Origin of the sequence: Bradyrhizobium sp. SYSU BS000235 (assembly GCF_049747295.1) — a bacterium.
In the GTDB taxonomy this organism is placed as follows: domain Bacteria; phylum Pseudomonadota; class Alphaproteobacteria; order Rhizobiales; family Xanthobacteraceae; genus Afipia.
The window spans coordinates 798,906-1,029,591 of sequence record NZ_JBMHJM010000001.1; the positions used below are offsets into that span (position 1 = coordinate 798,906).

Genomic DNA, 230,686 nt, shown 5'->3' on the forward strand with positions numbered 1-230,686 from the left:
CTATGACCGACGGCTTCATCTGCCGAATAGCCGAACAGCCGCTCGGCTGCGGCATTCCATCCTGTGATCACTCCGTCGAGCGACTTTGTGACAATCACGTCGTTCGACGACGCGATCACGGCACCGAAGAACTCCTCCCGCTCCCTGTGTCGGTCGCGCTCCACGGCTGCATCCGATCTCTCCTGTTTCAAAAGATTCGCAAGCTGCGCCTGCAACTTCCCGGTTTCCAGGAGCAGCACCGCCAGCACGAAACTCGCGGCGGCAAGCCCGTAAATTCGCCCGAGATAGAACCCGAGATCGAACCGCACCTCATTCAGGATGGCCGACAGTGCAATGTCAAAAAGCCACGCGCACATCACGACCATGAGCCAGACGTCGAGGACCGAATGCGGTCGGCGCTTCCACAGCACCACGAGCGCAGCCAAGCTCAAGAGCCAGACCGACGACACAATGCCGATCATTGCCGCCGTGTAGCGCCGCTCGTGCAGCAGGATCGGCAGAAAATTGTGCCCGCCGGTCACCGCCCATACCGTGATAGCGATGACTGCGCAGACTGCCGCGATGCTCCCGAGAATGTAGCCCCGCGCCGATCCACCAATGGCAAGGTCATCATCCCGCGTCGACAGGCCGTAACCAATCACCAGAAGCGGAAACACGCCATGCCAACACATGTAGAGCCAGACCGTGGTCTGCGGTCCGGAACTGAGCAGTCCCGTCGGCGCGAACAACCCGGGAAACGTCAGCGCATGCGCCATTGCGGCCAACGCGGTGAACAGATAACCGCTGGCCAACAGCAGTAGCCCGCGCGAGCGCAGGGCGTTGAATTGCCCATATAGCAAGAGAGCCGTGATGATATCGATTGCAGCAAGGGCGAATTGGTAGCTTGCGACGAACGCAGGGATTTCCGCTAACTTCGCCTTTGCGAACGGCAGGGTAAAAGCGAATAGTAGTGCAAGAATGGCGACTGCGGCGATCGCGAGCCTGCGATCGAATTCCGAAGCAGGCAATGTCGAGGGAAAGCTTCCGCGGTCCTGGCTTTTCAGCAATGCGTTCTCCGACGTGGCAACAGACATTTCAGAACCCGGATGACGCATTTCCACACGCTGCATTTGGAGAGACAGAAGCACCCGTCGGCGGGTCAAGACAATTTGACACGGCAGTCAGCAGTTCGGCGGGCCGGAAAGGCTTCTGCAGACTGTAGACAGCGCCGAGCTTTGTTGCCATCTGGAGAAAATCAGGCGCAGGTCCGGTTCCGGTATAATGTCCGGATATGACAATGATCGGCAGTTCAGCGCGTGACTTTCGCACATGGCTGACAATTTCCAGTCCGTCCATGTCCGGCATGAACAGATCAACGATCAAAAGATCGAACTGTCCGGCTTGGAGAAGCTGAAGGCCTTTTCGGCCATTATCGGCGAGAACGACCGCATGGCTATCGCGCTTCAGCACAATCTCCATGGTCGCCCGAACGGCGGGATCGTCGTCGATAACCAGAACGTTTGCCACACCGCCCCCGGATCAGCAAAGGATCAGGTAGTGTTGGCATATTCGCGCAGGCCGCGACAAGCCTCTATCGCTATTCGATAAATACGAAGCACGTATGCCGCTGCAATCGGACATCGCGTCGTATCGCATTGCGGCACGCGTGACGGCGCCTCGAAGACCGGCGCTCAGGTGAACATGTCGGCGGTGATCCCGGCATACCAACCCATATTTTCGGCCTGTGTCTGCTTGCGAAGGTCCGCCGCTTCACCGGTCTGCGAGACGAAGGTGGATGAAGCACCGATCTTGCCGTCCTTGGGCTCATAAGTTCCGCCGACTTTCACGCAATCATCCGTCGCGATCAGACTCCAGCAGGTGTTGGTATAGCGCGCCGGAAATGTGCGCGCCGATGCGAGTTCGCCCCGGATCATCATCGCCGCGACTTTTGCCTGGCTGTTCGCCGAAAACGCCGACTTCGGCATGTCTCCCGGAATACAGGCATCGCCAACCACGTAGATGTTCGCATCGACGACGGATTTCATATTGGCGGGATCGATAGTGCAAAAGCCGCTGGCATTCGCCAGGCCGGCATCGCGCGCGATGGCTCCTGCCATCTGTGCTGGAATGACATTGACCAGCGCCGCGTTCTTGTAAGTCTCAAAGCCGGTGACAACAGTTCCACTCGCGGGGTCGACCGACTTCAATCCATCATGCACCTTCGGCCCGAGCCATTCGATCATGCCCTTGTAGTGTTTCTCCCAGCCCTCCTGGAACAGCGCCTGCTTGGAGAAATTCTCCTTCGGATCAATGATGAATATCTTGCAGCGATCCTTGCCGGCGGCTTTGAGGGCATAGGCCATCATCGAAACCCGCTCGTAGGGACCCGGCGGACAGCGATAGGGATTCGGCGGAGCGACCATCACGATGACGCCGCCATCCGGCACCGCGTCCAGCTTCTTCTTCAGCAGCTGTGTTTGCGCACCCGGCTTCCATGCGTGCGGCATGGTTTCTTCCGCAGCCAGCGACCATCCCGGAACTGAATCATATTTCAGATCAATCCCTGGCGAGACCACGAGACGATCATAGGGCAGACGAAGATCGCCCGCGAGCACGACCTCTCTCTTGTCGCGATCGATGGCCATCGCGCGTGCCTTGACCAGATTGATGCCGTAGTTCTTGGTGAGCGCCGAGTAGTCATGCGTGATCGACGGGTAATCACGCATGCCGCCAAGATAGAGATTGCTGTGGAAGCAGGTCTGATAACTTGCGTTCGGTTCGACGAGCGTCACCGCAATGGCGCCCGCACTCTGCTTGGCGATGTATTTCGCAGCCGTCGCCCCGCCCGCACCGGCACCGATTACCACAACGCGGGGCTTTGCCTGTCCGAGAACCGCAGGAGCACCAAGAGCGATCGCACCGGCGAACGTCGCGGTGCCCGTCAACATTTGTCTGCGATTGATGCCCATCATCCCCTCCGATCATTGAATGACGTTCGAAGACGTCATTTCGTCGTGGGTGATAGTCCTCCAAAATAGCTCGCGAGTGCAGCTATATCATCTGCGGCAAGTCGTCCCGCGACGGTCTGCATCACGGGGTTGTCGCGCTGCTTGTTCTTGTACGCGTTCATCACAGCGACGAACTGGCTTTCCGGCCAACCGACGATTGACGGGACCCCGGCTGCGGCGGTTCCGGATGCCTGGTGACAGGCGACGCATTCAGCCGAAAGATACTGGCCCAATTCACGGTCGCCTGCGGACGCCGTATTGAAAACTGAACCCGCCAGCAGGACAACGATCACTGCTGGCGGGTTCAGCAACGTCATCAATCGACCTTCGGGCCGGCCTTGTTATCCGGCGTCACGTCAACTGATATGGCTCGCCCCGTTACCTTCGGCGCGCTGCGGCAATCCTTCATGCACGGATCTTTCTTCCAGAACTTCTTTTCGGCAGTCTCGCGATCGTCATCGTAGAAAGCATCCGCATTCGGCATCTTGATCGAGGTAAAATTCTTCTCATTCAGCTCGAAATTCTCGTCCTTGATGATGTCATTCATCGACAGGATGTAGGCCACCAGCGCATAAACATCGTCATCCGACAGGGAGCGCGCATTGCCGTAAGGCATCGCGCGATGGATATAGTCGTACACGGTTGACAGATCCGACCAGAACGATCCCACCGTCTTGTCGGGACGATCGGCCTTCAAAGTACCCGCGCCGCCTGCAAGGACAGGCCAGCGGCCAGCGCCTTCACCGAACTCGCCGTGACAAGTCGCGCACTGCGCCTGGAAGATTGCGTCTCCTTGCTTTACCGTGCCTTTGCCGACTGGAAGGCCCTTGCCGTCTGGCCGGACATCGGTGTCCCACGCCTTGATTTCCTCAGGCAATGCGGGACGTCCGAGGCCCAGCTTAGGTGAAGACGCGGCGGGCTGCCGTGTGGCAATTTGCTGCGCCGAGACGTCCGGTGTGACCGCTGCAACAGCAGCGCCACATAACGCAGCAACGGCGAAGAGTTTAACCAATCTCGACATTCTCGGCTTCTCCGCTCGAGCGCACCAGCCAGGTCTGGATGCCGTTGTTGTGGTAGATCGAGTTCACGCCGCGCACCTTGCGCAGTTCGTCCTTGGTCGGCTGCACATAGCCGGTGGAATCCATCGCCCGGGACTGGATCATCAGTTCCTGACCGTTCCAGTCGAAATCGACGTAGAATCGCACGATCGACTTATCGAGCACCGGTCCATCGATCCGTGCGGTCTGCCAGTTGCGGCCACCATCCATCGAGACGTCGACGCGCTTGACCGTGCCGCGCCCGGACCACGCGAAGCCGCTCAAGACGTTCCGCCCCTTGGCCTTCAGCGGCGCCTGCGGCGACGGATTGGTCACCACCGACTTCGCATCCATGATGAAGGTATGCTTGCGCGAACGACCGTCGGCCAGAAGGTCGGTGTACTTCGAGGTCTCTTCACGGGTCTGCCATGGCTGGTCGCCGGCTTCGATGCGGCGAATCCATTTGACCCAGAGATTGCCTTCCCAGCCGGGAATAACCGCACGCAGCGGATAACCTTGTTCCGGCCGCAGTGCTTCGCCGTTCATGGCGAACGCAAGGATGACATCGTCCAGCGCCTTCTCGATCGGCAATGAACGATTCATGCCCGCAGCGTCAGCGCCTTCCAGCATCAGCCATTTGACGTTCGGCTTGAGGCCCGCTTCATCCAGCAGTGTCTTCAATCGGACGCCGGTGTACATGACATTGTGCACCATGCCGTGGGTGAACTGGCAGCCGTTGAGCTGCGCACCGCGCCACTCCATCCCGGAATTGGCTGCGCACTCGAGGAAGTGGATCTTGTTCACGCGCGGCATGCGCTTGATGTCGTCCATCGTGAAGACCAGCGGCTTCTCGACCATGCCGTTGATCATCAGGCGATGATCGGCAGGATTGATCTCTGCGACCCCCGCGTGATGCCGTTCGAAACACAAGCCCGACGGCGTGATGATGCCATCGAGCTCGTGCAGCGGCGTGAAGTTGACGGAAGATTCCGCGGAGGCCGTCAGCCACGACACATCGCGGCGAATGACGTTCTTTTCGAACTTCGACGGCATGCCGTAGGGGCGTTTATCGACGCCGTCGCCGAGATACCGATTCCAATCCTGGATCTCGGTGATCATCGGATCGGGTTTGGCGGCCTCACCTGCCACCGCTGGAATGGCCGACAACACAGCGCCGGCTCCGGCAACACCTGCACCACCGAGAAAACGGCGGCGGCTGAGAATATCCGCAGATGATTTGTCACTCATGCGGCATCCTTTCTATTTATCCCAATATGTGAATGTGTTGCTCGCAATTCGGCGCGATGAATTGCCATGATCAGGCTCCCGTCACCTTCACCGCAGTGTTCGGCTCGATCTTCACCGTGCCCTGTTTCGAAATATGGGAAGCGACAACATCCCAGATCGGCGGCCCTTGCGTGTTTTGATTCACGCTGGCCCAACCCGACACCGTGTAGGTTTTCGATGCTTCAATCGGCTTGCCGGATTTGAGATGCGTCAATTCGGAGATGCGTGATCCCATCGGTTTCGACACATCGATCGCATAGCCCATACCGCCGATGCGAACCATGTCCCCACCGCCCTGGAAGTAAGGATCGGGATGGAAGATGTTGTCGGCGACGTCTTCCAGCACGTCCTTGAGCTGTGCACCGGTCATCTCGTTGCGATAGCAATTCGGATAGGTGATCGCGGTCTCATTGGTGACGTCTTCCCAGGTGATCGCGTCACCCGGAAGAAGTGAACTGCCCCAGCGGAAACCCGGCGACAGCGCGATCTCGACATCGCGTTCGGACAGCATCGCATTGCAGATCAGATCGTCGAACGTGCCGTTGAAGTTACCGCGACGGTAGAGCAGCGAATCCGTCTTGCCGATGGTGCGCGCGAGATCCTTTGCGAACGGCGCCCTCACCTTTTCAACCAGTGCGGTCATCGCCGCATCCGGCTTGATCGCATCCGAGAACACCGGCATCAGCTTGAAACGAACGTCCTTGACCTTCTTGTCCTTCACCTCGATGTCGAGGCGGGACAGGAACTTCCCGTGTGAGCCGACAGAGACCAGCACCGTCTCGCCAACCCGGATCAATCCCGGCATCGCATCATGGGTGTGCGCTGTCAGGATGACATCGAGCCCCTTTACACGGCCCGCAAGCTTGCGATCGACGTCGAAGCCGTTGTGCGAAAGCAGCACGACAACGGTGGCGCCATCGGCACGCGCTTCGTCGATTTGCTTCTGGATGTCTTCCTCACGAATGCCGAATTCCCACTTCGGGAACATCCAGCGCGGATTGGCCACCGCCGTGCGCGGCAAAGCCTGGCCGATCACCGCAACTTTCTCACCGCCGCGTTCGAACATTTTGCGCGCGTCGAACACCGGCTCCTGCCATTCGTTGTCGCGGACGTTCTGCGCGAGGAACGCAAATGGCGCCTTGTCGACGATTTCCTTCAGCCGCTCGTCGCCGTAAGTGAACTCCCAGTGTCCCGTCAAAGCATCGAGCTTGAGCGCCGACATGATATCCACCATGTCCTGGCCCTTGGTCTGCAGCGAGGTCCAGCTTCCCTGCAGGGCATCGCCGCCATCGAGTAGCAGCACCTTGTCTTCGCCGCGTTCCGCACGCACCGCATTCACCAGCGTGGCGATGCGGTCCATGCCGCCCATGCGCCCATAGTTGCGGGCCAGCGCAACAAAATCATCCGCCGTCAACGCGTAGGCATCCGCCGAACCGGCAGCGATGTTAAAGTATTTGCGGAATTCTCCGTCGGTGAGATGTGGCGGCAGCCCGCGCACTTCGCCCACGCCAAGGTTGACCGACGGCTCGCGGAAATACACCGGCATCAGTTGCGCATGTGTATCCGCAATGTAGAGGATCGTGACGGTACCGAGCGGATCGAACCGCGTGATGTCCGCTTGCGTCAGGCGTTGTTGGGCAGCCGCGCGTCCCAACGATCCTGCACCGCTGCCAATCATCAACGCAGACGCAGCCGCCGTCGCCTGCAGGAATTCCCGCCTCGATATCATCGATCCACCCTGGGTCGTTCTTGGGCCTTTCACAGGAAGGCCATTTGTCTTGAAGCTCTGCCAGCTCCCTCTTGGCGCGCAACCCTCAGAGTCGCGCGCCGGGAAACCAGTCGTCAGGCGACGGTCAGCTTGTTCGTCGCCGTGTAATCCGAGCCGTCATCATCCTTCCATGTGAAGGTGAACTCGCCGCTCTCGGACGCCTTGAAGAAAAACGACTGATAGGGATTTGCCGAGATGGCGGGATTCCAGTCAGCTTCAAACACCGTCTTGCCGTTAAAGGCAGCGGCGAACTTGTTGATGATCTTGCGCGGCACGATCTTGCCGGATGAATCCTTGCGCTGCCCCGATTCCATTTCATGCGAGATGAGAGTCTTGATCTCGATCAGCTCGCCGGGCTTTGCCGAAGCCGGAACACGAACGCGAGGGGTAGGTTTGTTGGCCATGGGAAAATTCCTTGCCTGAATTTGCTTGCTGTTGACGCGGTTGGCGGATTGATCAGCCGCCGCAGCCGCCGATGGTCACCTTCACATTGGACTTCGCCATGTGCAGGTTGCCGTTCGACATTTCAGCGATGCAAACGATGTTCTGAGTCTGCGCGAGACGCATGCGGGTCGAGGCGGATGCCTTGCCGCAAGCCGGCGTGAACTTATAGGAGACGACGCCCGGCAGCGGGTTGCCGTCTGCGAACACGTGCACGGCCTTAACGTAATCCGAATCGGTCATCGGGCTTTCGACCTCGATGTTGATCGGAACCACCAGGCCGTTTTCAGCGATTTCAGGCACGTCGAGCTTGACCTTGCCGCTCTCCATCTTCTTGTCGCCGTAGAGCTTCTTGATCTCGGCTGCGACCGCGGCTTCGTCCGCGAGCAGCATCTTCGGCGCGAGAAACGCCGCCAGTCCCGCGACGGCCGCAAGCGTCAGCGCTTCGCGACGAGTTGGTTCAACCTGCTTGAAATTCATCAAAATTCCTCCTGGGACTTCTTCTTCGTCCCTGACGATAGTATCGCTTGACGATGACGAGTGCGATCTATCATGATCTGCTCACATCATTATATTGTTTTTCTTGAATGTAAAGATGTTCGGGCTGAGGTGAAAGCCGCGAGGACCGCAAAAGACGGTCTTACGGAGTGGAGGAGACTTTATGAAACGGACCATCATCTGGTCGGCGATAGCCGTCGCAGTGCTTTTTGTGTCGAACGTTACCGTTCGTGCCCAGGATGCAGCTGAAAAGGAGATCGAGCGCTATCGCGAGATGATCTCCGACCCCATGTCCAATCCCGGTTTCCTTGCGGTCGACCGTGGCGAAGCGCTGTGGAGCGAAAAGCGCGGCACGAAGAACGTCTCCCTTGAAGGATGCGATCTCGGCCTCGGCGCTGGTAAGCTCGAAGGCGCGTTTGCGAAACTGCCGCGCTATTTCGCTGATGCTGACAAAGTTATGGACCTCGAACAACGGCTGCTGTGGTGCATGCAGAACGTTCAGGGCCTCGACACCAAGGATGTCGTTGCGCGCCGTTTCTCCGGTCCCGGCAAACCGTCTGACATGCAAGACCTTGTCGCCTTTATCGCCAACAAATCGAGCGGCATGAAGATCGACATCCCGCTGAGCCATCCGAAAGAACAGGAAATGGCGGCGGTCGGCGAGGCTCTGTTCTACACCCGCGGCGGCGTGAACGATTTTTCCTGCGCGACCTGCCATGCCGAGGAAGGCAAGCGCATCCGTCTTCAAGGGCTGCCAAACCTCTCGAAGCCCGGCAAACCCGCACAAGAAACAATGGGCGGATGGCCGACCTATCGTGTGTCGCAAAGCGCCGTGCGCACCATGCAGCATCGCCTGTGGGACTGTTATCGCCAGCAACGCTGGCCCGTACCGGAATACGGATCTGATGCCCTTACCGCGTTGACGGTCTTCCTGCAGAAGCAGGCGGCCGGCGGCGAAATCAATGTCCCCTCGATCAAGCGGTAAGGAGCGCAACATGAAGATCTCTTTGAAACTTGCTGCGCTCGCGATTGCGGCTGGCACATTCGCAAGCCTTCCGTTTGCTGCATCGGCACAGACCGCAAGCAAGCCGGTCGATCCTGCTGTGGTTGAATCCTATTTGAAATCGACCTTCGGCAAGGCGCCGCCGGAATGGCAAGCCCGTATTCAGCCGGATGAGACGCTGAAGACCTGCAACAAATATCATAACGAGGTCCCCTCCGCGGAAGCAGACAAGATCACGGCACGGGAACTGGCACGCGTGGTCTATCCCGCCGACGGAAAACTCCTCGGCGACTGGAAGTCGGGCGCAAAGATCGCCAACAACGGCCGCGGCGGACAATTCTCCGATCCGCCGGACACTGTGAGCGGCGGCAACTGCTACGCCTGCCACCAGATGGAGCAGAAAGAGCTCAGCTTCGGCACGCTGGGGCCAAGCCTTACGCACTACGGTAAGGACCGCAAATACGATCCGGAAGAGATCAAGCGCGCTTACACCAAGGTCTATGACTCGCAGGCGCTTTACGCGTGTTCGAACATGCCGCGTTTCGGCGTGAACCATGTGCTGAACGAACAGCAGATCAAGGACATCATCGCGTTCCTGTTCGATCCGGAATCTCCGGTCAACAAGTAAGCGATCATAACATCCGTGACATGGAGTGAGAGATGAGGCTGCAACACCTGTTCGCTGCGTCCGCGCTGTGCATCCTCATCTCGTCTCCGGTGCGGGCCCAGGAGGCGACCGTCACCTACAAGTCGCTCGGTCTTGAGATCGCCCTGGATGCCGCACGCGCGGCCCTCGCCGAATGCCAGAAGCGCGGCTATCAGGTTGCGGTCGCCGTGGTTGATCGTTTCGGCACGCCGCAAATTCTGCTGCGCGATCGCTTTGCCGGACCTCACACACCGCCCACTGCAACAGGCAAAGCATGGACGGCAGCGACATTTCGTAACAGCACGTCTGAGCTCAACGCCATCAGCCAGCCGGGAATGATGCAGGCTGGCCTGCGCAATCTGCCGAACGTGGTGATTATCGGCGGCGGCCTGATGATTGAGGCGAGCGGCTCAACACTCGGTGCCATCGGCGTGTCCGGCGCACCGGGGGGCGACGCGGACGAAGCCTGCGCCAAGGCGGGCATTGCCGCCATTCAGGACAAGCTGGATTTCTGAAGCGCGGCGCGGCGTAACCTTACACCTGCTTCTTGAGCCATTCGGGGAACGGCGCGGACTTATAGCCTTTCTCGCGCACGTATCGAAACATCGCGAGAAATTCCGTGGGCTCGAGCAACCCCGGCATGCGCGCCACTTCCCGCGCCTGTCCGCTCAAGGCAGCAAGGCCCGTGGCCGTTTCCGGAAAAAACTGGATCGTCGGGGTGAAGCGAATTCCATAAGATTCACCGAAGGCTTTTTCACTTCGCTTGCGACCGTCGAAATCGGTCACTTCACGCGAACCGATATGGTTGAGGTGAAGAATCTCGAAGTTGTCGCGGATATAGCTCTCGATCTTCGGGTCCATCATGTGGACTTGGTGCATCCGCTTGCAGGCGGGACAACCCTTTAGCCCCCACATGATCGCGAAGCGCTTGCCCTTCGCGGTCGTTCCCGTGAGATCCTCGGAGACATCGAGGAAGCTCTCCAGATACCAGTCCATCTGGTAAAGCCCGTCGTCGCTCAGCGTCGCCTTTGCGAATGCCGGCGCGACGCGCAGACTCAGCGCTCCGGCACCAAGTACAGCGACTGCTTGTCGTCTCGTCATCAAGCCCTTTTGTGTCGGCACGAGCAGTTCTCCAGATGTCAGCCGATCGACCCGAAGGTCGGGAATGTCTCAAGCAGCCAGCCTGCGATATGCGGCATACCGCCAGTCAAAAACAGAACGCCTGTCAGAACAAGTGCGCCACCGATCACCTTCTCGATAGCGGCCATGTGCGCGCGCAACCGCTGCATCAATCGCATGAACACGCCGGAAAACAGCGATGCCAGCAGAAAGGGAATCCCGATCCCGAGCGCATACGCCCCGAGCAACAGCGCGCCTCGTACGGCCGATGCTTCGACACCGGAGACCATCAGGATAGTAGCAAGCACGGGCCCCACGCAGGGCGTCCAGCCGAACGCGAAGGCCAGCCCCACCAGATAGGCCCCCACTAAACCCGCCGGCTTGCGCGCGGTCTGAAAGCGCGCCTCGCGAAACAGCAGTCCGATCCTGAAGACACCGAGAAAATGCAGGCCGAGCACAATGATCAGCAGGCCCGCGATGATGGCGAGGGTGTCAAAATGTGCCGTGACGACCTTGCCCAGAACCGAAGCCGACGCGCCGAGTGCAACGAAGACCGTCGCGAAGCCGAGCACAAAAGCAAACGCAAGCACCACCACGCGCCAATTGGGCTTCCATTGGGACGCTTTGTCGTCCCGCGTCAGATCCTCGAGACTGATCCCGGCCAGAAAGCACAGATACGGTGGCACGAGGGGCAAAACGCATGGCGACAGGAATGACAACAGTCCCGCGCCCATCGCTCCGATGAAAGAAATGGAAGAAACCACGGATTTTCCGGCCTCGAGTGTCCCGGTTCTGACATTCGTATGAGCTTGCCACCACACTGGCAGAAACATGCGAATTCGTATATATGTAGCATATGTTTGCAAGGACATTCGCAAAAACGTCAATTCTGGTCGCCGCAGTGGTCGCGGCAGGTATGCTTTTGCCCGTCGTAGCGCAGGCATCCGAACTGGTGATGTTTGAGCAGGCGGGCTGCGTCTATTGCCAGCGGTGGGACCGCGATGTCGGCTCGCTTTATGGAAAGACGCCGGAAGCCCAAGCTTTGCCGCTGCGTCGTATCGACATCCAGAACCAGAGAAGCAGTGGCGTTACCCTCGCCTCGCCGATACGCTACACGCCGACCTTCGTGGTGGTGGATAACGGTCGCGAGGTGGGACGCATTACCGGCTATAGCAACGACGACTCGTTCTGGGGATTACTGGACGCGCTTGCGGCGAAGCTTGCCCCGCCATTGCATGAAACCAATCGAATCTGAGCGATATTGACCGCCATGACATCGATCCTTTCATCCGACTTGGAAACTGAACTTCGCGACGGCGCTGAGTATTCGCCGGAACTCGACCAGTTGATGCGCAAGGCCCGCAAGGCCAGCAATTTCCTGAAAGCCTTGTCGCACGAGAACCGGCTCTTGCTGCTCTGCCTGCTGGCCGAGCGCGAACGGTCGGTGACGGAGCTCGAAAACATTCTCTCATTGCGCCAATCCGCGGTTTCACAACAGCTCGCGCGGCTGCGCTACGACGGGATGGTGGACACGAGGCGCGACGGCAAGACGATCTATTACAGCCTTGCCGACGACGATGTGCGCCGGGTGATCTCGGTCGTCTACGACATCTTCTGCGCGCCCGACACGGCTGCCGACAAAAAATAAACCTGCCAATCCCGGCAGGCGGATGTGGAATGGCCCGCAAGGCTGGAACTCTGCACCGAAGACGGGAGGACGATCCATGCAGGATATGTCTGCCTGGATACAAGCATTGGGTGGCTTCGCCATCGGCGCAGTGGCAGGATTCGCCGTGCGCTATGCGCGGCTGTGCACGTTTGGTGCCGTCGAAGACGCATTGATGGGCGGCGATAGCCGGCGGCTGCGCATTTTCGGCCTTGCGCTCGGCATCGCCATACTCGGCACCCAGGCTCTGGTCATTGCGGGTGTTCTCGATCCCGAACAAACCACCTTCGCGCCGACCGCGCTCCCCCTGGTGTCGATTCTGATCGGCTCTGTGATGTTTGGCATGGGCATGGCCATGGTCGGCACATGCGGCTTTGGCTCGCTCGTCCGGCTCGGCACCGGCGACCTGCGCGGCCTGATCGTGGTCCTCGTGCTTGGCGCGACCGCCTACGCGACGCTGCGCGGCGTGTTTTCCGGTTTTCGCATCGGCGTGCTGGAGAATTTGGCGATCACGATGCCGGAAGGCGCGACATCCGAGATCGCATCGCTTTCGTCCCGCGCAGTCGGCTTTAATGTGCGTGCCATCATCGCCGCGGTTGCGGGCGCCGCGCTCTGCTGGTTTGCGCTTGGCGATCCACGGCTGCGGCGCACGCCACGCCTGCTCACTGCCGGCATCGTGCTCGGCCTGCTGATCGTTGCGGGATGGCTCGTCACGGTCGGGATGACAGACGACTTCGCCGGCCCGCCGCGCCCACAGAGCCTCACATTCGTTTCAACGGTTGGGAAAGCAATCTTTGCTGGGCTGCTGAACGTTTCCAGCTTCGCCGATTTCGGTGTCGGCAGCGTGTTCGGGGTCATCGCCGGCTCATGCACTGCTGCCTGGTGGTCCGACGAATTGCGCTGGGAGGCATTCGACGACGACCACGAGATGCGGCGCCACCTCTCAGGCGCGGTGCTGATGGGCATCGGCGGCATTCTCGCCGGCGGCTGCACCATCGGCCAGGGATTGAGCGCCGGATCGATGCTCGCCCTGTCCTGGCCTTTCGCGGTTGGCGGCATGGTGCTCGGCGCGCGGCTCGGCATCGCCATCCTCGTGGACGGCTCGCCGCGCGACATGATCATGCGAAGCTGGGCTACTCTGCTCAGCAGAGACCGGCCTCTAAAATAGAAAGCATCAAGGCCGCAGATAGCTCCATCCCTGCTCCTGCAGCTCGCTCAGCCGCACCGCGCCGGATGGCACCACTTCAGCCTCCGGGATGATGCTGATTGCCTTGCCTTCGTGCTTTTCCATGCCTTGCTTCGTATTTCCGCAGGCGGAGAACTTGATGGTGGAAGGGAAGCTCGCATTCACAATCTGCTTGATCCTGTCGTGCACCGGCGATGTGTCCGCACGCAGCATGTGCAGGCCCGGACCGTAGGTGACGATATCAATCTGCACCGCCTCGTTCTTGGACTTGTAATATTCCATGATGTTGGTCGCATTGTTGAGCGCGAGATTCATCACCGCCGGATCGTTCTGGTCGACCTGAATGGCTACGCGATGCTCTTTCGCATCTGCCGCAAAGCCGGACGACGCTGTCACGGCCAGCATCAACACCGCCGCGAATGCACTCAACAAAGATCGCATTTCAAATCTCCCCAATTATGGACGAACGAGCGTGTAACCGCTCTCGGTTAATTTCAGAATTTGCCCAACACCGACCAAAACTTCAATGGCGTGCGGGTTGATCGCCGGGCGCTTGCCGGTCTCCCGCTCGATAGTGTCGAGGGTATTGCCGCAGACGTCGAAGCGCACGCCTTGCGTCACAAGGCTGCCGACCAACGATCGGTATTCATTGGTGTCTCGCAGCAGATCGATACCGGGCCCAAACGCCACGACTTCGACCGCAATCTTATCCGGCCCATAGGCTTTGAGCAGATTGCTAGCCACGCTCAGCACCAGCCGCTCCTTTTTCGGATCGGAATCGGACAACTGCAGAGCGATGAAATGCTCGGCGAAGGGCTTGTCGGATTCCGGCTTGTTGTCGGAAGGCCTCGTCTGCGCCAACGCCGCGCGCAAAGGCATCACGCCTGGCAAAGCGAGGAAAAACGATTGCAGCAGTCTTCGTCGGTTCATGTCGGCTCGGCCCTGTCAGCCGCGACGACGCGGCTGATAACCATGATGTAGGCCAACCATTCCCGCAAAGCTATGTGCAGTGCGGCTATAAAATCGTCCGGGGCGGACGAATGGTTACCGCGTGGCGAGCGCCGGGATAACAACAGCGCCGCGGATCCCCACGGCGGCCCCCACGACAATGCCTGCGGCCGCGATGAATGACGGCATTGCCAGCGTGGACAGGCCGGTGAGGCCCTGTCCAATGGAACAGCCAAACGCCATCGCGCCGCCAATCCCCATCAGCGCCGCGCCTGAGACCGAGCGCAGCATGTGGTTCGGCGAATGATAGCCTTCGAGCTTGAAACGTCCGGTCAGCACCGCAGTCGCAAGGCTGCCGGTGAGCACACCCGCCACCAATGCAATACCAAAGCTCAGCGTCATGCCGGTGGAGAGCATGGTGTACTGCACACTGTCAGCGATCGGCGACACGAAAGTGAGCGACGTGACCGGAATGGGGTTGAACTCGTCAGCACCGAGCCAACCCGTGGAGATCCAACCGGCGACAACCAGAAGGCCGACGATGAGACCCGCCGCGATCTGGCCATATGACTTTCGGAACTGGCTGTCAGAGAATGCGAAGATCAACAGGGCGCCAGCGGCAATCGCCGTCACAGCAATACGTGCAACCGACTCATCGATACCCATGGAGGCCAGCAAAGCCGGTGCCGAGATGGCAGACGGTGAGATCTGGGTCCATTGCATCACCGCAAGGCGTGCTGGCGCCAACAAGCCCTTCAGCGTCATTTGCGCAGTAATGCCGATAATCGCGAACACAACCAGCGAGCGAAGGTTTCCCTTGCCGAGCAGAACCAGCGCACGCGACGCGCAGCCATTCGAAAGCACCATGCCGAAACCGAACAGCAGACCACCGGCAAACATCACCGGCGCCGAGAAGGTCGGCTGCAGATAGAGAGACTTGGCAATATCAACGAGGCCCGCCCCGGCAATGAACTGAGTGCCGATAAGCGCGACAGCCAGCGCCACCGAAAAGCTGCGGATCTTGCGCCCGTCGTTGGTCGTCCACCAGTCGCGCAGGCTGCTCAACAGGCAGAAGCCGCTCAGCAAACCAACGACACCAAAAACGAGACCGATCGCGAAACCTGCGGAAACCGGGATAGTGGGCATGACGGGCGTTCCTCAGCCAATCCAATGAAAACGCTCAAGAATTGCTGAGTATTTAGTCCCCGCGCGCGAAGCGGTCCATAACACGGGAAAATTAAGGAGGTTGTTCCTCTCCTGAGCGCGCCAGGAGAGAGTTTTACTCCCCCGCGAGGAAGGAAGCGGAAATCCTTCTCCGCAATTTGTGCGGCGTTACGTTAACCACGACGCACTCGCGTCGCCCGGGCAGAAAACTAGTCAGGGAGTCCTGCCATAGCTTGTTCCCTCCGACGCACGACGCTGGCCATCACCAGTGCGCCAAGGCCGATCAGAATGGGCGGGAACACCACCATGTTGACCGTCGACCAGCCATAGATGGCAAGCACCTGCCCTGACGAGAATGACCCGATCGCCATCATGCCGAACACGAGAAAATCGTTGAAGGCCTGCACCTTGTTGCGCTCCTGCGGCCGGTGCGTCTCCAGCACCAGCGCCGACGCACCGACAAAGCCGAAATTCCAGCCGAGCCCGAGCACAACGAGCCCGACCCAAAAATGCATCGCCGTGATCCCGGAGATTCCGATGATCGCGGCGACCGCTTCCAGCGCAAGCCCCACCGCAACGACGGCCGGGGCACCGAAGCGCGCGATCAGTGTACCGGTGATGAAGCTCGGACCGTACATCGCCACGATGTGCCATTGAATGCCGAAGTTGGAGTCGCTGATGCTGAGCCCGCAGATCTTCATGGCGAGCGGTGCCGATGTCATCACCAGGTTCATCATCGCGTAGGAGACGATGCCGCAAATGGCCGCTGCAATGAAGCGCGGTTGCCGCGCGATCTCGCCAAGCGGGCGACCACCATGCAGGTCAGAAGCGGCAGGCTTTGGCGCGTCCACCGTAGACAACAAGGCCATCGCAATCAGCGCCACAACCGTCTGCGCCACGAAGCTGAAGGCGAACAAATGGGGCTGCCACATATCCATGGTCCACTGCACAAGCTGCGGACCAAGCACGCCGGCGAATACACCACCCGCCATCACCCACGACACGGCTTTCGGCCGGTAAGCGGCACTGGCGCCGTCGGCCGCCGCAAAACGATAGGATTGCGTCACCGCACCGTAGAAGCCGCCGAAGAACGTGGCGCAGCAGAACAGCGCGAACGATCCGTAGACGATCGCAATCGCAGCAAGCAAGCCGCAGAGTGCTCCCGCTCCGCTGCCGACCATAAACGCGACGCGGCGGCCATAAGAGCGCGCGATCATCCCCGTCGGCAATGTTCCGGAAGCAAGGCCGACGACGTAGACCGAGAGCGGCACCGTCGCGAGTGAAGCGCTCGGCGCGAGTGTTGAACCGACGATGGCCCCAGTGGCGAAAATCACCGCCGAATTGGCTCCCCCGAGCGCCTGGGCGACAGCAAGCCGCTTCACGTTGGCGCGGGCGCGCGCATCAGCAGCCGCCTCAGGATTCGTCATCTGGTCCATGGAAAAAACCTGCCCGGATCGAGCCGGGTTTGTTCCCGGCTCATATTATTGCCAGCGCCGATTTCGCGGCGGTCGACATCCCCGTTTTAGCTGATCTATCGTGAAGCGAACAATCTTTTCAGAGCTTGTGCTCGTAGAGCAGCCTTGCACGAATGGTGCCCTCGAGCGCACGGATATCGGCAAGCACACGCTGGCTGTCGGCCGCCGAGGCGTCGGCGTCGAGAACCACATAGCCGACATCGTTGCTCGTCTCGTAATACTGGGCCGCGATGTTGACTGCGTGGCGGGCGAGGACTTCATTCAGCCGCCCGAGCATGCCGGGCACGTTGCGCTGAACCTGAATAAATCGGGTCCCCGACGCGCGCGCCGGGAGTTGGACCTGCGGGAAGCTGACAGCCCCCATCGTCGACCCCGTATCGCTGTAGTCGACGAGCTTTCGCGCGACTTCGGCGCCGATGCGTTCCTGCGCCTCCTCGGTCGATCCTCCGATATGCGGCGTCAGAATGACGTTATCGAGCCCCTGGAGAGGCGTGGTGAAACGCTCCGCATTCGAGCCAGGTTCGACCGGGAAAACGTCAACGGCAGCGCCGCGCAACCTGCCCTCCCGGAGCGCCTCGGCAAGCGCCTCCAGATCGACCACCGTCCCGCGGCTGTTGTTGATGAAATAAGCCCCCGGCTTGATCGCGCGAATCTCCTCTCGACCGATCATGCCATGGGTCGCAGGCGTCTCGGGCACGTGCAGAGTGACGACATCGCTTTGCGCCAACAGCTCGCGCAGGCTGCCACACGGCTCGGTGTTGCCGTGACGAAGCTTGTCGGTGTGATCGAAGAAGATGACCCTCATCCCCATCGCTTCGGCGAGGTACGACAATTGCGAACCGATATTGCCGTAGCCGATGATGCCGAGGGTCTTACCTCGGACTTCGTAGCTGTCTTTCGCGGACTTGTCCCATCCGCCTTGGTGAGCGGCGTTGGAACGTGGCACGAGCCGGCGAAACAGCATGATGATCTCGCCGATCACCAATTCCGCCACGCTTCGCGTATTGGAAAATGGTGCGTTGAATACGGGAATTCCGTTGCCACGGGCGCTGTCGATATCCACCTGATTGGTCCCGACGCTGAAGCAGCCGATCGCGATCAGACGGTCCGCGGCGGCGAGCACATCAGGGGTGATCTGGGTCCGCGAACGAATCCCCAAGAGGTGCACGCCCTTGATGGCTTCCTTCAGAGCATCGCCGTCGAGCGCCTTCGGCAAACGCGTGACATTGGAATAGCCGGCCGCCTCGATCAGTTGCACAGCGCTGTCATTGACGCCTTCGAGCAGCAGGACCCGAATTTTATCCTTGGAAAGCGAGAGCTGGGGCGACGGGGAGAGATTGTTTTGCACGATCAGGGCATCCTTCAGCGACAAGCGTGTCGACGGCTGACGGTCTATATGAAAGGCCAGCTCGGTTTCAATGACCTTGGCGGGATCGCGTTGATTTCATGTCCCGGCTATTGCTCCAATGAACAATTCAAGACAATTCCCCATAGGCGGTTTGATGACCACCAGTTCGGGTTTCCGCGGGAGGAGCGGCTTTTTTGGCCGAGGGGGTGGAACAGCCCCTTGCCTCGCCTCTCCGGGAATTACAGATATGACCGCAGATACGGATGACCCGCATGGCAATACGATCTACGGTCCACGCAAACCAACGTATTCACGTATAAGGCACATCCCTTTTTTCCTTAATTCGCTGACGCCGGGAGCGACGGAATGACCGACTCGACCACTTACACCCCACCAACCGTCTGGACATGGGACAGGGAGAACGGTGGCAAATTCGCAAACATCAATCGGCCGATCTCCGGCGCCACCCACGAGAAGGAACTGCCGGTCGGCCGCCATCCGCTCCAGCTGTATTCTCAAGGCACGCCAAATGGCGTCAAAGTCACGGTCATGCTGGAGGAACTGCTGGCGCTCGGCCACACCGGTGCGGAATACGACGCCTGGCTGATCCGGATTGGAAGCGGCGACCAGTTCGGCAGCGGATTTGTCGATATCAATCCGAATTCCAAGATTCCTGCCCTTTTGGACCGCAGCGGCCCAAAGCCGATCAGAGTTTTCGAATCCGGCTCAATTCTGATGTATCTCGCGGAAAAATTCGGCAACGCGTTCCTGCCGACCGAGGTCAGTGCGCGCGCCGAGTGCCTCTCCTGGCTGTTCTGGCAGATGGGAAGCGCGCCCTATCTCGGCGGCGGCTTCGGCCACTTCTATGCCTATGCGCCGACCAAGATCGAATATGCCATTGATCGCTTTGCGATGGAGACGAAGCGGCAACTCGATGTCCTCGACAAGCAGCTCGCGAACAACGAATACATCGCAGGCAACACTTACACCATCGCGGACATCGCGATCTGGCCATGGTACGGCGCGCTGGCCAAGGGATTGCTCTACGGTTCGGCCGAATTCCTCCAGGTGCAGGACTACAAACACGTTCGGCGTTGGGCCGACATGGTCGGAAAACGCCCGGCGGCTCAGCGAGGACGCATGGTCAACCGCCTCGCGGGCGAGCCTTCGAGCCAGCTGCATGAGCGCCACGAGGCCAGCGATTTCGAGACGAAGACGCAGGACAAACTCGCGCCGGCGAGCTAGACGCCTCTTGCGCGGGAGCAAACGCAAGTTGCTTTACTCCCGTGCTCATGGCCACTTCTTTGGAAGCTGTCGAACCTTCCAAAACCTCTCAAGGTAACAGGGCTCGCGTGGTCAGCCGACGTCGAACCTGACGCCCTGGGCGAGCGGAAGTTCATGGCCGAAGTTGATGGTGCTGGTGACGCGGCGCATATACGCTTTCCACGCGTCTGATCCTGCCTCGCGCCCGCCACCGGTTTCCTTTTCGCCGCCGAATGCGCCGCCGATCTCGGCGCCGGACGGGCCGATATTGGCATTGGCGATGCCGCAGTCGGAGCCCGATACGGACAGGAACTTTTCCACTTCGCGGACATCATTCGAGAAGATCGACGATGAAAGTCCCTGCGGCACATCATTATGCAACGCCAGCGCCACATCGAAGTCCGAATATTTCATGACATAGAGAATGGGGGCGAAGGTCTCGCGCAGCATGGGGCCGATCTGCGCCGGCATTTCGACCAGGGCGGGCCTGACATAATACGCTGACGGGTATTTGTCGTCATCGACGCGCTCGCCACCGTAAACCTCTCCACCGAGCTTCTGCGCTTCCAGAAGAACGTTCTGCATCCTCTCGAATGCATCCCCGTCAATGAGAGGACCGGCGAGCACGCCGTCGTTCGCAAGCGGATTTCCGATCCGGACCGACCCGTAGACCTGCTGCAGTCGGACGACAAGTTCATCATAGACGGTGTCATGAATGAACAATCTGCGCAGCGACGTGCAACGCTGCCCCGCGGTGCCAATGGCGGCAAAGGAAATGGCGCGAAGGGCGAGATCGAGATCCGCGGAAGGACAAACGATCGATGCGTTGTTGCCGCCAAGCTCCAGGATAGATCGCGCAAAGCGTTGAGCGAGCCGCGGCCCGACCATCCGGCCCATCGCGGTGGAGCCGGTCGCTGACACCAATGGAACGCGCGGATCATCGACCAGCACCTCGCCGACATCACGGTCGCCGATCAACACGGTGGAGAGGCCGTGCGGTACCCGGCCAACTTTCGCCGCCGCACGCTCGAACAGCACTTGCACGGCGAGCGCCGTCAGCGGCGTCTTCTCCGACGGCTTCCAGATCACCGGATTGCCGCAAACGAAAGCCAGCGCCGCATTCCAAGACCACACCGCCACCGGGAAGTTGAAAGAGGTGATGACCCCTACAGGCCCCAGCGGATGCCATTGCTCCATCATCCGGTGGTTGGGCCGCTCGCTGGCGATGGTGAGGCCGTAGAGTTGACGGGAGAGACCAACTGCGAAATCACAGATATCGATCATCTCCTGCACCTCGCCCTCACCTTCCGATGGAATCTTTCCGGCCTCGATCGTGACCAGGCGACCGAGCGAGGTCTTCGCGCGGCGCAGTTCCTCGCCGAGAACGCGAACGAGCTCGCCGCGCTTTGGCGCAGGAACGCTTCGCCATTCCAGGAACGCGGTCTTCGCCTGCGTAACCGCCTTCTCCACATCCGCGCGGCCGGCATCCTGCACATGAGCAACGATCTCGCCGGTCAATGGCGAGCGCACCACGCGCGAACCTTGGCTAAAGCGATCGCGCGGAACGCCGAGATCATGGAGAAGATCACGCACATCGGTCGCAAGAGTCGTCGCAACGGTCATGTCGCTCTCCACGGTGCTTCAAAGCCACGATGTCGATTCTACAGGGCTGGACGACGCCACTCAATCCACGCTGTCAATCCGGCTTATCGACCGCCCTCGCGCCAGCCCATGTCCCAGAAGTCGGCTTCAAGCCGCGTGGCTTCCTTGAATATCGCGATCAACTCCGCCTCGCGGGCCGGCGTGGCGTAGAGATCGGCGAGGCTATTGAGGTGCGCCCGCGCGCGCGCTGCGACCTCCTGATACGGTGCCCCGGCATACTCGGCGATCCAGACACGGTATGGATTCGTCGAAACGTCCGCGCCGGGCAGCGACGCGAGCCGCGTCGCGATGTCCGCGTAGCCGATAACGCAAGGGGCCAACGCCACCTTGAGCGCCAGCAGATCACCACGCATGCCGGTGTCGAGCACGTAGCGCGTATAGGCCAACGTCTCGACCGCCGGAGCGGTTTGCTCAAGGTCGCCGGGCGACAGGCCCCAGCTTGCGCAAAGCTTCACATGCAGATCCATCTCAACGTCCAGAATGGCCGAGAGGCCGGCCGCCGCTTCGCGCATGTCCGCGAGCTTCGGCGACTTGTAGACGGCGAGCGCATAGGCGCGCGCAAACTCGATGAGGAACAGGTAGTCCTGAACGAGGTAGTGACGAAACGCAGGCTCAGCGAGTGAACCGTCCGCCAAGCCATTCGTGAAGGGATGCTCGGTGTATGCCTTCCACTCGGCGGATGCTTCTGTCTTTAGACGTTCGAAGAAATTCATGACGTTCGCCGGCCTTGCTTCTCAATGGTTGTCTTTGGCGCGCAATTCATAGCATGTCAAAAACCGGGCTCACCGCCCACCGGCAACAATCACACGCGCGCCTGCTTCCGCAAGACGGTTGCACTGCTCCAGGGATGCGCCGACATCGGTCATCAACGTCCAGCGCGGCGACAACGACACCCACGCAGTTTGCTCGGCGCGACCGAGCTTGCTGGCGTCGGCCAGTACGATGACTTCCTTCGATTGCTGCATCATCAGCGATTTCAACGCGACCTGATCGAGATCCGCTTCGCACAGGCCCCGGTCCTTCCCCGTCCCACCCGTGATTGCTTGAAGCAATGCAGAGCTGGACCTGATGAGGGCGATCCGCGCGACATGAGGTGCCGATTTCCGCGCCTCCCTACGCTCTCGATATATCCGTCCCGGTCAACCCAATTGGGTGATTTCCGGCTTTCCGGACGATGCTACCTTTCCGAAGCAGCCGGTTGAGCTGACGAGGAATGCGGAGGATCCATGAAGAGCGCGACGACGTACCTGAAATTGACCGCAGCACTAATATTGATGACGACAACGGTGCCGACTTTTGCGTCGGATGTCGCGCTTCAACCGATGGCCATAGCCTTCAGCTCTGTGGCACCCGTGCCCTCCACTAACCAGCCATCGCTCTTTCTCAAACGCGTCCAGTCCAACTACCGCGACCGCTGTGTGATGAATTGCAAAGTCTCGTACAACATTTGCCGCGAAGGCCGGGGGCGGCACAACAACAACGTCTGCGTCCAGGAACTCAATGAATGCCTGCCCGGCTGCTAGTTCGGACAGCATAACCTTAGTGCCTCCGGCACTCAGCAGCCCAGATACTCGGGCGTGGATGGGGCCGTGACTTGCGGCCCTATCCACGCATCACGCAGCCGGAAGCGATTTGGCCACATGAGCGATACCAGCGGTCTGTCACTCAAACTACAATCGATCAGCGAAGCGCTTGATCACATCATCGGCCAGCATTCGACGATCATTTTGATGCTTCTGATTGTCCAAATCATTCTTCTTTCTGGATTCTATCAACAGGCATCGGCGCTGGGCGCCGCCACCAGGGCCCTTCTTGTCGACGTCACCTCCTGGCATTCGTTCGAAGACGTCAAATTCGACATTCGCCCAAACGGACATGTCGTCGTTCGCACGGAGGATGGCTTGCAGACATTGAAGTCCGTTCGAGAACTGGAGAAATTTCTCGGACGACGAATGAAGCAGCAGGGTAGATCGTTTGACGTGAAATCGATCGAGGGCTTGTTGCATGCCTAAGACATGGCAATCGCTGTCTGCGGCCATATTGGTAACCGTTGCGGCGATCTCACCGCAGCTATCGCACGCGGGCCCGCTCGAAGATAGATGCGACGCGACAACAGACAACAATGCGGCCTACCGGGCATGCCTTTCCAGAGAGCTGCGCGCCATCACGGGGCCCATGGAAAAAGGCGGCATAGAGAAATTATGCGGGTCCAGTGGCTGCATCTACCGCATGAAATATGTGAAGGAGGCAGACAGCTTTGTCGGCGGGAGCTTTGTCGCCACATATCGCCCAGCAGAAAATGGCCGGCAAATACTCCTCACGGACAACGAGGGCCATGTCTCCGAATTTTTCCAATGCGGGACATGCCGAGCGATGGAAAACGTCTCCGGCCCCATCGAAGAAGCGGACATCAAGTTCGAGACGGACACAATACTCATATTGAGCGTCAAGGCTGCCAGATAGGGCAGCACTAATCCGAAATTCGACACCGCTGAAGGCAATCAAATGGGCTCTGTTTCAACAACACACTGGCTGCTCGTTCTTGTTTACGTCGCGATGATCGCGGCTTTTTTCATTGCGCTGGTTCGAATTCAGAACTGGGCGGGCTTTGGCGGCTGGTGGTCGGTCCTCAGCATCATCCCGGCGGTGAACATCGTAATGCTCTGGAAATTCTCCAGAACACGATGGCCTGCCATGGATCGCTGACCGCACGAATGGTACGCCAAATTTCAAACGGCAGCACGACGAACCGTTCTACATCAATGACTTTATGGTCGTTTGTCCTCAGCGGCATATTGACCGCAGTGTTCTTTTGGTTCGTGCACATGCTCCCGTGGTGGGTCTATGCGATAATCTTCGTTACGGCGGGCTCGGGGTTTGCCGACTCAACGATCAAGGCAACTGCGGCGCAAGAAATTCTGGATGCCAGTGACCGGAGAAAAGCTGCAGGCCAGCGCTTTTCCAAGAGGAAGTAGCCGCCCGCTCACCGCCCACCGGCAACGATCACACGCGCGCCGGCCTCCGCAAGGCGATTGCACTGCTCCAGCGATGCGCCGACATCGGTCACCAGTGTCCAGCGCGGCGGCAGCGGTGCCCAGGCGGTCTGTTCCGCGCGACCAAGCTTGCTGGCGTCTGCCAGCACGATGACCTCTTTCGCCTGCTGCATCATCAGCGACTTCAACGCGACCTGATCGAGGTCTGCCTCACACAGACCGCGGTCCTTCACCACGCCGTCGGCGCTCATGATGGCGCGGTCGACGGTCATGCGTCGCAATGCGTCCTGGGCGAGCGGCCCCATGGTGCTCATGCTGGTGGCACGCAATGCCCCACCGAGCACCACAAGTTCGATGGTGGAAGCCTTGGCGAGAAACGGCAGCAGCGCGAGATTGTTGGTGATGATGCGCAGCCGCCGCTGCTGCAACAATCGCCCGAAGGCAGCCACCGTCGAGCCGGCATCGAGGATCAGCGTGTCGCCGTCTTCGATCAGATCTATCGCCGCATGTGCAATCGCCTGTTTCTGCTTGCCCTGCACCGCGAGGCGCTGCTCGAGCGTTGCTTCCGCAACATGGCCGGTGAGAATGGCGCCGCCATAGGTGCGGCGCAGGGCATTGTTCTTGGAGAGATGCTGCAGGTCACGCCGCACAGTGGAGGCGGACACACGAAAGCGCCGCGCGAGATCATCGACATCGATCTCGCCCGCGTTCAGCGCTTCCAACAGGCGAGCATGACGCTCCTTGCTGCGCATCGACATTGAACTTCAACCCCGCGACCGGGTTCGACTGTATCGGATTCGCGGCCCGGGCCCTATCGGGTCGGACTCACCCTCTCAGGCCGCTTTTTTGGGGGCGAGATCGACCGCCTGCCGCAGGGCCTCGATCAGGCTGCGCTCGTCGGCGATGCCCTTGCCGGCGATGTCGAAGGCGGTGCCGTGGTCGACCGAGGTGCGGATCACCGGCAGACCAACGGTGATGTTCACGCCGGCCTCCAGACCGAGCACCTTGATAGGGCCATGGCCTTGATCATGATACATCGCGACCACCATGTCGTAATCGCCGCGACCGGCCAGGAAGAACAGCGTGTCGGCTGGCAAGGGACCGCGCACATCCCAGCCCTTGCGCTGACAGGCCTCCACCGCCGGCGTAATCTTCGCGGCTTCCTCGCCGCGGCCGAACAGGCCATTCTCGCCGGCATGCGGATTGATAGCGCAAACGCCGATCTTCGGATTGGCGATGCCGGCGCGCACCAGCACCTCGTGCCCGCGTGCGATGACACGCTCGACAAGGCCAGGCTCGATTTTCTCGATCGCATCCAGAAGACCAATATGCGTGGTGACGTGGATGACGCGCAGCTTAGGTGACACCAGCATCATCGACACCTCCGGCGTGCCGGTCAGATGCGCCAGCAATTCGGTATGGCCGGGATATTTGTGACCGGCCGCATGCAGCGCTTCCTTGGACAGCGGCGCAGTACAGATGCCCTGGGCCAGTCCCGACTGCACAACCTGCACGGCCTTCTCGATGTAGCGATAGGCAGCCTCGCCCGCGGTCGGCGACACCTTGCCGAACGGCAGATCGTCCGGCACCAGCTTCAGATCTAAACATTGCACGGCCTTCGAGGCGAAATTCGCGTCCTTCGCATCATCCAGCGCATCGACATCAAGCGACACGCCGACGATCTTGCCGGCCTTGCGAAGACGGTTGGCATCGCCAATCACCAGCGGACTGCAGATCGCCTGCACTTCGGGCTGCGCCAGCGCTTTCATGATCACTTCAGGCCCGATTCCGGCCGGATCTCCCATGGTGATCGCAATGGTCGGACGGGTCATGCAAAGCTTCCTTTGGTTCGGACGGCGCGAAGACGCTCACTGATGCGGATGAGGCTGTGCTCATCCCCGAACGCCCCCGCCTTGGTGGCGATCGGAATCGATAATTGGCCAAGGGTAAGACCGAGGGACACACCCGGCTCGATCTCGTCGGCAAGACGGATACCGTTGACGCCGAAGCGCGACAACAGCGCTGCAGCAGTTTCGCCGCCGGTTGCGGCAAAGGCGCCGATCGCAGGCGCGACGGTTGCAAGCGTCTCGGCGAGCCCCTGCGCGAGTTTCGGACCGAGCGACAGGTCGGGATGATCATCCATCATGATCTCCACCAAAGCATCGCCGCCGTTAGCAATCCGTTTCATCACATCCGCTGCGAGCGCTGCACGGCCAGCATCATTATTATTGAGCAGCAACTCCGGATCGACGGGAAAATGCATCACAGTCCCGGTTTCCTGCAGCTTGCGTGCCGCGGCGCGCGAGGCACCGGCAAGCGAACCCACCACGATCAGCGTGCCGGATGTTCGCGCTGGTATCCGCAGCGGCTCAGCGGCATCGCCGGCGTCCAAACCTGCCAGCGCATGCGCGAAACCGGCGCTGCCGATGAAGAACGTTGCGGGCGACGCGGGCAGGCTCGCCTCCGCGATCAGATGCAGATCATGGTCCGTCTCGGCGTCACACGCCGCGACCACGTCGCCCTCGCTCGCGAGCCTTGCAAAAATGGCTTTCAGATCACCACCGCGCACGGTGGCGAGCGCAATCTTCTCGCCGCGAACGCCCGCGGTTGCGAGCACATCGACAAGATCGGCACTCGGATAAGTGTGGTCGCGCCGCCAGACTTCAGCCTCTTCAAGTGGGCGGCCATTGACGAAGATGCGCCCGTCGATGGTGGTGCGGCCGGTGGCTGGAAAGGCCGGCGCGAACACGCCGAATGCCGCGCCGAAGCGCGACTTGAGATGCGCCAGCGCGGCCGTGGTCTCCGCCGCGGGCTGCCCGCGCAGTGTCGAGTCGATCTTCTTGAACAGAATGCGTTCGCCAGACAGCCGCGCCAGGAGATAAGCGTGGCACGCCGCAGCGGCCGCGGCCGAAAGGCCCCGGCTCGCTGCATCATAGGCCAGCACAGGCAGCTGGTGATCCGAGGCATCGGCGACCTCACCCCATGTCACCGCGGCCGTGCGTCCCCTTCGACCGAAGGCGATGGCACAGTCCGCGGCGCCGGTCAGATCGTCTGCGAGGATCAGCCAGTCCCGCGTCACGTTCAGTGACCCGCCGCGCGCGTCGCAGGCGTCAGGGTCGCAGCGTCCGTCGCGCTCTCGGCTTCCGGCTCGACATCGCGGCCGACAACACGCGCCACCCACGCGGTGACGATCGGCGTCAGGATCGCGGTGACGACAACGCAGGCCGCAACGAGAATGGTCGCGGGACGTGCGGCGTCCGCGTAGGCCGGGTTGGCTGCAGCGATAATCGCGGGGACGGCCGCCGCGTTGCCGGCGGTCGAGGCCGCTGCGACGCCCGCAACACCGTTGCCGCCGGTCAGACGATCGGCAAGGAACAGCGGAATGCCGGTGACGATCACCACGGCAACGCCCATGCCCAGGCCGAGCAAACCAGCCTGCCAGACCTTCGACAGATCGAGACCCGCACCGAGGGCGAAGGCGAAGAACGGGATCATCACCGGCACGGCGCGGCTGAGGAAATCGCGCATCTCGCGGTCGAGATTGCCGATGATCATACCGACCACCAGCGGCAAGATCGCGCCCACGAGCGTCTGCCATGGAAATGCCGAGAGGCCGGCGACGCCGAGCGTGATCATCGTAAGAAACGGCCCGCTCTCCAGCGACATGATGGTGTACGCACCGACATCACGCGGACGTCCGTACTGCCCCATCAGCGCCATATAAAGACCGCCGTTGGTGTCGTTCATCGCCGCGACGACCGCCAGCGTCGACACACCGGCGAACATGCCGGCTGCCACCGGCGCTTCACCCAGGATGCGCCCGAAGATGAGGCCGATAATGACGGCGACGCCGACCTTCACGATCAGCAGCGTGCCGCCCTTCTTCACGATGTAAGGGGTCGCACGAAAGTCGATGCTCGCGCCCATGCAGACGTAGAACACAGCGAGGATCGTCAATGCGCCGGAGAACAGCGCGCCGGTGAAGGAACCAAAGAACTTTGGGGTGCCCGGGAAGAAAGTCGCGATGAGCGCACCGGCCAGCAGCGGGACCACCATCATCCCGCCCGGCACCTTTTCGATCGCTCGTTTGATTGGAAGCTGCATTTTCGTTTCTCCCGCGCACTGCGCATACTTGATCAAATTGCGCAATTTTGGTTCGAATTCGGCTCGAAATCGTGCGCAAGCGCGGCCTTTTATGAATATTTTGTGCGGATTTCAAGGAATTACTGCGCATTTTACGCAAAACTGCCATGCAGCCGTCAACCCCGCTCGGCGCCGCGCAGGGGCCAACACCGCCAGCCTCCAGACAGAGCCGTGGGCGGTTGGTCTCAATATGAGAGGTGGAGAGCGGTGTGAGTTGCTGTTCGCTGCGCCGATGCGTGACATGACGCCGAGCACGTTGTTGCGACAACCAGCGATGTCCGCTGGGCGCAGAAGCGAACCTTGATCTGTTTACCCGTCGATCATCGGGAGATGAGGCGAATGATAGGTCGGCCCGTGGCCGAGTTACGCCGCCTCGTCACGCGCCTGATATAGCCGATACAGCATACGCTGTCCGATACGTCGGAACGGTGCGAAAGGATGGGTCGGCAACGGCGAGGTGAAGATCGGCAGATCCTGTCCCTTGAAGTTCCGGCCACCGATCATCTCCGCCATACGCCGACCGGCCTGCGCCGAATAGGACACGCCATTGCCGCCGTACCCAAGTGCATAAAACAGGGTCTGCGTCGGATCCGGCCGAAAAATGCGCGGCATCATGTCATGACTGACATCAACCCAGCCCCACCATGAATAGTCGATCTGGATTCCCTTGAGCGCCGGGAACTTGCGATGCAGGCCTTCAATCAGGAGCTGCAAGTGGCGCGGATGCGCGGCGTCTGCACCGGTGATGGCGCTGCGGCTCCCGATCTGCACGCGTTTATCCGGCAAGAGCCGATAATAGAAACGGAGCGTACGGGTATCCGTGATGACCTGCGTGGTGCGGAAGCCGGTCGCGTCGAGTTCGGCGTCGGTCAGCGGGCGTGTCACCACTGAATTGGACAGGATCGGCATACAACGGCCGTTCAAAACCGGCGTGAGGCCGAGCGATGTGTAGGCGCCGGTGGCAATGCCGACAGCGCGAGCACGAACCGTGCCACCGGGTGTGCGCAGATGGTGTACGCCGCCTCGCGTCGTGATCTCCAGCACCGGGCTTCCCGGATGCACCTTGGCGCCGAGTTCACGTGCCATGCGCATATAGCCGAAGGCGAGCTTCGCCGGATGCACTCCGGTGCCGAGCGGCTCATGCACGGCTCCCACGGTCTCCTCATCTCTCACATAATCGCGGCGCACTTCCTCTGCGGATAGAACACGCGTCTTGTAGCCGAAGACCTCGTTCTGCACTTTCGATTCCGCCGCGATCTTCTCCAACATCCGCTGGCGATGCGCGATATAGAGATGCCCACCGCGCTGCGGTTCGCAATCGATATTGCCGGTGCGGATCAGGTCCTCGAAGGTCTCGAAGCCATCCTGAATTTCAGCATGCAGGCGCAGCGCGACATCGCGGCCCCAGCGCGCGATCCATTGCGAGCGCGACAGCCGGCCGGCAGCGTTCTGCCCCTGCCCGCCGTTGCGCGTGCTGCAGCCCCAGGCAACGCGATTGGCCTCCAGCACGACAGCTTTGATTCCGAATTCGCGCGCGAGAAAAATCGCGCAAGCCAGCCCCGTATAGCCCGACCCGATGATCGCGACATCAACATCGATATCACCGGTGATCGGACCGTCATCCTGCGGCGGCGCACCTGCTGTCGCGGCCCAATAGGTCGGCGCGTATTCGCGGTTGGTACCGGGACCTGGCGAAACCAAAGGATCGTAATGTTGATCGTAAGGCGCGATCGTCATGCGGGGAGCCTCAATCATGAGGCAGCCCTTGCCGCACTTGCCGGCAATGGCGGACGGTCCTTGCGAAATGCGCTTTTGCGCGAGAGCTTGTCGCCCGAGAACGTGAAAAGGTCGCAGCCCTCGGCTTCAATACGTGTGCCGCTTGCCGTGGTGCCACGGAAGATCCATTCCGACAGCCCACGATCGCCGAACACATGATGCGCGGTGCAGGTCCAACTGACGTCGGGCATGTCGGTCCAGACCTTTTCAAAGGCTGCCTTGACTTCTGCGGTGCCGACGATGCGGCGACCGAACATCTCGGGCCCCCCTGCTGCATCAAAGATGATGCCATCGGTCATGCAGGCCATCACGCCATTCGCATCGTGGCGATTGAACGCCTCGAACAGCGTCACAAGAAGCTGTTGGCGTTTGGTCTGCTGCTCGGGCATGGCAAGGCTCTCTCGATCGTTGACGCAAAAATTGGCACAATGCGCCAATGTTGATCATGAAAGTGCCAGCGAGAGAGCTGTGCGATTAGGGCCAGTTTGGGCGAACCACCCGGCCAGAAGGCGTCGGATGACGTAGGCGATCCAGTGTCCCGAATCCGAAATTCGCCCCGTAGCGCGGCACACTTCGTAGCGAACGTCTGAACCACCACACCGGGCGGATCACTTAATAATAGGTCGCGCTGTGATCTAAGTGAAATTCCAGCGAACTTATCTGAATCGCTTTAACTCATCGATGCGATCAAGCGCCCCAACCGTTCGATCCCTACATTGATCCGGTCGTTGCGGATCGAGGAGAAGCCGAGACGGAAACAGCGCGCATGAGTGCCCTTGGTCATCGAAAAGACGTCGCCCGGCTCAATCACCACACCCTCAGCGAGCGCCGCTGTCGCCAGTTCGGTGGCGTCGCATCCAGGCGGACAGGTGACCCAATAACTGGTGCTGCCGACGCCGCGCACGAAACTGCAGTCGTTAAAATACTGAGGCAGCAACTGGTCGAGAATGCGGGCTCGCTCCAACAGGACGCGCGAGACACGCTGCAGATGCGAACGGTAATGACCGAGGCCGATAAACAGCGCCGCCACGCGCTGGTTGTTCAGCGGCGGATGCCGCAGCATCAGCCGCCGGAGGGCTCTCAACTCGCGGATCACCGGCGCCGGCGCCACGACATATCCAAGCCGCAATCCAGGAGCGAGCGCCTTTGAAAGGCTGCCGACATAGAGTACACGATCATTGCGATCGAGACTCATCAGAGGCGGCAGCGATGCTCCCTCGGAGATCAGCTCGCTCTCATAGTCATCCTCGATCAGTACGATGTCCCGTTCCTGCGCCTTGCGCAGAAGTTCCATTCGGCGCGTCTGCGGCATGACAGCAGTGGTCGGACACTGATGACCGGCTGTGACATAAGCGATGTTGCAGCTTTCGAAACTCGCATCGGGCACCATGCCATCGCCATCGACAGCGAGAGGCACGATCTTATCCGTAAGCATGCCAAAGATGTTCCGCGCATCGGGATAGCCAGGATCTTCCATGCCCACCCGGGTCTCCGGTTTGGTGAACAGCCGTGCGATCAGATAGAGCGCATGCTGCGCGCCAATCGTCATCATGATCTCGTCGGACCGCGCACGAATACCGCGGCGGGGCAAAACCTGCAGCCGAAGCTGCTCGATCAATGCCGGATCGTCCTCGTCGATAAGATCACGTGCCCAATTGTTAATCTCTGGAACGCTCAGCGCGGCCCGCGCGCTTTCACGCCAGTCGTTGGTCGGGAACAGGGTGGGATCAAACTGACCGAAGATGAACGGATACGGATAGTCCTGCCAATTAAGCGGCTTGATGATATTGCGGTTAGCTGACGGCCTCACCGCAAAACGTTCCATCCAACGTGCCGCGCCGCAATCATCGGCCGCTGTGCGAACGGCGTCCGGCTGCGCGCCAAGATGTTTAGGCAAACCCGCCACATAGAAGCCGCTGCGTTCGCGGGACACCAGGAAGTTCTGGTCGACCAGTTGCTCATAGGCAATCACGACGGTATTGCGCGACACCTTCAAAAGTGTCGCCAGTTCGCGGCTTGACGGCATTCGAACGCCAAGCGACAGCCGGCCCTCCTCGATGGCGGAGCAGATCAACTGGCGAATTTGTAACTGCAAAAACGGACCGCGACGGTCCAACCCCTGGAACAGGGATCCCCAGAACAAGGCATCGCTTATACCTGATACAACCGGCCTTCCCTCGGCCGGTGTCACTTCAATCGTCTCTCTTGGAGGCGCCATGAATAAGCTCCGCACATCCCTCACGAACAGGCCGAAACCGTCCCTCTTCCGCACTCTACGGCTGAAAAAGCAAAAGTCACGCCACTTGGCTCCCAGTGCACAGCAACGCTGGCCCCATTCGTACGTATGATCTGGCGCTGGCTTGGTGCATAACGAAACCGCACGCTCTAAAAAAAGAAGCTCTCGAGGAAAGTCCAAGTGCCTACGAACACGGTCGTCTTCTCCGCTCGCGAAATTGTAACCATGAACCCGTCGCGGCCATCGGCAACGCATGTCGCAGTGCGGGATGGTCGGATCGTTGCCGTGGGCACCTTCGACGAAATCTGTGGATCGGCGGACGTGAAGATCGACGATCGCTTCAAGGACAAGGTGCTGTTGCCCGGCTTCGTGGAGGGCCACAGCCACATCATGGAGGGCATGATGTGGTCGCTGCCTTATGTCGGGGCTGGCAACCGCCGCTCACCCGAAGGCAAGCTCGTCGAAGGACTTGCGACTATTGAGGCTATCGTCGCACGACTGAAAGAAGCCGAAGCCGCAATGACCGACCCTGAAGCGCCGCTGTTCGCCTGGGGCTTCGATCCCCTGCACATCGGCGGTGTGCGGTTAACGCGGCAGGATCTCGACCGCGTCTCAGCCACGCGACCGATCATGGTCATTCACGCCAGTTTCCATATCAGCAATGTCAACACGACTGTGTTGCAGCGCGCCGAACTCGATCACACCGCTAATATCTCTGGCGTGATCATGGGCACGGACGGTAAACCGAGCGGCGAACTCCAGGGCATTGCCGCGCGCTTCCGCGTATTCCGTGTGCTCGGCGGCAATCCGCTCTCCGGCAATCTGAAGGTCGACGACGTCAACCGCTACGCCGCATCCGCCTGCGTGCAGGGTGTGACGACGATTACCGACCTGCACAACGACCTCGCCGACCAGACGGTCGAGGTCTATCAAGCCGCGAGCCGCCGTCCGGATTTTTCCGTGCGGCTGGTGCCAGCGATGGCTTCAGTGTCGCACGCTCCCGCGCAAGGGATCGAGAAAGTCAAGGCGCTGCGCGCGACCAACAACGACAAGCTGCATTACGGCATCGTCAAGCTGGTGGTCGATGGCTCGATCCAGGGCTTCACCGCACGGGTGCGTTGGCCCGGCTATCACAACGGTGCCCCCAATGGCCTGTGGTACATCGCCCCTGAAGAGCTGCCGTCGATCGTCGGCGCCTATCATAACGCCGGCATCCAGTTGCACATCCACACCAACGGTGACGAAGCGACCGAATTGGCGCTCGATGCCGTCGAGGCCGCACAGACGGCGATGCCGCGCCCCGATCATCGACACACGCTGCAACACTGCCAGATGGCGGATGCTGCGCAGTTCAAGCGCATGAAGGCGCTTGGCATGTGCGTCAACCTGTTCGCCAATCATGTCTACTATTGGGGTGACTCGCACTTCGATCTGACCATGGGACCGGAACGCGCGAACCGGCTCGACGCAACTGGAACGGCACAACGCATCGGGGTTCCTTATGCAATCCATTCGGACGCGCCCGTGACCCCATTGAGTCCGCTGTTCACGGCGTGGTGCGCCGTCAACCGTGTCTCATCCGGCGGTCGCGTGCTCGGCAAAGAAACCGAAGCTCTCACAGTGGAACAGGCTCTCGCCGCCGTCACCATCGGTGCAGCCTATACGCTCAAGCTCGATCACATGGTTGGCAGCATCGAAGCCGGCAAATATGCCGACTTCGCCGTCCTCGAAGAGAATCCGCTAGAGGTTGCGCCGGAGAAGCTCAAGGACATCGCAGTCTGGGGTACCGTGGTGGGTGGACACGTGCGGGAGGCGCCGCGCGCATGATGGCAGGGTCGCATGCAAAAACCCCTGTAACGGTCATCGGCGGCTTTCTCGGCGCCGGGAAGACGACGTTTCTCAATCATCTCCTTCGTAACGGCGGTGAGCGCTACGCGGTGCTGGTCAACGATTTCGGCGCGATCAATGTTGATGCAAGCCTGATCGTTCAGCACGACGGCACCACCATGACATTGGCCAATGGCTGCGTCTGCTGCAGCATCGGCGACGGCTTTCTGGAAACGCTGGGCAAGATTCTCGACAATGAGACCCCGTTCAATCACATCATCATCGAGGCGAGCGGCGTCGGCGATCCCTGGCGTATCGCCGAGATCGCGCTGGTCGAACCTGGCCTCCGCCTGAACGCCGTCGTTGTGGTGGCGGATGCCGCACGGATTTCGGGTCTGCTTGTCGACGCACGCGTTGGCGACACCGTTCGCAATCAGTTCGCGCACTGCAATATGGTGCTGCTCAACAAGGTGGATCTCCTCACCCGTGCCGAGGTCGCCGCCGCTCGTGCCGATGTCGCAGCTCTGCGTCATGGAATGTCGGTCGTCGAGACGACTCAACATACGCTGCCAGACCTGCCGAACGGCGCGCAGGCAACCGTGGCCCGCTTCACTGCGATCGAAGCCGGAGATCGCGCGGACCATGAGCGCGTGTTCCGCCGCTGGTCCTATCGACGGAATGGAGCTTTCGATCCCGCAAAGCTGGAACGCGCGCTATCTGCTTTGCCGCCGCAACTGCTGCGCCTGAAAGGCTCATGTCGGCTCGCGGGCGACGCTTTGGCGTCGCTGTTGCAAATGGTCGGACAGGATTGGGCTTTGTCGCCTGCTCCCGACGAGATGGCCAGTCAAGACGATATCATGCTGGTCGGCGTCGGCACCGATGCTTTGCCCGATGTCAGCATACTTGACACCATTCTCGATGGCGCGCTGATCGACACATCACAAACACACATAACAAATGCGGATATCAACCGCAGTCAAGCCGAACTCACCCTTTGAGAGAAGGACAGATTCCATGTCTTCGACTTGGTCATTGCCGACCCCATCGCTGAAATCGTCGTTTCTAAAGTATGCCTTCAGCATCGCCCTCGCCGCGAGCATCGTCGCCCCCGGTATGAGGTCAGCAACCGCCGCCGATGGCGGCACGCTGGTCATCGCATCCACCCAGGTGCCGCGTCACTTCAACGGCGCCGTGCAATCCGGTGTCGCCACCGCGCTGCCGAGCACGCAGATCTTCGCGAGCCCGTTACGCTATGACGATAACTGGAATCCGAAGCCCTATCTCGCCAAATCCTGGGAAGTCGCACCTGACGGCCTATCGGTGACGCTGCACCTGGTCGATAACGCCGTCTTCCACGACGGTAAGCCAGTGACATCGGAAGATGTCGCCTTCTCGATCATGACGATCAAGGCGAACCATCCGTTCCAGAGCATGCTGGCCCCGGTCGAAAAGGTGGACACACCGGACAAGTTGACGGCGATCATCCGCCTCAAACATCCGCATCCGGCGCTGCTGCTGGCGATGTCTCCGGCTTTGATGCCGATTCTGCCGAAACACGTCTATGGTGACGGCCAAGACATCAAATCCCATCCGGCCAATCTGAAGCCGATCGGCTCCGGCCCGTTTCGCCTGACCGAATACAAGCAAGGCGAATATTTCACGCTGGAGAAATTTGATAAATTCTTCATCCCCGGCAGGCCGAAGCTCGACAAGATCGTCGTCAAGCTCGTCTCGGATACCAAGGCCGCTATGGTCTCGCTCGAAAGCGGTGATGTGAACGCGCTGCCTTTCATCTCGAATGTTCGTGATATCGCTCGGCTCGAGAAAATGCCGAATGTCGTCGTCACGGAGAAAGGCTATGCCGCTGTGGGGCCTCTTAATTGGCTGGCCTTCAATACCAAGAAGAAGCCGCTTGATGATGTGCGTGTCCGCCAGGCCATCGCATACGCAGCCAATCGTGAATTTATCGTCGGCAAACTGATGGGCGGTAAGGCGAAAATCGCCACCAGTCCGATCGCGCCAGGATCGCCGCTCGATGAACCCGGCGTCGAAATGTACAAGCTCGATCTCGCCAAGTCACAAAAGCTGCTCGACGAGGCCGGTTATACCAAGAAGCCAGATGGCTCGCGGATGACGCTCACCATCGACTACATCCCGGGCGATGAAGAGCAGCAGCGCAATGTCGCCGAATATCTTCGCTCACAACTCAAGCAGGTCGGCATCAATCTGGAAGTCCGCGCGGCTCCTGATTTCCCAACCTGGGCGCAACGCATTTCGAACTACGATTTCGATTTGACCATGGACGTCGTCTTCAACTGGGGCGACCCCGTCATCGGCGTCAATCGCACCTATCTCTCCAGCAATATCCACAAGGGTGTGATCTGGTCCAACACTCAACAATACAGCAACCCGAAGGTCGACGAACTTCTGAACGCAGCTGCCCAGGAAACATCGCCTGAAAAGCGCAAGGCCCTCTATTCAGAATTCCAAAAGATCGTCGTGTCCGATGTCCCTGTCTATTACATCAACTCGACGCCCTATCGTAACGTGTTTGCAAAAGGCCTGAGCGGTCTGCCCACGACGATCTGGGGCATGATGTCGCCGCTCGACGAACTGTATTGGGCAACCCCACCGAAGACCTAACGGTCTTCGGTGCTACTCAGGCGGTCCGGCACCATGAATCTTGTTCTTCACGTTCTGCGTCGGCTGGCCAATGCTTTTGGCCTGCTGCTCGCCGTGCTGGTCCTCAATTTCTGCCTGATCCATGCAGCGCCCGGCGATCCCGCCATGGTGATCGCCGGTGAGATGGGTGGCGCGTCGGCCGACGTGATGGCCGCACTGCGGGTGAAATACGGCCTCGACCAGAGTCTGGTCCACCAGCTCTTCACCTATCTCGGCAAGGTCGCGACCGGCGACTTTGGTTATTCCTATTATTTCAACGAACCCGTGCTCGGGCTCATCGCCCAGCGGATCCCGGCAACGCTCTACCTTGTGCTTTCGGCGCTGCTGGTATCGGTGTTGCTCGGAACTCTGCTCGGCGTGATCAGCGCCCGCAAGCCGAATGGGCTTTTCAGCCAAACCGTCACGGTGATGTCCCTTATCGGCTACGCCGCACCGGTGTTCTGGACCGGCCTGATGTTGCTGCTGCTGTTCGGATCGGTGTGGCCGATCCTGCCAGTCACCGGCATGACCGACGTCGCACGACCGAAAGCTGGATTTGCCTATCTTCTCGATGTGCTGCAGCATCTCGTTCTACCGGCGACGACACTCGCGCTGGTTTATATCGCCCAGTATAGCCGGCTTTCGCGCGTCAACATGATTGATGCGTTGACTGCAGATTATGTCCGCACCGCGCGCGCCAAGGGCCTGCCGGAGATCGTTGTGATCGGCAAGCACGCGTTGCGCAACACGCTGATCCCGATCGTCACCGTGGCTGGCTTGCAATTCGGCCAACTGTTCGCCGGTGCAGTTCTGGTTGAAACAGTGTTCAGTTGGCCCGGCATGGGACGTCTGGTATTCGATTCCATCCTGCGTCGCGATTACCCGACATTGCTTGCGGTCTTGTTCTTCTCTGCCGTGATCGTGATGGCGGCGAATATTCTCACCGATCTCCTCTATCGTCTGGTCGATCCACGCATTCGTTCGGGGGCACGATGACGGCGATCGAAACCAGCATGATCAAAACAGAAAAGACCGCACTGCCTGCTCGCGCTGCCTCCTCTCCGTTGGCCGTCGCGCTGCGCCAATTCGCCCGCAGCCCGTCCGGCGTTATCGGTGCGATCGTCCTGCTTGCCATCGTGATATTCACGGTATTCGGTGCGCATATCTATGGAATTGACCCACTCGATATCGTCGGCGCCCCCTTCACGCCGCCGGGAGAAGACGCTCTGCTCGGCACGGATTATCTTGGGCGCGATATCCTTGCCGGCCTGATCAGTGGCGGTCGCGCGACTCTGACCGTCGGTGGCGTGGCTGCAGTGATCACCATCACCATCGGCGTCACGATCGGCTCATTGGCTGGTTTCTTCGGCGGCCCGATTGACGCGGCGCTGATGAAAGTCACGGAGTTCTTCCAGATCCTGCCGCCGCTGCTGTTTGCGATGGTTCTGGTCACATTGTTCGGACAAACGCTCACCATCGTAACGATCGCCATTGGCGTCGTCAGTTGGCCGTCGGCCGCGCGGTTGACCCGCGCGGAATTCCTGCGCCTTCGCAATCTCGATTTCGTTAAAGCCTCACGGGCAGCCGGGGCCGGCAGCGGCCACCTCATCATGCGCGTGATCCTGCCCAACGCGCTGCCGCCGATCATCGTCTCGGCGACCCTCGCCATCGGTGTCGCAATCCTGTTCGAAGGCGGCCTGAGCTTCCTCGGGCTTGGCGATCCCAATACCATGAGCTGGGGTCTCATGCTCGGGCAGAACCGCAATTATGTTCTCGACGCCTGGTGGGCCGTGACCTTTCCGGGCGCAGCGATCTTCATCGCAGTGCTTGCCATCAGCCTGATCGGCGACGGCATCAACGATGCCATCAATCCGCGCCTGCGAAAGCGAGGCTGAACTATGACCCCTGTGCTCTCGGTCCAGAATCTCAGCGTGTCGATCAACGGCGGCGGCGCCAGCGTGCCCGTGCTGGAAAATCTGTCATTCGATGTCGCGCGGGGCAAAACGATGGCCCTGGTCGGAGAATCCGGCTGCGGCAAGAGCATGACCGCACTCGCGATCATGCAGCTGTTACCAGAGAGTTTTCAAGTGACCTCCGGCAGCATCCGACTCGATGGCAAGGACGTGCTGTCTGCGTCGCCTAGAGAGCTGCGCAGCCTGCGCGGCAACGAGATGTCGATGATTTTCCAGGAGCCGATGACGGCGCTCAACCCGCTCTATACGGTTGGCGACCAGATCGGCGAAGTCTTGCGCCAGCACCGCAAGCTGGGACGGCGCGACGCCACCGAGCAGGCGATCGGCTTTCTCAAGGCTGTCCAGATTCCGGCTGCAGAGCAGCGCGTCAATGCCTATCCGCACCAGTTGTCGGGCGGCATGCGGCAACGCGTGATGATCGCAATGGCGCTCGCCTGCAAGCCCAAGCTCCTCATCGCCGACGAGCCCACCACCGCGCTCGATGTCACCGTGCAAGCGCAGATCTTCGATCTCCTCAGCGAGCTACAGGACGAGACCGAAACCGCCATCGTCCTGATCACCCACGATCTCGGCGCAGTCTCGGAGCTCGCCGATGATGTCGCCGTGCTTTATGCCGGCCGATGCATCGAGCAAGGAGCTGCCCATGAGGTCATTTCCCACGCACGCCATCCCTATACGCGCGGCCTGATGGCCTGCGTGCCGCATCTGCGGCTCGGCCGTGCGAATGACCACGGCCCGGCCGTTCTCGATGAAATTCCCGGAATGGTGCCGCCACTCGGCGCGCGGGGACCTGACTGTGCCTTCCTGCCACGATGCGCCTTTGCCGGCGAGGTTTGCCGCTCGCAACCCCAGCCGCCGCTCGATCGTATCGGTGCCGCTGCTGCGGTGTCGTGCTGGCGCCATCAGGAGATCGCGCCGTGAGTGACGGTCTGAACATGCTCCCTCAACCAGCGTCGAGCGAAGTCTTGCTCGACGTCCACGATCTTATGGTGCATTTCCCGGCGGGCCGGCGCGGCGGTCTGTTCAGTCCGCCATCGAAGGTCCACGCGGTCGATGGCGTGAGCTTTCGTGTTCGGCGCGGAACGACCTTCGGCATCGTCGGCGAGAGCGGTTCCGGAAAATCGACCACCGCCCAGGCTGTGATGCGACTGATCCCGATGACATCGGGCCAGATCGTGTTCGGCGGCGAGAATATTGCCGATTTCCAGGGCGAGAGGCTGCGGCTCGCGCGCAGAAAATTCCAGATCGTATTTCAGGATCCGTTTTCCGCCCTCGACCCGCGGCGACGCGCCGGCGACCTGATCCGCGAACCGCTCGATCTCCTTGGGATCGGCTCGCCGCGTGATCGCGAGGCCCGCGTGCGGCAATTGCTTTCGGAAGTCGGTCTGCCGCCGCAGGCCGCCGACCTGTTCCCGCATCAGTTCTCCGGCGGCCAGCGGCAACGCCTGTGCATCGCGCGAGCCCTTGCACCGGAGCCGGACCTGATCGTTTGCGACGAAGCCGTGTCTGCCCTCGACGTCGCCATTCAGGCGCAGATTTTGAACCTGTTGAAGAAGCTGCAGCGCGAGCGCGGGCTCACTTATATTTTTATCTCGCACGATCTCGGCGTGATCCAGCATTTTTGCGACGAAATCGCGGTGATGTATCTCGGCAAGATCGTCGAACAGGCGCCCGCTCGGGTGTTCTTCTCAGCGCCATCCCATCCCTATAGCTGGTCGCTGATCGCAGCCGCCGCGCCGCCCGGACCGCTGCGAGATCGTCTGAAGAAAGATTATCTGGTTAAAGGCGATCCACCGAGCCCGGTCGACCCACCACCCGGCTGCCGCTTCGCGCAGCGCTGTCCATTTGTGGTCGAACGATGCCGCAAGGAATTGCCGATGCTGCAAGACCATGCAGAAGGACACTCCGTGGCCTGTCATCGGGTCGGAGAAATTTCCGCTCCGGATTTTGCCCTGCAGCAGTGATAGCCTCGAGGATCTCGAGGCTATTTTGACGCCGACTTCGACTGCAATGCGAAGCCACGGCATCCGATGATTGGTCCGCATCCGTGCCGACTTCAATATCAAGCCAGCCAAGTCCGGTTACCGTTACGCGATCGCTCGTGCTGATAACGACGGTGGTAGTTGGTTAATCGGCAGTTACCCCGCGCGCCGATAACTTCTTAACAACTGTTAAACGGCGCCATCGCGAACGATCTGCATCTCCGCTCCCGGACCAGATACGACATTGACCGTACTTTGTTGGTTCCACTGAGGCATGGATTAACCGCATTGCTTCGAATTGAATGAATAGCGCTTCATCGCGTGATATTTGCAGTGCAACGAGAAAGAACGCCGTCTCTAGCCGAGCACCTCATTGTCCCAGTCGAGCGCAAAATCGCGAACAGTAGGTGCGATCCTTGGAGCCCTTTTCGAAAGAGGGCGCCGTAACGTCGCTCAGGGCCTCGCGGTCTCAATCGTCATACAGGCCGGCGGCGGACTCGTTGCCTTTGCGATGTTCTCACTGGCTGCGAGAGTTCTGTCGTCTCAAGATTTCGGACATCTAGCCACATGGCTGAGCATCAGTCAGATGGGAAGCATCATCGCGATTTTCGGGCAGGAAATGTTCATCCTGCGCTCACTCAATCAATATATGGTCGCCAATCAACCCGACCTTGCCAAGGGAGCGTTGCTATTTTCGACAACGATCGTTTGCGTCGCCCCTGCCTTGCTGAGCATTGCAGCGGGTCTTGGCCTATTTGCCTTTGGAATGCCGCTTAAGTTCATCATCGCGATAGCCTTATTTCTCGTGGCAAGCTCAATCATTGCGCTCTCCAGCCACGTCGCCCGATCCATCGTTGGGATTGTCATTTCGGATGGGATGCGAGAGCTGTTTTGGCGCTCGCTGGTTGTTGCTGCGCTGATTGCCATCATTCTCGTCGGCGGAACGCTTCACATCGATACGTTCTTTCTTCTCGCCGCGGCAGCAATAAGTATCGGGATTTCGATTCAGGTCTTCGTTATCGGGAGAGTGATACCAGGCAACATCGTTCACGCCGATGCCACCTGGCAGATCCGCGACTGGTCGAGAATGTCATTCGGATTCTGGGCTTCGACAATCCTGACCACAGTCAATCAGTATCTGGACGTGGTTATCATCTATTGGCTGCTGGATCCGGTCGCAGCAGGCGCCTACTTTATTGCGTCCCGTCTGGCCAACATGTTCGCCACCATACTGTCTGCCGTGCACAGCTATGCGACGCGACAAATACCTTCTCTCTATTTTTCCCGAAAATTCGACGATCTCAACCGGACTCTCAGGTTGATGAGCGAGGTCGTATTGATATGTGTCCTCGTCGGCATCGCGACAATTGGATTTGGCGCAGAGAGAATTCTCGGACTGTTTGGTCCCGCATTCGTCACGTACAAATGGACGCTGTTCATTCTTACGGTCGGCACGGCAGCCTATGCCGCCGGAGGCCCCGTGGCTGCGGTGTTGATGATTTCCGGTCACGAGGCGCGGTATTCATGGATCGTTGCAAGCAATGTGATTCTGCGATTCATTGGCTTCGCGATCTTGATTCCAGTCTTCGGCCTGCTGGGCGCAGCGCTGGCGACCGCCATAAGCCTCGTTATCGTGACGATCGTTCTTAACATTCTCTGCCGTCGCTGGGTCGGAATGGACCCTTCGGTGCTCATCCTGCTCGGCAAACCCATGGGAAAACTCGCAGCGGCCGGCCCGGGCATAACGCAGTCGCAGGGCGATCAAGCTCAATGAACCTCATGCAAAGCCCATCGAACATAAATCGGAGACGCCGTATTCTTCTCGTTCAGACGCAGGCCGAGAACGCCGGCGCGCAGGAGATATCCCGGCTTGTCGGTGCGGGCTTAACCGCACGCGGTTATGAGGTCCACAATCTCTTTTTCTATCGCAAATCTTCGCACTTCGATGAGCAACCGAACACGACCTACTGCGCACCCAATCGCCCCGGAAGCCCGTTTGCTTTTCTCCGCTTTCTTCACAGGCTTGGTCAACTCGTTCGGTCGAGGGACTGGGATGCAATCCTGACGTTCCAACACTATGGCAATGTCATTGGCGGAGGCATTTCAAGATTGGTGAGTCCGGCGCCGATCATCGCCAACCAGGTTTCGTCGCGCATAACCATGAATCGGCTTGTTCTCACCGCCGATAAAATCCTGGGCAGCCTCGGCTTCTACACTTACATCACGGTCAACTCGCATGATCTGCAACGCGAGTATTCGAATTACCCGAACAGCTATCTGAAACGAGTGAACTACGTCGCTCATGGGTTCGACCAGAAAACGGCAGATATTTCACAGTTCGATGCTCGCCAGGCTTTCAACCTTCCCCAAGAGGTCACTCTCCTGGGATCGGTTTCGCGATTAAATCCCACCAAGCGTCTCGACGCGGCAATACGCCTGCTTCCGAAACGTCCTGATTGGCATCTCGCGCTCGCGGGCCAAGGCCCGGACGAAGAGCGCCTGCGGCAGTTAGCCAAGCAGATCGGAGTTTCGGACAGAGTCCATTTTATCGGCGAGCTTTCACCCAATGCGATCGGTGCATTTCTCGCCGGTCTCGACGTCTTCGTATTCCCAACGCAAGGCGAAACGTTCGGCCTTGCAGCCGTCGAGGCGGCGAGCGCCGGCATTCCGACAGTCGCAGCGGACCTTCCGGTGCTGCGGGAAGTGCTTTCCTATGAAGGAAAGCCGGCCGCGCTGTTTGCCGACGCAGCCGACGATGCGAAGTTTTTGTCGGCCGTGTCTGAGATCGTTGAAAACCAGGAACTCCGTGCGGAACTGCAGGCGAATGCCAATGGACTCGCATCGCGTTACTCCGTCGATACGATGATAAATGAATACGTCCGCCTCCTGGATAGCGCGTCTCAGCCCCAACGGGACAAGGCGGTGGCATGATTGTCGAATTCAGATGCGACGCCAGGCGTCCCCGTAACTGGATGACGCGAAAGACCATGATGATCGACGGCAAGACCGCCGATATTCAGGTCGCATGGGCACAGACCGGCGCACCCAAGCCAGCCAGTCTCGACATGCTGTTCGAGCTCGAGCGCATGCTTTTACGAAAAGGGAAGCCTTGCGAGGCCGACCCTTTGACGTCGCCGGTCGATCAGCTTCCACATACTGATCACAAGCCGGACATCGTGATCGATTTTACGAATGCCCCACGCTCCTCTCATCGCAGCGCGTCCCTCTATCTCCGCCCACGCTACAACGGCATCTTTGGAGAAGATGGCGCACTCGCCGCCATACTTGCCGGAGACCTGCCGGTCATCGAAATCGTCAACGAGAGTGACGGAACTGTTCTCGACCGGGGCCAGCCATCGAGCGAAGTCGCAGACGGCTTGAGCGGAGCGCTCGCGACCGTCACAGCGCGGACAATGACGCTACTCGAAGCAGTCCTGGCCGGGCGTCCAAGATTGTCGCCACCGATCGCATATGGCTCGCCCGACCGCGCTCAAACCGCGACGTCGTATGTGTTGAGAGGCATCGCCGACGCTGTCGCAAAGCGGATATACCATCTCTGCTGCTTCTCGCCTCACTGGAAAGTCGCGTGGCGGTACACCGACGACGAAGGCGTCTGGAAACATGCCGGCTTGTCCGGGCCGCGCTGGCAGACGATCTCGGATCCGGGATATCGCTGTTATGCCGACCCATTTCCCATCACATGGAAAGGCAGAACCTTCGTCTTCTTCGAGGACCTCGATCATCGTGCCGGAAAGGCTGTCATCTCAGCCATCGAATTCGACGAGAGAGGACCGAAAGGCGACGTCATCCGGGTGCTGGAAGAACCATGGCACCTGTCCTATCCGTTCCTGATCGAAGACGGTGGCGAATTATGGATGATCCCGGAAAGCTTCGGAAACAATGATGTTGCTCTCTACAAGTGCATCGAGTTCCCGGCCAAATGGGAACGCCACACCACGCTTCTGTCCGGACTTTCATTTTCGGACGCGACGATTACACAACACGATGGCCTTTATTATCTCTTTGGCGCGTCGCGCGACGGCGGCGGCGGATACTCCGACACACTGTCAATTTACCACTCAAAGAGTCTGTTCGGTCCATGGCAGCCTCACGCTAGCAATCCCGTTCTCGTGGATCGATCCTGCGCGCGCCCCGCCGGAAACTTTGTCAGATTGAACGGACAGCTCTGGCGACCGGTCCAAAATTGCAGCGAGGGATACGGCGCGGCACTTGGGCTTGCCGAAGTCACCGAGCTTTCTCCGACAACCTTTAAGCAGATTGTCCGGCACACCATCCGGCCGGAAGCGACGCGCCGAGGAAGAAAGCTTCACACCCTCAATCGCAGCGGCCGCCTGGAAGTCATCGACGGTACCAAAATTCAACCCAAATTTCGGACTCCGGGGTTCTAGCGCGGCGCCACTCTGAGAATGCGTGCGAGTGGCGCGGCCAACCTCGAAAAGATGTACCCGATCGTCAGTCCCGTCGTAGAGCCGACAATCTTGACGGCAGCATCGAAAACCCTCCCATGACGAGAGGGCTCTATCAATTGAAGCAACTCGAATCCGATGGCTGCCGCGATGACAACCGCAGCGGCGATGAAGATGTGCCGAGAGTAAGCGGTCGCAAACAACAGGCCGGCAAGAGCAAACGCGGCGAAGCGCTCGATCTGCGGTGATAGTCCACTTTCCGGGCGCCAACTCAACGGCCCAACGGTGACGACCGCGATCGCTGCAAGGCAAAGCCACGCCAGAATGCGAAACGGAGGCTCAAGAATTTGGAGGATTTCACCGGGCGGTATTCGATCTTGCATCTGCAAACTAACTCACGTCACGGGCATCGATGACGACCCTTAGCATTTACACGCAAGCTGTTGAAAATTGTAACGGATCAGCACCACTTGCCATTTAACGGATTGCGTAAAAGTTGAACTATTCAGGTTAACGCGATGCGAGCCTCAAATTTGCCGCTGTGCTCCCAGCACTTTTGAGAGGAGCTTTAACCTCGATCGCATTTGTTAGACTTGTTCCGTTTTATATGCGGTCAAAGGCGCGTACACATAGCGGTATCCGAGCATTTCCACGCGAGAAGCATGGCTAGCTGCATACCCGGAGCATAAAAAAATGAACTCGATGAACATGCACCGCGATATCATTTCCGATTGGCAAGCGCAGCATGAGCGCCTTTTCGGCCAACATGCAATCAAGCTCCGACATCGCTTGGCAGAGACTGGGCTGTTCACGAGAGAAAGCGTCGGCAAGCTGATCGAGCGCTGCCCACAATCTCATTTCGGACTTGAATCGGTCAGCTTCGACGGTGAGACGCCCAAGCGTATCTACGGTGAACTCGGTAACGCAACAGGGCTCGAAGCGATTGAAGCGATCGAGAAAGGCCGTATGTGGATGAACATACGCCGGGTGATGGACTGGGCGCCGGAATATAACGACCTCCTCAACAAGATCTTCTCGGAGTTCGAAGCCCGCATGGATGGTCTGAAGACCTTCAAGCGCAACATTGGCGTGCTGATCTCCTCCCCGAACGCAAAAGTTCCTTATCATGCGGACATCCAGGGACAGTCGCTTTGGCAGATCTCCGGCGTCAAGCGCGTGTTTATCTATCCTCGTTCCGACGTCTTCATGTCGTCCAAGAGCATCGAGAAAATCCTTTTGCGCGAAACCAACGAGGATATGCCATATCGGGCGTGGTTTGACGATTACGCAACGACCTTCGATTTGCAGCCGGGCGAGATGCTGACATGGCCGCTCTACGCACCCCATAAGGTCGAAAACCACGACTGTCTGAATATATCCGTGACCATGGAGCACTGGACCAAACCGATCTGGAATTCCTACGCGGTGCACTATGGCAATGGCGTGTTACGCCGCACGCTCGGTTTGCAGAACACATCGACCAGCGATCATGGGCTGCATGTCTATCCAAAAGCGGCATCGGCACTCCTGTGGAAGAAGATGGGTCGCCAAATCGACGGGGATGTCGTCAAGACCCGTGATTTCCGCATCGCTCCAGAAAACGCGGACGGACGCGTAAGCGTCCGTTAAGCCGCTATCCAATAATCCCGGAAGTTGAGATGCTGGCGCTTGCTCGAAAATCATTCCAGATCGACGTGAACGTTCGCGTCGAACCTAACTTCGATTTTCTGTCCGACGAATACCGGACTTTTTACAGCCTCAAACGCGCGACTGCCTTTCAGAGTCCACTGTGGCTTGATTCGATTCATCGCCACCTAATGCCGCATCTCGCGGCACAACAGTATACAATAACCATCAGAGACCGCGAACATGCACTCGTCGCGTTGATCCCACTGGTCCTGCAGCAGTCCTCGGGGATTTCCATTCTGCAGCCTGCCGACTTCGGTGTTTGCGACTACAACGCCATCGTTGCAGATCCCCTGGTTCTTGAGACGCTCGCTGCCGATCACTCCGTTCTCGATCGCATTGATCGGCTGCTGGACGTTGCGGATGTGCTGTTTTTCCGCAAGGTGAGGGACGATGGATTCGACGCGCGCCGGCTGTTTAAAAAAACGGCAGCCAGTCCCAGTGAGAACGCGGCTTATCACAGCGAAACCGGCCCGGATTTCGAACAGTGGCAACGCCGCACAGTCAGCAGAAAGTTTTCCAAAGAGCTTGGTCGACTGGCTCGTCAGGTGGAGCGCGAGTTCGGTCCGTATGAACATCGGCCTGCGCAAAGCGAGGCCGAAATTCGGGAGGCGTTCGAATTTCTCAAGAACGCCCGGAAGGATCGTTTCAATGAAGACCTTCTGAACAACGAGAAATATGAGAAGTTCTATTGCGACTTCGCTATCGCGGGCCTGAGTTCTGGCGAGGCGATCACCTATGTCAGCTATCTCAACGGCAAGCCGGTAGCCGTCCTGTTCGGTCCCGCATACGAGGACGAATTTCATGCTGTTCTGATCGGCTCCGATATTCAGCGGTTCGGCAAGTACTCGATCGGCATGCAACTGCTTTACCGCGTGATCAAGTATCGATTCGACCGCGGGCTGCATCGCCTCGACATGGGCTTGGGGAATACCGGATACAAATCCCAATTCCGCGTCGAGGAAACCAGACTTCACAACTTTACGTCCTCGCGTTCACTGACGGGTTCGGTGGTTTCACTCGTCTATCACCGCGCAAAGCCGCTCAAGGCCGCTTTGAGACGCTTCTCCCCGAGCTTGCGCTGATTGCTGCAAATAGGACGCCCGACGTGACGATTGCCGCTGCAATTTACAAGCTCACCGATCTTCGCAAGAGCTCGGCCTTGCGTGGCATCGCGGGCGTGTTCGCTCTCCGGATGACCATCACGATCCTGAACTTTGCACTGATTTCCCTTGCTGCGCGGGTGCTGGGCGTATCAGCGTTCGGCACGTACTCGATTTTGTTCAGCGCGGCAGGACTGTTCAGCATCGTTGCAACCGCAGGCCAGCAAGTTCTCGTGATGCGGTTTTGGAACGAATATTCTTCAGCTGGCCAGATGGACTGCCTCAAGGGAGCTCTGATCTTCAGCTCCCTCGTTTGCCTTGCTGGCAGCGTCCTCGTCGCAATCCCGCTCTACGTTTGGCTCATCAAGGCTTATGATGCGCCGATAGCGATGGCGATCACACTCTACCTGATTGCGCTGTCTGCTCTGCTGACGACGTCGCATCTCGTGCGAACGGCAGTCGGCGTCGGGACGGGAGACGGCTTCGGCAATCTGTCGCTGGCGATTCCTCCGATCGTCTATCTCCTGCACTGCCTTGGACGCGGTGCGATCGCCGATGTCAGCGTCGTCTTCTTCCTGATGGCCCTGGGTGCCGCCAGCTGCGTTGTATTTCACATCGTAACGCTTTGGCGAACCCTACAGAAGCGTTTCCCCGGCTTCATGATGGCCAAGGCGACCTACAATATACCCTCATGGCGGGCACGATCGTTCAAGCTATGGCTGTCCAACAGCCTCGAAGCGTCGAACCAATACATCGATGTGCTGATTATCGGCGCTCTGATGAACCCAGAAGTCGCTGGCGCTTACTTTGTGACCAGCCGTCTGGCCAACGCCTTTTCCATGGCGACAGACGCTATTCATATGTTCTCGACCCGTCATATTCCAGACCTGTATTATCGCCGCCAATTTACACAACTCGGCTCGTTGCTGGACACGGTTTCCGGCGTCACCTTGGCTGTCATTGTGGCCGGCATGATTGTTATTGCCGGAGGCGGACACTGGATTTTGATGGCCTTCAGTAGTGCTTATGTGCCCTATCACGACGCCCTTATTGTGCTGTCGCTGGGCATGGCAGCAGTCGCTGCCGCAGGCCCATCAGGATCGATCCTGATGCTGACCGGGCACGAAGGCCGCTATCTCGGCGTCATTGGAATAACCGTGCTGCTGCGAATGACGGGGTTCTTGATCCTTATTCCCCACTTCCAGGTCATGGGTGCCGTCGTTGCGACAACGCTTTCATTTGCATGTATGGCCGTTCTGCTGAGAGCCTCGACCGTCTCCTCCGCGAAGATCGACGGCTCGATCCTTCGCTTGATTTCGAGATACTGGCGGCAACCTGCGATCACGCCGGCGGAGTGATTGTCCGCCCCGACATCATCGTCACACGATCAGCGGGATTTTGTCAGAAGCAGATACAAGGCCAGTGGATTGGTCTTGATATAACGCCATCCCAAGCGCCTCGGCTCAAGGCACACGCGCCAAAGCCATTCCAACCCGGCGTTCTGGACCCACAGTGGGGCCCGTCGTTTCGTCCCCGATAGAAAATCGAAGAGACCACCGGACGTCTTGATAACGCCTACGGACGTAAGGCGATGGCGATTCCGGATGATGAATTCCTGTTCCCGCGGCACCCCCATCGAAACCCACAGGATGTCCGGCTCTAGTCTCGCAATCTGTTCACAGACTTCGGCTTCTTCATCACGATTTTGAAAATAGCCGTGGCGGTGTCCGACGATCGAGAGATTTGGAAAGCGCCGCTTGACGGACGTCACGGCCGCATCGTTGGCTTCTTCGGTCGCGCCAAGCATGAACATGGTGGCGCCTGCAGCCTCAGCCTTCGCTGCCACGTCGTAGAACAAATCAGAAGTCGCAACGCGTTCAGGAAGCGGGACGGCACCGCGCAGCCGGGACACAAAGACATGCGGCATACCGTCGGCGTGAATAGCATCGGCTTCCAGGAACAGCGAACGCTCCGTCTTATCCACCGCGCATCGATAAGTCACCTCGCCGTTCGTGGAGGTGATGTAGGCCGGGTAGCGCCATAATCCGCGGCGCTCCAAGGCGTGATCGACCATTGCCTGTGCCGATTCCTCGCGATCCACCGCGACCACGGGAAGGCCGCCCAACAAAACTTTTCGCCAACGGTCAAACTGGCTGCGTCTGCGATCATTGGAGGTCCGGCGTTCTTCAATCGCGAGGGTCTCCAACGCGGATTGCGTCGCCTGATACGTCATGATGCGGCGGTCTTCGCCTGCCAAATCACGCCGTTCCCTACTCTTGGATTTCGCAACCATCAACTTCCTCACGCGTGGACGACGTCGCCCAAAGTTCCTGCGCATTTTATGGACAACCGAGACGCGAAACCAGCGCGTCTCCCGGAAGGTGAAAGGATAGTTAATACATCGTCGCGCTGATCGCAGGATTCGGCACCACTGAATTAATACGAACCGGGGTCTGCATTAGTACTAACTCGGGTTAGCTGTGACGAAGCGCTGACTATTCCGCTATGAAATACCCAAATTCCGCTCGGGATAGAGACGCGAAAAGAACAACAACCATGAACACGAAGTACGTCCTTGTCACGGGCGGCGCTGGATATATCGGGAGTCACATGACTCTGGCCCTGCTGGACGCGGGTGCCAAACCGATCGTGGTCGATAATCTTTCTACAGGCATCAGGTCCGCCGTCCCCCCGTCTGTGCCATTCTTTCACGGCAACTGCGGGGACGAAGCCCTCCTCGACGACATCATGAAAAACTACGATGTCAACGCCATCGTTCATTTCGCGGCAAACATCATCGTTGCGGATTCGTCCGTCGATCCATTGGGGTATTACAGAAACAATACCGGCAACGCTCGCGCACTCATCGATGCAGCAGTGCGGCACCGTATCCCGCATTTCATTTTCTCGTCGAGCGCGGCGGTTTACGGAGAACCAAACACCGCGATTATTTCCGAGGATCACCCAACAAACCCGATCAATCCTTATGGGCGATCCAAGTTGATGGTCGAGTGGATTTTGGCGGACGTTGCGAAGGCTTATCCGATCAATTACGCAGCTCTTCGATATTTCAATGTGGCAGGGGCCGATCCGATCGGAAGAACAGGCCAATCGTCAGTCAAGGCGACCCACCTGATCAAAATAGCAGTCCAGGCCGCACTGAGAAAACGTCCGGGCATGGACATTTTTGGTGACGACTATCCCACGTCAGACGGCACCTGCGTCCGCGACTATGTCCACGTGGGGGATCTCGTCCAGGCCCATCTCGCCGCGCTTGCTTACTTGAGACGTGAAAAAGAGAACCTGATCTGCAACGTCGGCTACGCAAACGGATTCTCCGTTCAAGAAGTCATCGAAGTCGTCAAGAATGTCTCGGGTGTCGACTTCGAAGTCAGGGTGCAGAATCGGCGTGCTGGCGATCCCTCCAGGCTTGTCGCCTCAAATCGAAGGGCGACGGAGATGCTGCGATGGTCTCCCCGCTACGATGATCTCAAAACGATCGTCCGCCACGCGCTTGCGTGGGAGCAACGACTTTTAGTGGACCAGCTATAAAAGAGGGCTTTGCCCCCGTAGCGTTCGGGCCTCTGTGTTGCTGGCTCTGCATCACCCTGCTCTCCGCCTTGTTCCTCGCGAACCTATGATCCCATTCAACGCGAATTGCTCACTTGCCATGCCGCCAGCTTGTCGGCGACTTCAATCGAAGCAAGACGCGCATCAATTGGATCGGTTCGGGAGTTGACGAACAACAGCACTGTCGCACCGAGCACTACCCTCGCAGCCACAGCTCCCATTAAGTGAACCATCAGCTTGAAAGAGCATTTCCGGCTTCGACCCGGGACGTGAAGCTGGCCGAAGCGACAGTCGGAACTTGAAAAGAGAAAGCTGTCACCCACGTGGGTTTCAGCGGCAATCAAATCAGCTAGGTGCCTGATTTGTTTGGTGGGCGCCAAGGCTCGAACCTGGGACCCGCTGATTGAGAGTCAGCGTGATCCGGTAAATTGGCGCGCTTCCCAGTGCAGAATCGAACCTCCGCAAGCCGACACGCTAACCCATTGAAAGACGAACTATTCGTGCCCCGCTTCTGAGGAAAGGCTTCAAAGATCACGGGTCGCGTCCGTTTAAACCTCTAGGCTGTTTCAGACAAAGGGCATTTAGGCCAATCTTGCTATTTCAATGGCTGGGCAGGTAAACGGCAGCCCCGATCGTTGTTTCCAGATTTTCGCCAATATCTGTCCGCCCAGCCCATCGCCAACCGCCTTTACTGCTTAAGAACCGTTCGCAAAAAAGCAGTGTCATAGCTCATACCGTGCATCTTATGCGAAGCTGCAATACGAGACGGCGTCAGGATATATCGCTATCGAAGGCTAAACTGGCAAAGCGAAAGGATCTTGGTTACAAGTTTGAACTACAGAATGCTAATCCCTACCTCACATCAATGATTCCGGCCACTGCGACGGCTACTCCATATAACCTGCATAGATGATAAACAGGGTGGCCTGGGGCTACAGACGATTTCGCGAAAGCACTGTGTATGAAGATTCTTCTGATTTCAGATGTGCCTCTTTGCGAGAACTTCACCGGTGGAATCGCTCTTTCTGCGTTGGTCAGGCTTCTTCCACGCGGCTCGATCTGCTGCTTCGCACCAGTAAATCCCCGCGCAGACATGCGCATGTCTGCAGAATTCAGCGGTGTGCCAATCGCGTTTCACCGCAAACCACTTGAGAACTGGTCATGGCTTCCACGCATCATACCCGTGAAGACTCTTTCAAATTCGATCGCACACATCAGCGAAACCTACATCCAAAAGCGCCGCATCAAGGCACTGGTCGCTGCAGCTGTTGAATTCGGACGTAAACACAAGGTCGATAGGGTCTGGGCTGTCCTTCAGGGGCAAACCAATATCAGGCTGGCGCTGGCCGTCGCTGATGAATTGAAAGTGCCGCTTCATTCTCACGTTTGGGATGTCTTCAATTGGTGGATCAAAGCGAATGGAATTGATCCATTGACGGCTCAGAGTACACAACTCCTGTTCAACGACGCCATTCAAAAAAGCGCCTCGGTTGCAGCGGCGTCGCGGCCGATGGCGGACGAATACCACCAGCGCTTCGGCGTCAAAGCGATTCCGATCCTGTCCAGCCTGCCAAAGGCAATGGCCCGCTCGCCGGATATCGCAATTGGAAACACGCTCACGATTGGCATGGCAGGACAGTTTTACGCCGCCAACGAATGGCACGAACTCGTTAAACGCCTCGATGCAGCGCTCTGGACGGTTGCGGGACGCCCGGTCCGGATTATCGCGATGGGCTCCAAGCCACCCCCTTCGGGCGTCTCGGGCAAGGTCACGTTTCTTGGCTGGAAGTCGCAAAACGACGCGATCGATATTCTCTCAGGCTGTGACTTCCTCTACTGTCCCTATCCGTTCGATCCGTCGATGGAGGACGTCTCGCGTTACAGTTTTCCCAGCAAGCTCGTGCTGTATCTGGCGGCAGGTAGACCTGTCATCTTTCACGGGCCGGAGTTTTCTCCGCCAGCAAAGTATATCGCGCAAAAGGAGTGCGGTGTCGTGGTTGCCGATCTGGCAGCACAGGGCATTCTGTCTGAAATCGAACGATTATCGCAAGACTCGGCTATCTATCAAAGAATGGCGACAGCCGCCCAGCGTTCGTTCGTAAACGACTTCACACTCGAGGCCATGGCACATGATTTTAGAGATTTTATCGGCGCCGCGCGCGAGGATGCGGTCGATCCGCAAGATCACACACTCGGCGATGGCGATGTTCCTCAGATCGACCATCTCGTATGGACGCGGCGCGGGCTAGCATCGCTGATTTTCCGCTGGTTGAAATCCAGGCGTCCGGCACTCTAGCGATGAAAAGAAAGCCGACGATCACGACGATAGTGTGTGACGCCAGCAGGACAGGCGCAGGCATGGCCAGCGTAGCGCTGACGGCCCATCAGCGCCTGGGAGATCGCTTCGACACCCACCTCGTCACCGGGCTTCCGCCAGAACAGCCATTGAAAAATCTCCACGAAGCCGGCTCACGTGGCGACGGATTAAAGCATCTTGCACCCGAGGTGATGAGCGGCATCGTCCATATCCACGGGCTGTGGACGCCGTTTGAACTGCGAGCCTACCGGCTGGCGAAAGCACGTGGAGCAAAGATCGTCGTCAGTCCGCACGGCGCCTTGGAGCCCTGGGCATTCAGATCGAAACGATGGAAGAAGCTACCGGCGTGGTACCTCTATCAAAAGGCAATGCTGCAGAACGCCGACCTGCTCGTTGCCAGCACTCAAATTGAGCACGACAACTTTCGAAATCAGGGTCTGACCGCGCCTATTGCAATCCTCCCCGTCGGGATTGATGTCGGCGAGCATGATGCCGCAACCAGCGTCGCTGTTGGGCAGGATCGCGAGAAAGTCGTCTTGTTCCTTTCACGCCTGTCGGAAAAGAAGGGCATCCCCGACCTGCTACAGGCGTGGCACGATCTGACAGATCGCCGCGGCCATCAGCTTCACATTCACGGCTATGGGACCGACGCCTATCGCACATTTCTCGAAAGCCTCGTCTTCTCGCTGGATCTGAGCGACAGCGTCCAAATTCTCGGGCCGCTATTTGACGAAGAGAAATGGGAAAAGTACCGGACTTCGTCCATCTATGTGCTCCCGTCTTATTCCGAAAACTTCGGCATCACCGTTGCAGAGGCGCTTCTGTCGGGACTTCCGGCCATCACCACGAAAGCCACACCGTGGAGCGAGATCGTTTCGGTCGGGATTGGCTGGATCATAAACAATGACGTAGCGCAATTACGGCGCGCGCTTGAACAGGCCATGTCGCTTGACGCCGAGCAGATTTCGCAAATGAGGGAGCGCGCCGGCGCCTACGCGCGGTCTCGCTTCCTCTGGGCGCCAATCATCCAGCAGTATGCCGAAACTTATGATTGGTTACTGGATCCACGCAGGGACATGCCCAGCTGGGTGATGCGCAAAGACTCCCGATCCTTAAAGTAAGATCGTTCAGCAATCATGTATGAGGCCCATCCCATAGCCAAAGATGCAGCAAATCCGGCCAAGCCAAGGTAGATGGCGTTGCCGATTGGCCCAAGTATCGGAATCCAGATTCGAGACGACAACGTAAGTAGGGCGATCAGCGCAATCGAGTGGACAAGATAGAACGAGTATGAAATTCGACCGAGCCTGACCAGGGGCTGGAACGAAAGCATGCGAGCAATCACTCCCGTTCCTGTAATAGCCTTACAGAGTATCACCATGCCCGCGGCTGAAAATAGCCAGATAAACTGGGTGGCCGTCAGATAATTCAACGTCGCAAGCGATGTGACCGTTAGATAAAACAGAATGACGGCGGCGTCGGGGATCAGCCGCGCAATGCACGTTAACTTCGATAGTGGCAATAGCCCAATTATCGCTCCTGCAAACAGGAAGAGGTAGAACTCCGAGTAAACGCCCATGTACATCGGTGCATATGGGACCAGAACGCCAGCGATCATTGCCGTAAGAAGCGCTGGCGTCCGGATTGCTCGACTCATCGCAAGCACAATCGGAAATGCCAGATAGAAGGTCATCTCGTAGAACAGCGACCAGGTGACATTGTTGAAGACAATGCCCGGCACGTTCAGGCCGGGAGCGCCATTGAGAAAGATCAGGTTCTCAGCGAGATTAATCCAGCCAGGAAAAGTTCCTTTGGCCAGGGCGGTGATGAACAGACACGCCGCCAGCACAAGCAAGAACGCGGGATAAATCCGCTTCACCCGGCGAACGACAAAGTTGCGATAGTCGAACCCTTCGTTGCTTACAATTCTGGCGATCAGAAAACCGCTCAGCAGGAAGAAAATGTAGACGCCGTGGTGACTATGAAAAAGCCAGTATAGCACTTTATCGAAGGTCTCTGACCAACCTGCGAAAGCAATCTCATTGGGATTTCCGCCGCGAAACTTGGTCAGATAGGCCCCGCAATAGTGGACAAGAAACGTCAGGATCACCGCAATGCCCCGCAACCCGTCGAGACTCTGATTCCGCTCAGTCATATCGCAGAGTTCTCTGGTCCTATCGGGATATCACCAAACAGAAGAACGGTGAGCCCCTGGAATTGGTTGGCCGCTGCTATCAGTCATAGGCCGACGACCAGACCCTTTGCCGGACAAAGCCCGTATAGCTCAGGATGATCCGGAGCACCTTGTCCGAGACGTTGTCGGCGGCATAGTCGTCGACCAGCTTCAGGCCACGATCCTGACCGCGTGGTTGATCCTCCAGAATCTTCAAGGCCTGCAGCATTCGATCGACGCTCAAGCCTATGAACATGACAGCCCCTTCCTCGATGCCTTCCGGCCGCTCCTGAACCTCACGCATATTGAGCGCCGGAAAATTCAGGATGGATGACTCCTCGGTGATGGTGCCGCTATCGGAAAGAACTGCCAACGATTCAGTTTGCAGCTTGACGTAGTCGAGAAATCCGAAAGGCTTGTGGAACGCCACCAGCGGGTGAGTCTTCTGGCCGAGGTCATCGAGCCGCTTCCGTGTACGCGGATGAGTCGATACGATGACGGGCCGCTTATAGGTTTCCGCCAGCGTGTTCCATATCTGGATCACCTTCGCCAGACGATCCTGGCCGTCAACATTCTCCTCGCGATGGAAGCTCGCTAGATAGTAGCCATGTTGAGTGAGTCCCAACTGAGCTAGAACGTCGGAGCCATCGATACCCTTGCGGTAATATTCGATGACCTCGCGCATTGGACTGCCCGTGTTGATCACCTGGTCTGGCGGCAATCCTTCACGTAGCAGGTAGCTTCGTGCAATCGCACTGTATGTCAGGTTGATATCGGCCGTGTGATCCACGATCCGTCGATTGATCTCCTCAGGCACACGAAAATCGAAACAGCGATTTCCTGCTTCCATATGGAAGATCGGAATTTTCCGCCGCTTCGCCGCGATGGCCGACAAGCAGCTGTTTGTGTCACCCAGAATCAAAACCGCATCAGGCGAATACTTTTCGAGGGCCTGATCAGAACTAATGATCACCTGCCCGATCGTCTCAGCCGCATTCTTACCGGCGGCATCGAGGAAAGCATCCGGCTTGCGAATGCCCAATTGCTGGAAAAAGACCTCGTTCAGTTCGTAGTCGTAATTCTGCCCCGTATGAACAAGGGTATGCTCTGTATACTGATCGAGCTTAGCAATGACACGCGAGAGCCGGATGATCTCCGGCCGCGTGCCGACGATCGTCATAACCTTAAGCATTGACGAAACCTGACATGATGTCCAACTTCTTGAGAACCTCTTTCACTTCCGCGACATTCAGGCGTCGGGTGTTGTGCGAGGTGTAATCCTCTTTCTTCGCGATCTCCGTATCGCCTTCAACAAAGAAGCTGTTGTAGTTGAGGTCTCTCATATCCGCCGGTATCCGGTAGTAGCCTCCGATATCCTGCGCGACCGCCATCTCTTCACGCGACACCAGCGTTTCGTACAGCTTCTCGCCATGACGCGTCCCAATCACATTGATCTCGTTCTTTAGACCAAGCATCTCGCGCATAGCGATTGCCAGATCTCCTACCGTGGACGCCGGGGCTTGCTGAACAAATATATCGCCCGGCTGTGCGTGCTGGAACGCATGAAGTACAAGCTGCACCGAATCCGGCAGCGACATCAAAAATCGCGTCATGTTGGTATCCGTAATCGTGAGCGGCTGCCCGCTCTGCAACTGAGCGAGAAACAGCGGAATAACCGACCCACGCGACGCCATGACGTTGCCATAACGAGTGGCGCACAGAACCGTCTTACCTTGATGAGAATGGCGAGCCATCGCGACCATCACCTTTTCCATCATCGCCTTGGACATTCCCATGGCGTTGATCGGGTAAACCGCTTTGTCGGTGCTAAGAACGACGCAGCGCTCCACTTCATGTTCCAAAGCGGCGCGCATAACATTCTCCGCACCAAGAATGTTGGTTCGGACAGCCTCGATCGGAAAGAACTCGCAGCTCGGAACCTGCTTCAGCGCGGCTGCGTGAAAGATGTAGTTCGATCCACGGACGACATCCTTCACCGAGTCATAGTTCCGAACATCACCGATAAAGAACTTCACGCGCGGATTGTTGATCCGATTGCGCATCTCATGCTGCTTGCTCTCATCACGGCTGAAAATGCGGATCTCCGCAAAATCGATATCCAGAAAGCTCTTCAAAACGGCATTGCCAAAAGAGCCGGTACCTCCCGTGATGAGAAGCGTTTTATCCTTGAACATGTCAGTTTCCCGATTTGCAGTCCACACTAACCGAATGCATGCATCTTCTTGATTAATGACATCCAATCAGGCGGGCGATACCCAGTTTCCATGTTGAAACGGTCAGCATTCAGCGAGCGATCGATCACCAATTTACTGTCCGGAGTAATCTCGATCTTCTTCCCGTAGACTTGCGCTACAAGGCACAGCAGATCGTATTTGTTGATGGGCGCCGCTGCCACATGATACAGGCCGCGCATTTGAGGCCGAGAAATCACGTGGTTTCGGATGATATGACTCAACTCGACAGTCGGAAAACCGGAGAACACGGCCTTGTTGAATCCTGAGACTTGGCCCTCGCTTTTCAGAAACCAGCCGAGGAGCCCAACCGCGCTTCCCAGTTCAGGACCGATAATGGATGTCCGCAACGTGATCGCGTTCGCGTAATCAACCTCGCCCATATGCTTTGAACGGCCATAGAGATCCTGAGCATCAGCAGGGTCCGTTTCCACATACCCGCCCTTCTTTCCATCGAAGACGCAGTCCGTACTGACGTGAACAAACCGGGCCGAGACCACCGCGCAAAGCCTGGCAAGACGATGAGGCAAGATGGTATTGATCGGCACTGCCAGCAGTGGATCGTTCGAGTCCGCAAGCTGTTTGACCAGACCGATACAATTGACAACAACGTCGGGCTTTACCTGATCGAATAGCTTGAGCAGGCTGTCGGTATCTTCCACGTTCACGTTGCCAACAATCCGATCCCGCACAGAAGCGGACAAAGAACCCAATAGCCGATCGGAACGCGCCGATCCATAAACCCGGAAGCGCTCATCTACCGCGAAATCTCGTAAAACGGTATGTCCCAGCATGCCGGTCGCGCCCAACACCAAAACCGTTTTTTGTCCGCCGTCAGTCATTCGCCGCGTCTCGCTGGTTCTTGTACCGGGCTGCCGTCTCCCTGAAGTGATGGATCAGGGTATGGGTTAACGTCCCTAATTCGAAGTGCTTGTCATACCACCGCCGACCGGCCAGACCCATCGCATGTCTCGCCTCTTTTGGCATATCTCGCATCTGGAGAATAGCCTTGGCCAATTCTTCAGCATTTTCCGCCTTGCAAACGATCCCCGCCCCCGAGGCCTTTACAATATCCGCCCCCTCTCCGTTCATGGATGCGAGGACGGGCTTTCCCACGCCGAGATAGGTGGATAGTTTGCTGGGGACCGTCCTGTTTAGACCCTCGCTATCGTTCAGCGTAATCAGAAGGGCATCGCTACGGCTCATGGCCTCAATCGCGGCATCAGGCCCAACGCGACCGAGAAGATGGACGTTCGACAAGGATCGCTTTTTGACCTCTTCCGCCGTCCAGTCGAACTTGCTCCCGTTACCCAGTATGACGATATTCACATCGGGTGCCGAGGCAAGATGCCCAGCCGCATCAAGGATCGTGTCGACTGACTGCACGGTGCCAACATTCCCTGCGAAAACGACATTGAACCCATCAGGAATTCGGACGGGATCGAAAGTCCCGACGACCGCCGGATCCGATTTTACATCGCCCGGATTTGGATAGTAAATCACAGGTGTCGATCCCGACACGCTGGTCACATGCGCAAGGAAACTACGCGACTGAACCAGAATGAGGTCACAGCGCCGATAGATCCAGTTCACGATTTTAGCGACACCGCCGAGAATAAAACGATTGCGGACATAGCCGGTGGAAGACAGGCTCTCCGGCCAAAGATCCTGCACCCAGAAGATCAGAGGGATCCGGTGAATCGCCCCGAAGTATACCCCCGTGAGCGCCTGCAGGGCCGGAGATGGTCCATATACGAACACAACATCAAATCTGGATTTCCGCAGTTTCCAGCCGCCGAACAAAATCGAAGTGCCGATAAACGAAAGATAATTAAGCCCCAGTCGAAGCGCGCTCCCGCTCCCACGAGGCACAACGGGAACACGCATGATCGGATAGCCGGCCGGATGCGTCTGCATCCCTATGCGCCAAGCGCCATATCCGGGAAATATTTTTCCGTCAGGATAGTTCGGTTGGCCAGTCAGGACGGTGACACGGCAGCCCGCATCATGAAGCGCTCCCACAAGCGCATTGATCCGAAAGTTTTCCGGCCAAAAATGCTGACTGACGACCAAAATATCCACTAGCGCTCGCTCGAATCTCTGCGCATTTCCGCTGCTAGCATCTCTTTGTAGTCGTTAACGACGCCGATTTTCAGCACCTCAGTATTAAGACGCCGCTCGACTAACTCCCAATTGAGAACGGCTGCTCGATCGACCAAAGCGTCGTCCAATACCGCCTGCCGTATGCGATTCGAAATAACGCCAATCTCATCGGGTGGAATCGAAAATCCACTGACTCCGTCCTCAATCCACTCGTCGCAGCAGGCAGTGTTCGTCTGGATCGGGAATGCTCCCATCGCCAGCGCCTCAAGCATCGATGTACTGATCCCGTCCGATGTGCTGACACCGAGATAGCAGCGCGCGGCGGCAAACAAACGCAACATCTCTTCATGCGAAGCATGGGGCATGATTTCGATATTCAGGCCATGTACGTTTCGCAATTCCTGAACTCTCGCATGGATGTTCGGAGTGGCCGAGTAGACCACGATCCTGTAATCCTTCAAGATCTCAGCCGTCGCCGCGATTGCGTCCAATGCGATAAGCGCTCTTCCAGCAAAATGCTCATATCCTTTGACCGCGATCAAGCGCCGTTCGGAGGGAGGCGTCGAGGACCGTAGCCTTCCAATATCCTGAAGATCGAACCCGCCGGAGTTTGGCCTGACAGGTAAGGCTTCCGCCGTCATCCCCATTTCGCGGGCGATCTCGATGTCGCGTCTGCATTCACAACTGTAGTAGTCTATCTCGGACAGCAATTGCCGGATCTGCTTGTTATGCGCCGCATCATGTCGGTAGAGATAAATGTCGCTACCCCAGTTCGTCGCAAGCCACTTCGGAAAGCGTTTTTTCCCGACAATCTGTCTGGCCATCATCACATTGTAGCTACAGTGCTGAAACTCCATCGAGTGGATGAGATCCGGCTTCAGCCTATCAATCAGAAGCGCAAGCATCCTGGGACCATACAGGATTGGCGCTTGTGCGCCCGATACCCCCAGTGACACCTTGAAGATTCCCGCAAGCCGCAAGAATGGTCGCAGCATCGGAACCGGAAAAATTCCCTTTTCCCGGGCAGACGATGCCTGTCGAGCGTTTCCGGACTTCCCCAAAAGCGCCCCGATATGATGCCTGATAAATCTGAACGGGGACCGCCAGCTTACCGGCATCAAGGGCTGATGGACTGTGATATTCCTCAACCCCCCATGCATCGGCATAGAGTTGACTGGAAAAAGATGTAGATCCCACCCTTGGTCCGCAATCATATTGATCCAACGAGAAGCGTGAGGGCTGGCTTGCATCGCAACGAACAGAATCTTCGGCTTCTTCTGCGGATCAGTCATGAGCCGCCTTTGGCAGCACTTGGAATATCCTGCAACCGCCACAATCCAAGCGACTTATCGGTGAAGAGATTGTTTCCCTCCGTGCAGCCTTCGTTGATCAGCTTGATCGGCGGCGGAAAATTGAACGGTGCTCGCTGCATGTTCAACGGACGCCAGAAGCCACTCCCCAAATCCAAATTGGAAGACCGGTCCGTGAACGTCGTGGTGAGCAGGTACGTCGCCCCCGACGACTTGAAATTGCTCAACATTTGAGAAGCGTCCTCGAATGACAGATGAACAAGACAGTCACGCGAAAAAACCAGATCCACCTTCGGCAACTTGTCCTTTGACAAATCCAGACATACGAAGTCGATCCCGCTTCGTCCGAATTTGCTTTTGTTGACCCCGATCATATCCGCAACAATATCAGCGCCAACATAACGCTCGATGCCGAGGTCGACCTCACGCATCCAAAACCAATCGCCACACGGCGCATCCAGCATCGAATTGACGGAATGCTCGCGCAGCAAGCGAGGGATTTCGCGGCGTATGATCTCGGTCTGCAGCAGGTCCGAGCCAGCCCCCGAACGGGAGTCGGCGCCGCCAAAAATGTTTTCTGCATAGACTTGGGCGAACTTGTCCTTCAGCGAAAGATCGCGGACTGTATCCTCTCGCGAGAGCGTCTTTTTATCAGGTGAGGGCGACAGGTATTGCCTGAGCACCTTCTTTGCACCTGCCGGAAGTACTGTCCCGACGGCCTGCCGCATGACTCTCAAGATTGAGCCCAAAATCCCTCTCCTGGCGAAACCGGATGCGCCTAACCGCACGAGCGATGAAACGGCCGATAGCCGCTCGCCCATGTTCATTGAAACAAACTCACTCACCGACTTGGAAACCGCGCTGCGGTACGCTTGGCGAAATCCCCTCCGCGACATGCTGCGAGCAATCACGGCGTAAGCCGCAACAGAATTGGTTTGGCCAGCTGCGAGAACTTCGTCACGGCTAAGCTCGTTGACAAATCCGGTCAGCAGACGATCGCATTCCGCGAGCGCTGTCCCCGCCAATTTCATAGTCCCTTGATCGGGATGGCTGCGCGCTTTGACGAGAACTTCGGGCAGGAGAATGAAATCAAACTTCGCCGCCATCCGAAACCAGAGATCATAGTCCTGCGTGGTGCGAAGCGATTCATTGAACGTTCCGCACTCGTCAAATGCCGTCTTCGGTATCAACAGAGTGCATCCGTGCAGAGAGTTCTCAACCGTTATCCAATACCGAAACTGTTCGGGACGAATTTTCCCCGGCAAAAAGTCTCTTGTTTCCGACAGGCTTCCGAACACCCGATAACCGCTATAGACGACCGTTCGAGTTGCGCCGGAGTTCAGCAGAACTTCCATCTCCCGCGCCACTTTTTGCGGAACATACAAATCGTCGTGGCTGAGCCAAGAAAAGTATTCGCCCTTCATTTCGGCAATTGCGGTGTTTAATGCCGATGCCACGCCGCCATTCGGCTGGCTTATATAACGAACTTTCGATCCATAGGATCGAACGATGTCTTCCGTTGCACCCCCATCGTTGGATCCGTCGTTGACAATCAGAACTTCAATGTTCGGATAAGTCTGAGCCAGCGCGCTATCAATCGCTTCGGCGAGAAAATTCGCTCCGTTGTAGACCGGGATTACAATCGTCACTAGAGGATGAGAAACAATCATATAGCGATCTCGAGATTCTCGATCTGGATATTGGGATTTCAACCCTGAACACGACGTTGTGCCGCGACGGATGGCAGTATCTTGCAGCACACGAGATATGGCAATCGCAGCCGCCACTTATACTTCAGGGAGGACCACTTGCGTGGGGGCAGATCACAATGCCACGCCAGATAGCACGCGTCCGTGCATCAGACGCAAACGCTGTTTTCCCAACGCTCCAATGAAAGCCTCATTTTTAGATCCAGAAGATAACCTTTCGGCTTGCGCCGCTATCGAAACAGCAGGCCTGGATAGGCCCCTCACACGACCATTATCAATGGTCAAACCCGTGCGTCAGTCGCTTCAACCGGCAACACCTGCTTGAGATCATAAACGATGCCATTCGGGACCAGCATCGATCGGAGGCGCTCCGGCCCCAGCCCGACAATTTGGTCGTGGCGCACGGCAAGGACGATCGCTTCGAACTTGCGCTCGCCGAGATCGGCAAGCAGTTCGATCCCGAATTCTTCTCGAACATCGCCCGGATCTACAACCGGGTCGTAGACCGCCACGTCTCCAGCAAGCGCTTTAAGCTCGCGGACCAAGTCGACCACCTTGCTGTTACGGATATCCGGGCAATTTTCCTTGAAAGTAACGCCCATAACGAGAATGCGCGCTTCTCCTACCTGCAGCTTGCGGCGCGCCATTGTTCTGATCACATCGGATGCAACCCACTCGGCCATACCGTCATTGATCCGTCGACCGGCCAAAATGATCTCGGGATGGAAGCCAATCGACTGTGCTTTATGGGTCAGATAATATGGATCGACGCCGATGCAGTGGCCGCCGACCAATCCCGGAACGTATTTGTGGAAATTCCACTTCGTTCCCGCCGCTTCAAGAATTTCGCGCGTTTCCAGATCCATCTTCTTGAACAGCCGCGCGAGCTCGTTGACGAGCGCAATATTGACGTCGCGCTGAATGTTCTCGATCACTTTGGAAGCTTCAGCCACACGTATCGAGCTGACCTTGTGAGTGCCGGCGGTAATAATCTGCGAATACACTTGGTCGATGAAATGAGCAGCTTCCGGCGTCGAGCCTGACGTGATCTTCATGATCTGGGACAGGCGATGCCCGCCGTCGCCCGGATTGACCCGTTCAGGCGAGTAGCCAACGAAGAAGTCTTCATTGAAGACCAGCCCGGAAACATTGGCCAGGATCGGAACGCAGCACTCTTCGGTCGCGCCTGGATAAACGGTCGATTCATAGACGACGATGTCGCCCTTCTTCAGAACTTGTCCAACGACTGCTGAGGCCTTCTCGAGCATGCTCAGATCCGGCTGAAGCGCATGATTGATCGGCGTCGGCACGGTCACAATGAAAAAATTCACCGAGCCGAGGTCTTGCGGATCGGTGGAAAAGCTCAGGTTGCGCGCTTCTCTAAGCTCAGCCGGGCTCACCTCCCGGGTGCGATCCTGGCCTGCTTTCAACTCGGCAACTCTCTTTCCGCTGATATCGAAGCCAACGACGGAAACATGTTGCGCGAAATGAACGGCCAGCGGCAATCCAACATAGCCAAGGCCGACAACACCAATTTTGAGATTATTCAACGAAGCTGAGAACATGGACTTTTGTTTTGTGAGGGACAGACGGTGGGCGCCAAGGCTAGCAGGCCGGGTATCATCATCTACATATACAAAGCAAGATTTAGCCGATACAGCTCCTTATTGAAACTCTTTCGCAAACGCCCGCAGATCGAACAATGTCTGGCCTTCGCGGCCAAGGCGTCGGGTATCGCGGCAGCCCGGGTTTATTTTGTTCCCGCAGCGACTTACTCCCAGCCAAGGCGCTTGCATCGTTCGTGAAGACACGTTGCGTGATTTGATCTGCCCGCCGAGAACGTAGCAGCGCGACGGATGCTATCCACGCTCGACACAGGATCGTGCGTCGCTCGTGATGTTCGATTGCTTTGCCTCTTTCGATCTAACTGCAAATACGATTGCTTGCGGCCACAGAACGATAAAAGTCCAAGATCTTTGGCCGGAAGATCTCCCGACCGGCAAGCCCGGAGACGACCCGCCTGTTTGTTGTGGCTATGCGGTCAACGAGCGCATCATCCGTCATCGCTCGAACCAGCGCATCGGCGATTTCCTGAGGATAGAGATTGCGCGCCATCACCACGTTTTCGCCGTCCTTCACGAGAGGCGTAATGGTATCGAGCGGCGACACCAAAGGAACTGCGCCCGCCGCCATCGACTCCCACATTACATTCGGAGTTCCGTCGATCAACGACGGCGCCAGCATGATTCGCGCTTCACGCATCAATTCGAATAGGCGATCGCGTGGAATGTGGCGATGCATCGTAATGTGCTGCCGCATTTCTTCGGGGAGCAAAGCGATCCAACTCGGCAATTCATTCACTGCCATAACCATATGGAGATGAAACGGCAGCATACGCTCCCAGGCCAGCTTTAACGCCTCCAGGACTGGCATCCCCTTGGACCATGGACTCTCGTAAGCTTTCGGCCAAAGAATGATGCGGCGCTGGGAGGCCGGCTTCAGATTGTTAAACACTGGCAGGCCAAGATCTATGCCGCCGGTGCCCGGGACACGTTCAAGGCCGGCCGGCGGCTGCACGGTCAGCCCCATCCGGCGCATGAGCTCGAAGTTGACCACGTTATCGCTTAAGATCTCGTCCGCGTCACGCAATGCATCAGCCAATTTCGGCGCCAATTCCGCATCGGCATGATTGAGCGCCAGGTCGGACCCGCCGCGAAGCTGAATCACCAACTTACTATTTTTTCGGAGATCTTCGCCTCGAAGGCTCTCGACAACGAAACGGCCTGCAGCCAAAAGGCCTAGGCAGTGGATAATGTCCGGCTGCCAAGTTCGAACAATTCGTTTGAACAAATGAGCGGTGGCCTGGTCGCCAAAGGCGATCCTATCATAAAAATAGAGTGAAGTGCTTCTGACCTGTTTCCATCGCGATACTGCGCGCTCTAAAATCGTAGCTCCGGCCCGCAAAGCCGGGCGCGGGATCCTCCGGCGCGGTGCGTCGAATGGATACGGGAACGATTTTGGCACATCGTCCGTCGTCAGGGCGAGCGCGCGGATGTCGAACTGTTCGCCTCGCAGCGTCTCGATCCAAGTTTGAGCGTGTGTCGAGTGAATTTCACCGACGAACAGAATCTTCGGGCGGCCTGTGTGCCGGTCTTGGAAGTCAGCCTTCTTGCTCAATCGAGACACTCCCGGCACCAGAGTTCGGTCATCATCAAGAGCCAGGGCCTCGTCCAGCCGATACGACCCTGCTTGAAATTGTCAGCTAATTCAGCGGCCCCTTGCACATCGAACAGACCACGTCGCGCGACCGTTTCAGCCGAGAGGCAGTCCGACATCACGCTCGCCAGCGATCCGCGTAACCAGCGGTCGAAGGGCAAGGTGAAGCCTTTTTTTGCGCGGCCTGGAAATTCAGGAGGAAGATAGCGCCGACCGATATCGACCAAAATGCGCTTCAGTCCGCTGGCCTCATAGCTACCGGTCACTGAAGCCCCCGGTCGAACTTTCGCCAGATCTGGTAAAGACAACGCGAAGTCGGCAAGCTCGTGATCAAGAAAGGGTACCCGCACCTCAAGGCCATGCGCCATTGAGCCCGCATCAATGTCACGCAGCAATTGGTTCCGGGTATAGTTCCCCAGACACAAGGCGGTTGTGCGCTCGATCGGCGTACCCTCGGCGAGGATGTCCGCCTGGCCAAGATCAGCTTCAGATCCGATTACGCCGACTTTCGACCGTAGTTGCGGCGACAGGTAACGCACTGCGTCGTTGGCGCCGAAGATATGATACTGGTCGGCGTAAGCACCGACAAAACTTTCGGTGCGCTTCCTCCCCAGCAGAAACCGCGCCAGCGCCCTCGCCTTGTGCCCGGGTGTGCGCGACAGACGATCATACCGAGACAGTGCGGTATACCAAGGGTAACCGGCGAACAGCTCGTCACCGCCGGTCCCGGATATTACAACTTTGACGGCGCTGCCGGCTGAGCGAGAAACGAACCACGAATTGACGCCGTCGACCGTCGGCTGATCGAGATCGCGGGCAATCGCGCGAATGCTGGCGGCCGCATCGGCCGCGGTGACGATAATCCGGCTATGGTCAGTACCGAGAAAAGTTGCGACCTCTGCGGCATCATCGGTTTCATCGTCGACTCCCGAAGCCTGCTCAAAGCCAACCGAGAATGTACGCACCGCCCCGGTGTGCCGCCGCGCCATCAGGGCGACGAGCAGCGAGGAATCAATCCCACCCGAAAGAAACGCACCGACCGGAACGTCGGCGACCAGTTGCGAATCGAGGACCTCCGTGAGCTTGGCTTCGGCGAGGTCAACCAGATCAGCGTAAGACCGGCGGCGCAGGCCTGCGACGCGATCAAGTCCCGGCTGCCAATAGGGCTCGACCACCGTTCGTCCACCTTCGGCAACGAGAGTATGGCCCGCAGGCAGCATTGAGACCCCGGCAACGATGGTACGTGGCTGACAGACCGATCCCCAGGCCAGCAGCTGGCGCAACGCAGATGGATCGATCATGCGGTCAGGAAGCGCCTTGACCATCGCCTTTATCTCGGAGGCAAACACCAGCCCTTGCGAACTCTGTGCATGATAAAGCGGCTTGATGCCCAGATGATCCCGCGCCAGCAGCAACCTTTCCTTACCGGGCCCACCGCGCTTGTCATATATCGCGAAAGCGAAGATGCCGCGCAACTTTGCCACCAGACGATCACCATCGCGCAAGTAAAGCGCGAGAATCACTTCGGTGTCGGAATGGGTACGAAAGACAACGCCGCTCGCTACGAGTTCGTCACGCAATGCCTGGAAATTATAAATCTCGCCATTGAAGGTGAGCCACACCTTGTTATCGCCGCTGACCATCGGTTGCGAGGCCGCCGTGCTAAGATCGATGATCGAGAGCCGCGCGTGGCCGAAAGCCGCCTTGTCATCGACAACGAGGCCATGACCGTCAGGACCCCGATGCCGCAAAGCGTTCGTCATCGTGCCAACGATGTCGCGCCCGGGGCGACCAAAGATTCCGGCGATGCCGCACATGTCTATTCAGAATCCGGTGGCCGGCGAGCGCGTACTTCGACGCCATTTCCGCCATGCGCGGCGCGCACGATTTCGAGGCCAGCGTTGGAGACCATAGCGCAAACCTGATCGAGGCTGCGCAGGTGCTTGTAAAAATCCGTGACGGTATCGTGGGTATCCAGCACGCACCATTCGACCAGGATCGCTCGCGGCAATTGGGGATAGCTGTCATAATAGTCAACCAACGGCGAGATCTTTTGCAGCCGCGCGCGCGCAATGCGCGCAATGCGGCCTCGCCGCCAGAATAGGCGATGCACCTGGACCAGCGCCCGTGACGCTGTAAGCGCAATCGGCGAGCCCCAGCGCGCGGGCAGTGCCAGCAGAAACCGCCGCATCAGACGCCGTGGCCACTCAACATTATAGTCGAGCCCGTAATGGTCGATAACGAGTTCACCACCCGGCTTCACATAGTCGGCCAGCGCTTGCACAGTACTTTCCGAATTCGGCGTGTGCTGCACAACGCCGAGCGCAATGACGGCATCGACGGAACGCGGCGCCACCGGCGCGTCTAACATGCTTGCCTGGCAAATGTAGTTGTTTGACGCTGCGGCGCCGGCCTGTTCGCGATAATTGACTAGGTTTGCCTCGACCGCGCTCGACAGGTCGAGCGATAACACTTGTGCGCCGTGCGCACGCAAGATTTCGGTAAAGCGGCCCGCGCCGCAGCCGACTTCGAGCACCGACTTGCCACGTAGGACCGATAGATCTCCACCGACGCATCGCCGTAGCCGGTCCAGCGAAATCGTCGTTCCCGTATAGGAATCGAGTTGCGTCTTTCGAAATCTGTTCCATTGCAGGCCAAATGCATCGGCATAGCCGCTTTTGGGCACGAACCGCGGAATGTCCAGCACGATTGGAAAGCTACAACCGCGCGGGCAATTTAGCCGGTCCCCCGCTACCAAGGCCAAAGATTGACGATGAGTAGGACACGCGAGACGAGTCACAAACGATGGATCGATCGCCATTACTTTACCACGGCCTCTGCAAGACTATCGGCCACCCGCGCAGCGGTGTAACCGTCCCATAGCGTCGGCCGCTTGCCGCGCGGAAACGCGCCGCTCATCGCGTCTGCGACCGATATTGCAATATCACCCGGCGCGATCAGCCGATTGGTGCCTTCGGTTAGTGTGATTGGCCGCTCGGTGGTGTCGCGTACGGTGAGGCACGGAATGCCAAGATAAGTCGTCTCTTCCTGTACGCCGCCGGAGTCGGTGACGACAAGCTTGGCGTTCGAAACCAGACTCATGAAACCAACGTAGCCGACTGGCTCGCAGACATGCAGGCCTGATGCGAGCAGCCGGGGCCAGAAGCCGGCAGCTTCCAGCCTCGCCCGCGTACGCGGATGCACCGGGAATATCAACGGCAGAACCTTCGCGACCTTTTCCAGTTCGTTAACCAGCACCGCGAGTGAGGCCGCGTTGTCGACATTGACCGGTCTGTGCAATGTCACAACACCGTATTCGCCTGCTTTGACTTCGAACTCGCGATAGGCGGTGAGCTTTCCGATGGCGTCCTGCAGCATCACATAGGCGTCGATCATGATGTTCCCGACCATCTTGATGCGACTTGTGGGGACGCCCTCATTGCGCAGGTTGAGGTCTGCATCCGGCGACGGGGTCCACAAGAGGTCGGCAATTGCATCGGTCGCGACACGATTGATCTCTTCCGGCATTGTCCGATCAAAACTGCGCAGGCCCGCTTCCAGATGCGCGAGCGGAATGCACAGCTTCTTGGCTGTGATCGCGCAGGCCAACGTCGAATTGACGTCGCCAACTACGACGGTCCAATCGGGCCGGCTTTCGAGACAGAGATTTTCGTACGCCAGCATGATGCGCCCGGTCTGTTCTGCATGACTGCCGCCGCCGACGCCGAGGTGGTGATGCGGGCTCGGCATCCGCAAATCGCGGAAGAAACCGTCCGACATCGCATCATCATAATGCTGACCGGTATGAACAATGCGCGGATCGGTCTCTCCGCGCCGCACCAGCTCATGATAGAGGGGCGCCACTTTCATGAAATTCGGGCGCGCACCCGCCACCAGGTGAATTAATGGCCGCATGATAATTCCTTAGCTCTTACCGCATCGGTGATCGCTCTATCCAGCAATGCCGTCGTCTGAGTGATGTGATATTGGGAGGCTACGGTGGTAAACGATTTTTCAGTCCGTAGCGTCCCTGCCTGCCATTGTTCAAGCAAGCGTTCAATCACGGCGGCGATCGCGCTTACATCATCCGGAGCTGCCGTCGGACATCCGAGCGATCGTAGAAGGTCAGCCGACGCCCCATCGGGCGGGGTGATACCGATGATCGGGCGGTCAAACGGCAGATAGTCGATCAGCTTGCTCGGCAAAAACACGCTTTCCGCTGCCGGCGCGTCGACCAACAACAATGCATCGGCAGTCTCCAGAATGGCGTCGCATTCGGCGTTGGCGATGCGGCCGGAAAACTGCACGACACGATCGAGACCGGTCGCGCGAACAACGGCCTGTTGGTCATCCGGAACTGAGCCAACGAGAATGACCTCAAGCTTTCCATCCAGGGGCGCGCGCTTGTGAATGGCCTGTAATGCAGCGATTAAAAATGCAGGGGTTCGAATGCCGTAAAAATCGCCGGCATGAACAAGCCGCAAAGGTCTGGGCGTCTCGTCTCGACGACGGGAGGAGACACTGTGCGATTCGAACCCGTGCGGTACAACTCGGACCTTGTCGCCCCATTGCGATGGATACTTGCGCATGACCAGATTGGCAATGCGATCCACCGTGAAGACAACTATGTCTGCTCTTTCGACGATGTCCGCCTCTGCTTCAAGCGCTTGACGCCGCTGCCCCTCGTCTTTCAGAAACGGGCTGTCCGCCCACGGGTCGCTGAAATGCGCAACCCATGGCAATCGTGTCTGCGTGGCAATTCGCATTCCGACCAGATGATCGGACCAAGGCTGTGCAAAACTAATGAGCGCTTCAAATGGTCCCGCATGAGCTTCTCGCAAACCGGCTTCAGTCGCAGCGGAAATCCATTGAGCATCCGGATCGACGGCGGGCTGCGTCCTCAAGCGGTCCCAAAGCCGCCTCGGCTTGGGCTCTGATCCGTGGGGCGACAGTCGGATGGTCCGAAAGGACGATTCATAGCGTCGCTGCAGTGCCGGATCGACAGTAACGTCCGGAGGAGGCTCAGCGCAGATCACGGTACTGCGCCAGCCAAGTTCGGCCAGAGCCTTCATGCTGCGGGCAACCTGCAGCGATCGCGGAAACAAAGCCGGAGGCATCGCCCAGCTGATCGCCAGCAACGACCGGCTCATGCCTTCCACTCCCGCATCCACAACTCAAGGACCAGCAAATTCCACAGCCGGTGACGATCGAGCAGGCCGGATTGCGCTCCGGTACCGAGCGCCAGCAGACGATCGATCGCAGCCGGCACCATCGACGTGCGCAATCGCGCACCAGCGCCCGTCAGCAAATCAGTGGCCCACGCCTTCAGCGGTCCCATCAACCATTCATAGACCGGCACCGGAAAGCCCTGCTTCGGGCGGGTGATGATCTCCGCCGGCAGTATGCTAGCGGCGAAACGGCGAAGCACACGCTTGCTCTGATAATCGCCATTCTCGTCGCGACCAGCCTTGCTGGCGGCCGGGCTGCGTGCCGCCCATTCGACCAACCGGTAGTCGAGGAATGGCGTGCGCAACTCGAGCGATGTCGCCATCGACATTTTGTCGGCCTTCATCAACAGGTCCTCGGTCAACCAGTGCTGGCTGAAACCGTAAAGCGTCTGATGCAGCGGATCCTGCTCGCCGAGCGCCGCGATCTCCGCGCGCAACGGCGCATGGCTTTCGGGAAGCGCGGGACGGCCCATCAGGTCGCTCTTCTGCGCCGATGTCATATAGTCGGTCATCGTCGGCGGGACGCTGGCAGCGCGTTGATCCCATCGCGCGTATCCACCGTGGGCAAAGGACCGAAGCGCTGAAAGCCAATTCGACGTCCCTCCTCCTTTGCGCATCGCGTCCCATTGCTGCACGCGCAATTGGAGATCGTAGCCGCCGAGGATTTCGTCACTGCCCTCGCCGCTCAACGAAACCTTCACCTCGCTCCGCGCCAGCTTGCTGACGTAGTAGAGTGGGACCGACGCCAAGTCGGCAAGCGGCTCGTCAGTGAAACGGACGAACTCTGGCAGGAAGTCCATGAACTCGTCCTGCCCAATTACGATTTCATGATGCTTCGTGCCGAGATGGCGCGCCACAAGACGGGCATAGGGCAGTTCATCGGTGTGCGGCGCGTCCCGAAAGCCGACCGAGAAGGTGTTCAGATTGTTGTTGTGACGACAGGCAACAGCAGCCACCGCGCTCGAATCCAGCCCGCCGCTGAGCATGATGCCAACCGGCACGTCAGCGATCATGCGCAGCCGCACCGCGTCCTCGAACAGCGTTGCGAAGCGGTTGGTGCTCTCGTCGAAGGTTTCGGCCAACGGCGCCTCGCGATAGGGAATTTCCCAGAAGCGCTCGATCGATGGCGCACTGCCGTCAAGTGTCAACGATAGCACATGCGCCGGCGGCAACTTGCGGATATTGTGCCAGATCGTACCCGGTCCCGGCACATACCGGTAAGTCAGGTAATCCCAGATCGCCTGCTCATCGATCTTTCGCTCGACGACGCCTGACGCCAGGATCGCCTTGATCTCCGATCCAAACAGCAATCTCTTGCCGTCCCAGTAATAATAGAGCGGCTTGACGCCCATGCGGTCGCGCACCAGGGTCAACTGTTTGTCCCGAGCATCCCAGACCGCGAAGGCGAACATGCCATTGAGGGCAGAAAGCCCGGCGATGCCATGGCGAACAAACTGCCGCAGCAGCACTTCGGTGTCGCTATGGGTGGCGAAGCGTTCACCGTCCTGCTCCAGCCTGTCGCGCAACTCTCGGAAGTTATAAATCTCGCCGTTGAAGACAATGCGATATCGACCGTCCCCCGCTTCCATCGGCTGATGGCCGCCGGCGATGTCAATAATACTGAGCCGGCGCATGCCGAGACCGACTGAATTTTCGGCGAAATATCCGTCGTCGTCGGGTCCGCGATGGCGAATGCTGTCGCACATTCGGCGCAACAGCGCTGCCGCTGGCTCCGCAGCGAGATCAAGGCCCGCATATCCCGCGATGCCGCACATTTACTTCGGCCCGCAGCCTATCCGCGCCAGCACATCCTCGAAGCCGGCAAAGCGCGCGCCGCGGCCGATAGCGTAGTCGACCGCATCGAGGAAATAGCTGTCATTGGCGACGTGTGAGGGATCGACGTAGAAGTTCAGCAGAGCCGGCAGCCGCCGGTCGGCGAAAAAGTCGACGGTCGCAGCGAAGCGAACGAAAAAATCTTCCAACAAGCGGTAGTCGACGCGGTCTGCGAGATAATTCCATGAGTCGAGAATGGTATACGGATCCGTGGGCGAACCGGTTAGCGGGAATTCGTAGAGGCCACCGACGTCAAAGACAGGGCCGCGCGCGTACGCGCTTGCCGGCAGTGTGTCGGAGCAGAAGCGATAGCCGAGCGATCGCGCAGTGTCGTAAACCAGTTTTCGCTGCTCCGGTTGCTGGAACGAACCGAAATGCGGCGCCCGAAAGCCGCGCGGGGCAATGCCGATGACATCATTGACGATACGATGGCCCTCGCGCATGTCGGCGGCCGCGTCATCCGCCGTCATCTGCTCGTAGAAGGTTACGGCAACATAGCGGTCACCCTGCTTTTCAGCATGGGTACGTCCGCCGTGATTGAGAAAGACGGCGCCGTTCTGCGCCAAGCCCCGATAGCTCGACCGGGCTTCGAGCAGCATCTGTCCCGGCACAGCGTAGTGGCGCGCAATGCCGCGCCGCGCAAGCTGCGCGTCAAGTGCCTGCGCCGCCAAGGCATCGCCCGGCGTGTCGCAGTCAAACGATAAAATGATGAGCAGCTCGTTGATCGCCAGTGCGCGCGTCTTCGCCGACAACCCTTCGAAGACATGCGGCACGCGCCGACGCAGCACCGCTCGAGCAGCCTGCTTTAACCCTGCGACTAGCTTAACCATTCGCCGGCTTTCGGCCCGTGATCCACAGGCTCCAGCCGAACCGGCGCTCAAGCGCTTTCCGCAGTGGCGTCGGCAGTGACGTGCCGAAGCCCGGCAGCCAGTGATCAAGTATCCAGCCCACATCGGTGCCAAACACATCGACGTTCACATCGGCATATTGCGCGAACAAATCGCGCTTTGCCTCGGTGATTGTGATCGGCCAGGTGTGCGGGTTGCCTTCCTTGCGTTCGCCGTCACCATAGCGGCTGCCGAGGCCTACCGGCGATAGGAAGCGGTTCTCCATATGGAGGAACCCTTCGATGTATTTGACCAGATAGCGAAACAGGAAAGAATTGCGGTGATAGAGCATGACGCCAACGCGACCGTTCGGCTTCAAGACGCGATAAAGCTCCGCGATCGACTGCGCCGTATTCGGCGAATGGTGCAAGACACCCCATGAATAGACATAGTCGAAGCTGCCATCCTCGAACGGCAGGCTTTCGCCGTCGGCCTCCCGGATATCAGCCGACAGCCCGAATAACTCGAAGCGCTTACGGGTCTGCTGCACGGCGACCGGGTTAAGATCTACGGCGGTGACGTGAGCGCCCTGCTGCGCCCAGTTCATCGCCATGCAGCCCATGCCGCAGCCGACTTCCAGCACACGACCGCCCCGATAGCGGTCGTAATCGAATAGCTTTCCGAACTTCGCCTGCGGCGTATGGCGCGGCATATTCCACTGGTAGAACACGTCGTCCGCCTGCGCGAAGAACTCCCGGCTAGCCAGCGGAATTTGCCGACGCACGCCGTCGGTCTCGACGTACTCGGTGAGGCCGTGCTCGAACCCATACGTCATGGGATTGGCCGCCCACCATTCGCGGACGTCGCTTTTGATTCCGTTCTGTTTCGCCACGGGTCAAGCCTTTTTCGATTGCGTTGCGTCGATGACGCTACCAACGGCCGCCACAGCCAGGAACGCCATCGCGAAGAAAATTTCCATAAAACGCCAATTGCTGAGAAAACGCCGCAACGAGAGTGCGCGGCGCGCCGAACGGTCGAGAACGAAGGCGCGCCGGCGGCCGTTGGCAACGACCACCAGAGCCGAACCAGCTAAGGCGGCATCCTGTATTTTCCCGCAGCCAAGACCGATGGCGTCGGCATAGAGCAATACGATAGCGGCCGGCTTGATCGCATTCCGCTTGGACCACAAATCAATCGCCTCGACGTCGCCGAACTCAAACTGCTCGGCCGGCGCTGCAAATGATTCATTCGCGAGTTCGCTGCCCGGCGCGAAAGCCTTGTCGATCATCGCATAGACCGGACCGGTCAACTTGTTGGCGGCGCGAAATTCAGCTGCGACACCGAGCATGTAATCAAAGCTGCGCGGATTGGCATGATAGTCGCGGATGCGGCGCGCATTATCACCGATCGCCGTCAGCCGGAGGCGGCGCGCGATCCGCCAGAGAATGTTGGTGCGCGGCTTCTGGCCACCTTGAAATCCACAGAACACAAACAGCGTCTGCGCCGACGGCGTAAAAATGTCCCGTTCGGGAATGAGTAGGGTTTGCATATCAACTCCCGCCGGTCAAGGCTGGTTGGGGGGCGGTCGGTTTTTCGGCGATGACGTAAAGCGACGCAGCCTGACGCGGCGCCAACGCCCGGCCGATCCATTCGAAAGCCGTATCGAGGATCTTGTAGGGCCGCAGGCGCATGTCCCAGGCAAGTTCCCGTGGGCGAAAGCCGGTATGAAGACAACGCGCGAATGTAAGATCCTGTGCCACGGTCCCGCTCATGCTCTCATTGTGTCGCGGTAAATTTTGGCGAACTTGGCCTCGGTCTTGTCTGGCCCCCAGTTCTCCTGCGCATGGTCATAGGCGCGCCGACCAAGACCTTCGCGAAACGCTGAATCGCTGCGCAGCCTTGTCAGAACATCGATATAGGCCGCCTCACTGTTTTCCACCTTGAGAATGAAATCGCCCTCGAGCTCCGGTACCGGCAGACCCTTGCGCCGATTAACGACGCACGGCAACCCCGTCAACAGCGCCTCGAGCAGCGACTTGTTCAGTTCCCAGTATTCGCTGTGGATCGCAAACGCGTCGAACGTCGGCATCATCGCGCAAAGATCGTTGTTCGGCACTGCCGGCATGAAATGTACGCGTTCGGCGAGTCCCAATTTGCCGACAAGCGCCTGCAGCGGCGCGCGCGCCGGCCCATCGCCGACGATCGTCAGCTCGGCGCCGGCCATGGTGCCGATTGCACGGATGATGTTGTCGGGGTATTTAGCATCGAACAGCCGGCCGACGCAGAGCACGCGGAAGCCCGAACCGCATTCGTAGCTTTCCTTCTTGCGCAGCCGGTCGCCGTTGAGCGCATTGTAGCAGATGTCATAGCGGGTGACCCCCATGCGGTCGAGATAGGGGATGATCGGCCGGTACACCGGCATCACCAGATCAGCGCGCTCCAAGCCCTTACGCTCCAGCACCTCGAATAAGTCGTTTTGCCGCCGCTGCGCACGATCGAGCGCGCTCGCGAGAAAGCGCCGGGTCGGATTGACGTCGGCATTGATGTGCAGCGACACGACATACGGCACACCAAGGACGGCGTTGATACGGCTGGCCAGATATGTATTCCAGTCCGCGCCGTGGCAGCGAACCAAGGCCGGACCGATACTGCGCGCGATTTCGACGCCTGGATCAGCCCATCGCCGCAACAGATAATCGTCGAACAACCACCATGGCCGATTTGCCATGCGCATGTCTTCGGGAAGGTTGTGAAAGAACAACCGCGCCTTGCCAACCGTGGGCTGCAACGCGGTGAGGTCAGGCCGATCCGGCGTCGTCGTCAGGATATGCACCTCGTCGAATACTTCGCCCGGATTGTAGTAGCGCGGCTGGTATTCCCCCTTCGCCAGGATGTGCGAGATGTAATCTGGCACCAACACCAACAGCTTGCTCACGACCGCACCTTCTTTCGCGCCGCCAACACAACTGACTCCTTCATCGGGTTGTAGTATCTAAAATAGATCTTCGGGTGCCGCAGCATTGTCAGCGCATGGCGCGGTGTGACGGCCATGGAGGTTGTGGCGCTGAAATCATAAAGCTCGAAGCCGGCGCGGCGCAGCGCGCGCATGACACCCCAGTTGGTGCGATAGAAGATCGAAGTCTCGAAATAGCTCGGATCGCGTCCCTGACGGCGCAGATAGCCGCTGGCAAGGTAACGCGGGAAAAGCGGATACCATGGCACCTGGTAATGCGCCTCGTCGCGGAACGCGGCGTAGTTGGGACAGATAATGAAGATGACGCCGCCTGGCTTGAGCAGGCGTGCGGCGAGCGTCAACAACGCATCGCCATCTCCAATATGCTCCAGCACGTTCCAGAGTGTGATGGCATCGAACGTTCCCTCTTCGGCGACCAGCGCGAGCGCGTCGCCCTGGCGATAGACAACCTTGGCATCGTCCTGTGGCTGCGCGCGCGAGAGTCGTTGACGCGCGAACTCAACTTCGAACGGCGCGATTTCGATGCCATATGCGTCAAGCCCCAACACCCGAGCGGCCAGCACGAAACCGCCGAAGCCGCAGCCAATATCCAGGACACGACCGCCGGCCGGTACCGCGCCTGCGACCGTCGGCAACACCTGATCGGCGAATGTCAGCCCGACGTAGTCGTCAATATGCGCCTTGATCGAATCCTCCGGAAACACGCCGGTATAGAGTGAGCGCAGATAGGCCAGGAGCGCGGCGTCTTCGGCAGGCGTCCGTGCGGGATCGCGAGGGTTACCTTGCATCACGTAGTAGCCTTTTCACACAAAAGGACATGCCGGAAGGCGAAGCGGCGCAGTAACGGCAACGACGAAATCCACTCATCGAGCATGCGGCCCTGGATGCGAATCGCCAGCAGCCGCGTCCACACCGGATGCAGCAGCGGCTTGAGCCACCACGGGCGATCGCCCCACATGGGCAGAATTTGAAAGCAGCGGTGTTCGACGATGGTCAGCCCACTGGCGAGGCATGCGGCCTGCATCTCGTCCAAGGTCACATGGCATGACACCGCCAGTTCGGGATAATAGCTGCACACGACCGTGTTAAGCGAAGGTCGCGCGCCAAGATCGAGGACGCAGCGTCCGCCGGGCCGCAGGACACGTGCGATTTCGGCAAGAACTTCACCGAGCGCCGGAATATAGTACAGAGCCGACAGTGAATAGAGCGCATCTACGCTTCCGCTCGCCAGCGGAATAGCTCGCGCGTTGGCACAAGCCCAGGATAGGTGAAGGTCGCCATTCGCACGTCCGCTACGCTCGGCGTGCTGCAGAAACGGTTCACTAAAATCAAGGCCGATTGCGACGGCGCGATTAGCGGCCGTGGCTTGCAGACTTGCGCCCGCCCCGCAACACAGATCAACGAGAACGTCACCCGGACATTGGCGCGATACCATGTCGAGTTTGAGTTGCAGCATCCGCGACGAATAGTCTTTCGCGTCAGTCTCCACGCGCGCGCAAATCGTTCGTGCGTCGTAGGCCTCGCCGCTGTACTTGCGACGGTTCTCGGCTTCGATGAACTCGGTGTTCATGTTGCCCGCGCCAACGCGTTGCCGAGCGCGCGCTCGATACGCTGCAGCTCCCGCTCGGTGAGATTGGGACGGATCGGGATATTGAACACGCGGCCCGTCAGCCCTTCGGTGAAATGGAGCGGACGTCGTGCATAAGCGGTTGCGAAATCACGCGTATGCAGCGGCAGGTACATCGGCTCGATCTCGATACCCTGCGCCGCCATTGACCGCGTCAGGCGGTCGGCAACCGCCTTCGTCAGGCAGGTCACGGTCAGCTTGGTATGAAGGTGTCCTCGCTCGGCTTGTGTGCGGACGAGATGGTCACGGGTCGACAGCACCTTGCGCATCCGACGACCGGACTGGCCACGATTGCTGATAATCTCGGATAGTTTGTCAAGTTGCACCAAGGCCAAGCGCGCGTCGATGTCGCTGATCAGACGGCTACCGTACTGAGTGTACAACTGCTGCGGCAAAGGCGCCGGTGGACGGCCCGACGTTTGAAAGTATCCGGTCCGGAAATGTCGGTAGCGCGCGGCAGCGGCCGCGGGATCGTCGAGCTGCCAAAGTGCGGCCGCAGCGCGCACGTCATCGGCAAAGCGGCGGCTCGCAAGCGCACCGCCGGCGGTCGCCATCGCGGTCTTGCCGAGCCCAAGGGAGAAAATCTGGAAATCGGCATCCGATGCGAGGCCAGCTCCGAGCGAATGGCAACAGTCCTCAACCACTGCGATTCCGTGCCGGCCAGCAGCTGCGACCACTGGCGCGGTATCCATCCGGCAGCCGCAAAGATGAACCGCGATGCAAGCCAACACATCGGGCCCCATTTGGGCGATCATGTCGGCGCTGTCCGGCAGCAAATCCCGATCGACTTCGACGAAGTCCGGTACAAGACCGAGATTAACGATCGGATCATACAAGCCGCGGCATGAATACGAAGGCAGTAACACCCGCCGCCGCCCGGGATTTTGCGCGGCTACGACCGACAAGGCCAATTGCAGCGCGGAGCGTCCGCTGCTGGTCAAGACAATGGCAGCGTCCTCCTTCACAGCGCCGGCTGACCGCAAGGCTCGCTCAAGTGCGACGCGCGTGGAAGCGTCTGTCGGCGCAGCCGACGCCCTGTCTTCGGCCGCATCCCACAAGGGGCGCATGAAAGGAATACGGCCAATCGAGGCGACTTTGACTGCTTGCGTGGCGGCCGCCGCCCGCCGCGGAGCGCCCCTTACCGTTCTGTATACGGCCAGGGCGACCGATTTCACGCGTGCGGCGTTGCGATCGCCAACAATGACCGCGGACAGGCGATAGCTCACGCGTAACCATTCGAGCAGCAACGAAGAGAACTTGGTGTCGATTGGCGGTGATGGCGATGCTGATGCACTGGTGCTTGGCCGCGACAGGGACAGCGTGCCGCGGAAGTTGCGGCGCGTCGTGCCGCCAAATTTCGACTTGAATACCGTCAGGCCACGTTCCTTGCCCGCCGAAACGCCTGGAAACACTTCGCCAATTTCATACCAGCGACGGCCCGCGGCCTTGGCGCCCAGAATGGAATGCCAGAACAATAAATAGTTCGCTCCGGAGTCCAGCCCTGCTGCCGTCGAGCAACCCATATGGTACTGGCAACCGCTCGCGGTGCAAAGATCGCTGTGAAACGCGACGATGGTGCCGTCACGGTCGCGTGCCGCCCACAATACGACGTGGCTTGCGTCGAGATGACGCGCAACACCGGAAAAATACTCCCGCTGATGCGGCATCACACCGGTTCGCTGATAGGTTTCGCAGTGGATCTCATAGTAGCGATCGAGCGCTTCAGACCAGGCGATTGACCCCACAGAAAGGCCGTCGGTCTGCGCACGCTTGATTTTTTGGCGAGCATCCTGCGACAGCTGCGCGCGGATCGCCTCTTCACTGAGTGCAAGATCAAGAACCCGGCTATGGCCCGATACATCGCTGATACCAAAGACGAGCAGCGGGTTGACGCCGTTTTGGCTTTCCAGCGCCGTTCGACACACCGGGCTAAGGCCGAAATCGACCCGCTCCGCTCCTACCTGCACCGCTCGCCGTCTAATTTCATCAAACGCCGCTTGCAGGATATGATGCCGTTCTCCGTCAGCCAGACCGTCGGCGAGCGTGGGCATGGTGGAGCCCCAACCACTGCACGCCAGCCTTCGTTCGGCTGTCACCTCATGCAACGGGACCACGGCCACCAGACGATTCGACTGTCTGATGGCGAAGCTTTCATCACGCAGCCCCCAGCGAGGCACATCCGTAATAAGGTCTAGCCAACCTGAAAGCGCAAATACCCATCCGTCGGGCGACGTAGCCGCAACAGCATCCCATTCGCTGTGGACGACGTCACGCCGTTCGACAATTTCGGTCATTGGCCGAGCCAATTTCCCGGTTCGCTTCAGATTTTCTGCAGAATAATGCAAAACACGTTCGCTATCTGGCGATATTTGTATCCAGCCATGCAGCGCTTTTGGTACGGCCAATGGTCGACGAAATTGAGCCCATTCAATCCGCATCCAAACACTCCGATTTGGCGCAAGCCGAATGGTCGGGCCATGCGCTCAAGATCGCTTGCGGAGTATTCTTTGAAATGTTGCGGATCGACCAAAATGCGAGGCTTCAATGTCGCAAGCCTAACAAGGTTATGCAGTCTGTTGACGTTCGGCGTGGCGATAGCGACTACACCGCCCGGACGGCAGACGCGCGCGCACATCGCCAAAAAGTCTTCCGGAGTGTCGAGATGTTCGATCACCTGGAAACTGGCGACGAGGTCGTATTGAGTGTCTGCCGGCAATTCCCGCAGGTCGGCGACCCATCGCTTGACCTTGGGGTGAGGATAGGAAATTTCTGCGCGCTCAATGCTCTTAGACGAATAATCGATAGCATCGACTCGCTCGACAATATCTGACTCCGCAAACGCCACGTCGTGAAAGCCACACCCGCAGCCGACATCGAGAATGGTGCACGGCGACGTCAGCTCAAGCAGCCGTGCCACCTCGAACCGGCGCATGTAGTCCCATTCATCCGATTTGTAGGTTTCCCAGTCATCAGTGATCAACGTATCGAAGAACTCGCGCTGGTCGGATACGTAATGCGGGTATTTCTCTTGTGCGTTCATAGGTAAGCCTCTTGCATCCTCCTGAAATATTTCTCGATCTGATGACTATCAGCGAGGCTTGCGACCCACAATAAATTGTCGCGTTCCAATCATCTTTAAGACACTGACGTTCATGGGCAACGATTCCTTAAATCTCAAGAATCTCTCAAACAGCGGCAAGTGAATGCTCCAGCCGCGCCCCTCTAAGAAGCGAGAAAACTTCAAGGACCACTGCGTCTCCAATTGGAACAAGCAGCTCCATTGACGAAACTCTGAAAGCTCTTCCTTCTCAAGCCAACTCCGAAGAACGTGCGGCCGCAGCGCCGGATGAGCCGGTAGCATCTCTTCCCAATAGTCAGCGGCGTTTAATGCCTTTCGCAAGAAACCGCGCCCGCCTGAATTCTTGAGAAGAGGAAACAATTGAGATGGATACAAATACAACATCGGACATGGGGTCGAAATGCAAACAAGACCGCCGGGCTTTACCCATTCGCAAAGCCTTCTGACATGTTCTATCGGATCGTCCAAATGCTCGATGACCTCCGAGGAGATCACACAGTCTGCAAATCCAGGCTCAAATAAATCAGCGGTGACCGGCACTTGATAAAGATTGACGTGGGGAAATTTATCGACCGGGAGGTACTTCCTGGCAAGCGACAGCTGGTCAGGCATAATATCGAGCCCATGAAATTCTTTACAACCGGACACCCAGCTTTCGACACCAAAACAATCACCGCACCCGATGTCCAACACGACTGCGTTTTTGAAATTTTCTCCAAAGCTCGCTGAAAGCAAATTCGAGTATTGAGAGTAAAATTGCTCGTATACGAATTTGCGAAATATAAAATCCGCGTGTGACGGGTTGAGACTCGGGTCTTGAATCCGCGCTCGCCAGTCCACGATTTCGCCCATTCTCGGATTGGGATCACTGAACTGGGATTTAAGAATCTTTATCCCATCGCGATCTTCCAGATCGGGCTTCGTCGTCAGCATTTGTTCCATTAAGTCCTCGACCGAAGCCTTTGATAGAGAGAACGACGTTAGACGGCAGGACTGCCCGACAGAACCCAATTTGATTTCTGCGCAACAGAGCCCTGATTCTCAGAGAGGCCATGGTACCCAAGGTAGTCTTGCAACTCGATGCGCACCGTCGTGGCATTCGGTACAGAATCTACTGATACCAACTGCGCCCCGGATCTAGCGAACTCCACAAGGAGCGAGAATTCGTTTCCGAAAATTCTTAAATCCGGGATGATACATTCGACGATGCCAGCGCCTTTAAGCTCCGAAAGTCCGGTTTCATGGGTGCTGTATAGCGTCATAACCCGATCGCCGTTGCTGTTGAGAAATAGGATACAGAAGCACGGCGTCGGCTCTCTCCCCACTTGGTAGCCAACTCGGATTCGCATTCCTTCACCGGTACGAAAGACTCGCGTCGATGTTCCGTCCAACCGGCATGTCTCGATCGAAGTGAGAAGTGGTTCCCGACGATCACCATCGATCCCGTCGCGATCTTTTAGATCGATAAATGACGGACCGGTTTCAGGATTGTCGTCGCCTGTTCCGATGCGTTGGACCATGCGCTGATAGATCGTCATCGCATCGCGCGCCGATCCGTGGAACACCGAGCGCCCTTCCGAAAGCACCATACCGGTCTTGCAAAGGTTGGCGACCGCTAACGGGTTATGGCTGACGAACAGGATGGTGCGCCCGCCGCGCGCGATGCGCTCCATATTGTCGAGGCTTTTCTTTCGGAATTCGGCATCGCCGACGGCCAATACCTCATCGAGAATGAGAATGTCGGTGTCGAGATGGGACGCCACCGCATAAGCAAGCCGCACATACATGCCGCTGGAATAGCGCTTCACCGGCATGTCGATGAAGGGCTCGATCCCGGCGAAATCGATGATCTCGTCAAGCCGCCTGCGAATTTCTCGCTGCGACATTCCGAGGAGCGAGCCGTTCATCAGGATATTCTCGCGCCCGCTCAAGTCAGGATGAAAGCCGGCGCCGACCTCGAGCAGCGAACCAATGCGGCCACGTAGCACCGCGCGGCCGGTCGTCGGCGCCGTCACGCCAGACAGCAACTTCAAGAACGTGCTCTTGCCAGAGCCATTCTTACCGAGGATGCCAATAATATCGCCGGCTTCCAGCTCAAGATCTATGTCGCGCAATGCCCAGAACATGTCCCGTTCGTCGGCCATCAGACCGAAGAACTCCTTCATGTGCGCACGCAACTGGCCGGAGCCTGGATGCGGCTTCCGATATGCCTTGCCCAGGCCCTGGACCAAAACGGTAGACTGAGTCATTGCACGTCCACCGACAGCCGTTCGAAGCGATTGAAAATGAATAGTCCGCTGATGAATAGCGAAACCACCAGCACCAGTGAGACATAGAACTGCGGCGTGATGTGCAGGTCGCGCCCAAGCAGGGCCCAACGGAAGAATTCAATCGACCAATAGAGAGGATTCAGCTCGTAATAAGGCCTCAACACCGCGGGCACCTGTTCAGGACTGTAAATGATTGGCGAGCCATACATCACAATCTGCACCCCGATGCCGATGATGTGACGCAAGTCCCGCAGTCGCACCACGAGCGAGGCTGTCCACAGGCCGATGCCCATGGCTGTGAGAGCGGGTATGAGCATGACGAAAGGCAGCAGGAAAACGGCCGGGCCCGGGATATAGCCGTAAGCCACCGAGAGAAGGATCAGCACCAGCAAGTTCACCGCTACGTCGACAGCATCGCGCACCACTGCGCTGATCGGCAAGAGAAGACGTGGAAAGTAAACCTTTGAAATCAACCCCATGTTTTCGCGCAAACAGTCGGCAGAACTATCAACCGCTTTGCGAAACAACAGGAAGGGGACCAAACCAGAAAAAACAAACAGCGGATAGGGAAACCCTTCCGAGGGCAACCGCAGTACCAAGCCGAAGACGACGAACATGATGCCGATTTGAGCCAATGGCTCGAGTACCATCCACAACACGCCGAGCGCCATCTGCCGATAGCGGACAGCGAGAGCACGCCACAGCAAAACACGCAGGAGTTCGCGATACTGCCAAACTTGAACGAATCCCACCCCCCAGCCCTGGGTCGGCTCAATGATCGTTTCCTTCAAAGGCCTTTCGGGATTTGCATCCGCAGGCATGGCTATTTCCGACATTGTTCCACCGCTTACCTCGCGATCGCACATGCTACCGCACTCCGGGTGAATCATATCGACCCGGAACAAAACCAACATCGCGTCACGCCGCCGTTAGACCGCGGCAACAGATTCTGAATCCAGGATCACGCGCGATTTGCGCCCCAGCAGATCGAGCAGGATGGCGATACGATCGCCATCTGCCATTCCGTCGACGAGTCCAAGACAGGACGAAAAAACGCCGTCGACGACCCTGACCCGGTCGCCCCTGGAAAATTGCGACGCCTGGTCCAAGGATACGAAACCGCCCTCATCTTCGCGCTCCCGCAATATGGTGACTACCTGTTCAGGCACCGGCGCCGGTGCGCTGCCATTCGAGACCAAGCGGATAATCCCGACCGTCGAGGCGATCGAGCGCCAACGTTGCGCGGCCACATCGATAGCAACGAAGAGGTAGCCGGGGAACAGGGGCGTCGGCACGATGTCAACTTTACGCGCGTGCCGGCGGCGCTTACGATAACGCGGCAAATAAGTTGCAAAGCCCTGCCGTGAAAGATGATGGACAGCCTTGTTCTCGGCACGCGAATGCGTCTGAACAACAAACCATCGCGGCTGTAAATCGGCGGTCATGGCGCAGCCTGCAAATTTCGGGCGATGCGAGCACTCAGCAGCTGGGGCGTAACCACCCGCGTCTCGCCGAATTCAGCGACCGCTTTGTCGAAGGTTTCGCGCGGCGTCACCAGGTCCGTGACGATTACCGCATCAAAATCATCTGTCACCTGCGCGCAATCGGGCATGACGGGGAGACCGAGGAATCGTGCGACATTGGCCGCTGGATCGACGACGGCCACGATGGTAACGCCGCCCTCCAGTGCGCAGATTGCGACCACCTCGGCGAGGTCCGATTTGCCAACTAAGACGAACCGAGTCTGCCCGCGCTCCCGTGCGGCTCCGATCATAGCGGAGCAGTCCGCCCTCGCCTGGCGAAAGAAATCGAAAGAGTGCGACAGATAGGCTACTGTTAGGCGGGATTTCTCGGCAAAGCCGAGCGGTGTCAGATAGTAGGCGTAGCGACGCGCTGGCGCCTGCCGAACCTTGATGAGACCCTTTGTGACACAGCGCTTCAAGTAGGCATTGACGAGGCCTAGCGCGATGCCGAGTTCCGTCGCGACCCGGCGCTGCGATGCATCGCCTTCACGATCAAGGAACTCCAGTAGCCCTAGAACGATGCGGGCTTTCTCCGGGCTTTCGTCTTGAAACGTCTCAGTCATCGCCAGTCGCTTGGATTGATCGCTACCGTCTGGTAGATGTTCACGGCACGAACGTCAACCCGCTTTGTTCATATCGTGAACAAGATGGTCCGCTGGTTAAGACACCGGTATTAAAAGGAAATCTGGGCAGATGGCGGAAATCTATTCGTCGGCCCTGGCCGGAGCGGTGACGCTTAGTGGACTCTGGATCGCTCCCGCAAGGACGCGTCGAGGGACGTATCGCCCCTTCCCGAGGCATTGGGCGGACGCGGGGTCAACTGCCCGGTTAATGACTTTGTGTAGCTGTCCCGCGACGGGACGACAATACAGCAAAGTCCAATACCCGCTTGTCGAGGTCATTGCCGACTGCTGGCGGAACGCCATCTTGATCCGAACGGCACCGTTGTCTGGGGTGGCGGGGACATCAGCGCGCTGGTCGAATTCAATGAACTGAGCCTGATGTTTCTCGACTACGGGATGAAGCTAGAATTCAAGACCAGTGGCTACAAATTCCTGCAAGGCGTAGCATCTACGCTCGCAAAGGGTCGTGGAATGCTCGAAGTTAGCGTCGATGCCGGGACACGGAAAACATACCTGAGTAAAGGCGTTGATGTGTTTGACCGCGTGGTTGAGAACATTCAGAAGTATCGAGAGCATGGAAACATCCAACTCAAATACATTGCATGCTCATCCAACATTTCTGATGCGGACATTTCCGGTTTTGTAGAACTCGCTAAACATACGAAACCGATCTCTGTGATGGTAACCCCCGAGTTCGGGGAGTCGTGGGCCAAATCGCGAAGCTAATCCGCGGCCTCAATGACGTCGGTCTTTCGGTCCCGCCGGCAAATGTTCAGGACGGCGCCCGCCTTTTCCCTGATTTTTGGCCAGAACTACTAGCTCAGCTAGGAATGCAGGAGAGCTTAACTTCGAAGGTAAAGACGTTCGCAAGGTCGCTCCTGCCAAATTGAACTGTCTTGAATAGCGCTCGATTACGTCAATCCGCCCAGCCGCCGATTGTCGTCGCAGTGCCCCCCGCTCCGCCCGAAGGGTGGGCTAGAAGCTCCTAAAAGGGGATGGCGCGTTGACAGCCTCATGCCCCTTGCGTTCGGGCACCGCAGGCGCCAGGCCGCAGATCGCAACCTTCACTCAAGACGTCGAAGCCATTCTCAACGCTCACTACTCTGGCTGCGACGTAAGACTCGTCGAAAGCTCGAAAAGAGAACAAAACTGTAAACTGCGTGGGTTTTAGCGGGGACCAAACTAGCCAAGTGCTTGATTTGTTTGGTGGGCGCACCAGGGCTCGAACCTGGGACCCGCTGATTAAGAGGCATCTGAAATCAGCGGGTCGGCAAGGCCCATTCCGACAAATGCCCCGTGAACCGCGCATTGAACTGCCTATCGAATTTCAGCGTGTCGGAATGGCCTCGGAACGCGGCCGAGACGTGTGGGAATGGGCATAAGCCCCGGCTACCGCATTGGGAATTTCCATCCGAGCGAGAATTTGTGGTGAATTGGAACCGGATTGTTCGTGAAAGGACTTAAACCGGTGACCGATGGCTCGACCCGCCCCCAAGGGCAGCGCTTCTCGCACGTTTACTTAAGATCGCCTGACCTTTTGCAGGATAGCGAGCGCGCGCGGCGCCGGGCTGCCGCGATTTTAGATGGAATTAAAGATGCTAACGACGCCTACAGCATCCTGCCCGAGAAACTCGGGATCGATCCTGTTGTTGGCGTCTATGGTGGCGTGAATTGGCGGTTAACTTTCAAGGACTTTGAAACGAGAGATTTTCTCGATTTCATAACGCTGGTCTACCGCTATCTTAACGAGAAAAAGCGAGGCCCGATGTACGCGCCAGACGCCAATCTTGCCTGGCGTGACGGGTGCAGGGTGATCTTTTCAGAAGAGAACTTAAGCTATGAAATCGATGATCTGGGCGGAGTTCACTTCAAAGTTGACGCAGAATTCGCGGCTTCGAAGCAAGCCTCAATCGTTGCTCTAGGGGCGCCCCGTTACGCAAATGCACGCGTCGAATTCGAAAAAGCAATGAAGGCACTTTCCGTCGCCACACCAGACGGTAAGGAAGCGATCCGCGGTGTTTTCAACGCCGTAGAATGCGTATATCGGCTCATTTATTCAAAAGCTCACAAGCTGACTTCAGCCGACGCAATTCGCGAGCTGCAGGCGCTGCTGCAAAAGCTCTATTCCGCTGATCCCAGAGCGCTCCGCGCCGCCAATCCGGCTGTAAAAGGGTTCGGTGATTGGATCGATGCTTGCCATAACTACCGGCACGAGGAAGGCAAGGAAGATCCCTCACAGCCGCCCATCGATCTTGCTATTTATCTGATCAGTACTGGTTCTGCCCATTTGCGTTGGCTCATTTCCTTGGACCCTGCCGGGTAGACTTAAGCCTCAGTGCCGGGACCGCCCACCGTATTATACGCCCGCGACCTCGGATCCGGCGTTGATCGTCGAAAATATTTTCAGATTTTTTTTGCCCGATCCGGCCGGGTCAAAGATCGCCCCGCAATAAATATTGAGGTCAGGGCAAAACCATTCCCTTGTCTCGTGTCTTCCGACCGAAGTCGCCAACAACAAGGAACAAGAAAATGGAGACTTTCAGTCACCTTCTAATGTTACTCGCACATATCATCTTGATCATCGATCATCTTCGCTGATGACGATACCCGGGAGGTCTCACGGCCTCCCGGTTTGATCCAACCCATAACGAAAAAAGTCTTGTCGGAATGGCGCCCGCTAGGCGATTAGGAATGAAGCTAGAGCGTTTTTACGGAAGGCGCGACTGAGCTTCAATCGCGAGGTTTGCCCGGTTCGATGCTTTCGCGTGTGTTGTAAATGATCGCGGTCAGGAACAACTGCACGCCTGCAGCAAAGGTTACGAGAACTGCGTAGAACAGAAAGAATAGGCTCAGCGTGTCCAGCCAAGCAACTTCAGTCATCCGGGCAACGATGGCCGTTATCAATGCAAGTACCTGAACAAGAATGAAATGGATCAAACTAGAGGTAAGCTTCATAAAGAAAGATGTCGGCCTCCCTGCTTCGGCAAGTGTCTTGAACACTGGAGCGGACGAAAAGGCCAATACGATTGCGAGTGCGCCAACCGTGAAACCCAGAAGGTTCGGTAGAACACCCACGGCGACCTCTGCGGCCTTTTTATCGGCGGCCGCCCAAAAAGTCGTGCAAACCGTTAGTATCAGCGACAGATGGAGATAAGGGGAAGAGGCTAGACCTTTTATCCCGCCGTAGAGGGCCCAGTAGTGCCTAATCGCCTGTGCTTGATTTAGCCACGGCCTTGCTAAAGAAACGAAGGGCTGACAGAACCGCTCCAAAAGACGACGTGATGAGCTCGACCCTTCGGATTTTGGGGTGTTCGGCGGTTGATTCGAAAACGGGGCTTCCTGACTCATCTTTTCCCTTGCCCGAAACCGTTCCGTTGGTTGCGGCCACCGCAGCCATTCTCTTTGTGTCATCATTAGGCTTTAACGTCTTTTCCTTCGGAGCCTTTATTTTCTCGATGCGCCAGCTTTTAGCGCCCTCCTCCGCCATCCCCTCCATAATCCGATTGAAATCGTCACCGACGTCGTCGGCGTTAGGCCGCTTAATCAAAATCTCCAGCTTAACCAAACGCGGAATTGAGAAAATCTTCTCCAGGGTGTCGTCTTCAGGCACAACCGTGACATCAACGTCCGGCCACTTTTCCGGAAGGCTTTCCATTAGCCTGAAGAAAAATCTTTCCGCTCTATGAGGCGACAGGTTGTGTCCGAATTCATTTCGGACCTCGATCAGTAGGAGATGTTCGCTTTCGTCGAGCAGGTACGTAAAGCGCCTAAAGTTAGGCTCAAAGTCAGGCGGCAGCGCTTCCTCGATCTCCTGCATCTCCTCGGCTGTCGCTTCTACGTCCTTTCGCTTATTCAGCCACCGCCCATTTGTGTCGATCTGAGCCCAGACCAAAATCTGACCGGTATAAAGGCCCGGGCGATCTTCAATTCTCAACGGAGACGTGATTTTGGCATAATCACTTCCCCATATCGGAATTTCTGCACCCGCCGCCGCTCGAAGCAGTTCTGGGTAAATTCCCGACGGATGTGGCGACGCGACTATATTTAGTGCTGCAACTTGAAGATTTGTAGACCCGGCCATATTCCCCCCATACGCGAGGGAACAACGATTGCACAACCCGCGGTCCTTCTCCACCCCGAGCTAGCCCAGTCCGCCGGAACTTCAACCAAGGTCTTGGGGATTTCAGGCGCCCCCTTCAGCAGATAACCCTCCCGACTTTGTTGGCTCAGTCTCGCCCTGCCGTAAAACGCAAAAAAAGCCCGCCCATCCCCGGGGGGACAGGCGGGCCAATAGCGCGCAAGGGGGGACATTCCGGACGCGCTGCTTCCGTGGCGGGGGAGGATGCCAGCCAACGGTTAGCGTCCGGCGGCCGCAGCCGCCGGGTCAGAGATCAGTGAATAGCCGTCGCGTAGTGATGACGGGCGGCGCGGCGGGCTAACCGGCGGTGATGCCGGTGGCCGCCATGGCGGAAGGCTAGGCCCATTTCCCGACCGCCCTGCGCGTCGTAGCTGATGTGGATATGTCGCATTCGGGCGGCGTCGGTCGTATAGCCGCCGGGCCATCCTCGCAGCTGCGAATAGATGCAGCCGTACGGGCCTTGGATATCCACAGCCTTCCCTTCCGCATGCAGCGACATGCGCCGCGTCCCGGAGATCAGGGTATGGCGTAGGCCGGACACGACCCGCGTCCCGGGGCAAGACGACTGAATGCTCGCCACCTTGGCCGCCAGCGGCGCCACGATTGGCGCCAACGAAACACCACCGCGCTTCTTCGCAGCAACGGCTTCGGTCGAATGCGCGACGAACGACAATGCGCAAAGCAATGCCGCTGCCGCGATCAGAACTGATCGCTTCATCTCAACAACCTTCCGAGTGTGTGCTTGGGTTACCTGCGGCTTTGTCGGCGCCGCAGCAGTTTCACCAACGCCGTTAGCGTCGTGGTGATGATTTCCTGCTTCCGCAGGATTTCGTCTTGTTTGGCGCTGACATCGCAGATGCCTTCGGCGATGTCGTCTTGCTTCGACAGCATCTGGTCGATGCGGATCTGAATGCCCGTCAACGTCGTAATCAGCCACGGCGTTTCTTGGATCAGCGGTGGCGGCGGTGAAGGCAGCACGGGAGGTACTGCGGGCGGTGCCTTACCTTCGCGCAGGGCCCCGCGGATCAGCGGGAAAGCGACCAGCAGAACGATGACCAGCGCAAGAACCGATTGCATCGGCGGGGACTTTCCGAGCTCACCTATCGCCCATTCAACGAGCGGAGTTTCTGTAGCCATGCCGCCTGCCCGCCAATGCCCGGTACATCGAAATCAGTTCAAACACGAACAGGAAGAAGTACACCGGCAAACCGAGCGACGGCGGCGTTCCATCGTTCGCAACAGCGTTGAACAGCGCCAAATCCATGATCAGCCACATGCACGCGCCGAGCAGAGCGCCGATTGCACGAACGAACGGTCCGTAGATCGGCCAATTACCATTTGCGATCAGTGCGGCGACGCGCATCGTCCCGAGCACAAGAAACACGAACGTCAATGCTTCCGGTTGCATAAACCAGAGCTTAATCGACGCGCCATCTACCAATTCCTCATCCAGCACTGCGAGGCGGCGCGGTTCGAAACTTGCGAAATTGTTAGGGACAGGCAGACCGGCGACGTCCCCTGTTGCGAGCGCGATGACGCGGCCGGATGGCTCATAAACTGCTTTCTGCATTGTCGCTGTCCTTTTGACTTAAGCCGACGCCGTAATCGTACATTCGGCCGCCGGGTTGCTAAGCTGCGCTGCGGCGTTCCAATCGCTGACCGTGCTGCCGACGATCAGATAGCGTGTGCGGGTTGATACGATTGTGTAACCGGCTTCACCCTCAAGAAATCCGCCGCCCAGCACTAGGCCAAAGTCAACGCCGCCTATGATCGACACAGCGACCGCAGTGCGAGCCCAATTCAGAGTTAGGGATTGAGTGAAGCTATAGGCGGATGGATCATCTTCCGCGGTGGCGACCTCATCCTGCGCACCTGACAGGTCCGTCGGTCCGTCGCGATCCTTCGAAACTGCACCATCAGCCTCGACAACCTTGTCAGCGGCGGCCGCGCTGGCTCGACTGCCGCCGCGCAAACCGGTGTTTTGCTTGTCGGTCTGCGTCGTGGGTGTCGGGGTCTGCTGTTGCGTTTCCTTGCTACCGTGTTGCGCCTGCCGATCGACTTGTTGCGTATCAGTGGCGCCATCAGCAATGCCATCGGCCGCATTGTCATCGCCGCCGAATGCCCCGGTAGCTTCGCCGGTCTCTTGGTCGAACGCGCCGTCGTCGGTCTGATCGTCGGCTTGATGTTCGATGAATGCTGTCGAGCCGTTGCCTGCGAACTGTTCGAACGCGGCTGCGGTAGATCCGATGCGCCGCTGCTGACGCTGCTCGATTTGCGCTTCGCTGCGATCGTCCAACCCGAACGCTTCATCATCGCGGCGCATAATGTCGTCAAGATCCGACGAATGCGGAAGCTGCTTATAGTGGCGGCGGGCAACGGTCTTCTTCGCCATTTCGTTAAAGAAGTCCGGATCGCTCCAAGGGCCTTTCGACGCCGAAGACTTAGCTTTGATCTTCATGACGTCATGGGCCGTCATAACGTCACGAGACTTGATGCCGTCCTTCAATGTCGCGATGCTATAGACGCCGATTAGGCCGCCCGGGTCTCCGGGGCCGAAGTAAGGTTCGTGCTCAATGAACGCATCGTCGCCGAGCGCGAACCGAAAGTGGTCGCGCGCTCGCACCGCATGAACTTCCCAATTGAGAATTTCGCCGCTGTTGCGAGCCTTCTTGCGAAGGCCTTCAATCATTGGCATCCACGTTGCGATGTCCGCCTGCTTCTTCCCGTCCGCATTCGTGCCGTAAGGAACGATCGCGCCTTCGCGGCCATCCGGCAGGAGCCCGTCCTGCGCAGCCAGAAGGCAGGCGTTCCAGAGGCTTTGCTTCGTGCAGGCAAGAAGCTTGTTGTTTCGCTGTAAGGCCGTCAGTGCGACGCGCTGGAAGCGCTCCGGAGTAATGTGGGCAGGCAACGCGAATTGAAGTTCGCCCATACGTTCGTCGAGGTGCTGCTTGAAAGCGACAAGCGGGTTAGCCTGTTGCTTCGGCGGTTGCGTTGCGGGCAGATTTTCGCGGGGCGCATGCTGCGGCGCCTGCGTTTGCTGTCGTTGTCTGGTCGCGGTCGTCTCTTTCGCCATGTCGGCGGTCTCCTTCGGTGGTGGACGGGTGAGGGGTTAGCGGCGGGTGAACTGAACTTTGTCGTCTTCGAAGAAGCGGACACCTTCGACCTTCGCCAAATGCTTCTGCGTCTTCGCCATCTGTTTCAGCGCCTTCTCGATCGCATCAGGGGCGATGAACGCGCGAATGGCGTTCAAATCGACCTTCTGAAAATCGAGGATTTCGTAGGTCCATTCGGTCCTGCCGCGGGCGCTACCGCCGGAAGATCCACGGATTGTCTCGACGGTGGTCGGGGTGACGTCCTCCATGCGAGCTTCAAGGCTTTCCGCAATGTCGGTTCTGGCGCTTGCTTCGCCTTCGTCGCCGAACGCGGCCGCGGTTTCGGCTGCGATCCGATTTTCCTCAGCGATCTTTGCGAGCCGATCGCGTTCGGCCGCGGCTTCGGCATCAGCTTTCCGTTTTTGGTCGCGGCGGTATTTCGTCGCTCGATCGGTGAACGTTTCCTTGATGCGCGTTAGCCGCTGCAACGGCGAACGGAAGTAATCATCGACGATCTTCCCGCCCTTTAGGTATTGGTCTTTTTCATCCTTGCGAATGCCGTCGTATTTATCGAACGCCGTGACCGCATCGTTGACGATGTCAGTCGCCTTCGCGAGATCTTCGTCGGTCGCGAACTCGGTCGGTTCATCATTCGCGCGCTTCGCGATTGCTTCGATCTCCGCGGTCATGTCCGCGGTATGATCGCCATCAAGGCGGGCGGCCAAGCCGTCAACCAGATCCTTCAGCGAGAAGTCCGGCGGCGGGTTGTTGCCGCCCACGCCAAGCCGGGGATCGGAGGCCATGTGATCAACAGGCGCGTGTGGGTCAGAACGGTCCATCGTTGCTTTCCTTTTTTGGGCGGTGGTCGGTGACGCGCAGCACGCGCGACGATGACGCCGCGGTGAAGCGCCTGCACACTTGCGGCGAGCGCTGCATCCTGCGCGGCGGGATCCGCCTTGGCGATTTCACATTGGTTCATCCCGAACCGATCTTTGATCGAGCGGTTATGAACCCGCCCTTCCCAAGGCAAGCGGATATTGACCATGTCATGCACGCGATCGGCTTCTTAAAGCCCGGCGGGCGCATCGTCGCAATCATGTCCGCAGCGATCACGTTCCGCGGCGATACCAAGACCACTCGTTTTCGAGATCTGATCGAGGAACGTCGCGGCTTCATCAAGCCGCTGCCAACCGGATCGTTCAAATCGAGCGGGACCATGGTCAACACGGTCGTTGTGTCCTTCAATATTGAAGGCGGTGCGGCATGAGCACCGTCAGCAAAACCATCGTCCGCTCGCACGCGCTGCGCCTCGTGAACACGGCAATTCGCAAATACTGCCGCTCAAAGCCAACGCAGCATGGGTCGTTTCAGACGATCAGCGATCTGCATCACAGCGAGATCGAGCACGATCTGCTTGAGGCCGTCAAAAATGCGCTGACGCCGAAAGGCGGTGCGTGATGACCGACAAGCCGACATCCTTGCTGGCAGAAGCGCATAAGGCAGCCAAGGCACGCCAAGCGCGGATTGAAGAGGCCGCAAAGCGCGTGCCCGGTTATGTACCAAAGCCCACTTTCGTAAATCGGGCCGCGGTAGATCCACACCCGCTTCCTGTCCCCGTGCTCGATGTCACCTTTAGTATTCGTGAAATCCAACGGGAAGTGACCGACCATTTCGGCATGACGTTCGCGGATCTGGTCGCACGGCGCCGCGATAAGAAGACCACGCGAAGTCGTCAGATAGCCCTCTATCTCTCCAAGAAACTGACCGTTCAAAGCTTACCCGAGATCGGGCGACGTTTCGGCGGCTTCGACCACACCACCGTTCTGCACGCAAATAAACGCATCGCCGCAAAGCTCCCATTTGACAGCGAGCTAGCGAAGGACGTCGCCACCATCGAAGCGAAGTTGCTCGCCTCGAAAGGCGGTGCGTGATGCCTCCGCACCGCAACTACGTCGAACAACGGGCAAGCCGCAAGCCAGCGCGGCAGTACGTCAGCGAAAGCCACGATCATAAGCCGGACGCCCCAAATTTGCGCCGGGCAGCATCAGCTACGCGCAACGATTTGAGGGAATGCCAAGTGAAAAAAAGCGACGAAACTCTTATCGCGGAAATGTCCACTGTCCTGCGCACTCTTGGAACGGATTTAGGAGACGCGCGGGAAGTCATCATCACTCTGATTAAAAGCCGCTATCTCGCAAGCGACGTTGACCGCCTTTTCGAAGCCGTCATCGAGCGTGCGCGCATCGACATGGTCGCCGACGCGAGGCTCGAGCATGTCGGATAGCGCAGCATATATGTGCGGCTTCCTTGCGGGTGCGATTGTAGGCGGCGTGTCAGCCTACATTATCCTGCATCGGACCGCCGGACAGGCTGTCAAGCTTTCTTCGCAAAACGAAACGTTGCGACGTCTTCTGAAAGACCTCGAAGAGGCCGAAGGCGCGTATCGCACAACCGCGTGCAACTTCGCCCACGATCATCCGCAGACAGCGCGCGCCTGGGACCGCTTGCGCGCGGCGGGCACATCAGCGCGAAATCATTTGTTTTGGATGGGGCGGAATTGATGACCATCCAACGCATTCCTGTCACCGACCGCGATAGCTGGCTCGCGATGCGCAAGCAGGACGTGACCGCGTCCGTTGTCGGCGCGCTGTTCGGCTGCCATCCGTACGAAAGCCTGCTGCGCGTCTACCTCGATAAGACGGGCGAGAGCGAGCCAGAAGAACAAAGCGCATTCCTTCAATGGCGCTTGATCCTCGAAAGCGCTGTTGCCGCTGCCGTCCAGATCCAGCGGCCGGAATGGAAGATCGTCAAGGCGACGGAATATCTCCGGGATCCCGTAGCGCGAATTGGTGCGACGCCTGACTTCTACATTCACGGCGATCCGCGCGGCCTTGGTGTGTTGCAAGCGAAGACCGTCGCGCCGAAGCAATTCCGTGAAGACTGGCAGGATGACCAGCCGCCGTTCTGGATTGCGCTTCAGAACGCAACCGAACTGATGCTTGAAACCAAGGCCAGCTTCGGCGCCGTCGCTGCGCTGGTCATCAGCCCGTACAAGCTCGAATGCCCGATCTTCGATATCCCGCGGCATCCGGGCGTTGAAAAGCGCATCCGTGACGCCGTCGCCGATTTCTGGACGGCCGTTGATTGGGGCAACGTTCCAGAACCGGACTACAGCAAGGACGCAGAACTGATCGCCGCTATAGCGCCCGAGCCGATCGAAGGCAAACGCATCGATCTAACCGGCGACAACATGCTTCCCGGTCTGCTCGCCGAACGCGCCGGACTAAAAGCGGAATGGAAGTCCGCCGAAGCGCGCATCGAAGAAATCGACGCGGAAATCAAGTTCAAGATGGGCGACGCTGAGATAGCTACCATCGACGGCTTCGCCATCACCTTCAAACCGCAGCCGCGCAAAGCGAGCTTCAGCGCGCGGAAGAAAAGATCGTGCCGCAGGTTAATCCGTTCTCCCGTATGGGTCTGAAGACGCGCGCGAAGGGTACGGCGCCGCAAGAAACGCCGACCGCCACGTGGGAAGAATTGACTATCTTCCGGTCAAAAGCCGTCGAGATGGATTTCCGTTCGGTGGCCACCGCTGCGCTTGTCGCGTGGGAGTGGCTTCAGCGCGAAGAACACGTGTTCGGCGCCTTCGACATCCGGCACTATCGACCGAAGGAACGTCCGGACAGCGTGTGCGTCGTTCACCCCAAGACCAGCGAAGAAGCATGGTGGCCGCTATTTGGAGAGACCGGCGAACCGCTCTTTCCGGAACTCATGGCCGAGCTCGACGAAATCAAGTCGAGAACGATTTCCGGGCTGGTCTTCCGTCGTGACCACAAGCACCGAAAGTCGAAGGTGCCTGTTCCGTGGATCACTCCGAAGAACGGGCTCGATTATCTGCGATCGACCGTGAAAGAGATCATCCGCGCCGCCGGACTGCGCGACGAACTGTCGTTCGCGTCGTTCCGCCATGGCGGCTTCACCGAAGGCGCGGACAGCGATTGGACCGACGCCGAGCTCCGCGCGGCCGGGCGGCACCGGTCCGCCCGTCAGCTTCCCACCTACGCGAAACGGACACGGAAGCAGCTTATCTCAGCGACGGAAAAACGCCGCGCCGAGCGAACAAAAGCAGTCGGTTTGTCGGAATAGCTGCTGACTACCTGTCGGAATGGGTCACCACACAATCAACTAAGTGCTTGATTTGTTTGGTGGGCGCACCAGGGCTCGAACCTGGGACCCGCTGATTAAGAGTCAGCTGCTCTACCAACTGAGCTATGCGCCCGGATCCAACCGGAGTGTTCCTTGCGGGGACGGCGTCGTTTAGCAAAGCGAAACTGTCATGTCCAGCAATGTGACCCATTTTCCCAAATGAAAATGTGAAAGATTTTTTGAACGTTCCGGGACGAGAAAGCCGCCGGATTTCGGCGGCTTTCCGAGGCTCAAAAACCTGCACTGACCATCTTAAAGGCGTTCGGAGCCCTCCGAGCCGCGATGGCGGCCGGGACTGCGGTCCTGATCGCCGTCGTCGTTCATGCCTCGCTCGAAATCGCCGAAGCCATGCCGCCGCCAGCCGTGCTTGCCGCCCATACGGGTCAGCATCGCCAGACGGCGCTTCTGGCCGTCGTCGAGGCTCTTGTAGAGCGGATCAGCCGCATCGGCGATCTTCTTCAGGCCGGCCGCCGTGGCTGCCATACGGTCCGCGCGCTCGCGCAGGCGGGCGACCGGATCACGGTTCTGATCGCGGGACGCGTCCGAGGAAGCACCGTCCTGACGACGCTCAGCACGGCGCGCGTCGCGTTCCTGCATGCGGGCATTGGCAAGGTCGATGCGCTGCTTGGCGAAGTCGCGCACCGCGCTCTCCACCGCCGGCCAGTTCTTCTCCTGCTCGGGCGTGAGCTTGAGACCAGCCTTCACGGCTGCGATCTTCGCATCGACAAAGGCTGCGCGATCTTCCGCACTCAGGCGCTGATGATGATGGTGAAAGCGATGCTGCGCATAAACGGCGGATGAGCCGAGAATCGCAACTGCGGCAACGCCGGCGAGGATGACTTTCTTCATGGGGGCATCTCCGAGGTGAAAGTTCCCCGAGGATGCCACCAATCAACATGAACTCAACTTAAGCTTTCGCAAGCTAGCTGAACGCTCATTAATACAACATGCCAAGTGTGCGCGGGAGCCACAGCGAGATTTCCGGCACGAAGGTCACAATGCCGAGGAAGATCAGCATGGTCAGCAACCACGGCCAGACTGCAACGGTCAGTTCGGTGATCCCCATTTTGGCAATACCGGATGCGACATAGAGATTGAGGCCTACAGGCGGATGGCACATGCCAACCTCCATGTTCACTACCATCAGAATGCCGAGATGCACCGGGTGAATGCCAAGCTTCACCGCAATGGGGAACAGGATCGGCGCCGTGATCAGCACGATCGAACTGGCTTCCATCACGTTGCCGGCAACGAGCAGCAACACATTCACGAAGATCAGGAACGTCCACCAATTGACACCGTGATCGGAAATCCACGCCGTCATCTGTTGCGGAATCTGCTCGCTGGTCATCAAGAACGAGAACAGCACCGCGTTGGTAATAATGTAGAGGATCATTGCGCTCATGCTGGCGGAGCCAAGCAACACACGCGGCACGTCCTTGAGCGACAGGTCCTTATAGACAAACACCGCAATGAAGAATGCGTAGACCGCACTCATCGCTGCAGCTTCGGTGGGCGTGAACATACCGGCATAGATGCCGCCAAGCACGATCACGATCAGCAGCAGTCCCCAGATGCATTCGCGGAAAGCCTTGATGCGCTCTGCCCACGATGCGCGCGGCAGGCGCGGATAATCATTTTTCCAGGCACGATACCACGTGGTCAATCCGAGCAACGAGGCAAGCATGATGCCCGGAATGACGCCCGCAATGAACAATTGGCCGACGGACGCCGACGTCACGCGATGTCCATCCGGACCGAGCGCCACGCTACCACCGGTCGCCACCGCGTAAATCACCATCACGATGGACGGCGGGATCAGAATTCCCAGTGCGCCCGATGTCGTGATGACGCCCGCGCCGAAACGCTTCGGGAATCCCTGCGCGACCATCGCCGGCATCAGGATCGATCCAATCGCGATCACCGTGGCAGGTGATGAACCCGAGATTGCGGCGAACAGTGCGCATGCCATCACGCCCGCTAGACCAAGGCCGCCATACCAGTGCCCGACCATTGAGGTGGCGAAATTAATCATGCGTCTGGCGACGCCGCCATGAGTGAGGAAGTTACCCGCAAGGATGAAGAACGGGATCGCCATGATCTCGAAATTCTCGATGCCGGTGAACAGCTTCAGCGCGACGGACTCGATTGGCACGCTGGTCAGGAAAAACAGGAAGGTCAAAACCGTCAGGCCGAGCGCGATCGAGATCGGCATACCGGTGAGCATGAGCGCGATGAGAAGAAGGAAGATAATAAGCGTGCTCATCGCGAGCCCTCCGGGGTCGGGCCAATTGCCGTATCGACCTCGATACCCTCAACATGGGAGTGGTCGTGGTGAGGGAGATCTCCTGTGCGCCAATAGGACCAAGCGACCTGCAGGAAGCGGAAGCACATCAAGTATGAGCCGAGCGGGATGCAAAGGTAGACGATCCAGCTCGGCAACTCGAGATCCGGAGATGTCTGATCCGTATCCATCAAGCCAAGGACGAACTTTGCCCCCATCGTTCCGATGATACCTGTAAACAGCGCACCGCAAAGCAAGCCAAACGAGATGGTGACCTTCCTCCATTTCGGAGGCAGCTGCAGCACCAGAACGTCGACCCCAACATGGATGCCGGTGCGTACCCCGTAGGCCGCCCCGAACTTTGCCATCCACACGAACATGTAAATGCAGAGCTCTTGCGCCCATGACAGGTGAATTTGGTGAAGGTAGGGGTAGAGGAAAGAAACACCGCTGCCATAGCGGTGCAAAACCGCAACGAAAATAACCAGCGTTGCGCACGCCATCAGCGTCGCAATCAGGATCTCCTCAAGCCGATCAAGGATGCGCAGAAACACGCCCACTGTCAGTCCCCCACCCCTGCTCCAGTACGTCTCGGTATTTTAGGGCTTCAATGACGGCTTGGAGCGTAGTCGTCAAGTTAACACCCCTAAATCGGGCTTAACGGAGCAACAAAACGGCCCGGGCGGAACACCCGGGCCGTTCGTTGTTAGTGCACCAATATCAGTTGGTCTTGGCGTTGGCTTCCTTCTGGAATTCCGCAATCAGGTCCTTGCCGACCCGCGGCGCCATTTCGTCTAGCACGGGCTGCATGGCCTTGATCCACTCCGCCTTCTCTTCCGGCGTCTGGTCATGGAAGGTCGTGGTGCCGGCCTTCTTCATCGCCGCGATGGCATCGTCGTTTTCCTTTTGCGAGATGCTGTTGGCGAAGTCGGTAGCCTCAGCCATCGCCTTCTCAAGCTGCGAACGAATATCCGCCGGCAGGCCATCCCAGAACTTCTTGTTCACGATCACGGCGTAGCCGATGTAGCCGTGGTTCGAGATCGTGGCGTACTTCTGAACCTCGTGCATCTTCTGGGTGTAGCAGTTCGACGGTGTATTTTCGTTACCGTCGACGACGCCGGTCTGCATCGCCTGGTACACTTCCGAGAACGCCAGCACTTGCGGAATAGCGCCCAGCGCGCGCATTTCAGCCTCGAGCACCTTTGAAGACTGGATTCGCATCTTGAGGCCACGGAAATCCGCGACGTGAATCATCGGCTTATTCGAGGTCATGATCTTGAAGCCGTTGTCCCAATAGGCCAATCCTTTGATCCCCTTGGGCTCCAGTTTCTTGAACAGATCCTGGCCGATCTTGCCCTTGGTGACGCGGGCCAAGGCCGCCTTGTCCGGCAGAATGTAAGGCAGATCGAACACCTCGAACTCCTTGACGCCAAGCGGACCGAACTTGGCCAGCGACGGCGCGAGCATCTGGACAGCGCCGAGCTGAAGCGCTTCGACCTCTTCCTTGTCCTTGTAGAGCTGAGAGTTCGGATAGACTTCGACCTTAACCTTGCCGTTGGTGTACTTCTCGGCAAGTTCCTTGAATTTTTCAGCACCCTGCCCCTTTGGCGTATTCGGCGCGACGACGTGACTGAACTTGATGACGATCGGCGATTGAGCCGAGGCCGGCCCAACGAGGGCGAGAGCCGCGAGCGACGCCGCGGCCAAAATAAGCTTCTTCATGTTTCCTCCCGAGAGCAGTGGTGGGAACCGCTATTGTGCGGCCCCGAATTCCGGACAGACCGGATCATCGCAGACCCGTGCGGTCAAGACCATTGCCCGTTAGAAGGGGGCGCAAAGTTAATTGCTGCAACGCAAAAAAAAGAGAAAGGCGCGGTGCATGGGATGAGCACCGCGCCTCTATCGGATTACGATAGAAAAGACCTTAGTGGCCCGCCTCAGCCATCACCTGAACGTCACGGTGATTCTTCATGACAATCTTGTTGAGGGCGCTGAGATAGGCCTTGGCGGATGCCACCAGCGTATCGGGATCGGCCGCGCGGGCCGTCACCGACCGTCCATCCTGTGAAAGACGGACGGAAACCTCGGCTTGCGCATCGGTGCCTGCCGTCACCGCATGCACCTGATAGAGCTCCAGCTTGGCCTCGTTCGGTACCAGCGACTTGATGCAATTGAAGGTCGCGTCCACCGGGCCATTGCCCTCAGCTTCCTCGATCTTCACCTGGCCGTCGATGTCGAGTTTCATGGTGGCGCGCTGCGGGCCGTGCGTGCCGGCAATCACCGTCAACGAGACCAGCCGAATGCGGTCGTGCGAGCTTGCCATCTCTTGATCAACCAGCGCCTCGATATCCTCGTCGTAGATATCCTTCTTGCGGTCGGCGAGCGCTTTGAAACGTACAAACACGTCCTCGATCTGATTCTTGGAGAGCTTGTAGCCCAGTTCCTCCAGCTTGTGGATCAAGCCGGCGCGCCCGGAATGCTTGCCCATCACCAGTGAGGTCGCGCTGATGCCGACGGTCTCCGGCAGCATGATTTCATAGGTCTGCGCATTCTTGATCATGCCGTCCTGATGGATGCCGCTCTCATGGGCGAACGCGTTCCGGCCGACGATCGCCTTGTTGTACTGCACAGGGAAAGACGTCGCTGCCGATACCATCTTCGACGCATGGGTCAGCGAGGTACTCTCGATATTATTCCAGTACGGCAGTTTGTCGTTGCGCACGCGCATCGCCATCACAACTTCCTCAAGCGAAGCATTGCCTGCGCGTTCGCCGATGCCGTTGATCGTGCACTCGATCTGGCGTGCACCGCCGCGGACACCTGCGAGCGAATTCGCGACCGCCATGCCCAGATCGTCATGGCAGTGAACCGAGAATACCGCCTTGTCGGAATTCGGCACGGTCTCGCGGATACGCTTGAACATGTCGCAATATTCTTCGGGAACGGCATAACCGACCGTATCCGGCAGATTGATCGTCGTCGCACCGGCCTTGATCGCGGCTTCGACGCAGCGGCAGAGAAAATCGAACTCTGTCCGGGTGGCGTCTTCCGCCGACCACTCAACGTCATCGGTGTGATTGCGCGCCCGCGTCACGGACGAGATCACCATCTCGTAGACCTGGGCGGGCTCCATCTGCAGCTTGTACTTCATGTGTACCGGCGAGGTGGAGAGGAAGGTGTGGATACGACCGCGTTTGGCGACACGGATTGCTTCGGCGCAGCGGTCGATGTCCTTGTGCGCCGCGCGGGACAGGCCACAGATCACCGCATTCTTGGTGCGCTTGGCGATTTCACGCACGGCTTCGAAATCACCGTCGGAGGCAAAAGGATAGCCAGCCTCGATAATGTCGACGCCCATGGTGTCGAGCAGATTGGCGACTTCGAGCTTCTCCTCGAAGGTCATGGTGGCGCCGGGGCATTGCTCGCCGTCGCGCAGGGTGGTGTCGAAAATGACGACGCGGTCCTTGTCGGACTGGTTCGGGGTGGTCATGAGGATCATCCTTCGGTCAATTTGCGCCGCTTCAGGGCGCGGTCAGGTTTCGGTGCTTCGTCGAACCCCTGAGTGCCCAGGCGCAAATGCCCAGACGGCCCTCAGGGGCCGATAAGAAGCAGAAGCCCGCCAAGAAGTGCGAGGCGCAACGAGGGGACCGACGCAGCCGGAATCGCAATGAAACCAGCAGCCTGTGCCGCTGTTTCCTGCTGTCCCTGGATGTCGCCGCGAATCATCATTCCATTTCCCCGGAAGCGCATGATCGGCCCAAACCGTTGACGGATGGTTGCCGAGCGCTTCACACGCCCCTTCTAGACGACAAAGTATAGGACCGGCAACCGTCAAAATGGGTCAGTATTTCTGTCCTTTTAGGCCCCGTCGACCTTCTGCTTTTTGGAGACCCGAGCGACCACCCGGCCTTCCTGCTCCAGCGCATCGCGCACCTGCTTCAATTCCTCCTTTGTGTCCTTTGCCACTTCCGGAAAATGCAGATCAAGCTTTTCCATCGCGCTGACGATCGCCGAACTGATAACCACGCGCGCGAACCATTTGTGGTCCGCAGGCACCACGTACCACGGCGCGTGCTCGGCCGATGTGTGGCGGAGAATCTCCTGATAGGCCGCCTGATACTTGTCCCACAGCTTGCGCTCGGACACGTCGGCCAGTGAGAACTTCCAATTCTTGGCCGGCTCTTCAAGCCGATCGAGAAAGCGCTGACGCTGCTCTTCCTTCGAAGCATTGAGAAAGAACTTCAGGATCAGCGTGCCGTTACGGGCCAGATATTTTTCAAAGGCCGCGATATCCTCGAAACGCTCGCTCCATATGTTCTTGGTTACGAGCTCGCGCGGAATTCTTTGCTTTTCGAGAATGTCCGGATGCACGCGTACCACGAGCACCTCTTCGTAATAGGACCGATTGAAAATGCCGATGCGTCCTCGCTCCGGGACGCTCTTCGTCGTGCGCCACATGAAATCATGATCAAGCTCCTTCGATGAGGGCTGCTTGAAAGAAAAGACTTGGCAACCCTGCGGATTGATTCCGGACATGACATGCTCGATTGCACTATCCTTGCCTGCCGCGTCCATGCCCTGAAAAATCAGCAGGACAGACCAGTTATCCTGCGCATACAGCTTCTCCTGCAAATCGCGCAGACGATCGCGATTGTCATCCATGATCTTCTTTGCGGAGTCCTTATCGAGGTCACCCTTTTCGTTTGTTTTATGAAACTTGAGATGGAATTCCGCCGTGCCGTCGACACGGAATGGATCCACATATTGTTTCAGTTGTCGCGCAAGAGGTCGCGACGCCTTGTCGTTCTTCCCGTTCTTCGCCATGAACTCGCTTGCTCCGATTTTATAAACGGAAGCTATAGATCCATTGCGCCATCCGCCAGACCTCACGCAGCCGAAAGCGAACGCGGAAAGGTCGACAGGCCGAGGCCAATGGTTCATCATGACGTCATGAATGACGCCGTTCCCGCCATCGCCTACGAAGGTGTTTTTAAGACCTTTGAGCACGGCCGCGTCAAAGCACTGAACGACGTGTCCCTGACCGTTGACGCGGGAGAATTCCTCGCCATCGTCGGTGGTTCCGGCTCCGGGAAGACCACGCTGCTGAGATTGACCAATCGCTTGCTCGACCCAGACAGCGGCACCGTGCGCGTGCACGGCGACAACGTTCGCGAGGTCGATCCGATTACATTGCGCCGGAGCATCGGCTACGTCTTCCAGAGCGGTGGGCTGTTCCCTCACATGAGCATCGCCCGCAACATCGGCATCACACCGCATTTGCTCGGCGGTTCGGCCAATGACATCTCGACCCGCGTGGATGAATTGCTGGACCTCGTGCGCCTGGATCGCGCCGGCCGCGATCGGCTTCCAAATGAATTGTCAGGCGGTCAGCGCCAACGCGTCAGCGTCGCGCGCGCCCTCGCCGCAAAGCCGCGTATTGTCCTGCTGGACGAGCCATTCGGTGCACTCGATCCCCTGACCCGGGACGCCCTCGGTGAGGACTATCGCGCGCTTCATCGCGAACTCAGCCTGACCACCATCATGATCACCCATGACATGGCGGAAGCGCTGCTGCTGGCCGATCGTGTCGCCGTGATGCGGAATGGACACCTCGTTGCGCAAGGATCCGCACAAGAGCTATCGGGAAACGATGACGCTTATGTTCGCGAATTGCTCGATACACCGCGCCGCCAGGCTGATCGCTTACAGGAACTGCTGCCAAAGGGCCCGCTATGAGCCTGTGGTCAGATCCGCGATGGAACGACGCCCTCACCCGCCTGCCGGATTACCTTGGCAATCATGTCCGCGTCAGCCTGACAGCGCTCGCACTTGGCCTCCTGATCAGCTTCCCATTGGCCCTCATCGCGCGCCGCCGTCCGTTGCTGCGTGACGCCGCACTTGGCGTGGCCAGCGTCGTCCAGACCATTCCCGGCCTCGCATTGCTGGCGCTGTTCTATCCGCTGCTGCTGGCACTGGCAGCGTTTTCCCTGCAATGGTTCGGCGTGGACTTTTCAGCCTTCGGCTTTCTTCCGGCCGTGTTGGCGCTCGCGCTCTACAGCATGCTCCCGGTGCTGCGAAACACCATTACCGGCTTTCAGGGGATCGATCCCGCCATCATGGAGGCGACCGAAGCCGTTGGCATGACGTCGCGGCAATCGCTTTTCATGGTCGAATTGCCGCTGGCGCTGCCGGTGATCATGGCGGGCATCCGCACCGCCGCCGTGTGGGTGATCGGCACCGCGACACTCTCCACGCCCATCGGCCAGACCAGTCTCGGCAACTACATCTTTGCCGGCCTGCAGACGCAAAACTGGGTCTTCGTGTTGTTCGGCTGCGCCGCCGCCGCCGTCCTGGCTCTGGCTGTCGATCAACTTCTGGCACTCATCGAAAACGGCTTGAGAATACGCAACCGTATTCGCGTGGCGCTTGGGGCGTTCGGGATCGCAGCGTTGATCCTCGCAACTCTCATTCCATCGCTGGAGCGCACGCAAAAAAGCTATGTCGTCGGAGCCAAAACCTTTACCGAGCAATACATCCTGTCCTCGTTGATCGCGCAACGCCTGCAGGCGGCAGGATTGCCCGCCAGTTCGCGCGAGGGGCTGGGATCGAATGTTATCTTCGAGGCGCTCGCCTCAAACGACATCGACGTCTATGTCGATTATTCCGGCACGCTCTGGCTCAACCTGTTGAAGCGCACCGACATGCGACCGCGCAAGGAATTGCTGGACGCGCTCAAGACCACGCTTGCCGATCGCTACAAGATATCGCTGCTTGGTGAGCTGGGCTTCGCAAATGCCTATGCGCTGGTGATGCCGCGAAAGCGTGCAGAACAGTTGGGCATCCACTCGATTTCCGATCTGGCATCGCGCGCCGGCTCATTGGTCATCGCCGGCGATTACGAATTCTTCTCACGGCCGGAATGGGCGGCGATCAAAAAGAGTTATGGCCTGTCCTTCCGTGAACAGCGGCAGATGCAGCCCGATTTCATGTATGCAGCCGTCGCATCCGGCAACGTCGATGTGATTGCCGGCTACACCAGCGATGGTCTCATCGCGAAGTATGATCTCGTTGTGCTCGACGATCCCAAGCGGGCCATTCCGCCCTACGATGCCGTCGTGCTCCTATCTCCGAAACGGGCCGACGATCCAGCGTTGCGTGCCGCGCTGAACCCGCTGCTTGGAAAAATCAACATCGCCACGATGCGCGAGGCCAATTTGCGCGCCAGCACCAATGATGGCGCGAGCTCTCCGGATTCCGTGGCACGTTGGCTGTGGGACCGAATATCGAAAAAGTAATTACTCCATACCCATCCGACGGCCCGTGAGTACCGTACAATGAAAAACGGGACCGCAAATGCGGTCCCGTTGTCGCAATCCCATCAGGCTTGATGGCTCAGTTCTTGGTCTTGTCGACCAGCGCCTTTTCCTTGATCCAGGGCATCATGTCGCGCAGCTTGGCGCCGACAGCCTCGATCTGGTGATCGTTGTTGCGGGCGCGCGTCGCCTTGAACGAAGCCTGATTGACCTTGTTCTCCAGCATCCAATCGCGGGTGAACTTGCCGGACTGAATGTCGGTCAGCACACGCTTCATCTCGGCCTTGGTCTCCGGGGTGATGATGCGCGGGCCGGTGACGTACTCGCCGTATTCCGCGGTGTTGGAGATCGAGTAGTTCATGTTGGCGATGCCGCCTTCATAGATCAGGTCGACGATCAGCTTCAGCTCATGCAGACACTCGAAGTAGGCCATCTCCGGCGCGTAGCCCGCTTCCACCAGGGTTTCGAAGCCGGCGCGGATCAGTTCAACGGTGCCGCCGCAGAGCACGGCCTGCTCGCCGAACAGGTCGGTTTCGCATTCTTCCTTGAAGGAGGTTTCGATGATGCCGGCGCGGCCACCACCGATGGCCGACGCATAGGACAGGCCGAGATCGTGGGCATTGCCCGACGAATCCTTGTGGATCGCGATGAGGGACGGCACGCCGCCGCCACGCTGATATTCCGAACGCACGGTATGGCCGGGGCCCTTCGGAGCGACCATCAGCACGTCGAGGTCGGCGCGCGGCTCGATCAGGTTGAAGTGCACGTTAAGGCCGTGCGCGAACAGCAGCGCAGCGCCCTGCTTCATGTTGGCGTGCAGGTGATCGCGATAGATGTCGCCCTGCAATTCGTCGGGCGTCAGCATCATCATGACGTCGGCCCACTTGGCGGCTTCGGCGACTTCCATCACCTTGAAGCCCGCGTTCTCGGCTTTCTTGGCCGAGGCCGAACCCTTGCGAAGTGCGATAGCCACGTCCTTGACGCCCGAGTCCTTGAGGTTCAGCGCGTGGGCATGGCCTTGGCTGCCGTAGCCGATGATGCAGACCTTCTTGCCCTTGATCAGGTTCAGATCGGCGTCGCGATCGTAATAAACACGCATGCTCTCAGTTCCTCTTCTTGGCGGCCACGGTGGCCTTACCGGACGTTTTCGGGGTGGTTCGGGTCAAAAACCCGGATGAATTGCCGCCGTTGTGTAGGGCGGCAGGTGCCGCGAGACAAGCCCACGACCCCCATTTCTGCAGTGCAACGAAGTCAAGGCTCCTTCAGAACGGGGTAAAGCGAGGCCAGCAACAGCACGGCCATGACAATGTTGAAGATGCGGACCGCCTGGGGCGATCGCACCAGCGACTGTAACGAGGTACCGAGAAGCACCCACGTCATCGAGGATGCCAGCCCAATCAAAAAAAGCAGCACGGACAGCATCACGATGTTGAGGGGATAGGCCGCGACCGCGGCATAGGCCGCGATGGCACCAACCGCGATCACCCACCCCTTGACATTGACCCACTGAAACATCGCCGCGCCGAGGAACGTCATGGGCTTGCTGTCCGCAGCACTCTTGGCGTCGGACGGACCGGACATCCCGATGACAATGGCGAGATAGACGAGGTAGGCCGCACCGGCATACTTCAGGATTGTGTGCAGGATCGGATAGGCCGCGAACACCGCGCCAAGCCCGAACCCGATCACCGCCACCAGAAACGAAAATCCAAGCGTTACGCCAGCAACATGCGGCAGCGTCCGACGGAATCCGTAATTCAATCCCGACCCCATCAGCATGATGTTGTTCGGTCCAGGCGTGAACAAGGCAGCGGCGGCGAACACAATGAAGGCGATGAGCAATTCATGCGAAATCATGACGCGACCTTCGGCAAAGCGCGTGTGCGGCCGAGCAGCAGCATGATGGCGATCCCTGCGACCACAACCAGCATTCCTCCAAGGCGCAACGGGCCAAAGGTCTCTCCGAACACCACCGTCGATGCGGCTGCACCGACGAACGGCACCAGCAGCGCGAAAGGAACGACCTGCGCGGCGGTATAGGTGCGCATCAGACGCCCCCAGGCCAGATAAGCAAGGCTCGTGGAAAAGAAGCCGACCGCAAGAACGCTCGCAACCGCAGCCCACGACATGTTGAGAACAGAATGGAACGCCGCTTGCGGACCTTCGGTGGCAAAAGCAATCGCGAGCAAGGGCGGCACCTGCATGAAACTGAGCCAGGCGGTCAGATCGAGCATCGGCACGTCGCCGGTCTGCCGCAACAGCAGATTACCGATCGAGAAGCTGATCGGCGAGATCATGCTGATCACAAAGGCCTGAAGGCTAAAATCATAGCCAACAGTGCCGCAGATCATCGCCAATCCCACCATCGCCACGCTGATACCAATCACCTGCGCCCGCGTCGGCATTTCGCGCAATACGAGTGCTGCAAGCATGACCGTGAAGAGCGCCTGAGTTTGAACAATGACGCCCATCAACCCGGCCGGGACGCCATGGGCAATTCCATAAGACTGCGCGAGAAACTGAAACAGCAGCATTGTCAGGCCGAGCGAAACGAACAGCCGCAAAGAGACTGCAGGCCTGCGCAAAAACAAACACGGCAGCGCCGCGAGAGCGAAACGCAGCGCACAGAACATCGCGGGAGAGAGCTCTCGCAATCCGATCTTGCTCGCCACGAATGCAAGCCCCCACACGATGGCCACGCCAACCGCAAGGACAATGTCTGTGGGCTTCATGTCAGTTCAATCACGCCAGAGCTGTTACATCCCCTCCGGCCCGCGCGAAATTGCGGCGACGCCGGTGCGCGACACTTCGACCAGTCCGAGCGGGACCATCAAGGCGACGAACTGGTCGATCTTGTCGGACGCACCGGTGATTTCAAAGATGAAGCTCTCAGTGGTCGCATCGATGACACGCGCCTTGAAGGCTTCCGCCAGCCGCAGTGCCTCGGCACGCGGATCGCCGGTGCCCTTGACCTTCACCATCGCAAGTTCACGTTCGATGGAACGGCCGGTCAGGGTCATGTCCACGACGCGATAGACCGGAATCATGCGATCGAGCTGATGCTTGATCTGCTGGATCACCATCGGCGTGCCGGTCGTCACGATGGTGATCCGCGACATGTGCTTGGCATGCTCGGTTTCCGACACCGTGAGGCTTTCGATGTTGTAACCGCGGCCCGAAAACAGGCCGATCACGCGCGCGAGCACACCCGGCTCGTTCTGCACGAGAACAGAAAGGGTGTGCGCCTCGTTCGGATCGTGACGGTCTTCCATGAAGTAAGCGGATGCGGGCTGGTCCATTGTCATTGTCCTCAATCCTGTCTCAGACCAGCGCTTTGCCGCCGGCGAAAGCCGCGGCGGTCGCTTCGTCGTTGGCTTCTTCCGGCAGCAGCATCTCGTTATGCGCCTTGCCCGACGGAATCATCGGGAAGCAGTTCTCGAGCGCCGCGACACGACAATCGAACAGCACCGGCTTCTTGACCTTGATCATGTCCTGGATCGCTCCATCGAGATCGCCGGGCTTTATGACCTGCATCCCGACGCAGCCGTAAGCTTCCGCTAATTTGACGAAGTCCGGCATCGCTTCGGTGTAGGAATGCGACAAGCGATTGCCGTGCAGCAACTGCTGCCACTGCCGAACCATGCCCATGTACTGGTTGTTCAGAATGAAGATCTTGATCGGCAACTCGTGCTGAACCGCCGACGACATTTCCTGGATCGTCATCTGCACCGAGGCGTCGCCCGCGATGTCGATGACGAGGCTATCCGGATGCGCCGCTTGCACGCCGAGCGCCGCCGGCAATCCATAGCCCATGGTACCGAGGCCGCCGGATGTCATCCAGCGATGCGGCTGCTCGAATCCATAGAACTGCGCTGCCCACATCTGATGCTGACCGACTTCGGTCGTGATGTAGGTGTCGAGGTTCTTGGTCTGCTCGTACAGCCGCTGGATCGCATATTGCGGCAGGATGATATCGTTGTTCTTTTTGTAAGCGAGCGAGTTGCGCGCCCGCCATTTATCGACCTGCGCCCACCACGCCTTTGTATCGGGCTTCTTCGCTTCCGCCGTGAACACCTGCAGAATGTCGCCGAGCACATTCGCGACGTCACCGATGATCGGGACATCGACACGGATGTTCTTGTTGATCGACGATGGATCGATGTCGATGTGGATCTTCTTCGAATTCGGCGAGAACGCGTCGGTGCGGCCGGTGATGCGGTCATCAAAACGCGCGCCGACGCACAACATGACGTCGCAATCGTGCATCGCCATGTTGGCTTCGTAAGTGCCGTGCATACCCAACATGCCGAGCCAATTCTTGCCCGATGCCGGATAGGCACCGAGCCCCATCAGCGTCGACGTGATCGGAAAGCCCGTTGCCTCGACCAGTTCGCGCAGCCGCTTTGAGGCCTCATTGCCCGAGTTGATGACGCCGCCGCCGGTGTAAATGACCGGCTTCTTGGCTGAGGCGAGCAATGCAACGGCTTTGCGGATCTGCAAGGCATCGCCTTTCACGCGCGGCGCGTAGGACACGTGCACGTCGGACTTGCGCGGCGGATGATAGGTGCCGGTGGCGAACTGGACATCCTTCGGCACGTCGACGACCACCGGACCGGGACGCCCGGTGGTGGCGACGTAGAACGCCTCATGCAGCACCTTCGGCAAATCCTCGATACGACGAACCAGCCAATTGTGCTTGGTGCAGGGCCGCGTGATGCCGACCGTGTCGCATTCCTGGAAGGCGTCGTTGCCGATCAGATGGGTCGGCACCTGGCCGGTGATGCAGACCAGCGGGATCGAATCCATCAGTGCGTCGGTGAGCGGCGTCACCATGTTGGTCGCGCCCGGACCCGATGTGACCAGCACCACCCCAGGCAGGCCCGTCGAACGGGCATAGCCCTCCGCGGCGTGGCCAGCGCCCTGCTCGTGCCGCACCAAAATGTGCTCGACTTCGCTCTGCTGGAAAATCTCGTCGTAAATCGGAAGAACCGCACCACCCGGATAGCCGAAAATGTGCTTGACCCCGTGATCGGCGAGCGCGCGTACGATCATTGCCGCGCCGGTCATCTGGTTGGGATCGTGTTTCTTGCTCTCACTCATGGTTCGCTCCGGAGCGCTCGTGGCGCGGGTCGTTCGAGACTGGACAATAAAAAAGGGCCCGAGAGGACCCTTCGCACACCGCCTTGTCGTGGGTGGCCGTCAGCCACCCCCGGCGGTGCGCCAGGGTACGACAAGAATAATTACGCTTGTAACTTTATTGCGCATGTTTAGCTGCGAATTTCCAAAGGTTGCGCGGCGGTTATACGGCCCACGCGCCGAAAGTCAAGTCTGGACTGAGGTTGGCAGCGTATCCGCTCGAAATGCATTCGACGAGAGCGAAAGTGCGTGGGAGAGCCATGCGCCCGCCTCATTGGGCGCCACCCACTCAAATTCCGGCAGTTGATGCCGAAACCAGGTGAACTGACGCTTGGCGTAACGGCGGGTGTCGGCCTGACCGATCGAAATAGCTTCGTCCCGTGTCATCTCCCCTGCCAGATAGCGGATCAGGGCCGGCACCCCGTGGGCTTTCATCGCTGGCAACAGCGGATCGAGCCCACGCGCGGCGAGCCGAGCAACCTCCTCCAGTGCCCCTGCGTCCATCATCGTTGCGAAGCGCCTGTCGATCCTGGCATAGAGGTCATCGCGGTTCGGCGCGAGGAATACCGCGACCGTCCGATCGGCTGGCAGCAGGGGCGGCAGACCCTCCTGGTGCCACTCCCGCAGCGAGCGTCCGGTGGCTTCAATGACCTCCAAAGCGCGTGCGATGCGGGTCCGGTCGCGCGGTTTGAGCTTCTCCGCGGACACGGGATCGCGCCTTGAAAGCTCAGCATGCAGCGCCTCCACGCCGTCCCGGTCGAGACGCAGACGGACAGTCTCCCGCACCTCGGCCGGAACAGGCGGGACGGCCGACAGCCCTCGGGTCAGGGCCTTGAAGTAAAGGCCGGAACCCCCGATGAAAATCGGCAGGCGGGCTTCGGCCTTTGCCTCCTTGAGGACGGCGGCTGCGTCCGCAACCCACGACCCGGCCGAACAATTCACCGACGCATCGCAGTAGCCATAAAGCCGGTGCGGCGCTCGCGCTTCGTCGTCCGGAGTCGGCCGCGCCGTAATGATACGCAAGTCACGATAGACCTGCATGGAATCGCTGTTGATGACGATGCCGCCGGTGGCCTCGGCAAGGGCGAGCGCCAGCGCTGACTTGCCGCTGGCTGTGGGCCCTGCGATAAGCACCGCTTCAGGACCATCCTGCTTCCGCGTCACATTGTCGTTCAACATCGGATCAACATGTCTCTCGTCGCCACGCTCATCTGCAATCCCGCCGAACCCGAGCTCGACAGCACGGCCATCGATGCCGCACGTTCCGCGCTCCCCTCGCCCGAGCATGGCGACTGGTTGTTCGAGGGCGTCGCCGCCGATATCCGGTTTAGCAGCACCGACGACGTTCAGACAATTTCCAACCGCCTGCGCGAGGCGATGGATGGCATCCGCGTCGACATCGTGGTGCAACCGCAACTCGACCGGCGCAAGAAGCTGCTGCTGGCCGATATGGATTCCACCATGATCGGCCAGGAATGCATCGATGAGCTGGCTGATTTCGCCGGGCTCAAGGCGCATGTCGCGGCCATTACCGAACGCGCCATGCGCGGCGAGATCGAATTCGAGCCGGCGTTGCGCGAACGCGTGGCGCTTCTGAAGGGCTTGCCGGTCTCAGTCGTCGATGAGGTTCTCAAGACCCGCATCACACTCACGCCCGGGGCTGTTGAACTCGTCCGCACCATGCGGGCCCACGGTGCGTATACCTGCCTGGTGTCAGGCGGGTTCACCCTGTTCACAAAACGCGTGGGCGAAATGATCGGCTTCCAGGAAAACCGCGCCAACGAACTGCTGACGGAAGACGGCAAACTGACCGGCCACGTGGCGGAGCCGATCCTGGGCCGCGAGGCGAAGCTCGCGACTCTCGTGGATCTGCGTGAGGCATTCGATTTCGACAATCTGGATTCGCTGGTGGTCGGCGACGGCGCCAACGATCTCGGCATGATCGAACAGGCGGGCCTGGGTGTCGCCTATCACGCCAAGCCGGCTGTTGCCGCCGCCGCCCGCGCACGGGTTGACCATGGTGATCTCAGCGCGCTGCTCTATGCGCAGGGTTACAAGCGATCAGACTTCGTATCCGGCTAAAACGCATTTTCAAACGTTGATGGCCGGGACAAAGCCCGGCCATCACACAGATCATTGCTTCGAGTCGCCTTACTTCAGGCTCAGCGCGACGAACCGCAGTTCGCCCTCACCGTTCGACACCAGCAGAAGCACCGACTTCTTGCCGTCCTTCTTGAGTTGATCGACGCGCTTTTTCACGTCCGCGGCGTTGGTCACCGCTTCCTGCGCCACTTCAACGATGACGTCGCCAGCCCCGAGGCGCTTCTCAGCCGCATCGGAGGCGGCATCGACATTGGTCACGACGACGCCCTTGACGCTCTCCTTGATCTTGTAGCGGGTCCGTAGATCCTTGCTGAGACCGGCGAGATCGAGGCCCAATGCCTTTTGCGTGACCGTCTTCTCGGCCTCGGCCGGACCCGTGGTCTTGGCGGACGCCTCGATCGGCTTCTCGCCGTCCTCGAGACGGCCAAGCGTGACCTTGCGGGTCTCTTCCTTGCCCTTGCGGATGATGACGACATCCACCGCCTTGCCGACCGCGGTATCAGCGACGGCGCGTGGCAGATCCTTCATCTCCTTGATGTCCTTGCCATCGAACTTGACGACGACATCGCCAGGTTCAATGCCTGCCGGTTTGGCCGGCCCCTTATCATCGACTCCGGCGACCAGTGCGCCGCGCGCCGGCTTGATGTTCAGGCTTTCCGCAATTTCGTCGGTCACCTGCTGAATGCGAACGCCCAGCCAGCCACGTCGAACTTCCTTGAACTGGCGCAACTGATCGACCACGCCCATCACGGTTTTCGAGGGCACGGCAAAGCCGATGCCGATCGACCCGCCCGATGGCGAGATGATCGCGGTGTTCACACCGATGACTTCACCATCGAGATTGAACAGCGGTCCGCCGGAGTTGCCGCGATTGATAGCAGCGTCGGTCTGAATGTAGTTGTCATATGGACCGGAATTGATGTCGCGGTTGCGCGCCGAGACGATGCCGGCAGTCACCGTGCCGCCCAGGCTGAACGGGTTTCCGATGGCGATGACCCACTCACCCAGCCGCAGCTTGTCGGAGTCACCGAACTTGACGGCAGTGAGTTTCTTCTCCGGCGGGGTAAACTTGAGCACGGCAAGGTCGCTCTTCTTGTCCCGCCCGATCAGCTCCGCCTTGATCTTGGTTCCGTCATTGAGAATGACATTGATCTCGTCCGCATCGGCAATGACGTGGTTGTTCGTCACCACGGTGCCATCGGTATCGATGATGAAACCGGATCCCAGCGAATTCACCTTCCGGGGCGAGTTGCCGTTGCCCATGCCACCGCGGCGGTTCTTGAAAAATTCGTCGAAGAACTCGCTGAAAGGAGAATCTGGCGGCAGTTGCGGATTCGCGCCGCGCTTGTTCCCACGACTGGGAGGGCTGCTTTTTTCTTCATCGCCGCCCTTCGCGTCGACGGTCTGCGAGGTGGAGATATTGACGACCGCGTCGATCACTTTTTCCGCGACATCCGCGATGCCGTCCGGTCCCCGGGCAAAAGCGGGCGTCGCCACAACGGCAAAGCCAATCGCTGCAGCCAGCGGCAGCATACGGCGAGTCAATGCTTGAAACGCATCGGACATGGTCGAAAGGTCTCCTAAAAAGGTCGGATCACTGGTTCTACAGTGCGCTCGAAAACGACATCGAGGCAAGCATCGCCAACTGGCGTGTCTCCAATGATGAACGCACCGATTGCGGCGAAAACCGGGCTTTCCCCGTCACGACGACGTCAGGCCGGCTGTTCGATTGGCATCAATATACTGCAAAACCGGCCGGCCAGCTAACTAATGCCGCACCAGCCAGATCAAAATCAGGCCCAGCACCGCCGAGACGAGCCCGACAACCCGAAGCATGTTGTCCGGCGAGGAAAACACACTTTTCATCGCCGAGCGCATTCCATGAGGGAGTGCTGCGAACAGCAACCCCTCAATGACCAGCACCATCCCGATCCCGACAAGGAAATCGCCGTACCCGATAGACTTCATCCGCCAAGCGCTCCCGACTGACTGCGCCGGATTATCTTCATATCAGCGCTGTGACGTGGCACCGGCATTCGCCGGAGCAGCCGCAGGCTTGCCAGTCGGGTTGGAGAAGAAACGGAAGAACTCCGAGTTTGGCTGCAGCAAGAAGCGCGTATCATTGCTCTTCAGGCTGGTCTCATATGCCGACATCGAACGATAGAAGGCGAAGAAATCGGGGTCCTGGCTGTAGGCTTCGGCAAACAAGCGGTTGCGCTCCGCGTCACCCGCACCACGGATCTGTTCCGCCTGTGAATTGGCATCCGCGATGATAACGGTTGCTTCGCGATCGGCACGAGAACGAATTTCCTGCGCCTTTTGACCGCCCTGCGCCCGGAATTCAGCCGCTTCGCGCTGACGTTCCGTTTGCATCCGCTGATACACCGCCTGGCTGTTCTGCTCCGGCAGATCCGCGCGCCGAATACGGACATCGATCACCGAGATGCCATAGCTGGCGGCTTCACGATCAAGCTGTTCACGAATACGGGTCATCAACGCGTCGCGTTCATCACGCACGACGTTTATGAAGGTCACCTCACCGAGCACGCGACGCAGAGAAGCATTCAACAATGTGGTCAGCTGAATGTTGGCGGCCTGAATCGAACCAAGAGTTTGATAGAAGCGCAGCGGGTCCTTGATGCGATACCGAGCGAACGCATCCACAACGAGACGCTTCTGATCCGATGCGATGACTTCCTGCGCCGGATTCTCGAGATCGAGGATACGCTTGTCGATGGTGATCACTGTATCGATGAACGGAACTTTGAAATTCAACCCCGGTTCCGTGATCACGCGCACGGGCTCACCAAGCCGCACCAGGAGCGCCTGTTCGGTCTGGTTCACTGTGAAGATCGAGCTATAGCCGACGACGATTGCGATCAGCAGAACGAACAGAGCGACGATACCTGCGATGCCGTTTTTCATCGGGTGCTCCCGCTCTGTTGTTGCGCCGGTGCCGGAGATGGCGGAGTGCGGCGTCCAAGCTCGCTGAGCGGCAGATATGGCACGACCCCGGGCGATGATGACGCTCCGCCTTGATCAAGCACGACCTTGTCGGAATTGCCGAGGACACGCTCCATGGTTTCGAGATAAAGGCGCTCGCGCGTCACGTCCGGCGCCTTCTTGTACTCTTCGAAGACCTTCAGGAAGCGCGCGCTCTGGCCCTTGGCCTCGGCGATCGCCTGTTCCCTGTAACCTTCCGCGACCTGCAGAATCTGCGCAGCGCGACCGCGGGCATCAGGTACGACGCGATTGGCATAAGTTTGCGCTTCGTTTTGCAACCGCTCGAGGTCGGCACGGGCCGCCTGCACATCGCGGAATGCATCGATGACCTGCTGCGGCGGATCAACCTTCTGCATCTGAACCTGCTGAATCAAAATACCCGAACCATAAATGTCGAGCGTCTTCTGCATCAATTCGAGCACGGCGGCTTCCGTCGTGGTGCGTGCGCCGGTCAGGATTGGCTGGATGTTGGAGCGGCCGATCACATCGCGCATTGCGCTCTCAGCAACGGCCTTCACGGTGCCTTCGGGATTCTGGATGTTGAACAGGAAGTCGCCGACACCATCCGGCTTGATGCGCCACAGCACGGTGAAATCCACATCGACGATGTTCTCGTCGCCGGTGAGCATCAGACTCTCTTCCGGTACGTCGCGAATGGTGGTGCCGCCGCCACGTCGTGAATCGTCCACAACGCGCATGCCGATGCTGAGCGTCGACACGCGCAACGCCTTCGGCAGCAGCACCGTCTCGATCGGATAAGGCAGATGATAATTCAGGCCCGGCTGCACTGTGCGCACGTGCTTGCCGAAACGCAGAACCACACCGAGCTCTTCGGACTGCACACGGAAGAAGCCGGACAATCCCCAAATTGCCAAGGCGGCGACAAGAACCAGCAGGATGCCCATGCCGCTCAGATGACCGCCCGGCAGATAATTCTGTAACTTGTCCTGACCGCGACGGAGGATGTCTTCGAGATCAGGCGGACGCGGTCCCGGTGACTGCGGTCCCGCCCCCCACGGGCCTTTCGGACCCTGACCCCACGGGCCACCGCCTTGATTCTTCCACGGCATCGATACTCTCCTCCGCGCAGGGCTCTCGCCCCGCAATCTCTGGCCTTATAGGGGACACGCCCGGTCCTTACAACGCAGGTTGTCGGCCCGAAACAGCTAGGACGCAGGGGAAATTTGTCAATGTAAACATCGCCTGACGCGGTTAACGCGCACCACTGCGACTATATGCGGGGGCGGCTTCAGCTATGCCGTTTATATGTGACGTAGGAAAAATCCGCCGTATCATTCTCACCCTTCGCGTGGCGTACACGCGCGACTTCTGCCCATTCCTTCGGACTAACCGGAGCCAGAAACGTGTCGCCGTCGGGCGTCGCGTGCACCTGCGTGATCTCCAGACGCTCCGCCATATGCATCCATTGTGAAAACAGTTCGGCACCGCCGATCACCATGATGTCAGTGACGAAACGCCGCAGCGCGTCCCCCTGCGCAATGTCATGCGCGGCTTCAAGGGACGTTGCCACAACAACGCCTGGAGCCTGAAAAGTCCGGTCGCGCGTCACGACGATGTTGGTCCGTCCGGGCAACGCCTTGCCAATAGAGGCAAACGTCTTGCGGCCCATGATCACTGGCCGATTCAACGTGATTTTCTTGAAGCGCTGTAAGTCAGATTTCAAGCGCCACGGCATGGCGTTGTCGAGGCCGATCACGCCATTCTCCGCGACAGCCACGACGAAAACGATCTCCGGACGATCGCCGGCAGGCCTTGATGCGGTCACACCGCAACCTCGGCCTTGATGTGCGGATGCGGATCGTAGTTCTCGAGTTTAAAATCCTCGTAGCGGAACGATAAGATGTCCTTCACCTCGGGATTGATCGTCATGGTCGGCAACGGCCGCGTTGGACGGGTCAATTGCAGCCGCGCCTGCTCGAGATGATTGGAATACAGATGCGCATCACCCAGCGAATGAACGAAATCGCCCGGTTTCAGTCCTGTCACCTGCGCGACCATCATGGTGAGCAACGCGTACGACGCGATGTTGAACGGCACTCCGAGAAACACGTCCGCAGAGCGCTGATAGAGCTGACAGGACAGCTTGCCGTTGGCGACATAGAACTGGAACAAACAGTGACATGGCGGCAGCGCCATCTTGTCTACTTCGGCCGGATTCCAGGCGCTGACAATCAAGCGGCGCGAATCCGGATTTTTCCGGATCATGTCGATGAGGTTCGAAATCTGATCGATGCTGCGGCCATCAGGCGCGGGCCATGACCGCCATTGCGAACCATAGACCGGTCCAAGGTCGCCATTCTCGTCCGCCCACTCATCCCAGATTGTGACGTTGTGCTGCTGAAGATAGCGGATGTTCGTATCGCCTTTCAGAAACCAGAGTAGTTCATGGACGATCGACTTGAGCGGCAGCTTCTTCGTCGTCAGCATCGGAAATCCCGACGCCAGATTGAACCGCATCTGGTGACCGAACACGGATAGCGTGCCGGTTCCGGTGCGATCGGTTTTCTCCGCCCCGTCGCTGAGAATTCGCTCTAGCAGGTCGTGATACTGGTTCATGGTCGATCTGGCTCGCGGACGTAGGTCTCTGTGCGTTCGCCTATCTAGCCGCCCTGCGCCGCATCCGTCTCCGGCGATTCGGGTTAGATAATGATTATACCCCGAAAAGTGAGACGTCTGAGGCACAAACGACAAAGGGCGGAACCCGCGTTCCGCCCTTTGCGACCTAAACAATTTGAACGTGGTCAGTTGGAAAGGGGCTTCAGCACCGCGGTCCACTTGGCGATTTCGCTGCGAACCAGCGTGCGAAGCGCTTCGGGAGACCGTTCTTCTTTCTTTGGAATAACGCTGCCCAGCTCAAGCAGGCGCTTGCGGACGGTTTCGTCATCAAGCGCCTTCACGATGGCGGCGTTCAGCTTTGCCACGACTTCCGGCGGCGTCCCCTTCGGTGCGAATATTGCGTTCCAGGCCTGAGCCTGGAATTCCGGCAGGCCCGCCTCGGCCGTGGTCGGCACGTTCGGCAGTGACGGATTGCGCTCCGGCGTCGCGATCGCATAAGCCTTAATGGTGCCCCCGTTGATCTGCGGCACAGCATTCACGATCTGGTCGCACATGTAGTCGACCTGGCCAGCAACCAGCGCATTCATCGCGGGACCGGTGCCGTTGAACGGAACACCGGTCGGGTTGATTTTGAGCACCGAGTTCAGCAACTGACACGACGAATAGGAAACCGAACCGACGCCGGCGTGAGCCGCGTTGAGCTTTTCGGTGTTCGCCTTCACGTAAGTGACGAACTCCTTGAGGTCCTTCGGCGGGAAATCCTTACGCGCCAGAATCAGGATCGGCGTGCCGGCGAGCAGTCCGACAGGCTCGAAGCTGGTATCCGGATGATAGGCCAGATTCGGATAGAGCGGCACCGAGGCGGCATGCGTCCCCATATGGCCGGTGATGAGCGTGTAGCCATCCGGCGTCGCGCGCGCGGCGCGGGTTGAAGCGGTTGTGCCGCCAGCACCCACCACGTTTTCGATGATGATCGTTTGGCCGAGCGTCTGCTGCATGTGACCGGTGACGATCCGTGCGATGACGTCGGTTGGACCGCCTGCTGCGAACGGCACAATCATCGTGATATTTCGCGTCGGATAATCCTGCGCTTGCGCGGATGCCGCGCCCGCTGCGGCCAGCGCTGAAAACGCGCAGGTCGCAAGCATACGCTTAAACAAATTCATAGCCTTCTCCCGGAGCCAATTTTGTAATTACGGACAGGTAATTCTGTCCGCCAGTGTCAACATCACCTTGGCAGAGGAGTCTATTCGACTTGGGGCTGAAGGGCGCGGCGCAACGCCGCACCCCTTTAGCTCTCGGATTCGACGAAGACCTCGTCGCGTTTTTTGCGCAGTGCGGGAAGCAGTGCCAGCACGAGGAGGAACGCGGCAATGCCGAGCAGGCTTGCCGACAACGGACGAGTCAAGAACACCGTCCAGTCGCCGCGCGAGATCAAAAGCGCACGCCGGAGATTTTCTTCCATCAGCGGTCCGAGCACCATGCCGAGCAACAGCGGCGCAGGTTCGAAGTCGTGCTTCACCAACCAGTAGCCAACGAGGCCAAATGCAGCGGCCATAATGACATCGGCCGGAGCGTTGTTGACCGAGTAGATACCGATTGAGCAGAACACCACGATCGAGGGGAACAGCAAACGATACGGCACCCGCAGCAGACGTACCCAGATTCCGACTAGCGGCAGGTTGATGACCAGCAGCATCAGGTTGCCGATCCACATCGAAGCGATCATGCCCCAGACCAGATCTGGCTGCTTCTGCATGACCTGTGGCCCCGGCACGATGCCATGAATGGTCATAGCGCCAACCATTAGCGCCATCACGGCGTTAGGCGGAATGCCAAGCGTCAGGAGCGGAATGAATGAGGTCTGCGCCGCGGCATTGTTGGCGCTTTCCGGCGCGGCGACACCTTCGATGGCTCCGCGGCCGAATCTTTGCGGATACTTGGAAATCTTCTTCTCGAAGGTATAGGCGGCAAAGGATGAGATGACCGCACCGCCACCTGGCAGAATGCCGAGGATCGATCCCAACAGCGTTCCGCGCAGGATCGCGGGTGCTGCATCCTTCATATCCTTCTTGGTTGGCATCAGACCGGAAATCTTCTGCTGGACCAGATCGCGATCCATCGCAGCGCCCGGATCAAGATTGCGAATGATTTCCGCAAAACCGAACACGCCCATTGCGACCGTCGCGAATCCCAGACCGTCAGCGAGTTCTGGAATGTTAAACGACATGCGCGATGCACCGGTTTCGATGTCCGATCCGACCATCGACAACAACACACCAAACACAATCATTGCGATGGCCTTGAGCACCGAGCCCTTGGCCAGCACGACGGCAAAGATCAGACCAAGGATCATCAGCGAGAAATACTCTGCCGGACCGAAAGCCAGCGCGAGCTTGGTCAACGGTGCGCCCAGGATCGCAATCAGCACGGTCGCGACGCAGCCGGCAAAGAACGACCCGATGGCCGCGATCGCAAGCGCAGGACCAGCACGTCCCTGCTTGGCCATCTGGAAGCCGTCCAGCGCAGTAACAACCGATCCCGCTTCACCGGGGATGTTGACCAAGATGGACGTCGTGGAGCCACCATATTGGGCGCCGTAGTAGATGCCGGCGAGCATGATCAGCGCGCCGACCGGCGGCAATCCGAATGTGATCGGCAACAGCATAGCGACGGTCGCGATCGTGCCGATGCCAGGCAGCACGCCGACGAGCGTACCGACAAGCGCGCCGATCAGACAGAGGCCCAGGTTGACGGGTGATAATGCGACGGCGAAACCGTGAGCAAGATTTGCAAAAATATCCATCGTCTCGGCCTCACCGCATCAGCGCGCGGGGCAGCAGCTCCAGCGGCAGCCCAAGTGCATAAGGAAACAGGAGAGCACAGCCGGCAGTCAGCAATGCTCCGACGATGACGGTTTCTTTCAGCTTCGTTTCATCTGAACCGAGCGAGGCGATAACGAAGGCCAGAAAAGCAGTGATGATCAGTCCGCAAGGACGAATGGCGAACGCGAAGAACAGGATCGCCGCTGTCACAAAGGCCGGGCCGCGGATCCCGTAGCGCTGCAGCGGCGCCCCTTCAGAAAAAAAGCCGGTGACTGTAATGCCTACACCCAGAATGGCCAGCAGCACGCCGAACATGCGTGGCGCTGTGCCTGGCCCAAACGAAAAGCCTCGCATCCCGGCCAGATCGCTCGATGCCCACAGAGCGAACAGAGCGACGGCCACCAAAACCAGGCCGCCATAGAAATCCTGTGGCCCTTTGATGAAACCGCGTTGTGTAGACGGATTGGTTGCGCTGCTAGGCGCTTCACTCATCGACGTATCCCCCAATTTCGGACTTCGTCCGTTCTACTTTTTGGACCGGGGTTACCCCGATACTCTTTGCTTAGCGATTTTCCTTAAACGATACCAGCAAAACCAAGCAAGCCTCCAGCAATCAACATCCAGACCGGGTTGAGGCGGGTGGTGAGGGCCAGAACGGCGGCCGAGATCGTAATGGCTGCTGCAGCCCATGTCCTATCCGACGTAAGTGTAAGAACGAAACCGCTGGCGCACATCAAACCGATGGAAATCGGAACAAGTGCAGCTTGAAAAATTGCAGGCCAGGCGGCATGGCTGGAGCGCCGGAGCAGGTTGCTGACGAAATAGGCACACATCGCGGATGGACCGCACATGGCGAATGTAGCGACCAGTGCCCCCGCAACACCCGCCACATGGAAGCCGATGAGCGTTACAATCAGCACGTTCGGCCCCGGTGACAATTGCGCAATTGCGAACATGTCGGCGAATTGCGAATCCGACATCCAATGCTGGGCCTCTACCGCGACGCGATGCATTTCGGGAATGGTTGAATTCGCCCCGCCGATCGCAAGCAGCGACATCAACCCGAACGTCCAGGCAATGGTCAGCAGGGTGCCGGCTGGAGAATTCATGTCGCCACCCGCCGCCGCACGAGGAACGTGACAAAGATGCTGACCGGAATCGCAATCAGAAGCACGGGTACCAGCGGCAATCGCAGAATGCCGATAGCGACGAAAACCGCAGCGAGCTGAACGAGCATGACGGGGTCACGCTTTTTCAGGAGCGGCACCATCATGCGGCCGGTGACGGCCAAAAACAGCCCGATAGCTGCGCATGACACCCCCATCAATGTCCGTTGCAGCGCCGGAATCTGCCCGTATCGCGCGTAAATTGCCGCCAGAACCGTGACGATGATCACCGGCGGGCCAATGAGGCCAAGGAAGGCTGCGATGCTGCCGGGAATGCCGCGAAAGCGCCCGCCGAACACCACGGAAAAGTTGACGATGTTGGGTCCCGGCAGGAAATGGCACAAGGCGAACGCCTCGTTGAACTCCTCCGGCGTCATCCAGCGATGTTGATCGACGATGGCCCGGCGCGCCCACACCAGGACCCCGCCAAAGCCGGCCAACGACATCTTGGCAAACGCAAAAAACAGCTCAAGCAATCCTGGCTGTTGAGAGGTCTGCGCGTCAGATGGCGGAGAGGCGACCGGCAAGGAATCTGAAGACATGCCCCGATTTAAAATGACCGAGGCTGCAGGCCAACCGATATATGCGGCCCTACCGACATGCGCTGTGCGCAACCTTCCCCAGGCGGCGCTCGGACCCCAAAACGGACCTTTTTTCGTAAAGCTTTGCCCCCTATATTGGGGGTGCCGGTTCGCCGGCTATGGAAATAAATGACCGTCGTAATAAACCATTCGGACCCGGGGGCAGCACCCGGCGCCTCCACCAAAACCCGAACCTTCCTTGCTGATTTCGGCGGGTTTCGGCGGGGGCGAAACAGGATCGACGAGGGCGTAAAGGGCGAGTTTTTTCTCGGTATGGTTCCGCCGTTATCGGGCTATGCAATAGTTGCAAACGACAACTATGCTCCGGTTGCTCAGGCTGCGTAACGCAGTTTGAAAGACCACTTTAAAGTCCTAGCGGGTTAAGCTCCGCTAGGCGGGGTTCGGAGGCACCTGGCAACAGAAGCCTCCACTCAATTTTGCCCTCAATTGCGCGAAATTTCTGCAGTCTGCACGCGTGTGCCTGCTGACCGTACGGTTTCCGCAGGATACGATGCGGAACGTGAGGTCGAGTCGGATCGTTGAGTCGGCACCACCCTAAAGTTCCAGTTCGACAGGATTACTCATGGCCACGGACCACATTCGTTATGACGTTTTGGCGCGAGATGCGCTCCGTGGCGTGCTGCGGCAGGTGCTGAAGGATGCGGCCGAACACGGCCTGCCAGGGGAACATCATTTCTACATCACCTTCCTGTCCACAGCAGAAGGCGTGAAAATCTCGCCCCGTCTGCTGTCGCAGTATCCGCAGGAAATGACGATCATCCTGCAACATCAGTTTTGGGATCTGGTGGTGACCGACGACCGCTTCGAAGTCGGCCTGTCATTCAATGGCATCCCTGAGCGTCTGGTGGTCCCGTTCAGCTCAATCAAGAGCTTCTTTGACCCGTCAGTGCAATTCGGTCTGCAGTTCGAAGCAAACGAAGAGGCTGCCAGCGCCCCGAGCGCTGAGATCGTGCCCGCTCCTGTTGCCGAGCCCGCCAGCGCGGCTGAAACAGAGACCGCCGCCGACGAATCCCCGAAACAGGGTGAAGGCGCCGAAGTCGTGCGGTTGGACCGATTCCGCAAGAAATAACCGCCCCACTGGTCCGCTCTGGCGGGCCATCCACTTACGGCAAGGCTTTCCCGCTCTCACCCGGGACGCCTGACAAGACGCCAGCGGTCACCGATATAGGACAAGTCTGCGCCAACTCGGGTGTCATCCCGGAGGTCGCCAACGATTCGTTGGTACCGTCGAACAAGGCATCGGCGGATCTCCGGGATGTCCGCTAAGCAAGGAGCAGCGGCTTCCACTGCCAATCCTGGTGGCAGTTGTTTCGATACGTTCTAATCCCCGCTTCTCTCCGCGCGGCAGACTTGGCCGATAGATTGCGCGTGACGACTGTGAAGCCCTAAGCTTTACCTCACTGCATCGTACCGGAAAGCACCATGGCCATTTCAAAAAAACCAACGCGCACTGAAACCGACACCTTTGGACCGATCGAGGTGCCGGGAGATCGATACTGGGGTGCGCAAACTGAGCGCTCCAAGCATAACTTCAAAATCGGTGGCGAACGGATGCCGATGCCGATTATTCGCGCGCTGGCCATCGTGAAGCTTGCAGCCGCCCAGACCAATCTTGAGCTTGGCCTGCTCGACCAACGGCGCGCCCGCGCAATTATTCGTGCGGCCCGCGAAGTCATCGAAGGCAAGCTCGATGACAATTTCCCGCTGGTGGTGTGGCAGACCGGTTCTGGCACACAGACCAACATGAATCTCAACGAAGTGATCGGCAATCGCGCCAGCGAATTGCTCGGTGGCGAACCCGGGACGAAGAAGCCGGTTCATCCCAACGATCATGTCAACATGAGCCAGTCTTCGAACGATTCGTTTCCAACGGCGATGCATATCGCTGCCGCCGAGCGCATCACGAACGATCTGATCCCGGCTTTGACCGTGCTCCTTAAAGCGCTGCGTCAGAAGGAAAAAGCCTTCGGAAAAATCGTCAAGATCGGCCGTACGCACACACAGGACGCGACGCCGCTGACGCTGGGACAGGAATTCTCCGGCTATGCATCTCAGGTTGAAAGCGGCATCGCGCGGCTGCGCGTTGCGACGAAGGATCTTTACCCGCTCGCACAAGGCGGAACGGCGGTGGGGACCGGTCTCAATTCGAAGCCGCGCTTTGCCAAACTGTTCGCAAAGCACGTGCGAACCATCACCAAGCTGCCGTTCGCCAGCGCTCCGAATAAGTTCGAAGCGCTGGCCTCCAACGACGCCTATGTGTTCGTTCACGGTGCGATCAACTCGATTGCCACCGGCCTGTTCAAGATCGCCAACGATATCCGCTTGCTCGGCTCAGGACCGCGCTCGGGATTGGGCGAACTGATTTTGCCCGAGAATGAACCCGGTTCATCGATCATGCCCGGCAAGGTCAATCCCACCCAGTGCGAAGCGATGACCATGGTGTGTTGCCAAATCTTCGGCAACCATACGACGATCACGGTTGCAGGAAGCCAGGGGCATTTCGAACTGAATGTCTACAAGCCGGTTCTGGCGCAGTGCATGCTGCAATCAATCCAGCTAATGGCGGATGTGGCTCGCTCGTTTACAGAACATTGCGTTGTCGGCATCCGCGCGGATGAAAAGCGCATCCATGACTTGATGGAACGTTCGCTGATGCTGGTGACAGCGCTGGCGCCCAAGATCGGGTACGACAACGCCGCCAAGGTTGCGAAGACCGCACACGCACGGGGCACGACGCTCAAAGAGGAAGCCCTGCGGCTCGGCTTGGTGTCGGCGGTGGAATTCGACAAACTGGTTCAGCCGGACAAGATGACGCACCCCGGCTAACCCATTCAGCTGTATGCCATGGGCACTGTCATGTCGTCGCACCTGCCAAATAGTTAGCCCGATTGGCTACCTGCATGCCGTAACGCATGCTAAATCACAGGAACGTCTCGCGAGCTTACGGCTCGCGACGAAGGAACGGTTCCTATGAGACTCGAACAAGTCGAGACAAATTATCAATTTGCGTACGCCGACAGGCCGCGCATTGCATCCGTTTGAAAGATGATGGGGGCATCGTGGGCGATTTGGTCAATTTGAACCGATTTAAGAAGCGAGTTGCGCGCGAGGGGTCGGCAAAGGAAGCCGAAGCCAATCGTGCACTTTTTGGCCGCACCAAAGGCGAACGTCAACGCGATGAGCTGCAGAAGCAGCAGGCAACGAAATTGCTGGATCAACATCGCATCGACGACGGGAGCTCCACATGAAATCACCAGTCGTCAAACGCTCGATTGTCGTCGCCGGTCACAAGACCAGCGTCAGCCTCGAAGAAGCTTTCTGGAACGGCATGAAGGAAATTGCTTCGGTGAAGCACCTGACCTTGTCGGAGCTGGTCGGCGAGATCGATGGCGGGCGGCAGCAAGGAAACCTGTCGTCGGCTATTCGCCTGTTCGTTCTCGACTACTTCCGGTCGCGCGCCATGCCGCCGATTCAGAGCACCGGCAGCAGCGCTTCGCATTTGGAAGAAACCCGTCAGTAAGTTTCCGCGGAACCGCGAAATCCAGTGCCCGCCGCGAAGTGCGGCAGCGCTCGTACTTTCCTCGAGTCTTCCTCGAAAAAAACCGCTCAGAATGTGCCGGAGCTCGGCGGTGTCAGCACCAATGGCGGCGCTGGACGCGGCCTGGGTGGCGGCGGTGCACGGACAGCCCCCGGTGCAGGACGCACCGTGATGGGCGGCGGCAGTGGCTGAACGTTCGAATTCGCAACCGATGGGTCGGGTTTCGAGACTTGCGGATTAGCTGCAGGCGGCACACTGACGCGAGGTGGCGCAGGTTTAGCGGCCGCAGGAAGCTTCCTGCGAGGATCGCGATGCGGAATCCGCACATCCGACTGCGGGAGCGGCTCTGCAGCCGGCTCCTCCCATAGATCGTCGGACTCTGGCGGCGGAGCGGTCACGCCCTGCTCGAGCTGATCAAGCCGTCGCGTTTCACGATCGATCGCCCTCATCGCCAGCCATGACGACAATGCAGCGACATCGATCGAACGCGTCATGGCATCAGGTGATCCGTTGAGATCAATCCGTATCTCCGGGCGTCCCGTGATCGGCCTTGTCGGAATGGGCGACAGTACCGCACGAATATCCGCCTGATCTGCCGCGAGGTCGTAGCCCCCCGCCACCAACACACGGCCGCGCTCGCCCTCGATCGTCGTCGTCTCAACCCGCAACCGCCCGTCCCTGATCGTGAATGGGACTTGAGCGGACGCGACCGGCAGTGCTCCGGCTGACAGCACCGGATCGACAATTCTTTTCAGGCTCTCGTCATCGAACGCCTGCCCGTTGTCGCTGGCTCGAATGCCAACCTCAAACGCGCGCGGATCCAATCCTGCAATACGTGCATCCTTCAGCGTCATTGTGCCCGCGCCCGATAAAGCGCCGGACAGCCCGGCGGCACTGCGCGCCTGGCTCGCCAGCGACATGTCCAGCGACGTCTGCCCTTGCGGCATCGCGAGGCCACGATAACGCAACGCGGTCCCATCGACGTTCGTGAGTTGCAGGCGCGCATTGATCGAGGTGCCCTGAACCGTCTGACGTGCGTCGAGAGCTACGGTCGCCTCCCCGCCGCCGATGCTACCCTTGACGTTTTCGAGCACAAGCGACTTGCCGTCTCCTTTAACCGCCCCCTTCAAGGGCCGCAGCTCGCCGCTTCCTGGTAATGCCGCTCGCAGCGCTTCGAATGACAGTTTTCCACGCCAGCCGCGCAACAATCCGCGACCGAGCGGTTCGGATGGATCGTGGCCCGTTGCACCGAAGGCAAGCGCGGTCACGGAGGGCAGATCAAGCGTGTTCATGCCGATCTCGCCATCAATACCGGTCTCATCACCCCGCGTCAGAGTCAGATGCCCTCGAACGCGAGCGCCACCGATCGTGCTGTCAATGTCTTCGAGCTTAAACGTGGGTCCTGACATGCTCACACGCGACGTCAGGCTGGCATCGAGCGACGCCATGTTGGTGGGCTTGATATCGAACCACGCTCCGAGATCGGCATGGCGTATAGCGACATTCAGGGCAGCCGTAGACGGCTCCGCGAGAGGATCAGCTGTTCCTTGCAGATCGCCATCGACCCCGGCGCCGGACAGCTTCGCTTTCACGCGCAATGGCGCCCGCCACACGCCGGCAACTGACGACTCGAATTTCGCCGGCCCGTCCTGTGCAGCAAGCACACCATCCAGTCCGAGCAATTTCAGCATCGATGTTGTCTGATTCGACGCGAGCGTAGTCTCGACGTTGAATTCCGTTCGCTCCAGCGACGCGGTGTCGAACGACTGCACCGCGGTGCGGGGCGGGGTCGCCGCCAACGTCATGGCGCCCTTGATCTGCGGAGAGTCGATATCCAGCACGGCACGCGCGTTCATGCGGTCGTTGCGGTCGGATGCCTTGTCGAGGCTCGCCGACAATTTCAACCGCGCGGGCTCTGGTGTTTTCGCGAGCGCATTAAGCCGATCCGCTACAGCAGAAGAAAATGGGGCGATGAAGCCACTGATACGATCGAGCGACGGCACGGTGGCTGCGAACGACAGTTTTCCGGTATTTCCACCTCGATCGAATGAACCGCTGCCGCTGATGGCCATGTTGTCCGCCCGGCCGATGTCCAGGCGTTCGATGGAAGCCACCTTCGGTCCATAGGACAGGCGCGCGATCACCGGGCTGACGTCCTCGCCGCCGAGTTTCGCGCGCGCGATCTCGACAGAGAGTTTCGCCTCGGACGGCCACTCAAATTGCGGACCGGCGGCCGAATTCAAAAGCGCTTTCATATCGTCGAGATCGGCAGACGGAGATTTCACCTCCGCATCAAGCCGGGCTCCCTGGAATGCAACGCGCCCCTCCAATGGGCTGCCGTCGATATCGGCTTTCATTGCACTGATGCTGAGCTGATCTTTTCCGACGGACAGATTGCCGGATATCCCGACCGGCAACTCGCTGCGATAAGAGACAAAGCTGCGCCCCTGCAGCCAGTCCGCCAAAGTCTTCGCAGTACCTGTCCGAAGATCGAAGGGGCCGGAAAAGCCGGCATTTTCTCCCAGCGGCTTGATCGCTCCGCTGAGCGATAACCGGGTGCTGCCTGTCGACTGCAACTCGAGCTTATCGACAACCCAGGCATCCGGCCCGCCCTGAAGACTGGCAGCAAAGTTCTGGATCGAGCGCCCACCAAGAGCGATCTGCTCTGCGCTCAGCTCGATGTGGGTGGCAATCGGTAGTGGCGGCAATGCCGTTAGCAACGAGCGCGTCGCCGGGAGCAATCGCAGCGGCTCGCTATTCGCAGCATCCTTCGCCAGCAGACGGTCTGCATCAAGCTGCCGCGCAGACAGGGTCAGCCGCAACTGCGGCGATGTGCCAAAGCCAAGATCACCGCCACCGGTCAGCCGCAGCGCGCTTTCCTCAGGCCCAATCACAGCTTCGATCTGATCGAATGTCGCAGACGATGGATTGGCTTTAAGCCGCGACGAAATCTTCCACGGCAATGTGCTGTTCGATTTTGCATCCGCCGGCCGCGTGAGCGTCAATGCCCCCTCGAACTTCGGCACTTGCGCATCGAAGGTCAGCACGCCGTCGAGGTCCCCCGACACCGCTCGCGCGGTGTGATCCGCGGAAAAGCGCACGCGGGTGCCCTTGCCGTCGTTGGTCTGGCCGGACGAGACGCGGAACGGCATGCGCGTGCCTTGCAGGGTAAATGCCCCCTCGCCGCGAACCACGCCGGCCAGGGCGCGGACATCCCCATTGAAAATAAGATCATCAATATGAAACGTGGTGCCGCTTGCAGCATCATTCAGGGACATCCGTCCCGTCAGGTTCAGCCGGTCGATCGTCAGCGACCCGAGACTGAATTTACCGATCGATGCGGGCCATTCGAAGCGTCCTTCCCGATCGAGGCCGAGGTCCAGTGCAAACCCGTTGAGCGACAATTCGCTCGCGCGCCAGTCACCGCGCATGAGCGAACTCAGGCTGAATTCGACATCGAGCTTATCGGCATGGACCTTGCCGGCATCGCCGTCACCGCCGACCGTGACCGATTGCAACCGTAACGTTGGTGTCGGCAGCAGCCGCGCGTCAAGCGTGCCATCCACGCGCACGGGTGCCCCCATGACGCGCGAGGCTTCGGCCTCGAACTGCGGGCGAAATTGGTTCCAGTCGATAAAAAACGGACCGATCAGCGCTGCGACCAGGGCAACGATGAGAGCAATTGCCAGTCCGAGCAGTGTCGTCTGCAAAACCTTCCCTCGGAAACACCGTTGCCGATGTGACCGCGGCAACAGCGTTACATTAGAGCCAAGTGCGGCGAAGTCACAGCGGCGTTTCGCAGCGCCCACCGGGAATTCGGTTCGTCACCGGCTCATACCTTGACGGAGGGGCCGTTTCGAATACAGAATTTCACTTTTCCGATCTACACCCCTCGAAGGAGAGGCGTCATGTCGGCGCAAGACTCGCGATCACTTGAGAGAACGGGTGCATCGCCCGATGCGATTATTTCCCATTATGACATGGGGGAGGAATTCTTTCGGCTCGTTCTCGACGCCGATTTAAGCTATTCCTGCGCGATGTTCGAGGCTGATGAAGACCTCGCGACCGCACAAACCCGGAAACTCGACCATCATATCGGCGCGGCCGGCGCCGCCGGGACCGCCCGTGTGCTGGACATCGGGTGCGGGTGGGGCGCCATGCTTCGGCGACTGGTTCATCACGCGCGCGTGGAACAGGCGGTCGGGCTGACGCTCAGTCCATCGCAGGCGCGATGGATTCGGCAAGCCGGCGATCCGAAAATTACCGTCCTTGAACAGGACTGGCGCGATCATCGGCCGGAGAAACGATACGACGCCATTATTTCGATCGGCGCGTTCGAGCACTTCGTACAGAAGGGTCTCGATCCGGCGCGAAAGCTCGACGCCTACCGAGGATTTTTCGCCTATTGCGATCGCATCCTGGCGACGGGAGGAAAGCTGTCGCTCCAAACCATCGCCTATTCCGAGCACCACAAAGTTCACCCTCTGCTGGAGAAGACCTTTCCCGAGAGTGACCTGCCGTTGGTGTGGGAACCGATCGCCGCGGCCGAGGGCCGTTTCCAGCTCATGGCCATGCGCAACGACGGCGATCACTATTACCGGACGTTGCAGTTCTGGGAACAAAACCTCTTGAAGAACTATGACAAGGCTGTCGCCCTTGTCGGCCAGTCCGCCACCGATGAATTCCGCCGCTACCTGCAGCTGTCGGCTGCAGGTTTCAGGATCGGGATGGCGAGCCTGCTTCGGATCAGCTTCGTGAAAAAATACTAGGCGTTGACGAAGAATCCGCCGATCTCAACCGAAGCGAATGCTGATCCCTTCCAGCGGGATGCCCGATAGCGCCGTGGTCCAAACCTCACCCGCCTCGACCGGCATGGCGCTGGTCAGGGTTCCTGTGGTGACGATTTCTCCGGCTGCAAGCTGCGGATTGATCTCATCATCGGCCAGCAGCTTAACGAGATGCCGCAGTGCGGACAGCGGCCCGTCCAACACATCGCGCGCATGACCACGCTCGACGACATCCCCGCAAGTGAGTGTGGCGTCGAAATTCGTCAATAACGGTTGCCACCGGTCGGCTTCGCCGGAGATCGCGTGCCGCTCACCGATGAGCAGTGCACCGTGTAGTCCGAACGCCGCGACGGTGTCAGGCGGTGCAAACTTCCAATCAGGAAAGATCGACTGCACAATCTCGTAGCCGCTAGCGACCCAGCCGATACAGGAAAGGAGTTCGCGCTCATCCATTCGCGCATCCGGCGTAGCCGACATCCCGAACACGATTTCCGGCTCGATACGCGGCTGTGCAAGATCGGCAAGCGAGAAATTGCCGGACACATCACTCAGATCGTGGACCGTGCGATCGTAGACGTAGCCCCAGATCGGGGCATAGACGTTGTATTGCGGCCAAATCTTGCGGTTGGTGAAGCCGATTTTGCGCCCCAACGCTGTCTCGCCGCGGGCCTCACGCATCTGCCGGACAAGGGGCGTCACGCGATATGCATCATCGAGACCGAACGTCGCATGACGCGACGAGAACGGCGCGATCAACCGCCCTTGATCCAACGCGGACAACGCTTCGGCGGCAACATTCCGTACATCGATCACGGAATCCACACGCGTTGTCATGGCAGGATCTTGCCCGGATTGAGAATGTTGTTCGGATCGAACGCCGCCTTTAGCGCGCGCATGGCTGCGACGGCTTCCGGTCCGAGCTCCGATTCCAGATATTTCTGCTTGCCCTGCCCGATGCCGTGCTCGCCGGTGCAGGTGCCGCCCATGGCTTGCGCGCGCTCCACCAGGCGATGCAAGAATTCATCGGCACGCCGGACTTCATCGGGATCGTTGACGTCACACAGCATCGAGCAATGGAAATTACCGTCGCCGACGTGACCGACGATCGGGGACAGCAGCCCCACGGTCTCCAGATCCTTTTCCGTTTCGACGACGCATTCAGCGAGGCGGGAAATCGGCACACAAACATCGGTTGCCACCGCCTGTGCGCCGGGCCGCAATCCCCGCACAGCCCAATAGGCATCGTGCCGCGCCTGCCAGAGCCGGTTGCGATCTTCCTGCCGGGTGGTCCATTCGAATGCACCACCGCCGCATTCCCGGGCGATCTCGCCGAACATCTGTGACTGCTCGGCGACGTCGGCCTCAGTGCCGTGGAATTCGAGGAGGAGCAGCGGCGTCTCCGGCAGTGACAGCTTCGAATAGGCGTTGCAGGCTTTCACCTGAGCCGCGTTCAGCAACTCGATCCGCGCCAGAGGAATGCCGGTCTGGATCGCGAGGATGGTGGCATTGCAGGCACCTTGTACCGTCGTAAACGAACAAGAGCCGGCCGCGATCGATTGCGGAATGCCGCGCAGCCGCATGGTCAGCTCGGAAATGATGCCGAGCGTGCCTTCCGCACCGACGAACAGATGCGTGAGATCGTAGCCGGCCGAGGACTTCTTGGCACGCGTGCCGGTCGTGATGACTTCACCGTCGGCGCGCACCACCTTCAACGCCAGCACATTGTCACGCATGGTGCCGTAACGCACCGCGTTGGTGCCCGACGCCCGGGTCGACGCCATGCCGCCGAGCGATGCATCCGCACCGGGGTCGATCGGGAAGAAGAGACCCTGGTCGCGCAGATGTTCATTGAGTGCCTTGCGGGTCACGCCCGGCTCAATGACGCAGTCGAGATCGTCCGGATGCACTTCGAGAATGCGGTTCATCTCCCGCAGATCGATGCAGACGCCCCCGGCCGGCGCATTGACCTGCCCTTCCAGCGACGTCCCCGTGCCGAAAGGAATCACTGGCACGCGCCGCTCGGCACAGATCCGCACCACGTCCTGAATGTCCGCGGTACTACGGGCCATCACCACCGCATCCGGTGGCTGTGGCGGCAGCCAGGTCGTGGTGTGAGCGTGCTGGTCGCGAACAGCTTGCGACGTGATCAAATTGTTGCCGAACCGCGCAGCCAGCGCCTCAATCGCGCTTGAAACTGCAGAAGGTGCCGGACGTGTCAGGGCTGTGTTGGAAAAGGCCACAAGTTGCTCGCTTTATTCGGAAATGCCGATGTGGCGCGAACCGTGGCAAAGGATGTACAGCGGGTCAAGAGAGACGCGACACGAACCGGGAATTGGGATGACGACCACGCTTCCTACCAAGAATGCGCCGGAGCACCTGCCGGCACCGTTCCTGACCACGGTGATGCAGGTCGAGCCGCAATGGATCGACTACAACGGCCATCTCAACATGGCGTACTACAATGTGCTGTTCGATCGTGGCATCGACCAGATGTGGCTCGAGCTCGGCATCGGCCCCGACTACATGAAGGAGCGCAATGCCTCGACATTCACCGCCGAAGCCCACGTGCGGTATTTGCGCGAAATCCACCTGGGCGATCCCGTTCTAGTCGCGGTTTACATTCTCGAAGCCGACGAGAAGCGTATCCACACGTTTGAAGAATTACGCCATGCGACCGATGGCTGGATCTCCGCCACGTCGGAAAACATCACCCTTCATGTGGACATGAACATACGAAAAACGGCGCCGTTTCCGCCTGACATTGCCGCGCGCATCCGCGCAGTTCAGCAGGCTCACGGCGCCGTTCCTCGTCCCGAAGGCATTGGCCGCCGCATCACCATGCCGGCCAAAAAGTAGCGCGAACGAACGTCAGACTCCGCCCTTCCGGCGTGACAGTCCCACGACCGCGGAGATCAGGAACAGGACGATCGCGACGAAGAACACGATCTTGGCGATTTCGATGGATGCACCCGCGATGCCGCCGAAGCCCAGAAGGCCCGCGATCAGCGCGATGACCAAGAATGTGACGACCCAACTTAACATGACACGCTCCTGCGTTTCGCCTGATATCTGAGAGCGCGATCACGCGCTCCGCATGCAAAACCAATCCGCGGTCGGAACGAAAGTTCCACCGTCGACGGCCCTCCAGCCGGCGAGAAAATCCGTCGTGAGGGGGAACAAACCCGCCGTTGTGGCCGTGCCGGAGGGCCGATCCAGCCTAAGGCCACCAAGTCTGTCGGAACGGCCTGATCATGCCTATATTCCCTGCGATCTTCTGAGAGAGCCTCTTTCCGATCAGTGCGTGGTCCGTCAAGGTGAGTGGCTCAACCGAGATCATGCGTCTAATCAGTGACTTAGAGCGCAATTGACCGCAAACCGGTTTCCATTTTTGCCGATGCGCCTAGTGTCCCGTCTCCGAATAACCGGAACAGTTGCCGCGCGCTCGCACGGTTATTCGGAGACGAAGGACACTAGTAAAATCAAAACGCTAGTGTGGCTTTGTCTCGCAATTGCCGATACGAGACGAGCCGCAAGAGCTATCGGCAATTGCGAGACGCCACACTAGGGTGCCATCGTGGGCATGAAACGAATCGCATGACCGAGCCAAACAAACTGCCGCCTTATGATCTGCCGAGCCACCAGCCTGCCCCTGGCGGCATCGCCGCCCGTGCGCGTGCGGCAGCCGCTCCGCAATATCTGACGGCGCTCAATCCCGAGCAGCGCGAGGCCGTGGAAACGCTCGAGGGGCCAGTTCTGGTGCTCGCCGGGGCAGGAACGGGCAAGACTCGCGTGCTGACGTCGCGCATTGCCCACATCCTGTCGACGGGCCGGGCACGGCCGGGCGATATCCTCTCCGTCACCTTCACCAACAAGGCGGCGCGGGAAATGAAGCACCGCCTCGGTCAGATGCTTGGCCAGGCCGTGGAAGGCATGCCCTGGCTCGGCACCTTCCACTCCATCGGCGGACGCATTTTGCGCTACCACGCCGAACTGGTGCAGTTGAAATCCAACTTCACCGTTCTCGACGTCGACGATCAGATCCGCCTGCTCAAGCAATTGCTGCAGGCCGAAGGCATCGACGACAAGCGATGGCCGGCGCGCATGCTTGCCGGGCTGATCGACGGTTGGAAAAACCGTGGATTGTCGCCGTCACAAGTGCCTTCGGGCGAAGCTGCTGTGTTCGGCAACGGCAAAGGCGGCAAGCTCTACACCGCCTATCAGGAACGGCTGAAGATTTTGAACGCGGCCGACTTCGGCGACCTGCTGCTGGAGAACATCCGGCTATTCCGCGAGCACCCGGACGTGCTGCGCCAGTATCAGCACCGCTTCAGATACATTCTGGTGGACGAGTATCAGGACACCAACGTCGCGCAATATCTCTGGCTGAGGTTGTTGGCGCAGGCGCCGTCACCCGCCGCGCCCCGTGCCCGCGGAATGATTGGCGTTCAACCCGCACCGGACGACGAACAGCTTGCCGATCAGCCGGACGACACCGCGTCACTCCCCGCTGAGACGGAGAACGTCCGCAGCATCCCCGCCCCTCTCGCGGCGCCCAAAAACATTTGTTGCGTGGGTGACGACGACCAGTCGATCTACGGCTGGCGTGGCGCGGAGGTCGACAACATCCTGCGCTTCGAGCATGATTTCCCCGGCGCGAAGGTCATTCGTCTGGAGCGCAACTATCGCTCGACGGGCCATATCCTTGCGGCGGCCTCCCATCTGATCGCGCACAATGAAAGCCGCCTCGGCAAGACATTGCACACTGAAGACGTGGACGGTGAGAAGGTCACCGTCACCGGCGCATGGGATTCCGAGGAGGAAGCGCGCGCCATTGGCGAGGAGATCGAACAGCTTCAGCGCAGCGGACAAAAGCTCAACGAGATCGCCATCCTTGTGCGCGCCTCATTCCAGATGCGCGAGTTCGAAGATCGTTTCGTGACGCTCGGCCTTTCCTATCGCGTGATCGGCGGCCCGCGATTCTATGAACGCGCCGAAATCCGCGACGCCCTCGCCTATCTGCGCGTCATCAACTCACCGGCCGACGATCTCGCCTTCGAGCGCATCGTCAACGTTCCGAAGCGCGGGCTTGGCGATGCCACCGTGCAATTGCTGCACGACATCGGACGCAAGCGCCGCGTTCCGTTGACCGAAGCGGCACGCATGGTCATCGAGACCGACGAATTGAAGCCAAAGGCACGCGGCAGCCTGCGGGATGTGATCACCAATTTCGACCGATGGCGCGTACAGCGCGATATCGTCTCGCATACCCAACTGGCCGAGATCGTGCTGGACGAGTCCGGGTATACTGAAATGTGGCAGAAGGACCGTTCAGCCGACGCCGCGGGCCGCCTCGAGAACCTGAAAGAACTTGTCCGTTCGATGGAAGAGTTCGAAAACCTGCAGGGCTTTCTCGAGCACATTGCTCTCGTCATGGACCGCGAAGGCGGCGCGGACGAGGATGCAGTGTCCCTGATGACGCTGCACTCGGCGAAAGGCCTCGAGTTCGACAACGTCTTTCTGCCCGGCTGGGAGGAAGGCCTGTTTCCGCATCAGCGTGCGCTGGACGAACAAGGCCGTGCGGGACTTGAGGAAGAACGCCGTCTCGCCCACGTCGGCATCACCCGCGCACGTCGTCGCGCGAAACTCTATTTCGCCACCAATCGGCGCATCCACGGCTCATGGTCGACGACCATTCCGTCACGCTTCCTCGATGAACTGCCTGCGGACAATGTCGAGATCACCGAGTCCAAAGGCGGCTCCGGATGGGGCGGCAGCGGCGGCTACGGGGCATCGCGCTTCGACAACATCGAGTCGTTCGGTTCGACCTATTCGACCCCGGGCTGGCAGCGCGCGCAGGCCAATCGCTCACGCAGTGGGGGTGGCGGCTTTGACGAGACCGGCGCGCGCTATGGCTCAAGCCAGCGCGGCGGATTCAGCCGCAAGCCGATGACGATCGAAGGCGAATTGATCGCCAAGTCGACCGGCACCGAGTCGGAATTCTCCTTGGGCGACCGCGTCTTCCATCAAAAGTTCGGTTACGGCCATGTCGCCCGGATCGATGGCAACAAACTCACCATCGCGTTCGAAAAAGCCGGTGAGAAGAAGGTCGTCGACAGTTTTGTGACGAGAGCATAGGCGCCCCGCAATCGCGTTGCGCCCTTGTAACAGCACCTTCCCGCCGTTATGTGTGCAACCCGCCCTTGCATCCGATTGCCCCCGCATGTCCATCATCTCCGTTTCCAATCTGTCGAAGACCTATCCATCCGGCTTCACAGCGCTGAAGAACATCAACCTTGATATCAAGCGCGGCGAAATCTTCGCCCTGCTGGGCCCGAATGGCGCCGGCAAGACGACGCTGATCAGCGTCATCTGCGGCCTCGCCGTGCAGACCGAAGGCACGGTGACGGTCGGTGGCCATGACATCGCGAAGGACTATCGCGCCGCGCGCTCGATGATCGGCCTCGTGCCGCAGGAGCTGCATACCGACGCCTTCGAGAAAGTGAAGAATACAGCAGCCTTCAGCCGGGGACTGTTCGGCAAGCCACGGAATCCCAAGCATATCGAGAAAGTGCTCCGAGACCTCTCGCTGTGGGACAAGAAAGATAGTCCGATCATCACGCTTTCGGGCGGCATGAAGCGCCGTGTGATGATCGCCAAAGCGTTGGCCCACGAACCGCAAATTCTGTTCCTCGATGAGCCGACTGCGGGCGTTGACGTCGAATTGCGCAAGGCGATGTGGGAAGTGGTGCGCGAACTGCGCAATTCCGGTGTGACCATCATTCTGACCACGCACTACATCGAGGAAGCGGAAGAGATGGCCGACCGCATCGGCGTCATCAACAAGGGTGAGATCGTCCTGATCGAAGAAAAGACCCAGTTGATGCAGAAGCTCGGCAAGAAACAGCTCAAGCTGCACCTGTCGCAGAAACTGGACACCGTGCCGGCCTCGCTTGACCAATATCACCTTGAGCTTTCAGAGAAGAAAGACGAGCTGATTTATACCTACGACACCAAGGGCGATCGCACGGGTATTACCACGTTGCTGAACGACCTTCGTGAAGCGGGCATCTCGTTCAACGATCTGAACACGACGCAAAGTTCACTGGAAGAAATCTTCGTCAGCCTGGTGCATCGAGCATGATCCGGACAAGTAGCAACCGCTTTTCCGGCCAGATCATGCTCAACCAATGAGAACGTTTTCATGAATCTCTATGCCATCGCTGCCATCTACAAATTCGAAATGGCGCGCACTTTCCGCACGCTGCTGCAGAGTGTCGTTTCGCCGGTCATTTCCACGTCGCTCTATTTCGTGGTGTTCGGCGCAGCGATCGGCTCACGTATCACCGAGATCGACGGCGTCGGCTACGGCACCTTCATCGTCCCGGGCCTCATCATGCTGTCGTTGCTGACCCAGAGCATCGCCAACGCGTCATTCGGGATCTATTTCCCGAAATTCACCGGCACGATCTACGAACTGCTGTCGGCGCCGGTGTCATCGTTCGAGGCCGTCGTTGGTTACGTTGGCGCCGCGGCAACCAAATCCATCATTCTCGGTCTCATCATCCTCGCCACAGCGGGCTTGTTCGTCCCGCTGAGGATCGCGCATCCGGGCATGATGATGCTGTTCCTCGTCCTCACCGCGGTCACCTTCAGCCTGTTCGGCTTCATTATCGGCATCTGGGCCGACGGCTTCGAACAGTTGCAAGTCATCCCGCTGCTTGTGATCACACCGCTCACGTTTCTCGGTGGCAGCTTCTACTCGATCCACATGCTGCCGCCGCTCTGGCAGAAGATCACACTGTTCAATCCGGTCGTCTATCTCGTCAGCGGCTTCCGCTGGAGCTTCTTCGAGATCGCGGACGTCAGCGTCGGGTTGAGTCTCGGCATGACACTCGGATTCCTTGCGGTCTGCATGGTGACCGTGTGGTGGATTTTCCGGACCGGCTATCGACTTAAGCGCTGATCAACAAAAATATCGTAATGCGATCACCTGAGTGTGATCGCAATCACTGTCATTCGTCTTAAGTTGAACAGGCGGCATCGGAATGCCTGCCCTGATGTAATTCTCATGGACGCAGCCAGCCTCAGCTTTTAGTGCTCCGCCCAAAGATTTTGGCGTCTCGATGACGCTGGCTTTTTCAAAACTCAACTTCAATCACATCGGAGCTTCGCCATGTGGCTGCTTCTCCTGGTGCCGTTTATCGGCCTGCTCTGGGTTCCGTTCTACAATTTCATGGAGCCCTCACTGTTCGGATTCCCCTTCTTCTACTGGTACCAGCTCGCATGGGTGCCGATCACATCCCTGTTGATTTGGCTGGTCTATCGCCGGGTCGCACGCGACGAACACAACTAATCCCACCTGAATTTTCGGAAGGTTCGCCATGAGCGATCAGATCGACTGGACAGCCGCCAGTGTCTTCATCGGCTTTTTTCTTCTCGTCACCGTCATGGGCTTCATGGCCTCGCGCTGGAAACGCGCCGATGCCCCTGCTCATCTCGACGAATGGGGTTTGGGCGGACGCCAATTCGGCACCTGGATCACGTGGTTTCTCGTCGGTGGCGATTTCTACACCGCCTATACGGTGATCGCCGTCCCGGCACTGGTCTACGCGGTCGGTGCATATGGCTTCTTCGCGTTGCCTTATACGATCATTGTCTATCCGATCGTGTTCGCCATCATGCCACTGCTGTGGAAGACCGCTCATGCCAACGGACACGTCACCGCGGCCGACGTCGTCAAGGGCAACTTCAGCTCGCGCGGCCTTGAACTCGCGGTCGCGCTGACAGGCATTGTCGCGACGATGCCCTATATCGCCTTGCAGCTGATCGGCATGGGCGCCGTGATCAAGGCCATGGGCCTGACCGGCGAGCTGCCGATCGTCGCCGCCTTCATCGTGCTGGCGCTGTATACCTACAGCTCGGGCCTGCGCGCGCCGGCGCTGATCGCCTTCGTCAAGGACATCATGATCTATATCGTGGTGCTGGTGGCGGTTGTGATCGTCCCCGCCAAGCTCGGCGGCTACGCCGCGGTGTTCGCTGCGGCAGGCGACGCCTTCGCCGCAAAGGGCGGGGCGACCGGACTGATCCTCAAGCCCGCGCAGATGCTGCCCTACGCAACGCTGGCACTCGGCTCGGCCCTCGCGGCGTTAATGTATCCGCACACGCTGACCGGCATCTTCGCGTCGAAGTCCGCCAACACCATCCGCAAGAATGCGGTCCTATTGCCGGCCTATACACTGCTACTTGGTCTCATCGCCCTGCTCGGCTACATGGCCCACGCCGCTCACATCAAGGTCGCCACACCGAACGATGTCGTGCCGGAGCTGTTTAAGGCGCTATTTCCGTCATGGTTCGCGGGCTTTGCCTTCTCGGCAATTGCCATCGGTGCGCTTGTGCCGGCAGCGGTCATGAGCATCGGTGCCGCAAACCTCTTCACGCGCAATGTCTGGAAGGCTTACGTCAACCCGACGATCGATCACGCCGGTGAAGCCAGTGTCGCCAAGATCACCTCGCTGGTGGTGAAGGTCGGTGCGCTGGCTTTCATCCTCTTCCTGCCGACGCAATATGCGCTCGACCTCCAGTTGCTCGGCGGCTTGTGGATTCTCCAGACCTTCCCGTCACTGGTGTTCGGCCTGTTCACCCGCTGGTTCAGGGCGGGTGGACTGCTGCTCGGCTGGGCGGCTGGCATGATCTGGGGATCATGGACGGCATGGAGCAATGGGCTGAAGCCGCTGGCGACGCTTACCTTCGGTGACACGACCTACACATTCTACGTGGGTCTCAGCGCGGTCATCCTGAACGTCTTTGTCGCAGTGATCGCAACCGCGATCCTGTCGGCCGTGTCGCCGCGTCCGCTGGCAAGCGCACGCAGTTAATCGTAGTCAAAACCACAAACATAAAAAACGGCGCGCTGCCAAAGCGCGCCGTTTAGTTTTACGGACGACAGCAACTCAGCGCGCTCATCGCGCCGCAAATTGCCGGTCAGTAATGACGGTGCCGATAATGGCGATGGCGGTAGTGTCGATGACGCCGTCCCTCAGGGATACCGAGCACGCCATTAACACCTCCGACCACGCCGCCGACACCGGCGCCCAGGGCGCCACCGACGACACCTCCGACCGGCCCTGCCGCGCGACGACCCTCATAGGTCCCTTGGCGCGCTCCGCCCTCGGCACCTCTGATCACGCCCTGTGCGTGGCCGACGCCCGGAATCGCGAGCAACGCCAGCGCCGCGGCAGCGAACGCAAAACGTCGATATGTCGGGGTGATCATGAATAACGCTTCAGCCTTCATCGTGGGACATCTCCTGAATGGCCGAACTCCAGCCGTGAGCTTAACGTTTCGATGACACGAAGGTTGCGTCAAGTTTGATAAAAACGCCTCACAACAATGACGGTCACGCAGTTGCTACCGGCCGAACATCAATCTGAACGCGAAAGGAGATGTTAAAACGCCATCTTCCGTGCTTTGATGCCATTAAATCGGGGGGCCGATGACGAGGTATAAGGTATGCGTACCCTTCTCATTCCACTTACCGGCCTGATGCTGCTGATGGGCAGCGCGGCGCAAGCGGCTGTCTCCATCGTTGTCGATAAAAGCGCTCAGCAGATGACGGTCTCCGTCGACGGCCAGCCGCGTTATACCTGGCCGGTATCGAGCGGAAATCCCTCGCACGAAACACCGAATGGGACCTTCCGGACATTCCGGATGGAGGCGGATCACTACTCGAAGGAGTTCGACGACGCTCCGATGCCGAACTCGATCTTCTTTACGAAGCAGGGTCATGCCATTCACGGCACCGACGCTGTCAGCCGGCTCGGCACACCGGTGTCGCACGGCTGTGTGCGCCTGTCGCGTGCTAACGCACTCAAGCTCTGGGATCTCGTGAAAACCGAAGGCTTGCTCAGCACAACTGTGACGTTGACCGGATCATCTCAGGTCGCTCTCGCAAGACTCGGACGGGGCCGGACGAACGTTGCGACCACCAATGGCGATGCCGGCTATGACACAAACGGCCAGCCGATGCAGATCGCGCCGCAGGATCGACAAGTCGCTTCGGGTGGTTACTACAATGGGGATCCACGTCAGTTAACCCCGCGGGATCGGGCTTACTATTACGGCAACAGCGATCCCCGCTGGCCGGCCCAGCAGCAGCAACGCGGTTACCAAGGCGGCTATTACGAGCAGGATGCGCGCTATCAGCGTCCGCAATATCAATACGCGCCACGAGGCGGATTGTTCGGCTTCCTCGACTGAAGCCCACAGTCACAACTCCAGATGCGAAAAATGGCCGGATCTCCCGGCCATTTTCTTTGCACAGCTGCAAATCTATCTTCGCCCCGTTGGCGCTTACAGCGAGCTTCTATTCGTCGCCATTCTTCAAGCGACGCCAGACCGCACCGAGTACATTGGAGTAGTCGTCGGTCCAGACCCGCTGACCTTCCGTGGCTTCCGTCAGTGCCCACTTATCGTCGGATGCGAGCTTGCCGACATCGGCTTCATCACGCGCGGAAACGACGACCTCGGTTGTGAAGATGTACTCGCTGTCGCGCCCGGAATCCTCGTTGTAGACCCAGCTCTTCAGATCGTTCTCTTCGGCGATGCCGACCACCACGCTTGCCAGTTCAAGATGCCGGTTCGACACATGCATGAGCACTGCACCATGCGGCGCAAGCTTCGACTTGTAGATGGCCATCGCCTCTTCGGTCGCGAGATGAATCGGGATTGCGTCCGAGGAATATGCGTCGACAATGATCAGGTCGTAGGTGCCATCTTTCTCCTTGGCGAAAGTCAGCCGCGCATCTCCGATCACCGGCTTCATATCCGGCTCGCATGAGTTGATGTAGGTGAAATATTTCGGATTCTTCGCGGTATCGACCATGGTCTGGTCGATCTCGAAGAACGTCCATTGCTCGCCCGGCGCCGATTGACAGGCCAGTGTGCCGGCACCAAGCCCGATCACGGCAACACGGATCGGGCCGCCCTTGCGCTCCCGGATCGCATCGATCGCCCGGCCGATACCGCCATCCTTGTGGTAATAGCTGATCGGCTCCGGCCTTCCCTTGACGGGCGTGCCATCATCCTCCTGGAATTTCTCCGCGCCGTGAATCGTCGTCCCGTGCATCAACACGTGATACTGACCGTGCGGTGTCACCACGATCTTGTGGACGCCGAAAAAGCTGCGCACTGTTTCGACGCGCCCCTCATCAGCCGGATAGACACGGATCAGGATCAATCCGAGCGCAACAAGCGCAGCCAGCTTCCAACGATCGACCTTCATAGGCCATGCAAGGAGCACGGCCATGACAGCAACGGCAGCAACAACCCAGACTCTGTTGGTTTCCAGATATTCCGTGGTTGTGCCTTGCTGATAAGCGAACCAGATAAGAATCAGCGCGGCCGCAATCGCGACAAGCCAAAGGATGGAGCTGCCTCGCAGGCTCGACGCCTCTGGAGGACGGCACAGCGCCGCGAGCGCCAACAGGATCGGATACTCCGCGATCCAAGAGAACGTATACGGCGCGATCAGGCCCGCGAACAAACCACCGAGCATCCCGCCGAATGACAGAGCGACATAAAACCCAGTGAGATACCGCGCAGCGGGACGTGTGCGGGCGAGTTCACCATGACAGGCCATCGCGATGATGAAGAAACACAATTGATGACCGCCGAGGGTCAGCAACAAATTCTGCTCGCCACCGACCGCCAGCAGTACCATCACGCCGGCAATGGCCACCGGCTGCAACATCAACATCCACTTGTGCGGCAACAGCGGACGCGACTGGAATACCAGCACCCATGTCAGAAGATAAAGCGACAACGGAAGCACCCAGAGCAGCGGCGCTGCTGCAACGTCGGTCGAAATATGCGCCGTGACCGCGATCAGCAGTCCGGATGGCACGGCTGCGAGGAATATCCAGCGCAAGCGAATGGCCCAGGATGGCGCGGGTGCGTCGTTATCAGCTGTGCCAGCGGCGTCCATCTTCATGTCCGGCGACCGCACCAACAGAAAACCGCATGCCGCGATCAACACGATCAGCAAGCCATAGCCACACGTCCAGATCAGGTTCTGCGTGTGCAGCGTGAACATCGGCTCCAGCAACACGGGGTAGGACAACAGTGCAAGGAAGCTGCCGATATTCGAGGACGCATAAAGAAAATAGGGATCCGGACCATCCGGATGTCCGGTTCGGACAAACCACGCCTGCAGCATCGGGTTGTTTGCCGCCAGCGCAAAGAACGGCAAACCGATTGATACCGCGAATAATCCCAGCAGCCAGAATGCGTAGCCGCTCGCAGGCGGCTCCCCCCACCCGCTCGCGATCGACAGGGGAAGGGTCAGCATTGCGACCACGAGCAACACAAGATGAATCACCACCGGAACGATCCGGTTCTTGATCGTCATCAAGTAATGGGCGTAGGCGTAGCCGCCGAGCAGCAACGACTGGAAAAACACCATCGCAACCGACCACACGGCGGGCGAACCGCCAAGCCGCGGCAGGACCATTTTTGTGAAGAGAGGTTGCACCGAAAACAGAAGCAGTGCGCTGGTAAAAATAGCAGCGGTGTAAATCACCAAAACAAGCGTATGTCTCGCGCCAAAAGACCGGCTCGCAGAGGACGAAATCGACGTCATGGAAACTCCGGCAATAATCCGGCACATTGCCGGGTAACAAAACGGACCATAGGGCGTCTCAACTTGCAATAAAATGCAACTCCCAATGACAAATTTGTCATGCGCGGACTTGTGCTCGCAGCCAGCCTTGGTCATGAATCGTCCACCAAGCGTTCGACACAGAAAGACCTCTCCGTCCCATGCAGAATTTCGACGCACTGATCATTGGTGCGGGCCACAATGGCCTGACCTGCGCGGCTTACCTCGCCATGGCCGGCTTGCGGGTCAAGGTGGTCGAGCGACGCAAGGTGGTCGGCGGCGCGGCCGTCACGGAAGAATTCCATCCGGGATTCCGCAACTCCGTGGCGGCCTACACGGTCAGCCTGCTCAATCCGAAAGTCATCGCGGATCTGCAGCTGCATCGGCACGGCTTGAAGATCGTCGAGCGGCGCGCCCAGAATTTCCTGCCCGCACCGGACGGGCGTTATCTGCTCACCGGCGAGGGACGCACGCATCAATCTGTCGCCAAGCTCAGCGAGCGTGACGCCCTGCAAATCGATGACTTCAATCGCGAGCTGGAAACGATTGCCGATGTCCTACGGGCATTCGTTTTGCGCGCCCCGCCTGACATTGTCGAAGGCTTTAGCGTGCGCGCGATGCGCGAAGCCTTCAATGCGTTGGGCACGGCCAACATCCTGCGCGACCTGTCACTGGAAAATCAGCGCGTGCTGCTCGATCTGTTTACGCGGTCCGCCGGCGACATGCTGGATGACCGGTTCGAAACCGATCTGGTCAAAGCGCTGTACGGCTTCGATGCCATCGTCGGCAATTACGCCAGTCCTTACGCCGCGGGCTCCGCCTACGTCATGCTGCATCACGCGTTCGGCGAAGTGAACGGCAGGAAAGGCCTGTGGGGACACGCGATCGGCGGCATGGGGGCGATCACACAAGCCATGGCCGCCGCCGCGCGCGCGGCCGGCGCCGAGATTGAAACGGGCGCGGGGGTGCGCGAGGTGATCGTCGAAGGCGAGCGCGCAGTGGGAGCAGTCCTCGACAATGGCGAGACCATGCGTGCGCGGTATGTGATCTCCAGCGTCAATCCGAAGCTGCTCTACACGCGCCTGATCGCAGCGGATGCTCTGCCGAAGCCTTTCCTCGATCGGATCACCAACTGGCGCAACGGGTCTGGAACGTTCCGGATGAATGTCGCGCTGTCGGCGTTGCCGTCTTTCAAGGCTCTTCCCGGCACCGGCGATCACCTCACCTCGGGCATTATTCTTGCGCCGAGCCTGGAGTACATGGACCGCGCATGGCTCGACGCACGCCAGCACGGCTGGAGCCGCGAGCCGGTGGTGGAAATGCTGATCCCGTCCACGCTGGATGGCTCACTGGCACCGCAAGGCCTGCATGTCGCCAGCCTGTTCTGCCAGCACGTCGCACCACAACTGCCTGAAGGCAAATCGTGGGATGATCATCGTGAGGAGGTCGCGGATCTGATGATCGCGACCGTCGACCGCTATGCGCCAGGCTTCGCCGCCGACGTGATCGGCCGGCAGATCCTGTCGCCCCTCGACCTCGAACGCGAGTTCGGGCTGCTCGGCGGCGACATCTTTCACGGCGCGCTCTCGCTCAACCAGTTGTTCTCGGCGCGCCCGATGCTGGGACACGCCGGCTACCGCGGGCCTCTGAAGGGCCTCTATCACTGTGGTTCCGGAGCCCATCCGGGTGGCGGCGTCACCGGCGCGCCGGGCCACAACGCCGCACAAGTGATCCTGAAGGATCATCGTGGGTTGTTTGCCTAACCCACCCGTGTGGGAGTGCGGATATCGGTGGATAAGCCTGTGGATATTCTGTGGAAATACAGTTGAAAACTTGCCGCTAGAAGCTCGCGAGAGCTGTGCAAAAGTCCGGGAAAAATATCCACGAACCCTTGCATAAGGGTGTGGACACATTGGGGGAAAATAGGCGATGCAGTCAGTCATTTCAGGCATTTGGACCGCTCCGTGACGTCAGCAGCCCCCTCTCCCGTAACACAGGCTACCTTCGAAATTGGTGACGAACACACTGCCAGCCGCATTGTGGATACGATCACCGAGATCTATCCGGATCCCGATCTCGCTATCGCCGCCTTCGAGGCGCCGGGCGGGCGCTGGGACATCACCATGCATTTCGCGGAGCCGCCGGACGAAGAGATGATCCGCGCCCTGGTGACCCAGGCCGCCGGGGAGGCCGCAGCGAAAACCATCGTCTTCGGAACGGTGGAGGCCAAGGACTGGGTAAAAGCGAGCCTTGCCGATCTCGTGCCGGTGCATGCGGGGCGTTACATCGTTCACGGCAGCCATGATCGCGACCGCGTGCCAGCCAACAAGATCGGAATCGAGATCGAGGCGGCACTGGCATTCGGCACCGGCCACCACGGGACGACACGGGGCTGCCTCATCCTGCTCAATCAGGTGCTCAATCAACGCACACCCGGGCGCGTGCTCGATCTCGGATCCGGCACGGGTGTGCTTGCCATTGCCGCCGCGCGCTCATTAAAGCGGCGCATCCTGGCGAGCGACATCGATCCGCGCTCGGTGCTTGTGGCGCGCGACAACGCCAGGCTGAATGGTGTGGGCAATCTGGTGGAAGCCATCGAAGCGACGGGATTTCACTCACCACAGTTCGCCGCCAATGGTCCGTTCGGGCTGGTGCTGGCGAACATTCTCGCCAATCCCTTGCGCAAGCTCGCCCCATCCCTGGCGAGGCATCTTGCGCCGAACGGTTTCGTCATTCTGTCCGGATTGCTGCCGCATCAGGCCAGCAGTGTTGTCGCCACCTATCGCGACAATGGGCTAAAGCTGATCCGACGGCTTCAGATCGACGGGTGGAGCAGCCTGCTGATGCAGCGGCGCTAACGGTCTTAAGATCGATGTTATTCGCCTCGCGTGCGCCGAGGCGTTCCATCTGCTTCGGTATATCCAGTGTTCAGCTGCACCTGACGGGACGCACCGGCGTCGCGCTCCAAACGGCGCTTGGCCAAGCGGCCCATCATCTGCTTGATGATACCGCGCGGCTCCGTGGTCACGGGCGCCTGGACCTTACGTGGTGCCGATGAAATCTTCTCAAACATAAATGCCGGCATGCCCTGTCACCTCTGCGTTGAGTTGAAAAAGCATACCCTCAGCGTTTCCACGGCTTGCTCTTTGAAGACTTCTTGACGCCATGTGTTTCCTGCCGCCTCCTTGTGAAATAATCAAGCATAAGCCGTGCCATACCGGGTGTGCGGAACGCTCAATTGCTCCGAGCCCGCTGCCCTCCTAAGGTTGAGTAATGTTCGAGGCTCAATTTCAGACGTTTGAAGATCCCGAAGGCGGCGTGGCGCTAACCGCGCGGCTGTCGGCGTTTCGTGAGGAACTGCTGCGGCGGCAGCTGACCGGATTTGTGATTCCGCGCTCAGATAGCCAGCAAAATGAATACGTTCCGCCGTCTGAAGAGCGACTGGCGTGGATTTCGGGTTTTACCGGCTCCGCTGGATTGGCCATCGTTCTCAACACTGAAGCGGCAGTGTTTGTGGACGGCCGGTACACGCTACAGGCGGCAAAGCAGGTCGATACCACCGCCTGGACGATCCAGCCGCTGGCTGACCCACCGCCGGAAAATTGGTTGTCCACCCATCTGACAGCCGGTGACCGCCTCGGATTTGATCCCTGGCTGCACACTTCTGCGGCAGCCGAACGACTGGCCAAGGCCTGCAAGAAGGCCGGCGCCGAACTCGTGCCTGTCGACAGTAACCCAGTCGACGCGGTCTGGAGCGAACGACCCGCTCCGCCCCTCGGACCGGTGAAGGTCCACGGCTTGCAATTCGCGGGAGAAAGCGAGAGCGACAAGCTCGCGCGTATCCGCGCCGAAATGACCAAACTTGGTGTCGAGGCGCTGGTCCTGTCGGACTCCCATGCGGTTGCGTGGACCTTCAATATCCGCGGTGCCGATGTCGCCCATACGCCGCTGCCGTTGTCCTACGCCCTGATCCCGAAAGACGGCCGCGCAACGATCTTCATCGACAGCCGCAAGCTGTCGAACAGCACCCGCGATCATCTGGAAAAAAACGCCAACGTCGAAGAACCCGATGCCGTGATGCTGCGCCTCGCGGGGCTTGCACGAACAGGCGCAATGATCGGCCTTGATGCAGCCACCGCCGCCGATGCGCTGAGCCGCATGATTTCGGCGGAGGGCGGCAAACCGATGCGCGGCACCGATCCGGTCGCCATGCTGAAGGCGGTGAAGAATACAGCCGAGATTGCCGGCACCCGTGTCGCACACCAGCGTGACGGTGCGGCGTTGGTGCGCTTTCTCGCCTGGATCGATCGCGAAGCTCCCAAAGGCACGCTGACCGAGATCGACGCCGTCGAAGCACTTGAGACGTTCCGCCGCGAGACCGGTGTTCTCAAGGACGTGTCGTTTCCGACGATCGCGGGGACCGGCCCGAACGGCGCCATCGTCCATTATCGTGTGACGCGCAAATCCAACCGCCGCATTTCGCCCGGCGATCTGCTGCTGATCGATTCCGGCGCGCAGTACGAAGACGGGACCACGGACGTCACGCGGACGATCGCAATCGGTGACCCCACAGATGAAATGCGCGATCGCTTCACCCGCGTCTTGCGCGGACACATCGCTATCGCCCGGGCCGTATTTCCGGATGGCGTCACCGGCGCGCAGATCGACGCATTCGCGCGGCAGTTTCTCTGGCATGCGGGGATCGATTTCGACCACGGCACCGGGCACGGTGTCGGAAGCTATCTTTCCGTCCATGAAGGCCCGGCGCGCATCTCCAAGCTCGGAACGACCCCGCTGAAGCGCGGCATGATCCTTTCCAACGAGCCCGGCTATTACAAGACGGATGCATTCGGCATTCGCATCGAGAACCTGGAGTTGGTGACCGAAGCCACAATCGACGGCGCAGAAAAGCCGATGAACGGCTTCGAGACTCTGACGCTCGCGCCCATCGACCGGCGGCTGATCAACGCACATCGCATCAGCAAACGCGAACTGGATTGGCTCAACACCTATCACGCCCGCGTCCGCGAAGAGATTGGCCCGCTGCTGGATGACGAAACCAGAGCGTGGCTCGATGCCGCCACGGAGCCTATGAGTCATTGAACCGAACTCAAGGACATAACAATAAAAAAAGTCCGGACAACGTGACCGACAAAAACAACAAGACGACCGCAGCCTCGGCTATTCAACCCTGGAAAGTTCTTCCGCTGCTGGTCGCGATGAACGGCATCGCGCCGATCTCGCTCTACATGCTGGTGCCGATGTTGCCGCTGCTGGCGACAATCTTCGCACAGGACATCTCGGTCGCGCAGATGACCGTGTCGCTCTACATGGTCGGTATGGCACTGTCCCAATTGGTGATGGGGCCGCTGTCTGATCGTTTCGGGCGGCGTCCGGTTCTCATTTGCTGCTTCGGCCTCGTCGTCATCGCCAATATCGGCTGCATTTTTGCCGAGACCCTGCCGCAACTGATTGCCGGACGCTTTGTCCAGGCCGTAGGCGGCGCAGCGGGCATGGTCATCAGTCGCGCCATTGTCCGCGACGTTTATGAGCGCAATCGCGTCGGCGGCATGATCAGTCTCGTGATCGCGGTGATGATGATCGCGCAAATGCTCAGTCCGCTGGCCGGGGGCGTGCTGAATGACTGGTTCGGCTGGCGCTCGATCTTTTATGTGCTTGCAGTCGTCACGACCGTCACCGTAGTCGCGATCATGCTGGCCCTGCCGGAAACGCGACGCCGAAATGTATCGACCGATGACAGCGGTTTCGCCAAAGACATTCGCGCGCTGGCATCAAGCCGCGCCTTCATCGGCTACGTGCTGTGCCAGATGCTCGCTTCCGCCATCATTTTCACCTTCGCAGGCGGCGGGCCTTACATCGTTATCAATCAGATGGCGCGCTCGGGCACTGAGTACGGCCTGTGGTTCGCCACCGCCGGTTTCGCTTACATGATGGGGAATTTGTTTTCGGTGCGGCTGTCGCCCCGTTACGGCCTCGACCGCATGATCTGGATCGGTCTGGTGCTGCAGATTGCCGGTTCTGTACTCAACGTCATTTGGGGGACGACCGGGATAAACCAGGTGCCCTCATGGCTGTTCGGCACGCATATGATCGTGATGTTCGGCAATGCCTTCGCAATGGCCAATGCATCAGCAGGGGCAATCAGCATCCGCCCGCAAGCTGCCGGAATGGCATCCGGAGCCATGGGATTCCTGCAAATGGGATTTGGAGCGCTCTGCTCGCAACTGGGCGCCTATCTCGGCGGCAACTTCACGACACCGCTGCCACTCAATATCGCAATGCTGGCCCTATCTGCAGCCTGTGCCGCGGCAATCGTTTTCCTCGTGCCACGGGATCGTCGGGCCGTGAGCACCGACACAATGATCCGAGCGGAGGAGCAGGAAGCAGGGATCATGTAGCCAAAGCGTTTTCAGAACCGAATGTGCTCTGGCTACAAGCCATTGACGAGGGCGAGCCACTCATCCTCGGTCAAGACCTGAACGCCAAGCTTTTGGGCCTCGGCAAGCTTCGAGCCCGCACCTGGTCCGGCCACGACGTAGTCCGTCTTTTTCGAGACCGAGCCCGCGGCTTTGGCGCCGAGACGTTCGGCGGTGGCCTTCGCCTCGTCGCGGGTGAATTTTTCCAGCGAACCTGTGAACACGACCGTTTTGCCGGCGATCGGCGAATCGGCTTTGGCTTTCTCCGCCGGCTGTACCTCGATTTCATCGAGAAGATCGTCCACCGCCTTGACGCTGTGCGGCTCGGCGAAAAACTCGACAATGGCATTCGCCACCACCGCCCCGATGCCCTCGATGGAGTTCAAGTCGAGATAGGCTTCCGCGAGAGGCCCCTCACCCGCAGCGATCATCGCCGCGCGGAAGTTCTCCACCGCTCCATAATGCCGCGCCAGGAGCTTGGCATTGCCTTCGCCCACATGGCGAATACCGAGCGCAAAGATGAAGCGAGCAAGCGCGATCTTGCGGCGCGCCTCGATGGCTGCAAACAGATTGCGCACCGATGTCGCGCCGTAACCTTCGCGGTCGGCGAGCTTCTTGGTCGCCCGCGCGTCGCGCTTCTCCAGCGTGAAGATATCGACGGGGGACATCACCAGCCCATCGGTGAAAAATTCCTCGATCTGCTTGTCGCCAAGACCGTCGATATCGAACGCGTTGCGCGCAACGAAATGCTTCAAGCGCTCTTTCGCCTGTGCCGGACACGCCAGCGTATTGGTGCAACGGCGAACTGAATCTTCCCTGCCCGTCTTGGGATCGGCCTCGCGCACCGCATGGCTTCCGCAAGCGGGACACCTGTGCGGAAACTCATAGGGCTTCGCATTCCTGGGGCGCTTGTCGAGAACCACGCTCACAATCTGCGGGATCACGTCGCCCGCACGCTGCACGACCACGGTGTCGCCGATGCGGATATCGACACCGTCACGAATGGGTTGGCCATCGTTACCGATGGCCTTGATGTAATCTTCGTTATGCAGCGTCGCGTTCTGCACCACGACGCCACCCACCGTGACCGGTGCGAGCTTTGCCACCGGTGTCAACGCGCCGGTGCGGCCGACCTGAATTTCAATGTCGTTCAGAACCGTGGTTGCTTGCTCGGCGGCGAATTTGTGCGCGATGGCCCAGCGCGGATTGCGCGACACGAAACCGAGGCGCTGCTGCCAATCCAGCCGGTCCACCTTGTAGACCACGCCGTCAATGTCGTAGCCGAGCGTGGCGCGCTTGGTTTCGATCTCGCGATAGAATTTCAGGATCGCTTCCACATTCTTGCAACGCGTGGTCAGCGGATTGGTCACAAAACCAGCCTTGTCGATCCATTCGATCATCTCGAATTGAGTCGGCGCCGGCATCGCGCTCATCTCGCCCCAGGCATAGGCGAAGAATTTCAGCGGCCGCGATGCGGTGATGGACGGATCTTTCTGGCGCAACGATCCTGCAGCGGAATTGCGTGGGTTAGCAAATATCGTGTCCTCGGCCTCCGCCTGCCGCTTGTTGAGCGCGAGGAAATCGCTCTTCAGCATATAGACTTCGCCGCGCACTTCGCAGACCGCCGGCACATTGCGGCCCTTCAGCTTGTGCGGAATGTCGGACAACGTCCGCACGTTGGCGGTCACATCCTCGCCCGTCGTGCCGTCACCACGCGTCGCTCCGCGCACCAGTTCGCCATTCTCGTAACGAAGCGACAGCGACAGGCCATCGATCTTCGGCTCGGCCACGATGGTCGGGATTTCGTCAGCGCCAAGCTTGAGGAAGCGCTGCACGCGTTCAACGAAATCGACCACATCCTGATCGGTGAACGCGTTGCCGAGCGACAGCATCGGAATCGCATGCTGGACCTTGGCGAAGCGCCCCGATGGCGCCGCGCCGACCTTTTGCGAGGGCGATTCCTTGGTGACCAGCTCCGGGAAGCGAGCTTCGACCGCATTGCTGCGCTGGCGCAACGCATCGTAAGCCGCATCCGAAATTTTCGGCGCGTCGTCCTGGTAATAGCGGTTGTTGTGCTCTTCGATTTCCAGCGCGAGACGCATCAACTCGACCTTGGCCTGGGCCTTGGTCAGCTTTTCAACATCAACAGGCGCTTTTTTCGGTTTCGCTGCCATCGTTTCTCAAGCCGTCGCGGCACGCAGCAGGCGTTCCGCCGCGGCACGTGCTTCCGCAGTGATCTCGGCGCCTGCGAGCATACGCGCGATCTCCTCGCGACGATGATCATTGGCAAGTGTCGCCACCCGGGTCGCCACACGCTTGCCCTTGTCGAGCGCATCTTTCGAGATCAGCAGATGCTGGTCCGCACGCGCCGCCACCTGCGGGGCATGCGTTACCGCCATGACCTGCACCTTTTCCGCCAGCCGCGCCAGGCGCGCGCCGATGGCGTCCGCCACTGCACCACCGACACCCGTGTCGATTTCGTCGAATACCAGCGTCGGCGCGGACCCCCGATCCGACAGCACGACCTTCAGCGCCAGCAGGAAGCGTGACAATTCACCGCCTGAGGCAACCTTCATCAACGGGCCGGGCTTGGTGCCCGGATTGGTCTGGACCCAGAACTCTACGCGATCAAACCCTTGTGGCCCGGGCGAAGCGGGATCGCTTTCGACCTGCGTGGAAAACTTCGCGCGCTCGAGCTTGAGCGGCGCCAACTCAGCGTTCACAGCCTTGTTGAGCTTGTCGGCTGCCTTGTTGCGCGCCGCCGACAACTTCTGGGCGGTGGCGTCATAGGCTTTGTCTGCGGCCGCGACGGACTTTTCCAGTGCTTTCAACTGATCGGCACCGGCATCGATCAGGGCAATATCAGAGGCGTATCGCTTGGCGAGCGCAGCCAGTCCTTCGACGGGCGTGGAATATTTTCGCGCGGCGCCGCGAAGCGCAAACAGGCGTTCTTCGATGCGCTCGAGCTCAAGAGGATCGAAATCCGCGGCAACGAGTGCCGCATTGAGATGCTGGTCGGCCTCTTCCAGCGCGTTGATGGCAACGTCCATGGCCTTGACCGCAGGCTCGATCAACGCGGGGGCTGTTGCTGCGCGGCGTTCCAGGCGCCGAACCGCAGCTGCCAGCGACGACACAGGCGACTGAGGACCGCCGACCGCGGCCTGCGCCTCGCGCAGGTCCTCCGCGATCTTCTCGCCCTGCATCATGACGGTGCGGCGCTCAGCGAGTGCGGTCTCCTCGCCTTCCTGCGGATTGAGCTTGGTCAGTTCTTCGGATGCGTGCCGCAGGTAATCCGCCTCGCGCGCCGCACGCTCCATGCCTGCGCGATGTTCATCGAGCGCGGCCCGTGCCGTACGCCGCGCTTCCCACAGGCCCTCAATGGCGGCCACATCCTTTTCCAGCGAAGCAAATGCATCCAGCAATTGCCGGTGCGTCGCGGTATCTACCAGCGCGCGCTCGTCATGCTGGCCGTGAATTTCCACCAGCGTTGCGCCGACAGCTTTCAATGTCTGAACGCTGATGGCCTGATCGTTGAGGAAGGCACGAGTCCGGCCGTCGGCGAGCTGCACCCGGCGCAGGATCATTTCACCGGAATCATCCAGCCCGTTGTCACGGAGGATTGCACTGGCGGGATGCTTCTTCGGCACATCGAAGACCGCCGTCACCTGGCCCTGCTCCGCCCCATGCCGGACCAGACTGGCATCGCCACGTCCACCGAGCGCAAGCGCGAAGGCATCCAGAAGAATGGATTTGCCCGCACCGGTTTCGCCGGTGAGAACCGCAAGTCCTTTGAGAAAATCGATATCGAGCCGCTCGATCAGGACGATGTCACGGATCGAAAGGCGGGCCAGCATGCGAAGTAAGTCCTGATTAAGCTAACCGAGGCCAACCTTCTTGAACGCCCGGGTCATCCAGGAATCCTTGTTCGCGGTCGGCTCGACTCCGCCGGACTTTACAAGATTGTAGGCGTCTTTGTACCAGCGGCTATCAGGAAAGTTGTGGCCAAGAATGGCAGCCGCCGTCTGGGCCTCGCCGACAATACCGATCGCCATATAGGCCTCTGTCAGGCGGGCGAGCGCTTCCTCGACGTGGCGCGTGGTCTGGTACTGCGTCACCACCACTTTGAAGCGGTTAATCGCAGCGGTGTAGTCTTTCTTCTCCAGATAATAGCGGCCGACGTTCATTTCCTTGCCGGCCAGCTGGTCGCGCGCAGCTTCGATCTTTTTGCGAGCAGTGCTGGCGTATTCCGAGGTCGGATACTTCCGGGTCACCTCTTCCAGAGCGTTAATCGCCTTTTCCGTGCGCCCCTGGTCACGGGACACGTCCGGAATCTGGTCGAAATTGGATGCGGCGATCAGATATTGCGCATAAGCGGCATCCGGGCTGCCGGGATGCAGCGCGATGTAGCGGTTGGCGGAGGAGATGCACTCGTCGTATTCGCCGTTCTCATAAGACGCATAGGCCGACATCAGCAGCGATTTCCGCGCCCAGTCGGAATACGGATGCTGGCGATCGACCTCCTCGAACTTCTTGTTCGCGGCCTTCCGGTCGTTCTTCTGGTTCAGCAGGTACAGGCCTTCGTTATAGAGCTTGTCCGCCGGTTCATCGACGAACGTCTCGTCCTTGGCCATGAACTTGTCCCACAGCGCACCGGTTCCGCAGCCAGCCAGCGGCGCGGCAAGAACAACCAGCCCGAGCGCCAAACGCGCCTGACGGCCAAACTGGCTGCTGAGAGCAAGACTGATGAATTTGCGCGGTTCGAGCGTCATACGTTTGGGACCGACCTGAATAAAAATCCGACGCGTAAAATCCGGCGATTGGGGTTGCCAAGATATCGACAGGCTCGAAATCACTTTGCCTCGGCTGCAACTGCCTACGGGAAGTTCAAGTCGGGCCTATGTAGCCGAAAAAGATATCTCGACCAACCGGATAGGTGGACAATTCGCCCGGATTAAGGCGGCGTTCTGCCTGCGGTCACGAACTTGGTTAAGCGGGCCTCCGCCAGCCGGATTCGGCGGATGCCTCTGATTTAAAGAGCCAAAACGCCTAGTGTCCCGAATCCGAAGTTCGCCTCGTTATGCTGCACACCTCGTAGCGAACTTCGGATTCGAAAGGACACTAGCAAATCTATGATTCTAGTGTGGTTTAGGTTCAGAAGTTCGCTTGAAGAACGTGCCGAGAAAATGAAGCGAACTTCTGAACCACCACACTAGGATACGTCCGGCGCAAAGGCCGCGGCAGCAACCATTCCACCAACGACGTCGGCATGGCCACGCGAACGCCGTGCAGCGACGGCACGCTCAGCGACGACCTCAGTCGCCTCGACCACCCGCCATGCATGACGATCGGCCATCAGGGCGGTGAGCACGGCGTGGTTGAGCTTATGGCCGCCACGCACCGAGCGATAGAGACCGATGAGCGGCAGGCCCGCCAGCGCGAGGTCGCCCACCACGTCGAGAACCTTATGGCGCACGCATTCGTCGGCGTAGCGCAGGCCTTCGGTGTTCAGGACCCGCGTGTCATCGAACACCACGCAGTTGTCGAAAGATGCGCCGAGCGCATAGCCCGTGCTCCACAGCTTGGCGACGTCGGCCATGCAACCGAATGTACGGGCCCGGGAAATATCCCGGCGGAAGCTGTCCGCATCGAGATCGAAGGCATAAACCTGATGCCCGATCAGCGAATTGGCGAAATTGATTTCAAGCTCGGCCCGAAAACCACGGGCATAGGGACGGAGTTCGCCGATCGACTCGCCTTGCACAACCTTGATGGGCTTGAGGACTTCAATGAAGCGGCGTGGCGCGTTCTGTTGGACAATTCCGGCGCGATCAATGGCTGCCACGAAGGGAGCCGCACTGCCGTCCATGATCGGAACTTCAGGCCCATCGATTTCGATGGCGGCGTTATCAACACCCATGCCGCGCAGCGCAGCGAGAACATGCTCAGCAGTGGAAACCAGAGCGCCGGACCGGTCGCCCAACACAGTGGCAAATTCCGTGGCGATCACAGAGCTCGCGGTCGCTTTGACTTCCCGGTCGCCACCATCGAGACCCGTCCGGATAAAGACGAAACCGGAGTTGATCTCGGATGGACCGAGGGTCAGGGTGACCTCCGATCCGGAGTGAACGCCAACGCCCGTCACAGTTACGTGCGACCGGAGCGTCGTTTGCCGACTGGATTTCATTCCCGCGTGCCCGATAATATTAATCATCTGAAGGTCGCTTGTGCCGTTAACCGGTACTCGGCTTCAGATCATCCCCATGATGCGAAGACCTTAGCCATTGCCCCCAAGAGCGCCAATTCACGCTTGTTTACAGATTGTTACCCCAAACTTGCCGCATTCACGCCGCCTGTTGGGCCAACCTGATAGCCGCCAGAGCTCTTAACAAGGCAACCAAATCCTAAATTCTACAAATAAATTCAAAAAGTTAATTGAAACCAACCGTCGTTCGGATCGCCAAACAAAATGCCCCGGCCAAATGGCCGGGGCATTGTCATCCTCACGGATTGTTACACACGTTTAGTTCGCCTGCCGCCGCAAAAAGGCGGGGATATCCAGGTGATCCTCACCCCCCTGAGGAGCGACCGGGGCCGGACGGCCGTGCGAATCGAGTCCCTGCGGCGCGGGCGCCGGACGACGGGCATATTCAGACACCGGATCGCCACCATATTGCTGGGGAATCGGCCGTTGCTGCTTGCGCTCTGGAAGCGGCGGCATCTGCGGCATGGCAGGGCCGGCGCTGCGGGCCGCGATCGGTGGCTCGCTGTCCTCGTCGCGGCGGCCGAGGCCGACATTGGCCAAGCGCTGCAACAGCGACGTCCGGGTCTTCTGCGGATGCGGCTGTTCCTCAGCCGTCTCGCCACGGGCCTTGCGGATTTCGTTCTGCGCCGGCACCGGCAGTTCCTCGAACTGCGGCATCCGCGGGGCACGGAGCGGCATGCGCTCAGCGGGCTGCGGAATAAAGGCTGCCGGAGGGGCTGGCTCATGGTGTTGCATCTGCTGTTCCTGTTCCGGGAACATCGAAGGCCGCGGTGGGATCGGACGCACGCTCACGTCGCCATAGGCGGCAGGTTGCATTTGCGGTTGAGCCTGGCGTTCCGCAGGCGATACCGCTTCGGCGATGGCTGCCAGCGCTGCGCGGTCGATTTGGTCGGCGCGTGGCGGTGCAGCGGGAGCTGCAACGGGTGCTTGCACGGCCTGGGCCTGGGGCTTCTGCTGGGTTGCGGCCGCCCGCTCGGCCATACGCTGATTGTCCGCACGCAGGCGAGCGGTCAATTCAGCCAAACGGCTTTCCGGAGCTGCTGACGGCGTGACCGTCACTGGCGCCGGCGTGGCGCGCACTGCGGCGACGGCGTCAATGCCGGTGGCAACCACAGAGACGCGGATAATGCCGTCGAGGGTCTCATCGAAAGTTGCGCCGACAATAATGTTGGCGTCGCTGTCGACTTCTTCCCGAATACGGGTTGCGGCTTCGTCGACCTCGAACAGGGTCAGGTCCTTGCCGCCGGTGATCGAAATCAACAGGCCGCGCGCGCCCTTCATGGACGAATCGTCGATCAGCGGATTGGCGATCGCGGCTTCGGCAGCGGTCAGTGCCCGCTTCTCGCCCGTGGACTCGCCGGTGCCCATCATCGCCTTGCCCATCTCCTTCATCACGGCGCGAACGTCGGCGAAGTCGAGGTTGATGAGGCCTTCCTTGACCATCAGGTCGGTGATGCAGGCGACGCCCGAATAGAGCACCTGGTCAGCCATCGCGAATGCGTCGGCGAAAGTGGTCTTTTCGTTGGCGACGCGGAACAGGTTCTGATTCGGGATGATCAGCAGGGTGTCGACCACCTTCTGAAGCTCGGCGATGCCGGATTCAGCGGTGCGCATGCGGCGCTGACCTTCAAAGTGGAACGGCTTGGTGACAACGCCGACGGTCAGGATGCCCATGTCGCGTGCGGTCGCGGCGATGACCGGCGCAGCGCCCGTGCCGGTGCCGCCCCCCATGCCTGCAGTGACGAACACCATGTTGGCGCCCGAGAGGTGATCCTTGATCTCATCGATGACCTCCTGCGCGGCAGCGGCGCCCACATCCGGCTGCGATCCGGCGCCAAGGCCCTGAGTGACCTGCGTGCCCATCTGCACGATGCGTTCGGCCTTCGACATGGTCAGGGCCTGCGCGTCGGTATTGGCGACGACGAAGTCCACCCCCTGAAGGCCGGCGGTGATCATGTTGTTGACGGCGTTGCCGCCCGCGCCGCCGACACCGAAAACGGTGATACGCGGCTTCAGCTCGCGAATATCGGGTACGTTGAGATTGATGGTCATGGTTGCCTCTCGATTACGCGCGCGTGGGGGCTTGGGCTACACGCCAAAGCAGTTGATGAAATGGTTCGATCCGGGGTGCGATCATCAGAAGCCGTCTCGAAGCCATCGTCCGACCTTTCCGAAATATCCGTCAGTCCCTGTCATGACTTGCCGCGTATGCCGCGGTTCAACGTGTTCGAGATGAGCGAATTGCGGGTAGAGCAGCAGTCCTGTGGGCACCGCGAACGACGCGCCTTTTGCTTCAGCCGGCAAACGGCCGAAACCCAGCGGACGCCCGACCCGAACCGGTCGGCCGAGGATGCGGCTCGCAAGCTCCGGCACGCCGTTGAGCTGCGAAGCACCACCACTCAAGACAACTCGCGCCCGCGGCTCTGCCGCAAAGGGGGATTCCGCGAGCCGATCCCTGACCATCTCAAAAATCTCCTCGACACGCTGCCGTATGATGTTCGCGATCGTGGCGCGTGACACCATCTGCGGCACATCGCGGTCGTCATCACCCGCCGAAGGCACACTCATTACATCGCGGGCATCCGATCCGCCTGTCAGCACCGTGCCATATAACGTCTTGATTCGCTCGGCATCCGCAATGCATGCCCCCAGTCCTCGTGCGAGATCCATGGTGACGTGTTGCCCGCCGAGCGCAAATCCACTGGCATGGACGAACTGTCCGCCCGAATAGGTCGCGATTGTTGTCGTACCCGCGCCCATTTCGACCACCGCCGCGCCCAAGTCGGTCTCATCGTCGGTGAGCACCGAAAGCCCGGCCAGATAGGGACCGGCAGCCATGGCCTCGACATTGAGGTGGCAGCGCTCGACCACCAGCATCAGGTTTTTTGCTGCCGTTGCTTCTGCCGTGACGACATTCATGTCGATGCCGAAATGCCGGGCGACCATGCCGCTCGGATCCCGAACGCCCTTGACGCCATCGAGCGAGAACCCGACCGGCAGGGCATGCAGCACGGTACGTCCCTTTGGCGTCGCATGATGCATGCCGGCGCTCACTACGCGGCTCATGTCAGCCGTTGTGACAGCGCCGTTGCGCAATTCCGCTGACGCTTCAACGAGATTGCCCTGCAGCCGACCGGCAGACACCGACAGCAGTACGGATTCCACGCGGACCTTGGCGGTACGCTCGGCCAGGGCGACGGCCTGCCGTACGGCCTGCTCGCATTCGGCCAGATCGACCACCGCGCCGGCCTTGACGCCGCGCGACTGGATGTGGCTCAGGCCGATCAACTCGACCGCGTGGGTACGCCCGCGCAGGGCATCGCTCGGGGGACAGGGCTTCAGCCGTGCAATCACGCAGGCGATCTTGCTCGTGCCGATATCAAGCGCGGCCACCAGGGCCGTCTTGTTCGGCGGCATCTGGCGGGTCTTCGGAGTCTGGACGCCATCGAGACTGGTCATGCGTCACCAGCCTTTCTTTTTGATTTCGATTTGTCCTTGAACAGTTCCTCACGCGCCTTCGCGGCGTCTTCCGACAGGCGAACCGTCAAACGATCCGGCAAGCGCATGTCGATTGCAGTTATATCCCGGGAGAACAGCCGATCTTCCTGGTCGAGCTTCGTCAGCATCGCCAGTGCTTTCTGAACATCGTGTTCCGGCAAGCGCACATCAACGCCATCGGCGAGGCGCAGATTCCAGCGCCGCTCTCCGACGAACACGATGGCCTTCACCGCCGAACGCACCTGCGGATACTGGCCCAGCAGGTTGAGAAAATCCTTGGCGCGGGATTCCGCCCCCTTGCCGACCACCAATGGCAGCGACACAAAACGGCGCGCGACATAAGGCTCCAGCACAGTGCCGTCCTCGGCGATCACGGACACTCGGCCGTTCTCCTGCCAGAGGGCATAGGGCGTGCGTTCCGTGATATCGATCTGCAGCCGGCCGGGATAAAGCTTCTGGACGGTGGCATCGCTGATCCAGGGATCAGCCTTCAGCTTGTCGCGGGCAGCAGCGGCATCGAGGAACAGCAGCGAAGAACGACCATTGATGCCGCCGACCGCAAGGACTTCGTCCTGGGTCAATTGCTTGCGCCCAGTGATCGCAACGCTGGTGATTCTGAAGCCGACGGCGTTGGCGGCGGCATTGCGGGTGTCGCTCAGCGCGTCGCTGAAATTATCGCCATGGCCTCCCCTGATGATGCCAAGTGCAGCCGTGCCGGACAGCAGCAAAACCATGGCGACAACCCCGATGCCGCGCGGCATCCAGCGCTCAAGCTTGGCGATGGTGGGGTTTTCATCGTGAAAGGCAGGACGATGGGCAGACGAGGCCGTGCGCGCGCGAAAGCGCGATGCTGCCGCAGCAACTTTTTTACTCGGAGCAGATTGGGGCCTCGTTCGTCCTACCGACTGAGAGAGGCGTCCTCCACCATCCATTGCACCAACTCGTCAAATGTTACGCCCGCGTGCGCGGCTAGTTCCGGAACAAGCGACGTCTCGGTCATGCCAGGTTGGGTGTTGACCTCGAGGCAGATTAATCCCCCCGTCCCCTCGATGCGGTCGTCGTAACGGAAGTCCGTACGACTCACACCCCGGCAGCCAAGCGCCACATGCGCAGCTAGCGTTAACCTTCGGACTTCCTGGTAAACAAAAGGTAAAATTGGTGCAGGCAGGATGTGATTTGATGCGCCGGGAGAATACTTTGCCTCGTAATCGTAAAATTTGATTAATGGTACGATTTCGATAACGCCGGTCGGTTCCCCATTGATGACCGCGCAGGTCAGTTCCTTTCCGGCCACATATTTTTCCACCAGCAGTTGTTCACCGTGGGGCCAGTCATCCCGGAAGAGCTCCTGTGGGGGGTGCGCGTGGTCTTCCGTGACGATGAAAACACCGACACTGGAGCCGTCTGCCACGGGTTTGATGACATATGGGGGGGCCATGACATGACCTTTGGCGATCTCGGCGCGCGACAGCGTCAGGCCTTCCGCAACCGGGACGCCGGCGGTGGCCATCACCGTCTTCGCGAGGTCCTTCTGCATCGCCAGCGATGACGCCAACACGCCCGAGTGAGAGTAAGGAATGCCAAGGGTCTCGAGCACACCCTGTATGGTGCCGTCCTCACCCGGCCGGCCGTGCAACATCACAAGGGCGGCATCCGGTTTCAACGCGTCGAGCACGGTGGCGATGTCGCGCTTCACGTCGATGCGCGTCACCCGGTATCCCTTGCGCTCCAGTGCATCCGCGCACGCCTTGCCCGAGCGCAGCGAGACCTCTCGCTCCGACGACCATCCGCCCATCAGCACCGCAATGTGTTGAAATCGTTTCATGATAACTCCTTAGTCACCCTTACCTACGCTGATTTGAGCCTATGACCAAGTCGCCTGACCAAGTCACGGCGAGTCAGCTATTGTCGTTCGGAATAGTGACACACTCGAAACCACGGCCCCTTTCATGATCAGAACCTGGCTTGAGCTGCCACCCGTCGGAATCTTTGCGACTTTAATCGCTCTGTATTTCGGCATGACGCTGCTGCTCGTGATTGTCGCTTTCCGCAGGCCATTTGCGAATCGAGTCCAGCATCTGAGCGGCGTCGTGGCGCCATTCTTCGGGGCGGTCGCATTGTTGTTTGCACTGTTGGTGGGCTTTCTCGCTTCTGATATCGGCGACCGCAATCGCCAGGCCCTGCGCGCCGTTCATGCCGAAGCCGCCGAATTGCGCAATATCTACACGCTCAGCGTTGCCTCCGTGTCTGATATGCGGACAATTCGGACCGCGCTGAAATCTTATGCCGAAGCTGTCGTGTCCGATGAGTGGCCGGCCATGGCCTACGATCGCCCCTCACCGCGCACCGATGCGGCCTACGACGATCTGCTGCGTGAGGTGAGCAATCCATCGATTGCGAGGAGTGCCAGCAACGCTGTGCATACGGCACTTCTCAGCGCAACAGTCCGGCTCGGGACAGTCCGCAATGACCGACTCTCGATCGCAGCGGATCACACCAACGATCTGAAATGGCTGATGGTGATTATCCTGGGCTTGTTCACGCAAGTTGCAATCGGATTGGTTCATCTCGATCGCATCCGCGCGTTCTCAGCTGCGCTCGTTTTATTCTCAAGCGCAGCCGTCGTCGCCCTCGGCATCGTCGCGCTGCAGGAATACCCATTCTACGGCGCGTTCAAACTTTCGCCTGCCCCGATCGCTCACATCGAGTCCCTGCCCGAGACGGTCACACCGCGGAACGGAAATTAAGCTTCATTTCCGATCCGCTTGATTTCCCATTGCAGTTCGACGCCCGAGTGCGCCTTCACACGTTCGCGTACGGTCTCGCCAAGCGTTTCGATATCGCGTCCGCTCGCAGCGCCGGTGTTGATCAGGAAATTGCAGTGCATTTCCGAGACCTGCGCACCACCGACACGAAAGCCGCGCATGCCGGCGGCATCGATCAATTTCCACGCGCTGTGGCCGGGCGGATTCTTGAACGTCGAACCACCGGTCTTTTCGCGAATGGGTTGCGCAGTCTCTCTGTGATTTTGAACTTCATTCATCCGGACGCGGATCGCCTCCGCATCGGTGACCCGCCCACGGTAAAGCGCAGACGTGAAGATGATCGAGGTATCGACGCCTGAGTTGCGATAAACGAATTTCATATCGGCATTCGAGAACGAGACTTTCTCGCCCGTTCGGGTCACACCGCGCGCTTCAACCAGCACGTCCTTCGTTTCACCGCCATTGGCGCCGGCATTCATCCGCAACGCACCGCCGATTGATCCCGGAATGCCGAAGTAGAATTCGAGCCCGCCGATGTTCGCAGCAGCGGCCGCTTCAGCGACGCGCTTGTCGAGCGCGGCCGTGCCGGCCCGCACAGTATCGCTCTCGGCTTTGATTTCTCCGAAGCCCCGCGGCGACAGGCGGATCACTACACCCGCAATGCCGCCGTCCCGCACGATAAGGTTCGAGCCCACACCCACGGTATAGACTGGGATGTCGTCAGGTAGCCGTGACAGGAAGTAGGCCAGATCATCTTCGTCCGCCGGCGTGAAGAGAACCTGCGCCGGGCCGCCTACGCGAAACCATGTCAAAGGCGCAAGCGATTCATTTGCCAGCAGGCGTCCGCGCAGGCCGGGTGTAGCGGACTTCAATGTCGGCAAAAGATCCGGAAAACTCATGACATCACACCCGCAAGCCAGGATTCCAAAACACGACGCCCCGCTGCAGCGGTGGCTTCTCCGGATTTCGCCGCCTGCGCACGCAAGGAGGATGGCGATATTCCCGTCTTTGACAGTTCAAGTGCATGCCCGATGAGCCAGCTTTCAAGCATTTGCGGCTTCGTCTCGATGTGAAATTGCAGGCCAAGGACGTGCGTGCCGATGGTGAACGCCTGCGTGGGGCAAAATTTTGTCGAGGCAAGCCGCTCCGCGCCAGATGGCAGGTCGAGGTTGTCGCCATGCCAATGCAGTACGTCCACGCCCTCGAACGGTGCGAGGACTGAACCTTTCCCTGCTTCCGTCAGATCGATCGGTGCATAACCGATCTCTTTTGCCGGACCAGGCGCGACACGCGCGCTAAGTGCTGCTGCAATCAATTGCGCGCCCAGGCATATTCCAAGCGTCGGGCGGCGCGCATCGAGCCGCGCCCGCAACGCCGCAATCTCGTCCAGCAGAAACGGATATTCATCGGTCTCATAAACGCCGATCGGCCCGCCAAGCACCACCAGGAGATCGGCTTGCATCAACGCCGTCTTGTCGAGCGAACCGAGCCCCGCCTCGACATAAGAGAGACCGATACCACGCGCGGCCAGAACATCGCCAAGCAGACCAGCATCTTCAAAGGCCACATGACGGAGCGCAAGACATGTCGCCATCGGCTAGCCCAGCGCCTTCAACTCGCCCGGCAGCGCATAGGCCCACTGCGTGATATTGCCGGCCCCGAGACACACCACGAAGTCATCAGGCTTCGCAACGTCCCGTATCAGCGGAGCAAGCTTTGACGCCTCCGGCAACGGGATCACCTCGCGGTGCCCGTGCGCACGCAAACCAAGCACGAAGGAATCCCGATCGATGCCGGGGATCGGCGCCTCGCCGGCCGCATAGACATCCGCGACGATGACGGTGTCGGCATCGTTGAAGCAGGTGCAGAATTCTTCGAACAGCGACTGCAAGCGCGTGTAGCGATGCGGCTGTACCACCGCAATCACCTTGCCTTTTGTGGAGTCGCGCGCGGCCTTGAGCACGGCTGCAATCTCCACCGGATGGTGGCCGTAGTCGTCGATTACCGTGACGCCGTTCCACTCGCCGGTTCGCGTAAAGCGACGCTTCACGCCGCCAAAGCCTGCAATCGCCTTGCGGATGGCGTCGTCCGAAATTCCGATCTCATGCGCCACCGCAATGGCTGCGGTCGCATTGAGAGCGTTGTGACGCCCCGGCATCGGCAGAACCAGATCCGAGATCCAATGGGTCGCATCGGTGATCCGGTTGCGGAATTCCACCTTGAACTTCGATCCGCCACTGAATGGCTCGAGTTCCACCAGCCGGGCATCGGCCTGCGGATTTTCACCATAGGTGATGATCCGGCGGTCTTCGATTTTGCCGACCAGCGCCTGAACGACCGGATGATCGATGCACATCACGGCAAAGCCGTAGAACGGCACGTTCTCGACGAAATAGCGAAACGCATCCTGGACGGCATCAAAGGTCTTGAAGTGATCCAGATGCTCGGGGTCGACATTGGTGACGATCGCCACATCGGTCGGAAGTTTGAGGAACGTGCCGTCGCTCTCGTCGGCTTCCACCACCATCCACTCGCCCGCGCCGAGGCGCGCATTGGTGCCATAGGCGTTGATGATACCGCCATTGATCACCGTCGGATCGAGATTGCCTGCGTCGAGCAAGGTGGCCACCATCGATGTCGTCGTGGTCTTGCCATGGGTGCCCGCAATAGCGATGCAGCTTTTCAGCCGCATCAATTCGGCCAGCATCTCTGCGCGGCGCACGACAGGAATGCGAAGCCCACGCGCCGCGATCAGTTCCGGGTTGTCGCGCTTGATCGCGGTCGACACCACCAGCACATCAACACCGGCAACGTTCTCTGCTTTGTGCCCGACGCTGATCTTGATGCCCTTCTCGCGAAGCCGCACCACGTTGGCGTTTTCCGACGCATCGGAACCCTGCACGGTGTAGCCGAGGTTACACAGCACCTCGGCAATGCCACTCATGCCAATGCCGCCGATTCCGACAAAGTGGATAGGACCGATTTCGCGCGGCAATCTCATATCAAAGGGTCTCGCTGGGTAACCCGGATGATCTCCCGGGCATTTTCGAATCTGCCCCACTTTTGCAAGACGCGCGCGGCCGGGACAAGCCCGGCCACGAGGGAAAAATCTTACAATGATATCAATGCGATCTTGGGCTGGATCGCAGACGGAAGGCCGAAAAACGCTTCAGTCGGCGGAAAATTGCGGCATCTGCGCGGCACCACGGTGCTGAAGATCAGGATGACAAAGTTGCAAACGCTAGATCTTCGCGACCGTTGTCACCAGATCGGCCAACCGTTCGGCAGCATCCAGCCGGCCAACCGACTTGGCGCCAATGGCCATCGCCGTCAGCCGCGCCGGTTCGGCTGCGAGAGTTGAAATCTCCGCCGCCAGACGGTCGGGCGTGAAGTCAGGCTGTGCAATGCGGATCGCGCCATTTGCGCGCTCAAGCACGCCCGCGTTCGCAAACTGGTCCTGATCGAGCGCGCCTGGCAACGGCACCAGGATCGAGGGGCGGCCGATGGCGCCGAGCTCCGCGACAGTACCTGCACCGGAGCGCGACACCACGAGATGGCTTGCTGCCAGCCTCGCCGGAAGATCGCTGAAGAAGGGCGCAAGCTCCGCATTGATCTTGAGCCGGTCGTACACGGCGCGCACCCGCGCCATATCCTCCTCGCGGACCTGCTGGACAAGATTGAGCCGGTGCCACAACGCAGGCTCGAGCCGTTCAATGGCAGGCGGCACAATGTCCGACATCACCCGCGCGCCCTGGCTGCCGCCCACAATCAGCACCCGCAACGCCCCACTCGCATCGGGCGAATTGAACGGCACTGCCGCCGCCGCGAGGACTCCAGGGCGCATCGGCATGCCGGTGACCGTGGCTTTCTGCGCCAGCGCGGGATCGTGGTCGAGCACGCCGGGGAGCGATGTCGCGATCGCAGTCACGCGGCTGGAGAGCAGCTTGTTGGCTCGCCCCATCACCGCGTTAGCTTCATGAATGAGCGTCGGGATTCCGAGCAGCTTCGCTGCGATCAGCGGCGGCAACGTCGGATAGCCGCCGAAGCCCACCATGGCTTTTGGCTTTTGCTTCAGCAGCACGGCAAGCGCCTTTGCACCCCCGGCCGCCAACATGGTGCCGGTGCGCGCCAGGGCCCACGGCGTGCGGCCGCGGACCGTCTCGCTCGGCACGACATCAACCATGTCCTTGGAGAACAGCCCGCTGTAACGGACTGCACGGGAATCGGTCACCAGCCGCACCCGCATGCCGCGCTTCATCAGCGCGACGCCCAGAGCCTCGGCCGGAAACAGGTGTCCTCCCGTTCCCCCCGCCGCCAGCATGATGAGCGGGCTGTCGGACATTGGCTAAGATGCTCCCTAGTGTGGCGTCTCGCGATTGCCGAAATCTCTTGCGGCTAGCTCTTATCGGCAATCGCGAGACAAAGCCACACTAGCATTTTGATTTTTAGTGGAGTTTTGGATTTGACATTCGCTTGATGGATTCGCTGCAAGGTAGGGAGCGAATGTCAAATCCACTCCACTAGGCGAAACCGTGCGCCGCGTTTGCAGCGTTGATCGATTCCATTTCGACCCGAGGACGCTGGCGTGTCAACGCCAGCAGCATGCCGACACCATAGGCCAGCGACACCATCGAAGAGCCGCCGTAGGAGATGAACGGAAGCGTCATTCCCTTCGCCGGCATCAAATGAAGGTTCACCGCCATGTTGATCGAGGCCTGGATGCCGAACATGATCGCGAGGCCGGATGCCGCAAAGCGTGCAAACAGGTCCTCGCTGGCATAAGCCCGTGACAACGAGCGGATCACGATGAAAGCGAACAAGGCGAGCAATACGAGACACAGGATGATCCCGAACTCCTCGGCCGCGACGGCGAATACAAAGTCCGTGTGACTGTCGGGGAGAATGCGTTTCACGGTCCCCTCGCCCGGCCCGAGGCCAAACCAGCCGCCGTGGGTGAACGATTCCATCGCCATGTCGACCTGGAACGTGTCGCCTGAGGCCGGATCCATGAAGCGCTTGATGCGGCCGGCGACGTGCGGCACGAACAGGTAAGCGGTGAAGAGTCCGGCTGCCGACACGCCCATGAGGCCGAAGACCCAGATCATCCTCATTCCGGCGATGAAGAACAGCGTGCCCCACACCATGGAGATCAGCATGGTCTGGCCGAAGTCGGGTTCCGCCACAAACAATGTGACAAGCATCAGCAGCAACGCCAGAGCCATCGAGGTCGCAGGCATTTCCGGCCGCCGTGCGGATTCGGCGAAGAGCCATGCCACCAAGATCACGAACGAGGGCTTGGCAATCTCAGACGCCTGAATGTTGACCCCGAGAATGGTGATCCAGCGCTTTGCGCCCTTCACCTCCGGTCCGAGCAGCAGCGTTGCAACGATCAGCACGATGCTGGCCGCAAACACGATCAACGCAGAACGGCGCACCTGACGCGGCGACAGGAACGACACCGCGATCAGCACGATGAACGACGGGATCAGGAAGATCACATGGCGATTGAAGAAATGGAACGGATCAAGACCGATGCGCGCAGCAACCGGTGGACTGGCGGCAAGCGATAAGATCACCCCAGCCAGCATCAGGGTCAGAATAGCCGCAAGCAACAGGCGGTCGACCGTCCACCACCATTCGCTCAGCGGCGTACGTTGTTCTCGGGAGATCATGGGCCGCTGCTCCTCGGACGAGACATCCCCAACGTCTCATCCTCAATCTGATCTCTAGTCTTGCCCCGAATATGGTTTCGATACTCTTAACCCCGCCGGGGTCACCGGCGGCAAAGCTAAAACCTACGAAGCCTTGACCGGGAGGACTCCAGCGAGAGCCTTGACGAGATCACGGAAGCGCTCGCCGCGCTTTTCGAAATTCGGGAACTGATCGAACGATGCGCAAGCGGGCGACAACAGCACGACAGCATCGTCCAGCCCCGAAGCCTCCGCGTCCCGAGCCGCGTGCGGCACCGCCTCTTCCAGGGTTTTGCTGATTTCGTGCGGAACACTGCCCAGCGTCGCGGCAAAATCTTCCGCAGCCTCCCCGATCAGATAGGCCTTCCGAATTCGCGGGAAGAGCGCGCGCAGGGATTCGATGCCGCCGGTCTTCGGCTTGCCACCGGCGATCCAGAAAATGTTGTTGAACGACGACAGCGCTTTCTCTGCCGCGTCGGCGTTGGTGCCCTTCGAGTCGTTGATGAACAACACGGGGCCCTTGCGACCGATCTGTTCCATACGATGAGCGAGGCCCGGAAAACTCCGCAGCCCTTTTTGCAACACATCACCGCTGACGCCCAGCGCGAGCGCAGCACATGCGGAACAGGCTGCATTCTGCGCGTTATGGAGACCGCGCAGCGATCCGATGTTGTCGATCTTCACCAGTTCAGTACGCGCACCGCCGGCTGCACGGACAATCGTATCCTTGTCGAGGTAGACGCCGTCGGCCAATGGGCGCTTCACCGAGACGCGGACAATGTGCTTGCCAGCCTGCTCGACATGATCGGCGATTGCCGCGCTCCAGTTGTCATCGACGCCGACAATCGCAGTTCCATCGCGCTGTACGGCAACCACCAGCCGCTCCTTGACGTCGGCATAGTGTTCGAGCGTGCCGTGACGATCGATATGATCTTCCGTCACGTTGAGGAGAATGCCGACACTCGGATCGAGCGATGGCGTCAGATCGATCTGATACGACGACATCTCGATCACATGGACGCGGCCCATGCGCGGCGGCTCCAGCGACAGGATCGCGGTGCCGATGTTGCCGCCCATCTGCACGTCGTAACCCGCCTCACGCATCAGGTGCGCGACCAGCGCGGTCGTGGTCGATTTGCCGTTGGTGCCGGTGATGGCAACAAAGGGCGATGTCGGCACGTGGCGCCTGCGTTCGCGGCAGAACAGTTCGATATCGCCGATGACCTCGATGCCAGCGGCTTGCGCGGCCAGCACTGTCCAGTGCGGCTCCGGATGAGTGAGCGGCACGCCTGGCGTCAGAATCAGTGCGGCAAAATTCTCCCACGACACTTTGCGCAGATCGGCGGTGATGAAGCCGGCCTTGGCGGCTTCCGCGAGTTTTGCGGAGCTGTCGTCGCTGGCGATAACTTCGGCACCGCCGGCTTTGAGCGCATGGCAGCTGGCGAGGCCCGATCCGCCGAGACCGAAAACAGCAACCGTCTTGCCGGCAAAAGATGTAACGGGGATCACGATCTCACCGCAGCTTGAGGGTCGACAGCCCGGCCAGCGCCAGCATCACCGAAATGATCCAGAACCGGATCACGATCTGCGGCTCGGTCCAGCCCTTCTGTTCATAGTGATGATGGATGGGGGCCATCCGGAAGAAGCGCTTGCCGGTCAATTTGAACGACGCGACCTGAACGATCACGGACAGCGCCTCGACCACGAACAAACCGCCGATCACCGCGAGCACGATCTCATGCTTGGTCGCAACCGCGATGGTGCCGAGCATGCCGCCCAGCGCCAGCGAACCGGTGTCGCCCATGAAGATCGACGCGGGTGGCGCATTGAACCACAGAAAGCCAAGCCCGGCGCCGAGAACCGCGCCGCAAAGAACCGCAAGTTCGCCGGTGCCGGCGACGTAACGAATTTGCAAATACTCGGCGAACACGGCATTGCCGACCAGATAGCCGATCATGCCGAAGCTCGCGGCCGCGATCATGACGGGCACGATGGCAAGACCGTCCAGACCATCGGTCAAATTCACAGCGTTGCCCGCGCCAACGATGATGAACATGCCCAAGAAAAGGTAGAACCAGCCGAAGTTGACGGTGAATTCCTTGATGAAGGGAATCGACAAGGCCGTCACTGACGGGTCACGGCCGAACCAGACAATAAAATAGCAGGCGATCAGCGCGATCACGGCTTCACACGCCAGCCGCGTGCGCCCGGAAAAACCATGGTGCGTCTGCTTCGACACTTTCAGGTAGTCGTCGTAGAACCCGACAAAGCCGAAGCCGAGCGTGACCAGCAGCACGACCCATACATAAGGGTTGCGCAGATTGGCCCACAGCAACGTCGACACCAGAAGACCCGACAGGATCATCAGGCCGCCCATGGTCGGCGTGCCCTTCTTGGTGGTCAGGTGGGTCGGCGGACCATCCGCGCGGATCGGCTGTCCCTTACCTTGGGCAAGTCGCAGATGATCGATGATCCAGGGACCGAACAGGAAAACGAACAGCGCGCCCGTCACCATCGCTCCGCCTGTCCGGAAAGTGATGTAGCGGAAAACGTTGATGCCCGGGATCATGCCGGACAATTCGGTCAGCCAATAAAACATTCAAAACCGCCTTTTTGGCACGACCCTAGACGATTGCGTCGTCAAGGGCGGCCTTTCCTGGGAAACGCTTTTGCAGCGCTGTCACAATTTGCTTCATACGCGAACCAAGTGACCCTTTGACCATAATGGCGTCGCCCACGCCAATCGCTGCCACGACCTGAGCTTCAAGCGCGGCCGAGTGCTCGGCATACCCGCCCTTCTTGCCGGAAGGAAGAGCCTCCCAGAGATGGCGCATCAACGGACCGCAACAAAACACCGCATCGATATTGTTGGCCGTGATCGGCGCGGCGAGAGCGCGATGCAGATCCGGGCCGGTTGGCCCTAATTCGAGCATGTCGCCGAGCACAGCAATGCGCCGGCCGCGCGAACCGACCTCGGCTTGTCCAAGCACGGTAATGGCTGCCGCCATCGAGGCCGGATTGGCATTGTAGCTTTCATCGATCAGGGTGGCCGTGCCATCTGCGAACTCGAGCACATCGCGCACACCACGTCCGGCTGCCGGCGTCATGTTGGACAACGCGATGGCGGATAGCGCGAGGTCGGCTCCTGCGAGCGAGGCTGCCGCAAGCACAGCGAGCGAATTCATCGCCATGTGCCGGCCCGGCACGCCGATCTTGTACGTCACGTCCTGCTTCAGAATCTCGGCATGGACCGCGGAGCATGTGGGATGCAGCGCCACATCGATGAGCCGGGCATCCGCCTTTTTATCAGCCCCGAATGAGATGATGCGCGCGATGCCCGCTTTTTCGGCGTGTTGTTTCAGGCGGGCGAATTGCGAGTTGTCCATATTGAGGACCGCAGCGCCACCCGGCTCAATGCCGGAAAGAATTTCGGCCTTGGCATCCGCGATGGCCTCGATGCCGGAAAAGAATTCCAGATGGACAGGTTCGACCGTGGTGATGATGGCAACATGTGGCCGCACCATCTTCACCAAGGGCTCGATTTCGCCTGCATGGTTCATACCGATCTCGAAGATCGCGAATTTGACCGATGACGGACACCGCGCCAGCGACAGCGGCACACCCCAATGATTGTTGAACGAGGCGACCGAGGCGTGGGTTTCGCCCTGCGCACTGAACACCGTGCGCAACGCTTCCTTGGTTGACGTCTTGCCGACCGAGCCTGTCACCGCGATGATCTTGGCACCGAGCCGCGTACGGGCTGCATGCGCGAGATCAACGAGACCAGCCAACACATCCGGCACCACCAGCAGCGGTAAGCCGTCGGCAAATTTCGCGCGATGCGTTTCCGCAATGACGGCCAGGCCTGCACCGTTTTTCAAAGCCACTTCGACAAAATCATGCCCGTCGTGCACGTCGCCCTTGATCGCGAAGTAAGCCTCGCCCGGCTTCACGGTGCGGCTGTCGATGGAAATACCCGAGATCGAATCCGGCAGCCCGCCGCAGCGGGCGGCACGCATCGCGCCTGCCATCGCGGAACTTGTCCAGAGCGCTTGGTTCGTCATGCGGCATGCTCCGCCAGAGCCGCCGCTGCGGCTTCATGATCACTGAATGGCAACACTTTATCTCCGACGATCTGGCCCGTCTCGTGCCCTTTGCCCGCGATGAGAAGAGCATCGCCTTTCTGAAGACCTGCAATCGCCGTGCGGATGGCCTCGGTACGATCGCCAATCTCCCTTGCGCCTCTTGCGGCCGCCATGATCGCAGCGCGGATCGATGCAGGATTTTCCGAACGCGGGTTGTCGTCGGTGACGATCACAGCGTCGGCGTTTTCCGCAGCAATCGCTCCCATGAGCGGCCGCTTGCCAATATCACGATCGCCGCCCGCCCCGAACACAACGACGAGCCGATGGCTGGCGTAAGGGCGCAAGGCTTCGAGGGCTTTGGCCAGCGCGTCCGGCTTGTGCGCATAATCGACAAAAACGGGGGCGCCATTACGTTCGCCGACCAGTTCGAGCCGGCCCGGCGCGCCTTCAAGATGTTCAATGGCAGCAAACACCGCATCGGCGTCTCCGCCGGTTGCGAGCGCGAGACCGGCAGCCACGAGAGAATTTTCGATCTGAAATTCACCGACCAGCGGCAGGCGCAGGGCCCGTCTCCGCCCGTCATGCTCGATTGTCAGCTTCTGTGCAAAGCCATCGATCGCTGCATCGATCAGACGGATGCCGTCGCCTCTCCGGCCAACATTGATCATACGCAGTTTGCGCGCGCGCGCAGCCTCCTGGACGGCCTGCGAATGGTCATGATCAGCCGCAATCACCGCTGCGCCACCATCAACGATCAAATCCGTGAACAGCCGCAGCTTCGCCGCGAGATAGTGCTGCACCGTCGGATGATAATCCATGTGATCACGCGACAGGTTCGTGAAAGCACCCGCGTTGATGCGCACGCCGTCGAGCCGATGCTGGTCGAGCCCGTGAGACGATGCCTCAAGCGCCAGATGGGTGACGCCTTCGCCGGCCAGTTCGTCAAGCGAACGATGCAGCGCAACCGGATCGGGTGTCGTCAGCGAGCCATAAACAGTGCGCTTCGGCGACACCAGGCCGATGGTGCCGATGCTGGCCGAAGCATAGCCGAGACGCAGCCAGATCTGGCGCGTGAATGCAGCGACGGATGTCTTGCCGCTGGTGCCCGTCACTGCGGCAATCGTCTGCGGCTGGCGCGGATAAAATCTGGCAGCGGCCAGCGCCAGCGCGCGACGCGGATTGGACACGGCAATGAACGGCACCCGCTCATCATCCACGGGGCGATGATCGCTCACGACAACTGCCGCGCCCGAGGCAATTGCCTGATCAATGAACCGCGCGCCGTCCGTTTTGACGCCGGCCAGCGCAAAGAAAACGTCGCCGGGTTTCACCGCACGGCTGTCAACGGCGATCCCGCTGACCGCGACATCGTTGTGTCGCGCGTCAACCACGGCATCCCCGCTGAAAAGGTCGCGCAGTTTCATGTTACCCCAGTGTCCGGGCGGCCAGCGCAAAAATACGCCCAGAGCGCTTACCGGCTATCCTTCGATGTCGCAAGAATAAGGCGGTCGGACGGCGGCAAATCGAACCGGGGCGTGATTCCCAGGAGCGGCGCGATCCGCTCGATCACCTTGCCCCCGGTCGGCACCGCGTTCCAGCCCGACGTGATGAAACCGTGGGTTTCCGGCAGGGCTTGCGGCTCATCCAGCATAATCAGAAGCTGGTACCGCGGATTATCCGCTGGGAGAATGGCCGTGAACGAGTTCAGCACCCGCTTTTTGGCATAGCGGCCGTTGATGACCTTTTCAGCGGTGCCGGTCTTGCCGCCGATGTAATAGCCTTTGACGTCGGCCTTTCGCGCGGTGCCGACCTCGGCATTGAGGCGCATCAGGAAGCGCATTTTTTCGCTGGTATCGGAGCGGATGACGCGCTTGGCGACAGCCATTGCTTCCTTCTCAGAGCGCTTGAGGAAGGTCGGCGGGATGAGATAGCCGCCGTTTGCCAGCGCGTTGATGCCCATCACGGCCTGAAGGGGTGCGACAGCGATACCGTGCCCGAACGAAATGGTCACAGTGTTCAATTCACCCCAGCGGCGTGGCACCAATGGTGAGGCGCTTTCCGGCAGTTCGGTGCGCAGCCGCACCAATTGCCCCATCTTGCCGAGGAACGCCTTATGCGCCTCCACGCCCTGCGCCAGCGCGATGCGCGCGGCGCCGACGTTCGACGAGTACGTAAAGACCTCTTTCGTGCTGATGAAGCGGCCCAGCGGATGATCGTCATGGATCTTGAACTTGCCGTAGTGCAGCGGCCCGCGGGCATCCCACATCGAATTGAGCGTGGCTTTTCCGGAATCCAGCGCCATTGCCAGCGTGAACGCCTTGAAGGTCGACCCCATCTCGTAGACGCCGGTGGTCAGGCGGTTGATGCGATCCGGGTCATTGGCTTCACGCGGATTGTTGGGATCAAAATCCGGCAAAGAGACCATCGCCACCACTTCGCCTGTGTGCACATCGCTCACGATGCCGGAGGCGGCCTTGGCATGGAACTTGTCCTTGGCCTTCATCAGTTCGTCACGCAGGGCGTGCTCAACGCGCAAATCGACCGACAGTTGAACCGGTTCCTGCTGCCGATCCGTGGCGAAGCCTGCACGGTGCAGGTCAGCAAGGCCGTTGCTGTCCAGCCATTTCTCGATACCGGCGATGCCCTGGTTATCGACGTTGACCAGACCGATCAGATGCGAGACTTCGGCCCCGGTCGGATAAACGCGCTTGTTTTCACGCAGGAAGCCAATGCCGGGAATGCCGAGACGATAAATGTCCTTTTGCTGTTGCGGCGTGATTTCGCGCTTCAGCCAGACGAAGCCTTTCTTCGATGACAGGCGGTCGCGCACCTCGCCGGCATCGAGGTCCGGCAGCGTCGCGGTGAGGAGTTCGATGGCCTCGTCCTTGTCGATGATCCGGCGCGGCTCACCGAATAACGATGGGGTCTTGACGTCAGTGGCGAGGATCGCGCCGTTGCGGTCGACGATATCCGGGCGCGCCGTCGCAATGGCATCCTGCGCGGCCGTCCTGCGTGTGCCATGACTGTCGCCCACCACCGCGAACATCACGAGACGTCCCGCGATGATCGTAAAGACAGCAGCGAATGCGATCATCGCGAGGCCGACGCGCGCGCGCGCCTTCGCGGAGCGATCAACATTACGTCCATAGAGCAGCGTGCGAATAAGCCGCTGCCGCCAGGGCTCCGTCGGGCGTGCGGTTTGCAGAGCGTGATCCGTCAACGCTTGCCTCCCGGTGATGGGATCGAACCCGTGATGGTGTCCCGATCACGATCGTTGCCCACGAGAGCTTCCTGATCGACACTCTCGATCATAGAACCGATCGGGTCGGGATCACCCGGCTTCACGAAGCTCGGCGGACGCGGCGGCAGATTCTTCAAGGAGTCGTATTGGGTCGCCTGGATCGGCTGCAATGTCAGATGGCGTGAGGCAAGGCCTTGCAGGCGGGCCGGCGCTTCCAGCTTGGCCCATTCCGCACGAAGCGATGCGATCGCATCGCGCTGCGCACGGATATCCGCACGGAGCCGCAGCACCTTCTCGGTGCGCACGGTAGAGTCCATCTTGATGCGGTAGACATAGGCTGCCGCGAAGACCAGCGCGCAGATGACAAAGAGGTGGACGATCCGCATGATCAGCCTCCTCTCATCACGTCGGCCAGTTGCGGCCAGTCGAATGTTGCAGTCTCGGAATGGGCGGGTGCCGCAGTGCGCACCGCAGCGCGCAGTTTCGCCGAGCGCGAGCGCGGATTGGTCTCTACCTCCTCATCATCGGCGACAACCGGCCGCTTGGTGAGAATGTCGAAGCTTGGCGCGACCTGATCGACCTCAGGCAGATGCCGGGACCCGCCGCCTCGCCGGCCACGCTCATTGAGGAAATTCTTGACGATACGATCCTCGAGCGAATGGAAAGAGACGACAACCAGCCGGCCGCCGGGTTTCAGCATCTGCTCTGCACCGACCAGCGCGGCGTGCAGTTCATCCAGCTCTTCGTTGACGAATATGCGCAGCGCCTGGAACGTGCGCGTGGCAGGGTGGATGTCGTTCGGTTTGCTTCGCACCACCCGCGCCACGATATCGGCAAGCGCGCGCGTGGTTGTGATCGGAGCTTCGCGACGTGCGGCCACGATCGCCCGCGCGACGGCGCGCGAATGTCGCTCTTCGCCGAAGATATAAATAATGTTGGCGAGATCGGTCTCGGACGCCTTCGCAATCACGTCGGCGGCCGTCGGACCATCCTGCCCCATCCGCATGTCGAGAGGACCATTGAAACGGAACGAGAAGCCACGTTCCGACTGGTCAAGCTGCATGGACGACACACCGACGTCCATGACGATGCCGTCGACCGTGCTCAGCCCCTGTGCGTTGCAAACGTCAGCCAGATTGGAGAAGCGGTCTTCCACCAGTGTCAATCGGCCATTGGACTGGTCAACCAGGTCAAACCCGCCGGCAATCGCCGTCCGGTCGCGGTCGATCGCAATCACCCGGGTGCCCGGAACCTTGAGAATGGCTCGACTATAGCCGCCCGCCCCGAACGTCGCGTCGACATAGGTCCCGCCATCACGGGGAGCGAGGTAGTCCACAGCGTCGCGGCCAAGGACCGGGACGTGGCGAACAGGCTCATGATCGGACGCCATATCAAAGCCCTCGCGGCGAAATTGGGTCGCATGCCATCCAGGCGCAACAAAGCGCTCGCCGGCGTCCCGTCCCGACAATCCCAGGCTTGCTCGTTGGCTGGCCCAGATCGTTCTGAACGCGGAGGTGCTCGCGATAACTCGTCGCAAATTGGAGGTTCCGCATGGGATTCTATGGCCAGCCATGAGGTTTTGCGCACCGAAGAACTTCAGCCGCCCAATTCCTGACGCGGCTCTTCAATCCTCCAGTAGCGGCAGTTATCGTTAAGGAATCGTTGACGACACGAATTGAGTTTTTCACAATGATTTGGCGCAACCGTGCCATGCACACTGCCCTGTGGGGAAACGCGCCCCGACGTGGTTCGGTGGATTGAATTGGAACCGCGTTGGCGGTTCATTGCCGGAACGTGCCCTTACTCTTGCCTGCTTTGGGTTCTCAAAATGACTCAAGGATCGTTTGCGTCTGTTGGATTTGATTCGAAGCGTCAGCGTCCCTTTCCAATAGGATTTCAAGCTGACATGCAGAGTTTTGTGCCGGATTCGTCCGTCGTCTCGACCGTCACACCCTCGCCGAATTACGGGGAACGCAAGGGCATCACGTCCCCTGACATGATCGTCCTGCATTATACGGGCATGGCCGATGCGGCCGGTGCTCTTGTGCGGCTATGCACCCCCGGCACGGAAGTCTCCGCACATTATGTCGTGCTCGAAGATGGGAACATCGTGCAATGCGTCAGGGAAGCTGCCCGGGCCTGGCACGCCGGCACGTCATCATGGGTCGGAGACTCCGACGTCAACTCGCGGTCGATCGGCATCGAGATCGTCAACCGCGGTCATGACCTTGGCTATCCGGATTTCCCTTTGCGGCAGATCGCTGCGGTGATCGCGCTATGCAAAGGCATTATGCTGCGCCGGAATATTCCCAAGCATCGCGTTGTTGGACATTCCGACGTTGCCCCCGGCCGCAAAAAGGATCCCGGCGAGAAGTTCCCGTGGCGCCTTCTTGCAGATTCCGGCGTCGGGCTTTGGGTCGAACCGACGGCGATCGTTCGCAGCGAGCACAAGATGTTGGGCGCCAGTGGCGATGAAGTCCTGGCGATGCAACGCAAGCTCGCAAGCTTCGGATATGGCGTACCGCTCTCCGGCCAGTACGACGGTCCGACAATGGACGTGGTCGCAGCATTCCAGCGCCACTTCCGGCCCGAGCGCGTGGACGGCATCGCCGACTACTCGACATTGACGACACTCGACGATCTGCTCGCAGCGCTTCCGAAAGAAATCGTGACAGCCTGATCGCCGTCACCTTCTCAATTGAGCTCGGACAACCGCCGGAGATAAAGCCGGCGCAGCGGTTCAAGTTTGGTTGCTTCAAGCGCCTGCGCATAGGCGGCGCGCGCTTCATCAACCCGCTTCAGCCGCCGAAACAGATCCGCCCTGACGGCTGGTAATAAAGTATAGCCGGACAACGCGCCGCGCGCGTCGAGTGCATCAACCAGTTCCAATGCCTTCGCCGGTCCGTCGACCATGGAAATGGCAGCGGCGTGATTCAGCTCGACCACAGGCGATGGCGCAATCCGCATCAGCACCGCATAAAGTCCCGCGATCTGCGGCCAGTCGGTCTCTGCAAAGCTTGGTGCACGCGCGTGCAGCGCTGCGATGGCACCCTGAACCGCATAGGGATCTGGCCGGCCCGGGACCGACAACGCGTTCTCGACCAACTGCAACCCTTCCGCGATCTGGGCCTGATCCCAGCGTGAGCGGTCCTGATGCTCAAGCAGCACGATATCGCCGTCGCTCGTCTCCCGGCTGGATCGCCGCGCATCGTGCAGCAACATCAGACCGAGCAAACCTCCGATGCCAGTGTGTCCCTCGATGAGCTGAGCGAGCAAACGGCACAGCCGGATTGCCTCACGCGCAAGGTCGAGACGCATAAGGCCTTCGCCTGATGTCGCAGAATAACCCTCGTTGAAAACAAGATAGACCACCGTGAGGGCCCCGCGGAGACGTGACTCAAGTTGCTCGCGCTGCGGCACCTCGTATGGAATTCCCGCGATGCGGATTTTCTCCTTGGCTCGCACAAGACGCCGGGCCATGGCATCCTCGCTGATCAGAAACGCACGTGCGATTTCGGACGTCGACAGACCGCAAATTGTTTTCAGCGTCAGCGCTACCTGTGCTTCGAGCGCGAAAGCGGGATGGCAACAGGTGAAGATCAGTCGCAGCGCGTCGTCATTCAGCGCAACGTCCTGACCAGCCTCGTCCACGAGTGGCTCGAGGACATGAGACAGTTCGGTTTCATGAATGATCTGGTCCTGTTTGGCGCGAAAATTCGCCTGACGGCGAATACGGTCAATCGCCCTGTTGCGCCCGACATTGACCAGCCACGCCCGCGGATTCAAAGGCACGCCTTCAACCGGCCAGCGTTGAAGCGCAACAGCAAACGATTCCTGCAGCATGTCTTCGGCGAGGTCGAAATCCCGCACGAGACGGATCAGCGTCGCGAGCGCGCGCCCCGACTCGTCGCGGAATATTTTTTCGACCTCGACCGGCGACATCTGACTTCCGCGTCAGTTACATCTGATAAACTGGCCGGACCTCGATGGAGCCCAACCTCGCCGCCGGCACTCGTGCCGCGATTCCAAGCGCCGTATCGAGATCCTTGGCCTCGATCATGTAGTACCCGCTCAGTTGCTCGTAGGTTTCAGCAAACGGTCCATCGGTCGTCAGTGTCTTACCATCCCGCACCCTCACCGTCGTCGCCATGCTGGCTGGATGCAGCCTGTCGCCTCCCTTGAAGTGCCCACTTTGGATGATCGACTGGGTGAATGTGCCGAACTCCGCGGTCATGCTCTTGGCCTCCGCTTCGGTCATCTTTGCGACCTCGTCTTCGTTTCGATAGATCATCAACAAATACTGCATCTTAGCCACTCCCTGGACTGAACCGGCGACATCCGCCGTTCCCTCAGACGAACGGCCTGCCCGCGGAACGACATCTTCAGGATAATTTATTTTACCCTGTAGATCGTCCAGCAATTGGCTTGACGCGCCGAGCCGGAACGATCATGTCCTCATGCGTCAGTCGGCCGGACGGCCGCTCCGGCAAGGATCGAAAGGTCGCCGGGGAGGAAAGTCCGGGCTCCATCGACATACGGTGCCGGATAACGTCCGGCGGGGGCGACCCCAGGGAAAGTGCCACAGAGACTGAACCGCCCTGTCTTCGGATCGGGTAAGGGTGAAAAGGTGCGGTAAGAGCGCACCGCGTTTCCGGCAACGGAGACGGCATGGCAAACCACACCGGGAGCAAAACCGAATAGGGACGGCAGCGCGGAAAGTTCGCTCTCGGGCGATAACTCCGCAGGGCGATGTCAGGCTCGCTGTCCGGGTAGGTTGCTTGAGGCGCAGGGTAACTTGTGTCCCAGAGGAATGGCCGTCACGTCTGTCTGGTGCGAACCATTCAGGCCCTACAGAACCCGGCTTACAGGCTGGCTGATACCTGCTAGACGCGCGATCTGTGAATGGATCGAGCGACACAACGAGGGGTTCGGCGTAACACGCCGGACCCCTCGCCAGTTCAAGCAGTCCCTCATCATCCTGAGCGCCGCGGATTTGAAATTCTTCCGGTTGAAGCCGCAAGCCTGTGCGAACTTCGGAATCGGGACACTCGCTCGTCATTCCTGCCATACGGTGTTGGCTATCGGGCTCGCCCCGCAAAGCAGGTACGGTCATGCGACATGACCTCGACAACGACGCTCTCGACCCCGTCCTCCCGTGAACCGCTTGGCCTGTTTCTTGGCTTTATCGGCGTTGCCATCTTCGCCGGCACGCTGCCAGCCACACGCATCGCCGTCTCCGCAATCGATCCCCTCGCTCTCACCGCGTGGCGGACGGCGATCGCCGGTCTATGTGCGCTCGCATTGCTGGTCGTCCTTCGGCGCCCCCTGCCGCCACGCCGCCTCTGGCTCCAGCTTGTCGTCACCATGGTTTGCGTCGTCATGTCGTTCCCATTTTTGATGGCAGTCGCGATGCAGAGCGTCGATGCCTCGCATGGTGGTGTTGTCCTTGGAATCCTGCCCATCGCCACCGCATTCGTTGCGGTTCTCGTCACGCATGAACGGCCGAAACCGCTGTTCTGGATTGCATCCGCCATGGGCGCAGCATTGGTCATCATCTTTGCGCTGCGTCAGGGCGGCGGTGCGTTATCGATCGGGGACGTCTTGTTGTTTGTGGCCGTTGCGACGGCCGCGATTGGCTACGCCTTCTCCGGACGGCTGACGGCATCGATGCCGGGCTGGGAAGTGATCAGTTGGGTGCTGGTGATCGCATTGCCGATTTCCTTGCCGGCTGCGGCGCTGACCATGCCTGCGGATACCGCCGGCATCCCGCTTAAGCCGTGGCTTGCGCTGCTTTACGTTGCGCTTTTCTCGCAATGGATCGGCTTCTTCGCCTGGAATGCCGGAATGGCGATGGGCGGCATCGCACGCGTGTCGCAAACGCAGTTGCTGCAACCCTTCATCACGTTTGTGCTGGCGGCCTTGTTCAACGGGGAAGAGATCACACTGCAGATTTTGCTCTTTGCCGCAGCGGTGGTTGCCACAGTCGCGATCAGTTCACGCGTTCGCGTCCGGAGTTAGCCCGTCTAGCCGATCTCGCAGCCGGGAAGATTATCACTGTCCCAAAAATGGATCGTCAGCAGACCGGATCGACCACGGATGTCGGTTTGAACAGGATCGCTCAAACTACCGGATACGAGCAGCGCATTGTCCGGACCTGCTGCACGAAGCAGATCATCGCTTAACGCAAGTTCGACACCCCGTTTGGCGGCGACCTCCATCAACCGGCTGGCAACGTTCACTGTATCTCCCGTCGCCGTGATGTGTTGATAGCTTCCGCCGCCAAGCCGTGAGGCGACGATCGTCCCAAAATGCGCCCCGACTTTGAAGCCGATGCGTGCAGCGGTGGATGATGGCAGCGAAGCGAGCCATTTTTCGGTACCATGACAGAGATCGACGCAGCAACGCACCGCATTGGCCGCGTCCTCAGCCTTCGGCTCCGGCAATCCAAACAGAATCATGGCGCCATCGCCCATGAAACTCGTGATCACGCCGCCGCTCGCAACAGCTTCCCTGTCGATCAATGCGTGAAACGATTTCAACAATTCGCGTGTGTCGTTCGGCGCCAGCGTTTCAGTGAGGGCCGTGAAGCCCGACAGATCGATAAACACGACCCCTGCGTTTTGCTGTCTAGGCTCCGCGAGAAAATCCGGATGTAGGGTCAACCATTCGCGCACGATCGGCGCCTGGAATTGCTGCAACAGGTCGCTTTTCGTTGCGAAATACTGCGCACGTCTTCGATCCTGCCAAATCTGCACCCCGCCAAACAACACGGCTGGAGGAATAGCCGCCGCCATGGGAAGCGCCGCGCTCATCCAAATGCCGCGCGAGAAGGCAACGAAGTTGACCACGCACCAAAAGAGGACGGCCGCAGCGATCGTGATCAAGCCAAGCGCACTGCGGCGCCAGGCAAGCAGCCCGACGATCAGCATCGGCAATCCGACCGCAATCCCCGCATCGACAAGCCGCACCGAGCGGTCTCGTACAATTCCATCACCCGTCATGATCTGTGAGATCGCGGTGGAGACCACTTCCACTCCGGGCAACACGGAATCGAACGGTGTCGGGAAAACATCGCCGCCACCGGTGACCGTCGCCCCGATCACAACTATCCGATCACGGACAACATCGCTTGCGAGCTGATCATTCAACACCGCCGCGGCGCTGACCGTCCGTATGGTGCCGCGCGGACCGTAAAACGTCAGGGGCAGCACATGGCTGACATCGGTGCGGATGGAGCGGCCTGCCAACGTCAGGCGGTTGGCTTCGATGCCGGGGTCCGCGGCTGCCGCAAGTGTCGCCACACGCAGCGGCAAAGATGCTTCGACGCGATCGCCGGCCCTGAAAAACATTGGAACGAAGCGAGGCGTTCCGCTCCGGTCGGTCGCGACATTCACAACCCCGACAGCAGCATGGTCCGAGAATCTTTGCAGCGGCAATAGAAACCGATCCGCGCTCGGCACGCCGGCAAGCGGCCGCTCTTTGTCACCGCTGATCCACTGCTTGCCTTCGCCAAATACGGCGGCGCCCGCAATCACGCTCGCCGTCTGTCCGAGGGACTGCTCAAGCGCCCGATCCCCTGCTTCCGAACCCGGATCGACGAACAACAGATCAACCACGATCACCTTCGGATCAAATCGCGCAATCCTGTCGATGATTTTCGCGAGTGCGGCGCGCGGAAGCGGATAACCGCCCTGCTCGCGAACCACCTCGTCATCGATGGCAACAATGGTGACAAGATCGGGGGCGGGAATTTTCCCCCGCACGACCGTCCGTAGATCGGTCATCGTCGCTTCGATGCGATCGAGAAACCACGCGTCGCCACGCACATGGATGAAGCTTAGACCTGCGCCCCACAGGCCTGCCAACACAAGTGCGGTGAGTGTTTGAAGCGTCCTTCTGCTCATCCTGTCCTTACTGGCCGAGCCGCGCCAGCAATGCGGCGGCTCGCTGTGGCGGCCAGCGCTTGACCGTCAATGGGCCAGTCCCGGTGTCCACATCGACTCCTTCGCCGGGACCGAGGGTCACACCCCGGCCCGCTGAGAGCCTTCTGACAGCAACGTTGCCTCTGACAACAAAGACGGACGTTTTCCCTGCCCCCACATCGACGGCCCATTTCGTGCCACGCACAGCAGCGATGGCCTGTGGCGTGATCACCTGAAAGCCGGCCCTGCCCCGCGCCTTCGGCGCATCAACTAGGATAGCCTTGTTTCCAACACTCGCTCCATCGACCCGGCCATTCTTGTCACGGTCGAGAAGCGTGTATTGAGCGCCGCCTTCAGCAACAATCGTAACATTGGGTTCACAGCGCAAGGTCTGCCGCCCCGTCAGCACGTTTGGCTCCATGACGCAGCCTGCACCGACCGGCTGTGCGAAAGCATCACCCATCCAGGATAGGCCGAGAAAAGCACCGCAAAAGAGATAAAGAAAAGCCCTGCCCGCCGACAACATGATGATGCTCCTTTGACATGCGCCGGACTCACTTGGCGCCGGAAAATCCGAATTCAATTTCCGAGATTGAGAGCAATAAGCGGCTTTTTATAGCTGGAATAAGGCGTGCACCCAGGCACAAAAACGGGGTGCGCCAGCGACGCACCCCGTTAATCTTAGGTGTAAACGGCGTCACATTACTCTGCCGCGAGCATTCGGTCCAAATCGAGCACCTGCCGTTCGAACAGGGCGCGGTAGATACCACCCGGACGCTGGGCGAGGGTCGTATGCGTACCTTCCTCGACGATCCGGCCACGATCGAACACCAGGATCCGATCCATGCTCCGCACCGTCGACAGCCGATGCGCGATCACAATCGCGGTACGGCCCTGGATCAGACGATCCATCGCCTCCTGGACCAGTGCTTCCGATTCCGAGTCGAGGCTCGATGTGGCCTCGTCCAGGATCAGGATCGGCGCATCCGCAAGGAATGCGCGCGCCAGTGCCACGCGCTGACGCTCGCCGCCCGACAGCTTCACTCCGCGCTCGCCGACAAGCGTGTCGTAACGCTTGGGCAAACGCATGACAAAATCATGCGCATTGGCGAGACGCGCAGCCTCCTCGATCTGCGCCAGGCTCGCGCCGGGCCGTCCATACGCGATGTTCTCGGCCAGCGAGCGGTGAAACAGGATCGGCTCCTGCTGCACGATGGCGATCTGACTGCGCAGCGACTCCTGCGTCGCCTTCGCGACATCCTGCCCATCAATCAGGATGCGGCCGCCAGTCGCATCGTACAGACGCTGAACGAGCTTGACGAAGGTGGTCTTGCCCGAGCCCGAGCGTCCCACAAGGCCAACCCGCTCGCCTGGTTTGATGTTGACCGACAACCGGTCGTAAAGCGGCGTGTCGTGGCCACGATAGTGAAACGTCACATCATCGAACACGATGTTGCCCCCGGCGACCTTGATCGGTGCTGCATCAGGAGCATCGGCGATGCCGATCGCCTCATCGTGGATGGCAACCAGTTCCTCCATGTCGTTCACCGAACGTTGCAGATGGTTGATGTGCATACCAATGTCGGCGAGATAACCGTGGATCACGAAATAGCTCGTCAGCACATAGGCAACGTCACCAGCCGACGCGCGCCCCGCGGTCCAGAGCAGCAGTGCACCGCCGATCACCGTCACGCGCACACCGAGAAGCACGGCCAGTTGTGCCGTCCCCACATAGTTGTAACGGAACCACGTACGGTTGGCGCGCCGCCGCCACTTGCCGAGGACGCCGGCCAGCCGCTCGTCTTCGCGCATCTCGGCGCCGAAGGACTTGACCACGGCGTTGCAGGTCAACGCATCCGCCAGCGTGGCCCCGACTTTGGTGTCCCAGGCATTCGAGAGACGTCCTGCCGGCGCGATATGACGCGTCGTCAGCAGCACGGTCATGATGATATAGAGAACCGAGCCGATGGCGATGGCGACGCCCAGAATGGGCCAGAACCAGGCCAGAAGAAGCGTCGACCCCAGCAACACGACAAGCGACGGCAGCAACGCCATCAAGAGCGTGTCGTTGAGCAGATCGATTGCCCACATGCCGCGCGTAATTTTTCGCACGGTGGATCCGGCAAACGTGTTGGCGTGCCAATCCGTCGAAAAGCGCTGCACGCGCAGGAATGCGTTCCGCGCCACATCGGACATGATGCGCAACGTGAATGGCACGATGGCCTGCAAACCCATGAAGTGCAGCAGCATCGAGACGAAGCCCAATCCGACAATGATGCCGAATGCCGTCATCGCGCCATGCTGTGCAGCTGCCATGTCGGTCGCGCCAAGCGTAACGGCATCGACCAAACGGCCTGCGAACAGGGGCATGAAAACGTCGGCGACCGTTGCGCCGGCCAAGCCGATGCAAACGATTGATCCGCGCAATGGCTGGTTGCGCCAGTGCTGAAACACGAATGGAAGCACCGCGCGAATGGCGGCCTGCTTTTTATGAGAATAAGTCATCGTTCTTTCCGGGCACGACAGCGTTGCCCGGCTCCATGTCGATCGACGGGGCGCCGGCGTCGCCGCGCGCTGACGTCGTGAATAAGTTTCGCGGTGTGGAAATAATCAGGGACCCGGCGCGACAGCCCGGCCCAGATCAGCTTCATCCAGCTTGAATTCGTGCGATCATGCTTGCGAATGAATGGCGAATACGAACGTCGCCAAATCAGGCAGACAAGTCACCCAAAGGTGCGGGCGCGGCTGAAGATACGCGGGGTCGCGATCAACGCATTTTTGCAATCCATGCGAATCCTCCCGCGTTACAAACAATGCAGATTGCACCGTGCGATCCGCTGATGAATATTTATGCAATAATTGCGGCAAATTTTTAGCCGCGAGACTTACGGATGTGTGCGGCTGGAGGCCGCATATATGAATTTTTTTATTACGTTTTCTTGACAACGTGAGGCGCCAGCACACCGGCGAACGGGCGGAATTGCGTCACGATCTTGTCGCCAATGACCAACTCATTGTCGCCATGCGCCATCATGCGGAAGCCCTCTTCCATATCGACGAGCACAATGGCGTAAGGCACATGCGCTTTCGCTTCCGGCGTCGCCGCACGGCACACAATGGTCGCCGCATAAACTTCTCCACTACCGCTTGCGCGCCTGGTTTGCGGCTCCTGCGCTCCGCAAGACGGACAGAACGCCCGGCGGAAGTACCAGACGTGACGGCAGGCATCGCACGATTGATAGAGAACGGCCTCGGCCCCTTCGGTCCAATCGGCGAGCGCGGTTGCGTTGGTCATCGCAGCTGCTTCAGTCATGATATCCGTTCCAGAAACATGCTGACATGGGATGACATCACCCCACCATCCCCATGCAACAATGCGATGGACGCATCACGCACCTGACGCGGTCCTGCACGCTCCGTCATCTGCAGATGCGTTTCGATGACATGAGCCATTGCACCACCGCAACCGCAATGGCCGTAGCTCAGTAGCCCCCCATGCGTGTTCAGCGGCAGCGCTCCGTTGACACCGAAATCACCATTGCGCGCGCGGGCGGCGCCCTCGCCCCGGCCGGCAAGCCCGAGCTCTTCCAATAAAACCGTCAGGGTAATTGTAAAGCTGTCGTAGATGGCAGCGTATTTCACATCGCTGATGGCGATTCCGGACTTCGCGCGGGCGCGTTCGACTGCTACCGCAGCTCCGAACTCCGTGAGCGTCCTGGCCGCGCTGACATGCTGATGCATGTGCGCTTGCCCGCATCCGGTGATCTTGACGCGACGCGCGTTGGTCGGATCGCGGCTGACAACAAGCGCAGCCCCCCCGTCCGAAACCGGGCAACAATCCAGCAGTTTGAGCGGCGTCGAGATTTCGCGCGAGGCCATCACGTCTTCGACCGTGATCGGGTCGTGAAACTGCGCCCCGGGATGGGCAATCGCGTGCTTGCGCATCAGCACGGCGAATTCCGCAAGATCCTCGGGACGAAGGCCGTATTCGTGCATGTAGCGCGATGCGATCAGACCGTAATAGGCCGGGATCGTCGGTCCCAGCGGCACCTCGAATTGCGGATGGCCAACCTGCGCCAGCGCCTGCATCGCGGAATCCCGGCTTTGACCCGTCAGGCGGTTCTCTCCCGCAACCACCAGGATATTGTTCGCGACGCCTGCATCGACCAGTTCATGGGCCAGCATCACCATCGCAAGCCCGGTGGCGCCGCCAACCTGAATGGCATGCGCATAAGCCGGCTGCACCCCGAAATGCTCGGCAAACACCGTTGCCAGCATCAGGTGCTGCATGGTGGTGGAATAGCCACACAGCAGGCCGTCGATGTCTTTTCGCTTCAGTTCGGCGTCGGAGAGCGCGCTTTCAGCTGCCATGCTCATCAGATCGATGGTCGAGCGGCCGTCATGGCGCCCGAACGGCGTCAGCCCGACGCCAGTGATGAAACTCATCGCCACTCCCGTTTATTGTTGATGCATTGTTTCCAGATTTCAGAACTGAAAGTAAAGGAATTCCATGCGTTGCCACATGCCAAACAGTGAGATCGCGAAGGCAACCGCGACGAGACCAGCCCAGATCGCATCAGGCCGCCATCGAATGAGGGTCGTCGTTTCCGGCAAGCGGTGGTACTCGCGGTAGCGGAAGATCTCAGGCACGTTCGGCAGGAAAAGGGCGATCAGAAAAGCTGCGGTCACGGCGCATGCGCAGATCCACAAGGAAGCCTCTGCACCAACCAGAATTGGCAGGTTTAACACACGCACCACGCCGGACGGCACAAATGGAGCGTGCTCGGCCTGCAGCCCGAACAATCCCGTCAACGCTCGCCATGCACCGCCAATGGTCGACGCCCGGAAAAATATCCATGCGACGGCCACGGCGGAGAAAGTAAGCAGCCATGAAACGAATTGGGAGAAAGGTAGGCGCAGTTCCGCAGGCCGCTTTTCGGGATCACCGCGCATCGCACGCCACACGTGGGCGATACCCAGGTAAGCACCATGCAAACCGCCCCAAATCAGGAAATTCCACCCCGCCCCATGCCATAGCCCGCCGAGCAGCATCGTGATCATCAGGTTGAGATAGCGACGCACCTCGCCAAGCCGGTTTCCGCCCAGCGGAATGTACAAATAGTCCCGCAGAAAGCGCGACAGCGTAATGTGCCAGCGCCGCCAAAAATCGATGATCGAGGTTGCCTTGTAAGGAGAGCGGAAGTTCACCGGCAGGCGAATTCCGAACATCAGTGCCAAACCGACAGCCATGTCGGAATAACCCGAGAAATCGAAATAGATCTGCATCGTATACGCCAGGATCGCCAGCCAGGCCCACTCCGGCGCGACACCTCCGCCGGCATCGAGATGCGCAAACACCGGTGTGGCGAATTGTGCAAGGTTATCGGCGACAATGACCTTTTTGAATAAGCCAGCGACAAAGATCGAGAACCCGCGCGCACAAAGCATCGCCGATCGGCCGGTCCGCCCCCGTTTGAACTGCGGGATCATCTCGGCGTGATGCACGAGCGGCCCGGCGATCAGGTGCGGAAAAAACGAGACGAACAGAACGTAGCTGACGATGTCGCGCTCGACCTTTGCGCCGCGCATCACATCGACGAGATAGGCGATCTGCTGGAACGTGAAAAATGAAATGCCGAGGGGCAACACAATCTCGGCGAACGGCACATGCATCCCTGTTAGTGCGTTCAGGCTGCCGAGTAGGAAATTGGTGTACTTGAAATAGCACAGCGCAGCGAGATTGATGGTGACGCCAATCATGCCGACGTTGCGACGCCGGCGCGGGTCATCCATCAGCAGGCCGAGGGAAAAATTCAGGGCGATCGATGCCAGAAACAGTAGCAGATAGACCGGACGCCAGGCACCATAGAAGAACAGCGACGCACAGAGCAGCACGAGAATGCCGGCTCGAGGTGAGTGTCGCCGTGCAGCGGCAAACGCCAGCAGCACCACCGGCAGGAAATTAAAAACAAAGGCAAACGAGCTGAACAGCATGGCGCGATGGGTTACCGTTTGAGCTGTTCGACGAGATAGCGGGTATAAATCGGGACGCCGGTGGCGTTGACGTGCATCTCGTCAGCGAAGTTTTCGGGCCTCAGATCCGGCACACTGGGAATGTTCAGAACCTCGAATCCGCAGCGCGCGCCATCCCGGGTCACCAACTCGACGATCTCGGATTCTCGCTCCCGCCACTCCGGATCGGAACTGCGGTCATAACGCGCGGCCCAAGGCGGAATGACAACCGTGAGCTTGCGCGATAGTTTTGCGAGATCGCAGAGCGCCTTGGTTTCATATCGAGCTCGAGCGCCCGATATATTCCAGTTGGCATAGTGCGGATGATTTCCTAGCCGGGCGGCCCATTTACCCTCGGCCTGGGTATGGGAAATATACGTGAGCCCGTAATTTGCAGGCTGCGGAGCGGTTTCCGCCAGCCGCTCCTGCTGGGCGAGCCGTGCGTCAAAGGCTTCACGGATGTAACGGATCAATGTTCCGATCCGTAGCGGCAAGTACGACACCAATTGCTCACCAACACTGAGCCGAGCGGCCACATCCTGAGGATAAACTCCGGCTGAACGTACGCCATCGTTGAAAATGAACGGCGCGACGCTAATAACCACGTGCGCCTTGGCGAAAACGTCTGGCGCCAGCCGTGCTGCCCCGAGTACCGCCAGCGGTTCTCCTGCATCGTAGCCAATGTTGATGGCATAGCCTGGCTTCTGACTCAGCAGTTGAGCAGCCAGGACAGGATCAACGCCATAAGCGGTGCGGCTTTCCCCTGCAAAGATCAATTCGGGATTGGTTTTGAGCAGAGGGAGCTTGACCGCCAGCAAGCGCGGGATGTCAACATGGGTGCGATTGGCGACAACCAGCAGGATCGCCAGACCCCCAATCCACGCCACCACGGACAGCACCAATGTAGCAACAATCCAGCGCGCTGACGCCGTGGACGCCTCGCGCCGGACAAGCAAATCAGAGATTCTGGCGATCGTCCTAGCCATGTCACCGTTCAAGCATGAACGATCCGTGCAGACAATACGATCTGCTTGCTTTGAGGCAGGAGGTCAATTCAGAGACGCGTGAGGACGACGTGGTAGCCGGCGCCGGACACTCAATGCGCGTCAGGCGGTGGCCCGGCCATATTAGGCTTGTTGACAAAGATCACCAGCGCGGTGAGCCCCAGATAGAAGACCGTCAGCACAAAGAACGCATCACCAAAGCTCATGACTACCGCCTGGCGATGGACAATCTGGGAAAGCTGCTTCAGAGCCATCATCGATGCATTGCCGGCGCCCTGAAACTTCTGCGTCAGCATGTTGAGAAGTTCGGTCGCGGTGGCGTTCCCCCAGGTTACCTTCTCCTGCAGGCGCACGATATGCAGGTCAGTGCGCGTATCAAGCACGCTGTTGATGATCGCTAAGCCCACTGCGCCGCCGAGGTTGCGCGTAAGATTAAACAATCCCGAGGCGTTCTTCATCCGGGACGGCGGTAAGGTGCCCAAGGCAATATTGTTGACGGGGATCATCGCCATCATGATGCCCACACCGCGCAAGATCTGCGGCACCAGCAATTCATAGAAATCGAAATCGCGGGTGATCCACGTCATTTGCCACGAGCCGATGGCGAAGATGATCAGTCCCGCCGCAATCATGTAGCGCAGATCGACCTTGGTCATCAGCCGCCCGACGAGCGGCGCGGTGAGGAACATCGCCGCACCCGAGACGAACATGGTCTCGCCGATCATCACGGCGCTGTACCCCCGCACTTCAGCAAGGTAGCGCGGATAGATGTATGTCAGGCCGTAGAGGCCGATACCGACACAGAAGGAGAAAATGCTGCCGATCGCGAAGTTCTTGTCCGTGAACGCGCGAATATCGACGATCGGCTCCTCCGCCGTGAGGACGCGATAAAAGAAGAAAATAGCCGAGACAGCACAGACGATTCCGAACACGAACACCGATGTGTCGTCAAACCAATCGTATTGCGGTCCTTCCTCAAGGACATATTCCAGCGCGCCGAGGAAGCCGGCCATCGACAGCAGGCCCCACCAGTCGAACCTCTCAAGCAGCGCGAAGTTCGGCTTGTCGAAATCAACCAATGCCAAGACGCCAATGGTGATGCCGACGCCCGGCAGCACATTGATGAAAAACAGCCAGTGCCACGACATCAAATCCGTAATCAGGCCACCGACGGTCGGGCCGATGGTCGGCGCCAAGGTTGCGACCAGACCAATGATCGGCGTGACCAGCGGCATCTTGCTGCGTGGAAAAATAGTATAGGCAGACGCAAACACTGTCGGGATCATGCCGGCGCCCAGAAAGCCCTGGATAGCGCGCCACACGATCATCTGTTCAATGGTCGAGGCGAACCCGCACATGAAGCTCGCACCGGTGAACCCGGAGGCGGAAATTGCAAACAGCAATCGCGTACCGAATGCGCGTGACAGAAATCCCGACAACGGAATCGCGATCACTTCCGCGATCAGGTAAGCGGTTTGCACCCACGAGACCTCGCTGGAGCTCGCAGAGAGACCGGCCTGAATGTCGGAGAGAGACGCCGAGACGATCTGGATATCCAGGATCGACATGAACATCCCGAACACCATGATCAGGAACGCGAACAGCCGCCGTGAGCTCAACGTCTCCGGCGGACCTGCGTCCTGGGCACCAGCGGTCGGCGATGCTGCACTCGCGGACATCGAACGTTCCTAAATCCGTCTTACAAAGATCGAATGACTACCGCGCCGCGATCGGATCGATACCGTCGGGGTTCGGTTTGGTGTTGATTGTGGTGACCACTGACATCCCGGGACGCAGCAAGTTTTCGCGGGCAACCGAAAATGGCACGCGGATACGTACCGGCACTCGTTGAACGATCTTGGTGAAGTTGCCGGTCGCGTTGTCCGGCGGCAGCAGCGTGAAGACGGAGCCTGATGCCGGTGCAAGGCTGTCGACAATTCCCATGATCGTCCGCCCGCCGACGCCATCCACAGTAATCGAGACGGGCTGCCCCGGCCTCAGACGACCGAGTTGCGTTTCCTTGTAGTTGGCATCGATATAGACATCATCGAGCGGTACGACGTTGGCTAGCCGTTGGCCTGGCTGCACGAAGTCGCCGACATTGACCAGACGATTGGAGAAAATGCCGTCCACCGGTGCACGCACTTCGGTAAACGACAGATCACGAACGGCCTTCGCCAGCGCCGCGCGCAATTCCTGCAATGTCCCTTCGGCTTCCGCCTTTTGCGCCTTGATTACGTCGACTTGAGTCTGCGCCGCTTCTAGCGTTGCCTTCGCGGCTTCAACCGCAGCCACTGCCTGATCGCGCGCGGCTTGCGAGACGTCGAAGGTCGCCTTCGAGGCAAATCCCTTGGCGCTCAATTCTTCCTGACGAACAAAGTCAGCCTGCGCGCGTTTGGTCGCGGCCTCCGCCGACACGAGCTGCGCCTTGGCCTGATCGACTGCGCTTTGCTGTGCGCTCTCCTGACGGCCAATGCGTTCAATCGTGGCCTGCTGGGTTGCGATCTTCGCGCGCGCGTTTTCGACAGCAAGCCGATAATCGCCATCGTCGATCTGGAACAGAATGTTACCCGCACCGACGCGTTTGTTGTCCGCGATCCCGATCTTGGCGATGTGCCCCGCGACCTTCGCGCCCAGCGTGGTGTTGTTGGCGCGAACGTAAGCGTCGTCGGTGCTGATCATGTAGCGGCCGACAAAGATGTAGTGGATGCCGAAGTAGATCAGAGCGAGCGCAGCCAGCGCGCCAACACCGATAATAATTTTCTTGCGCTTTGCCGACTTCGGCTTCGCAGCTGCGCCGTCTGCGGCAGGAGCCGTTGTTGCAGGGACCTCGGCGGTTCGACGCGCAGACGGTCCTTCGTTCTGCACCAGGGGCTCGACGTCCTGTGCGACACGCGGATTGCCCTCAGACATCTGCGGCTCCGGGTGAACCACCCGGGGAGTTTCACGAGCAGGCACGGCCATCCTTTGGCTTCCTCAATACTGCCTGCCCATGGCAAGCACCTCAGCATGCGTCAAAGCTATCATTGACCGAACCGTTCGGTCAATGATAGCTTGCATCACAAGCCATTTATCGGTGAGATAGCTTCTAAATCGTGCTCGGAAGCGAGAAATCAGGCTCAGTCTAAACGAATGGTTGCAAATCCCTCCCTGCCCCCCCATCCCGAGGAAGACAGCGCCAAGCGCCGCCAGATCCTGGAAGGCGCCCATCGCGTGTTCATGGACCTCGGCTTTGACGGCGCCAGCATGGGGGAGATCGCTCGCGCAGCGGGCGTTTCCAAGGGTACGCTTTACGTCTACTTCGCCGACAAGTTCAGGCTGTTCGAAGCCATCGTCGAGCAGGAAAGCCTTGAACAGGGCAAGGCGACTTTCGACTTCGACCCGGCAAAAGATCCGGAGACGATCCTCGGCAATTTCGGCCGGGCGTATATCGACGTCCTGTGCCGGCCGGGTGGCGGTTCATCGATTCGAACGGTGATGGCGATTGCTGAGCGCATGCCCGAGGTCGGCCGCCGCTTCTACGAACGCGTGCTTGCCCACACCATCAATCGTCTCGCGGGCTATCTCGAGGTCAAAGTTCGAGAGAAGAAGCTCGCTATCGACAATTGCGAGCTGGCTGCTGCGCAGTTCATGCAGATGTGCCAGTCCACGTTGTTTCAGCCGTATATTTTCCAGGCGAAGCCCGCGCCCTCACCGCAGCAGATTGCGACTGTCGTTGACAGCGCCACGCGCATGTTTCTTGCGAATTACGGACCAAAACTCACGTAATCGAAGTTAGTCGCGCTCTTTGATGCGCGACTCGTCCTCAATCGTTTCCTGATCGTCCTTGGTCAGCGGTCCGCGCGCATAGATGCGACGCGATCGTTGGCCGATCGAACCAGTGATCCCGTTGTCACGCCCCGCATAGCCACGCGAGAACGCCCGCGAGGCGATTTCTTCGCCGGAGACTGCTGCCGGCTGACAAATAATGCGCCGGCTTGCGCGCCGCATCAGATCGACGTGAATGTGATCGTAGTGGTAGACGTTCGATCCCGGCGCCAACACGGTGTTGAACAACTGGCATGCACCGCCCTGGACATCACGCAGGAAGCCCTGCTCTTCGGGCAGTCCTTTCCAACCATCCTTCACCGAAATGCGGCGCCCGTCGGCAAGCGTAAACGCCGCGACGTCGAGCGCGTTGCCAAACGCATGCTCGGAAATATGCGCACGCGGATTGCCGTTCATGCCGCGGCAGGAATAAGCCGAGATCTGCTTGATTTCGACAACCCGCGAACCGAACCAACGCTCTGCGGCGGGCTGCACCGATTCTGCCAGCCAGCGATCGAGCATCGAGACAATTGGACATGCCAGTGTCGCGGTCGGCTTCAAGGCCACCGGACCGACAGCATTGACGGGCGCTCCCTGCGGACCGAGCCGCGGCGGCGCGGAGGACTGAAAAGCGGGGCTGACGGAGTAAGGCTGCGCGCCGGATGGCGCGCGGCTCATCGCAGGCGATGCACCTTCCGCTCCCGCGGCAATGTCTTCGTCATCGGAGGGCGCAACGCCGGGCGCATTCAATGACATCGGTGCGCCAGATGACGCCGGATAGCCAGCGTTCGGCCCGCTCCTCGGTGACGGATAGCCGGAGGGCGGCGAATAAGCGGGCTGTGAGTACGATGGCGATGGCTGCGAGATAGGCCAGCGCGGCTGATTGCCGATACTTGCGGGTGGCCGCAGATCGTCGGCGTAACCCAGGTTGCTGCTGGGCTCGCCGAGCGCCGCAACCTTGAGCGGAAACTCCGCGCCGCAAACACCTGGACCGGAAATGGGATCAATGCGGACGAGTTCCGCAGTCTCTTTCACCGACCCGGATTTTAGACATGCCTTCTCGGCCTCTGCTCTCCAGGGCTCGCGCTCCGCCGTGAAAAAACCACGACCGCAGCCAGCCAACGAGACGAGGACAAGGGAGCCGACCAGATACAAACAAACTCCACGCGCCATTCATGCAAGTTCACCGAAGATAATTAAAGACTTCTCAACGCATTGTTATTCAATGATTTTTAACCACGTTGGCGCCGTTGCCCCGAGACGGAACCGCGATCGGGCAGCGAGCCTGACTTTTTCACATCGGAACGGCTCGCCATTTCTCACGTTACAGCGACAAGCGATGTCAATTCGCGACCCGTCAGCTGAGAAAGCTTTCCTTCAGCTGGCGGTCTTCAGGGAGTTGTCTGATGACAATGGTCCGAACAGTAAGCGTTGCGACTGCATATGCGTCGATCCTGTTCGTCGCCGCGATCGTGCTGGGACTGCTCTAGCACTTGCGACGCTGTCGACGCTCGTTTCATCACTCGCCCAGATCGATCGTGATGCCGTGATCACGCGCGATCAATTGATGGTGTGAGTTACCAGCGGGTGTCTCTTCCAATAAAATGGAGATAGAATCGAAGATGCGCGACCCATTGCGCATAAGGCGGTGTATTATTGTGGCGTTGCCGGATGGCGCCGATTGCTCCTGAGGAGAAGACCATGATCTTTCGCCAGCTGTTTGACAGCACATCCTGCACCTATACGTATTTGCTCGCGAGCCGCCGCGGTGGCGAGGCTCTGATCATCGATCCTGTGCTCGAGAAAGTGGATCGATACGTCCAGCTTTTGCAGGATCTCGATCTCAAACTGATCAAGGCCGTCGACACGCATCTCCACGCCGATCACATCACAGGTCTCGGCGCGCTTCGCGACAAGACCCAGTGCATCACCGTGATGGGCGAGCAAAGCGGCGTTGACGTGGTCTCCATGCGCGTCGCGGACGGCGACCGCATTGATATCGAAGGCGTCAATCTCGATGTGATCTATACGCCCGGCCACACAGACGACTCTTACAGTTTTGCCATGGCGGATCGCGTGTTCACCGGCGACACGCTGCTGATCCGCGGCACGGGTCGAACCGATTTTCAGCGCGGTGACGCCCGCGCCCAGTATGAATCGATCTTCGGCAGGCTGCTGAAGCTGCCGGACCAGACACTCGTTTATCCGGCTCACGACTACAAAGGCGATACCGTCTCGACGATCGGCGAAGAAAGAGCCTGCAATCCACGCCTGCAAATGAAGTCCGTCGATGAGTATGTCCAGCTCATGACCAATCTGAACCTGCCGAATCCGAAAATGATGGATGTCGCGGTGCCTGCGAATATGCACGTCGGTCTCGCGCAGGATGATGTTGCGCGTCGCGGCTGGGCATTCACACCGTCGCAGGCGATGGAGTTGATCGGACAACAAGGTGTCGTGCTGATCGATCTTCGCGAACGACGGGAACGGGAAAGACATGGCATCATTCCCGGCTCGCTCCATGCGCCGTATCCGGACCTGTCCGACAACGTCAGATCGGGAGGCCTCCTCCATGAACTCGGCCTCGCCTCCGGCAACCGCTTGCTGTTCTACTGTGCATTCGGCGAACGTTCCGCCATGGCGGTACAGGCCGCGCAGCAGGCAGGCCTTGCCAACACCCGGCATATCCAGGGCGGGATCGAGGCGTGGCGAAAGGCAGGCGGACAAACCATTCCCGTCGGATGACATAGTTGATCAGTCTGATTCCTTGAACCCTTATCCTCCCTGCGCAACCAATGCATGTGCAGGGAGATCTCGATGTTTCTCGATAATTGATGTGAAGATGGCTGAGCGCCTTGGCGTTCACATTACAATTGCAATGGATAGATTCATTTTCACGAACAGCCGGCGTTGCATCGCGATGCCGGTGCTGTCAAAAATCATATCCGTTGCCTGACCTTCTGTTCTTTATTGCTCTATACAGGTGTCATCGTGAAAAGCTGCCGCGGCTTGGTTGTTGCGTTGATCTTTTGCGGCCTCATCTCAATGTCGACTACGGCCAAAGCGGCAGAAGATAGCGTCCGTTTAGCGCAAGCTGCGCCGTCACAACCGACACCTGCGCAACCGACGACATCGCAACCAGCACCCGCGCAACCGGCAACACCTGAACCGCCCCAGCAGCCGGCGCAGGACGCCCAGCAACCTGATGCCCAGCAACAAAATCAGACGGCCGCGGATTCGCCGCAAGCAGATGCCGTCGAAGAGCCCGTCGGCAACGTCGCAACTCTGCAAGGCACGGCGACCGTCACACGCAATGGCGCCAGCGCGCCGCTCAAATTGAAAGACGATATCTTCAAGGGCGACACGCTTCAGACCGGTAAGAGTTCGACGCTGATCGTCACCTTCACCGATGACACCACACTTAATCTCTCAGCGAGCTCGCGTGTTGTGGTCGACAATTTCATCTACGAGGAAGGCGGCAAGGCCAATGCTGCTCTGATCAATGTCGCGCGTGGCACTATGGCCTTCGTCGCCGCGGCCGTCGCCAAGACCGGCGACATGAAGATCGAAACCCCGACGGCAACGCTCGGCATTCGCGGCACCACCGGCGTCGTGGACGTGCCCGAAGGTGCGTCAGCCAGCAGCACCACCAACAATGTCGGCGTCAAACTTTATCCCGACGCGGACGGCAAGGTCGGACGCATCGAAGTCAGAGCCCGCGACGGCGCACAGCTCGGCATGCTGACGCAGGGCGCGAGCGGATTCACCGTGCGCGGCGAGATGGTCCGCGGATTTGGCATGCGGATGTCGGTGATGCCCATGGTGATGTCGGCGCAACAGATGGCGCGCGATCGCGGCTTCGTGCAGCGCGTGCATGTGATGCAGAGCATCGGCCGCAACATTGTCCGGGAGCAGCGCACCTTCCGGATGCAAGATCCGCAACGACAGAATGGCTTCGGTCGCCCAGGTTCGCGGCAACCGGGATTGCAGCGCCAGAATGGCTTGCAGAACCAGCCGGGTCTGCGCAATCAACCGGCACAACAACCCGGGTTGCGTAACCCGCAGCAGGCCCCGCAAAGGCCCGGACTTCAGAACCGACCAGGCCAGCCGCAACAGAAGGGCCAGGACAGGCGATCCGGATTCCAGAACGCGCCGGGCCAGCAGCGCCCGGGCCCGCAAAATCAACCCGGACAACGCCAGCCGGGTGCACCAGGTCAATTCGGGCAGCGGCAACAAGGCGCGCCGAATGCACCCGGCGGGCTACAGCGGCAAGGCCTGCAAAATGGCCCGGGACTACAACGGCCGTCTGGCGCACCCAATCATCCGCAGCGACAATTCGGCGGCGGGTCGGGGCAATTCGGATCACGGCCACCTGGATTGCCTGGCCAGATCGGCGGCATTGTCGGCCGGCTCGGCGTGCCGGGGCTGCCAATTCCTCAGGCGGCGGGAGCCGCGCCGCGATCTGTGCCACAGGGCCGGCCCGCACAGCAACGGCGGCCGCCACCGAAGCAGGGACAGGATCGGAAGAAATCCGACGAGCGCAATTAACGGGAACCAATCCTGGTAACGGGGAAGACTGCTAAGCCGTTTCGGCCATTGAAAATTATGACCCGGGAACATGCGCTGCACGGGGTGGCATGGGCGCGACGACAACGCTAGCATCCCTCTCGTGATGTGACCGGAGTCGTGATGCGCATAAAAATCATTTTGTTGGGACTGGCAGCTCTCGTCATTTCATTCGCGGCCAGCCTCTATGCAATGAACAGGCTCTGGCCAACCGACGTCGCAGCGCCCAAGTTGGCACAACTTCCGCCGCTGCCGCCGGTGTCACGCAATTCCGAAATCATGACACCGATCGCCGTATCGATCACGGCGTTGCGCGATGCGCTTGATCGCGCTGCTCCGCGCGACCTCGGCGGCAAGGCTGAAAATCCCATCGCGCAAATCCTCTCCAATGCCGACATCAACTGGACCGTCTCCCGTGGTCCGATCGCCGCATCCGGCGCACAAAATACCTTGGCGCTCTCAACGCCGCTTGACGGTCGCCTGACGGTGCTCGGCTCCCTGTCGGTCGCGGGTGGCAGCGCGCTCGGCAATGCACTTGGTGGCTTGCTCGGCGAAGGCGCGATCAAGCAACTCGGAAACGTCTCGATCAAAAATCTGAATGCGAGCGCTGCGATTCACGGCAATGTTGCGATCACTGCACGGCCGCAAATCCTGCCGAACTGGCGCGTCGACCCCAACCTTACCGCCCAGGTCAACCTCGGCGACAGCAGCCTCTCAGTGGCGGGGGCAAGAATCGCCGTGCCTGCGCAGGTGAAGCCGCTGATCGACAAGACCGTGAGCGAACAGATTGGCCAGTTGCAGCAACGGCTGCGCAACGATCCATCGCTTGAACAGAATGCACGCCGCGAATGGACAAAACTGTGCCGCTCGATTCCACTGCCCCCGGCTGCGGCGGGCATGCCGCCATTGTGGCTTGAGATGCGGCCGGTCACCGCCGTCGCTGCACAACCACGCATCGACCCCAACGCCGTCAATCTCACGCTTGGGATGCAGGCGGAAACGCGCGTGCTGCCGACCGAAACCAAACCGGATTGTCCATTTCCAGCGACGCTCAATATTGTCCCCGCCCCTGATCGCGGACGCGTCAAGATCGGCGTGCCGATCGATCTTCCCTTCACCGAAGTCAGCAAGATCGTCACCTTGCAGTTGAAGGATCGAGTCTTCCCTGAGGACGGAAGTGGCGCGGTCAGTGTCACGGTTAAAAGTGCGAAGGTGCGCGCCTCGGGCGACCGTTTGCTGATTTCACTGCTGGTGAACGCGAAAGAAAAGGCGAGCTGGTTCGGCTTCGGCGGCGAAGCGACGGTACATATCTGGGGCAAGCCTGTTCTCGACCAAAAACAGCAAATCCTGCGGCTCACCGATCTGCAGCTCGCCGTGGAGTCCGATGCCGCCTTCGGCCTGCTCGGTGCTGCGGCGAAACCGGCAATCCCCTATTTGCAACGTGCGTTGGAAGATAAGGCCACCATTGACCTCAAAACATTTGCAGCCAATGCACGACAAAAAATCTCCGACGTCGTCACTGATTTCCACCAGAGCGACGACGGCATCCGCATGGATGCATCTGTGAGCATCATTCGTCTTGTGAACATCGCTTTTGATTCCAGCACGCTTCGCGTGATTGCGGAGGCAGAGGGCGCGATCAACGTCACCGTCACCTCGCTCCCCAAGTTGTGAAATCCGCAAAAAATTTTACTCCGGTCCGAGCCGATAGGCCTTGATGCCTGCGGCGGTTTGACGCACGTTGTCGCCCGCGAACAAACCAAGAAACGGAACCACGGAGAGACCGAATCCATGAAATTTCTCAATGTCGCAGGTGGGGCGCTGTTTGCCCTCGCAGTCTCATCGCTGACGGCGCACGCGCAAATTTCCGACGACGTCGTCAAGCTCGGCGTGCTCACCGACATGTCGAGCCTTTATTCAGACGCAACGGGTAAAGGGTCGGTCACCGCGGTCGAGATGGCCGTTGCGGATTTCGGCGGCAAGGTCAAAGGCAAGCCGATCGAGGTCGTTCACGCCGACCATCAAAACAAACCCGACGTCGGCTCCAACATCGCGCGCAACTGGTACGACAACGAAAAGGTCGACGTGATCCTCGACGTGCCGACCTCATCCGTCGCGCTCGCCGTCCAGAATATCACGCGCGAGAAGAACAAGGTCTTCATTATTTCCGGCGGCGGCTCATCCGATCTCACCGGCTCAGCCTGTTCGCCGAACGGCATTCACTGGACCTACGACACGTATGCGCTGTCGAATGTTGCCGGTAAGGCAATGGTCAAGCGCGGCGAAGACACCTGGTTCTTCCTCGCGGCCGATTATGCGTTCGGCGCAGCGCTGGAGCGCGATGCGGCCGGCATCGTCAAGGCAAGTGGCGGCAAGGTGCTCGGCACGGTTCGTCATCCGTTGAACACATCGGACTTCTCCTCCTTCCTGCTGCAAGCCCAGGCCTCGAAGGCGAAGGTCATCGGCCTCGCCAATGCCGGCGGTGACACCACTAACGCGATCAAGCAGGCAGCCGAATTCGGTTTGACCAAAGGCGGCGGGCAGAAGCTGATTGCGTTACTGCTCGAAATCACCGACTCGCATTCCATCGGCCTGTCGGACGGACAGGGCCTGATTCTCACCGACGCCTTCTATTGGGACCAGGACGACGCGAGCCGCGCATTCTCGAAGCGGTTCTACGACAAGGTCGGACACATGCCGACGATGATTCAGGCGGGCCTCTACTCCGCGACGATGCATTACCTCAAGGCGATCGATGCCATCGGCACCGATGATGCGATGAAGACCATTGCGCAGATGAAAGCCACACACATCCATGACTTCTTCACCAAGGACGGCTACATCCGCGACGACGGCCGCATGGTGCACGAGATGCATCTGTTCGAACTCAAGAAGCCAAGCGAATCGAAAGGCGATTGGGATCTCTACAAGCTGATCGCAACGGTTCCGGGCGATGAGGCCTTCCGTCCGATGGACCAAGGCGGCTGCCCGCTCATCAAAAAGAAATAACATCATCGATCAAAGCTGGATCGATCAACGCCGCGCCGCATTCTGGCGCGGCGCTTTTGTCTTGTGATCTCTCAGAGGCACGACGTCCTCCGTCGACTTTTGGCAATTGTGGGTGACACGATCTCTCCACAATTTGACCTCAATGAAGATCATCGCGTCCGTCATCGTTACACGGGCAGCCATTCCAGTCCTGACGTATGGCCGCTCGGAATCCATCTTTATCCAAGGATGAGATCGATGAAACGGATCTTGCTCGCCGCAAGCGCGGCGCTGTTTTTCATTTGTCCCGCTTCTGCACAACGCGCCAATTACGAACAAATGGTCGCAAGCCACGCCGCGGCAAACGGCTTGCCTGTGGAACTCGTCCATCGCGTGATCATGCGAGAGAGCCGCTATAACCCGCGCGTCGTGCACGCCGGAAATTACGGTATGATGCAGATCAAGCTCGCGACTGCACGAGGTCTTGGCTACACCGGCACAGCGCAAGGCTTGCTCGACCCTGAAACGAATCTCACCTACGCGGTGAAATATCTCGCCGGTGCATATCGGGCCGCCAATGGCAATCACGACCGCGCAGTCCGATACTACGCAGGCGGATACTACTACGCCGCCAAACGTCAGCGGCTACAGCACAAACAACAGCCGATCATCAATGCATCATCTCCACTCATGAATGCCAATGCCGAGCAGATTCCAACCCCCGCTCTGCAGCCACAGCCACCTGAATAAGCTCAGTCTTCTAAAGGCTTGATGTCCGGATCGACGCTATGAACCGCGGCGCGGTCGCGGATATGGACAACAACGCGATCATCGATAAACAGCTTCTGCCAGCCATCCACATGATCGAGCAGCAGGGCTGCGGGCGTCGAGCGGTTGAATAACGTTGCTTCGATATTGTAGCGATCGAGCAGGCTGAAGAGATCGGCCGGCCGGCGCAGCATTTGCGCCGCGGCGTGTTGCAGTACGAATGCTTCGCCATAGAGCTCGGTCCGTCCATCGATGAAAGGCGGAAGGCCGGCGAAAATCATGTAGCCGCCGAAGCCATAGTGGTTGAACACGCGCGTGACGCCGGCCTGCTTGAGAGCTGCGACAGCGGCTTCCGGCATAATCCCCGCATCCGGTTTGTAGGTACGGAGCGAACTGGCGCCGATTGTGATCACGGCCGCCAGCATCGCGACACTCAGAACATGGATTGTATGGTGCGGAGACCGACCCGACGGCAGGCTGGACAACCACTTGAATCGCAGCGCCAAAGGCGTCGCGATTACCAGCGGCGACACCAGTGCAAAGACATCCGCATTTCTTCGATGTGAAAGCGCCATGAACAGCAACGCGACGAATAACAACACCCGCATGGGAGGAAACTTCACGCCGGCGAGCAGGACCAGCGCGAAAGCCGCCAGTGTGGCCCATTCAATCGGTCCGGGATGGCCGAAGTCCACCGGTTGCCATTCACTGATCAGCGAAAGCGCATTGCCGAGGTTGAGGATCGCACGCGCAGCGAGCAGCGAATTCCATCCATAGGGCGTGACCATGCTCGCCCCGAGCGCGGCCACGGCGAAGATGCTCCATTGCCGGATACATTTACCCCGCGCACCGCGGTCTGCATTGATCAGCGCATCGCAGGCGACCGGGACAATCAGCGCCAGGCCAAACACAAAGCTGCCGTGAAGATTGGCCCAGAGCGTCATCAACGCGACGAGCCACAATGATAGACCGCTGCCACGCTCTGCCGAAGCGAGCAGGCTTCCCACCCACGCCACCATCACCGGCAGAGCTAGCACGTGGGGCCGTGCATGAAGATGCGGCCAGGCGACGGCCAACGCGGCTGCCGTGAGGATCACGACCGGCACTGTCCCGAGATGGCGCTGGAGAAAGCCGGCCAGCAGTGCGAACGCTGCCGCGATGGACAACGACGCCAAAGCCACCGGCCCCGCCCACCCCCACAACGCGTAAACCTCGCCGTACAGGACCTGCGCCAGCCACTGGGTCGAGATCCAGGGCTGCCCTCGCATGGTGAGCGAAAACATATCCGCCACCGGCAGCGCGCGGTGTTCGACAATCCGTTGCCCGACCCTGATCTGCCAAAACGTATCGGGATCCGTCAGCAGCCAATTCCCGCCTGCCAGAAGGACGATATAAATGACGAGTCCGATCCAAAGCGGCAGTGTGCACTGCACGGAGCGCAAGTATTCGGCAAGTCGTGCACTCATTTTGGCGCGCGTTTCATTGATTAGGACGGCACGCATCGGAGATATGCTGATATGCGGCTCGTAAGGGAATGAATTAGATGTGGAAACATTGACATCACGTCACCTACGCTTAACATAGAGGCTGTTCCGAGGGGAGCTCCGGCAGGGAGCTGAGATACCGCGATGGCGCGGTGACCCTTTGAACCTGATCCGGGTCATGCCGGCGAAGGGACAGGGATGTTTCAGGAATCGTCTTCCCCGCAACGGGGGTCTTCAGTCAATGTTATTGGTGCCGGAATCGCGGGCAGTTGGCACGCGTTGCTGTTCGCGCGCGCCGGCTACAGCGTCACCGTCCACGAGCGCGATGATGTCGCGATGACGAAGGCCACGAGCCATGTCGCCGGTGGCATGCTGGCGCCGTGGTGCGAACGCGAGGGCTCCGAGCCCGCCATCACCCGGCTCGGTATTCGCTCGCTGGATCTGTGGCGCGAACATTTGCCGGAGACCCCCTTCAACGGGTCGCTTGTGGTCGCCCATCCGCGCGACCGGGCCGATTTCGACCGGTTCGCCAAATTGACCACCGACCATGAGCGCCTTAATGCCGACGGGATTGCCGATCTTGAGCCGTCGCTCGATGGCCGTTTCCGCGAAGCGCTGTTCTTTGCAGCTGAAGGCCACGTCGAGCCGCGCAACGTGCTGCCGAAACTGCACGCGAAGCTGGCCGCGGCCGGCGGCGAAATTCGCTTTCGGTCGGATTGCGATCCGAAAGCGCTCGCCGATGGTAACATTCTGATCGACTGCCGCGGCTTGAGCGCGCGCGATAAATTTCCCGATCTTCGCGGCGTCAAAGGCGAAATGATCATCGTCGAGACGGACGAAGTGCAGCTGGCGCGCCCGGTACGACTGCTCCATCCGCGCTGGCCGCTCTACATTATCCCGCGTGACAACAACCGCTTCATGATCGGCGCGACATCGATCGAGAGCGAGGACGATCGCGTCAGCGTGCGCTCCGCACTCGAACTGCTGACCGCGGCCTATGCCGTCCACCCCGCCTTTGCCGAAGCCCGCATTGTCGAGCTTGGAGCCGGTCTTCGCCCCGCTTTTCCCGACAATCTGCCGCGCATCGCCATCGACGGTGCAAGGATTTCCGTCAACGGCCTCTACCGCCACGGCTTTCTGCTGGCGCCTGCGCTCGCGGAATTGACCCTGTCCTATGTGCAGCGCGGCCTCATCGATAACGAGGTGATGCAATGTTCCTGATCGTCAATGGCGAACGCCGCGAGACCACGGCCACGCGCGTCGACGCGTTGCTGGCCGAACTCGAATATGAGGGCACGCACCTGGCTGTCGCGGTGAATTACGACGTGGTGCCTCGCGCACGCTGGGCGGAAACGCCGCTTAACGACAATGACGCCGTCGAAATCCTCACGCCAAGGCAGGGAGGATGATGATGGCCCTGAAGACCGTCAAATTCTACGACAAGGAATTCTCCTCGCGCTTCCTGATTGGCAGCGCGCTCTATCCGTCGCCGAAGATCATGCAGGATTCGATCCGCGCGGCAGGAAGCGAGATTGTTACGGTGTCCGTGCGCCGCGAAGCCGCCGGCGGCAAGACAGGCGACGCGTTCTGGTCTCTGATCCGCGAGCTCGGCGTCACGGTGCTGCCGAACACCGCCGGCTGTAAGAGCGTGCGCGAAGCGGTCACGACCGCCAAGCTGGCGCGCGAATTGTTCGGCACGTCCTGGATCAAGCTTGAAGTCATTGCCGACGACGAAACCTTGCAGCCCGATGTCGTCGGACTCGTGGAAGCAGCCGGCATCCTGATCAAGGATGGCTTTGAAGTGTTTCCCTATTGCACCGAAGATCTGTCCGTGGCGCAGCGCCTTGTCGACACAGGGTGCAAAGTCGTGATGCCATGGGCATCCCCGATCGGCAGTGCACGCGGCATCACCAATCGCGACGCGCTCAAACTTCTGCGGCAACGGTTGCCTGACATCACGCTGGTGGTCGACGCCGGCATTGGCGCACCATCCCACGCCGCCGAAGCCCTTGAACTCGGTTTCGATGCGGTGCTGCTCAACACCGCGGTCGCCAAGGCGGACGATCCAGTCACGATGGCGCACGCCTTCCGCCTCGCCATCGAAGCCGGACGCGCCGGATTCGGGGCCGGCCTGATGGGCGCACGCGATTTTGCATCTCCTTCAACCCCTGTCGTTGGGACACCATTCTGGCATGCCGTATCCTGATCGTTTTTATCCTGTCGTCGACAGCGTTGCGTGGGTCGAACGCCTGACCAAACTTGGCGTCGGCACCGTTCAGCTGCGCGCAAAGAACCTCGACGACGCCCAGGCGCTTGCCATGGTTCGTGAAGCGCTCACCGTGGTCAAAGGGACTGCGACAAAGCTCGTGGTCAACGATTACTGGCGCGCGGCCATCGAGGCCGGCGCGCAGCATGTCCATCTCGGACAGGAAGATCTGGCGGATGCCGACGTCAATGCGATCCGCCGTGCCGGCCTGACCCTCGGCCTCTCGACCCATGACGAGGAAGAACTCGACAAAGCTCTTCGGCACAAGCCGGATTATGTGGCGCTCGGCCCGATCTTCTTCACGACATTGAAAGCCATGCGCTTTGCGCCGCAAGGTATCGAGCGGATCACGGCGTGGAAATTGGCGATCGGCGATATTCCGCTGGTCGCGATCGGCGGCATCAAGCTTGAACACGCTCCGGATATTTTCGCCGCAGGAGCAAATTCGATCGCCGTCGTCAGCGACGTCACCCAGAACGCCGATCCGGACGCGCGCGTACGTGCGTGGCTTGGTCAATACTCAGAAGCAGCCTGATAACAAAGCGACTCACAAGGAGGACGCCAATGAACATTCGCTCCAATCCCGATACCACATTGCCTGCAGTGACCACCGGCGGCCTGCCCTCGTCGCGCAAGATTTATTCCGTGCCCGACGCCGCTGCCGATCTTCGTGTGCCACTGCGCGAGATCATTCTCAGCGAAGGTGCCGGCGAACCCAACCTTCCGGTTTACGACACCTCGGGTCCCTACACCGATCCGAACGTCATCATCGACGTCAACGCTGGTCTCGCCCGCACCCGCATCGAATGGGTCAAGGAACGTGGCGGTGTCGAGGAATATGAAGGCCGCCAGATCAAGCCTGAAGACAACGGCAATGTCGGCGCCTCGCACGCGGCCGCCGCCTTCAAGGCGCATCACAAGCCGCTTCGCGGTGTCGGCGATGCGCCGATCACCCAGCTCGAATTCGCCCGCGCCGGCATCATCACCAAGGAGATGATCTATGTCGCCGAGCGCGAGAACCTCGGCCGCAAGAAGCAGCTCGAGCGCGCCGAAGCCGCCCTTGCCGACGGTGAATCGTTCGGCGCAGCGGTCCCCGCTTTCATCACGCCGGAATTCGTGCGCAGCGAAATCGCCCGCGGCCGCGCCATCATCCCCTGCAACATCAACCACGCCGAACTTGAGCCGATGATCATCGGCCGCAACTTCCTGACCAAGATCAACGCCAACATCGGCAACTCGGCGGTGACGTCGTCGGTCGAGGAAGAAGTCGACAAGATGGTCTGGGCGATCCGCTGGGGCGCCGACACGGTGATGGATCTGTCGACCGGCCGTAACATCCACACCACCCGCGAATGGATCCTGCGCAACGCGCCGATTCCGATCGGCACCGTGCCGATCTACCAGGCGCTGGAAAAATGCGAAGGCGATCCGGTAAAGCTGACCTGGGAGCTCTACAAGGACACGCTGATTGAACAGTGCGAGCAGGGTGTCGACTACTTCACCATCCACGCCGGCGTCCGCCTCGCCTATGTGCCGCTGACCGCCAACCGCGTCACCGGCATCGTGTCGCGCGGCGGCTCGATCATGGCGAAGTGGTGTCTCGCGCACCACAAGGAGAGCTTCCTCTACACGCATTTCGACGAGATCTGCGACCTGATGCGCAAGTACGACGTATCGTTCTCGCTGGGTGACGGCCTGCGTCCCGGCTCGATCGCCGACGCCAACGACCGCGCCCAGTTTGCCGAACTCGAAACCCTCGGCGAGCTCACCAAGATCGCGTGGGACAAGGGCTGCCAGGTAATGATCGAAGGCCCCGGCCACGTGCCGATGCACAAGATCAAGATCAACATGGACAAGCAGCTGAAGGAATGCGGCGAAGCCCCCTTCTACACCCTCGGACCACTGACCACCGACATCGCTCCGGGCTATGACCACATCACCTCGGGCATCGGCGCGGCCATGATCGGCTGGTTCGGCTGCGCGATGCTCTGCTACGTCACGCCGAAGGAGCACCTTGGTCTCCCGAACCGTGATGACGTCAAGGTCGGCGTCGTCACCTACAAGATCGCGGCGCATGCTTCCGATCTCGCCAAGGGCCATCCGGCGGCGCAACTACGCGACGACGCACTGTCGCGCGCGCGCTTCGATTTCCGCTGGCAGGATCAGTTCAACCTCGGTCTCGATCCGGATACGGCGGTGGCCTATCACGACGAGACGCTGCCGAAGGAAGCCCACAAGGTTGCGCACTTCTGCTCGATGTGCGGACCGAAGTTCTGCTCGATGAAGATCACGCAGGACGTTCGCGATTACGCAGCGACGCTGAACGATCCGGATCGGGTCGGCCTGAACATCTCCGGCACCATCGAGGACGGCATGGCGCAGATGAGCGAGAAGTTCATGAAGATGGGCGGCAAGGTCTATGTCGAGGCCGATGCCGTGAAGGACAGCAACAAGGCGCTGTGAACTATCTCGCGATCTGAACAGACAAAAGGCCGGGCATTGCCCGGCCTTTTTTGTCCTTTTGGCCGGTCGATTTTGGCCGGCAGGGTTGAACGATCATGGCGCGCGTTGATCTCCGATCTGCTGATCTTCGCCCTGTGCGCTGCCATGGTTAGCTTCGATTCTGAGGATTTTCATGACTGTGATTTCATCATCGAATTTTTTTGCCGCCGGCCTGATGTTGCTAACCTGCTCCGCCCCGGCGCTCGCAGCAAAGCCCACCGCCGCCGATCGCGCCTGGATTAAGACCTGCATCGATCAGCGCCAATCGAGCCACGAGGTGCCCGCCAAGCTTCGAAAATATTGCACCTGCATGCAGGATGTCGTGGAGGACAATCAGCCGTTCGAGAACGTCACGGCACTGGAGCGGACGTATCCTCCAGCCCACGAAATGTGCTGGGACAAGGCGGGGAGAAAATAGAAACCGCACTTGCGTTGCAGTTCGCGCTCGGTAGAATCAGAAGCGTTAATTATCAAATATGTTCGAAATCGCATGATGAGCAGCGCCCAAATCCAAAGTGGATACCGGCGAGAAGCGGAATATCGTGAAAGCGCGCCACAAAATAATTAAAAAAGGGAAAGCCCATTTCGAGCAATTCATAAGCGGCAGAACAGCCTCCTCGGAGGATCCTCTTCCTCTCACGCATATAACCGACGCTTACGATCTTAGAGACATCATCAAAGATCGACAGATCGCGCCTCGCTTATGCAACGTCTTCGACTATGATCTTTCATATTATTTCTATGGGCGGCCAGCTTACCGAAAAAATGGTGATACACAGGCTAACAGCTTGGCTGCCTATGCACCAATAGTGCTCATTTTCAAACCAACTATCTCAGATGATGCGATAGCCGCTTTTCCATTTGATACCGGCGCCTTCAAGGGCGAGAAGTATTCTGACGTGACGCACCACCGGATGTCGGTAGAAGATTTTGGTTTGGAACCTTCTCATGAAAACATCGGGAAGATTGTTGCTTTCTTCTTTGGCAACAACAAAAACTACTACGATCAGCTACCCTCGCAAAAAACAAAAATTGGTAAAAACGAGTTTGAGGCTCAAAGCTACCAAGAACTAATAACATATCGAGGTAAAAACGAACGCGACGACAGATCGACAACAATAGAAATAATATTCGACAAGTCCGTAGAATTACGAACCAATCTATTAGCTATCGTCGTACCGAGTTCATTCTTAAAAGATAAAGCCGTCAAATCCAGACTCCAAGCGCTCCACGTGCACATCCGACCATATACGGACGGAGCGAATCTCACGCCTGCCAGCCAAATCCCGCGGTTGAGCGATGTCGTTCGACATTACTACATTGAACAAGGCATACTAAAAAAGTGAACGTAAGCCGAGCGAAACTCTATGGCGTTATAAACCCCACGGGGCAAGTCGATGGGTTCTGCATACCTATTTTTACTGCGCGGGAAAATTCCAATCACTTTCTGGTGCAAGTTGTCAGCGAACGCAATTACATCGAGGGATTTGAACCGTTCCATTGCTCCGACGACATAGAAAAAAATATACAAAAGGTCGATGCAGATATAACGAAGGAAATTGGAGACCCTGCATTCTGGTACTTCGGACTTGGAGAGAATCCTCTCTTTGGGACTATCGATGATATAAGGTCTCACTTCACTCAAATAAAATACAATCTCGAAGATAAGCCATATGTCTACCTTCAGATTGTAACGGCCTGTCACCTCGAACAGCAAGAAGTGCCCGCTGTTCGAGCGGTGCACGAGTCATTATTGGAAAATGTGGGAGATGTAAGCGCAAACGCGTGGCTGGATACGAGCGTAATTTCACCAAAAGTTCGACGTTGGCTGGGTGAATCGTCCTCACAAACGAAACGCGGAGCCGATTTTAGAAGACTTACGTCGGGCGTTCTTGCAGTTACCAACAATAATACAACGTTCGTTTTCGTTCCTGAAGATATGAAAGGACTTATAAGCGCCGCAAGTTGGCGAAGGACAGCGGAGCAACTAGAAGCGTTCCTAAGACACTTTGGTCTAAAGTTTGCGGAATTTTCATTTGTATATCGCGAAGCATCAAAGGCTACCGCGCAATCAAACGTATCTTCTTTGAAAAGGGATGCAGTAGCCGTCTTTGCGAAGGAAAGAAGCACCATATTGCGACAACTTACGAGGAGCTACTTCGAAGACCCCTCTGGCGCATTACGCGTGGTTTGCACGTTCTCAAGTCGCTACGAAGGCAAGGGTAAGCGAAAATATTGGTTTGGATACCACGAAATCTGGAACCAGTGGCTGGAAGGAGCGAAAGACGGATTTATTCTTCTCGGCTGTGCAGACAAGAGGATTTGTTTTGCGCTACCTCTGCCCTTTATAAGGGCACACCTATCGAATTTGCGTTATACTGGAAGCGGTAAGGATAAGTATTGGCATCTGGATATTGTTGACCTCCCGGGAAAAACAAACCTTCTCGATATCCCCCGCCTACATCAGGGAATAGATCTTTCAAAATTTCTTTTCAGGTTCTGATTTCACACTCCGGCCATCAAGATGGCGGCGATGTTCGCGCGGCCCCCCGGCCAATCCGAATCCACTCATTGTCTGGCCGATCTTCAACCTGCTCGCTGCCATGGTTGCGTTCCGATTTCTCGGAAGGAAAGCGATTTTGCTTGACCTCGTCCGCTTCACGATTATGTGGAACGCAGAAACTATGAGAGGTCCAGCCCCATGCACAACTTCACACCTCTCTCCGGCTTCATCGGCGGCGCACTCATTGGGCTTGCTGCATCAGCGCTGATGCTTTTCACCGGACGCATCGCCGGGATCAGCGGCATTTTCGGCGGGCTCATCGCGCCCGGTGCGAACGACCGCAACTGGCGGCTCGCTTTCGTGGCAGGATTGATCGCAGCTCCACTGATTGCTGCCTTTGTGACCGCCTCTCCCTTGCCAGTACCGACAATGCCCGCAAGCCTGATCCTGATCGCGATGGCGGGTCTGCTTGTCGGCTTCGGCAGCCGCATGGGCGGTGGCTGCACCTCCGGCCATGGCGTGTGCGGCCTCGCGCGGCTGTCGGCGCGCTCGATGGTGGCCACTGTGGTTTTCATGGCGGCGGCCATCGCAACGGTCGCCATCACGCGTCATGTCATCGGAGGCTGATCATGCCGCTTGTTCTCGCCAGTTTTGTCTGCGGTCTCGTCTTCGGCGCAGGACTGCTGATTTCCGGCATGACGCACACGGAGAAAGTGCTGGGCTTCCTTGACGTCTTCGGCGCATGGGATGCGACACTGGCTTTTGTGATGGCCGGCGCGGTGGCAATCGCAAGCATCGGCTTTGCTGTCGCGCGGCGGTACGGTGCGCCCATACTCGCTGTGCAGAGTCTATGGCCGACACGTCGCGACATCGATGCGCCTCTCGTCATCGGGGCAACGCTCTTCGGTCTTGGCTGGGGTCTGGTCGGCCTTTGCCCCGGTCCGGCGCTGGTCAATCTTGCCGGTCTCAGCTTGCCCCTGATCGTATTCGTCGCCGCCATGGCCGTCGGCATGCTGGGCTTCGAGGCGTGGGATAAATACAAGCTGTCCAGGATCGCGACGGAGAAAACCACCGTCGCGACCGTCGATGGCCGAGGCGCCTCTCGTTCGAGGAGAAACGCCTCGCACTGACTACTTCATCGTGATCGCCAATCCGCTCAGGTCTGCGTTGGCCATCAGTCCAGTCTGTCGTCCGGACAATTCCAGCACCGCGCCCTTCTGATTGGTCAGCACAATGGCGCGCGCGCCACTACCGATCGCGATGCCTGCGCCGGCTGCGCCGTAGACGCCGGCAACGTCCGAAGGCCGGTTGATGTTGCTCACGCGCCCGCGCAGCACGGTCTTCGAGCCGCCGAACACAAGGCCGTAATCCAGCCCACCCGTGGACAACGGATACGTCCTGCCGCGGAAGGTGAGCGTGCCGCTGCCGCCAGAACCGCCGATAAACCATCCGGCCTTGTAGATGACGAGCGATACAGTTCCGCTCTCGGCATGGGCGGACGACGAGAAACTGATCCCGACGAATGTCGCCAGGGCAATCAACGCGACACGAATAGTGGATGACAGCGGCATGAAGATTTCTCCGTGCAATGGCAGTGAGCCGGTGTGCAGAACGCACTAGCGGCACGGACTTTAGCGCATTGAACAGATTCGCGAATGCGATTCATCCTGCAAGAAATGGGTTGCAATTACCTGTCGAGAGCGATGCAAGAACGAATCATGCTCTCAAACGAAACGAGGCCCGCTTGCGCGAGCCTCGATGATTTCGGCAACAGCACTGGAAACAGTCAGCCGAACCGCGCCCTGCTCCGCTCCCGCGCTTTCTCGGCTTCGATCTCGCGATCACGCGGCGCAGCCGTGGTCTCAAGCGACGTCAGCAGACGCCGCGCGGCATCTGAAACCTCAGCGACCGCCTGGTTGAAGGCCGCTTCATTCGCCTTTGAAGGCGCGTTGAAACCGGAGAGCTTCCGCACGAACTGCAGCGCGGAAGCGTGGATCTCATCTTCGGTCGCCGGCGGCTCGAAGTTGAAGAGCGTTTTGATATTGCGGCACATGTCGGCTCCTTCGCCAGTGTGACCACGTCTTCAACGCGAGACCGCTGAGGACTCCTCAGTGATCCTCTTTCTCCAAACCACCCATGTGCTTCTGGGTGTAGAGTTCGAGGCCGACGCGGTTGATCAGGTCGAGTTGGGTCTCAAGGAAATCGATGTGACCTTCCTCGTCCTTCATCAGGCTCTCGAACAGATCGCGTGAGACGTAGTCCTTGACGCTATGGCAGTAGGTCGCGGCTTCTTGATAAAGATCGCGTGCGCCGTGTTCCGCCGCAAGATCGCACTCGATGATTTCCTTCACGTTCTGGCCGATCCGAAGCGGATCCAGGACCTGCATGTTCGGGAACCCGTCAAGGAACAAAATCCTATCCGTGAAGCGGTCGGCGTGATGCATCTCTTCGATGGACTCCTTGCGCCACACCTTGGACATCTCGTTGAGGCCCCAGTTGTCCAGCAGGCGGTAATGCAGCCAATACTGGTTGATGGCCGTCAACTCGCTCCGCAGGCCCTTGTTGAGATATTCGATGACCCTCGCGTCGCCTCTCATGATGCACTCCATTGCAGGGAACCGCTCTTTACGGTCCCGAAATCCAATTTAGAAACGTTCTAAATCAGATTACGACGGAGAACAAGCGTCTTTCGGGCTCTAAACTGGGCTGGGGATAGGGTTCCGCCCGAGGATCAGGCGGCGATATCGGCCGGCAGCACCACTGCGTGGTGGTGCGGGTGGGTCTCGGCCTGATGCTGTTGGGAGTGCGGGCAACCGGAGCAGCAGGCCTTCGCACAGGGGCCAAGCGCCTCGTCCATGATCTTCTTGATGGTACGCGCACAGCGGCCGCATTGAGCGCTGCAACCAAGGCAGCCATAGACCTGCCCGGCGGTGCGCGGCAAATCCTTAACCACTGCGCTACGCACGTCGTGGTCGGTCAGGACGTTACAGGAACAAACGATCATGGATTGATTGGAAAACCTGTGAGGACGTTGACCCATCGATATTTCAGCAGCGCGCGGGATGCAAAAGCAAAACAGCCAGTTTTAAGCTATTCCAAACTAGGCGTATGTCTGTCGTTCACATTGGAATCGATCTAAAGACAAGGCTCCGCCACTTGCGCTCGGCGATATGGTGTTTGCTCTTCGCCCGCATCAGCACTGTGGCTAAAGTGAAAACACAAACGCAGTGATGGAGCGCGAACCGTGACCGATATCGGATTTGATGATCTCAAAACCATCTATCCTGCACCTAGCGAGCGCGTGCTTGCGAAAGCACTGCCGAAGATCGATCGTCATGCGGCCAACTTCATCAGCCTGTCGCCGTTCTGCGTGCTCGCCACTTCAGGTCCTGACGGCACCGTCGATGCCTCGCCCCGCGGCGGCAATCCCGGCTTTGTCTCGGTCAAGGACCCCAACCGATTGCTGATGCCGGATCGCCAAGGCAACAATCGCATCGACAGTTTTCGCAATATGCTGAGCGGGTCGGGTTATGTGCAACTGATCTTCTTCGTGCCAGGCCTTGATGAGACGTTGCGCGTCGGCGGTGACGCGAAACTCTCCGCAGATCCTGAATTACTGCAGGCGATGATCGAATTCGGCAGGCAACCGCGCGCAGTGCTGGACGTCTCCGTGCGTGAAGCTTATTTCCATTGCGGCAAAGCACTGATGCGCTCAAGGCTTTGGTCACCTGAGGCGCGCGTGGCGCGTTCAGTGCAGCCGAGCATCAGCGAAGTGGTTCACGAACAGACGGGAATGGGGACGCCTGAAACGCACGAGCAGGTCGAAGCCCGGTTCAAGACACAACTCTGACCCCGCGAATAATCGCGACGTATCTCCGAAGGATCACAAAAATGGAAAAGCTGCTGCCGCTTGCAGAGAAGATTGCTGCGTCGCTGATCGCACGAGGTGAGACGGTTGGCGTTGCGGAATCCTCCACCGGCGGATTGATTTCCGCGGCACTGCTCGCGGTGCCTGGCGCATCCGCTTACTATCGCGGCGGCGGTGTGATCTACACGCCGCGCGCACGCGCGGCCCTCGTGAATATCACCAAAGAAGAAATGGACGGCATGCGTGGCGCAACAGAACCTTATGCCGGATTGCTCGCGGCACGCGCGCGCGAACTTCTCAACACCACATGGGGACTGAGCGAAACCGGAGCGACAGGGCCGACAGGCAATCGCTACGGCGACGCGGCGGGACATTCCTGCATGGCCGTCGCCGGCCCTGCCACGCGAACGATTACGCTGGAAACCGGCAGCAGCGATCGTGTCGCGAACATGCGCGCGTTTGCGCTTCGTGCACTCGAATTGTTTGACGAGATAATCAGCGTTCAACGCTGAAACAAAATCGCGGATACGGAGTTGCTTCAGCGTTGATCGATGGATTCACGCGAATAGTTTCGCGTTTTTCACACATCAACTTTCGTCAACGAATGTTACGCGGGCTCAGAAGCCCTTGTAATTGCGGCTAAAAATTCCTTACGGAAACCTTAATACGCACAACTGAATTTTTTTCCGGAAAATTAACCCAACAGAACGCATTTTGGTCACATATGACCCCTACGCCCCCGCGCACGTCATCAAATCATTACAAAGTGAGAGAAATGCGAAAGTTGCCGATCGCGATCGCACTGGCTGTTGCCTTGTGCACCCCAGTCGCCGCCCAGGAGATGGGTGCAGAAGCCACAGCCAAGCCGGCGCGCGTGTCGGTATTCAAGGCCGCCATGAACGAAGTCGCGATTATGCGTTATCGCGCGGCGCTCAAGCTCAAAGCTGATCAGGAGAAGTATTGGCCTGCAGTTGCCAACGCGTTGCGCGCGCTTGCCCGCGAGCCGCAGTTGAATGAAGCCGCCGTTCGCCGCTTTGCGCCCGCAGCCTCTGCACTGTTCGCTCGCCTTGACGACAACCAGAAGCAGACCGCCATGCATCTGGTTCAGAAGGCTGGCCTGACGCAATACGCGTCCCTCTTCTAATCATCTCGCAAAACTGCCGCGCCGACGTCTTCGGCGTTTTGAACCGAACATTTAAAACGGCGCCCTCGCACATCGCAGGGCGCCGTTTTTGTTTGAACGCTTCACCACGCTTGCGCGGCCTCTGCTGAATAATGGCGAAAAACTGACAGGACCGTTCAGTTCCCGTTCAACCAGCGTCTGCAACCATCGCTTTCGATATTCGTTATTGTCTGTCGTGAATGTTGAAAGGTGAAGCCATGAAGAAGATCGTTCTGGCGGTTGCCACGGCCGCCACCCTCGCAGTTACCGCACTCGCAGCGCCTGCTCCGGCAGAAGCGCGCGGCGGACGCGTCGCAGCCGGTGTGATCGGCGGCCTGGCTGCCGGCGCGATCATCGGCGGCATCGCCGCCAACAGCGGATACGGATACGGATATGGCCCGGGTTACGGCTATTACGGTGGCCCGGCTTACGCAGCTGCCCCCTGTTACTGGCAGCGCCAACGCTTCTGGGATGGTTACGGCTGGAGAATTCGCCGTGTCCAGGTCTGCGGATAAGCGCACAGGGCTTGCATCCAATGTGCGGCAATCCCGCCTCGCTTTGAAGAATTATGACGTCCGGAGTGGTAAAATCGCCATTCCGGGCGGTTTTTTAAGGACCACGCCTCAGAATCTTCGGTATATTGGTATCTGGGGATGAATACAGATGCTCCGCGTTACGCGGGGCAATCAGCTGGGGCCCTCAACAGCATTGCATTCAGTTGTTGGTCCTGAACACCAATCGCCTTGCGCCGGGCTCTGGCGTGATCTGAGGAGATGAAACATATGAAGAAGGCAATTTCGGCGACCCTCGCCGTTGCGATGATCGCCGGTTCGCTGGCAACTGCAGTGCCGGCTAGCGCACGTGACCGTGGCGGTGCGATCGCTGCGGGTGTTGGTCTTGGCATTCTCGGTGGCGCCATTGCCGGCGCAGCGATTGCCAGCGCTCCTCCGGCCTATGCCGCGCCGGCCCCGGTTTATGTTGAAGAGCCTGCCTGCCATCTCGTTCGCGAGCGCTTCTGGGATGGTTACGCCTGGCGCTTCCGCCGCGTCCAGGTTTGCGATTGATCTTGAGCGTATCTCACACGCGTTGTGAGATTTGAGTTTCAAACCCGGCCCGTCAAACGGCCGGGTTTTCGTTTTAGCGCCCACCATTCATCGCGCGCAAAACGTCCTGACTTGGCCAGCAGTCGACCTTGAGCCCGGCCTTCTTCTGATAAGTCCCCAACGCAGCGCGCGTCTGCATGCCCGCTTTGCCGTCGAGCTTCGAGCTGTACAGGCCAAGGCGCGTGAGAGTTTTCTGCATCGCTTCCACATCCGTACTCCGCAGTTGCTTCGAGGCGGACCATGGCGTCGCGAACGGCTGCGGATCTGTCATTCGATCGCTCAGATGACCGACGAACAGCACATAGAGATCAGAGAAATTGTATTCCTTGATCACGAAGTAATTCTTCGTGGTGAGAAATGCCGGCCCATAAATTCCTTCCGGCTGCAGCAGCGAGGCACTCTGCGCTTGCTCCGCTGCGCTCAGGCGCAGTCCTCGCACCGGGACAAATCCTTCTCGCAGCCAGTCCGAGATCGGCTTGGTGACTTCCGGTACGCCTTGTGTGCAATCGACTGTACGTGGCGCCCGCACCTCATAGGCCCAGCGCACTCCCGGTTCCCAGCCCTTGTTCTTTAACTGCTGCGCGGCAGAAGCCAGCGCGTCCGGGATCGAGGTCCAGATATTGACGTGCCCGTCGCCATCGAAATCGACACCATGCTTATGGAGCTCCGACGGCAGAAACTGAGTTAATCCCGTCGCACCGCCCCACGACACGCGCAGCTGTTTGCGCGTCACATCACCATTCTGGATCAGCTTCAAAGCCTCGATGAATTCGCTGCGATACTGATCCTTGCGCCGTCCGACATAGGCTTGCGTTGCCAGCACACGCAGACCATCATACGGCAGCGTGTAGCGGCCATAGTCAGTCTCGCGTCCCCAGATCGCCAGAATAATGGTCCCCGGAACGCCGAACCGTTGCTCGATCGCCTTGAGCGTCGCGGCGTGCTGCTGCATGAGCCGCTGCCCTTCGGCTGCAAGGCGCGCGATGCTCGCTTCCTTCAGATAGTCGGCAGGCACTTGCACAAACTCTGCTTGAGCCGGCGCACCGGTCGCGGGGCGGCCGGGCAACAACAGGTCCGGCAGCTTGTAATCCGGTTCAAGCCCGCGGGTCTGAGCGTCGAACGTTGCGCGTGAGACACCTGCCTGCTGCGCTTCGGGCCACAACGAGGCGATGAATGTCGTGAAACCTGTATCGGCGGCAGCTGCAGCCTGAGACATGACACAGATCAAGAGCGCAACGGCGCCCCCCAAAGCGCGCCGTCCATTTCCAATCGATCGTATGTGTGACTTCATCAATGCCCGTGATGTGAGTGTCCATTAGGCGCGCGTTGCGCATCAGGCGCGAAGATTACGCCGTTCGAGAGGCGGTCCACGTAGGCTATACCCACCGCCGAGAAGATAAAGACCACATGGATGATGGTCTGCCACATCACGCCGGTGTCCGTGTAGTTGGTGGTGCGGCCGGTACCGCCGAGGTTGCCAGCCTCGATAAAGGTCCGCAGCAGATGGATCGAGGAGATGCCGATGATCGCCATGGCGAGCTTGATTTTCAGCACGCTGGCGTTGACGTGGCTGAGCCATTCCGGCTCATCCGGGTGTCCACGCAGGTTGAGCCGCGAGACGAACGTTTCATAACCGCCGACGATCACCATCACCAAAAGGTTCGAGATCATCACGACGTCGATCAGACCGAGCACCACCAGCATGATTTGCTGTTCGGAGAAGTCGAATGAATGGGTGATGAGGTGCCATAGCTCCTTCAAAAAGAGCACGACATAGACGCCCTGCGCGACGATCAATCCGACATACAGCGGCAATTGTAACCAGCGCGATCCAAAGATCATCATCGGAATCGGGCGCAGCGTCTTGCCGTGCGGCGGCAAAGGCGTATCAGGCGTCAGCGTCATTAAGAAAGGCTCCGGCTGTCTAAACTCGAACCACCCTCAATTGGGGAGCTTGTCCGATTCTGTCGAGCGGCGCTGCAGCGACGTTTAACCGCAGAACTTTTTTCCGATCCGACATCATGATGTCAGCTTCGCAAAGATCACCCTCCAGGGTGCCTATTCATCGGACAGCAACAAGGAAAAATCGCGGAAAACGCAGCAGTATCTTGCCGTCTTCCTGCGGCAGATAGCTTGCGGCGACGCGTGCGCCATAGGCTTCGAGGAACTCCTTACGCTCCGGGAAATCGAGCGGTTCGAGGAACGGACGAAGTCCCGTTCCCTTCACCCATTCGACAATCGCCTGCGCATCGTCGAGCACATGATTGTAGGTCGTGTGCCAGATATCGATGTTCCGGCACAGAGGCCTGAGCGCATCATAGTAGACACCGGGCTTCGGCAACACGTCCCGCGCCTCCGCCGCATTGGTAAGCTGCTTGCGGAACGGCTCAAGCTGGGCCACCTCGCGCATGAGGACGTGGGATGGTTCGTCCAGATTATCCGGCATCTGTACCGCGAGCACGCCCCCCTCCGGCAACTTGCCCACGAGGCGCTTGAGTTGCGTGAGATGGTCCGGGACCCACTGAAAAATCGCATTCGCAAACAGCACATCAGTGCCCGGCTGGGGAGCCCAGTGCGATATATTGGCTTCGATGAATTGATGCTGCGGAAGCCGCTCGCGCGCCTGCCGCAGCATGTCAGCGGACGTATCGATGCCGGTGATGCGCGCCCCTGGCCAGCGTTCCGCCAGTAATGCCGTCGAGTTTCCGGGACCGCATCCAATATCGACCGCCTGACGCGCCTGCTGCAGAGGAACCTGTGCCAGCAAATCACGCGCCGCCCGGGTGCGTTGATCCTCGAACTTAAGGTACTGCTCCGCACTCCAATCGGCCATCCGTACGCTCCTTGCTCACGCTCGCCTCCTTTTACGTCAGGCGGCGAACGATGGCCAGATTACGGATGTCATGCGAAAGCCTGTTAACAAGACATCGACTTAGCAGAACATGGGCTTGTCAGGAGATGGGCCTGTCAGGAGATGGGGCCTGCCTTATGCTCAAAGCGAATGCATCGCCCGTTTTCCGGCGTCAGGTATACCTGCGCCGCGGGCAATTGCACGATGCATTGGGCTCTTGCCGGGCTGTCGAAGACGGACAGCATCGAGCCGGGTGTAAGCAACAGCATCAGCAGCGAGATGGCAATGAAATGCGGCACCATGATCTTTCTCCTTTGAGAAGATCTCCACTCTTATAGCCGCGGGTCCGTGAATTCACGCGGGATCGATTGCAGTTTTGCGGTCAGTTTCGCCTGCGCCGGACCACACGAAACCTTGTGCACGCATGGTGCGAATGCGGGCTTGCAGGAATTCGCGACCAACGGTTTCCAGCCGCTCGGTGGGCCGCAGAAAAATGCGGCGACGATCGCTCGGATCGGTCTGGCGGACAATCATGCCCGCCTCTTCCATATCGCTGATGTGGCGCGACACGGTTGCCTCGGTCGCGAACTGCTCAAAATAGGTGGCGAGTTCCTTGTGTGTGATGAGCTGTCCGGTCAGCCAACGATGCGCGACGATGCTGAAGATCATGTCAGCTTCGAACACGCTGCGCCACGCGCGCTTCAGGACGCCGGACGCCAGCACCTTGCGCCGGAACTGGGAACGCCAGTCGACCCACGCGACATCGATCGCAAGCGCGGCGCGTTCTTCGGGGCTGAGGGTGCTTTCACTCGCGGCGATGGGTCTCGGTGGAGCCGCTGCGATGTCTCCGGACGTCAGTGCCTTGCTGCGATCCCGCATTCACCGACCCATGCTGTTGTTGCCGGCACAGGCAACGTCGATGGCGAGGAGCGCACGCTCCCGCGCATCGAGGTTGCTGTCCAGCGGCTCGGTCACCGCGTGAGTTTCTTGTACTTCACGCGATGCGGGATGACTGAATCCTGGCCGAGACGGCGCATCTTGTCCTTCTCGTAGTCCTGGAAATTACCCTCGAACCACTCGACGTGGCTGTCGCCCTCGAATGCGAGAATGTGGGTCGCGATGCGGTCGAGGAACCAGCGATCATGGCTGATGATAACGGCGCAGCCCGCGAAATCTTCCAGCGCCTCTTCGAGCGCGCGTAGCGTATCGACATCGAGATCGTTGGTCGGTTCGTCGAGCAGCAGCACGTTGGCACCCGACCTCAGCATCTTGGCAAGATGCACGCGATTGCGTTCGCCGCCTGAGAGCGCGCCAACCTTCTTCTGCTGATCGGCGCCTTTGAAATTGAACGCCGAGCAGTAGCCGCGCGAATTCACTTCCTTCTTGCCGAGCAGGATCAGGTCGTTGCCGCCGGAGATTTCTTCCCACACGGTCTTCTTGCCGTCGAGCGCATCGCGCGACTGGTCGACGTAACCGAGCTGCACCGTCTCGCCAACGGTGATCGTGCCGGAATCCGGCTTCTCCTGCTGCGTGATCATCTTGAACAGCGTGGTCTTGCCGGCGCCGTTGGCACCGATCACGCCGACGATGCCGCCAGGAGGCAACTTGAAGGTCAAGTCGTCGATCAGAAGACGATCATTGAAGCCTTTGCTCAGCGATTCGAAATCCACAACGTTGTTGCCGAGGCGCTCGGCGACCGGAATGATGATCTGCGCAGTCTGCGTCTGCTTCTCGCTCGCCTGCTTGAGCAGTTCTTCATAGCGCTGATAGCGCGCCTTGGACTTCGCTTGGCGGGCCTTGGGCGAGGCCGCGATCCACTCCTGTTCGCGCGCCAAGGTTTTCTGGTGTGCCGCGTCTTCGCGGCCTTCCTGCTCGAGACGCTTCTGCTTCTGGACAAGCCACGAGGAGTAATTGCCCTCGTAAGGAATGCCGCGGCCGCGATCGAGCTCGAGGATCCAGCCGGTGACGTTGTCGAGGAAGTAGCGATCGTGGGTGACAATCAGGATCGCGCCGGGATAGTTGCGCAAATGGCCTTCCAGCCACGACACCGATTCCGCATCGAGGTGGTTGGTCGGTTCGTCGAGCAGCAGCAGTTCCGGCTGATCGAGCAACAGGCGGCACAGCGCCACACGGCGGCGCTCGCCACCGGACAGCTTGGTAACATCGGCGTCGTCCGGCGGACAGCGCAGCGCATCCATCGCCTGGTCGACCTTGCTGTCGAGATCCCACAGGCCCTGGGCCTCGATCTCGTCCTGCAGCTTAGTCATCTCGTCGGCGGTTTCTTCGGAATAGTTCACCGCGAGTTCGTTGTAGCGGTCGAGGATCGCCTTCTGCTTGGCGACGCCTTCCATGACGTTTTCACGCACGGTCTTGGTCGCATCGAGATGCGGCTCCTGTTCGAGGTAGCCGACGCGCGCGCCGTCGGCGACCCAGGCTTCACCGGTATAGTCCTTGTCGATGCCCGCCATGATCTTGAGCAGCGTGGACTTACCCGCACCATTGACACCGAGCACGCCGATCTTCGCGTCCGGATAGAACGAGAGGTGGACGTTATCGAGCACTTTGCGGGTGGGATAGGCCTTGGTCAGGCCCTGCATGAAGTAGACGAACTGGCGAGCCATCGTGATCCTTGAGACGGTAATGCGAGGGAGTTTTGCTGCTCCTGATGTAGCGGCGGGAACCGCAAAGGGCAACCTTTGGTAGGATTTTGGAAAGGTTGTCGACGAGGATTTCCCCGGCCCCCAAGGCGGAAAACCGCTTTTTAATGGCTGTTCCGTAATATTCCGGGCGTGAACCCGCAGCGTTCGCGCGGCGACGAATATTGCAACATTGGCATCAGAAGATCGCCGAGACTTGCCATGACGGCACATAGCACATCGATCGCAAAAGGCCCGGCACAGCTCTCAGCCACCGCGGGAGCATTGGCCGCAATTGCCGGTTTTTGGCGCGAGTTCCTGCGGGCGGCATTCAACCCCTACCATCCCGAACAACATTACATGCGCGGTCCTGGACCGGCTTGGCGCGCGAAGCATGGAACGAACGTCAATCCCTGATTGGTATAGGACAGTCACGCGTTCACGGTGCTTGCGCGGAGAGCGATGGCGCGCGACCATGTCGTCTACGGGCAGCCCTTTCAGCCTGCCTTTTCAGCAAGACTTGTAGATTTGAGGACGCATGAAACATCGCTGCGCGATTCTTGACGATTATCAGAACGTTGCCTTGAAGCTGGCCGATTGGTCGCCGCTCAAGGACAAGGTCGATATCACCGTGTTCGACAAGCCGTTCGCCTCGTCCGAGGAGGCTGTCCGCGCGTTACAGGACTTTCAAATCGTCTGCGCGATGCGTGAACGCACCGGTTTCGGACGCGACGTCCTGAACGCGCTGCCAAACCTCAAACTGCTGTTGACGTCGGGCATGCGCAATGCCGCCTTCGACATGGAGACGGCCAAGGAACGCGGCATCGTGGTCTGCGGCACAGGGACGACCGGCAACCCGACCGCCGGGCTGACCATCGGCCTGATGCTGGACCTCACCCGCAAAATTGGTTTCGAGAACGCCCGCATGCATGCCGGCGAACCGTGGCAGGTCACCGTCGGCGAAGATGTGGAAGGCCGGACTCTTGGGATCGTCGGCCTCGGAAAGCTCGGCACCAAGGTCGCAACGATTGCCAAGGCGCTCGGAATGAATGTCATGGCCTGGAGTACCAACCTCACGCCGGAAGCCTGCGCGGCCGCGGGCGTGACCTATGCCACCAAGGAAGAATTGTTCGCCAAAGCCGACGTCATCACCATCCATGTGATCCTCAGCAAACGTTCGCGTGGACTGATCACGGCTGACGACCTCGCACGGATGAAACCGACATCGTACCTGATCAACACCGCTCGCGGACCGATCGTCGATGAAGACGCGTTGCTGAAAGCACTGCAGAATAAGAAGATTGCCGGCGCGGGGCTCGATACATTTTCGCAAGAGCCACTGCCGGTGGATCATCCGCTGCGCAAGCTCGATAACGTGGTGCTGACCCCGCACCTGGGCTACGTGACCGAAGAGAACTATCGCCACTACTACCGCGACATGGTCGAAGATATTGCGGGATGGCTCGACGGCAAACCTGTACGCGTGATGGGCTGACGCCGGCGCGAGGCAAACAAAAGACATAACAAAAAGGCCGGGCAAGCCCGGCCTTTTCACATTCAGAACGAAAGAGCGTTTAGCGCACCGTGACCGGTGCAGGCAGCGGCGGCACAACCGTCGGCCCCTGGTTAGGGACTCCAACCGGTGCACGTCCGACCGCACCCTCGGCATTCGCCATTGGCGACGGGGCTGCCGCGGGCTGCGCCGAAGCCGTCACTTCCGGCGGCTTGCCACCCGGAAGCACCACCACGCGCGTTCCCACCTTCACGCGGTCGAACAGGTCGGTGACGTCTTCGTTGAGCATGCCGATGCAGCCCGACGACACGAACTTGCCGATGGTCGACGGCTGATTGGTGCCGTGGATGCGGTAAACCGTATTGCCCAGATACATCGCGCGCGCGCCGAGCGGGTTGCCGTCACCGCCGGCCATGAAGCGCGGCAGATAAGGCTGGCGCTCAATCATTTCCGCAGGCGGATGCCAGTCCGGCCACTCGGCCTTGCGGGTGATCTTCTGCACGCCGGTCCAGGTGAATCCGTCGCGGCCGACACGGACGCCGTAGCGGATCGCACGACCGCCACCCAACACGTAGTAGAGCAGCGTATTCGGCGTATCGACGATAATCGTGCCCGGTGGCTCCTTGGTCTGGAAGGAAACCTCCTGCCGGCGCAGGCGTGGCTCGAGTTCCTGGCGTGGCCCGGTCTCCGGCTGATCGTCAGGCGGCAGCGCGGACAGCGTCGCCGGCTGACCACCCTGAGGTGGCATGGCAGCCGAACGGCCATCGATCGCACCCGGCGGACGCATGCCCCGGTCCTGGTCGCTGTAGTTGTTGCCCTGCGGCGCGCGCTCTTCCGTGTAGATCGGAGCCGGCCCGCGGTCGGAATAGGTCTGCTGCGGCGGCGCCATCGGGCGGCCATAGCGCGGATCATCCGGCGACATCACCGGGCCGAGCGCCATATTGTCCTGTGGCGGAAGCGAGCGCTGCTGATAGGCCTGTTGCGGTGGGCCCGGCTGCTGATAGCCCGGTGGCGAAAGCGCCGCTGAACCCTGGCCCCGCGCATCGTCGTCATTGAGACGGTCAAAATCGGGCGCGCCGCGGCCACCGGCGTCGGGAAGCCCATAAGGCGCCGGCCGAACCGGCTCGGAATAGCCCGGAGGCGGCGGATAAGACTGCGCCACGGCCACATGTGACCCGGCGACGCTGGCCGCAAAAGCCGCCAAAACCACCGCCGAAACCGTTGAAAGGCGATTGAACATCATGCCCCTTACTTTAGTGCTGACCCGCCACCGCATCGTTAACGCCAGATCGCTCACGATAGCGGCGCATTCAAGACATTTTTGCAAAAAACACCTTGGGAACACTGACTTTTTCGCGAGTTTCCGCAAGCCGTGACAAATCTGCCGCCTCGTGCGGCCGGTTCGGAAGTCCGCATTATTCGTGCGCCAAGTCTGGAATGCGGACTTCTAAACCAAAGCCACACGAGATCAATAACTTGCTAGCGCCCTTCGATTCCGGAATTCGCAAACAAAGCTGCAGCGGAATGATGCGAACTTCGGAATCAGGACTAGCGAAGCATCTGATACGGCGAAGTTTTCAGCAGCAGCCAATCACGATTGCGCTATTCTCTCGCCTGTTCCGATTCGCGGCACATGATTCTGTGCCGGTAGAGCTTTTGTGTCGCGTGACAAAGTGTTCGCGTTTGTAAGCGTTCGTTATGGCCCGATGACCTCGGCTGATTCGCTCGGCTAGTGGAGTGGATTTGACATTCGCACCTCACCTGCAGCGAGTTCGTCCAGCGAATGTCAAATCCAAAACTCCACTAGAAACTTATAATTGCTAGTGGTCCTCCGATTCTAACATTCGCAGGAAGTACCTGCCGAGACGGGATGCGAATGTTAGAATCGGACCACTAGGCAGGACACGAAGACATGCTCCCCGGAATCCGATTTATCTTCGTTACGGTCATCCTGTCGGCTTCGGTTCTGATCTTCGGCCTCAGCGCCGCAGCGCTGCTGCGCGCGTCTCATGAAGAATTTGCCACCCTGCCGTCGTGGCGCGTAGCGCAACCCCAGTTCCCCTCCGCTCCGGTCGAGACGACGACGCCGACGCTGGCTATGCTGCGGATAGAGACGCCGGAAGCGATTCAGCCGGACGTGACTGAAGAAAGTCCGGCTCCCGCACCGGGCTCGTTAGACGCAGACCTTAAAGCCCAGGATGTCGCGAAAGCCCAGGATGTCTCGGCTAAGCCGAATGTGACGACGCAGCCTCCCCCTCAGCTTGAGGAGACACCAGCTTCCGCCGAAAAGAGCGCCGATAGCGGCAGCCAGCCTGTTCCAGTCCCCCCGGATGTGCCTGCTCCGACCGCGGTCGCAGCCGCGCCGACGCCCACAATTGAAAAACAGGAAA

220 protein-coding genes, 1 tRNA gene, 2 other RNA genes and 1 riboswitch (2 of these 224 only partly in view) are annotated in these 230,686 nt (G+C 59.3%); of the genes, 83 read left to right on the forward strand and 140 right to left on the reverse strand.

Annotated features, from left to right (window positions below):
• The 9 genes from ACP0KA_RS03660 to soxY form a co-directional block, all read right to left on the reverse strand.
• On the reverse strand, positions 1-1,073 hold the beginning of the coding sequence (locus tag ACP0KA_RS03660) for a PAS domain S-box protein (protein WP_424627479.1). 1,765 nt of this gene lie to the left of the window's left edge; 1,073 of the gene's 2,838 nt are visible here — the first part of the coding sequence; its start codon is at positions 1,071-1,073; its stop codon lies off the left edge, out of view.
• A gap of 1 nt (position 1,074) precedes the next feature.
• Positions 1,075-1,506: a response regulator gene (locus ACP0KA_RS03665; RefSeq protein WP_424627480.1), complete on the reverse strand. Its 432-nt coding sequence runs from the start codon at positions 1,504-1,506 to the stop codon at positions 1,075-1,077.
• Between the two features lie 164 nt (positions 1,507-1,670).
• Positions 1,671-2,948: an FCSD flavin-binding domain-containing protein gene (locus ACP0KA_RS03670; protein ID WP_424627481.1), complete on the reverse strand. Its 1,278-nt coding sequence runs from the start codon at positions 2,946-2,948 to the stop codon at positions 1,671-1,673.
• A 35-nt stretch (positions 2,949-2,983) separates the two neighbouring features.
• Positions 2,984-3,304: a c-type cytochrome gene (locus ACP0KA_RS03675; RefSeq protein WP_424627482.1), complete on the reverse strand. Its 321-nt coding sequence runs from the start codon at positions 3,302-3,304 to the stop codon at positions 2,984-2,986.
• Positions 3,304-4,008, reverse strand: a complete 705-nt coding sequence (locus tag ACP0KA_RS03680) for a c-type cytochrome (RefSeq protein WP_424627483.1) — start codon at positions 4,006-4,008, stop codon at positions 3,304-3,306. The genes ACP0KA_RS03675 and ACP0KA_RS03680 overlap by 1 nt, the downstream gene beginning before the upstream one ends.
• The gene (soxC, locus tag ACP0KA_RS03685) at positions 3,992-5,272 is read right to left on the reverse strand and encodes a sulfite dehydrogenase (protein WP_424627484.1); all 1,281 of its coding nucleotides are present in this window, start codon (positions 5,270-5,272) and stop codon (positions 3,992-3,994) included. The genes ACP0KA_RS03680 and soxC overlap by 17 nt, the downstream gene beginning before the upstream one ends.
• 70 nt (positions 5,273-5,342) lie before the next feature.
• The gene (gene soxB, locus ACP0KA_RS03690) at positions 5,343-7,040 is read right to left on the reverse strand and encodes a thiosulfohydrolase SoxB (protein WP_424627485.1); all 1,698 of its coding nucleotides are present in this window, start codon (positions 7,038-7,040) and stop codon (positions 5,343-5,345) included.
• Between the two features lie 113 nt (positions 7,041-7,153).
• Positions 7,154-7,483 (reverse strand): thiosulfate oxidation carrier complex protein SoxZ, encoded by a 330-nt coding sequence (gene soxZ, locus ACP0KA_RS03695; protein ID WP_424627486.1) that lies wholly within the window; start codon positions 7,481-7,483, stop codon positions 7,154-7,156.
• A gap of 52 nt (positions 7,484-7,535) precedes the next feature.
• Positions 7,536-8,000: a thiosulfate oxidation carrier protein SoxY gene (gene soxY, locus ACP0KA_RS03700; protein ID WP_424627487.1), complete on the reverse strand. Its 465-nt coding sequence runs from the start codon at positions 7,998-8,000 to the stop codon at positions 7,536-7,538.
• 181 nt (positions 8,001-8,181) lie between these two features.
• Between soxY and soxA the strand changes: the two genes are divergently transcribed.
• Genes soxA through ACP0KA_RS03715 form a run of 3 tightly spaced genes read left to right on the forward strand, consistent with a single transcriptional unit; the run spans position 8,182 to position 10,182 of the window.
• The gene (gene soxA / locus ACP0KA_RS03705) at positions 8,182-9,003 is read left to right on the forward strand and encodes a sulfur oxidation c-type cytochrome SoxA (RefSeq protein WP_424627488.1); all 822 of its coding nucleotides are present in this window, start codon (positions 8,182-8,184) and stop codon (positions 9,001-9,003) included.
• 10 nt (positions 9,004-9,013) lie between these two features.
• Positions 9,014-9,649 carry a sulfur oxidation c-type cytochrome SoxX gene (gene soxX, locus ACP0KA_RS03710; protein WP_424627489.1) on the forward strand — a complete coding sequence of 212 codons (636 nt, stop codon included), beginning with the start codon at positions 9,014-9,016 and terminating at the stop codon, positions 9,647-9,649.
• A gap of 32 nt (positions 9,650-9,681) precedes the next feature.
• Positions 9,682-10,182, forward strand: a complete 501-nt coding sequence (locus ACP0KA_RS03715; RefSeq protein WP_424627490.1) for a GlcG/HbpS family heme-binding protein — start codon at positions 9,682-9,684, stop codon at positions 10,180-10,182.
• A 19-nt stretch (positions 10,183-10,201) separates the two neighbouring features.
• Here the strand turns inward: ACP0KA_RS03715 and ACP0KA_RS03720 are convergent, their stop codons facing one another.
• Together ACP0KA_RS03720 and ACP0KA_RS03725 are read right to left on the reverse strand one after the other, a co-directional pair.
• Positions 10,202-10,768, reverse strand: a complete 567-nt coding sequence (locus ACP0KA_RS03720; protein ID WP_424631480.1) for a SoxW family protein — start codon at positions 10,766-10,768, stop codon at positions 10,202-10,204.
• A gap of 38 nt (positions 10,769-10,806) precedes the next feature.
• Positions 10,807-11,550, reverse strand: a complete 744-nt coding sequence (locus ACP0KA_RS03725; protein ID WP_424627491.1) for a cytochrome c biogenesis CcdA family protein — start codon at positions 11,548-11,550, stop codon at positions 10,807-10,809.
• Positions 11,551-11,642: 92 nt separating this feature from the next.
• On the opposite strand from ACP0KA_RS03725, the gene ACP0KA_RS03730 reads away from it, so the two are divergent.
• The 3 genes from ACP0KA_RS03730 (at position 11,643) to ACP0KA_RS03740 (ending at position 13,620) form a co-directional block, all read left to right on the forward strand.
• Entirely contained in the window at positions 11,643-12,041 is a 399-nt protein-coding gene (locus ACP0KA_RS03730) for a thioredoxin fold domain-containing protein (RefSeq protein WP_424627492.1), read from the forward strand.
• A 15-nt stretch (positions 12,042-12,056) separates the two neighbouring features.
• Positions 12,057-12,434, forward strand: a complete 378-nt coding sequence (locus ACP0KA_RS03735) for a metalloregulator ArsR/SmtB family transcription factor (RefSeq protein WP_424627493.1) — start codon at positions 12,057-12,059, stop codon at positions 12,432-12,434.
• Positions 12,435-12,510: 76 nt separating this feature from the next.
• The gene (locus ACP0KA_RS03740) at positions 12,511-13,620 is read left to right on the forward strand and encodes a YeeE/YedE family protein (protein ID WP_424627494.1); all 1,110 of its coding nucleotides are present in this window, start codon (positions 12,511-12,513) and stop codon (positions 13,618-13,620) included.
• A 6-nt stretch (positions 13,621-13,626) separates the two neighbouring features.
• Here the strand turns inward: ACP0KA_RS03740 and ACP0KA_RS03745 are convergent, their stop codons facing one another.
• The 5 genes from ACP0KA_RS03745 to serA form a co-directional block, all read right to left on the reverse strand.
• A complete protein-coding gene (locus tag ACP0KA_RS03745) occupies positions 13,627-14,079 on the reverse strand; it encodes a hypothetical protein (RefSeq protein ID WP_424627495.1) in 453 nt (150 codons plus the stop codon).
• Positions 14,080-14,094: 15 nt separating this feature from the next.
• Positions 14,095-14,568 carry a hypothetical protein gene (locus ACP0KA_RS03750; RefSeq protein WP_424627496.1) on the reverse strand — a complete coding sequence of 158 codons (474 nt, stop codon included), beginning with the start codon at positions 14,566-14,568 and terminating at the stop codon, positions 14,095-14,097.
• 114 nt (positions 14,569-14,682) lie between these two features.
• Positions 14,683-15,732, reverse strand: a complete 1,050-nt coding sequence (locus ACP0KA_RS03755) for a YeeE/YedE family protein (RefSeq protein ID WP_424627497.1) — start codon at positions 15,730-15,732, stop codon at positions 14,683-14,685.
• Positions 15,733-15,959: 227 nt separating this feature from the next.
• Positions 15,960-17,186 carry an MFS transporter gene (locus ACP0KA_RS03760; protein WP_424627498.1) on the reverse strand — a complete coding sequence of 409 codons (1,227 nt, stop codon included), beginning with the start codon at positions 17,184-17,186 and terminating at the stop codon, positions 15,960-15,962.
• 118 nt (positions 17,187-17,304) lie between these two features.
• Complete coding sequence (gene serA / locus ACP0KA_RS03765; RefSeq protein ID WP_424627499.1) at positions 17,305-18,573, reverse strand: phosphoglycerate dehydrogenase; 1,269 nt, start codon at positions 18,571-18,573, stop codon at positions 17,305-17,307.
• 366 nt (positions 18,574-18,939) lie between these two features.
• Here serA and yghU point away from each other — a divergent pair, with 366 nt between their 5' ends.
• On the forward strand, positions 18,940-19,818 hold the full coding sequence (gene yghU, locus ACP0KA_RS03770) for a glutathione-dependent disulfide-bond oxidoreductase (protein WP_424627500.1): 879 nt from the start codon (positions 18,940-18,942) through the stop codon (positions 19,816-19,818).
• A 111-nt stretch (positions 19,819-19,929) separates the two neighbouring features.
• On the opposite strand, the gene ACP0KA_RS03775 is transcribed toward yghU, so the two are convergent.
• The 3 genes from ACP0KA_RS03775 to ACP0KA_RS03785 all read right to left on the reverse strand — a co-directional run bounded on the left by ACP0KA_RS03775 (position 19,930) and on the right by ACP0KA_RS03785 (position 22,550).
• A complete protein-coding gene (locus ACP0KA_RS03775) occupies positions 19,930-21,459 on the reverse strand; it encodes an aldehyde dehydrogenase family protein (RefSeq protein ID WP_424627501.1) in 1,530 nt (509 codons plus the stop codon).
• 83 nt (positions 21,460-21,542) lie between these two features.
• On the reverse strand, positions 21,543-22,211 hold the full coding sequence (tenA, locus tag ACP0KA_RS03780) for a thiaminase II (RefSeq protein WP_424627502.1): 669 nt from the start codon (positions 22,209-22,211) through the stop codon (positions 21,543-21,545).
• Between the two features lie 69 nt (positions 22,212-22,280).
• On the reverse strand, positions 22,281-22,550 hold the full coding sequence (locus tag ACP0KA_RS03785; protein WP_424627503.1) for a hypothetical protein: 270 nt from the start codon (positions 22,548-22,550) through the stop codon (positions 22,281-22,283).
• Positions 22,551-22,724: 174 nt separating this feature from the next.
• Between ACP0KA_RS03785 and ACP0KA_RS03790 the strand changes: the two genes are divergently transcribed.
• From ACP0KA_RS03790 to ACP0KA_RS03805, 4 genes are all read left to right on the forward strand, one after another.
• Positions 22,725-23,021: a hypothetical protein gene (locus tag ACP0KA_RS03790; RefSeq protein WP_424627504.1), complete on the forward strand. Its 297-nt coding sequence runs from the start codon at positions 22,725-22,727 to the stop codon at positions 23,019-23,021.
• A 117-nt stretch (positions 23,022-23,138) separates the two neighbouring features.
• Positions 23,139-23,510, forward strand: coding sequence for a hypothetical protein (locus ACP0KA_RS03795; RefSeq protein ID WP_424627505.1), 372 nt, complete (start codon positions 23,139-23,141; stop codon positions 23,508-23,510).
• Positions 23,503-23,961 (forward strand): hypothetical protein, encoded by a 459-nt coding sequence (locus tag ACP0KA_RS03800; protein ID WP_424627506.1) that lies wholly within the window; start codon positions 23,503-23,505, stop codon positions 23,959-23,961. The genes ACP0KA_RS03795 and ACP0KA_RS03800 overlap by 8 nt, the downstream gene beginning before the upstream one ends.
• 42 nt (positions 23,962-24,003) lie before the next feature.
• The gene (locus ACP0KA_RS03805; protein WP_424627507.1) at positions 24,004-24,204 is read left to right on the forward strand and encodes a hypothetical protein; all 201 of its coding nucleotides are present in this window, start codon (positions 24,004-24,006) and stop codon (positions 24,202-24,204) included.
• A 277-nt stretch (positions 24,205-24,481) separates the two neighbouring features.
• Here ACP0KA_RS03805 and ACP0KA_RS03810 read toward each other — a convergent pair whose 3' ends face one another.
• From ACP0KA_RS03810 to ACP0KA_RS03840, 7 genes are all read right to left on the reverse strand, one after another.
• The gene (locus ACP0KA_RS03810; protein ID WP_424627508.1) at positions 24,482-25,249 is read right to left on the reverse strand and encodes a DeoR/GlpR family DNA-binding transcription regulator; all 768 of its coding nucleotides are present in this window, start codon (positions 25,247-25,249) and stop codon (positions 24,482-24,484) included.
• A 75-nt stretch (positions 25,250-25,324) separates the two neighbouring features.
• On the reverse strand, positions 25,325-26,323 hold the full coding sequence (pdxA, locus tag ACP0KA_RS03815) for a 4-hydroxythreonine-4-phosphate dehydrogenase PdxA (RefSeq protein WP_424627509.1): 999 nt from the start codon (positions 26,321-26,323) through the stop codon (positions 25,325-25,327).
• Complete coding sequence (locus ACP0KA_RS03820) at positions 26,320-27,570, reverse strand: four-carbon acid sugar kinase family protein (protein ID WP_424627510.1); 1,251 nt, start codon at positions 27,568-27,570, stop codon at positions 26,320-26,322. Before ACP0KA_RS03820 ends, pdxA begins: the two co-directional genes overlap by 4 nt.
• Before the next feature lie 2 nt (positions 27,571-27,572).
• Entirely contained in the window at positions 27,573-28,595 is a 1,023-nt protein-coding gene (locus ACP0KA_RS03825) for a 2-keto-3-deoxygluconate permease (RefSeq protein WP_424627511.1), read from the reverse strand.
• Positions 28,596-28,997: 402 nt separating this feature from the next.
• The gene (locus ACP0KA_RS03830; protein ID WP_424627512.1) at positions 28,998-30,389 is read right to left on the reverse strand and encodes an NAD(P)/FAD-dependent oxidoreductase; all 1,392 of its coding nucleotides are present in this window, start codon (positions 30,387-30,389) and stop codon (positions 28,998-29,000) included.
• On the reverse strand, positions 30,386-30,799 hold the full coding sequence (locus ACP0KA_RS03835; RefSeq protein ID WP_424627513.1) for a nuclear transport factor 2 family protein: 414 nt from the start codon (positions 30,797-30,799) through the stop codon (positions 30,386-30,388). The genes ACP0KA_RS03830 and ACP0KA_RS03835 overlap by 4 nt, the downstream gene beginning before the upstream one ends.
• A 281-nt stretch (positions 30,800-31,080) precedes the next feature.
• Positions 31,081-32,628: a PLP-dependent aminotransferase family protein gene (locus ACP0KA_RS03840; RefSeq protein ID WP_424627514.1), complete on the reverse strand. Its 1,548-nt coding sequence runs from the start codon at positions 32,626-32,628 to the stop codon at positions 31,081-31,083.
• Positions 32,629-32,826: 198 nt separating this feature from the next.
• On the opposite strand from ACP0KA_RS03840, the gene ACP0KA_RS03845 reads away from it, so the two are divergent.
• The 10 genes from ACP0KA_RS03845 (at position 32,827) to ACP0KA_RS03890 (ending at position 45,498) form a co-directional block, all read left to right on the forward strand.
• Positions 32,827-34,473 (forward strand): amidohydrolase, encoded by a 1,647-nt coding sequence (locus ACP0KA_RS03845; RefSeq protein WP_424627515.1) that lies wholly within the window; start codon positions 32,827-32,829, stop codon positions 34,471-34,473.
• Positions 34,470-35,471 carry a CobW family GTP-binding protein gene (locus tag ACP0KA_RS03850; protein ID WP_424627516.1) on the forward strand — a complete coding sequence of 334 codons (1,002 nt, stop codon included), beginning with the start codon at positions 34,470-34,472 and terminating at the stop codon, positions 35,469-35,471. Before ACP0KA_RS03845 ends, ACP0KA_RS03850 begins: the two co-directional genes overlap by 4 nt.
• Positions 35,472-35,487: 16 nt before the next feature.
• Complete coding sequence (locus tag ACP0KA_RS03855) at positions 35,488-37,116, forward strand: ABC transporter substrate-binding protein (RefSeq protein ID WP_424627517.1); 1,629 nt, start codon at positions 35,488-35,490, stop codon at positions 37,114-37,116.
• A 33-nt stretch (positions 37,117-37,149) separates the two neighbouring features.
• Complete coding sequence (locus tag ACP0KA_RS03860) at positions 37,150-38,130, forward strand: ABC transporter permease (RefSeq protein WP_424627518.1); 981 nt, start codon at positions 37,150-37,152, stop codon at positions 38,128-38,130.
• Positions 38,131-38,147: 17 nt separating this feature from the next.
• Positions 38,148-39,029: an ABC transporter permease gene (locus tag ACP0KA_RS03865; RefSeq protein WP_424627519.1), complete on the forward strand. Its 882-nt coding sequence runs from the start codon at positions 38,148-38,150 to the stop codon at positions 39,027-39,029.
• 3 nt (positions 39,030-39,032) lie between these two features.
• The gene (locus tag ACP0KA_RS03870; protein ID WP_424627520.1) at positions 39,033-40,028 is read left to right on the forward strand and encodes an ABC transporter ATP-binding protein; all 996 of its coding nucleotides are present in this window, start codon (positions 39,033-39,035) and stop codon (positions 40,026-40,028) included.
• 14 nt (positions 40,029-40,042) lie between these two features.
• Positions 40,043-41,071, forward strand: coding sequence for an ABC transporter ATP-binding protein (locus ACP0KA_RS03875; protein WP_424631481.1), 1,029 nt, complete (start codon positions 40,043-40,045; stop codon positions 41,069-41,071).
• Between the two features lie 391 nt (positions 41,072-41,462).
• Positions 41,463-42,863 (forward strand): polysaccharide biosynthesis C-terminal domain-containing protein, encoded by a 1,401-nt coding sequence (locus ACP0KA_RS03880; protein WP_424627521.1) that lies wholly within the window; start codon positions 41,463-41,465, stop codon positions 42,861-42,863.
• Positions 42,860-44,020 carry a glycosyltransferase family 4 protein gene (locus ACP0KA_RS03885; protein ID WP_424627522.1) on the forward strand — a complete coding sequence of 387 codons (1,161 nt, stop codon included), beginning with the start codon at positions 42,860-42,862 and terminating at the stop codon, positions 44,018-44,020. The genes ACP0KA_RS03880 and ACP0KA_RS03885 overlap by 4 nt, the downstream gene beginning before the upstream one ends.
• On the forward strand, positions 44,017-45,498 hold the full coding sequence (locus ACP0KA_RS03890; protein WP_424627523.1) for a glucosamine inositolphosphorylceramide transferase family protein: 1,482 nt from the start codon (positions 44,017-44,019) through the stop codon (positions 45,496-45,498). Before ACP0KA_RS03885 ends, ACP0KA_RS03890 begins: the two co-directional genes overlap by 4 nt.
• Here ACP0KA_RS03890 and ACP0KA_RS03895 read toward each other — a convergent pair.
• Positions 45,495-45,899 carry a hypothetical protein gene (locus tag ACP0KA_RS03895; RefSeq protein ID WP_424627524.1) on the reverse strand — a complete coding sequence of 135 codons (405 nt, stop codon included), beginning with the start codon at positions 45,897-45,899 and terminating at the stop codon, positions 45,495-45,497. The two genes, ACP0KA_RS03890 and ACP0KA_RS03895, sit on opposite strands and share 4 nt — an antisense overlap.
• Positions 45,900-46,209: 310 nt before the next feature.
• Here ACP0KA_RS03895 and ACP0KA_RS03900 point away from each other — a divergent pair, with 310 nt between their 5' ends.
• Genes ACP0KA_RS03900 through ACP0KA_RS03910 form a run of 3 tightly spaced genes read left to right on the forward strand, consistent with a single transcriptional unit; the run spans position 46,210 to position 49,663 of the window.
• Positions 46,210-47,145 (forward strand): hypothetical protein, encoded by a 936-nt coding sequence (locus ACP0KA_RS03900; protein WP_424627525.1) that lies wholly within the window; start codon positions 46,210-46,212, stop codon positions 47,143-47,145.
• Positions 47,146-47,174: 29 nt separating this feature from the next.
• Positions 47,175-48,287 (forward strand): GNAT family N-acetyltransferase, encoded by a 1,113-nt coding sequence (locus ACP0KA_RS03905; protein WP_424627526.1) that lies wholly within the window; start codon positions 47,175-47,177, stop codon positions 48,285-48,287.
• A gap of 23 nt (positions 48,288-48,310) precedes the next feature.
• A complete protein-coding gene (locus tag ACP0KA_RS03910) occupies positions 48,311-49,663 on the forward strand; it encodes a lipopolysaccharide biosynthesis protein (RefSeq protein ID WP_424627527.1) in 1,353 nt (450 codons plus the stop codon).
• 29 nt (positions 49,664-49,692) lie between these two features.
• On the opposite strand, the gene ACP0KA_RS03915 is transcribed toward ACP0KA_RS03910, so the two are convergent.
• Positions 49,693-50,538, reverse strand: coding sequence for a WecB/TagA/CpsF family glycosyltransferase (locus ACP0KA_RS03915; protein WP_424631482.1), 846 nt, complete (start codon positions 50,536-50,538; stop codon positions 49,693-49,695).
• A 323-nt stretch (positions 50,539-50,861) separates the two neighbouring features.
• On the opposite strand from ACP0KA_RS03915, the gene galE reads away from it, so the two are divergent.
• Positions 50,862-51,857: a UDP-glucose 4-epimerase GalE gene (galE, locus tag ACP0KA_RS03920; RefSeq protein ID WP_424627528.1), complete on the forward strand. Its 996-nt coding sequence runs from the start codon at positions 50,862-50,864 to the stop codon at positions 51,855-51,857.
• Positions 51,858-51,952: 95 nt separating this feature from the next.
• On the opposite strand, the gene ACP0KA_RS03925 is transcribed toward galE, so the two are convergent.
• Positions 51,953-52,255, reverse strand: coding sequence for a hypothetical protein (locus tag ACP0KA_RS03925; RefSeq protein ID WP_424627529.1), 303 nt, complete (start codon positions 52,253-52,255; stop codon positions 51,953-51,955).
• A gap of 719 nt (positions 52,256-52,974) precedes the next feature.
• Here ACP0KA_RS03925 and ACP0KA_RS03930 point away from each other — a divergent pair.
• Together ACP0KA_RS03930 and ACP0KA_RS03935 are read left to right on the forward strand one after the other, a co-directional pair.
• Positions 52,975-54,171: a glycosyltransferase gene (locus tag ACP0KA_RS03930; protein WP_424627530.1), complete on the forward strand. Its 1,197-nt coding sequence runs from the start codon at positions 52,975-52,977 to the stop codon at positions 54,169-54,171.
• On the forward strand, positions 54,105-55,313 hold the full coding sequence (locus tag ACP0KA_RS03935; RefSeq protein WP_424627531.1) for a glycosyltransferase: 1,209 nt from the start codon (positions 54,105-54,107) through the stop codon (positions 55,311-55,313). Before ACP0KA_RS03930 ends, ACP0KA_RS03935 begins: the two co-directional genes overlap by 67 nt.
• Here ACP0KA_RS03935 and ACP0KA_RS03940 read toward each other — a convergent pair.
• The 28 genes from ACP0KA_RS03940 to ACP0KA_RS04075 form a co-directional block, all read right to left on the reverse strand.
• Positions 55,238-56,347, reverse strand: coding sequence for an acyltransferase family protein (locus ACP0KA_RS03940; RefSeq protein WP_424627532.1), 1,110 nt, complete (start codon positions 56,345-56,347; stop codon positions 55,238-55,240). The two genes, ACP0KA_RS03935 and ACP0KA_RS03940, sit on opposite strands and share 76 nt — an antisense overlap.
• Positions 56,348-56,426: 79 nt before the next feature.
• Entirely contained in the window at positions 56,427-57,557 is a 1,131-nt protein-coding gene (gene wecB, locus ACP0KA_RS03945; RefSeq protein WP_424627533.1) for a non-hydrolyzing UDP-N-acetylglucosamine 2-epimerase, read from the reverse strand.
• Positions 57,550-58,560, reverse strand: a complete 1,011-nt coding sequence (locus ACP0KA_RS03950) for a polysaccharide biosynthesis protein (protein ID WP_424627534.1) — start codon at positions 58,558-58,560, stop codon at positions 57,550-57,552. The genes wecB (ACP0KA_RS03945) and ACP0KA_RS03950 overlap by 8 nt, the downstream gene beginning before the upstream one ends.
• Before the next feature lie 26 nt (positions 58,561-58,586).
• Positions 58,587-59,459, reverse strand: a complete 873-nt coding sequence (locus tag ACP0KA_RS03955) for a dTDP-4-dehydrorhamnose reductase family protein (protein WP_424627535.1) — start codon at positions 59,457-59,459, stop codon at positions 58,587-58,589.
• Positions 59,452-60,699 (reverse strand): glycosyltransferase family 4 protein, encoded by a 1,248-nt coding sequence (locus ACP0KA_RS03960; RefSeq protein ID WP_424627536.1) that lies wholly within the window; start codon positions 60,697-60,699, stop codon positions 59,452-59,454. Before ACP0KA_RS03960 ends, ACP0KA_RS03955 begins: the two co-directional genes overlap by 8 nt.
• On the reverse strand, positions 60,699-62,012 hold the full coding sequence (locus ACP0KA_RS03965) for a glycosyltransferase (protein WP_424627537.1): 1,314 nt from the start codon (positions 62,010-62,012) through the stop codon (positions 60,699-60,701). Before ACP0KA_RS03965 ends, ACP0KA_RS03960 begins: the two co-directional genes overlap by 1 nt.
• Positions 62,009-63,817: a glycosyltransferase gene (locus ACP0KA_RS03970; protein ID WP_424627538.1), complete on the reverse strand. Its 1,809-nt coding sequence runs from the start codon at positions 63,815-63,817 to the stop codon at positions 62,009-62,011. Before ACP0KA_RS03970 ends, ACP0KA_RS03965 begins: the two co-directional genes overlap by 4 nt.
• Before the next feature lie 203 nt (positions 63,818-64,020).
• Positions 64,021-65,304, reverse strand: coding sequence for a nucleotide sugar dehydrogenase (locus ACP0KA_RS03975; protein ID WP_424627539.1), 1,284 nt, complete (start codon positions 65,302-65,304; stop codon positions 64,021-64,023).
• 358 nt (positions 65,305-65,662) lie between these two features.
• The gene (locus tag ACP0KA_RS03980; RefSeq protein WP_424627540.1) at positions 65,663-66,916 is read right to left on the reverse strand and encodes a glycosyltransferase family 4 protein; all 1,254 of its coding nucleotides are present in this window, start codon (positions 66,914-66,916) and stop codon (positions 65,663-65,665) included.
• Positions 66,913-68,772, reverse strand: coding sequence for an asparagine synthase (glutamine-hydrolyzing) (gene asnB, locus ACP0KA_RS03985; protein WP_424627541.1), 1,860 nt, complete (start codon positions 68,770-68,772; stop codon positions 66,913-66,915). Before asnB (ACP0KA_RS03985) ends, ACP0KA_RS03980 begins: the two co-directional genes overlap by 4 nt.
• Before the next feature lie 2 nt (positions 68,773-68,774).
• Positions 68,775-69,662 (reverse strand): class I SAM-dependent methyltransferase, encoded by an 888-nt coding sequence (locus tag ACP0KA_RS03990; protein WP_424627542.1) that lies wholly within the window; start codon positions 69,660-69,662, stop codon positions 68,775-68,777.
• 113 nt (positions 69,663-69,775) lie between these two features.
• Complete coding sequence (wecB, locus tag ACP0KA_RS03995) at positions 69,776-70,870, reverse strand: non-hydrolyzing UDP-N-acetylglucosamine 2-epimerase (protein WP_424627543.1); 1,095 nt, start codon at positions 70,868-70,870, stop codon at positions 69,776-69,778.
• Entirely contained in the window at positions 70,858-72,105 is a 1,248-nt protein-coding gene (locus ACP0KA_RS04000) for a glycosyltransferase (RefSeq protein ID WP_424627544.1), read from the reverse strand. The genes wecB (ACP0KA_RS03995) and ACP0KA_RS04000 overlap by 13 nt, the downstream gene beginning before the upstream one ends.
• The gene (asnB, locus tag ACP0KA_RS04005) at positions 72,102-73,958 is read right to left on the reverse strand and encodes an asparagine synthase (glutamine-hydrolyzing) (RefSeq protein WP_424627545.1); all 1,857 of its coding nucleotides are present in this window, start codon (positions 73,956-73,958) and stop codon (positions 72,102-72,104) included. Before asnB (ACP0KA_RS04005) ends, ACP0KA_RS04000 begins: the two co-directional genes overlap by 4 nt.
• Complete coding sequence (locus ACP0KA_RS04010; protein WP_424627546.1) at positions 73,959-74,846, reverse strand: hypothetical protein; 888 nt, start codon at positions 74,844-74,846, stop codon at positions 73,959-73,961.
• The gene (locus ACP0KA_RS04015; RefSeq protein WP_424627547.1) at positions 74,839-75,735 is read right to left on the reverse strand and encodes a class I SAM-dependent methyltransferase; all 897 of its coding nucleotides are present in this window, start codon (positions 75,733-75,735) and stop codon (positions 74,839-74,841) included. Before ACP0KA_RS04015 ends, ACP0KA_RS04010 begins: the two co-directional genes overlap by 8 nt.
• A gap of 3 nt (positions 75,736-75,738) precedes the next feature.
• Complete coding sequence (locus ACP0KA_RS04020; RefSeq protein ID WP_424627548.1) at positions 75,739-76,392, reverse strand: hypothetical protein; 654 nt, start codon at positions 76,390-76,392, stop codon at positions 75,739-75,741.
• Between the two features lies 1 nt (position 76,393).
• Positions 76,394-76,603, reverse strand: coding sequence for a hypothetical protein (locus ACP0KA_RS04025; RefSeq protein ID WP_424627549.1), 210 nt, complete (start codon positions 76,601-76,603; stop codon positions 76,394-76,396).
• Between the two features lie 8 nt (positions 76,604-76,611).
• Positions 76,612-77,778 (reverse strand): glycosyltransferase, encoded by a 1,167-nt coding sequence (locus ACP0KA_RS04030; protein WP_424627550.1) that lies wholly within the window; start codon positions 77,776-77,778, stop codon positions 76,612-76,614.
• Positions 77,775-78,605: a class I SAM-dependent methyltransferase gene (locus ACP0KA_RS04035; RefSeq protein ID WP_424627551.1), complete on the reverse strand. Its 831-nt coding sequence runs from the start codon at positions 78,603-78,605 to the stop codon at positions 77,775-77,777. Before ACP0KA_RS04035 ends, ACP0KA_RS04030 begins: the two co-directional genes overlap by 4 nt.
• Entirely contained in the window at positions 78,605-79,387 is a 783-nt protein-coding gene (locus ACP0KA_RS04040) for a class I SAM-dependent methyltransferase (protein WP_424627552.1), read from the reverse strand. Before ACP0KA_RS04040 ends, ACP0KA_RS04035 begins: the two co-directional genes overlap by 1 nt.
• Positions 79,384-81,738 (reverse strand): GNAT family N-acetyltransferase, encoded by a 2,355-nt coding sequence (locus tag ACP0KA_RS04045; RefSeq protein ID WP_424627553.1) that lies wholly within the window; start codon positions 81,736-81,738, stop codon positions 79,384-79,386. Before ACP0KA_RS04045 ends, ACP0KA_RS04040 begins: the two co-directional genes overlap by 4 nt.
• A gap of 26 nt (positions 81,739-81,764) precedes the next feature.
• Positions 81,765-82,484: a class I SAM-dependent methyltransferase gene (locus ACP0KA_RS04050; protein WP_424627554.1), complete on the reverse strand. Its 720-nt coding sequence runs from the start codon at positions 82,482-82,484 to the stop codon at positions 81,765-81,767.
• 48 nt (positions 82,485-82,532) lie between these two features.
• Entirely contained in the window at positions 82,533-83,465 is a 933-nt protein-coding gene (locus tag ACP0KA_RS04055; protein WP_424627555.1) for a class I SAM-dependent methyltransferase, read from the reverse strand.
• A 38-nt stretch (positions 83,466-83,503) separates the two neighbouring features.
• Entirely contained in the window at positions 83,504-84,688 is a 1,185-nt protein-coding gene (locus ACP0KA_RS04060; protein WP_424627556.1) for an ABC transporter ATP-binding protein, read from the reverse strand.
• Between the two features lie 80 nt (positions 84,689-84,768).
• Entirely contained in the window at positions 84,769-85,707 is a 939-nt protein-coding gene (locus ACP0KA_RS04065) for an ABC transporter permease (protein WP_424627557.1), read from the reverse strand.
• A 15-nt stretch (positions 85,708-85,722) separates the two neighbouring features.
• Positions 85,723-86,238, reverse strand: a complete 516-nt coding sequence (nusG, locus tag ACP0KA_RS04070; RefSeq protein ID WP_424627558.1) for a transcription termination/antitermination protein NusG — start codon at positions 86,236-86,238, stop codon at positions 85,723-85,725.
• Positions 86,235-86,879 carry a winged helix-turn-helix transcriptional regulator gene (locus ACP0KA_RS04075; RefSeq protein WP_424627559.1) on the reverse strand — a complete coding sequence of 215 codons (645 nt, stop codon included), beginning with the start codon at positions 86,877-86,879 and terminating at the stop codon, positions 86,235-86,237. Before ACP0KA_RS04075 ends, nusG begins: the two co-directional genes overlap by 4 nt.
• A gap of 438 nt (positions 86,880-87,317) precedes the next feature.
• Here ACP0KA_RS04075 and ACP0KA_RS04080 point away from each other — a divergent pair, with 438 nt between their 5' ends.
• Positions 87,318-87,665, forward strand: a complete 348-nt coding sequence (locus ACP0KA_RS04080; protein ID WP_424627560.1) for a hypothetical protein — start codon at positions 87,318-87,320, stop codon at positions 87,663-87,665.
• A gap of 724 nt (positions 87,666-88,389) precedes the next feature.
• Positions 88,390-89,262 (forward strand): hypothetical protein, encoded by an 873-nt coding sequence (locus tag ACP0KA_RS04085; RefSeq protein WP_424627561.1) that lies wholly within the window; start codon positions 88,390-88,392, stop codon positions 89,260-89,262.
• A 407-nt stretch (positions 89,263-89,669) separates the two neighbouring features.
• On the opposite strand, the gene ACP0KA_RS04090 is transcribed toward ACP0KA_RS04085, so the two are convergent.
• The 7 genes from ACP0KA_RS04090 to ACP0KA_RS04120 form a co-directional block, all read right to left on the reverse strand.
• The gene (locus ACP0KA_RS04090) at positions 89,670-90,014 is read right to left on the reverse strand and encodes a hypothetical protein (RefSeq protein ID WP_424627562.1); all 345 of its coding nucleotides are present in this window, start codon (positions 90,012-90,014) and stop codon (positions 89,670-89,672) included.
• Between the two features lie 127 nt (positions 90,015-90,141).
• A complete protein-coding gene (locus ACP0KA_RS04095; protein WP_424627563.1) occupies positions 90,142-91,020 on the reverse strand; it encodes a DUF4747 family protein in 879 nt (292 codons plus the stop codon).
• A gap of 310 nt (positions 91,021-91,330) precedes the next feature.
• Positions 91,331-91,795 carry a hypothetical protein gene (locus ACP0KA_RS04100; RefSeq protein ID WP_424627564.1) on the reverse strand — a complete coding sequence of 155 codons (465 nt, stop codon included), beginning with the start codon at positions 91,793-91,795 and terminating at the stop codon, positions 91,331-91,333.
• A 29-nt stretch (positions 91,796-91,824) separates the two neighbouring features.
• Entirely contained in the window at positions 91,825-92,214 is a 390-nt protein-coding gene (locus tag ACP0KA_RS04105) for a hypothetical protein (protein ID WP_424627565.1), read from the reverse strand.
• On the reverse strand, positions 92,189-92,647 hold the full coding sequence (locus ACP0KA_RS04110) for a hypothetical protein (RefSeq protein WP_424627566.1): 459 nt from the start codon (positions 92,645-92,647) through the stop codon (positions 92,189-92,191). Before ACP0KA_RS04110 ends, ACP0KA_RS04105 begins: the two co-directional genes overlap by 26 nt.
• Before the next feature lie 18 nt (positions 92,648-92,665).
• A complete protein-coding gene (locus ACP0KA_RS04115; RefSeq protein ID WP_424627567.1) occupies positions 92,666-94,150 on the reverse strand; it encodes a recombinase RecT in 1,485 nt (494 codons plus the stop codon).
• Between the two features lie 36 nt (positions 94,151-94,186).
• Positions 94,187-95,008, reverse strand: a complete 822-nt coding sequence (locus ACP0KA_RS04120; RefSeq protein ID WP_424627568.1) for a hypothetical protein — start codon at positions 95,006-95,008, stop codon at positions 94,187-94,189.
• 29 nt (positions 95,009-95,037) lie between these two features.
• Here ACP0KA_RS04120 and ACP0KA_RS04125 point away from each other — a divergent pair, with 29 nt between their 5' ends.
• The 6 genes from ACP0KA_RS04125 to ACP0KA_RS04150 all read left to right on the forward strand — a co-directional run bounded on the left by ACP0KA_RS04125 (position 95,038) and on the right by ACP0KA_RS04150 (position 98,315).
• On the forward strand, positions 95,038-95,436 hold the full coding sequence (locus ACP0KA_RS04125) for a hypothetical protein (protein ID WP_424627569.1): 399 nt from the start codon (positions 95,038-95,040) through the stop codon (positions 95,434-95,436).
• A complete protein-coding gene (locus ACP0KA_RS04130; protein ID WP_424627570.1) occupies positions 95,433-95,627 on the forward strand; it encodes a hypothetical protein in 195 nt (64 codons plus the stop codon). Before ACP0KA_RS04125 ends, ACP0KA_RS04130 begins: the two co-directional genes overlap by 4 nt.
• Positions 95,627-96,100: a helix-turn-helix domain-containing protein gene (locus ACP0KA_RS04135; protein WP_424627571.1), complete on the forward strand. Its 474-nt coding sequence runs from the start codon at positions 95,627-95,629 to the stop codon at positions 96,098-96,100. Before ACP0KA_RS04130 ends, ACP0KA_RS04135 begins: the two co-directional genes overlap by 1 nt.
• Before the next feature lie 146 nt (positions 96,101-96,246).
• Positions 96,247-96,453 (forward strand): hypothetical protein, encoded by a 207-nt coding sequence (locus ACP0KA_RS04140; protein ID WP_424627572.1) that lies wholly within the window; start codon positions 96,247-96,249, stop codon positions 96,451-96,453.
• A 276-nt stretch (positions 96,454-96,729) separates the two neighbouring features.
• Positions 96,730-97,650, forward strand: a complete 921-nt coding sequence (locus ACP0KA_RS04145; protein ID WP_424627573.1) for a YqaJ viral recombinase family protein — start codon at positions 96,730-96,732, stop codon at positions 97,648-97,650.
• Complete coding sequence (locus ACP0KA_RS04150) at positions 97,614-98,315, forward strand: hypothetical protein (RefSeq protein ID WP_424627574.1); 702 nt, start codon at positions 97,614-97,616, stop codon at positions 98,313-98,315. The genes ACP0KA_RS04145 and ACP0KA_RS04150 overlap by 37 nt, the downstream gene beginning before the upstream one ends.
• A 57-nt stretch (positions 98,316-98,372) precedes the next feature.
• On the opposite strand, the gene ACP0KA_RS04155 is transcribed toward ACP0KA_RS04150, so the two are convergent.
• From ACP0KA_RS04155 to ACP0KA_RS04190, 8 genes are all read right to left on the reverse strand, one after another.
• Positions 98,373-98,448, reverse strand: a tRNA-Lys gene (locus ACP0KA_RS04155).
• A 179-nt stretch (positions 98,449-98,627) separates the two neighbouring features.
• Entirely contained in the window at positions 98,628-99,224 is a 597-nt protein-coding gene (locus tag ACP0KA_RS04160) for a Spy/CpxP family protein refolding chaperone (RefSeq protein WP_424627575.1), read from the reverse strand.
• A gap of 88 nt (positions 99,225-99,312) precedes the next feature.
• Positions 99,313-100,641 (reverse strand): TRAP transporter large permease, encoded by a 1,329-nt coding sequence (locus ACP0KA_RS04165; RefSeq protein WP_424627576.1) that lies wholly within the window; start codon positions 100,639-100,641, stop codon positions 99,313-99,315.
• Complete coding sequence (locus ACP0KA_RS04170) at positions 100,638-101,219, reverse strand: TRAP transporter small permease (RefSeq protein ID WP_424627577.1); 582 nt, start codon at positions 101,217-101,219, stop codon at positions 100,638-100,640. Before ACP0KA_RS04170 ends, ACP0KA_RS04165 begins: the two co-directional genes overlap by 4 nt.
• A gap of 160 nt (positions 101,220-101,379) precedes the next feature.
• Positions 101,380-102,381, reverse strand: a complete 1,002-nt coding sequence (locus ACP0KA_RS04175) for a TRAP transporter substrate-binding protein (protein WP_424627578.1) — start codon at positions 102,379-102,381, stop codon at positions 101,380-101,382.
• A gap of 202 nt (positions 102,382-102,583) precedes the next feature.
• Positions 102,584-104,149: a 2-isopropylmalate synthase gene (locus tag ACP0KA_RS04180; RefSeq protein WP_424627579.1), complete on the reverse strand. Its 1,566-nt coding sequence runs from the start codon at positions 104,147-104,149 to the stop codon at positions 102,584-102,586.
• A gap of 101 nt (positions 104,150-104,250) precedes the next feature.
• Complete coding sequence (locus tag ACP0KA_RS04185) at positions 104,251-104,388, reverse strand: hypothetical protein (protein WP_424627580.1); 138 nt, start codon at positions 104,386-104,388, stop codon at positions 104,251-104,253.
• Positions 104,389-104,517: 129 nt separating this feature from the next.
• Positions 104,518-105,483: a polyphosphate kinase 2 family protein gene (locus ACP0KA_RS04190; protein ID WP_424627581.1), complete on the reverse strand. Its 966-nt coding sequence runs from the start codon at positions 105,481-105,483 to the stop codon at positions 104,518-104,520.
• A 126-nt stretch (positions 105,484-105,609) separates the two neighbouring features.
• Here ACP0KA_RS04190 and ACP0KA_RS04195 point away from each other — a divergent pair, with 126 nt between their 5' ends.
• On the forward strand, positions 105,610-106,395 hold the full coding sequence (locus ACP0KA_RS04195; protein ID WP_424627582.1) for an ATP-binding cassette domain-containing protein: 786 nt from the start codon (positions 105,610-105,612) through the stop codon (positions 106,393-106,395).
• Entirely contained in the window at positions 106,392-107,954 is a 1,563-nt protein-coding gene (locus tag ACP0KA_RS04200) for an ABC transporter permease/substrate-binding protein (protein ID WP_424627583.1), read from the forward strand. The genes ACP0KA_RS04195 and ACP0KA_RS04200 overlap by 4 nt, the downstream gene beginning before the upstream one ends.
• 97 nt (positions 107,955-108,051) lie before the next feature.
• Here the strand turns inward: ACP0KA_RS04200 and ilvC are convergent, their stop codons facing one another.
• The 6 genes from ilvC to miaA form a co-directional block, all read right to left on the reverse strand.
• Complete coding sequence (gene ilvC, locus ACP0KA_RS04205; RefSeq protein WP_424627584.1) at positions 108,052-109,071, reverse strand: ketol-acid reductoisomerase; 1,020 nt, start codon at positions 109,069-109,071, stop codon at positions 108,052-108,054.
• A 152-nt stretch (positions 109,072-109,223) separates the two neighbouring features.
• Positions 109,224-109,829, reverse strand: coding sequence for a LysE family translocator (locus ACP0KA_RS04210; RefSeq protein WP_424627585.1), 606 nt, complete (start codon positions 109,827-109,829; stop codon positions 109,224-109,226).
• Positions 109,826-110,704, reverse strand: coding sequence for an EamA family transporter (locus tag ACP0KA_RS04215; protein WP_424627586.1), 879 nt, complete (start codon positions 110,702-110,704; stop codon positions 109,826-109,828). Before ACP0KA_RS04215 ends, ACP0KA_RS04210 begins: the two co-directional genes overlap by 4 nt.
• A 24-nt stretch (positions 110,705-110,728) precedes the next feature.
• On the reverse strand, positions 110,729-111,271 hold the full coding sequence (gene ilvN / locus ACP0KA_RS04220; RefSeq protein ID WP_424627587.1) for an acetolactate synthase small subunit: 543 nt from the start codon (positions 111,269-111,271) through the stop codon (positions 110,729-110,731).
• A gap of 22 nt (positions 111,272-111,293) precedes the next feature.
• Positions 111,294-113,072 carry an acetolactate synthase 3 large subunit gene (locus tag ACP0KA_RS04225; protein WP_424627588.1) on the reverse strand — a complete coding sequence of 593 codons (1,779 nt, stop codon included), beginning with the start codon at positions 113,070-113,072 and terminating at the stop codon, positions 111,294-111,296.
• Between the two features lie 222 nt (positions 113,073-113,294).
• Positions 113,295-114,287, reverse strand: a complete 993-nt coding sequence (gene miaA / locus ACP0KA_RS04230; protein WP_424627589.1) for a tRNA (adenosine(37)-N6)-dimethylallyltransferase MiaA — start codon at positions 114,285-114,287, stop codon at positions 113,295-113,297.
• A gap of 9 nt (positions 114,288-114,296) precedes the next feature.
• Here miaA and serB point away from each other — a divergent pair, with 9 nt between their 5' ends.
• Positions 114,297-115,190 carry a phosphoserine phosphatase SerB gene (gene serB, locus ACP0KA_RS04235; protein WP_424627590.1) on the forward strand — a complete coding sequence of 298 codons (894 nt, stop codon included), beginning with the start codon at positions 114,297-114,299 and terminating at the stop codon, positions 115,188-115,190.
• Positions 115,191-115,259: 69 nt separating this feature from the next.
• On the opposite strand, the gene ACP0KA_RS04240 is transcribed toward serB, so the two are convergent.
• From ACP0KA_RS04240 to ACP0KA_RS04290, 11 genes are all read right to left on the reverse strand, one after another.
• Complete coding sequence (locus tag ACP0KA_RS04240) at positions 115,260-116,777, reverse strand: DegQ family serine endoprotease (RefSeq protein WP_424627591.1); 1,518 nt, start codon at positions 116,775-116,777, stop codon at positions 115,260-115,262.
• Positions 116,778-116,978: 201 nt separating this feature from the next.
• The gene (locus ACP0KA_RS04245) at positions 116,979-117,179 is read right to left on the reverse strand and encodes a DUF2065 domain-containing protein (RefSeq protein WP_424627592.1); all 201 of its coding nucleotides are present in this window, start codon (positions 117,177-117,179) and stop codon (positions 116,979-116,981) included.
• 42 nt (positions 117,180-117,221) lie between these two features.
• Positions 117,222-118,136: a protease modulator HflC gene (gene hflC, locus ACP0KA_RS04250; protein ID WP_424627593.1), complete on the reverse strand. Its 915-nt coding sequence runs from the start codon at positions 118,134-118,136 to the stop codon at positions 117,222-117,224.
• Positions 118,133-119,284 (reverse strand): FtsH protease activity modulator HflK, encoded by a 1,152-nt coding sequence (gene hflK, locus ACP0KA_RS04255; RefSeq protein ID WP_424627594.1) that lies wholly within the window; start codon positions 119,282-119,284, stop codon positions 118,133-118,135. The genes hflC and hflK overlap by 4 nt, the downstream gene beginning before the upstream one ends.
• A gap of 179 nt (positions 119,285-119,463) precedes the next feature.
• On the reverse strand, positions 119,464-120,000 hold the full coding sequence (locus ACP0KA_RS04260; protein WP_424627595.1) for a dihydrofolate reductase: 537 nt from the start codon (positions 119,998-120,000) through the stop codon (positions 119,464-119,466).
• On the reverse strand, positions 119,997-120,791 hold the full coding sequence (locus tag ACP0KA_RS04265) for a thymidylate synthase (RefSeq protein WP_424627596.1): 795 nt from the start codon (positions 120,789-120,791) through the stop codon (positions 119,997-119,999). The genes ACP0KA_RS04260 and ACP0KA_RS04265 overlap by 4 nt, the downstream gene beginning before the upstream one ends.
• Before the next feature lie 185 nt (positions 120,792-120,976).
• Positions 120,977-121,957: a tripartite tricarboxylate transporter substrate binding protein BugD gene (locus tag ACP0KA_RS04270; RefSeq protein ID WP_424627597.1), complete on the reverse strand. Its 981-nt coding sequence runs from the start codon at positions 121,955-121,957 to the stop codon at positions 120,977-120,979.
• Positions 121,958-122,082: 125 nt separating this feature from the next.
• Positions 122,083-123,597 (reverse strand): tripartite tricarboxylate transporter permease, encoded by a 1,515-nt coding sequence (locus ACP0KA_RS04275; protein ID WP_424627598.1) that lies wholly within the window; start codon positions 123,595-123,597, stop codon positions 122,083-122,085.
• A 10-nt stretch (positions 123,598-123,607) separates the two neighbouring features.
• Complete coding sequence (locus ACP0KA_RS04280) at positions 123,608-124,108, reverse strand: tripartite tricarboxylate transporter TctB family protein (protein WP_424627599.1); 501 nt, start codon at positions 124,106-124,108, stop codon at positions 123,608-123,610.
• A gap of 83 nt (positions 124,109-124,191) precedes the next feature.
• On the reverse strand, positions 124,192-124,725 hold the full coding sequence (locus ACP0KA_RS04285; protein ID WP_424627600.1) for a chromate transporter: 534 nt from the start codon (positions 124,723-124,725) through the stop codon (positions 124,192-124,194).
• Complete coding sequence (locus ACP0KA_RS04290; RefSeq protein WP_424627601.1) at positions 124,722-125,324, reverse strand: chromate transporter; 603 nt, start codon at positions 125,322-125,324, stop codon at positions 124,722-124,724. Before ACP0KA_RS04290 ends, ACP0KA_RS04285 begins: the two co-directional genes overlap by 4 nt.
• Positions 125,325-125,428: 104 nt before the next feature.
• On the opposite strand from ACP0KA_RS04290, the gene ssrA reads away from it, so the two are divergent.
• From ssrA to ACP0KA_RS04315, 5 genes are all read left to right on the forward strand, one after another.
• Positions 125,429-125,795, forward strand: a transfer-messenger RNA (tmRNA) gene (gene ssrA, locus ACP0KA_RS04295).
• Positions 125,796-125,946: 151 nt separating this feature from the next.
• A complete protein-coding gene (locus ACP0KA_RS04300; RefSeq protein WP_424627602.1) occupies positions 125,947-126,453 on the forward strand; it encodes an SspB family protein in 507 nt (168 codons plus the stop codon).
• A 353-nt stretch (positions 126,454-126,806) separates the two neighbouring features.
• Positions 126,807-128,210: a class II fumarate hydratase gene (gene fumC / locus ACP0KA_RS04305; protein ID WP_424627603.1), complete on the forward strand. Its 1,404-nt coding sequence runs from the start codon at positions 126,807-126,809 to the stop codon at positions 128,208-128,210.
• A gap of 233 nt (positions 128,211-128,443) precedes the next feature.
• On the forward strand, positions 128,444-128,632 hold the full coding sequence (locus tag ACP0KA_RS04310; protein WP_424627604.1) for a DUF4169 family protein: 189 nt from the start codon (positions 128,444-128,446) through the stop codon (positions 128,630-128,632).
• Positions 128,629-128,904 (forward strand): ribbon-helix-helix domain-containing protein, encoded by a 276-nt coding sequence (locus ACP0KA_RS04315; protein ID WP_424627605.1) that lies wholly within the window; start codon positions 128,629-128,631, stop codon positions 128,902-128,904. The genes ACP0KA_RS04310 and ACP0KA_RS04315 overlap by 4 nt, the downstream gene beginning before the upstream one ends.
• A gap of 86 nt (positions 128,905-128,990) precedes the next feature.
• Here the strand turns inward: ACP0KA_RS04315 and ACP0KA_RS04320 are convergent, their stop codons facing one another.
• Positions 128,991-132,632, reverse strand: coding sequence for an AsmA family protein (locus ACP0KA_RS04320; protein WP_424627606.1), 3,642 nt, complete (start codon positions 132,630-132,632; stop codon positions 128,991-128,993).
• Positions 132,633-132,830: 198 nt separating this feature from the next.
• Between ACP0KA_RS04320 and ACP0KA_RS04325 the strand changes: the two genes are divergently transcribed.
• Positions 132,831-133,691, forward strand: a complete 861-nt coding sequence (locus tag ACP0KA_RS04325) for a class I SAM-dependent methyltransferase (protein WP_424627607.1) — start codon at positions 132,831-132,833, stop codon at positions 133,689-133,691.
• Between the two features lie 24 nt (positions 133,692-133,715).
• Here the strand turns inward: ACP0KA_RS04325 and ACP0KA_RS04330 are convergent, their stop codons facing one another.
• Together ACP0KA_RS04330 and ACP0KA_RS04335 are read right to left on the reverse strand one after the other, a co-directional pair.
• Complete coding sequence (locus tag ACP0KA_RS04330; protein ID WP_424627608.1) at positions 133,716-134,543, reverse strand: 2-keto-4-pentenoate hydratase; 828 nt, start codon at positions 134,541-134,543, stop codon at positions 133,716-133,718.
• The gene (locus tag ACP0KA_RS04335; RefSeq protein ID WP_424627609.1) at positions 134,540-135,949 is read right to left on the reverse strand and encodes an FAD-binding oxidoreductase; all 1,410 of its coding nucleotides are present in this window, start codon (positions 135,947-135,949) and stop codon (positions 134,540-134,542) included. The genes ACP0KA_RS04330 and ACP0KA_RS04335 overlap by 4 nt, the downstream gene beginning before the upstream one ends.
• A 97-nt stretch (positions 135,950-136,046) precedes the next feature.
• Here ACP0KA_RS04335 and ACP0KA_RS04340 point away from each other — a divergent pair, with 97 nt between their 5' ends.
• Complete coding sequence (locus ACP0KA_RS04340) at positions 136,047-136,565, forward strand: thioesterase family protein (RefSeq protein WP_424627610.1); 519 nt, start codon at positions 136,047-136,049, stop codon at positions 136,563-136,565.
• A gap of 12 nt (positions 136,566-136,577) precedes the next feature.
• Here the strand turns inward: ACP0KA_RS04340 and ACP0KA_RS04345 are convergent, their stop codons facing one another.
• Positions 136,578-136,751 carry a DUF1328 domain-containing protein gene (locus tag ACP0KA_RS04345; RefSeq protein ID WP_424627611.1) on the reverse strand — a complete coding sequence of 58 codons (174 nt, stop codon included), beginning with the start codon at positions 136,749-136,751 and terminating at the stop codon, positions 136,578-136,580.
• Positions 136,752-137,303: 552 nt separating this feature from the next.
• Here ACP0KA_RS04345 and ACP0KA_RS04350 point away from each other — a divergent pair.
• From ACP0KA_RS04350 to mctP, 5 genes are all read left to right on the forward strand, one after another.
• A complete protein-coding gene (locus tag ACP0KA_RS04350; protein ID WP_424627612.1) occupies positions 137,304-139,844 on the forward strand; it encodes an ATP-dependent helicase in 2,541 nt (846 codons plus the stop codon).
• An 85-nt stretch (positions 139,845-139,929) separates the two neighbouring features.
• Positions 139,930-140,850 carry an ATP-binding cassette domain-containing protein gene (locus tag ACP0KA_RS04355; protein ID WP_424627613.1) on the forward strand — a complete coding sequence of 307 codons (921 nt, stop codon included), beginning with the start codon at positions 139,930-139,932 and terminating at the stop codon, positions 140,848-140,850.
• A gap of 60 nt (positions 140,851-140,910) precedes the next feature.
• Positions 140,911-141,672, forward strand: coding sequence for an ABC transporter permease (locus ACP0KA_RS04360; RefSeq protein WP_424627614.1), 762 nt, complete (start codon positions 140,911-140,913; stop codon positions 141,670-141,672).
• Between the two features lie 210 nt (positions 141,673-141,882).
• Entirely contained in the window at positions 141,883-142,062 is a 180-nt protein-coding gene (locus ACP0KA_RS04365; RefSeq protein WP_424627615.1) for a DUF3311 domain-containing protein, read from the forward strand.
• A 28-nt stretch (positions 142,063-142,090) separates the two neighbouring features.
• A complete protein-coding gene (mctP, locus tag ACP0KA_RS04370; protein ID WP_424627616.1) occupies positions 142,091-143,584 on the forward strand; it encodes a monocarboxylate uptake permease MctP in 1,494 nt (497 codons plus the stop codon).
• A gap of 106 nt (positions 143,585-143,690) precedes the next feature.
• Here the strand turns inward: mctP and ACP0KA_RS04375 are convergent, their stop codons facing one another.
• The gene (locus ACP0KA_RS04375) at positions 143,691-144,002 is read right to left on the reverse strand and encodes a hypothetical protein (RefSeq protein ID WP_424627617.1); all 312 of its coding nucleotides are present in this window, start codon (positions 144,000-144,002) and stop codon (positions 143,691-143,693) included.
• A gap of 216 nt (positions 144,003-144,218) precedes the next feature.
• On the opposite strand from ACP0KA_RS04375, the gene ACP0KA_RS04380 reads away from it, so the two are divergent.
• The gene (locus tag ACP0KA_RS04380; RefSeq protein WP_424627618.1) at positions 144,219-144,965 is read left to right on the forward strand and encodes a L,D-transpeptidase; all 747 of its coding nucleotides are present in this window, start codon (positions 144,219-144,221) and stop codon (positions 144,963-144,965) included.
• A gap of 106 nt (positions 144,966-145,071) precedes the next feature.
• Here ACP0KA_RS04380 and ACP0KA_RS04385 read toward each other — a convergent pair whose 3' ends face one another.
• The gene (locus ACP0KA_RS04385) at positions 145,072-147,345 is read right to left on the reverse strand and encodes a spermidine synthase (protein ID WP_424627619.1); all 2,274 of its coding nucleotides are present in this window, start codon (positions 147,343-147,345) and stop codon (positions 145,072-145,074) included.
• A gap of 179 nt (positions 147,346-147,524) precedes the next feature.
• Here ACP0KA_RS04385 and ACP0KA_RS04390 point away from each other — a divergent pair, with 179 nt between their 5' ends.
• Together ACP0KA_RS04390 and ACP0KA_RS04395 are read left to right on the forward strand one after the other, a co-directional pair.
• Positions 147,525-149,126 (forward strand): phytoene desaturase family protein, encoded by a 1,602-nt coding sequence (locus tag ACP0KA_RS04390; protein WP_424627620.1) that lies wholly within the window; start codon positions 147,525-147,527, stop codon positions 149,124-149,126.
• Between the two features lie 201 nt (positions 149,127-149,327).
• Positions 149,328-150,221 carry a 50S ribosomal protein L11 methyltransferase gene (locus ACP0KA_RS04395; RefSeq protein WP_424627621.1) on the forward strand — a complete coding sequence of 298 codons (894 nt, stop codon included), beginning with the start codon at positions 149,328-149,330 and terminating at the stop codon, positions 150,219-150,221.
• Positions 150,222-150,238: 17 nt separating this feature from the next.
• Here ACP0KA_RS04395 and ACP0KA_RS04400 read toward each other — a convergent pair whose 3' ends face one another.
• Entirely contained in the window at positions 150,239-150,448 is a 210-nt protein-coding gene (locus ACP0KA_RS04400) for a hypothetical protein (protein WP_424627622.1), read from the reverse strand.
• 188 nt (positions 150,449-150,636) lie between these two features.
• Here ACP0KA_RS04400 and ACP0KA_RS04405 point away from each other — a divergent pair, with 188 nt between their 5' ends.
• Together ACP0KA_RS04405 and ACP0KA_RS04410 are read left to right on the forward strand one after the other, a co-directional pair.
• Positions 150,637-152,466, forward strand: coding sequence for an aminopeptidase P family protein (locus ACP0KA_RS04405; protein WP_424627623.1), 1,830 nt, complete (start codon positions 150,637-150,639; stop codon positions 152,464-152,466).
• A 41-nt stretch (positions 152,467-152,507) separates the two neighbouring features.
• A complete protein-coding gene (locus tag ACP0KA_RS04410; RefSeq protein ID WP_424627624.1) occupies positions 152,508-153,782 on the forward strand; it encodes a multidrug effflux MFS transporter in 1,275 nt (424 codons plus the stop codon).
• Between the two features lie 32 nt (positions 153,783-153,814).
• Here ACP0KA_RS04410 and ligA read toward each other — a convergent pair whose 3' ends face one another.
• From ligA to ACP0KA_RS04450, 8 genes are all read right to left on the reverse strand, one after another.
• Positions 153,815-155,974 carry an NAD-dependent DNA ligase LigA gene (gene ligA, locus ACP0KA_RS04415; protein ID WP_424627625.1) on the reverse strand — a complete coding sequence of 720 codons (2,160 nt, stop codon included), beginning with the start codon at positions 155,972-155,974 and terminating at the stop codon, positions 153,815-153,817.
• Positions 155,975-155,980: 6 nt separating this feature from the next.
• Positions 155,981-157,654 (reverse strand): DNA repair protein RecN, encoded by a 1,674-nt coding sequence (gene recN / locus ACP0KA_RS04420; protein ID WP_424627626.1) that lies wholly within the window; start codon positions 157,652-157,654, stop codon positions 155,981-155,983.
• Positions 157,655-157,675: 21 nt separating this feature from the next.
• Positions 157,676-158,569 (reverse strand): outer membrane protein assembly factor BamD, encoded by an 894-nt coding sequence (locus tag ACP0KA_RS04425; RefSeq protein WP_424627627.1) that lies wholly within the window; start codon positions 158,567-158,569, stop codon positions 157,676-157,678.
• Positions 158,570-159,009: 440 nt separating this feature from the next.
• Positions 159,010-159,984, reverse strand: coding sequence for a UDP-3-O-acyl-N-acetylglucosamine deacetylase (gene lpxC, locus ACP0KA_RS04430; RefSeq protein WP_424627628.1), 975 nt, complete (start codon positions 159,982-159,984; stop codon positions 159,010-159,012).
• Positions 159,985-160,320: 336 nt separating this feature from the next.
• Entirely contained in the window at positions 160,321-162,114 is a 1,794-nt protein-coding gene (ftsZ, locus tag ACP0KA_RS04435; RefSeq protein ID WP_424627629.1) for a cell division protein FtsZ, read from the reverse strand.
• Between the two features lie 84 nt (positions 162,115-162,198).
• Positions 162,199-163,521: a cell division protein FtsA gene (gene ftsA / locus ACP0KA_RS04440; RefSeq protein WP_424627630.1), complete on the reverse strand. Its 1,323-nt coding sequence runs from the start codon at positions 163,519-163,521 to the stop codon at positions 162,199-162,201.
• Positions 163,518-164,492, reverse strand: a complete 975-nt coding sequence (locus ACP0KA_RS04445) for a cell division protein FtsQ/DivIB (RefSeq protein ID WP_424627631.1) — start codon at positions 164,490-164,492, stop codon at positions 163,518-163,520. The genes ftsA and ACP0KA_RS04445 overlap by 4 nt, the downstream gene beginning before the upstream one ends.
• Entirely contained in the window at positions 164,459-165,385 is a 927-nt protein-coding gene (locus ACP0KA_RS04450) for a D-alanine--D-alanine ligase (RefSeq protein ID WP_424627632.1), read from the reverse strand. Before ACP0KA_RS04450 ends, ACP0KA_RS04445 begins: the two co-directional genes overlap by 34 nt.
• A gap of 124 nt (positions 165,386-165,509) precedes the next feature.
• Here ACP0KA_RS04450 and ACP0KA_RS04455 point away from each other — a divergent pair, with 124 nt between their 5' ends.
• Complete coding sequence (locus ACP0KA_RS04455) at positions 165,510-166,307, forward strand: DUF4239 domain-containing protein (protein ID WP_424627633.1); 798 nt, start codon at positions 165,510-165,512, stop codon at positions 166,305-166,307.
• Here ACP0KA_RS04455 and murB read toward each other — a convergent pair.
• The 12 genes from murB to rsmH all read right to left on the reverse strand — a co-directional run bounded on the left by murB (position 166,304) and on the right by rsmH (position 180,731).
• Positions 166,304-167,224: a UDP-N-acetylmuramate dehydrogenase gene (murB, locus tag ACP0KA_RS04460; RefSeq protein WP_424627634.1), complete on the reverse strand. Its 921-nt coding sequence runs from the start codon at positions 167,222-167,224 to the stop codon at positions 166,304-166,306. The genes ACP0KA_RS04455 and murB overlap by 4 nt on opposite strands.
• Positions 167,221-167,919, reverse strand: coding sequence for a glutamine amidotransferase (locus ACP0KA_RS04465; protein ID WP_424627635.1), 699 nt, complete (start codon positions 167,917-167,919; stop codon positions 167,221-167,223). The genes murB and ACP0KA_RS04465 overlap by 4 nt, the downstream gene beginning before the upstream one ends.
• A gap of 3 nt (positions 167,920-167,922) precedes the next feature.
• Positions 167,923-169,326, reverse strand: a complete 1,404-nt coding sequence (gene murC / locus ACP0KA_RS04470; RefSeq protein ID WP_424627636.1) for a UDP-N-acetylmuramate--L-alanine ligase — start codon at positions 169,324-169,326, stop codon at positions 167,923-167,925.
• A gap of 240 nt (positions 169,327-169,566) precedes the next feature.
• A complete protein-coding gene (gene murG / locus ACP0KA_RS04475; protein ID WP_424627637.1) occupies positions 169,567-170,667 on the reverse strand; it encodes an undecaprenyldiphospho-muramoylpentapeptide beta-N-acetylglucosaminyltransferase in 1,101 nt (366 codons plus the stop codon).
• A 178-nt stretch (positions 170,668-170,845) separates the two neighbouring features.
• A complete protein-coding gene (ftsW, locus tag ACP0KA_RS04480; RefSeq protein ID WP_424627638.1) occupies positions 170,846-171,997 on the reverse strand; it encodes a putative lipid II flippase FtsW in 1,152 nt (383 codons plus the stop codon).
• Between the two features lie 123 nt (positions 171,998-172,120).
• Positions 172,121-173,524, reverse strand: coding sequence for a UDP-N-acetylmuramoyl-L-alanine--D-glutamate ligase (gene murD, locus ACP0KA_RS04485; protein ID WP_424627639.1), 1,404 nt, complete (start codon positions 173,522-173,524; stop codon positions 172,121-172,123).
• 4 nt (positions 173,525-173,528) lie between these two features.
• Positions 173,529-174,614: a phospho-N-acetylmuramoyl-pentapeptide-transferase gene (gene mraY, locus ACP0KA_RS04490; RefSeq protein ID WP_424627640.1), complete on the reverse strand. Its 1,086-nt coding sequence runs from the start codon at positions 174,612-174,614 to the stop codon at positions 173,529-173,531.
• A 25-nt stretch (positions 174,615-174,639) separates the two neighbouring features.
• A complete protein-coding gene (locus ACP0KA_RS04495) occupies positions 174,640-176,079 on the reverse strand; it encodes a UDP-N-acetylmuramoylalanyl-D-glutamyl-2,6-diaminopimelate--D-alanyl-D-alanine ligase (protein ID WP_424627641.1) in 1,440 nt (479 codons plus the stop codon).
• Positions 176,076-177,524 (reverse strand): UDP-N-acetylmuramoyl-L-alanyl-D-glutamate--2,6-diaminopimelate ligase, encoded by a 1,449-nt coding sequence (locus tag ACP0KA_RS04500; RefSeq protein WP_424627642.1) that lies wholly within the window; start codon positions 177,522-177,524, stop codon positions 176,076-176,078. Before ACP0KA_RS04500 ends, ACP0KA_RS04495 begins: the two co-directional genes overlap by 4 nt.
• 47 nt (positions 177,525-177,571) lie before the next feature.
• Positions 177,572-179,320, reverse strand: coding sequence for a peptidoglycan D,D-transpeptidase FtsI family protein (locus ACP0KA_RS04505; protein ID WP_424627643.1), 1,749 nt, complete (start codon positions 179,318-179,320; stop codon positions 177,572-177,574).
• A complete protein-coding gene (gene ftsL, locus ACP0KA_RS04510; RefSeq protein ID WP_424627644.1) occupies positions 179,317-179,727 on the reverse strand; it encodes a cell division protein FtsL in 411 nt (136 codons plus the stop codon). The genes ACP0KA_RS04505 and ftsL overlap by 4 nt, the downstream gene beginning before the upstream one ends.
• 2 nt (positions 179,728-179,729) lie before the next feature.
• Positions 179,730-180,731 (reverse strand): 16S rRNA (cytosine(1402)-N(4))-methyltransferase RsmH, encoded by a 1,002-nt coding sequence (rsmH, locus tag ACP0KA_RS04515; protein ID WP_424627645.1) that lies wholly within the window; start codon positions 180,729-180,731, stop codon positions 179,730-179,732.
• 516 nt (positions 180,732-181,247) lie between these two features.
• Here rsmH and ACP0KA_RS04520 point away from each other — a divergent pair.
• Positions 181,248-182,021 (forward strand): N-acetylmuramoyl-L-alanine amidase, encoded by a 774-nt coding sequence (locus ACP0KA_RS04520; RefSeq protein WP_424627646.1) that lies wholly within the window; start codon positions 181,248-181,250, stop codon positions 182,019-182,021.
• Between the two features lie 14 nt (positions 182,022-182,035).
• On the opposite strand, the gene ACP0KA_RS04525 is transcribed toward ACP0KA_RS04520, so the two are convergent.
• Both ACP0KA_RS04525 and ACP0KA_RS04530 read right to left on the reverse strand, forming a co-directional pair.
• Positions 182,036-183,283: an RNA polymerase sigma factor gene (locus tag ACP0KA_RS04525; protein WP_424627647.1), complete on the reverse strand. Its 1,248-nt coding sequence runs from the start codon at positions 183,281-183,283 to the stop codon at positions 182,036-182,038.
• Positions 183,284-183,299: 16 nt separating this feature from the next.
• The gene (locus ACP0KA_RS04530; RefSeq protein WP_424627648.1) at positions 183,300-183,647 is read right to left on the reverse strand and encodes a YciI family protein; all 348 of its coding nucleotides are present in this window, start codon (positions 183,645-183,647) and stop codon (positions 183,300-183,302) included.
• A 156-nt stretch (positions 183,648-183,803) separates the two neighbouring features.
• Here ACP0KA_RS04530 and rnpB point away from each other — a divergent pair.
• Positions 183,804-184,222, forward strand: an RNA gene (rnpB, locus tag ACP0KA_RS04535) — RNase P RNA component class A.
• Positions 184,223-184,459: 237 nt separating this feature from the next.
• On the forward strand, positions 184,460-185,359 hold the full coding sequence (locus ACP0KA_RS04540) for a DMT family transporter (protein ID WP_424627649.1): 900 nt from the start codon (positions 184,460-184,462) through the stop codon (positions 185,357-185,359).
• A 5-nt stretch (positions 185,360-185,364) separates the two neighbouring features.
• On the opposite strand, the gene ACP0KA_RS04545 is transcribed toward ACP0KA_RS04540, so the two are convergent.
• The 9 genes from ACP0KA_RS04545 to ACP0KA_RS04585 all read right to left on the reverse strand — a co-directional run bounded on the left by ACP0KA_RS04545 (position 185,365) and on the right by ACP0KA_RS04585 (position 197,243).
• Complete coding sequence (locus ACP0KA_RS04545) at positions 185,365-187,245, reverse strand: CHASE2 domain-containing protein (RefSeq protein ID WP_424627650.1); 1,881 nt, start codon at positions 187,243-187,245, stop codon at positions 185,365-185,367.
• 7 nt (positions 187,246-187,252) lie between these two features.
• A complete protein-coding gene (locus ACP0KA_RS04550; RefSeq protein ID WP_424627651.1) occupies positions 187,253-187,789 on the reverse strand; it encodes a FecR domain-containing protein in 537 nt (178 codons plus the stop codon).
• Between the two features lie 176 nt (positions 187,790-187,965).
• Positions 187,966-189,768 (reverse strand): ABC transporter ATP-binding protein, encoded by a 1,803-nt coding sequence (locus ACP0KA_RS04555; protein ID WP_424627652.1) that lies wholly within the window; start codon positions 189,766-189,768, stop codon positions 187,966-187,968.
• A gap of 424 nt (positions 189,769-190,192) precedes the next feature.
• Positions 190,193-190,576 carry a Zn-ribbon domain-containing OB-fold protein gene (locus tag ACP0KA_RS04560; RefSeq protein WP_424627653.1) on the reverse strand — a complete coding sequence of 128 codons (384 nt, stop codon included), beginning with the start codon at positions 190,574-190,576 and terminating at the stop codon, positions 190,193-190,195.
• Positions 190,573-191,709, reverse strand: a complete 1,137-nt coding sequence (locus ACP0KA_RS04565; protein WP_424627654.1) for a thiolase family protein — start codon at positions 191,707-191,709, stop codon at positions 190,573-190,575. The genes ACP0KA_RS04560 and ACP0KA_RS04565 overlap by 4 nt, the downstream gene beginning before the upstream one ends.
• A 39-nt stretch (positions 191,710-191,748) precedes the next feature.
• Positions 191,749-193,257: an MBOAT family O-acyltransferase gene (locus tag ACP0KA_RS04570; RefSeq protein WP_424627655.1), complete on the reverse strand. Its 1,509-nt coding sequence runs from the start codon at positions 193,255-193,257 to the stop codon at positions 191,749-191,751.
• Positions 193,258-193,268: 11 nt separating this feature from the next.
• Complete coding sequence (locus tag ACP0KA_RS04575) at positions 193,269-194,261, reverse strand: hypothetical protein (RefSeq protein WP_424627656.1); 993 nt, start codon at positions 194,259-194,261, stop codon at positions 193,269-193,271.
• A gap of 110 nt (positions 194,262-194,371) precedes the next feature.
• Positions 194,372-195,958: a DHA2 family efflux MFS transporter permease subunit gene (locus ACP0KA_RS04580; RefSeq protein ID WP_424627657.1), complete on the reverse strand. Its 1,587-nt coding sequence runs from the start codon at positions 195,956-195,958 to the stop codon at positions 194,372-194,374.
• Positions 195,959-195,995: 37 nt separating this feature from the next.
• Positions 195,996-197,243, reverse strand: coding sequence for an HlyD family secretion protein (locus ACP0KA_RS04585; RefSeq protein WP_424627658.1), 1,248 nt, complete (start codon positions 197,241-197,243; stop codon positions 195,996-195,998).
• 168 nt (positions 197,244-197,411) lie between these two features.
• Here ACP0KA_RS04585 and ACP0KA_RS04590 point away from each other — a divergent pair, with 168 nt between their 5' ends.
• The gene (locus ACP0KA_RS04590) at positions 197,412-198,047 is read left to right on the forward strand and encodes a TetR/AcrR family transcriptional regulator (RefSeq protein WP_424627659.1); all 636 of its coding nucleotides are present in this window, start codon (positions 197,412-197,414) and stop codon (positions 198,045-198,047) included.
• A gap of 6 nt (positions 198,048-198,053) precedes the next feature.
• Here the strand turns inward: ACP0KA_RS04590 and ACP0KA_RS04595 are convergent, their stop codons facing one another.
• Positions 198,054-199,259, reverse strand: a complete 1,206-nt coding sequence (locus ACP0KA_RS04595; RefSeq protein WP_424627660.1) for an extensin family protein — start codon at positions 199,257-199,259, stop codon at positions 198,054-198,056.
• 528 nt (positions 199,260-199,787) lie between these two features.
• Here ACP0KA_RS04595 and ACP0KA_RS04600 point away from each other — a divergent pair.
• The 5 genes from ACP0KA_RS04600 (at position 199,788) to ACP0KA_RS04620 (ending at position 206,390) form a co-directional block, all read left to right on the forward strand.
• A complete protein-coding gene (locus ACP0KA_RS04600) occupies positions 199,788-200,831 on the forward strand; it encodes an MBL fold metallo-hydrolase (RefSeq protein WP_424627661.1) in 1,044 nt (347 codons plus the stop codon).
• A 300-nt stretch (positions 200,832-201,131) separates the two neighbouring features.
• Complete coding sequence (locus ACP0KA_RS04605; protein WP_424627662.1) at positions 201,132-202,634, forward strand: FecR domain-containing protein; 1,503 nt, start codon at positions 201,132-201,134, stop codon at positions 202,632-202,634.
• A gap of 141 nt (positions 202,635-202,775) precedes the next feature.
• Entirely contained in the window at positions 202,776-204,326 is a 1,551-nt protein-coding gene (locus ACP0KA_RS04610) for a DUF4403 family protein (RefSeq protein WP_424627663.1), read from the forward strand.
• Between the two features lie 117 nt (positions 204,327-204,443).
• On the forward strand, positions 204,444-205,661 hold the full coding sequence (locus ACP0KA_RS04615) for an ABC transporter substrate-binding protein (RefSeq protein ID WP_424627664.1): 1,218 nt from the start codon (positions 204,444-204,446) through the stop codon (positions 205,659-205,661).
• 237 nt (positions 205,662-205,898) lie between these two features.
• The gene (locus tag ACP0KA_RS04620) at positions 205,899-206,390 is read left to right on the forward strand and encodes a transglycosylase SLT domain-containing protein (protein WP_424627665.1); all 492 of its coding nucleotides are present in this window, start codon (positions 205,899-205,901) and stop codon (positions 206,388-206,390) included.
• Positions 206,391-206,392: 2 nt separating this feature from the next.
• Here the strand turns inward: ACP0KA_RS04620 and ACP0KA_RS04625 are convergent, their stop codons facing one another.
• Entirely contained in the window at positions 206,393-207,874 is a 1,482-nt protein-coding gene (locus tag ACP0KA_RS04625; RefSeq protein WP_424627666.1) for a hypothetical protein, read from the reverse strand.
• Positions 207,875-207,993: 119 nt separating this feature from the next.
• Positions 207,994-208,103: riboswitch (TPP riboswitch) on the forward strand.
• Here ACP0KA_RS04625 and ACP0KA_RS04630 point away from each other — a divergent pair.
• The 10 genes from ACP0KA_RS04630 to ACP0KA_RS04675 all read left to right on the forward strand — a co-directional run bounded on the left by ACP0KA_RS04630 (position 208,091) and on the right by ACP0KA_RS04675 (position 216,293).
• Complete coding sequence (locus tag ACP0KA_RS04630; RefSeq protein WP_424627667.1) at positions 208,091-209,113, forward strand: FAD-dependent oxidoreductase; 1,023 nt, start codon at positions 208,091-208,093, stop codon at positions 209,111-209,113. Its footprint overlaps the riboswitch before it by 13 nt.
• Entirely contained in the window at positions 209,104-209,301 is a 198-nt protein-coding gene (gene thiS / locus ACP0KA_RS04635) for a sulfur carrier protein ThiS (RefSeq protein WP_424627668.1), read from the forward strand. Before ACP0KA_RS04630 ends, thiS begins: the two co-directional genes overlap by 10 nt.
• 2 nt (positions 209,302-209,303) lie before the next feature.
• The gene (locus tag ACP0KA_RS04640) at positions 209,304-210,098 is read left to right on the forward strand and encodes a thiazole synthase (RefSeq protein WP_424627669.1); all 795 of its coding nucleotides are present in this window, start codon (positions 209,304-209,306) and stop codon (positions 210,096-210,098) included.
• The gene (locus ACP0KA_RS04645) at positions 210,085-210,693 is read left to right on the forward strand and encodes a thiamine phosphate synthase (protein ID WP_424627670.1); all 609 of its coding nucleotides are present in this window, start codon (positions 210,085-210,087) and stop codon (positions 210,691-210,693) included. Before ACP0KA_RS04640 ends, ACP0KA_RS04645 begins: the two co-directional genes overlap by 14 nt.
• A 29-nt stretch (positions 210,694-210,722) precedes the next feature.
• Complete coding sequence (gene thiC / locus ACP0KA_RS04650; protein ID WP_424627671.1) at positions 210,723-212,621, forward strand: phosphomethylpyrimidine synthase ThiC; 1,899 nt, start codon at positions 210,723-210,725, stop codon at positions 212,619-212,621.
• Between the two features lie 172 nt (positions 212,622-212,793).
• Entirely contained in the window at positions 212,794-213,078 is a 285-nt protein-coding gene (locus tag ACP0KA_RS04655) for a hypothetical protein (protein WP_424627672.1), read from the forward strand.
• Between the two features lie 124 nt (positions 213,079-213,202).
• Positions 213,203-214,006, forward strand: a complete 804-nt coding sequence (locus ACP0KA_RS04660; protein WP_424627673.1) for a hypothetical protein — start codon at positions 213,203-213,205, stop codon at positions 214,004-214,006.
• Positions 214,003-215,163 carry a hypothetical protein gene (locus ACP0KA_RS04665; protein ID WP_424627674.1) on the forward strand — a complete coding sequence of 387 codons (1,161 nt, stop codon included), beginning with the start codon at positions 214,003-214,005 and terminating at the stop codon, positions 215,161-215,163. The genes ACP0KA_RS04660 and ACP0KA_RS04665 overlap by 4 nt, the downstream gene beginning before the upstream one ends.
• Positions 215,164-215,361: 198 nt before the next feature.
• Positions 215,362-215,790 carry a YeeE/YedE family protein gene (locus ACP0KA_RS04670; protein ID WP_424627675.1) on the forward strand — a complete coding sequence of 143 codons (429 nt, stop codon included), beginning with the start codon at positions 215,362-215,364 and terminating at the stop codon, positions 215,788-215,790.
• 2 nt (positions 215,791-215,792) lie between these two features.
• A complete protein-coding gene (locus ACP0KA_RS04675) occupies positions 215,793-216,293 on the forward strand; it encodes a DUF6691 family protein (protein ID WP_424627676.1) in 501 nt (166 codons plus the stop codon).
• On the opposite strand, the gene ACP0KA_RS04680 is transcribed toward ACP0KA_RS04675, so the two are convergent.
• The 4 genes from ACP0KA_RS04680 to ACP0KA_RS04695 form a co-directional block, all read right to left on the reverse strand.
• Complete coding sequence (locus ACP0KA_RS04680; protein ID WP_424627677.1) at positions 216,294-216,734, reverse strand: hypothetical protein; 441 nt, start codon at positions 216,732-216,734, stop codon at positions 216,294-216,296.
• 215 nt (positions 216,735-216,949) lie between these two features.
• Positions 216,950-217,216, reverse strand: a complete 267-nt coding sequence (locus ACP0KA_RS04685) for a DUF2277 domain-containing protein (protein WP_424627678.1) — start codon at positions 217,214-217,216, stop codon at positions 216,950-216,952.
• A gap of 55 nt (positions 217,217-217,271) precedes the next feature.
• On the reverse strand, positions 217,272-217,760 hold the full coding sequence (bfr, locus tag ACP0KA_RS04690; RefSeq protein WP_424627679.1) for a bacterioferritin: 489 nt from the start codon (positions 217,758-217,760) through the stop codon (positions 217,272-217,274).
• A gap of 134 nt (positions 217,761-217,894) precedes the next feature.
• On the reverse strand, positions 217,895-218,167 hold the full coding sequence (locus ACP0KA_RS04695; RefSeq protein ID WP_424631483.1) for a (2Fe-2S)-binding protein: 273 nt from the start codon (positions 218,165-218,167) through the stop codon (positions 217,895-217,897).
• Between the two features lie 240 nt (positions 218,168-218,407).
• Here ACP0KA_RS04695 and ACP0KA_RS04700 point away from each other — a divergent pair, with 240 nt between their 5' ends.
• The 5 genes from ACP0KA_RS04700 (at position 218,408) to ACP0KA_RS04720 (ending at position 221,257) form a co-directional block, all read left to right on the forward strand.
• Positions 218,408-219,013, forward strand: a complete 606-nt coding sequence (locus tag ACP0KA_RS04700; protein WP_424627680.1) for an MSMEG_1061 family FMN-dependent PPOX-type flavoprotein — start codon at positions 218,408-218,410, stop codon at positions 219,011-219,013.
• Between the two features lie 41 nt (positions 219,014-219,054).
• Entirely contained in the window at positions 219,055-219,543 is a 489-nt protein-coding gene (locus tag ACP0KA_RS04705) for a CinA family protein (protein ID WP_424627681.1), read from the forward strand.
• 263 nt (positions 219,544-219,806) lie between these two features.
• Positions 219,807-220,175, forward strand: coding sequence for a hypothetical protein (locus ACP0KA_RS04710; RefSeq protein ID WP_424627682.1), 369 nt, complete (start codon positions 219,807-219,809; stop codon positions 220,173-220,175).
• 236 nt (positions 220,176-220,411) lie between these two features.
• A complete protein-coding gene (locus ACP0KA_RS04715; protein ID WP_424627683.1) occupies positions 220,412-220,708 on the forward strand; it encodes a hypothetical protein in 297 nt (98 codons plus the stop codon).
• Positions 220,709-220,975: 267 nt separating this feature from the next.
• Positions 220,976-221,257, forward strand: coding sequence for a hypothetical protein (locus tag ACP0KA_RS04720; RefSeq protein WP_424627684.1), 282 nt, complete (start codon positions 220,976-220,978; stop codon positions 221,255-221,257).
• A gap of 73 nt (positions 221,258-221,330) precedes the next feature.
• On the opposite strand, the gene ACP0KA_RS04725 is transcribed toward ACP0KA_RS04720, so the two are convergent.
• The 6 genes from ACP0KA_RS04725 to ettA form a co-directional block, all read right to left on the reverse strand.
• Positions 221,331-222,512: a lytic murein transglycosylase gene (locus ACP0KA_RS04725; RefSeq protein ID WP_424627685.1), complete on the reverse strand. Its 1,182-nt coding sequence runs from the start codon at positions 222,510-222,512 to the stop codon at positions 221,331-221,333.
• 74 nt (positions 222,513-222,586) lie between these two features.
• Positions 222,587-223,201, reverse strand: a complete 615-nt coding sequence (locus ACP0KA_RS04730; RefSeq protein WP_424627686.1) for a TIGR00645 family protein — start codon at positions 223,199-223,201, stop codon at positions 222,587-222,589.
• Positions 223,202-223,358: 157 nt separating this feature from the next.
• On the reverse strand, positions 223,359-224,129 hold the full coding sequence (tam, locus tag ACP0KA_RS04735) for a trans-aconitate 2-methyltransferase (protein ID WP_424627687.1): 771 nt from the start codon (positions 224,127-224,129) through the stop codon (positions 223,359-223,361).
• A gap of 134 nt (positions 224,130-224,263) precedes the next feature.
• A complete protein-coding gene (locus ACP0KA_RS04740; RefSeq protein ID WP_424627688.1) occupies positions 224,264-224,449 on the reverse strand; it encodes a hypothetical protein in 186 nt (61 codons plus the stop codon).
• 52 nt (positions 224,450-224,501) lie between these two features.
• A complete protein-coding gene (locus ACP0KA_RS04745; protein WP_424627689.1) occupies positions 224,502-225,026 on the reverse strand; it encodes a MarR family transcriptional regulator in 525 nt (174 codons plus the stop codon).
• A gap of 92 nt (positions 225,027-225,118) precedes the next feature.
• Positions 225,119-226,768: an energy-dependent translational throttle protein EttA gene (gene ettA / locus ACP0KA_RS04750; protein ID WP_424627690.1), complete on the reverse strand. Its 1,650-nt coding sequence runs from the start codon at positions 226,766-226,768 to the stop codon at positions 225,119-225,121.
• Between the two features lie 237 nt (positions 226,769-227,005).
• Between ettA and ACP0KA_RS04755 the strand changes: the two genes are divergently transcribed.
• Positions 227,006-227,200 (forward strand): hypothetical protein, encoded by a 195-nt coding sequence (locus tag ACP0KA_RS04755; RefSeq protein WP_424627691.1) that lies wholly within the window; start codon positions 227,006-227,008, stop codon positions 227,198-227,200.
• 121 nt (positions 227,201-227,321) lie between these two features.
• Complete coding sequence (locus ACP0KA_RS04760) at positions 227,322-228,278, forward strand: D-2-hydroxyacid dehydrogenase family protein (RefSeq protein WP_424627692.1); 957 nt, start codon at positions 227,322-227,324, stop codon at positions 228,276-228,278.
• 79 nt (positions 228,279-228,357) lie between these two features.
• Here ACP0KA_RS04760 and ACP0KA_RS04765 read toward each other — a convergent pair whose 3' ends face one another.
• Positions 228,358-229,536 (reverse strand): L,D-transpeptidase family protein, encoded by a 1,179-nt coding sequence (locus ACP0KA_RS04765; protein ID WP_424631484.1) that lies wholly within the window; start codon positions 229,534-229,536, stop codon positions 228,358-228,360.
• Positions 229,537-230,208: 672 nt separating this feature from the next.
• Between ACP0KA_RS04765 and ACP0KA_RS04770 the strand changes: the two genes are divergently transcribed.
• A protein-coding gene (locus ACP0KA_RS04770) for a hypothetical protein (protein WP_424627693.1) crosses the window boundary here: on the forward strand, positions 230,209-230,686 show its start. 482 nt of this gene lie beyond the right edge of the window; only the first 478 of its 960 coding nucleotides appear in the window; its start codon is at positions 230,209-230,211; its stop codon lies off the right edge, out of view.

Bases quoted from the DNA above. Each gene is read 5' to 3' on its own strand.
- ACP0KA_RS04740 (WP_424627688.1), bottom strand. From the start codon at position 224,449: ATGGTGCCGCATTTCATTGCCATCTCGCTGCTGATGCTGTTGCTTACA.
- ilvN (WP_424627587.1), bottom strand. From the start codon at position 111,271: ATGGACCAGCCCGCATCCGCTTACTTCATGGAAGACCGTCACGATCCG.
- ftsW (WP_424627638.1), bottom strand. From the start codon at position 171,997: ATGATCTCCCGAGAACAACGTACGCCGCTGAGCGAATGGTGGTGGACG.
- ACP0KA_RS04450 (WP_424627632.1), bottom strand. From the start codon at position 165,385: ATGAAACGATTTCAACACATTGCGGTGCTGATGGGCGGATGGTCGTCG.
- ACP0KA_RS03795 (WP_424627505.1), top strand. From the start codon at position 23,139: ATGAGCGATACCAGCGGTCTGTCACTCAAACTACAATCGATCAGCGAA.
- ACP0KA_RS03755 (WP_424627497.1), bottom strand. From the start codon at position 15,732: ATGCCCACTATCCCGGTTTCCGCAGGTTTCGCGATCGGTCTCGTTTTT.
- ACP0KA_RS04200 (WP_424627583.1), top strand. From the start codon at position 106,392: ATGAGCCTGTGGTCAGATCCGCGATGGAACGACGCCCTCACCCGCCTG.
- ftsL (WP_424627644.1), bottom strand. From the start codon at position 179,727: ATGCGGATCGTCCACCTCTTTGTCATCTGCGCGCTGGTCTTCGCGGCA.
- ACP0KA_RS04755 (WP_424627691.1), top strand. From the start codon at position 227,006: ATGACGGCACATAGCACATCGATCGCAAAAGGCCCGGCACAGCTCTCA.
- ACP0KA_RS04130 (WP_424627570.1), top strand. From the start codon at position 95,433: ATGAGCACCGTCAGCAAAACCATCGTCCGCTCGCACGCGCTGCGCCTC.
- soxA (WP_424627488.1), top strand. From the start codon at position 8,182: ATGAAACGGACCATCATCTGGTCGGCGATAGCCGTCGCAGTGCTTTTT.
- ACP0KA_RS04585 (WP_424627658.1), bottom strand. From the start codon at position 197,243: ATGGCCGTGCCTGCTCGTGAAACTCCCCGGGTGGTTCACCCGGAGCCG.
- ACP0KA_RS03805 (WP_424627507.1), top strand. From the start codon at position 24,004: ATGGGCTCTGTTTCAACAACACACTGGCTGCTCGTTCTTGTTTACGTC.
- ilvC (WP_424627584.1), bottom strand. From the start codon at position 109,071: ATGCGTGTTTATTACGATCGCGACGCCGATCTGAACCTGATCAAGGGC.
- ACP0KA_RS04190 (WP_424627581.1), bottom strand. From the start codon at position 105,483: ATGGCGAAGAACGGGAAGAACGACAAGGCGTCGCGACCTCTTGCGCGA.
- ACP0KA_RS03900 (WP_424627525.1), top strand. From the start codon at position 46,210: ATGAACTCGATGAACATGCACCGCGATATCATTTCCGATTGGCAAGCG.
- ACP0KA_RS03810 (WP_424627508.1), bottom strand. From the start codon at position 25,249: ATGTCGATGCGCAGCAAGGAGCGTCATGCTCGCCTGTTGGAAGCGCTG.
- ACP0KA_RS04760 (WP_424627692.1), top strand. From the start codon at position 227,322: ATGAAACATCGCTGCGCGATTCTTGACGATTATCAGAACGTTGCCTTG.
- ACP0KA_RS04225 (WP_424627588.1), bottom strand. From the start codon at position 113,072: ATGAGTGAGAGCAAGAAACACGATCCCAACCAGATGACCGGCGCGGCA.
- murC (WP_424627636.1), bottom strand. From the start codon at position 169,326: ATGAGATTGCCGCGCGAAATCGGTCCTATCCACTTTGTCGGAATCGGC.
- hflK (WP_424627594.1), bottom strand. From the start codon at position 119,284: ATGCCGTGGAAGAATCAAGGCGGTGGCCCGTGGGGTCAGGGTCCGAAA.
- ACP0KA_RS04445 (WP_424627631.1), bottom strand. From the start codon at position 164,492: ATGGATGGTGGAGGACGCCTCTCTCAGTCGGTAGGACGAACGAGGCCC.
- ACP0KA_RS03800 (WP_424627506.1), top strand. From the start codon at position 23,503: ATGCCTAAGACATGGCAATCGCTGTCTGCGGCCATATTGGTAACCGTT.
- ACP0KA_RS04345 (WP_424627611.1), bottom strand. From the start codon at position 136,751: ATGTTAAGTTGGGTCGTCACATTCTTGGTCATCGCGCTGATCGCGGGC.
- ACP0KA_RS04765 (WP_424631484.1), bottom strand. From the start codon at position 229,536: ATGTTCAATCGCCTTTCAACGGTTTCGGCGGTGGTTTTGGCGGCTTTT.
- ACP0KA_RS04185 (WP_424627580.1), bottom strand. From the start codon at position 104,388: ATGATGATTCGCGGCGACATCCAGGGACAGCAGGAAACAGCGGCACAG.
- ACP0KA_RS04280 (WP_424627599.1), bottom strand. From the start codon at position 124,108: ATGAGTGAAGCGCCTAGCAGCGCAACCAATCCGTCTACACAACGCGGT.
- ACP0KA_RS03825 (WP_424627511.1), bottom strand. From the start codon at position 28,595: ATGCAGCTTCCAATCAAACGAGCGATCGAAAAGGTGCCGGGCGGGATG.
- ACP0KA_RS04545 (WP_424627650.1), bottom strand. From the start codon at position 187,245: ATGAGCAGAAGGACGCTTCAAACACTCACCGCACTTGTGTTGGCAGGC.
- ACP0KA_RS04385 (WP_424627619.1), bottom strand. From the start codon at position 147,345: ATGACGTCGATTTCGTCCTCTGCGAGCCGGTCTTTTGGCGCGAGACAT.
- ACP0KA_RS04670 (WP_424627675.1), top strand. From the start codon at position 215,362: ATGCACAACTTCACACCTCTCTCCGGCTTCATCGGCGGCGCACTCATT.
- ACP0KA_RS04115 (WP_424627567.1), bottom strand. From the start codon at position 94,150: ATGGCGAAAGAGACGACCGCGACCAGACAACGACAGCAAACGCAGGCG.
- ACP0KA_RS04525 (WP_424627647.1), bottom strand. From the start codon at position 183,283: ATGTCGCCGGTCGAGGTCGAAAAAATATTCCGCGACGAGTCGGGGCGC.
- ACP0KA_RS03680 (WP_424627483.1), bottom strand. From the start codon at position 4,008: ATGTCGAGATTGGTTAAACTCTTCGCCGTTGCTGCGTTATGTGGCGCT.
- ACP0KA_RS04550 (WP_424627651.1), bottom strand. From the start codon at position 187,789: ATGTTGTCGGCGGGCAGGGCTTTTCTTTATCTCTTTTGCGGTGCTTTT.
- thiC (WP_424627671.1), top strand. From the start codon at position 210,723: ATGAACATTCGCTCCAATCCCGATACCACATTGCCTGCAGTGACCACC.
- ACP0KA_RS04180 (WP_424627579.1), bottom strand. From the start codon at position 104,149: ATGACCACCCCGAACCAGTCCGACAAGGACCGCGTCGTCATTTTCGAC.
- ACP0KA_RS03715 (WP_424627490.1), top strand. From the start codon at position 9,682: ATGAGGCTGCAACACCTGTTCGCTGCGTCCGCGCTGTGCATCCTCATC.
- ACP0KA_RS04710 (WP_424627682.1), top strand. From the start codon at position 219,807: ATGCGAAAGTTGCCGATCGCGATCGCACTGGCTGTTGCCTTGTGCACC.
- ACP0KA_RS04240 (WP_424627591.1), bottom strand. From the start codon at position 116,777: ATGTCCGATGCGTTTCAAGCATTGACTCGCCGTATGCTGCCGCTGGCT.
- ftsZ (WP_424627629.1), bottom strand. From the start codon at position 162,114: ATGACCATCAATCTCAACGTACCCGATATTCGCGAGCTGAAGCCGCGT.
- ACP0KA_RS03855 (WP_424627517.1), top strand. From the start codon at position 35,488: ATGTCTTCGACTTGGTCATTGCCGACCCCATCGCTGAAATCGTCGTTT.
- ACP0KA_RS03965 (WP_424627537.1), bottom strand. From the start codon at position 62,012: ATGACTGATCCGCAGAAGAAGCCGAAGATTCTGTTCGTTGCGATGCAA.
- asnB (WP_424627541.1), bottom strand. From the start codon at position 68,772: ATGTGCGGCATCGCCGGAATCTTTGGTCGCCCCGGGCGCGACATCGTT.
- ACP0KA_RS04315 (WP_424627605.1), top strand. From the start codon at position 128,629: ATGAAATCACCAGTCGTCAAACGCTCGATTGTCGTCGCCGGTCACAAG.
- tenA (WP_424627502.1), bottom strand. From the start codon at position 22,211: ATGAATTTCTTCGAACGTCTAAAGACAGAAGCATCCGCCGAGTGGAAG.
- ACP0KA_RS04500 (WP_424627642.1), bottom strand. From the start codon at position 177,524: ATGAAACTGCGCGACCTTTTCAGCGGGGATGCCGTGGTTGACGCGCGA.
- ACP0KA_RS03935 (WP_424627531.1), top strand. From the start codon at position 54,105: ATGGACGCGGCGCGGGCTAGCATCGCTGATTTTCCGCTGGTTGAAATC.
- ACP0KA_RS03875 (WP_424631481.1), top strand. From the start codon at position 40,043: ATGCTCCCTCAACCAGCGTCGAGCGAAGTCTTGCTCGACGTCCACGAT.
- ftsA (WP_424627630.1), bottom strand. From the start codon at position 163,521: ATGACCAGTCTCGATGGCGTCCAGACTCCGAAGACCCGCCAGATGCCG.
- ACP0KA_RS04365 (WP_424627615.1), top strand. From the start codon at position 141,883: ATGTGGCTGCTTCTCCTGGTGCCGTTTATCGGCCTGCTCTGGGTTCCG.
- ACP0KA_RS03860 (WP_424627518.1), top strand. From the start codon at position 37,150: ATGAATCTTGTTCTTCACGTTCTGCGTCGGCTGGCCAATGCTTTTGGC.
- wecB (WP_424627543.1), bottom strand. From the start codon at position 70,870: ATGCGGCCATTAATTCACCTGGTGGCGGGTGCGCGCCCGAATTTCATG.
- ACP0KA_RS04715 (WP_424627683.1), top strand. From the start codon at position 220,412: ATGAAGAAGATCGTTCTGGCGGTTGCCACGGCCGCCACCCTCGCAGTT.
- ACP0KA_RS04455 (WP_424627633.1), top strand. From the start codon at position 165,510: ATGATCAGAACCTGGCTTGAGCTGCCACCCGTCGGAATCTTTGCGACT.
- ACP0KA_RS03930 (WP_424627530.1), top strand. From the start codon at position 52,975: ATGTCTGCAGAATTCAGCGGTGTGCCAATCGCGTTTCACCGCAAACCA.
- ACP0KA_RS03915 (WP_424631482.1), bottom strand. From the start codon at position 50,538: ATGACGTATCAGGCGACGCAATCCGCGTTGGAGACCCTCGCGATTGAA.
- ACP0KA_RS04080 (WP_424627560.1), top strand. From the start codon at position 87,318: ATGTTTCTCGACTACGGGATGAAGCTAGAATTCAAGACCAGTGGCTAC.
- ACP0KA_RS04350 (WP_424627612.1), top strand. From the start codon at position 137,304: ATGACCGAGCCAAACAAACTGCCGCCTTATGATCTGCCGAGCCACCAG.
- murG (WP_424627637.1), bottom strand. From the start codon at position 170,667: ATGTCCGACAGCCCGCTCATCATGCTGGCGGCGGGGGGAACGGGAGGA.
- ACP0KA_RS04620 (WP_424627665.1), top strand. From the start codon at position 205,899: ATGAAACGGATCTTGCTCGCCGCAAGCGCGGCGCTGTTTTTCATTTGT.
- asnB (WP_424627545.1), bottom strand. From the start codon at position 73,958: ATGTGCGGCATCGCGGGATATGCGGGCCTTGATCTCGCTGCGGAGCCA.
- ACP0KA_RS03830 (WP_424627512.1), bottom strand. From the start codon at position 30,389: ATGATTGAGGCTCCCCGCATGACGATCGCGCCTTACGATCAACATTAC.
- ACP0KA_RS04095 (WP_424627563.1), bottom strand. From the start codon at position 91,020: ATGGCCGGGTCTACAAATCTTCAAGTTGCAGCACTAAATATAGTCGCG.
- ACP0KA_RS03740 (WP_424627494.1), top strand. From the start codon at position 12,511: ATGCAGGATATGTCTGCCTGGATACAAGCATTGGGTGGCTTCGCCATC.
- ACP0KA_RS04655 (WP_424627672.1), top strand. From the start codon at position 212,794: ATGACTGTGATTTCATCATCGAATTTTTTTGCCGCCGGCCTGATGTTG.
- ACP0KA_RS04340 (WP_424627610.1), top strand. From the start codon at position 136,047: ATGACGACCACGCTTCCTACCAAGAATGCGCCGGAGCACCTGCCGGCA.
- rsmH (WP_424627645.1), bottom strand. From the start codon at position 180,731: ATGGCGTCCGATCATGAGCCTGTTCGCCACGTCCCGGTCCTTGGCCGC.
- ACP0KA_RS04560 (WP_424627653.1), bottom strand. From the start codon at position 190,576: ATGACTGAAGCAGCTGCGATGACCAACGCAACCGCGCTCGCCGATTGG.
- yghU (WP_424627500.1), top strand. From the start codon at position 18,940: ATGACCGACTCGACCACTTACACCCCACCAACCGTCTGGACATGGGAC.
- ACP0KA_RS04615 (WP_424627664.1), top strand. From the start codon at position 204,444: ATGAAATTTCTCAATGTCGCAGGTGGGGCGCTGTTTGCCCTCGCAGTC.
- ACP0KA_RS03865 (WP_424627519.1), top strand. From the start codon at position 38,148: ATGATCAAAACAGAAAAGACCGCACTGCCTGCTCGCGCTGCCTCCTCT.
- ACP0KA_RS04540 (WP_424627649.1), top strand. From the start codon at position 184,460: ATGACCTCGACAACGACGCTCTCGACCCCGTCCTCCCGTGAACCGCTT.
- ACP0KA_RS04380 (WP_424627618.1), top strand. From the start codon at position 144,219: ATGCGTACCCTTCTCATTCCACTTACCGGCCTGATGCTGCTGATGGGC.
- ACP0KA_RS04265 (WP_424627596.1), bottom strand. From the start codon at position 120,791: ATGAACCAGTATCACGACCTGCTAGAGCGAATTCTCAGCGACGGGGCG.
- ACP0KA_RS04685 (WP_424627678.1), bottom strand. From the start codon at position 217,216: ATGTGCCGCAATATCAAAACGCTCTTCAACTTCGAGCCGCCGGCGACC.
- ACP0KA_RS04075 (WP_424627559.1), bottom strand. From the start codon at position 86,879: ATGACTGAGACGTTTCAAGACGAAAGCCCGGAGAAAGCCCGCATCGTT.
- ACP0KA_RS04100 (WP_424627564.1), bottom strand. From the start codon at position 91,795: ATGAAGCGATCAGTTCTGATCGCGGCAGCGGCATTGCTTTGCGCATTG.
- ACP0KA_RS04575 (WP_424627656.1), bottom strand. From the start codon at position 194,261: ATGGCTAGGACGATCGCCAGAATCTCTGATTTGCTTGTCCGGCGCGAG.
- ACP0KA_RS04745 (WP_424627689.1), bottom strand. From the start codon at position 225,026: ATGCGGGATCGCAGCAAGGCACTGACGTCCGGAGACATCGCAGCGGCT.
- soxX (WP_424627489.1), top strand. From the start codon at position 9,014: ATGAAGATCTCTTTGAAACTTGCTGCGCTCGCGATTGCGGCTGGCACA.
- ACP0KA_RS04195 (WP_424627582.1), top strand. From the start codon at position 105,610: ATGAATGACGCCGTTCCCGCCATCGCCTACGAAGGTGTTTTTAAGACC.
- pdxA (WP_424627509.1), bottom strand. From the start codon at position 26,323: ATGACCCGTCCGACCATTGCGATCACCATGGGAGATCCGGCCGGAATC.
- ACP0KA_RS04390 (WP_424627620.1), top strand. From the start codon at position 147,525: ATGCAGAATTTCGACGCACTGATCATTGGTGCGGGCCACAATGGCCTG.
- ACP0KA_RS04050 (WP_424627554.1), bottom strand. From the start codon at position 82,484: ATGAACGCACAAGAGAAATACCCGCATTACGTATCCGACCAGCGCGAG.
- ACP0KA_RS04400 (WP_424627622.1), bottom strand. From the start codon at position 150,448: ATGCCGGCATTTATGTTTGAGAAGATTTCATCGGCACCACGTAAGGTC.
- ACP0KA_RS04065 (WP_424627557.1), bottom strand. From the start codon at position 85,707: ATGTTGGTTTTGTTCCGGGTCGATATGATTCACCCGGAGTGCGGTAGC.
- ligA (WP_424627625.1), bottom strand. From the start codon at position 155,974: ATGGCAGCGAAACCGAAAAAAGCGCCTGTTGATGTTGAAAAGCTGACC.
- ACP0KA_RS03885 (WP_424627522.1), top strand. From the start codon at position 42,860: ATGAACCTCATGCAAAGCCCATCGAACATAAATCGGAGACGCCGTATT.
- ACP0KA_RS04135 (WP_424627571.1), top strand. From the start codon at position 95,627: ATGACCGACAAGCCGACATCCTTGCTGGCAGAAGCGCATAAGGCAGCC.
- galE (WP_424627528.1), top strand. From the start codon at position 50,862: ATGAACACGAAGTACGTCCTTGTCACGGGCGGCGCTGGATATATCGGG.
- ACP0KA_RS04055 (WP_424627555.1), bottom strand. From the start codon at position 83,465: ATGGAACAAATGCTGACGACGAAGCCCGATCTGGAAGATCGCGATGGG.
- ACP0KA_RS04520 (WP_424627646.1), top strand. From the start codon at position 181,248: ATGCAGAGTTTTGTGCCGGATTCGTCCGTCGTCTCGACCGTCACACCC.
- ACP0KA_RS04110 (WP_424627566.1), bottom strand. From the start codon at position 92,647: ATGCAGAAAGCAGTTTATGAGCCATCCGGCCGCGTCATCGCGCTCGCA.
- ACP0KA_RS03950 (WP_424627534.1), bottom strand. From the start codon at position 58,560: ATGTTCAAGGATAAAACGCTTCTCATCACGGGAGGTACCGGCTCTTTT.
- ACP0KA_RS03840 (WP_424627514.1), bottom strand. From the start codon at position 32,628: ATGGCGCCTCCAAGAGAGACGATTGAAGTGACACCGGCCGAGGGAAGG.
- ACP0KA_RS04695 (WP_424631483.1), bottom strand. From the start codon at position 218,167: ATGATCGTTTGTTCCTGTAACGTCCTGACCGACCACGACGTGCGTAGC.
- ACP0KA_RS04720 (WP_424627684.1), top strand. From the start codon at position 220,976: ATGAAGAAGGCAATTTCGGCGACCCTCGCCGTTGCGATGATCGCCGGT.
- ACP0KA_RS03675 (WP_424627482.1), bottom strand. From the start codon at position 3,304: ATGACGTTGCTGAACCCGCCAGCAGTGATCGTTGTCCTGCTGGCGGGT.
- ACP0KA_RS03750 (WP_424627496.1), bottom strand. From the start codon at position 14,568: ATGAACCGACGAAGACTGCTGCAATCGTTTTTCCTCGCTTTGCCAGGC.
- ACP0KA_RS04175 (WP_424627578.1), bottom strand. From the start codon at position 102,381: ATGAAGAAGCTTATTTTGGCCGCGGCGTCGCTCGCGGCTCTCGCCCTC.
- ACP0KA_RS04045 (WP_424627553.1), bottom strand. From the start codon at position 81,738: ATGACCGAAATTGTCGAACGGCGTGACGTCGTCCACAGCGAATGGGAT.
- ACP0KA_RS03955 (WP_424627535.1), bottom strand. From the start codon at position 59,459: ATGACTGACGGCGGACAAAAAACGGTTTTGGTGTTGGGCGCGACCGGC.
- ettA (WP_424627690.1), bottom strand. From the start codon at position 226,768: ATGGCTCGCCAGTTCGTCTACTTCATGCAGGGCCTGACCAAGGCCTAT.
- ACP0KA_RS04465 (WP_424627635.1), bottom strand. From the start codon at position 167,919: ATGGCGACATGTCTTGCGCTCCGTCATGTGGCCTTTGAAGATGCTGGT.
- ACP0KA_RS03720 (WP_424631480.1), bottom strand. From the start codon at position 10,768: ATGACGAGACGACAAGCAGTCGCTGTACTTGGTGCCGGAGCGCTGAGT.
- ACP0KA_RS04325 (WP_424627607.1), top strand. From the start codon at position 132,831: ATGTCGGCGCAAGACTCGCGATCACTTGAGAGAACGGGTGCATCGCCC.
- fumC (WP_424627603.1), top strand. From the start codon at position 126,807: ATGGCCATTTCAAAAAAACCAACGCGCACTGAAACCGACACCTTTGGA.
- ACP0KA_RS04605 (WP_424627662.1), top strand. From the start codon at position 201,132: ATGTCGACTACGGCCAAAGCGGCAGAAGATAGCGTCCGTTTAGCGCAA.
- murB (WP_424627634.1), bottom strand. From the start codon at position 167,224: ATGAGTTTTCCGGATCTTTTGCCGACATTGAAGTCCGCTACACCCGGC.
- ACP0KA_RS04610 (WP_424627663.1), top strand. From the start codon at position 202,776: ATGCGCATAAAAATCATTTTGTTGGGACTGGCAGCTCTCGTCATTTCA.
- ACP0KA_RS04590 (WP_424627659.1), top strand. From the start codon at position 197,412: ATGGTTGCAAATCCCTCCCTGCCCCCCCATCCCGAGGAAGACAGCGCC.
- serB (WP_424627590.1), top strand. From the start codon at position 114,297: ATGTCTCTCGTCGCCACGCTCATCTGCAATCCCGCCGAACCCGAGCTC.
- ACP0KA_RS04495 (WP_424627641.1), bottom strand. From the start codon at position 176,079: ATGACGAACCAAGCGCTCTGGACAAGTTCCGCGATGGCAGGCGCGATG.
- ACP0KA_RS04210 (WP_424627585.1), bottom strand. From the start codon at position 109,829: ATGATTTCGCATGAATTGCTCATCGCCTTCATTGTGTTCGCCGCCGCT.
- ACP0KA_RS04630 (WP_424627667.1), top strand. From the start codon at position 208,091: ATGTTTCAGGAATCGTCTTCCCCGCAACGGGGGTCTTCAGTCAATGTT.
- ACP0KA_RS04580 (WP_424627657.1), bottom strand. From the start codon at position 195,958: ATGTCCGCGAGTGCAGCATCGCCGACCGCTGGTGCCCAGGACGCAGGT.
- ACP0KA_RS04165 (WP_424627576.1), bottom strand. From the start codon at position 100,641: ATGAGCACGCTTATTATCTTCCTTCTTCTCATCGCGCTCATGCTCACC.
- ACP0KA_RS04625 (WP_424627666.1), bottom strand. From the start codon at position 207,874: ATGAGTGCACGACTTGCCGAATACTTGCGCTCCGTGCAGTGCACACTG.
- recN (WP_424627626.1), bottom strand. From the start codon at position 157,654: ATGCTGGCCCGCCTTTCGATCCGTGACATCGTCCTGATCGAGCGGCTC.
- ACP0KA_RS04570 (WP_424627655.1), bottom strand. From the start codon at position 193,257: ATGCTGTTCAGCTCGTTTGCCTTTGTTTTTAATTTCCTGCCGGTGGTG.
- thiS (WP_424627668.1), top strand. From the start codon at position 209,104: ATGTTCCTGATCGTCAATGGCGAACGCCGCGAGACCACGGCCACGCGC.
- ACP0KA_RS04000 (WP_424627544.1), bottom strand. From the start codon at position 72,105: ATGAGCCGGTCGTTGCTGGCGATCAGCTGGGCGATGCCTCCGGCTTTG.
- ACP0KA_RS04120 (WP_424627568.1), bottom strand. From the start codon at position 95,008: ATGGACCGTTCTGACCCACACGCGCCTGTTGATCACATGGCCTCCGAT.
- ACP0KA_RS04360 (WP_424627614.1), top strand. From the start codon at position 140,911: ATGAATCTCTATGCCATCGCTGCCATCTACAAATTCGAAATGGCGCGC.
- nusG (WP_424627558.1), bottom strand. From the start codon at position 86,238: ATGACCGCCGATTTACAGCCGCGATGGTTTGTTGTTCAGACGCATTCG.
- ACP0KA_RS04725 (WP_424627685.1), bottom strand. From the start codon at position 222,512: ATGTCTCAGGCTGCAGCTGCCGCCGATACAGGTTTCACGACATTCATC.
- ACP0KA_RS04640 (WP_424627669.1), top strand. From the start codon at position 209,304: ATGGCCCTGAAGACCGTCAAATTCTACGACAAGGAATTCTCCTCGCGC.
- ACP0KA_RS04680 (WP_424627677.1), bottom strand. From the start codon at position 216,734: ATGCCGCTGTCATCCACTATTCGTGTCGCGTTGATTGCCCTGGCGACA.
- ACP0KA_RS04020 (WP_424627548.1), bottom strand. From the start codon at position 76,392: ATGCAAACCCTACTCATTCCCGAACGGGACATTTTTACGCCGTCGGCG.
- mraY (WP_424627640.1), bottom strand. From the start codon at position 174,614: ATGTTTTATTGGCTGACCGAATTGTCCGGCATGATCCCGGGCATCAAC.
- soxY (WP_424627487.1), bottom strand. From the start codon at position 8,000: ATGAATTTCAAGCAGGTTGAACCAACTCGTCGCGAAGCGCTGACGCTT.
- ACP0KA_RS03940 (WP_424627532.1), bottom strand. From the start codon at position 56,347: ATGACTGAGCGGAATCAGAGTCTCGACGGGTTGCGGGGCATTGCGGTG.
- miaA (WP_424627589.1), bottom strand. From the start codon at position 114,287: ATGTTGAACGACAATGTGACGCGGAAGCAGGATGGTCCTGAAGCGGTG.
- ACP0KA_RS04675 (WP_424627676.1), top strand. From the start codon at position 215,793: ATGCCGCTTGTTCTCGCCAGTTTTGTCTGCGGTCTCGTCTTCGGCGCA.
- ACP0KA_RS04105 (WP_424627565.1), bottom strand. From the start codon at position 92,214: ATGGCTACAGAAACTCCGCTCGTTGAATGGGCGATAGGTGAGCTCGGA.
- ACP0KA_RS04060 (WP_424627556.1), bottom strand. From the start codon at position 84,688: ATGAAGGAGTTCTTCGGTCTGATGGCCGACGAACGGGACATGTTCTGG.
- ACP0KA_RS04290 (WP_424627601.1), bottom strand. From the start codon at position 125,324: ATGTCTTCAGATTCCTTGCCGGTCGCCTCTCCGCCATCTGACGCGCAG.
- ACP0KA_RS04600 (WP_424627661.1), top strand. From the start codon at position 199,788: ATGATCTTTCGCCAGCTGTTTGACAGCACATCCTGCACCTATACGTAT.
- ACP0KA_RS04285 (WP_424627600.1), bottom strand. From the start codon at position 124,725: ATGAATTCTCCAGCCGGCACCCTGCTGACCATTGCCTGGACGTTCGGG.
- ACP0KA_RS04035 (WP_424627551.1), bottom strand. From the start codon at position 78,605: ATGCAAGGTAACCCTCGCGATCCCGCACGGACGCCTGCCGAAGACGCC.
- hflC (WP_424627593.1), bottom strand. From the start codon at position 118,136: ATGAAAAACGGCATCGCAGGTATCGTCGCTCTGTTCGTTCTGCTGATC.
- wecB (WP_424627533.1), bottom strand. From the start codon at position 57,557: ATGCTTAAGGTTATGACGATCGTCGGCACGCGGCCGGAGATCATCCGG.
- ACP0KA_RS04595 (WP_424627660.1), bottom strand. From the start codon at position 199,259: ATGGCGCGTGGAGTTTGTTTGTATCTGGTCGGCTCCCTTGTCCTCGTC.
- ACP0KA_RS04245 (WP_424627592.1), bottom strand. From the start codon at position 117,179: ATGAAGTCTATCGGGTACGGCGATTTCCTTGTCGGGATCGGGATGGTG.
- ACP0KA_RS04160 (WP_424627575.1), bottom strand. From the start codon at position 99,224: ATGAAGAAAGTCATCCTCGCCGGCGTTGCCGCAGTTGCGATTCTCGGC.
- ACP0KA_RS04270 (WP_424627597.1), bottom strand. From the start codon at position 121,957: ATGAATTTGTTTAAGCGTATGCTTGCGACCTGCGCGTTTTCAGCGCTG.
- ACP0KA_RS03835 (WP_424627513.1), bottom strand. From the start codon at position 30,799: ATGCCCGAGCAGCAGACCAAACGCCAACAGCTTCTTGTGACGCTGTTC.
- ACP0KA_RS04330 (WP_424627608.1), bottom strand. From the start codon at position 134,543: ATGACAACGCGTGTGGATTCCGTGATCGATGTACGGAATGTTGCCGCC.
- ACP0KA_RS04705 (WP_424627681.1), top strand. From the start codon at position 219,055: ATGGAAAAGCTGCTGCCGCTTGCAGAGAAGATTGCTGCGTCGCTGATC.
- mctP (WP_424627616.1), top strand. From the start codon at position 142,091: ATGAGCGATCAGATCGACTGGACAGCCGCCAGTGTCTTCATCGGCTTT.
- ACP0KA_RS04645 (WP_424627670.1), top strand. From the start codon at position 210,085: ATGCCGTATCCTGATCGTTTTTATCCTGTCGTCGACAGCGTTGCGTGG.
- tam (WP_424627687.1), bottom strand. From the start codon at position 224,129: ATGGCCGATTGGAGTGCGGAGCAGTACCTTAAGTTCGAGGATCAACGC.
- bfr (WP_424627679.1), bottom strand. From the start codon at position 217,760: ATGAGAGGCGACGCGAGGGTCATCGAATATCTCAACAAGGGCCTGCGG.
- ACP0KA_RS04215 (WP_424627586.1), bottom strand. From the start codon at position 110,704: ATGAAGCCCACAGACATTGTCCTTGCGGTTGGCGTGGCCATCGTGTGG.
- ACP0KA_RS04275 (WP_424627598.1), bottom strand. From the start codon at position 123,597: ATGGATATTTTTGCAAATCTTGCTCACGGTTTCGCCGTCGCATTATCA.
- ACP0KA_RS04300 (WP_424627602.1), top strand. From the start codon at position 125,947: ATGGCCACGGACCACATTCGTTATGACGTTTTGGCGCGAGATGCGCTC.
- ACP0KA_RS03760 (WP_424627498.1), bottom strand. From the start codon at position 17,186: ATGGACCAGATGACGAATCCTGAGGCGGCTGCTGATGCGCGCGCCCGC.
- soxZ (WP_424627486.1), bottom strand. From the start codon at position 7,483: ATGGCCAACAAACCTACCCCTCGCGTTCGTGTTCCGGCTTCGGCAAAG.
- ACP0KA_RS03905 (WP_424627526.1), top strand. From the start codon at position 47,175: ATGCTGGCGCTTGCTCGAAAATCATTCCAGATCGACGTGAACGTTCGC.
- ACP0KA_RS04010 (WP_424627546.1), bottom strand. From the start codon at position 74,846: ATGGTTAAGCTAGTCGCAGGGTTAAAGCAGGCTGCTCGAGCGGTGCTG.
- soxB (WP_424627485.1), bottom strand. From the start codon at position 7,040: ATGATATCGAGGCGGGAATTCCTGCAGGCGACGGCGGCTGCGTCTGCG.
- ACP0KA_RS04425 (WP_424627627.1), bottom strand. From the start codon at position 158,569: ATGACGCTCGAACCGCGCAAATTCATCAGTCTTGCTCTCAGCAGCCAG.
- ACP0KA_RS04040 (WP_424627552.1), bottom strand. From the start codon at position 79,387: ATGAACACCGAGTTCATCGAAGCCGAGAACCGTCGCAAGTACAGCGGC.
- lpxC (WP_424627628.1), bottom strand. From the start codon at position 159,984: ATGAAATCCAGTCGGCAAACGACGCTCCGGTCGCACGTAACTGTGACG.
- ACP0KA_RS04375 (WP_424627617.1), bottom strand. From the start codon at position 144,002: ATGAAGGCTGAAGCGTTATTCATGATCACCCCGACATATCGACGTTTT.
- ACP0KA_RS04565 (WP_424627654.1), bottom strand. From the start codon at position 191,709: ATGAGTTTCATCACTGGCGTCGGGCTGACGCCGTTCGGGCGCCATGAC.
- ACP0KA_RS04145 (WP_424627573.1), top strand. From the start codon at position 96,730: ATGACCATCCAACGCATTCCTGTCACCGACCGCGATAGCTGGCTCGCG.
- ACP0KA_RS03735 (WP_424627493.1), top strand. From the start codon at position 12,057: ATGACATCGATCCTTTCATCCGACTTGGAAACTGAACTTCGCGACGGC.
- ACP0KA_RS03870 (WP_424627520.1), top strand. From the start codon at position 39,033: ATGACCCCTGTGCTCTCGGTCCAGAATCTCAGCGTGTCGATCAACGGC.
- ACP0KA_RS04730 (WP_424627686.1), bottom strand. From the start codon at position 223,201: ATGACGCTGACGCCTGATACGCCTTTGCCGCCGCACGGCAAGACGCTG.
- ACP0KA_RS04355 (WP_424627613.1), top strand. From the start codon at position 139,930: ATGTCCATCATCTCCGTTTCCAATCTGTCGAAGACCTATCCATCCGGC.
- ACP0KA_RS03730 (WP_424627492.1), top strand. From the start codon at position 11,643: ATGTTTGCAAGGACATTCGCAAAAACGTCAATTCTGGTCGCCGCAGTG.
- ACP0KA_RS04530 (WP_424627648.1), bottom strand. From the start codon at position 183,647: ATGCAGTATTTGTTGATGATCTATCGAAACGAAGACGAGGTCGCAAAG.
- ACP0KA_RS03775 (WP_424627501.1), bottom strand. From the start codon at position 21,459: ATGACCGTTGCGACGACTCTTGCGACCGATGTGCGTGATCTTCTCCAT.
- ACP0KA_RS03895 (WP_424627524.1), bottom strand. From the start codon at position 45,899: ATGCAAGATCGAATACCGCCCGGTGAAATCCTCCAAATTCTTGAGCCT.
- ACP0KA_RS04555 (WP_424627652.1), bottom strand. From the start codon at position 189,768: ATGACTTATTCTCATAAAAAGCAGGCCGCCATTCGCGCGGTGCTTCCA.
- ACP0KA_RS03890 (WP_424627523.1), top strand. From the start codon at position 44,017: ATGATTGTCGAATTCAGATGCGACGCCAGGCGTCCCCGTAACTGGATG.
- ACP0KA_RS03745 (WP_424627495.1), bottom strand. From the start codon at position 14,079: ATGCGATCTTTGTTGAGTGCATTCGCGGCGGTGTTGATGCTGGCCGTG.
- ACP0KA_RS03975 (WP_424627539.1), bottom strand. From the start codon at position 65,304: ATGTTCTCAGCTTCGTTGAATAATCTCAAAATTGGTGTTGTCGGCCTT.
- ACP0KA_RS03850 (WP_424627516.1), top strand. From the start codon at position 34,470: ATGATGGCAGGGTCGCATGCAAAAACCCCTGTAACGGTCATCGGCGGC.
- soxC (WP_424627484.1), bottom strand. From the start codon at position 5,272: ATGAGTGACAAATCATCTGCGGATATTCTCAGCCGCCGCCGTTTTCTC.
- ACP0KA_RS03670 (WP_424627481.1), bottom strand. From the start codon at position 2,948: ATGGGCATCAATCGCAGACAAATGTTGACGGGCACCGCGACGTTCGCC.
- ACP0KA_RS04405 (WP_424627623.1), top strand. From the start codon at position 150,637: ATGTTCGAGGCTCAATTTCAGACGTTTGAAGATCCCGAAGGCGGCGTG.
- ACP0KA_RS03790 (WP_424627504.1), top strand. From the start codon at position 22,725: ATGAAGAGCGCGACGACGTACCTGAAATTGACCGCAGCACTAATATTG.